Source organism: Mesorhizobium sp. BR1-1-6 (assembly GCF_020165355.1).
Lineage (GTDB): Bacteria > Pseudomonadota > Alphaproteobacteria > Rhizobiales > Rhizobiaceae > Mesorhizobium.
Genome location: NZ_JAIUHZ010000010.1, coordinates 1 through 194008, shown reverse-complemented (window position 1 = coordinate 194008; position 194008 = coordinate 1). Strand labels below are relative to the sequence as shown.

The following is a 194008-nucleotide window of genomic DNA, read 5'->3' as shown; positions in this document are numbered from 1 at the left end:
CGCCCCCCACCCCGGCCGGAAGGCCTGCCGACCCTCCCCACAAGGGGGAGGGTGAAGGGCGCACCTTTGCTTCGCCGCTCGCGCGCCGTATTGCCAAAGAGGCGGGCGTCGATGTGTCTGCCGTGACCGGCACCGGCCCGCATGGCCGGGTGGTGAGGGCCGATGTCGATGCCGCCATAGCCGGCGGCGGCGCCAAGGCGGCACCCGCTGCCAAAGCTCCGGCTGGCGCGCCGGCCGCTGCTCCCGCGTCGGTAAAGGCGATGTCGGACGATCAGGTGCTGAAGCTGTTCGAGGAAGGCTCCTATGAACTCGTCCCGCATGACAATATGCGCAAGACCATCGCGCGCCGGCTGGTCGAGGCCAAGACCACCATCCCGCATTTCTACCTGACGCTCGACTGCGAGCTCGATGCGCTGCTTTCGCTGCGCACGCAGCTCAATGCGGCCGCACCGGTAAAGAAGACCGACAAGGGCGAGGCGCCCGCCTACAAGCTGTCGGTCAACGACATGGTGATCAAGGCGATGGCCATGGCCTTGAAGGCGGTGCCGGATGCCAATGCCTCGTGGACCGAAAGCGCCATGGTCAAGCACAGGCATGCCGATGTCGGCGTCGCCGTCTCGATCCCCGGCGGCCTGATCACGCCGATCATTCGGCATGCGGACGAAAAGACGCTGTCGGTGATCTCCAACGAGATGAAGGACCTGGCCAGCCGCGCGCGCAGTCGCAAGCTGAAGCCGGAAGAGTATCAAGGCGGCACCACGGCGGTGTCGAACCTTGGCATGTTCGGCATCAAGGATTTCGCCGCCGTCATCAACCCGCCGCATGCGACGATCCTGGCGGTGGGCGCCGGCGAGGAGCGGGCGGTGGCCAAGAACGGCGAGATCAGAATCGCCACCGTGATGTCGGTGACGCTGTCGACCGACCATCGCGCCGTGGACGGAGCACTCGGTGCCGAACTGCTGGTCGCCTTCAAGAAGCTGATCGAGAACCCGATGGGCATGCTGGTGTAGGAAGAACAAGGCGGTGCGGAAATTCTTCACCGGCCTCTTCGCCGGCGGCTTGGAGGCGCAGGAATTCGCCGTCGTCACCAACGCCGAGGAAGAATACTCCCTCGCAAGGGCGGGTTGAGCAAGATGAAGACGGTTCTTTGCTACGGCGACTCACTGACCTGGGGCTACAATGCCGAGGGTGGCCGTCATGCGCTCGAGGATCGCTGGCCAAGCGTGCTGCAGACCGGACTAGGTGACGGCGTGCATGTCATTGCCGAGGGGCTGAATGGCCGCACAACGGCGTTCGACGATCACCTGGCAGGCGCCGACCGCAATGGCGCAAGAACGCTGCCGACGGTGCTGACCACGCATGCGCCGATCGACGTCATCGTCATCATGCTCGGCGCCAACGACATGAAGCCCTGGATCCACGGCAATCCCGTTGCGGCCAAACAAGGCATCCAGCGCCTGATCGACATCGTGCGCGGCCACGACTATCCGTTCGACTGGCCGCCGCCGCAGATCCTCGTCGTCTCGCCGCCTCTCGTCAGTCGCACCGAAGATGCCGAGTTCAAGGCGATGTTTGCCGGCGGCGACGATGCGTCCAAAGAGCTTGCGCCGCAATATTCCGCGCTTGCCGATGAGGCTGGCTGCGGCTTCTTCGATGCCGGCACTGTGGCCAAGACCACGCCGCTCGACGGCGTCCATCTCGATGCCGAAAATACGCGAAACATCGGCGAGGCGTTGACGCCGCTCGTGCGCGTCATGCTGGAATTGTGATTGAAGGAGAAAACCGTGGCTGAGAACTACGACGTCATCATCATCGGCTCCGGTCCCGGCGGCTATGTCACGGCAGTGCGTTCCGCGCAGCTCGGTTTCAAGACGGCGATCGTCGAGCGCGAGCATCTCGGCGGCATTTGCCTGAACTGGGGCTGCATTCCGACCAAGGCGTTGCTGCGTTCGGCCGAGATCATGCATTATTCGGATCATCTGAAGGACTATGGACTGAAGCTCGACGGCAAGGTCGGCGTCGATACGTCGGCCGTCGTCGACCGCTCGCGCAAGGTTTCGCTGCGGCTCAATGGCGGCGTCGCCTTCCTGATGAAGAAGAACAAGGTCGACGTCATCTGGGGCGAGGCCAAGCTGACAAAACCGGGCGAGATCGTCGTCGCCAAGACGGCCAAGAAGCCGATGGAGCCACAGCCGCCTGTGCCGAAAGGCGTCAAGGGCGAGGGCACCTACACCGCCAAGCACATCATACTAGCGACCGGCGCCCGGCCGCGGGCGCTGCCGGGCATCGAGCCGGACGGCAAGCTGATCTGGACCTATTTCGAGGCCATGGTGCCCAAGGAAATGCCGAAGTCGCTGCTGGTGATGGGTTCGGGCGCCATCGGCATCGAATTCGCCTCGTTCTACCGCACCATGGGCGCCGACGTGACCGTCGTCGAGCTGCTGCCGGCCGTGATGCCGGTCGAGGACGCCGAGGTGTCGAAATTCGCCCAGAAGCAGTTCGAGAAGCAGGGCATGAAAATCATTCTCGAAGCCAAGGTAACCAAGGTCGGGAAAAGCGCCAATTCAATCACCGCGCATGTCGAGATGAAGGACGGCAAGGTGGAGAAGATCACGGCCGATCGCATGATCTCGGCCGTCGGCGTGCAAGGCAATATCGAGGGCCTCGGCCTGGAAACGCTTGGCGTGAAGACGGAGCGCGGCTGCGTGGTCGTCGACGGCTACGGTAAGACCAATGTGTCCGGCATCTACGCCATCGGCGATGTCGCCGGCCCGCCGATGCTCGCCCACAAGGCCGAGCATGAAGGCGTCGTCTGCGTCGAGAAGATCGCCAATTTCCCCGGCGTGCACGCCACCGACAAGCTGAAGATCCCTGGCTGCACCTATTGCAATCCGCAGGTCGCTTCGGTCGGCCTGACAGAAGCGAAAGCCAAGGCCGAGGGCAAGGATGTCAGGGTCGGCCGCTTCCAGTTCGCCGCCAATGGCAAGGCCATCGCGCTCGGCGAGGACCAGGGCTTCATCAAGACCATCTTCGACAAGAACACCGGCCAACTGCTTGGCGCCCACATGGTGGGCGCCGAAGTGACCGAACTGATCCAGGGTTTTGTCGTTGCGATGAACCTCGAGACGACCGAGGAAGAACTGATGCACACGATCTTCCCGCACCCGACGCTGTCGGAGATGATGAAGGAAAGCGTGCTCGACGCCTATGGCCGTGCGTTGAACGCATGATAGATTGGCCGCACGAGACTCAGACGCGAAAGCCGCAGGAGCTCGACGGCAAGTTAGTTCGTTTCCGGATGCGTTTTTTCTCAAGCAAGGAGAGGGCATATGGACGTGAATGGCGTGGGCTGGATCGCAGCCATCATCATCGGCGGCCTGGCGGGCTGGTTTGCCGAAATGGTCATGAAGAGCAATACCGGCGTCTTGATGAACATCATCTTAGGTATTGCCGGCGCAGTGGTGCTGAACGCGATCCTGCGAGCCTTGAACATCGGCGTATTTGGCGTCGGCTGGACCGCCTACCTGATCACCGGTTTCATCGGCGCCTGCCTGCTGATCTGGGCCGGGCGTCTGGTGCGCCGTTAGTCGGTATCGTTTCCGCCATGCGAAAACGGTTGTGGCGGCATGTACCGCCGCAGCCTTTTTCTTTGTGCTGAAAAGTCCTAGATGACGTGTAAGTGACGATCGCCGGCGGCGATCGCAAAGAAAACCAGGGTTCCGATGGTCACCGTCCTCGACACGATCGCCAATGCGCCGCGGCTGCGGCATCCGGAGAAGGCGCACAAGCCCGACCAGGACGTGCTGCGCAAGCCTGACTGGATCCGCGTCAAGGCGCCTGTGTCGAAAGGCTATGCCGAAACCCGCGAGATCGTGAAATCGCACAAGCTGGTGACGGTCTGCGAGGAGGCCGGCTGCCCGAACATCGGCGAGTGCTGGGACAAGAAGCACGCCACCTTCATGATCATGGGCGAGATCTGCACACGTGCCTGCGCCTTCTGCAACGTTGCCACCGGCATCCCGACCGCGCTCGACCCGGACGAGCCGGCACGGGTCGCCCACGCGGTCAAGCAGATGGGCCTCAGCCACGTCGTCATCACCTCTGTCGATCGCGACGATCTCGCCGATGGCGGCGCGCAGCATTTCGCCGAGGTCATCCGTGCGATCCGGGCGGCGACGCCTTCAACCACGATCGAGATCCTGACGCCCGACTTCCTGCGCAAGGACGGCGCACTGGAGGTCGTGGTTGCGGCAAAGCCCGATGTCTTCAACCACAATCTCGAAACGGTGCCGTCGAACTACCTGACGGTCCGGCCAGGCGCCCGCTATTTCCATTCGATCAGGCTTTTGCAGCGGGTCAAGGAGCTCGACCCTTCGATCTTTACCAAGTCCGGCATCATGGTTGGACTGGGCGAGGAGCGGAACGAAATCCTGCAGCTTATGGACGATCTGCGTTCGGCCAATGTCGACTTCATGACCATAGGCCAGTATCTGCAGCCATCGAAAAAGCACCACCCGGTGATCCGCTTCGTCACCCCGGAGGAGTTCAAGTCCTTCGAGACGATCGGCCGGACCAAGGGCTTCCTGCTGGTGGCGTCGAGCCCGCTGACCCGCTCCTCGCACCACGCCGGCGACGATTTCGCCAAGCTGCGCGCCGCGCGCCAAGCGCAGCTCGAGAAATCGCTCTGATGCATGTCGCCCAAAGTGACTTCGGGTTTGGGGAGAACGGCATGCACGAAAACAAAGACTCTAAGGTGCGTCGCATGAGTCTGTGTCGACGCGACGCGCTTTAGAGCCGGGTTCATGCCGAAATTCGAAGCCACCCGCCGCGTTTCCCACACGCCGGAACAGATGTTCGCCCTGGTCGCCGACATCGAAGCTTATCCGCAATTCCTGCCGCTTTGCGAGGCACTGACGGTGCGCTCGCGCAAGGAGCGTGACGGGCGCACGATCCTCGTCGCCGATATGAGCATCGGCTACAAGGCGATCCGCGAGACCTTCACGACGCAGGTGCTGCTGAAGCCCGACGAGCGTGCGATCGACGTCAAATACATCGACGGTCCGTTCAAATATCTGACCAATGTCTGGCGATTCGACCCTGCCGACGGCGGCTGCGCGGTCTGCTTCTTCATCGACTACGAGTTCAAGAGCCGCATTCTGGGCGCCCTGATGGGCACGATGTTCGACCGTGCCTTCCGTATGTTTTCCGAGGCCTTCGAGAAGCGTGCTGATGTCATCTACGGTGCAAAACCGGCGTGAGCATGCCCAAGCGCGTGCAATCCCAGCTTGACTGCATGGCTGACGGTCTCCTGGCGAATGAAATCACGGCCTTCATCGGCGAACAGCACGCGCTCGGCCGTCACCGGCCGGCCGCTTAGGCCAATCCCGAACCAGACCAGGCCGACTGGCTTTTCCGGCGAGCCACCGCCCGGTCCGGCAACGCCGGTAACGGCGAGGCTGAGCCCGGCACGGGAGCGCGCCAGCGCGCCGGTTGCCATTTCGATCGCTGTCTCGCGTGAAACCGCGCCATGAGCCTCCAGCGTGGCGGCGGAAACCCCGAGCATGTCCATCTTGGCTTCATTGGAATAGGTGATGAAGCCGCGATCGACCACGGCGGAAGAGCCGGCGATATCGGTCAGCGCGGCGATGATCATGCCGCCGGTGCAGCTTTCCGCCGTCGCAAGCATGATGCCGCGCTTCTGGCAGGCTTGCAGCAATGCATTTGCCAGTTCGCTGTTGCTCATTCCGGCACCTCGCCGGGAAACACCACGCTCGCCGTGGCGATCGCCGCAATGCCTTCCTCGCGGCCGACGAAACCGAGCTTCTCGTTGGTTGTCGCCTTGATGGAGATGCGGTCGGCAGAGATGGCCAGCATCTGCGACAGGGCAGCCGTCATCGCCTCGCGATGTGGGCCGACGCGTGGTGCCTCGCAGATCAGCGTGATGTCGGCATTGGCGATGCGGCCGCCGCGCGCGCGCACCAGCTTTGCCGCATGTTCTACGAATATCCGGGAGGCAGTACCCTTCCACTGCGGGTCGGAGGGTGGGAAATGCGTGCCGATGTCGCCGGCGCCGCAGGTCGCCAGCAGCGCATCGGTAAGGGCATGGAGCCCGACATCGGCATCGGAATGGCCGGACAGTTTCTTGTCATGCGGAATGGCGATGCCGCATAGCGTGACGTGGTCGCCGGGCTCGAACGCGTGGACGTCGTAGCCATTGCCGGTTCTAATATCGGGAAAGCGCATGCGCTCGCTGGAAAGTCGTTGGTCCGCCATGGCGATGTCCCGTGCCCAGGTGAGTTTGACGTTGTCCGGTGAGCCGGGAACGAGTTTGACCGGCATCTGCATCCACTCGGCGATCGCGGCGTCGTCGGTAAAGTCGGTTTTGCCGCTGCTATAGGCTTCCTCATGCATGGCCATAATCGCCAGGAATGGGAAACCCTGCGGCGTTTGCGCCGCGTGAAGCCCGCTCCGGGAAACCGTTTCGGCGACCATCCCGGCGGCGGATTCGCGTTTCAGCGTATCGGCGACGGGCAGCGCCGGGAGCGCGCCCTCGCGCTCGCCGATGGCTGCGATCGTGCGGTCGATCAGGTCCGCGTCGACGAAGGGGCGCGCCGCGTCGTGGATGAGAACCTTGTCCGGTGCGTGGCTTCTCAACGCCTGCAGTCCGAGTCGAACCGAGTCTTGCCTGGTGGGGCCACCCGCAATTGCCGTGACGCGATTGGAGTGTGCGCCGACGGCATGTCGAAAAAGTTCGTGATCCTCGGCGTGTATTGCCACGACGAGCGGGCCGATACGCGGATGCGCCAGGAAAATATCGATGACGTGGGCGATGACGGCGCGACCGCCGATCTGCTGATATTGCTTCGGGCCATCGGCCTGTCCGGCACGCGCGCCGCGGCCGGCCGCAACAATAACCACCGCGACCTTGCCGTTCGCCTCCAAAGCCCGGTTTTCGTTTCCGTCAGTCATGCCGATTGGCTTAGCGCACGATCCCCAAAAGTGTAATCGGTTTCGGAGAGATTGTAGGCCGAACAGGAAGCCCTAAAACGTCCATTGCGTGTTCGTGCAAGGCGCGGCGCTTTGCTCGGGACTGCAGCCGAGCTCGGCATTTCCCAATTGCGCCGTAATGTGGCGTCATTCCGCGTTGCACATTGCGGCCGATATGGCTAGAGAATGTGCAGCAAATGAACATGCTTGGTTTTTGTGCATGCTTGACCTGACCAAATTGGCCGCACCTCTCGATGTCGGCGGCGTGAGTATCCGCAATCGCGTGTTCCTCGCGCCGATGTCGGGAATTACCGACGAGCCGTTCCGGCGACGCGCCCATGCGCACGGCGCCGGCATGGTCGTGTCCGAAATGGTGGCAAGCGGCGAGCTCGCCAAAGGCAGGGCCGGCTGCGACCTGCGCATACGTCATTCGGGCCTGCCCGTCCATATGGTGCAGCTTGCCGGCCGCGAGGCGGCACATATGGCCGAAGGCGCGCGCATCGCCGCCGGCGAGGGCGCCGACATCATCGACATCAATATGGGTTGCCCCGCCAAGAAGGTGACCGGCGGCTATGCCGGTTCGGCACTGATGCAGGACCTCGATCATGCACTGTCGCTGGTACACGCCGTGGTCGGCGCGGTCGGTGTGCCGGTGACGCTGAAGATGCGGCTCGGCTGGGACGAAACGGCGCTCAACGCGCCGGACCTGGCGCGCCGTGCCGAGCAGGCGGGCGTCAAGATGGTGACGGTGCACGGCCGCACGCGCTGCCAGTTCTATCAGGGCAATGCTGATTGGCGCGCAATAGCCCGCGTCAAGGCTGCCGTGTCGATCCCGGTTGTCGCCAATGGCGATGTGTCTTCGCCTGCGCAAGCAGCCGCTGTTCTGGAGCAATCCGGCGCCGATGCCGTGATGGTGGGCCGCGCCCACTACGGCGCGCCCTGGGTCGCCGGAACCATCGCGGCCGCGGCGGCAGGCGAGCTTGCCCGGCTACCGGAAAGCGCTGCGGAACTGACCGACTACATCATTGCCCATTACGAGGACATGCTTGCGCTCTACGGCGTCGAGAGCGGCCTGCGCCAGGCGCGCAAGCACCTCGGCTGGTATCTGGACCGCCATGCCGGCGCCGTTGCCGGCGAAAGGCGCAAGGCCATTCTCACGTCTTTCGATCCCGCGCGGACGATTACCTTGCTTCGCGAGGTGTTTTCGGCCGCCGAGCAAGCACCCTTGCGGAGCGCCGCATGAACGCCTCCGTCAGCCAGGGCCCGGAAATGGCGGATGCTGCCCAGATCGTGCTCAACACCATCCGCCGTCCGGTCATTATGATCAGTTCGGAGGGGTTCATCACCTTCGCCAACGCCGATGCGGAGGACTTCTTCCGCTCGAGCGCGACGATGCTCGCCCGCAACACGCTGTCAAAGCTCATTCCCTTCGGCAGCCCGTTGCTGACACTGGTCGACCAGGTGCGCGAGCGCCGGGCCCCCGTCAACGAGTACCGGGTCGACGTGTCGTCTCCGCGTCTCGGCATCGAGAAGGTGGTCGATCTCTATGTCGCCCCGGTGCCGGAGTTTCCAGGCTCCGTCGTGGTGATGTTCCAGGAACGGTCGATGGCCGACAAGATCGACCGGCAGATGACGCACCGCGGCGCGGCGCGCTCGGTGACCGGTCTGGCGGCGATGCTGGCTCACGAGATCAAGAACCCGCTCTCCGGCATCAGGGGCGCTGCCCAGCTGCTTGAACTGTCCGCTTCCGACGAGGATCGCGCGCTGACGCGGCTGATAACCGACGAGACCGATCGCATCGTGTCGCTGGTCGATCGCATGGAGGTGTTTTCCGACGAGCGGCCGATTGACCGCTACCCCGTTAACATCCATGTCGTACTCGACCATGTGAAGGCGATCGCGAAGAACGGTTTTGCTAGGAAAATCAAGATATTGGAGGATTATGATCCTTCATTGCCTCCGGTTTTCGCCAACCGCGACCAGCTCATCCAGGTGTTCCTCAACCTGGTCAAGAACGCCGCCGAGGCGATCGGCGGCGATCCCCAAGGTGAAATCGTCCTGTCGACGGCCTTCCGGCCGGGCATTCGCGTTTCGGTTCCAGGCACTCAGGATCGCGTGTCGCTGCCGCTCGAGTTCTGCGTGCGCGACAACGGTTCCGGTGTTTCGGAGGACATCCTGCCGATCCTGTTCGATCCCTTCATCACCACCAAGCCGAACGGCTCGGGACTGGGCCTCGCGCTGGTGGCCAAGATCGTCGGTGAGCATGGCGGCATCATCGAATGCGAATCGACGCCGCGCGCGACAATGTTCCGCATCCTGATGCCGGCCTGGAAGGAAACGGCGCTCGGTGCCGATGAAGACGCTGAAGGAGACCGCAAATGACCGTTCGCGGCAATATTCTCGTCGCCGACGACGATGCGGCGATCCGTACGGTCCTCAACCAGGCCCTTTCGCGTGTTGGCCATGAGGTGCGCGTGACCTCCAATGCCTCGACGCTGTGGCGCTGGGTGGCGGCGGGCGAGGGAGATCTCGTCATCACCGACGTGGTGATGCCGGACGAGAACGCATTCGACATGCTGCCGCGCATCAAGAAAGCACGGCCGGAGCTGCCCGTCATCGTCATGAGCGCCCAGAATACGTTCATGACGGCGATCCGTGCCTCCGAGACCGGCGCCTACGAATATCTGCCGAAGCCGTTCGACCTCACCGAGCTCCTCAACATCGTCAACCGGGCGCTGTCGGAGCCTCGGCGCCCCAAGATCGACGCGCGGCCGGAAGAGCAGCCCGAGACCATGCCGCTGGTCGGCCGCTCGGCCGCCATGCAGGACATCTATCGCATGCTGGCGCGCATGATGCAGACCGACCTGACGGTGATGATTTCGGGCGAATCGGGCACCGGCAAGGAGCTGGTGGCGCGTGCGCTGCACGAATATGGACGCCGCCGTGGCGGCCCTTTCGTTGCCATCAACATGGCGGCTATCCCGCGCGACCTGATCGAATCGGAACTGTTCGGCCATGAGAAGGGCGCCTTCACCGGTGCGCAGAACCGCTCAACCGGCCGCTTCGAACAGGCCGAAGGTGGTACGCTGTTCCTTGACGAGATCGGCGACATGCCGATGGAAGCGCAGACGCGCCTGCTGCGCGTCCTCCAGCAAGGCGAATACACGACGGTCGGCGGCCGCACGCCGATCAAGACCGACGTGCGCATCGTCGCCGCCACCAACAAGGATTTGCGCACGCTGATCAACCAGGGGCTCTTCCGCGAGGATCTTTTCTATCGCCTCAATGTCGTGCCCCTCAGGCTGCCGGCACTGCGCGAGCGCTCCGAGGACGTGCCGGACCTCGTCCGGCACTTCTTCAAGCTCGGCGAGATGGAGGGTCTCCAGACCAAGCGTATCTCGTCGGGCGGCATCGAATTGATGAAGCGCTATCCCTGGCCGGGCAATGTGCGCGAACTGGAAAACCTGGTCCGCAGGCTCGCCGCGCTCTATTCACAGGACGAGATTTCCGCCGAGATCATCGAGGCGGAACTCAAGACCGGCGAGCGTCCCGTGGTGCCGGGCGGCGGCAACCTCATTCCCGACGACCTGTCCATCGGCCAGGCGGTCGAGCATTTCCTGCAGCGCTATTTCACCTCGTTTGCCGGCGAATTGCCGCCTGCCGGGCTGTACCAGCGCATTCTCTCGGAGGTCGAATATCCGCTGGTGCTGGCCTCGATGACCGCGACGCGCGGCAACCAGATCAAAGCCGCGGAACTGCTGGGGCTCAACCGCAACACGCTGCGCAAGAAGATTCGCGAACTCGGCGTCAACGTCTACAAATCGTCGCGCCAAGCCTGAGCCGGGATAGAGCCGAAGCGCTTTTCCGGGGGACTGTCCGCGAAAGATTTCCGTCCAGGCCACACTTGTTGCATAATCGCCACAATGCGTTGCATAGATCCGACGCAATCACTGGCTCTAGACGGCGACATGGCTTCGCAGGCTCCGACACCGAACGAACCGCTTTTCAACGACCCCGGCACGCGTGACGGGCGCCGGCTGCTGGCGCTGCCCGGCGTGGTGGCGGTCGTCGGTGCGCTGGTCATGGCGGCCATTTCGTTCGCGATCCTGGTCGGCGCGACGCCGATTGCGCCCGATGCCAGGACAACCTGGGCGCTGATCGCGCTCAACGCCATCTTCGTCCTGTTGCTGATCGCACTGATCGGCCGGGAGGTGCATCGCATCGTCATGGCGCGCCGGCATGGCAAGGCAGCCTCGCGGCTGCATGTGCGCATCGTGGCTATGTTCGCGCTCGTCGCCGCCATCCCCGCCATCATGGTGGCCATCATTGCGTCGATCACGCTCGATATCGGCCTCGACCGCTGGTTCGAGATTCGCACCAAGACGATCGTCAATTCGTCGCTGTCCATCGCCGATGCCTATGTGCAGGAAAACGCGCGTAACCTTCAGGGCACGACGCTGTCGATGGCCTATGACCTCGACGCGTCGCGCACGCTTTACGGCCTCGACCGGACTGGCTTCCTCGATCTGATGAGCAAGGAAGCGGTGGGCCGCTCGCTGGCGCATGCCGCGCTGATCAAGCCCGACGGCTCCTTCGTGATGAGCGCCAAGACCGATGCCGACTTCGCCATGCCGGAACCGCCCGAGGGAGCGGTCGCCAGCGCCACCGACGGCAAGCCGGTTCTGATCGAGCCGCGCACGCGCAACATCATGGGCGCCATCGTCAAGCTGCGTGAGATCGAGGGGCTCTACCTCTACACGATCCGGCTGGTCGATCCCGAGGTGATAAAGGCGCGCCAGATCGTCAGATCGAATACCGACGAATATCGCAACCTCGAAGACAACAGGCGCACTTCGCAGGTGGCGTTCGCGTTGCCTTATTTGTCGTTGACTTTGATTATCATCCTGTCGGCAATCTGGACCGGCATTGCCGTGGCCGACCGGCTGGTGCGGCCGATTCGTCAGCTCATCGGCGCTGCCGACGAGGTCGCGACCGGCAATCTCGACGTCGCCGTGCCGGTGCGCCCGTCCGACGGCGACGTTGCCTCGCTCGGCAACACTTTCAACAAGATGCTGCAGGAATTGAAATCGCAGCGCAACGAGATCCTGTCCGCCAAGGATCTGATTGACGAGCGACGGCGCTTTTCGGAAGCGGTGCTGGCCGGTGTCACCGCCGGCGTCATCGGCGTCGATCCCTATGGCATCGTCACCATCGTGAACCGCTCGGCCGAGTCCATGCTGGCCATTTCGGCCAGTGCGGCACTCGGGCAGAACCTTTCCGCCATTCTGCCGCATGTCGGCCGCGTGTTCGAGATCGGCCGCCAGTCGGGCAAGCCCGTCTATCGCGAGCAGGTGACGTTTTTCCGCGCCGGCACGGAGCGGACTTTCAACGTGCAGATCACCATCGAGGCCGGCGATAACGGCACTGAGGAGAAATCCTACGTCGTGACGGTCGACGACATCACCGATCTGGTCCAGGCGCAGCGCTCCTCTGCCTGGGCCGACGTGGCGCGCCGCATCGCCCATGAGATCAAGAACCCGCTGACGCCGATCCAGCTTTCAGCCGAGCGCATCAAGCGCCGCTACGGCAAGGTCATCACCGAGGACCGCGAGGTGTTCGACCAGTGCACCGACACGATCATCCGGCAGGTCGAGGATATCGGTCGCATGGTCGACGAATTCTCCGCTTTCGCGCGCATGCCGAAGCCCGAGATGAAGTCCATAGACCTGCGTGAATCCCTGCGCGAAGCCTCGTTCCTGGTCGAGGTGAGCCGTTCCGACATCACGTTCGAGCGCATATTCGGCAACGAACCGCTCAAGGGTACTTTCGACAGCCGCCTGTTGGCGCAGGCTTTCGGCAACGTGATCAAGAACGCCGCCGAAGCGATCGACGGGCTGGAACAGAAGGACGGTTCGCACGGCATAATCCGGATTCAAGCCGGACGTCAGAATGGCGCGATTCGCATCGACGTCATCGACAATGGCAAAGGCCTGCCGCGGGAGAATCGCCAACGGCTGCTGGAGCCCTACATGACCACGCGTGAGAAGGGCACGGGCCTTGGCCTCGCCATCGTCAAGAAGATCGTGGAGGACCATGGCGGCAGGCTGGAGCTCCACGATGCGCCTGCGGATTTCCACGGCGGGCGCGGCGCGATGATCAGCATCATCCTGCCACCTGCGGCCGTGGCGCCAGCGCGCGGCGAAAGCAGGACGGAACACGAAAGAGAAACTGAAAAGGTCGGTAATGGCGTCTGATATTCTGATCGTCGATGACGAGGAAGACATCCGTGAGCTCGTCGCAGGCATACTGAGCGACGAAGGTCACGAAACCCGCACGGCATCCGATGCCGACACCGCGCTGGCGGCCGTCGCTGACCGAGCCCCGCGGCTGATTTTCCTCGACATCTGGCTGCAGGGTTCGCGCCTGGACGGCCTGGCTTTGCTGGACGAGATCAAGACCATGCACCCCAACCTGCCGGTGGTAATGATTTCGGGCCACGGCAACATCGAGACCGCGGTCTCCGCCATCAGACGCGGCGCCTATGACTTCATCGAGAAGCCCTTCAAGGCGGACAGGCTGATTCTGATTGCCGAGCGTGCGCTGGAAACCTCCAAGCTGAGGCGCGAGGTTTCCGATCTCAAGCTGCGCAGCGGCGAGACCTTCGACCTGATCGGCATGTCGTCGGCGATGAGCCAGTTGCGCCAGACCATCGAGCGCGTCGCGCCGACCAACAGCCGCGTCATGATCATTGGGCCCTCCGGATCTGGCAAGGAGCTGGCCGCGCGCGCCATCCACACGCTGTCGGCACGCAAGAGCGCGCCTTTCGTGACGCTGAGCGCCGCCAACATCACGCCCGAACGCATGGAGATCGAACTGTTCGGCACCGAATCGAACGGTGTCGAGCGCAAGGTCGGCGCCCTCGAGGAAGCCCATCGCGGCATCCTCTACATCGATGAGGTGGCCGACATGCCGCGCGAGACGCAGAACAAGATCCTGCGTGTGCTGGTCGAACAGCAGTTCGAACGCGTCGGCGGCACCAAACGGGTCAAGGTCGATGTCCGCATCATCTCCTCGACGTCCCAGAACCTGGAGGCGATGATCGCCGATGGCCGTTTCCGCGAGGATCTTTACCATCGCCTTGCGGTGGTACCGGTGACGGTGCCGGGACTTGCCGAGCGGCGCGAGGACATTCCTTATCTCGTTGACAATTTCATGAAGCAGATCGCCCGTCAGGCCGGAATCAAGCCGCGCCGCATCGGCGATGACGCCATGGCGGTGCTGCAGGCGCACAATTGGCCAGGCAATGTTCGCCAATTGCGCAACAATGTCGAACGGCTGATGATTCTGGCGCGCGGCGACAATGTCGATGCGCCGATCACCGCCGACCTGTTGCCATCCGAAATCGGCGATGTCATGCCCCGCACGCCGAACCAGTCGGACCAGCACATCATGGCGCTGCCGCTGCGCGAGGCGCGCGAACAATTCGAGAAGGACTATCTGATCGCCCAGATCAACCGGTTCGGCGGCAACATCTCGAAAACGGCCGAGTTCATCGGCATGGAGCGTTCCGCGCTGCACCGCAAGCTGAAGTCGCTCGGCGTCTGACTGATATCTTGAGCGGTTCGGCGTTTGATGCATTGCCGGCCCGGTTCGATACCTTGCTCAAGCAGTTCCGGCCGGAAAACCGTTACACGCTTTCTGGAGTTGCTTCAGTGGCCCACGCGATTATCCATCACTGTTGAGGCGGAATCGCTTAAACAAGCCGAAGCAGATCCCCCGAGGTGACAAATGCCGCGTATTGCCTATGTGAACGGGCGCTACACCGCTCATGCTGATGCCGCTGTGCATATCGAAGACCGTGGCTACCAGTTCGCCGACGGCGTTTACGAGGTCTGCGAAGTGGCGCGCGGCTTCATCGTGGACATGCCGCGTCACCTCGCCCGGCTGAACCGTTCGCTGAGCGAGCTGTCGATCGGCTGGCCGGTCACCCCAGGCGTCCTGCCGCTCATCATGCGCGAAGTGGTCAATCGCAACCATGTCGTCAACGGCCTGGTTTACGTTCAGGTCACACGCGGCGTCGCCAGCCGAGACTTCGCCTTCCCCTCGGCTGATACCAGGCCGTCGCTGGTGATCACCGCCAGGAAGCTGGATCCCGCTGCTGGAGCCAAGCGGGCCGAGACCGGTATCGCCGTCATCACCGTGCCTGAGAATCGCTGGGATCGCGTCGACATCAAGAGCACCGGCCTGCTGCCCAATGTGTTGGCCAAGCAGAAGGCCAAGGAAGCTGGCGCGCAGGAAGCCTGGTTCGTGGATACGGACGGCAACGTCAAGGAAGGCGGGTCGTCGAATGCCTGGATCGTCACCAGGGACGGCGTTCTGGTCACCAGGCCGGCTGAGCACGGCATTCTTCGCGGCATAACCCGCACCACCATGTTTGAGGTGGCGGCCAAGCTCGGACTCAAGATCGAGGAACGCGGCTTTTCCGTCGCCGAGGCCAAGGCGGCGAGGGAGGCTTTCATCAGTTCCGCGACCACGATTGCCATGCCGGTCGTGGCCATAGACGGCGATCCGATCGCCAACGGCCACCCCGGCTCGATAACACTTTCGTTGCGGCAAGCCTTTTTTGACATTGCGGAAAAAAGTCCAGCCTGATAACCGCACAGGTGGAATGAACATCAATATATCTCGTTCTGCTTGTCGTTACTGACGACAAGACGGTGTTTGTGCGCTTGACATGTGCTGGTTAATTTGGCGCATTGGCCTGCAAACCGAAGGGGATCGGCGAAAGACAAGAACAATGGCGGAACGATCGCAAAACCTTCAGGACCTGTTCCTGAACTCTGTTCGCAAGAGCAAGAACCCGCTCACCATCTTTCTCATCAACGGCGTGAAGCTGACCGGCGTCGTCACTTCATTCGACAATTTCTGCGTCCTGCTGCGCCGCGACGGCCACTCCCAGCTCGTCTACAAGCACGCCATTTCCACGATCATGCCGAGCCAGCCGGTTCAGATGTTCGATGGCGAGGAAAGCCAGGGCGCCTGATTGGCACGTGAGAAGGACCCGGACCGCAGCGTTCGCGGAAAATCAGCACATCAGCCGGGGACGGAGGCCGAGGGTCCGACCCGGGCAGTTGTCATCGTGCCGGTGCTTACCCGCCAGCCGCGCGGCGAGGACGACACCAACCGTCCGCGGCTGACGCGCTCAGCCGAGGCCCGTCACGACGAGGCGGTCGGTCTTGCCCGCGCCATCGATCTCGATCTGATCCACACGGCCGTGGTTACCGTCAACGATCCACGTCCGGCGACCTTGCTCGGCAGCGGCAAGGTCGAGGAGTTGGCGGAGATCGTCAAGGAAGGGCATGCGGAGGTGGTCATCGTCGATCATCCGCTGACGCCGGTGCAGCAGCGCAACCTCGAGAAGGAATTCAACGCCAAGGTGCTGGACCGCACCGGGCTGATCCTCGAGATCTTCGGCGAGCGCGCCCGCACCAAGGAAGGCACGCTGCAGGTCGAGCTTGCCCATCTCAACTACCAGAAGGGCCGGCTGGTGCGCAGCTGGACCCACCTCGAGCGCCAGCGCGGCGGCGCCGGCTTCCTCGGCGGCCCCGGCGAAACCCAGATCGAATCGGACCGGCGCGTCCTGCAGGACAAGATCGTCAAGCTGAAGCACGAGTTGGAGACGGTGCGCCGCACCCGCGACCTGCATCGTGCCAAGCGCAAGAAGGTGCCGTTTCCGGTGGTGGCCATCGTCGGCTACACCAATGCCGGAAAATCGACGCTATTCAACAAGCTGACCGGGGCAGGGGTGCTGGCGCAGGACATGCTGTTCGCCACGCTCGATCCGACGCTGCGCCGCGTGCGGCTGCCGCACGGCACGCCGATCATCCTCTCGGACACGGTCGGCTTCATCTCGGACCTGCCGACGCATCTCATCGCGGCTTTCCGCGCCACGCTTGAAGAGGTGGTCGAGGCGGATCTCATCATCCATTTGCGCGACATCTCCGATCCTGACACATCCGCCCAGGCCGAGGACGTCGAGCGCATCCTGGCCGATCTCGGCGTCGACGCCGGCGATACCAAGCGGGTCATCGAGGTCTGGAACAAGGTCGACCTGCTCGATGAAGGCAATCGCGCACGGCTGCTTGCCGAGAGTACGGATGCCAAGGCGCCTCCCGTCGCCATATCGGCTGTCACGGGCGAAGGCATCGACGCGCTGAACGCGATCATCGAGACACGCATGTCCGGCGAGCTTGAAGATCTGACGGTGACGATCGGGCCGGCGCAGTTCGGCCTTGTCGACTGGCTTTACCGCAATGGCGATGTCGTTTCGCGAACCGACAATGACGACGGCAGCGCCACCATCTCCCTCAAGGCCACGCAAAGTGCCCGCGAAGAGATCGAAAGCAGATTGCGTCGCAAGAATAACGGCTAACGCCAGTTATTTCGCGCTCTTCGCTTCCTGCCAGAGCGCTTCCATTTCGTCCAGATCAGCCTTTTCCAGCGAGCTGCCGGAATTCTCCAGGGCCTGCTCGACATAGTGGAAGCGCGAACGGAATTTCTCGTTGGTGCCGCTTAGCGCTGCTTCCGAATCGAGCTTCAGGTGACGGCCGAGATTCACGACGGCAAACAGCATATCGCCGAATTCATCCTTGATCTCCGCGGTTTGGCCTTTGGCCAGCGCCTCGCGCAATTCGCGGATCTCTTCCTCGATCTTGTCGAGGATGGGGGCTGCCTCGCTCCAGTCGAAACCGACGCGGGCGGCCTTCTCCTGAAGCTTCAATGCCCGCGTCAGTGCGGGCAGGGCGACCGGCACGCTGTCCAGAAACCCCTTGCCGTTGTCTTCCGGGTCGAGTCCGCGCGCGAGACGGGCGCTACGCTTCTCGGCCTTCTCTTGTGCCTTGATCTTCTCCCACATGCCCTTGGCCATGCCGGCACTGCGGGCCTGTTCGTCGCCGAAGACGTGTGGATGGCGGCGGATCATCTTCGTGGTGATGGCCTGGACCACGTCGCCGAAAGCGAACTCGCCGGCTTCCTCAGCCATCCGCGCGTGGTACACGACCTGCAAAAGGAGATCGCCGAGTTCCTCGCGCAGATCGTCGAGATCGCCGCGCGCGATGGCGTCGGCCACCTCATAGGCCTCCTCGATCGTGTAAGGCGCGATGGTCGAGAAATCCTGTTCGATATCCCAGGGACAGCCGGTCTTTGGCGCACGCAGCGCCGCCATGATTTCGATCAGGCGCGAAATGTCTTTCGATGGCTTCATGCGGCGGATGCTATCGCGCGGTCCGCCGCGCGGCCAATGCTGTCGGCGAGCGAAGCGGGCTTGTCCACAGTTGCGCCGAACAAGTCCGGTCAGTCGAGCACGGAAACGATCGCCTTGGCGAGCTTGTCCATGCCGTCTTCCGGCAGGCCGGCGACATTGATGCGGCTGTCGCCGACCATGTAGACGCCATATTCCGCGCGCAGCCGTTCGACCTGCGCTTCCGTGAGCCCAAGCCGGGAAAACATGCCGCGATGGCTGGCGACGAAATCGAAGCGGTCGGAATTGGACTGCCGGCGCAGCGCCTCGGCGAATTGCACCCGAAGCCTGAGCATGCGCAGGCGCATCTCCTCGAGCTCGGCTTCCCAGTCCGCGCGCAAGACCGCGTCCTCGAGCACGATGCGCACTGCCGCCGCGCCGTGGTCCGGCGGCATCGAATACATGGCACGAGCCGCCGACAGCATCTGGCCCAGCGCCACGTCGGCCTGCGCGCTGTCCCTGGCCAGGATCATCGCCGCGCCGACACGGTCGCGGTAGACGGCGAAGTTCTTCGAGCAGCTGGACGCGACGACCATTTCCGGAACTTTTTCGGCCAGCAGCCGCAGTCCGCCGGCATCGGCCTCGAGGCCATCGCCAAAGCCCTGATAGGCAATGTCGACAAACGGCAGCAGGCCGCGCTCGACGACGAGATCGGTGACAGCGGCCCACTGCGCGATGTCCAGATTGGCGCCGGTCGGGTTGTGGCAGCAGCCATGCAGCAGCACCACGTCGCCGCCCTTCGCCGTGCGCAGTGCTGCCAGCATGTCGTCGAAGCGAACGGCGCCCGATGTCGCGTCGAAATAGGGATATTCACGGATTTGCAGCCCGGCGGCGCGCATCACTGGCATGTGGTTCGGCCAGGTGGGATCGGACAACCAGACCGTCGCATCGGCGCGGGTTCGCTTCAAAAGCTCGGCCACCAGCCGCAACGCGCCGGAGCCGCCCGGCGCCTGCGCGGCACGGATCCGCGTCATGTCTGCGTCCGCACCGAAGGCGAGCCTGGCCATCACGGTATTGAACCCGGTGTCGCCGGCGAGGCCGAGATAAGTCTTGGTGTCCTGACCCTGCAGCAGCCGCTTCTCCGCCTCGCGCACGGCCCGCATGACCGGCGTCTTGCCGTCGCGATCCTTGTAGACGCCGACACCGAGGTCGACCTTGTCGGGTCGAGGATCGGCACGATAGAGGCCGATCAGGGCAAGGATCTTGTCGGCGGCAGCCGGCTGAAGGTTTTCAAACATCTGCATGGTTCCGTTGGCGCGGCGGAGTGATACGCAAATCGAACCCCTTGCACCAGCGGTTTTAACTTGCGCCAGCCTGAATCGCATGGCCTGGCATCGCTGCGAGCTACCTCCGCGGCTGCATATCTGCGGCGTTTCGCGAAAAAATCTGCAGGGCCGGGATTAAAACCCCCACATGTTCCGTAAACAGGGCATGAAACGCTCGATGCCACGCTTCGATATCGTCGGACAACTCGGTTCGCTCAGGCGTTACGCGCGCTCGCTGACGCGCGACGGTGCCGATGCCGAGGATCTCGTGCATGACGCTCTTGTGCGCGCCTATGAGCGGCGCGGCACCTTCCGCTCGGGCGGAAATTTGCGCGCCTGGCTGCTGTCCATCGTCCACAACACGTTCGTCGACCGCATGCGCTCGCGACGCTCTGAAGCAGCGCGCATCGAACAGGCTGGATACCTTGCGGATGGCAGCGCGCCGGCGCCGCAGGAGCATTCGGTGCGCCTGGGCCAGGTGCGCGATGCTTTTTTCAGCCTGCCCGAAGAACAGCGCTCGGCCCTGCATCTCGTCGCCATTGAGGGCCTTTCCTACAGCCAGGCGGCCGATGCCAGCGGCGTGCCACTCGGAACACTGATGTCGCGCATCGGTAGGGCGCGCGCCGCGCTTCGGAAGATGGAGGAGGGGGCTCCGACGAAGGCGAAAAATCACCTCAGGATTGTTGGAGGCCCGTCATGACAGGAACTATCGACCCCGTGACGGACGCTGATCTCGACGCCTATGTCGACGATCAGCTCGACGTCTCGCGCCGTATCGAAGTCGAGGCCTTCCTCTCCGCCCGGCCGGAAGAGGCCGCGCGTGTGATGTCGGATCTCAGGATGCGGGACGAACTGCGCGTGGCGCTGGCCGGATCAGGCATGGCGAGGCCGGTGACGACCGATGCCGCGCGGCGCCTGGAGAGGGGACTTGCCCGGGGCCGCATCTTCGGCGTCTTGCAACGTGCCGCGGCGGTGGCCGCTTTCGTCGCTGCCGGCTGGCTGGCTAACGGCATCGTCGGGCCGATGTCTGTGACCAGGGTCGTCGCCTCGCCGCAGCCGCCCGCCTATGTCGACGAGGCGGTGCGCGCGCACAGGACGACCCTTGTGCGCGAAAGCATGTCTTCGCAGGCCGAGGCGCCAAACTACAATGCCGGCGAAATCCGCGCGGCGACGGCCATCGTCATGCCGTCCTTGCCCAAGGACTGGAAGGTCCGCGACGTGCAGGTCTATCCATCGCGCTTCGGCCCCAGCGTCGAGATGGCGGTCGAGACCAAGGAGATGGGCCTGGTGTCGCTGTTCGCGATACGGCCGGGAACCTTCGACGTGATCAAGCCGACCGTCGCGCCCTCGGGCGACATTTCCTCGGCCTATTTCCAGATCGGCGAGGTCGCTTATGCGGTGGTCGCGCAAAGCCAGGTCCGCGACCTCGACCGCGCCGCCGAGACCCTTGCGAGAACGCTTTACTGATCCGTTCACAAAGGAGAATGCAAATGAACACGCCCAACCTGGGATACCGCGTCGGCACCGGCGCCCAAAGCGGCGCCCTCTACGACGAGGGCCTGCGCCAGCACATGCTGCGCGTCTACAACTATATGGGCCTCGGCCTCGTGGTCACCGGCCTCATCGCGTTCATGGTGTCGTCGACGCCCGCGCTCTACGTGCCAATCTTTTCCAGCCCGCTGAAATGGGTGGTGATGCTGGCGCCGCTCGCCTTCGTCCTGCTGTTCTCGTTCAAGATGCAGACGATGTCGGCGGCAAGCGCGCAGGCGATGTTCTGGGCCTTCTGTGCGGTCATGGGTCTGTCGCTGGCCTCGGTCTTCCTGGTTTTCACCGGAACCAGCATCGCACGCACCTTCTTCATCGCCGCCACCATGTTCGGCGCCACCAGCCTCTACGGCTACACGACCCGGCGTGACCTGACCCAGTTCTCGTCCTTTCTGATCATGGGCCTGATCGGCGTGGTGATTGCCAGCATCGTCAACATCTTTCTCGGCTCGACCGCTTTGCAGTTCGCCATCTCGGTGATCGGCATCGCCGTGTTCATCGGCCTGACTGCCTGGGACACGCAGTCGATCAAGGAACAGTATGCGGAGAACTTCGACGCGGAGTCGCGGCAGAAGCTGGCCGTTTTCGGCGCCTTCTCGCTCTACCTCAACTTCGTCAACATCTTCCAGCTGTTGCTGAACTTCACCGGCGAGCGGGAATAGTCCGAACTGTAGCAGGCAACACCCTGCATCTTGCCGTGGCCGGAGGGAAATCTCCGGCCACTCTTCATTTGAGACGGCGCCTTGCCCGCTTGTGCCATCGCACGTTCATCGTGACTGTGTGAAACGCAATGCAAACCGCCGCCTTGAGTTCACGCCTGGCCATTTGCTAGCCTGCCGGCCAAGCAAAGACAAACCGCGAGAACATATGGCACAGGACAGCCAGACACTTCATGGCGACGACATCTCGGCCGTTATAGTCGGGCAGGGGGCCGAACTGGTCTCGCTGCGGGATGCGGATGGGCTGGAGCTTGTGTGGCAGGCCGGACCGGCCTGGCGCCGTCATTCCCCGGTGTTGTTTCCGATCGTCGGCCGGCTGAAGGGCGACCAACTGCGCCATCGCGGCCAGACCTATCCGATGACGCAGCACGGCTTCGCCCGCGATAAGTCGTTTGCCTGGGCGGAGAGGGGTTCTCGGTCCTGCATGCTGGTGCTCACCGACGACGCGGAGACCCGAACGCACTACCCCTTCGCCTTCCGTCTGGCGGTAACCTACACTCTCGACGGCCGGCAGCTTGGCGTCACGTTCGAGATCACCAACACCGGCGACGAGCCGCTACCGGCGTCGATCGGGGCGCACCCGGCATTCAACTGGCCGCTGCTGCCGGACCTGCCCAAGGAGGCCTACCGCCTGACCTTTGCAAAGCCCGAGCATGCGCCGATCCGCCGTCTCAAGGACGGGTTACTGCTGGCGGCAAGGCAGCCGACGCCCATCGAGGGCAACATTCTCGCTTTGTCGGATCGGCTGTTTGACGAGGATGCCTTGATCCTGGACCAGCCTTCCAGCACCGCTGTGCGTTACGGTGCCGATCGTGGTCCGGCGATCGAGATGCATTGGAACGGATTCCGGGAATTGGGCGTCTGGTCAAAGCCGGGCGGCGCGCCATTCCTCTGCATCGAACCCTGGCACGGCCTCGCCAGCCCGGTGGATTTCGATGGCGAATTCGCCGACAAGCCAGCAGTGATGCTGATCGAGCCGGCCGGAAGGCGCGTGCTCGGCTATCGGATCGAACTTCAACCGCAGACGCATTAGCTGAAAGGCTGGCGTCGCGTTCATGGATGGTGGAGTTGTTCGTAAACATCCAGCTCGCTTGATTTGGAGGAATGCAGCATGGACCGATTCACCGGCGGTTGCCTGTGCGGCAACGTCCGAATTGTGGCGACTGGACGCCCATACCGGGTGGGCCTTTGTCACTGTCTCGACTGCCGCAAGCATCACGGGGCGCTTTTTCATGCTTCCGCGATTTTCCCTCAGGATGCGGTGACGATCGATGGCGAAACCCGTGACTACGCCGGGCGGTTCTTCTGTCCCCGTTGCGGCTCGACCATTTTTGGTCGCACCGCCGACGAAATCGAAGTGAACCTGGGATCCCTGGATGCCCCGGACCAACTGACGCCAACGTACGAAAGCTGGATCGTCCGTCGCGAAACCTGGTTGCCGCCGTTTCCGCTCACGAGACGATATGAGCGCGATCGTGACGCCACGGGTCGGTTCGAAGAGTAGGCGGCACGAACGGCGGGAAGGCGCCATGACCAAGGGACCGGCGGCGCTTCAATCCGGAAGGCCGGCCTTGCGGAAGCCATCGACGAAATGGTCGAGCATCGCCGGATCGCGGAAGGGCTCCGTCCAGACCCAATGGCTGGTGGTGAAATGCGGATTGCCGACGAGGAACAGTTCGACTTCCGCGCGCGCCTCGTCGAGCCGGCCGAGCTGCGCGAGGCTGGCCGCCAGGAAGCGGCGTGAGCTGGTGCGGTAAGTCTCGTCCCGGCGCAGTGTCTTGACGGCGGCTTTGTAGTCGCGCGCCGCATATTGCGCCGCGCCGAGCGTCAGATAGTACCAGCTTGCCGGAAACGGGTTGAGCCGGAACGCCTTGCGGATCTGTTCGAGTCCTTCCTCGACCCGCCCGGCCAGCACGGAGATGTCAGACAGTGTCGCCCAGGCATCGGCCTCGTTGGGGTCGAGCTCGAACGCCCTGGCGAACTCGGCATCCGCTTCGGCGAAGTCGCGCTCATAGGCAAGCAGGTTGCCGAGCACCCAGCGGCAGCCGGCGTCGTTGGGATCGATTGCCACCGCCTTGCGCGCCAGCTCCAGGGCAATACGGCGGTTCGGTTCCACCGGTTCGCCCCAATGCACCCATCCCATCCAGTGGTTCATGGCAAGCCAGCGATAGGCCTCGGCATAGTCCGGATCGAGCGCGACCGCGCGCGTCAGCATCAGATGCGCCTCCCGCGCGGTCTGCGGCGAATCGTCGATCAGCTTGCGCGCCCGCACGCACAGATCGTAGGCCTCGAGAGTCTTGGGCCGATTGCGCGGCGGCGGCGCGCGCAGCCGGCCAAGCAGCGCCTCCACGATCTTGGCCGTCACCTCGTCCTGAACGGCAAAGATATCGTCCAGGCCGCGATCGAAGCGTTCCGCCCACAGGTGATCGCCGCTCGCCGCGTCGACCAGCTGGGCGTTGATGCGCACGCGCCCCGCGGCGCGTCTTGCGCTGCCCTCCAGGAGGTAGCGCACGCCAAGCTCCCGGGCGATCTCGCGCACGTCCGCCGCCTTTCCCTTGTAGGCGAAGGTCGAATTGCGCGCGATGACGAACAGACCCGAGGCCCTGGACAGGTCGGTGATCAGGTCTTCGGTCAATCCGTCGGCGAAGGGCTCCTGTTCGGGGTCGTTGCTGAGATTGACGAAGGGGAGCACGGCTATCGACGGTTTGTCGGGCAGCGGCAAAGCTTTTCGGTTCGCGCCATCGAGGGGTTCGACGATCCCCGTGAAGCGGTAGCCGACGCGCGGAACAGTGGTGATCCATTCACCGCCGTCGGCGGACGGACCAAGCAGCTTGCGCAGCTGCGCGATCTGGACGGTGAGATTGCCTTCCTCGACGGCCGTACCCGGCCACGCCGCATCCATCAGCTTGGCCTTGTCGAGGATTTCGCCAGGCCGCCCGACGAGCGCCGCCAACAGCTTCAGCCCGCGGTAGCCGACGGCAACAGGATCATCGTTCCGAAGCAGCGTTCCCGCATCCGGATCAAGCACGAACGGACCGAAGGCAAAGCGCGATCCCTGCATAAGGCGCATCTATAGCCCGTTTGGAAATTTTGAGAACTATTTGGGAGAGCTTAATTACGGCACTGTTCGCATCCGGCACAATTCAACCTCTTTCAGGTCGAGGTCCCAAGTCGAGGACCCACCCTCAAACCATAGGAGGTTGCCATGAACGATACTCTTGCATGGACGCGGTGTCCGACCGTGCGGCCGAGAATGCCTGTAGTGCTGGCGGAAGCGTCGCGTCGGTACTTGGCGACCCTGCGAAGCATTGTCGCGGCCTGGCACGATCGGACCTGGCGCGAGCGGATACGCTTTCGCTGGGAGCTTGAGCGAATGTCGAAGGACAATCCCCATCTGATCGACGACATCGGATTGACGAGACGACAGGTCGAGGCAGAGCTGGCAAAGCCCTTCTGGCAACGGTAGGCCGAATGCTGCAACCAGAGCGAGCGGAGCTCATTGAAAGTTCTGGGGTAGGGAGGTTGCCTCGAGAAGCCGGGGGCAAACCAGCAGCGCGTCGCCAGATCCAAAGCACGAACTCGCCGAGGTCATCGACCAGGTGGATCCTTACGGCTGCATCATGGCCGGCGAAATGATCTGGTTGAGCGCAAGGACAGGAGTTCCAGACCGCGGCCTCGGCCCAGCTGGCGCCCCTCGTCAACAAAATGGTTGTGGCCCAATGTTTTCTGCGCCGCTACCGATGACTTTATCGCATTGCGAGGCTATTCGGACTTATTGCTATATGCTTGGCGTCTAAATATTCATATCCTAATAAGGCTTCGCGTTGCTCACCCACATTCTTGATTTGTTCCGGGCCACCAAACACAGGCACCGGGAAATGCTCGCTCCCTTCCCGATAAACCCACAGCCGTCCGGCAACCCGGACAAGGCCGGTGAAATCGTGGCGTTCTTTACGATCAACTCCTTCTATGAGACAGAAGCCGCTCGCATGACCGCGTCAGCGTGGCGTCTTGGCCTTTCTGTCCAAGCCCGGCCATTCGCCGACGCTGGATCCTGGGTGCGCAACGCGAGCCTGAAGCCGACATTCCTTGTCAATATGCGTAGGAGGCTTCAGGGACCGCTGCTGTATGTGGACGTCGACACGGTCTTCCATCATGATCCCTGGCCGGAGCTCGCCGGTTTTGATTGCGACATCGCGGTCTATCGCGAAAGTGGCCGGCTGATGGCTGGAACCATCCTCATCAACGATACGCCGGCTGCTCGCGAGATCCTCGCCTTGTGGAAGAAGCGCAGCGATGAAAACCCGGAAGTCTGGGATCAGGTCGTGCTGCAGGAAATCCTCGACGAAGATCAGGCCTCGGCAAGCCCGCGCTATCGCGAAGGCCAGCTCCCGGCGCCGTTCTGCTGGGTGTTCGACCGCCTTGAGAATGGGAAGCCCGATAAGGTCTATATCGAGCAGCTCCAGGCGAGCCGGGAAATCTATGAGCGGCACGCTCGCGGCAAAGCACGCAGAGGTCTCAACCGTCGGCAGGACCGAGTCCGGACCATTGAGCGCATTCTTGACGAACACAGAGAGCGGCTACGCAGGTAGCCGACGACAGCCATTGCTGCAGCTTCGACGCCCTCGCGGGCGGTGACGAAGCGGCTGCCATGTGGCCCGTGATCTGCAAAGCGTTCATTCCAATTCACCAGTTTAGCAGAACGGGCACCAAAAACCGTGTCAGGAGAGTTGAGGTGGGGAGATTGGCTGCGCACAAGCAGGAGCGACATTCCTACCTTGCCGAAAGTTGCATAAGATAGATTATGGAACTAAGCTTCCAGATCCGGTCTCAGAATCGGCCGTCGGTTGCCGGCGAATGCGATCTTGCACGTCGGCCGGTTCGGGTGTGGAGACAGGTTCACTGAACCCCGTTCAACGGAGCAGCCCGCCTTTGGCGGGCTGCGTTGGCACATCCTAGGCAAGTTTACTCGGCGGCGCCGATCGCCTTGAGCCCGGCGGCGGCGCATTTGGCGTCGATATCGCCCGAAGGAGCACCGCCGACGCCAATGCCGGCCACCAGGGCATCGCCGAACTTGACCGGCAAGCCGCCAGCCTGGATCACCATGCGAGGATCCATGTCACGCATGCCGTCATTTGCCGGCTTGGAGGCTATGAATTCGGCGAGCCCCGCAGTGTCGCGACCCAAGGCTGCCGCGGTGAAGGCCTTGCCTTCGGCGCTGGATGCGGTGTGTGCGCCGGAATTATCGGCCTTGAGCAGCACTTGCGTCGCGCCGCTCCGCGCCACGATGGCGACGCTGACATTGCTGCCTTCGGCAGCGCAGGCCTCCAGCGCGGCTTGTGCTGCCTTGGTTGCCCGCTCAAGCGGCAAGTAAGGGACGGTTGGCAATTCCTGCGCTGTGGCAGCGATAGGAGTAAGAAGCGTCACTGTAAGTACGAGTTCGCGAATCATCGGGCCTCTCCTTTCCAACTAACGGGCAAAGGTTAGCGCCTCTTGCTCTCAATGTATATTTTAGGAAGCCATCACATAGACTGCCTGTCAGGCCTGCAATGCAGATCGACGAGCATCCACCGGCCTGACAATGCAATCCTCTTTTGGCATTTTGCAATCTTGAAGCGACAGCGAACTGGCGACGGCCGTGTGGCGATCCCAGGTGCAAGATCTCGACATCGGACCTGTATCGGCGGCTCGCTGCCAGGCGATCAGTGCCATCAGCTATGAAGAGAATATTCTATCCGTCTGATCTATAAGGAATTTCAAGCGCCATGCCATCAAATGCCGGCTCGACATTTGCCGGAGTCTCAGCCATCACGGTAGCGTAGTCCAGCGGCCCATGCATATGGGTCAGCACAGCCTGTTTCGGGGCCAGCCGCTCGATCCACTCAAGCGCCTCGCCAAGCGACAGATGGCTCGGGTGCGTCCTGTACTGCAGCGCGTCGATGATCAGGACATCGAGATTACGCAGCCGTTCGGCAGTGGCAGCCGGAAAATCGCTGATGTCGGGGCAATAGGCTAGTCCGCCGATACGGAAGCCGAGCGATATGATGTCGCCATGGACCTGCGGCAGCGGCTCGAGGGTGAGGGCACCGCCCTCGCCTTCGATCACGACGGGCTTTGCGTGATCGATGATATGGGCGTCGACGATCGGCGGATAGGAACTGCCTGGCGGCGTCTCGAAACAGTAGCCGAAGGCCTGGCGCAGCCGCAGCATCGTTGGCTGATCGGCATGGATATCGATCCGCTGCCGCTGGTCGAGCACGAAGCCGCGCAGGTCGTCGATGCCGTGGATGTGGTCGGCATGTGGATGGGTGTAGATGATGGCGTCGATGCGCTTGACCGAGGCCATCAGCATCTGCTGGCGGAAATCCGGTCCTGTGTCGATGACGACGGTGGTGCGGGCGCCGCTCTCGGCAATCCGCTCCACAAGGGCTGCCGTGCGCATGCGCCGATTTTTCGGATTTTGCGGATCGCAATTGCCCCAGTCGCCGGTGATGCGCGGCGTGCCCGGTGACGAGCCGCAGCCGAGAATGGTGAGGCGCAGCCGGTCTGTCATCGTTCAGGCGCTTTGCTCGGCGGGGCGCGGCATCTTGCCGAACAGCCGGAAGAAATTATCGGTCGTCAAAGCTGCGAGTTCACCTTCGCTGACGCCGATCGTCTCGGCCAGAACCCTGGCCGTGTGCGCGACATAGGCGGGTTCATTACGCTTGCCGCGAAATGGGATCGGCGCGAGATATGGCGCATCGGTCTCCACCAGCAGCCGGTCGTGCGGCAGGTCGGCGGCTATGGCGCGTATTTCGGGCGAATTCTTGAAGGTCAGGATGCCGGAAAACGAAACATAGCCGCCCAGCGAGACGCCAACCTCGGCCAGCCTGCGTCCCGACGAAAAACAGTGCAGGATAAACGGGAAGGCGCCCTTCCCCGTTTCCTCCTCCAGAATATGAGCCATGTCGTCGTCGGCATCGCGCGAATGGATGACCAGCGGCAGGCGCGTCTCGCGGGCGGCGGCGATGTGGTTGCGCAAACCCTGCGCCTGCGCATCGCGGGGCGCTTTGTCATAGAAATAGTCGAGCCCGGCTTCGCCGATCGCCACCACCTTGGGATGGGCGGACAGGCGCACGAGATCCGCCGTCGTCACGTCAAGCTCTTCGGCCGCATTGTGCGGATGGGTTCCGACGGAGCAGTACACTTCGTCGAAAGCATCTGCGATTTCAAGTATTTGCTGAAATCGCTTCACGCGCGTCGAAATGGTTACCATGCGGCCGATCCCGGCGGCCAGGGCACGGGCGACGACGGCCGCCCGTTCCTCGGCGAAGTCCGGAAAATCCAGATGGCAGTGGCTGTCGACGAGCATCAGCCGTTCGCTTCCGGCTGATCGACATAACGCGGAAACACGCCTTCTGGCACAGGCAACGCTCTGCCCGGCATAAGCGCATGGTCGGCGTGGAGATGCACGAAATTGCGCTCGTCTGCCGGCACCGCCAGCAGGTCAAGCAGCTTCGCGGCCGATCCTGGAATAAAGGGTTGGCACAGAATCGCCACGCGCCGGACCACCTCGGCCGTTGTCCACAGCACCGTTTGCATGCGCTCGGGGTTGGTCTTCTTCAGTGCCCAGGGTTCCTGTCCGGCGAAATACCGGTCGGCTTCGGCCACCACGCCGAAGATCGACGCCAGCGCCAGATGGATGCCCTGCTCGGCCATTGCCTTGCGCGCGGCGGCAAGAGCGGCCGCCGCCTGATCGAGGATTGCCTTGTCGGCATCCGTCAGCTCGCCGCGCGTCGGCACCACGCCGCCGCAGTTCTTGGCGATCATCGACAGCGAGCGCTGCGCCAGATTGCCGACGCCGTTGGCAAGGTCGGCATTGGTGCGGTTGACGATCGCTTCGTGGCTGTAGCTGCCGTCCTGGCCGAACGGCACCTCGCGCAGGAAGAAATAGCGCACCTGGTCGAGCCCGTAATGCTCTATCATGGTGAAGGGGTCGATGACGTTGCCGACCGATTTCGACATCTTCTCGCCGCGGTTGAACAGGAAGCCGTGGCCAAAGACGCGCTTCGGCAGCGGAATGCCTGCCGACATCAGGAAGGCCGGCCAGTAGACGGCGTGGAAACGCACGATGTCCTTGCCGATGATGTGCGCATCGGCCGGCCAGAATTTCCAATTATCTGCGTTTTCATCGGGATAGCCGACGCCGGTAATGTAGTTTGTCAGCGCGTCGACCCAGACATACATCACGTGCTTTTCGTCGCCGGGCACCGGCACGCCCCAGTCGAACGTCGTGCGCGAGATCGACAGGTCTTTCAGTCCCGATCTGACGAAGCTCATCACTTCGTTGCGCCGCTCGGCCGGGCCGATGAAATCCGGCTGGCCCTCGTAGAGCGCCAGCAGTTTGTCCTGATAGGCCGAAAGCCGGAAGAAATAGCTTTCCTCCTCGACCCATTCGACCGGCGTTCCTTGCGGGCCATAGCGGATATTGTCGGGACAAACCTCGGTTTCCTCCTCGCCGTAATAAGCTTCGTCACGCACCGAGTACCAGCCGGCATAGCCGCCCTTGTAGATGTCTCCATTGGCGGCCATCGCCTTCCAGATCGCCTGAGAGGCCGCGTAGTGCCGCTCTTCGGTGGTGCGGATGAAATCGTCGTTGGAGGCGTTGAGCACGGTCGCCATGCGCTTGAACTCAGCCGAATTGCGGTCGGCCAGTTCGCGCGCAGAAATGTCTTCCTTCTTCGCCGTCTGCAGCATCTTGATGCCGTGTTCGTCGGTGCCGGTGAGAAAGAAGACCTGCTTGCCGTCGAGCCGCTGAAAGCGGGCCAGCGCATCGGTGGCGATCAATTCGTAGGCATGGCCGATATGCGGCTTGCCATTGGGGTAAGAGATCGCGGTCGTGATGTAGAATGTATCGCGTGACATGAATGAACCGTCATGAATGTCTGAATGGAAGGCGTGGCGGTGGATATCGCATCGGGGTGGCGATTGCCATCCCGAGGGAACCATCACATTCGCATTGCAGACTTCAGGCGGTCGATCATGGTCAAGGCGTGCTGCTTCTTGTCGAGATTGTAGGTGTCAGTCTCAGATATAGCGTCCAGCGCCTCATGCCAAGTGTCCGAAAGCGTTTTGGCTCGTGCGAGATCGCCGGCCAGCGCCGCCCGGCTCGCCGCATCGGACAACAGGTCGAGCGCGCGGCGGTTGAAGATATCGAACTGGATCGCCTGGTCGCGCCCGGCCACCACTTCGGCAAGGCGATAGGCGCCGGCGATGTCGCTCTTGCCGGCGCTCACCAGGGCGTCCAGCGTTTCGGCGATCTCCAACCCGCCATACTGCGTCAGGAGGATCGCATTGCGGGCGCTGCCCCCTGCCCGCGCGGCAAGGGCTGTCCGCGCGGCCGGATCGTCCGGCGGAGGCGGCTCGGCAGTTTCCAGCACCGCCATCAGCTCGTCGGCATCGAGCGGCGACAGCCGAACCAATTGGCAGCGCGAGCGGATCGTCGGCAACAGGCTGCCCGCTGCATGGACGATGAGGATGAACAGCGTTCGCGCCGGCGGCTCCTCGAGATTCTTCAGCAAGGCATTGGCTGCATTGGTGTTCATGTCATCGGCCGGATCGACGATCACCACCCGGTAGCTGCCGTCATGCGAAGTCAGCGACAGAAAGCGATTGACCTTGCGGATCTCGTCGACGGTGACGACCGTCTTGAAGTTCTTGGTCTTGTCGTTCAGCGGACGGGTCAGATGCAGCACGCCGGGATGCGCGCCGGTGGCGATCTGGCGAAACAGCGAGGACGCCGGATCGGGAACGGCGAGCGTCTCCGGCGCCTGCTCGAAGGCCGGATGCTTCAGGAGGTGATGCGCCAGATGGAAGGCGAGCGTCGCCTTGCCGATGCCGAGCGGTCCGGCGAAGATCAGCGCGTGCGGCAGCTTTCCAGCGCGATAGGCGGCGGCGAGCATGGCGGCGGCCTGCCCGTGCCCGACCAGGCGTGGCGTTTCGGACGGTTCGGGGACGCCGTCCAGCGTGTCATGCTGTTCCGGCGCGATGCGTTCGAAGATCATGCGGGTGCGGTCTGTCTGTTGCGCATGGGCGCCCTCGCCTCCAGTGCCGCGAACACCGTGGCGGTGACGACATTTTCTACCGCATCGGGAGCGGCGGATGCGTCGATCACGACGCAGCGCTCCGGCTCGGCCGCGGCGATCGCCAGGAATGCCTCGCGGCGCGCCTGGTGGATGGCAAGCGTTTCCTTTTCGAAGCGGTCGGGGCCGGCGCCGGCGCCGCGACGCACTGTTGCGCGTCTCAGGCCTTCCGTGGGATCGATGTCGAAGATCAGCGTCATGTCGGGCATCATGCCGTTGATGGCGACCTGCTCCAGCGTCTCCATGAACACCGGGTCGAGGCCGCCGGTGACGCCCTGGTAGACGCGCGAGGAATCCAGGAAGCGGTCGCATAGGACAATGGAGCCGCGCTCGACCGCCGGGCGGATGACCTGCTCGACATGGTCGGAGCGCGCCGCCGCGAAAAGCAGCGCTTCCATCTTCGGCCCGAACGGCTCGGCGGCGCCCGAAAGCAGCACATGCCGGACCGCTTCCGCGCCCGGCGAGCCGCCGGGCTCGCGGGTGACGAGGACGTCGTATTTCTTGGCGCGCATCTTTCCCGCCAGCCGCTCGATCTGCGTCGACTTGCCTGCTCCTTCGCCGCCTTCGAAGGTGATGAAAAATCCGCGTGCCAATCGAAAGGCCTTTATCCCTTATTTGAATGGATTCTAGCGCTCTAGATAGTCCGCGTTCGGGGAAACGTCCATGCCGCCGGAGTTATCGCAGTCGCTCAAAAGTGAGCTCGGCTTTGAGAGAACGACATGCATAAACAAAGACGCTAAAGCGCATCGCGTGAATCCGGTTCAGCGCGACGCGCTTTAGCGGAGCCAGCCGACGGCCAGTTCCTTGACGGCGTCGAGGGCGCGTTGCGGCAGCGTGCCGATGCCGATCGATTCGGCGGCGAACAGCGGCGTCTCCTGGCTCAGCGTATCGCCGATCCAGACCCGCAGCACGCCTACCGGCTGCCCCTCCTCCACAGGTGCGGCAACCGGTCCGTCATAGACGATGCTCGCCGTCAGTTTGTCGCGGTTGGCTACCGGCAGGAAGATGGCGATCGGCCCTTTCGCCTTCAGCGTCACGCCGGCTTTAATGCCGCCGAAAACCTGAGCTTGGCCCACCACCTCGTCCTTGGCGAAGATTTGCGTCTTCTCGAAGGAACGGGCACCCCATTCGAGCAGCTTGCGCGCCTCCTCGGCGCGTTCCTTGTCGCTGGCGAGCCCGCTCATCGCCGCGATCACCCGCGCGCCATTGTGGCCGACCGAGCCGACTATGCCGAAACCGGACACCTCACTGCTGCCGACCGCCAGGCCGTCGGCGCCGATGTCCATCGCCAGCAGCGGGTTGCGATTCCTCTGTGAAATCTTGTTCCAGGTAAAGTCCTTCAGGCCGTAGTAGCGATAAAGATCCGGATAGTCGCGCCACAGATGCAAAGCCAGCATTGCCAGTTCGCGCACGCTCGTCTGCTGGCCCTCCGCCGGCAGCCCGGTCGAATTGACGAAAGTCGATTTGGCCAGGCCGATCTGGCGGGCGCGTTCGGTCATCTGCGCGGCAAAATTGTCCTCGGACCCGGCCAAGCCTTCGGCCAGCACGATACAGCCGTCATTGGCCGCCTGCACCGTCACGCCCTGGATCAGGTCCTCGACCCGGACCGCCGATTTGAGCTTGGCAAACATCGTCGACGTTCCCGAAGGGGCGCCGCCCTTGCGCCAGGCGTTTTCACTCACCACGAACGTGTCGTCGAGGGTCAGGCGTCCAGACTTGACGGCGTTGAACACCACTTCCATCGTCATCAGCTTGGCCATCGAGGCCGGCTGTATCGGCTTGTCGGCGTCCTTGGAAAACAACACCGTTCCAGTCTCGGCGTCGATCATGAAGGCCTGGGCTGCCTTGGTCTCGAAAAGCTGCGCGCTGGCGGGTGCGATACAAAACAGCAGCAGGGCCAATCCCAGAAATCCGGCCAAAGGCGGAAAGACGCGCAACTGCATGAAATCTCGACCCGTTTGCCGGTTCTGGCGCGGCTAGGCTATCAGGGTTTTTTCCGCAGGATCAACCGTGCCGGAAAAATAGATCAGTTGCGCACGGCCAGAGCGTCCGGCGCACCGTGCGACCAGGCCGCCTGCAGCAGATCGTCGACGCCGCCATGGCCGTCCGGATAGAGGTTCACCGCATACCAGTCCTTGCCGTCGAATTCGGACCGCTGGATCTCGATCCTGCCGAAGGGCTCGAGCGCCGCGGCCACGCGTTTTGCCTCGGTGGCGTCATCAAAGGTGCCGGCCGCCACATAGGCCGGCGACGGCGCCTGGGGATTGGCGCTCTTCCATGAGCGCAGGATGTCGGCGGGCGACATGCCGTCGTCGTCAAGTGCGGCAAAGACATCGGCGCTCCGCACGCGCTCGTCGGCATAGGAGAGCGAGGCCACCGAAAACGGCGATTGCGGCGGCAGGCCGATATCCGGACGCTCTGGCACGATCGGACCGAAGTCGGGCAGCGCCAGGTCACCCAAGGCCGGCGATTGTGCCGGCACCTGCCCTTGCGGAATCATATCGGAATTCGTCAGCTGACCCGGAAACGGCACGGCGGCAGCACCCACCGGCAGGCTGGGCGACGGTCCGTTCATGGCCACCATGACGCCGGTCGGCAGGCCGTCCGACGGATCCGGTATCCTGTTGCCTGGATGGTAGGAGGCCATCAGATACTGGTCGTCATTGCCGTCGAGCGGCGCGCGGCCAACATATTCCACCTTCACCTCGGCCGTGCCGACATTGGCATAGTCGAGCATCTGGGCGGCGCGTTCCGAGACATCGATGATGCGGCCCTGGTGGTAGGGACCGCGATCATTGACGCGCACGATGACCGAACTGCCGGTCTTGAGATTGGTGACGCGGGCGTAGCTCGGCAGAGGCATGGTCGGGTGCGCCGCCGTCAGATGGCTCATGTCGTAGACTTCGCCGTTGGCGGTCAGCCGTCCATGAAAGGCATCGCCGTACCACGACGCCAGGCCGACCTTGGCATAGTGCTTGTCTTCCTTCGGATAGTACCACTTGCCGCGAACCTGGTAGGGTTTTCCGAGCTGGTCGCGGCCGCCGCCACGCCGCATGAAGGCGACGCGAGGGCTGGCCTTCACGCCATATTCGGTTTCGGCGAAATATTCCTTGGAACGGGTCCTCTTGTGGACCATCCCTTTTGGTTCAGGCTGCGACGCGCAGGCGGCAAGCAAGGCTGCCGACATGGTGAATAGCGCGAAAGCGCAAGCACGGCGTAGACGCGGGCGCGCCGTAGTTTGCATTTCCTGATGTCCCCTACAGTCTCGACCAAAAACGCCGCGGCTTGAACGTCGCAGGAGCCAAAGCTTACCTGACTAAGACCAACGACGCCTCGAACCCCTGTCCTTTGTGCGCAGGAATTGTTTATCACGCTATTAATCGATTGTGGCCGGAACCGGGCAAGATTGTGACGCCACCCTGCCCGGCGTCGGCTGCCGGGAAACGTGCGGTCCGCGCATGCCGGTTGACATGTCTTTGCCGGGCACACTAGAGCATCAGCGAGATGGCTCTCTTCATTCGCCGCCAGGCTCGAATATCTGATCGAGTGACGCTGGGCGAAGAGATGTCGCTGGAGGGATGGCCGAGCGGTTTAAGGCACCGGTCTTGAAAACCGGCGTGGGCGCAAGTTCACCGTGGGTTCGAATCCCACTCCCTCCGCCATTTTTTGCTATCGAATCGAAATAGCGTCGTTTTTGTTTTCCTCTTGGCGCCTAACTCCTGCGAATAATGAGGCGGCTACCACCGAAAATACCCAACTTGTTAGCATTGCTTCGGATGGTTGATGTGAACAGCGAAACGGATGGAAGGCAACCCAAGGCTGCACGGCCGGCGCTCATCAGGTACCCGCCCCAACCCGCCTCCTGTTTGGCGCCGGTCATTAAATGTGAGGCCGTGTGCCGCTCGTCATAATGCCCCTGCAATGGATGCCGAGCCGCGACGCACTTGACCGGAGTAATCGCACTTGCAAGGGGATCTCCGGACCCGTTACGAAGCGTTGTTCAGGGTGATGCCAATCGTGGTGAATTCGGCATTAATCGCGTCGCCTAATGAGCCCGCGTGCAATTAGGAATCAACTGCCCGCAATATCCTTCAGATTCTTCGGAAGTGAGACTAAGAATGAAATTCTACGGACAATTCGAGGTTCCTGTCGATCGTTTCATTTTCGAGCGCTATTTCCCCGACCCCGACATTAAGGGCGTATTTATTGAATGCGGGGCTTTTGACGGGCAGACCGAATGTTCCTGTCGTTTCTTTGAAGAAACGATGGGATGGCAGGGATACAACCTTGAACCGGTTCCGTGGATATACGATAAATTGGTCGTTAATCGTCCCAACAGTAAAAACATCAACGTCGGCATGTCCGACAAGACAGGCGTGTTGAATTTCCAAAGCGTCATTCATCCAGTCTACGGGCGAGATACAACGATTGGATCCGTCGATCATGACCCGGTCTTCAAGGAAGCGCTGATAGCCGGCGGTTGTACGTTTGAGGAGATCAAGATCAGAGCCATAAGCTGGCAGGAACTTATTTCGACCCAAAAAATTACGGACGTCGACCTGATGGTTCTCGACGTCGAGGGTCATGAATTATCAGTGTTGTCCGGAATGAGAAATAGCCCTGTGTTGCCCCACGTCATGTGCATCGAGTTTGGTCACGTGGGGTTTGATCAGCTTCGAATAGTCATGGGCGAACTCGGTTACCAATATGACATTCACTCTTTTGCTAACGCATATTTCGTGCGAACGGACATGATACCGCTCATGGCGTTTCGTCGATTGGCGGGAAATAGCGGAACTCAACATCAGGTCGAACAGCTAAGTGCTGAAATCGCCGACAAACAGATCGAGATTGATCGACTCAACAATGAAGCGAAGTGGCTTAAGGAGCGCGAGAAAGAACTCGTAGAACTTGTAGAGACGATGACGAATTCCAGGGGCTGGAGGGCCTTGGAGGTGTTGCGAAACCTTCGGCATCTAAAGCGAACCAACCGCAAACCAGATGTGATTGGGACGTCTTTGCACGCAACCAATGACAGCTCCTCGGAACGAGTCCGGACAGATCCGGCAACTCCAAGCCACGGAATTAACACCGCGCCCGAATCGGTGGCCAAAGGTTTGCAGGAAAGAGTTCGGAAGCTTGAGGAACAGGTAGAACTTGTCGAAACTCATCATATACGTGGATTCTGGCACACGCTCGACAAGATTGACGACCTGGCACTACCGTCGCGCCAGTTAAAGTGTTTAGTCTGCGACCATGACGACTTTAGAGACGGCTTCGAGATTCTCAGATCAGAATGCATTTTCAACGGGGGGCGGCTTGAGCGATACCGCTGCCCAAACTGCGATTGTGTCTTTGGCGGTCAAAAGTTTCTCGATCTCGACGAGGCCATGACCGATCTCGACTATCGATTGCTCTATTCTCGTTATCGTGAAGGGAACACTGGAGAAAACGAAAAGAGAACTTTCCAGTCGCTTCGACCCGTCCGGGGAGCTACCTACGTAAATTGGGGTGCAGGAGTCTGGAACGACACAACTCAAGTATTGCGTGCCGACGGGTATGACGTTTGGAGTTTTGAACCCAACGCGCCATCTGAAGCGCCTTTTGTGAAAATTGATCGATCAGATTTAGGGAGCGATCTTGCAGGTATTTTTTCTAATAACGTGATTGAACATTTTAAGGAGCCAATCGTTCAGTTCCGCGAGTTTCAGCGCGTACTCGCACCAGGCGGCAAAATGGCACACTCGTCTCCCTGCTACGAATATCTTTATCCCATAACACGTTTTCATACGATATTTCTCCTCGGCCGATCACCAGACATATTAGCTGAGAGAACAGGTTTTCGCATCACAGACAGAGTCAAGGATGGTGAGTACAACAATGTTGTATTCGAAAAGATTTGAAATGAACGGGACAGGACAAGGACAGGTCCGCTATGTTCCCAAAGCGAGGCACCTCGGCATCCTGGCAAGAACCCCCTTTATCTATCTGGCACTGATGTCGCCATCGAACGTGGACAGGGTAGTTCCAGGGCCAGCGGCCGTGCGATTTCTCGCGGGCACCTGTCGCCGGGTCAGAAGGTCGCGATCGGCTGGCGTGGTCATTGATGATCATGGTCGCTTCTCTCGTTTATGGCCGGGCCCGGGGCTGCTCTAGGCTGTAGCGCAGCGCTCGCCGTCCAAGCATCAGGAAGAGATCTGGCCTTGCGGAGCGGATTGTACGGCGGGATCGGTTGTTATGCTGCCGGTACTGCTGCGGGCGCCACTGACGCGCGCGATGCGGTCAGCAACCGCCCCAGCTTGATGCCGCCCTGTTCGAACCATGTTTCCGAAAAGCTTGCGAGCGGCAGCGTGAGCAAGGTTGTTGCAAGACCAAGAATGATTCCCATCTCCAGGGGATGGGTTTCACTGAGACCAATGTCCTTGATGAGCGCGCCAACAACCCACATCACCGGGACATTCAGGAGATAAAGGCTGAAGCTTACGCGACCAAGGAACCGCGAGGTTCGGGTGTTGAGGACGTCGTAAAACAGCCCGGCTTTCGCATGGTAGGCCGAATAAACCAAGCAGCAGGCTAGCATCACTTGGCTTATGGTGGCCGTTGTCGAATGCAGGGGAACGACCAACCGGGCGAGCAGAAAGAAGGCCACAGCGATCCAGATTGCTTGCTCGTTGAGCGCCGACGCCTTGGTGTCGGCCAACAGCACACCCGCCATGAACGCGAACAGCACCGCCGACATATTGGGTAGGCTCAGCGTTAAAAATGGAGCTTCGATCGCTGTGATCGAAATAGCCAAACAAACGGCTGTACCTATAATGCCCCACCTTGCGCCAATAAAGAACGCCAGCAACACAAAAGGAATTGCCAGCACTTCCGCCTGCAAGGTCCATGTGGCTCCCCGTACCGTGATACGTCCCAAGGTGGCGTTGACCAACACGGAACTGAGGTCTGCCGCCGCTGCCAAGTGAGGACTGCCCGCAAACCACGGAACATTGGTCAGCGACACCCCCAATACAAAGCAAAACGCCATGCAGAAGATCACCGCGGGATACAGGCGGCACAGCCGTCGAACGATGAACTTGCAGCAGATCGACCACGCCGGCCCGGCCGTCCGGGCAAGTGAGAGCTTGAGGACAAAGCCGCTCAGCACGAAGAACAGGAGCACGGCGCTTTGCCCGTTTGAGACGGTGAGCGCGACCTTGGTTGCTATGTCTCTGAAAGAGCCCAGACTTTGAGCGGGAGGGTCAAGGACGGCAATCGTCGAGGCGCTTTGATCGAGAATGGCGTGGTAGAAAACCACAGCAACCGCAGCCACGCCACGAAGGCCATCCAGCGCGGAACTGCGCTCGCTCATGAAAATCATGCCCCCGGGAAAACTGGAATACTTTTACATTTGCTACTATTGATGTCAACTTACTAATTTAGCGCAGCTGACGTCCTATTTCGACGGCACGTATACAAGGATAAGGCGATGGAAACTTAACTGAAAGCCTGGAGCGGTCGGCTCTGAAAACATGACAGGAGTAGGCACCATCCATGTGTACCGTCGCCGCAATCTTGGTCTGCTTGGTCTGGACGGTTTTACCTACCGATCGTCGAGCTGCGCCACCTGATAGGGTACTGAGGCGCTGGAGCTTGAATGCCTTCCGCAGCCGAGCTAAGCAGCGGCGGGGAGAGAGTTGGCGGGAACCGGCTCGATGTCTGGCAACCGGGAAACGATCGGCAGGCGCAAACGGGCCGCCAGGCGCTTGCCGAGATTATGGCCGGGCGTCTCAACGACTACATGGAGCACCCACGCCAGTCCGGTTGCGCCGGCTGTGATGATGATCAGGCTCAGCCACGCCTTTACGCCAAGATCGATCAAGACGCGCAGGCCGGCATAACCGGCGACGCCATGAATCACATAGAGCGGATAGCTGATGTCGGCGAAGAAGTCGCCGACACGGGTCCGTTGGAAAAGTTGCGAGAAGCTGGCGGCAAAGGCGAAAACCAGCACAGCGAAACCATAGGTCCACGCCATCGAAGCAAGGCCGGGCATCGCCTGTCCGAGCAGAATCGAAAACCCGAAAAACAAGCTTGCACTGAGAAACAATGACCGTTCGGCGGTGAGCGCGCCAACGTGCAGATAGTGAAAAACAACTCCGATGAACATGAAGATCAGGAATGGAATCGGCAGGACCGCGATCTGGCCGTAACCGTTCCTGATCATGTAAAACTCACCCAAGGCTAGCGCCGCGGGGATCGCGAAAACCCAGATCGAGCCGCGCCGAAACAGCGCAATGCCAAGAGCACAGACCAGATAGAACTTAATCTCGATCTCTAGCGTCCAGACGACCCCGTCGATGCTCGGCATCCCGAAGAACTCACGAAGCCCCGGCAGATAAAGAATGGAGACTTCGCTGATGCTGAACGGCCATTGAACACCGAAATATCGCCCGACCAGCCAGATCGACAGAATGGTGATCGAAAACCCGGTCATGTACAGCGGGATGATTCGAAAAAGGCGCCCGACGAGAAATCCCTGCCAGGTCATATTGCGAAGCGAAAAAGGGATGACGAAGCCACTCACCAGAAAGAAGAGCGCGACGCCGAACGCACCCCAATTGAACTGAGGCACTGTCGTATGAAGCCAGCGCAGGTACGTCGGAAATGCAAAGTGCTCCGGCAGCACGGGCGCGTGGGCCAGGCTTGCGACAGCATCGCGCAACGTCCAGAAATTGTAGGTATAATGCGCGATCAGGACACAGAGGGCCGCAATGCCTCGCAACGTGTTTGCGAAGTCGACCCGCGATGTGCTCCTGTCCATAATAGCCTCGTTGCCCCCGACATTGCTTCCACATGCCAAACGGGACCGAATGCAAAGTTGCGACCGCATCCTGTCAAAATGTTCACAGGCCATGGGAAAAGGACGTTTTTTGTGAAATCACAGAGAATGGCCTAAGCTTGGAACATCTTTCGCCAGTGATCCAGCATCTTTAAAGCAAGTACATTTTTGGGTGACGGGTTTTTGGGGCAACGGCGACATCGGCGGCAAAGTTGAATGCAGCGGAAAGTGCCTGTTTCCCATCTTCTCCCGTTTTCAGCTTCCTCAACTGGCCGGCCATTACCAGCTGAATAGCCATTAATTCCGCTTGCATACTGACCATCTGCTCATGGTACGCGTTGAGCGCAGCCCCGACCTTGTCGCTTTCGGACCCTTGCCGTCGCTCTTCATTTTGCCTCGACAGACCGCATCAGGTCCAAATACTCGTCGGCCACCTTCGACCAGGTTCGGGCTGACAGGACTTCAAATAACGGGCGCTGCGCCTGGAAAAGCGTTTCCCTGTTGTCTAGACCCCAAAGGACTTTGCGCAGCATGTCCTCCCGGTCCTGCGGGTCGAAAGTCATGATATCGAGCAGCTTCCGGTCCTTCAAAAGCTCCGTCACAACTGGGATACGGCTCATCACGGATGGTGTTCCCACCGAATAAGCCTCGGAGAAAGTAAACGGAAAGCCACCCTCGAATTGGGTTGGTGTTACGGAAAGGGCCGACAATCTGTACAGCGCGGCCAGCACATGGTTGGGGACGGCGGGCAAGGAAATGACATCCCGTTGCAAGCCGCGATTATCGATCATGTCGCGGATCCTCTGGACCTGGCCAACTCTGCCCGTGAGCACGAGCTTCACCGGCCTATAGTGCTCCCGGAGAACCCTTTCAAAGACTGAGATCAAGCCTTCAATGTTCTTGTGCGGCCGGACTTGAGACGAATAGAAAAGAAATTTCACATCATCGAATTTGAAGCCATTCAAATAGCTGGGTAGGCTGTCTTCTTTCTTCTTCATATATTGGTGCAGGATGTCCAAGGCGCCTCGCCTTGTTTTGTCTCCGCGCTCGATCGAAGCCATATCTACGAAACCGTGGCGAATGACCGATACATGATCGGGATCAACACCATGCCGATTGACGATATGAGTCGCCTTTACGTGATCGCTATAGGTGATAAGGCGATCCGCGCCAGCGATACTCTGCGAGATTCGATGGTGCGCTCTCAGATCGGAGGGGCTGATGAACTGTGCCGGGTGCTCATAGAAAACGATGTCCGGTGCGGCCATGACGACCTTGCCCTGAAGCTTTGACGTCTCCGGCCAGAACATCGAAGGCACATACCAGACGTCGATGTCGCGGCGGCGGTTGAGCAGCCTGACCAGCCTGTTTAGTTCCGCTGCCCGAACGGTGTCGAGCGGGCCGACAGCATTGAGCAGGTAACCCCACCTGATCAGCAACCAGTTCTTGGCCCTGTAAAACCGACCGCTCCTCACCCTCCGCAGCAATCGTTTTGCCGCGTAGAGGCCAGCCACGATGACTGCGGAAAGCAGCACTGGCAACGCCATGATCACAATGAGAAAAGCCAGCAAAACGACGCCGAGCAGAAATACGAATATGGAAGAATTCGAGAGCCAGCGCACAACGAGGCTGACCCCATCAACCAAAAGATTGAACACCCGCTTTCGTTTTAATTTGGCCGGCCGCTTGATCGCCCCTGGGGAAAACCAGGTTTTGATCCTCCACAATTTTATCAGATACGGCTCGCCTTTTGTCGTGACTATATCGACAGACCCGGGCGGCACTCCTGCGTCATCGAGAAGGTTGATGATGTCTGTCTTCAGCCATCCCGGCCCCGCAACGGTGACTGCTATTTCCCCTGAATTCACAGCGCCCCGGATGATGAACCCGAGCAGCCTGGTAATGCCCTCATGCGGCACGAGTTGCCTCGGTGTGTATCCGAGAAAGATCCCCATTTTCTTCATGCCGAGATCCCCTTGAGCATACGCCAATAGTCCGACGCGTAGTGCTGCCAGGTGTGCTTCGACAGCGCCTCTCGACTGGGTAGCTTGGCACGCAGAGGCCCGGCCGCGCGTTCCATCGCCTTTAGAGACGCGGCCATTTTCGGCGCTGAGCGGGCATTGAAAAACTCTATCGGAATTGCGAACCGCTCACCGATGTATCGCATTTGTGGATAGCCGCTTGAGAGAGAGGGTGTCCCCAGCCATGCGGCTTCTGCGACTGCGAAAGTCCCGTTGTCGTATATGGTCGGATGCCAAAGAAACGCCGCGCCGGTCACAGTCGCGGCGTATGCGGCGTCGGAAAGCTCCCCAACGAATTCGACATTCCGTCTGATCGATGAAGACGAGCGGATCTTTTTCTGAATTTCCTGAATATAGGGGATATTCCGGAACCAGTCCGGAGCGTCCTCATTGTCCGGGTTCATATAATCGGAGAATGGCCCCATGACCTTCAAGCGCAGTTTGCCCCCAAGCAGGTCGTAATATTCCATGAGCGCATCGAACGCCCGTAAATGATTCTTGTGCTTGGTAGTGTTGGTGGGCCACACGAAGTAGCCCTCTCCCTTTTTCTTTGATGGAGCTTTTCCGGAAAGGGGCGTGGGATCGAAATCCATCGGCGCGAGATGGACCCTGGTCCGCGGAACCCCGACATAAGAAATCACATCTTCAGCTGTTTGCGGCGTCGTTGTAATTACCGCGCTTGCCTGCCTAACTGTCTGCAAGAACGGTAGGTCGTAGCTTCCGCTCGCATTGCCTTCGAAAATCTCAGGCACATAGCGCTGGATGTAGTCCGTGGCAAAGACGACATAGGGACGAATCGGGGCAAGTGGTTTATTGGTGCGATCAGAAACAACGAGCCAAAGATCGGAATCCGCGAAGTTCTTAATGCCGTCGATGGGCATCTGGTAGATATCAAACGGCAAATCCACCGTTCGGCCCTGGTTAGCATTAGCGATGTGGATTGCCTCTGGTGAGACATCGGACCACTCGAACTCCACAATATCGACGCCGTCCTCTAGGGCATCGGTGAAATTGGCCGCCAGGTCGTACACCCCGGCGAGAACACCAATCCTCACTTTGCACGGCTCACCGGCACGCTGGCTGCCCGCTCGGATCATACGCGCTATGGTTTTGGTGACCCGTAGCGAGCCCCCCCGATACGGGAAAGGTAAGATGATGGTGATGTGCTTGAGCAATGTCTGCCGTCTCGCCCCTGAAAAGATGTGGCTCTATAGCGCGGGGAAGATTGCACAGACAACCTGTATTGCTGTTTGCAATGACGCAACGCGCCACATGACGGCAATCGCTCTTACGGATTTGTATAGGCAGTGTTGCTTCTCAGCCGGCTGACACGTTTATCAGTCCGGCTGATGGCGTGCCACCAGTAGGCGCACCGACAGCCACGCCGCCCGGTACCTGTGTGGGAGCTTGCCGTATCCGATGTGCCAGGTTCAAAAGCAGGCGGCTCTGCCGGCGTCTCAAAGATGAAAGCCATCCGCCGTCAGGAAGCCCTTAGGGTTGTGCCACGGGAATGGTGCCCGGAATGCCATTCCATTCAAGCCGACCGACGGCGAAATTGCCATGAGACGAGCGAATCGGACAACATCGGGCGTTTCATCGGATCTAGCCTGAGCGGCCATGATTCCGTTCGGCGTCGGCCGCAACCCCGTCTGTTGCGGATAGCTCACCGCAACGCTATAGAGCCGCTGTCGGAAAAGGCAGACTTGGTTTGGTAAGCCCAAGTCCTTTCGGTAACGAAAGCTCTGGTCTTTGGCCTCCTGCAGGAGATCCCCACGACGAACATCGGACGCTTCTCTCGCGTCCAATCGTTCGTCCGTGTGGTTCTCAAATCCGAGGAACGCTCCGGTCGAACATCGACAAAGGAGCAGTTCATGCACAACCGCCATCTCGATTCCCATGATGTAGTAATCGCTGGTGCAGGCCCTGTCGGTCTGTTCCTCGCCTGTGAGTTGCGCCTCGCCGGCCTCTCGGTGCTGGTGCTGGAGCAAGCCGAAGACCCGCACTCCCCGTTGAAGCAGCTTCCGTTCGGGCTGCGCGGCCTCTCGGTGCCCACCATCGAAGCCCTCTACCGTCGCGGTCTGCGGGACGACATCGTCGCTCCACAAAGTGCGAGGGATGGGACGGGCAACGGTGGCGCTGCGACTGGCGCGCACTGGCTGAATCAACCGCGCCGTCCGGGCGGCCATTTCGCAGGTATCCAGTTCTTCCACGATGCCATCGACGCCGCGAAATGGCCCTACCGCCTGCCAGGTTCGGCCACCGCCGCAATCGCGGTCGAAATGGCGCATCTCGAATCAGTCTTGGCCGCGCGCGCAATCGCAATGGGAGTCGAGATCAGGCGCGGCTTCGGTGTCGAGGATTTCGATCAGACGCATCAAGGCGTGACCGTTCGCGCCGGCGGTGAGATTTTTCGGGGATTTTGGCTCGTCGGCTGTGACGGCGGGCGCAGCACGGTGCGCAAGGCCGGCGACTTCGCGTTCGTCGGTACCGATCCGGAATTCACAGGCTATTCCGTTCAGATCGAAATGGCCGACCCGGACAGGCTCACGCCCGGCCGCCACTACACGCCGACCGGCATGTACACTTATCAAAGACCCGGTACTGTCGCGATGGTCGAGTTCGATGGTGGGGCTTTCCACCGAACCCAGCCAATCACCTGCGACCACGTGCAGGCGGTTTTGCGCCGAGTATCCGGCGCGGACCTCACGCTGACGGCCCTCAAACTCGCCGCCACCTGGACGGATCGCGCCCACCAGGCAACGACCTACCGCAAGGGACGAGTGCTGCTTGCCGGCGACGCCGCGCATATCCATTCTCCCTTGGGCGGCCAGGGTCTCAACCTCGGGCTCGGCGACGCGATGAACCTTGGCTGGAAGCTGGCCGCCACCATCCGCGGCGACGCGCCGGACGGTCTGCTCGACAGCTATGTCAGCGAACGCCATCCGGTCGGGGCGCAAATCCTCGACTGGTCGCGCGCCCAGGTCGCGCTCATGCGGCCAAGCCCGGCAACGCGCGCGCTCGAAACCATCATCCGTGACCTGATCGACACGCGCGACGGCGCGACATACTTCGCCGAACGGGTATGGGGTATTTCTCTTCGCTACGATCCTGGCAGCGGCCACCGGCTGGTCGGGCGCAGTGTTCCCGATTTCGAGCTGATCCAAGGAAGAAAAATCGGCGGGCTCCTCAGCCCGGGCAAGGGCCTGTTCCTTGACTTTGACGCTCGCCCATCGCTTGAAGCGCTTGCAGGCCGCTGGGGCGACCGGATCACCTACGTCGCCGGTAAGGCCAAGGATCAACTGGGCCTGAGCGCCGTGCTCGTGCGCCCCGATGGCTTCGTGGCCTGGGCCGCTGGGGATGACCCCAACCCGGAGGAAGCCGCTCAAGCCGCATCACGATGGTTCGGCGGACCCCGGAAAGGCATGTAGGCCTGCTCCCGAGGCTTTTCGTGCCGAATCGGCTAAGCCTTGGGGCCTATGAACGAAACCTCACTCTACGCGCCGGTGAAGCGGTTTCTCGAAAGCCTGGATTTTGCCGTGAAGGGCGAGATCGGCGGCTGCGACATTGTCGCGCTGCGTGAGGGGGAGCCGCCCGTCGTCGTCATTTGCGAGTTGAAGCTGGCGTTCAATCTCGAACTGGTGCTGCAAGGCGTCGACCGCGCGACCGCCTGCGACGAGGTGTGGCTGGCCGCGCGCATGTCGGCCAGGGGCAAGGGACGCGAGAGCGACGCCCGGTTCCGCAATCTTTGCCGCCGGCTTGGCTTCGGCCTGCTCGGCGTAACGGCGAGCGACCGGGTCGAGGTGCTTCTGAGCCCGGTCACCGTCACGCCGCGCAAGAACCCACGGCGCCGCTCGCGGCTGGTCGACGAACATCGCCGGCGCCGCGGCGATCCGGTCGCGGGCGGGGGATCGCGCAATCCCATCATGACAGCATACCGCCAAAGCGCCCTCGCCTGCGCCGCGGCATTGGCCGACGGGCCCAAGCGCCCGCGCGATCTCAAGGCGCTGACGCCGCTTGCGCCGAAAATCCTGCTGCACAATGTCTATGGCTGGTTCGCGCGCGTCGACCGCGGCGTCTACGATCTGACCGACGCCGGCCGTGCCTCGCTGATGCGTTGGCCGCACCCGTCGCACGATGAATCCCGACACGGGATTTTGAACGCGCCGAGTGGCTGAGCGCGGGACAACGCCGGGCCCTTTGGTTGATTTTTCAGACAAAATATGCTGCTTGTCCCGCCCATGAAGACACTCTGCACGACGGTCATGGCGTTCTTGACCCTGGCTTTTCCGGCCAACGCCATGGACAGCGCCTTGCGCGCAGGCCTCCTGAAACTCGACCCGCAAACCCGCCTCGAACAGCGCTGCGACGCTGAAGTTCTCGACCGGATCACCCATGACGACCGCAAGTACAAGGCGGATCGGGTGGTCGCTTACGCCTTTGCCACGCCGGTCATGAGCGACGACGCCATCAAGAGCCCGGGAGCCGCCTTCCGCAGCAAGGGGCAATGGTACCGGCTGAAATTCAAGTGCGAGACGGCGCCGGACCATATGGAGGTCTTACAGCTCCGCTACCGCATCGGCGACGAAATTCCGGAGACCGACTGGGCAAAATACAATCTCTACGATTAGGTTTTTCATTGCCGTTTCGACTCGCTTGCCGTGATTGTCGAATCCCCTCAATGGCGCCGCTGCAACGAAAGCGGTTTTGCGGCGTTGCCCGAAGCGATGTCTTGACGGCAAGGAACCATGCCTTTAGGGCGGGCTGGGCGATCGACAACGAACACTCGGCGAACAGGCAAGGGCTTCCAGGTCGATGGAAATATTTACTGCCGCAGGCTTATCGGCCCTTTTTCAGGTAATCGCGATCGATCTTGCGCTGGCTGGGGACAACGCCATCGTCATCGGCCTTGCGGCGGCCGGCTTGCCGGCCAGTCAGCGCAAACGGGCCATTCTGGTCGGCATCATCGCGGCCACCGTCCTTCGCATTTTCTTCGCCCTGATCACGCAATGGCTGCTGACAATTGGCCCCATGCTCCTCATCGCCGGCGGCCTGCTGCTGCTTTGGGTATGCTGGAAGATGTGGCGGGAGCTGGGTGTCAGCCACGAGCAGGAGCGCGACGCGACCGAAGCGCTGTCGAATGGCGATTTCGACAAGGATGGGACCATCGCCGGCAAGTCGCCGCGCAAGACCTTCTCGCAGGCCGCGTGGCAGATCGTCATTGCCGACGTCTCGATGTCGCTCGACAATGTCCTGGCCGTCGCGGGTGCGGCCATGAACCATCCGACGGTGCTGATCATCGGCCTCGCTCTGTCGATTGCGCTGATGGGCTTCGCCGCGTCCTTCGTCGCGCGCCTGCTGCACAAATACCGCTGGATCGCCTATATCGGCCTGCTGATCATCCTTTACGTCGCCGTGAAGATGCTTCTCGACGGCGCCGTGCAGCAGTTTCCCGACCAATTCGCTTTCCTGGCGCCGTGGTTCGGGTCGAGCGGCCACTGAGCTGGAGCCCTTGCGCCCGCCGATGTTGGTCAGTTTGAAATTGCAGCATAGTGGTTCATTCTAATTGGAATTGAACCGGTGCCCATCGGCGCGAAGAAGCACGTCCACCTATATCGCTGGTAAGGATCAAACTTCATATGGGGAATGATCGTTCGATAAAACGTCATTAGACGCTCGCAGATGTGGTATCGATCATCGGGCGCAGCCTGGACACGTTCTCTCGGGATAAACCACTCTGCTTCTTGTGGCTCATTCAAGTAGGTAGGGTGCAGCCTGACAAAATAGCCGTCTTTGGTCATCCTGACATCGTTGGAATCGATGGGGCGGCAATCCTTGTTTCCGCAGCAGTCATAGTGAAGAACGGGATCGGTCTTGCCCGTATACCAACCGTGTGCGTCCGCATCGCCGGGCAGCACAAGCCACGCCAATGCAATATGTCCTAGCAACTGTTTCATGGGACTAGCCCCTCACCATTCTGCCTATAGCATATTAGTGAGTCCTAATCATAGCGCTGAAAGTCGCGTTGACTGGCTGCCATTACCCGGCAATTCGCTTTAAGAGCCGCGAACCAACGGCTTTCGGCTTCTTCGCTTCGATCTGCACAACGAGATCGCCGATGTCGCAGAGCTTGCCTGTTTGCCTGTTCGGGCGAGCCGTGCTATTGCGCCGCCCGAATTGAGCTCCCGCCAGAGCCGTGCAAACCGTTATATGTCGAGACTTCGAGCCGGATCAGCGTTTCCGGTTCATGTCCATTGGAACCTTGCCCATGTCCGCCCCGCGCGTCAGCTTCGTCAGTCTCGGATGCCCCAAAGCCCTGGTGGATTCCGAACGCATCATCACGCGCCTGCGCGCCGAGGGCTATGAGATCGCGCGCAAGCATGACGGTGCCGATCTCGTCGTGGTCAACACCTGCGGCTTCCTCGATTCCGCCCGTGATGAATCGCTCAACGCCATTGGTTCGGCGCTTTCGGAGAACGGCAGGGTCATCGTCACCGGCTGCCTGGGCGCCGAGCCCGATGTCATTCGCGAGAAGCATCCCAACGTTCTCGCCATCACCGGTCCGCAGGCCTATGAGAGCGTCATGGCGGCCGTGCACGAGGCTGCGCCGCCGAGCCATGATCCCTATATCGATCTGCTGCCGCCTCAAGGCGTCAAGCTCACGCCGCGCCACTATGCCTATCTCAAGATTTCGGAAGGCTGCAACAATCGCTGCACCTTCTGCATCATCCCGGCGCTGCGCGGCGACCTTGTCTCGCGGCCGGCGGCCGATGTGCTGCGTGAAGCCGAGAAACTGGCCAAGGCCGGCGTCAAGGAACTCCTCGTCATCTCGCAGGACACCAGCGCCTACGGCATCGACATCAAATACCAGGCCAGCATGTTCGGTGATCGTGAAGTGCGGGCGAAATTCCTCGATCTATCCGAGGAACTGGGCAAGCTCGGCATCTGGGTGCGCATGCACTATGTCTACCCCTACCCGCACGTGGCCGACGTCATCCCGCTGATGGCCGAGGGAAAAATCCTTCCCTACCTCGACATCCCCTTCCAGCATGCGTCGCCGCAGGTGTTGAAGAACATGCGCCGACCGGCACATGGCGAAAAGACGCTCGAGCGCATTCGCGGCTGGCGCGATGTGTGTCCCGACCTCGCCATCCGCTCGACCTTCATCGTCGGCTTTCCCGGCGAGACCGACGAGGATTTCGAGATGCTGCTCGACTGGCTGGACGAAGCGAAGATCGATCGCGCCGGCTGCTTCAAATATGAACCTGTACGGGGCGCGCGCTCCAACGAACTCGGCCTTGAGCAGGTGCCGCAGGAAATCAAGGAGGCGCGCTGGCACCGCTTCATGCAGCGCCAGCAGAAGATCTCGGCGACGCAATTGGCCAAGAAGGTCGGCAAGCGCCTGCCGGTGCTGATCGACGAAGCGCATGGCACATCGGCCAAGGGCCGCACCAAATACGATGCGCCTGAGATCGATGGCTCCGTCCATATCCAGTCGCGCCGCCCGCTGCGCGCCGGCGACATTATCACCGTCAAGGTCGATCGCGCCGACGCCTATGATCTCTACGGTTCGGCCGTCTGAGGACCACGATTTACCACATTTCGCGATAGTTCCGGCCATTTACCCTGTTTGGCCGCCGCCTGCCTTATGGTTTCCGGACCGTAAACGCAGGAACTCAGGATGGACCCCAGACCTGTCCGCCAGGATTATATCGCGACGCTGGACCTGTTGAGGCTGGCGGCGGCGCTGGCCGTTGTGCTGTTTCACTATTTCTTCCGCGGCGCGGCTGCCGACGGCTTTCTCACGACGGGCTATCCTCATGCCGCTCCACTCGCTCTGTACGGCTATCTCGGCGTCAATCTTTTCTTTCTGATCAGCGGTTTCGTCATCGCATGGTCGGCGGAAGGCGGCGGCTGGGAAGAATTCGCCGTCGCGCGTTTCGCGCGTCTATATCCGGGCTTTCTGCTCTGCATGACGATAAGCTTCGCGGTTATCGCCTTTTCCGGCACGCCGCTGCTCCCAGCCTCCTTCAGCCAGTATCTCGCCAATCTCACAATGTTCGCGCCGGCCGTCGGCCAACCTTTCATGGACGGCGTCTACTGGTCGGTCGTGCTTGAAGTGGTTTTCTACGGCTGGGTGACGCTGGCCCTGATTGCCGGCGTTTTCCAGCGATGGAAATTGGGGCTGATCCTCGGCTGGCTGGCGATCTCGGCGGTCAATGAACTCTTGCTCGGCAGCGGCGCGGCGCGGCTTCTGTTTCTCACCGAGTTCGGGCCGTTCTTCGCCGCCGGCATGCTGGTCCATCATCTCCACGCGCATGGTCGCTCAGTGCCGGCCTTGCTGTTGCTGGCGGCGGCCTTCGTGCTCTCCAGCTATACGCTATCGGTGACGCAACAGTGGATGATCGGGCATTATGGCATTGCGGTCTCGTCCGCCCATCTCGTGGCCGCCAACCTAGCGATGCACGCGGCGCTGATCGGCGCTGTCCTGCTGCGCGACCGGATCAGACCGTCGCCGCTCACGCTGGCTCTCGGCGGGCTGACTTACCCGCTTTACCTTCTTCACCAGAATGCCGGCTATCTCTTCATCAACGCCTTGACGCCGCTGGCCGGCAAATGGGTTGCAGCGTGGACCTGCGTGGCGCTCATGGTTTTGGTGTCGTGGGCGATCTGGCGCTATTTCGAGCGGCCGGTGCAGCGTTGGCTCAGGATCCGGCTCAGTCTCGTGGTGGACGCCGGCCTGGTGCGGTTTCGCCATGTCTCGGTGGCCGCGCAAGCCGCCGAATGAGAAAGGGCGCCGCGCGGCGCCCTTCCCTGACGAACGTACGTAGAGCTTATTGCGGCAGCTTGTCGTCGACGCCCTTGACGTAGAAATTCATGCCGAGCAGCGTGCCGTCATCGGCGACCTCGCCGTCCTTCAGCCATGGCGAGCCGTCCTGCTTGGCGATCGGTCCGGTGAAGGGATTCCAGCCGCCGGCAATTTTCTTTTCGGTCGCCTCGGCCATTGCCTTCACGTCGTCGGGCATATTGGTGTAAGGCGCGAGCTTCACCGCGCCGTCCTTGATGCCGAGCCAGACATTGTCGGGCTTCCAGGTGCCGTCGATCGCTGCCTGAACCCGGCTGGTGTAATAAGGTCCCCATTCGTCGGTCAGCGAGGTCAACTGCGCGTTCGGCGCGAACTTGATCATGTCGGAGGACTGGCCGAAGCCGTGCAGCTTGCGCTCCTCGGCCACCTGCAGGGCCGCGGTCGAATCCGTGTGCTGGACGATGATATCGGCTCCCTGGTCGAACAGGGCCTTGGCCGCGTCGGCTTCCTTGCCCGGATCGAACCAGGAATTCACCCAGACGATCTTGGCCTTGAAATTCGGATTGATCGACTGCGCGCCGAGCATGAAGGAGTTGATGCCCATCACCACTTCCGGGATCGGGAAGGAGACGATGTAGCCGGCGACGCCGGACTTCGATTCCTTGGCCGCGATCTGACCGAGCACATAGCGGCCTTCATAGAAGCGCGCATTGTAGATGCCGAGATTGTCCGCCGTCTTGTAGCCGGTGGCGTGCTCGAACATCACCTTGGGGAACTTCTTGGCGACCTTCACTTCGGCGTCCATGAAGCCGAAGGACGTGCCGAAGATGATCTTGCAGCCTTCGCGCGCCAGCCGCTCGAAAGCACGGTCGGCATCGGGGCCTTCGGAGACGTTTTCAAGATAGGCGGTCTCGACCTTGTCGCCGAGCGCCTTTTCGACTTCGAGGCGGCCCTGGTCGTGCTGGTAGGAATAGCCGAAGTCGCCGATAGGGCCGGTATAGACCCAGCATGCCTTCAGCTTGTCGGCGGCCTCCGCGGACGCGACCAGCGAAAATGCCGCTGTCGTCGTCATCAGGGCAATAAGCAGTTTTTTCATCGTGTTACCTCTCTGAGTTAAGCCTTGGAGCTTCCCGTCTTGTTATTGTTGTCAACGATCCGGAACGAATGGCTGCCCCAAGGAAGCCGGTGTGTTCATCATCGTCAGACGCTTGTTGCGCGAGATTAGAACGAGAACCACGACCGTCGCCAGATAGGGCAACGAAGAAAGCAGTTGCGAAGGCACCGGAATGCCAAAAGCCTGTGCATGAAGCTGGCCGATCCACACCGCGCCGAAGATATAGGCGCCCGCCAGCACCCGCCACGGCCGCCAGGACGCGAACACCACCAACGCAAGCGCGATCCAGCCGCGGCCCGCGCTCATGTTCTCGACCCACTGCGGCGTGTAGACCAGCGACAGATGGCCGCCGGCAAGACCGGCGCAGGCGCCGCCGAAGATTACCGAGAGATAACGGTAGCGGATGACCTTGATGCCGAGCGCATGCGCCGAGGCGTGGCTGTCGCCGATCGAGCGCAGCGTCAGCCCGGTGCGCGTCCTGAACAGGAACCACATCACCGCCGCCGTCAGCGCGATCGAGATGTAGAACAACGGATCCTGGCCGAACAGCAGTCTGCCCACCACCGGGATGGAGCTGAGCCCGGGAATATCGAGATTGGGCAACCTGACGCCGGGCTGGCCGACGAAACTGGTTCCCATCATGCCGGAGAGGCCGAGGCCGAGCAGTGTCAGCGACAGGCCGGTCGCCACCTGGTTGGTGGCCAGCGACAGCGTCATGACGGCAAACAGCAGCGAGAACAGCGCGCCCATGGCGATGGCCGCCAAGAGCCCGATCCAGGGCGAGCCGGTCAGATAGCCTGCGCCGAAACCGCCGACGGCGCCCATGATCATCATGCCTTCGACGCCAAGGTTGAGCACGCCGGAGCGTTCGACCACCAGTTCCCCGATCGCCGCAATGAGCAGCGGCGTCGCCGCCGTGGCGATGGTCAGGAGGATGTTGACGGTGATGTCCATCAGCGGGCTTCCTTCAACTTTGGCGCGGCCTCGAGCTTCGCGGCACTCTCCGATTTGGTCAGCGCCAGACCGATCAACCGGATGCGGTAATGGATGAGCGTGTCGCAGCCGAGCACGAAGAACAGCAGCATGCCCTGGAACACGCGCGCCACCTTGTCGGAGATGCCGAGCGCGCTTTGCACCGCCTCGCCGCCGAGATAGGTCAGGGCCAGCACCAGGCCCGCCGCGACGATGCCGAGCGGATTGAGCCGGCCAAGGAACGCCACGATGATGGCGGTGAAGCCGTAGCCGGGCGAAATGACGGGCTGAAGTTGCCCGATGGCGCCGGAAACTTCCGATATCCCGGCAAGCCCGGCCAGGGCGCCCGACAACAGGAAGGCGAAGAAGACCATGCGGTTGAGGCCGAAGCCGGCGAAGCGCCCCGCCCTCGGGCTGGAGCCGAGCACGCGAACCTCGAAACCCTTGAGCATGCGGCTCATCATCAGCCACACCAGCACCGCCGCGACCAGCGCGAACACGAAGCCCCAATTGGCGCGGCCGGCATCCGGCATCAGTTCCGGCAGGATGGCGGAATTGCCGAATTGGATGGTCTGCGGGAAGCCATGGCCCTGCGGGTCGCGCCAGGGTCCGCGCACCAGCCAGTCGAGGAAGAGCTGTGCGACGTAAACCAGCATCAGGCTGGTCAGGATCTCGTTGGTGCTGAAGCGGGTTTTCAGAAATGCGGGGATAGCCGCGTAGGCGGCACCGCCGACCATGCCCAGCAGAAGCATCAGCGGCAGCACCAATGGGCCCTCGAACCCAGGAAACAGCACCGGAACGGCCGAGCCGAAGATGGCGCCGAAGATGAACTGGCCTTCGGCGCCGATGTTCCAGATGTTGGCCTTGTAGCAGACCGACAGGCCGACCGCGATCAGGATCAGCGGCGCCGCCTTGATCGCCAGCTCGTGCAACTGCCAGACCTGGCTGACCGGCTCGATGAAATAGATGTTGAACGCGCTGAACGGGTTGACCCCGAGCAGCGCGAACATGATGCCGCCCGCGATGATCGTCAGCGCGAAGGCGATGAATGGCGACAGCATGGAAAACAGCGCCGAGCGCTGCGGCCGTTTGACGAGTTCGAGGCGCATCATGCCGTCTCCAGCGTGTGTTCGGCGTGGCCTGGTTCGGCACCGCCCATCAGCAGGCCGATTTTTTCGAAGGTCGCCTCGGCGATCGCCAGCGGCCTGGACAGTTCGCCATTGTGCATCACCGCGATCGCATCCGATATCTCGAACAGCTCGTCGAGATCCTGGCTGATGACCAGCACCGCCGATCCGCTACGGGACAGTTCGATGAGTGCCTGGCGGATATGGGCGGCGGCGCCTGCATCGACACCCCATGTCGGCTGGTTGACCACCATGACGTCAGGCCTGCGGTCGAGTTCGCGGCCGACGATGAATTTCTGGAGATTGCCGCCGGACAGGGCTGCCGCCTCCGGATCGGGCGCGCTCTTGCGCACGTCCATCGCCTCGATGATGCGCTGGGCCGCGGCGTAGACGGTGCCGCTCTTGACCATTCCGCCCGTGCCCACAAAGGTCTTGTCATCGGTGGCATGGCGCGACAACAGCAGGTTTTCCGAGAGTTTCATGCGCGGCGCGGCGCCATGGCCGAGGCGCTCCTCCGGCACGAAGGCTGCACCCAGCAGCCGGCGCCCGGTGATGCTGAGGCTGCCCGCATCCTTGCCGCGAATGCGCACCGAGGCGGCATCCGGCTGCAGGACTTCACCGGAAACGGATTCGAAGAACTCGCCCTGGCCGTTGCCCGCGACACCGGCGATGCCGATCACCTCGCCGGCGCGGACGGTGAGATTGATATTCTTGAGCGGGATCGAAAACGGCGTCGCCGGCTTGCGGCTGAGGCCGCGGATTTCGAGCAGGGACTGTGCCGTTTCGATGCCCGCGACCGGCGCGCGCACCACGGCCTGCACTTCGTTGCCGACCATCATGCGGGCCAGCGACGAGGCTGTTTCCTCGCGCGGATTGCAGTGGCCGACCACCTTGCCGTGCCGCAGCACGGTGGCGCGGTCGCAGATGCGTTTGACCTCCTCCAGCCGGTGCGAGATGTACAGGATCGATTTGCCTTCCGAGCGCAGACGTTCGAGCGTCTCGAACAGCTTGTCGGCCTCCTGCGGCGTCAGCACCGAAGTCGGCTCGTCGAGGATGATGAGCTGCGGCGTCTGCAGCAGGCAGCGGATGATCTCGATGCGCTGGCGCTCGCCCACCGACAGGTCGCCGACCAGCGATTCCGGATCGAGCGGCAGGCCATAGCTGTAGGAAAGCGCCCTCGCCTTGGCCGCGATGCTGCTGATCGGCGAACCGTCATCCAGGGAAAGCGCGATGTTCTCGGCCGCCGTCAGTGCCTCGAACAGCGAGAAGTGCTGGAATACCATGCCGATGCCGAGCTTTTTCGCGACGCCCGGGCTGGTAATTCGGACGGCCTGGCCATTCCAGAAGATCTCGCCGGAATTGGGTTCCAGCGAGCCGAACAGCATCTTGACCAGCGTCGACTTGCCGGCGCCGTTCTCGCCGAGCAGCGCGTGGATCTCACCCTTGGCGATGTCGAGGTCGACATGATCGCACGCCGTCAGCGTGCCGAAAATCTTGGTAAGGCCGCGAACCTCAAGCAGATTCGCTCCGTTATGATTTGCACTCACAGTGCCTCCCATCCGGGTTCCCGGATATGTTCTGTGTTCCCGCAAGCATCGTATGCGCGGCCAGCTCCCATGCGAAAGCAGCACTCGACTTGAAAGAGCTTCAAGAATTTCAGCGGAAACTCAAGGGCAAAGATCAGTCTTCTTCGCGCAACCACGCGGCGGGCCGGCTTTTCGTGCAAACCTTGCCCAGACCTGCGGCAGAGAGCTGAAAACCAGGGCAGTTCCCGTCAGGGAACCAGTATGGTCGTGCCCGTGGTGCGGCGGCCTTCGAGATCCGCGTGCGCCTTGCCCGCGTCCTTCAGCGCATAACGCTGGTTGATCTTGATCTCGACGGCGCCGCTGAGCACGACCTCGAACAAAGCCGCCGCCGAGGCGTCCAGATCCTCACGTTTTGCATTGTAGACGAACAACGTCGGTCTTGTGGCGAACAAGGAGCCTTTCTGCGCCAGCAGCGACATCGAGAATGGCGGGATCGGTCCCGACGATTGGCCGAAGCTGACGAACATGCCGAGCGGCTTCAGGCAGTCGAGCGAGGCCGGGAATGTGTCGTTGCCGACGGAGTCGTAGACGACGTCGCATTTTTTGCCGTCGGTTATGGCCGCGACGCCGGCGACGAAATCCTGCTCCTTGTAGTTGATGACATGGTCGAAGCCGTGTGCCTTGGCGAGTTCGATCTTGTCGTTCGAACTTGCCGTGCCGATAACGGTCGCGCCCAGATGCTTCGCCCATTGGCCGAGAATGAGCCCCACGCCGCCGGCTGCCGCATGGAACAGGATGGTGTCGCCTGCCTTGACCTTGAAGGTCCGGCGCAAGAGATATTCGGCGGTCATGCCTTTCAGCATCATTGCTGCCGCCTGCTCGTCGCTGATGCCGTCCGGCACCTTGACGACCTTGCTGGCATCGATGACGCGCTCCTGCGCATAGGCGCCTGTGGTGACGGCATAGGCGATCCGGTCGCCGGGCTTCAGCCAGTCAACGCCCTCGCCCACAGTCAGGACCAAACCGGCGGCCTCGCTGCCGGGAATAAGCGGAAACCCGCCGGGCGGCGGATAGAGACCGGAGCGATGATAGACGTCGATGAAATTGAGCCCGATTGCCGTGTGCCTGACCAGGATCTGCCCTGATCCCGGTTGGCCGGGATCGGTGTCCTCATAGGTCAGGACTTCCGGACCGCCATGGGCGTGGATGCGGACTGCTTTGGGCATGGTGGGTTTCCTTGAGAAATGGGCCGATCAGGCTTTTTTGGCACCGAGATTTGGAAAGAACTGCATGATGCCGCCGATACAGGCGAGATAGAGCCCGGTAACGGTAATGCCAATCTTTATGAAGGTGCTGACCTGCGCACCCAGCACGCCGATCTGGTCATAGAAGGCGGCGAGTGCCGCTTGCGCAAGCGCAAGCGCGCCGAAAGCGCACCACAAAAGAGTCATTGCGAGATTGATGCGCCGCAGCCGCACCACCCTAACCGGATGGATGAAGTTGATCGGAACGAATGTCAGGATGCCCGCCACCACGACCACCGCGAACGAGACCCATTGTCCCGGCTCGATGACGAAGAGCGTGAACACCACCATGTTCCAGACAACGGGGAATCCCTTGAAGAAATTCTCCTTCGTCTTCATGCCGGTGTCTGCATAGTAGATCGCGCTGGACACCACGATGATGGCCGCCGACAGGAACGACAGGCCCTCGCCCATGAAGCCGCGCTGATAGAGCGCGAAGGCCGGGATCAGAACATAGGTGACATAGTCGATGATGTTGTCGAGGAGCTCGCCCGACCATGTTGGCAGGATTTCCTTGACCTCGAGCTTGCGCGCGATCGGCCCGTCTATGCCGTCGACGAACAGCGCCAGCCCCAGCCACCAGAACATGGCCGTCCAGCGCTCCTCGCTCGCCGCCACCAGCGACAGGAAGGCCAGGAACGAACCCGAGGCGGTCAGGAGATGCACCGAAAAAGCGCGCGCCTGCGGCCAGGTGACTTTCTTCTTCGGCCGCGGAATCCGGTCGGCGATTTTCTTGGCGGCTTTCCTGGCCGTTGTGTTCTTGCTCACGGGCCCTGCCAGTCCAGCTTGCAGATTTCGGCTGAACGGCCGCCGAAATTCCAGTTGCGACCAAAGGCTCGCATCTTGCTCTTGTCGGACTTGGCCACGATGATCTCCGGCGCGATCCAATATTCCGAATTGCTGATCACCGTGTCCTTGTCGCGGTCCTTGCCGACAATTGGCGTGACCGCCCCATCGATGATCTTCGGTATCTGGAAGATACGCGTCTTGTCGCGTGTCTCATAGGTAATCGGCACTTGTTCGACACCGAGGAATTTGCCGACGAGGATCGAAAGCAGCGACGTCGTCCCGCCCGCCTTGCCGGTGAAAATCTTCGTCAACGCCTTGACTGCATAGATCGAGGCTCTGACGTCGATGAACAGGCCGGCGGTCCAGTTGCCGCGGCTCATATAGCCGGGAATTTCCATGATCAGCCCGAGATTAAGGCCTGACAGGTCGACCTCTCCGAAATGACCGGCATCGATACGGAAACCCGCCCAGGTCTGGCAATAGCCTTCGGTCGGAGGATGGCTGCCCAGCGACAGCACGCAAGGGCAAAAAACCGTGCAATTGCAGGAGAGTACGAGCTCCCCCTTCATTGCCCAGCTCGGATCCGTCATCGAGTTTCCCCCACTCATAGCGAGACTACTAGCAGCGCGGCTGCCCAGACAAGCAGTATCGCACCGGCCAGCCGGGTTGGAAGCCTGCTCGCGGCTTGTTTTTCGATCAGGGTGAACAGGCCGATCAGCGCCATCCAGAAGACGTTCATCACGCCCACGGCGAACATCACCAGCATCAGTGCCCAGCAACAGCCAAGGCACCAGATGCCTTGCGCGACGCCGAGCCGGAAAATGGCTGCAGGCCGCGCGCTCCAGTTGGAAAACAGAATCGCGAAGGGGTTCCTGCATTTCTTCAGGCAGGCCTCCTTCAGGCCACTGAACTGGTAGAGGCCGGCGACCAGCAAGGCGACAGCGCCGGCAATGCCCAGAACCGGATCGAACATCTGGCCTGACGAGGCGAACGCATCGATGGCGAGCGTCAGCGCCGCAAACCCAGCCGACGCGGCCAGCCATGTCGAGAGATAGCCGGCGACCAGCACCAGCGGATGGACGACCGGCTCATGCCTGATCCGGGCCGTATCGGCGATCTCGCAATAGGTTCGGATCATCGGTGCCGCCGAGGGCAGCATCGTCGCGGTCGCCATCAGGAACCACATTGCCGTCAGCGCACCGGCGCGCGGGCCGATATCTCCGTCCAGGGGCGCGGCCGAGAGGCAGAGGGCGAAGAACCGGGCCAGCGAATCGGGCAACGGCAGCTGCGGCAGGGTTTTCAACAAGGCGTCGCCGGGAGCGCCGATACCCGCGGCGCGTCCCTCCGCGGCGCGGACCGCCATTGCGGCCAGGGACAGCCAGGCAAGCAGGATGCCGGCGCCGACAACGAGGTTCACCGTCAAACGCGGGTTGCGTGCGATATCGGCCGTCGCACGGCCTGCGCTGTCGAGATGGCTGAAGTCGTCCTGGCGGCCGGTCATGACCTTCGAATGGGCCGAATCGCCCCGTTGATCAAGCCATATGACCTGACCTATATGCTCATCGAGTGGCGGGGCGCGTGCGCTGCCCCGCATCGCAAGCCGGAAGTCGATCTTGGAGCATCAGAAAACAGCACGGATACTCATCGCCGGCACGGGGCCGGCAGGGCTGATCGCCGCGCTCGGTTTCGCCGATGCCGGCTTTCCGGTGACGCTCGTCGGGCCGGAGGCATCCGCTCCCGATGGCCGCACGACGGCACTGATGAACCCTGCCTTGAAGGTGCTTGAGCGGCTGGGCGTCCTCGCCGACATCAAGCCGCAGGCCGCGCCCCTCAAGGTGATGCGCATCGTCGACGCGACCAACCGGTTGATCCGCAGTCCGGTCGTCACCTTCCGCGCCAGCGAGATCGACGAGGATCAGTTCGGGCTCAACCTGCCCAATAGCGTCCTCATTCCCGCGCTCGCCGGCAGGGTTGCCGCGCATTCCGGGATCGCGTGGCTGACATCCATGGTCGATGCCTGGCATCTCGGCGCCGATAAGGCTCGCGCGGCCCTTGCCGACGGCAGCGTGATCGAAGCATCCTTGGCTGTTGCCGCCGACGGACGCCTGTCGCCGGCGCGCCAGGCGGCGGGCATCTCGACCGCCGCGCGGACTTATCCCCAGGCAGCGCTGGTGCTCAACTTCTCCCACAGCCGCGATCATGCCTTCACCTCGACCGAGTTCCATACCGAAACCGGTCCGTTCACGCAGGTTCCGCTGCCCGGCAACCGCTCGAGCCTGGTCTGGGTGGTCAAGCCGGAAACCGCCACGGAACTCGCCGCGCTGGATGATGCGACGTTGTCGCTGCGGGTCGAGCAGCGGATGCAGTCCATGCTGGGCCGGGTGATGGTCGAGCCAGGCCGGCAGGTCTACCCACTCGCAACGGCGACGCCGCTGCGTTTTGCGCGCGACCGGGTGGCGCTTGTCGGCGAAGCCGCCCACGTATTTCCGCCGATCGGCGCGCAAGGGCTCAATCTTGGCATTAGGGATATCGATGATCTTATTGGAATCGCGAATGAAAATTATGAAGACCCAGGGGCCGCGAAAGCGCTCGCCATCTATGACTTCAAGCGCCGGCCCGATATTCTGGCGCGCAGCAGCGCGGTCAATCTACTGAACATGTCGCTGCTTTCCGACCTGCTGCCGGCGCAGATGGCGCGCGGTGCCGGGCTCGGCGTGCTTGGTGGTTTTGCACCGCTTCGCGCTTTCTTCATGCGCGAAGGGCTCCGTCCCGGCAGCGGGTTTGCGGCGCTTGGCGGTGGCTTGGGAAAGCAAGCGCGCCAGCAGTGAGCTTGCGAACACATTTGCTGCCGGCAGGCATCGATGGCCGGCAACTCGCCCACAATCTTTGCTCCGTATCACACGCAGCTTGAGGACGCTCAAAGCTTCGGGATTGAATTGATTCGGAGTCTGCGCCAAATAAAGCTAAGGAATTCAGTGGTGAGTACGATGAGAACAGCCAAATTCGCGATCGGACAGGTGGTTCGCCATCGGCTGTTTCCGTTCCGGGGCATCATTTTCGATGTCGATCCGCAATTCGCCAATACGGAGGAATGGTACGAGGCGATCCCCGTCGACGTGCGCCCGCGCAAGGACCAGCCGTTCTACCATCTGCTCGCCGAGAATTCGGAAACCGAGTACATCGCCTATGTGTCCGAGCAGAATCTGCTCGAGGACCAATCGGGAGAACCGGTCCGCCACCCGCAGATCAAGGAAATGTTCGACAAAAAGCCGGACGGACGCTACGAACCGAAACGGCAGTCCAGGCATTGATCACCTCAGGCACTGATCAGTGAGTCAGGTGCAGAAGCAAAAAAGCGGGGCATGACCCCGCTTTTTTGTGGCTTTGAGAATGCCCGAACCGATCAGTTCGCGGTCTTCGCCTTGTCCTGCTCTTCCTTGAGCTTCTTGGCGAAGTCCTGGTTGTTCTTGGCGACGAAATCCTGGAGCTTCTTCTGCCGGTCCTCGATGTCCGACTGCTGCAGCGGCGGGCCGTCATAGGCGCCGCTGAAGCCCTGCAGCGCGACCTTGATCGGATTGGGCTGGTTCTGGAAATTGATCGAGGTCAAGGTGAGCGCCTGGCCCTTCTTGAAGGAGGCGACGAGCTGGTCGGTCAGCGGCACTTCCGCCACGCAGCGGTCGGGGAAGCAGACCACATATTCAAGCTTCTGCGTTTTGCCGGTATCGATCTGGAGGCCAATGCCGGCACCAACCAGACGACCGGTCGGAACCGTCACCTGGAAGACCTTGCGGTTCACCTTGCCTTTCAGCTCGATCAGGCTCACACCGGTGACCAACTGGCCGTTGCCGGCGGTGGTGATGTTCTGCACGTTGCAGATGTCGACGTCTTCCTGCTTTGTGCAAGCCTTGAACCAGCCCTGCGGGATCTGTTGTTGCTGCTGTGCGGAAGCAACGGGAATTGCCGCGCCCAGAAAGCCGATCACGCCAGCGGCCATGACCGACAGGCGGTACGCATTGCTGTTCAGGCTCGTCATGTCGTGCACTTCCTCTCAAATGATCCCGGGGACCCGCTTCTTCGCGCCGTGTGGTCCAGCTACCTGTTGCCGAAATGAGGCAACAGAATGACTTCGGACGGCGTGTTACACTGCAAGCGGTGCGGAATCCAGCCCGCAATCTGCGATTCTTGGCAACGAACATTGGCGGTGCCCCATGCTAGTGTGCGCACCGAATCATCAAGCCGACCCGGTAAGGAGACGGTCATGGGCCGCGTTCTCGTTTGGCTGATCACCGCGACATCATTTTTCGCCCTTTCGCCCCTGCCGGCGGCGTCGGAACCCAGATATTCAATTGCCATGCAGGGTGAGCCGGCCCTGCCGCCCGACTATGCGCATTTCGACTACGTCAATCCCGACGCGCCGAAGGGCGGCAGCATTACCTATTGCGTCGTCGGCAGTTTCGACAATCTCAACCCCTTCATCCTGAAGAGCCTGCGCACCACGGCGCGCGGCATGATGGACACGATCTTCGGCAATCTGGTCTTCGAGCCGCTGATGCAGCGCAATGCCGACGAGGCCTTCACGCTCTATGGCTTGCTTGCCGAGTCGGCCGACATGGATTCCGAGCGCAAGAGCATCGAATTCCATCTCAACCCGAATGCCAAATGGTCGGACGGCCAGCCGGTGACGCCGGAGGACGTGCTGTTCACCTACGATGCCTATACGCAGAAAGGCCGTCCGCCCTACAGCGACCGCATGGCCAGGATTGCCAAGCTTGAGAAGACCGGCGACCACAGCGTGCGGTTCACCTTCAACGACAAGGCCGATCGCGAATTTCCGCTGATCATCGCGCTGACGCCGATCATCCCCAAGCACGCCTTCGACATCGAGACTTTCGACAGGACGACGCTGAAGCCGTTGATCGGCAGCGGCCCCTACAGGATCGCACAGGTGACGCCCGGCCAGCGCATCGTTTTCAAGCGCAACCCGGACTATTGGGGCAAGGATATTCCGGCCAAGCGCGGCTTCGACAATTACGACCAGATCACCATCGAATATTTCCTCAACGCCAATGCCAAGCTCGAGGCGTTCAAGAAAGGCCTTTGCGCCATCGACGACGACAGCGATCCGGTGAAGCGCGAACGCGATCTGGATTTTCCGGCTTTCCATAGGGGAGAGGTGGTTGCCGAAACTTTCGACACCGGTATTCCACCCGTCGTGACCGGTTTCCTGTTCAACACGAGGCTGCCGAAATTCTCGAACCCCGTGGTGCGTCGGGCGCTCGGCATGCTCTACGACTTCGAATGGGCCAACAAGAACCTGTTTGGCGGCAAATACGCGCGAACGATGAGCTACTGGCAGAATTCCGAGCTTTCCGCGCTCGGCCATCCGGCCGACGACAGGGAAAAGGCGTTGCTGGCGCCCTACCCCGGCCGCGTGCCGGCCGACGTCATGGACGGAACCTGGCGGCCGCCGGTGACGGATGGCTCGGGCCAGGACCGCAAGGTGCTGAAGGCGGCTTTCGATCTCCTGAAAAGCATCGGCTACCACCTGCAGGGCGGCACGATGCTCGACCCCGAGGGCAAGCCCTTCGGCTTCGAGATCCTGACCGCCTCGCAGGACGAGGAGCGTCTCGCCGGCATCTACCAGCGCACGCTGGAAAAGATCGGCATCGATGTCTCCATCCGCAGCCTCGACGGCGACCAGATCCAGTCGCGCAAGCAGCGTTTCGATTTCGAGGTGCTGATCGGCTCGAGCGGCTTCAACAATTCGCTCTCGCCCGGCATCGAGCAGATCGGGCGTTGGTCATCCTCCGCCGCCAAGGCTGAAGGTTCGTTCAACCTCGCCGGCGTCGCCGATCCCGCGGTGGACGCTGCGATCGAGGCCATGTTGCGCGCCCGCACCAAGGAGGATTACGTCGCCGCCGTGCGCGTTCTCGACCGGTTGCTGATCTCCGGCAACTACATGGTGCCGATGCAGCACAACACGCAGCAATGGATCGCTTACTGGAATTATCTGGACCATCCGCAAAAGACGCCCATATTCGGTTACCAGTTGCCGACCTGGTGGCGAAAGCCGAACTGAGCATAGGCCCAGGAGTGGAAGCCCGGTAAGTGCACGGCGCCCGAACGTTCAGGAGATCGAGATGAGCCAAGCGAATACGATCACCATAGACGTGGTGTCCGACGTCGTGTGCCCATGGTGCTTCATCGGCCAGAAGCGGCTGGATAAGGCGGTCGCCGCCGCCGGCGAGGTGGATGTGCATATACGCTGGCGGCCGTTCCAGCTCGATCCGACCATTCCGCCGGAAGGCAAGGATCGCCGCGAGTATATGCTGGCCAAGTTCGGCAGCGACGAACACATTCGCCAGATCCACGCCCGTATCGAGCCGCTCGGTGAAGCCGAAGGCATTTCCTTCGCTTTCGGCGCCATCAAGGTCGCGCCCAACACGCTTGATGCCCATCGCGTCATTCGCTGGGCCGGTGCGGCCGGCGAAGACGTGCAGAACCGGCTGGTGCGCCGCCTGTTCCAGCTGAACTTCGAAGAAGGCGCCAACATCGGCGATCACGCCGTGCTGGTCGAGGCGGCGCGCGAGACCGGAATGGACGCATCCGTTGTCGAGACGCTCTTGCCGACCGATGCCGATGTCGAGGCGGTTCGCACCGAGATCGCCACCGCGTCGCGCATGGGCATATCAGGCGTGCCATGCTTCCTGCTGGAGGGCAAATATGCGGTGATGGGCGCGCAGGACGTCGACACGCTCGCCGACGCCATCCGCCAGGTAGCCGCCGCCAAGGCGCGTGGCGAACTGGAAAAAGTCGACTGAACCCGATCTTCAACGCAGGATTTTCAAGCAGCCCTCCCCGGGCGTGAGGCAACGCCTGGCCCCGGTGGGTTCCGCGATCATTGGCTTTGCCGGCGTCGCGGCCTGCCTTGATGCCGCCGGTCCGGTCGATCGCTGGCTTGCCCAGCGTCTCAGGTCATTTCCGGACTTCCGGCGGGGACATGCCGGCGAGGAATCAGGCGTCCAGGGCGACGTGTTTTCCGGAATTTTGATTAGCCTGCAATGAAAAGCCGGCTTGCCGGGCAGCCCAAGCGGGTCACAAATTCGTGCGAACGCCTTCCCTAGGGGAAGGTAGAAACGTCGCGCTCTGATGCCGCGTAATTACCTGACATCACTAGCTTAAACCGGCTTTTCGTCGGCTTTGGCGCGACGCTCGGGAAGCCCAACCTGTTGCCCTGCAGCCACGGCATCCACCTCAATGCCGCTGCCCCCCTATAAAAATTAATGGAAAATGATCAATTGGTGTTACCATCCGTAACAATACAAAAAAGGTTTGGGCGGGATTGTGATTCGGGTCGACAGACCACCGCAACTGTCAGGAACAGATGGACTACACAGCGATGCCGCAAGGCGGTCGCTTCTGACCCCGGTTTCCTCGATGCGCAGCTTCTGGGGCCTGATGCGGGCCTACTGGGTCTCGGACCGGTGGAAGGAGGCCTGGACGCTGACGCTGGTGATCGCGCTGCTCACCGCTCTGTCCAGCAAGGCCGGCGTCTGGTTCGCAGAAGCATCCGGAGAACTGGTCAACTCGATCGCCTTCTTCCACGACGCCGCCAACACCACCCCTCTCCAGACGCTTTTGGCCAATGCCGCTATTTTGGTGCTGCTGGTCGTGCTCAAGGACGCCGGCTTCACGGGCATCCGCAATCTTGTCTCGGCAACCTTGCACCGCAAATGGCGCGGTTGGCTCGACAGCCGTTTCAACGAGGCGCTGCTGGACGGCAACCACACCCATTTCCACGCCCAGCATGCCTCGACCGGCAATGGCGCGCCGGCCCCCGACAACATCGATCAGCGCGTCCAGGAATCGATCAAGGACATGACCGGCGGCGCCATCGGCCTAGCCATGGGCGTGCTGGGTGTCGCCACCTCGCTCTATTTCGTCGGCCAGAAGCTGCTCGAGACCTCCGTCGAGGTAAAGGGGCTCGAATTCCTCGGCAGCTATGGCAGCGCCATCCTCGCCCTCCTTGCCGTCGCCATCTATGTGCCGCTCAACACTTGGATCGCGGTAAAGCTCGGTGGCATGCTCGAGCGTCTCAATGTCAGGATGCAGCAGGCCGAAGGCAGTTACCGTGGCGAGCTGACGACATTCCTGCGCCGCAGCTTCCATGTCGCGGCCTCGCGGGGCGAAAGCGTTCAGAGGACCATGCATGGCCGCCTCTATGGCGATATTGACGGCACATGGACGCGGCTCAACATCGTCAACACCGTCTACATGTCGTTCGAGCTGATCTACAATTTCATCGGCGCCCGCATTGTCGCCTATGGACCGGGCCTTGTGCCGTTCATCCACAACGGCTTCGACCTGAAGGGCTACATAACCGGCTCCGAACTGGTCAATTCGCTGATCGGCCAATGTTCGTGGTTCATCCATGTCATGCCCGCCATCGCCACCCTGCGCGCCAACAGCCAGCGTGTCACCGAGTTGGCCAATGCGATCGAGAACGTTCAGCATCCCCAGGAATTCTACAGCCAGAGCGGCCGTTCCGACTTCCGCTACGCCAGCCAGAACCCGGTTTTTGGCTTGACCATCCAGAAGCTTGAACTGGCGCATCAGGGTGAGGACGCAACGCCTTTCCTCGTTGCGGCGAACCTGCGCTTCCGGCGCGGCGAATGGACCTTCCTGAAAGGCGAATCTGGCTGCGGCAAGACCTCGCTGATCAAGGCCATCAACGGCCTGTGGCCCTACGGCCGCGGCACCATCGTCTTCCCCGAAGGGGTAAAGAGTTTCTATGCAGCCCAGGAGGTCAAGCTGCAGCAGGTGACCCTGAAGCAGCTGGTCTGCCTGCCGGGCTCCGAGCACGACCATGGCGACGCGCAGGTCGCGTCCGCGCTGCACAAGGCGGGTCTGGGCGACTTCATCGAGAATATGGGCGACGAAAGCCGCGAAGGCAAAAGCTGGGATCAGGTCCTGTCCGGCGGTCAGAAACAGAAGCTGGTGGTGGCCCGCATCGTGCTCCATCAACCCGGGCTACTATTCCTGGACGAGGCGACCGGCGCACTCGATCCGGAGGGCAAGGTTGCCTTCCACCAGGCGATCAAGGACAACTGCCCGGATGTAACGGTGATCAGCGTCATGCATGAAGCGGTGGCGCCGCGATCGGTCACCGGCGCCGAGTTCTACCACTCGATCGTCGCGATCGCGGACGGCGTCGCCACCAAGAAGCCGCTGGTGCCGAGCCTGCCTCCCGAGCTCACCACCATTCTCGCACAGCCAGGGCCGGTGCCAAGGCCGGTCGACGACAAATGGCTGCGTTTTCCGCGCCGGCTGAAGCAGAAGTAGCCGGACTCGCCGCGGCATAGGCCGTCCAGCCATTTTACCGTTTCGGCGCGATACGCTTCAGCGATCACAGTCTTGCGACTGGGGCATGTTGCCCGCATCTTCCTCGATCACTTCGATTGACAGGGCAAGGCGAGCTCCTATGTTGCGCCCGCTCGCAGACATCAAACTCGAACCCGCGAGCGGAAAGGTCACCGCGCCATGCCTGGCGACAGTCACAGTCGAACGCAACCGCCGTCCGCCCTGACGTGACCTCGACGGTTCACGTCTTGCCGGACGGCAAGGAGTGAACCATGAACGATTTTTCCCCCGTAGCGGACGACGAGGCCGTCGCCATCGCCCGCATCCTTGCAAACGACCATGTCGCAGACGTGGTCGAAGCGCTCAACCGCGAGTCGCGCGAAACGGCGACCGAGCTGCTTTGCGAAGTGCCGTTCGAACGGCTGGTCGATATCTTCGACCAGCCGGAGCTCGAGGGCGCGCCAGAGCTGGCGGAGGCCTTGCCTCGCGCCAAGGCGGGCAAGCTGCTTACCGCCATGTCGGTCGATCGCGCTGCCGACATCCTGCGCGATCTTGACGAACCCGCCCGTTCCGAGCTGCTCGGCGTGCTGGCGCCGCCGCTGCGCGCAACCCTGCTCTCGATTCTCGGTTACCCCGAAGGCAGTGCCGCTTCGATCATGACGACGGAGTTCGTCAGCGTGCCCTCGGACTGGACCGTCGGCCGCACGCTCGACTACATCCGCAAGGTCGAGCGGACGCGCGAAACCGTCTACGCCATCTACATCGTCGATCCCGAGACGCATCTGCTCATGCGCTCGACCGGCCTGCGCCGGCTCATCACCGGCGAGCCTGGCGATTCGATCCTGTCGGTGGCGCCGGACCGCGTGCCGGTGACCGTCACGCCTTTGACCGATCGCGAAACCCTGGCGCAGACGATCTCCAAATACGATTTGCTCGCCGTTCCCGTCGTCGATCACGGCAAGATCCTCGGCATCGTCACCATCGACGACATCATCGACACGATGATCGAGGAGACGACGGAGGACGTGCATCGCTTCGGCGGCATGGAGGCTCTGGACGAGCCCTACATGAAGATGAGCTTCCTCGCCATGATCCAGAAGCGTGCCGGCTGGCTGTGCGCGCTGTTCATCAGCGAGATGCTGACGGCCAACGCGATGCAAAGCTACGAGAGCGAGCTGGAAAAAGCGATCGTGCTGACGCTCTTCATTCCGCTGATCATGAGTTCCGGCGGCAATTCCGGCTCGCAGGCGACCTCGCTGGTCATACGCGCGCTGGCGTTGCGCGAGATCGGCCTGCGCGACTGGTGGCGGGTGGCGTTGCGCGAATTGCCCACCGGCCTCCTGCTCGGGGCGATACTCGGCGTCGTCGGCATCTGCCGCATCGCGCTCTGGCAGTATTTCGACTTCTACGACTACGGCCCGCACTGGCCGTTGATCGCCGCGACGGTCGGAGCGGCATTGGTCGGCATCGTCACCTTCGGCTCGCTGTCGGGTTCGATGTTGCCGTTCGCCTTGAAACGCGTCGGCTTCGACCCGGCCAGCGCGTCGGCGCCGTTTGTCGCCACGCTGGTCGATGTCACCGGGCTTGTCATCTATTTCTCGGTGGCGCAGGTGATCCTGCGCGGCACGTTGCTGTAGCAGCTCTCCTAGCTGCGCCGCGGCAAGCACCTTGCCGCGGCGCGTTTGTCCGTCAGTCTACGCGCTCGCCATCCTTCACTCGGTAAGTCGGCTTGTACATGGTCACAAGCTCTTCCGCGGCCGTCGGATGCACGGCCATGGTGCGGTCGAAATCATCCTTGACCAGCCCGGCCTTCAGCGGAATGGCGAGAAGCTGCGCCATCTCGCCGGCATCCGGCCCCAATATGTGCGCGCCGAGTACCTTCTTAGACGCGCCATCGACCACCAGCTTCATCAGCATCTTTTCGTCGCGGCCGGACAAGGTGTGCCGCATCGGACGGAATGCCGCGCGATAGATCTCGATGTCGGGGAAGCGCTTGACCGCCTCGTCTTCCGACAGGCCGACCGTGCCGATCTCCGGCTGCGAGAACACGGCGGTGGCGATCGTGTCGTGGTCGGGCGCGGTCGGGTTGCCCTTGAAGGCGGTCTCGACGAAGCACATCGCCTCGTGGATCGCCACCGGCGTCAGTTGCACGCGATTGGTGACGTCGCCGATCGCCCAGATGTTTTCGACGTTGGTGCGGGAGTACGCGTCGACCTGGATCGCGCCGGTCGCGGTCATCTCGATGCCGATGCCTTCCAGTCCCATATTCTCGGTGTTGGGGATGCGGCCGATGGCGAGCATCACCTGGTCGACCGTCAGCGTCTGGCCGCCGGTGAGCAACGCGTCGAGCCGGCCGTCCGGCCGTTTGCGGATCCATTCCGAGACGGCATGGCAAAGGATCTTGATCCCCTTCTTCTCCATCGTTTCGTGCAGCATGCGCCGCAGGTCCATATCGAAGCGACTGAGGATCTCCTTGCCGCGATAGACCAGCGTGGTGTCGACGCCCAGGCCATGGAAGATGTTGGCGAATTCGACCGCGATATAGCCGCCGCCTTCGATCATGATCGACTTGGGCAACTGCTCGAGGTCGAAGGCCTCGTTGGAGAAGATGCAGTATTCGTGGCCGGGCAGTGCCGGGTGCGGCGCCGGACGGCCGCCGGTGGCGATCAGGATCTGGTCGGCGGTGACGGTACGATCCTCGTCCAGAAGATGCACCACATGCGGGTCGACGATCATGGCGCGCGTGTCAAAGGCCTCGCCGCCGGCGCCCTCGACGTTCCTCTTGTAGATCGCCTCCAGACGGCTGATCTCGCGGTCCTTGTTGGCGACCAGCGTGGGCCAGTCGAAACTGGCTTCCGGCACCGTCCAGCCATAGCCGGCGGCATCGGCGAAATGCTCGGGAAATTGCGAAGCATAGACATAGAGCTTCTTCGGTACGCAGCCTCTGATGACGCAGGTGCCGCCGAAGCGATATTCCTCGGCGATGCCGACGCGCTTGCCGAGCGCTGCGGCGACGCGCGCCGCCCTCACCCCGCCCGAACCGCCGCCGATAACGAAAAGATCGTAGTCGTAACCGGCCATTGCGCGGCTCCTTGAGCTTCGGAAAATGTGAGTGACAGGTAGGCCGCAAACCATCAAAAGAAAAGCCCGGACAAGCCGGGCTTCACAGATGGCCGCAGGGCCGTTTGGAATGGCAGGATCAGTTCTGCGTGTCGTCGGCAGGGGCCGATCCATCGGCGGGCGCGGCGCCATCGGCGGGCGCGGCCGCACTAGCAGGCGCTGCCGGCGCTTTCGCCTTGGCCGCCGCGGCCAGCGTTTCACCGACCTGCTGGGCGAGGTCACGAGCAAGCCCGTTCTGCCAGATATCGGCGGCCTTCACCAGGTCGCGCGTCACGGCCGGGCCGCTCTCGAGGAGCTTCTTGCCGGAGTCCGAATTGTAGAAGGTCGCGATGTCGTTGAGTTCCTGTTCGGAAAACACCTTCGCATAGGCAAGGGCCGCTTCCTTCTCCAGGTCGGCCCGGCGCGAGGCCAGCGCCAGCGCCTTCTCGCTGATCGTCTTGGCGATCAGCTCCTGCATGTCGGGGTTCTTCTGGATGAGCTGCGATTCGAGGGCGGCGGCGGCCTGCGGCAGGATGTTGTCGAACGGGTCGGTCGCATGGATCGCGGTGACCGCGGCGCGCGCCGCCTTCAGGTGCGCTTCCGTGACGTCCTGCGAGAACGCCGGCGAAGAGAAGGCGAAGACGGCCGATGCCGCCAGAAGGACGGACAAGCGGCGAACCCGGTTATGCAACATCATGGTCGATAGAACTCCCTGTTTTTCAGGCGGCATGGACGGTTTGGATGCCATCGCCCCCGGCGATGATGGCCGCTGACGCCAGCCCGATGAAAAGACCGTGCTCGACCACGCCGGGAATGGCGTGGAGAGCATTCGATAGCGCTCTTGTATCCGGAATGCGGCCAAAAGATGCATCGAGGATAAAGTGGCCGCCGTCTGTAACAAAAGCCTGGCCGCCCGTCATCCTCAATGTAACCGGACCGGAAAGGCCGAGCCTTGCAGCCGCCTTCCCGATCGCGATTTCGGTTGCGCGCAGGCCGAACGGGTTGACCTCGATGGGCAACGGAAAACGGCCGAGCGTCTCGACCATCTTGGAGCGATCGGCAATGACGATCATGCGAGCGGACGCCGCCGCGACGATCTTCTCGCGCAGCAATGCGCCGCCGCCGCCCTTGATGAGCGTTAGTGCGGGGTTGACTTCGTCGGCGCCGTCCACGGTGAGATCGAGTTCCGGCGTCTCCTCCAGTGTCGACAGCGGCACCCCAAGCTCGCGGCACAGCGAGGCGGTGCGCTCGGACGTCGGCACGCCGATGATGGTCAGGCCCGTGGCCACCTTGTCGGCAAGCAGCCGCACGAACTCGTCGGCGGTGGTGCCGGTGCCGATGCCGAGCCGCATGCCGTCGGTGACATGGGCAAGGGCCGCCCGCGCGGCTTCGACCTTCAACTGTCTTGCATCCATGCCGCTTTTACCGCCCCGGAACCTGGTGTTTGCGGCTCCTACCATTTTTGCCGGTCCGGTCAAAGCCCTTGCAGCGGTGTAGGTTGATGACGTTCGGCCTCCCGTCAATGGTGTGCCCGCGCGGCCAGCCAGCGATGAGCGGGTAACGTTAATAGGAATTTTTTCTTATATGCCATTGACTGGGTGAAGGCAGTTATGCTACATATTTGCCTATGGTGCAGATTTGCGCCGGGACCCGCCGCACTGGCGGGTTTTTTCATGGCTGGCGGTTGGTCGCGAATGCCCGGTCCGGGGAGCTTGCTTGCCTGAACGAGCCTGCCCGGCGCTTGCCTTGACGCGCCGCAGCCTTTATCGCCTGCCCATTGCATAAACTGCCCAGGATGGATCATGACCCGCCCGATCATCGTGTTTGACCTCGACGGTACGCTGATCGACACAGCACCGGATTTGCTCGACAGCCTGAACCACAGCCTTGCCGCCAGCGCGCTCGCGGCCGTCGACGAAGCCGGCTTCAGGCGCTTCGTCGGCCATGGCGGCCGCGTGATGATCGAACGGGCGCACGCCGCGCAGCAACGGTCGCTCGATGTCGCCGAACACGACCGGCTGCTGAAACTGTTCCTCGACCACTACACCCTCAACATTCCCGGCAAGTCCCGCCCCTACCCCGGCGTCCTCGAGGCGATCGCCCGCTTCGAGAAGGCAGGCTATCTCCTGGCCGTCTGCACCAACAAATACGAGGCCAACTCGCTGGCGCTGATCGAGGCGCTCGGCCTGACCAAACACTTCGCGGCGATTGCCGGACAGGATACCTTCGCCTTCCGCAAACCCGATCCGCGCCACCTCACCGAAACCATCAAGCGCGCCGGCGGCGACCCGCACCGAGCTTTGATGGTCGGCGATTCGCAGACCGACATCGACACCGCGAAAGCCGCCGGCATCCCAGTGGTGGCCGTCGACTTCGGCTACACCGACCGCCACGTGCGCGAGTTCGAGCCCTCGGCGGTAATCTCGCATTTCGACGCGCTGACGCTGGACCTAGCTGAGCGGCTGATCGCCGCGGCGCAACATTGAACGGCCGCAAGGCGGGATAGAGGCGAAAGGGCAAAAACCGATCCTTCTGAGAACGTCGCAAGGCAATCGCCCGACGAAATGACGATTTCCGATTTGCGGCGGATGCCTCCAACATCGAAGATGGCGCCGGCGCTTGAAAGAGGGTGACGAAACCGGAAGCACCTGCCCTCTGTGAGAACGCCGGACACCGCCTTGACTTCCCGCACCGGCCTCCCTTATATCGCGGCTCGCTTGGCCTTCGGGCAACGAGCGGGCGATTAGCTCAGCGGGAGAGCACACCCTTCACACGGGTGGGGTCGCAGGTTCAATCCCTGCATCGCCCACCATCCCCGAGCCGGGATATTCCGCCCACATTACGCGAACGGCTTTGGACGACTTTCGACACGCCATGTGCTTTGATGCCTCCGCAATTGGCGCATCCTGGCCGGAAAGCTCCGATCGACCAATGGCTTCTGTTGGAACAAACGATCATCATCGGGAGTTTCCCTCCGTCGAAACTTTGAGGGAAAATCATGTCCAGACTTCTTCTGGCGACCAGCGTCGCCATTGTCCTCGGCGCTGGGCCGGCCTTCGCCGCGGACGACAAGCCTTTGCCGCCGCCCAATGCCAAGAAATTGTCCGACATCATCGCCAAGGTCGAGCAGCGCGACGGCTTCCGTTATGTCAAGGAGGTCGACTGGGACGACGGCGCCTATACCGTCACCTACTACACCGCCGACAAGGCGAAGGTCGAAATCACCTATGATCCGGTGACGGCCGAGCCCAGATAGCTTCGTCAGGAGAAACCTGCCAGGGGCGAACACCCGTTTGTGCGATCCCTCCCCGCGGTGATCACCGGTCCCCATCTGAAAATGCCGAGCCTGCGGCGTGAGATGCGCCCGCCCTTGCGCCAATGCACCTTTGATGGCTGATTACAGCGGAGCTTCACGGGGGGTATGCATGGCGACGGCCAGGCATGTGTTGAAACGTATCTTGATGGTGCTTGCCGGCTATCTCGTCGCCGTGCTGGTCGGCCTGATCGCCGTTGTCGCGATCTACGCCGTGTTGAGTTCCCTGCCCGATGCGCCCGGCTATTTCGACCTCATGGGCGTCTCGCCGATCGCGGCGCTGGTGGTGCCGCCGCTCGGCATGTTCATCTATTTCCTGACGATCGTGCTGACCGGGGTGCAGACATTGGTGTTCGCATTGATCGCCGAATGCTTCTCGTTGCGCGGCTTCTGGCTGCACATGCTCTTCGGCGGTGCGGCGGCGGTCGGCGGCTTTGCCCTGATCTGGCCGAGCGCGCTCGAGGACATGGCCTCGGAGCGCTGGGCCGATATAGGCATCATCGCCGCTGCCGGCCTGGTCGCCGGGCTTGTCTACTGGCTGATCGCAGGGCGCGACGCCGGTTTCCGGCGACCGCTCTCGGCCCGCTGAATTCTCAGCTCGACGGCGAGCGCGCCGCTTCGGTGGCGTCCAGGGCCTGCTTCAACCGCGTGTCCCGGTCGTAGACGTCGTTGAAGTATTCGACCTTGCCGGACATGTCGGGCCATGCGGTGAAATAGGCGACGTAGACCGGGATTGTGCGCGTCACGCTCTCGGTCGAATGGCCGTGCTTCAGCTTCTCGGCGATATCGTCGACCGAGGTGCCCAGCACCGCAGCCGCCATGCCCCGCGGATCCTGCAGCCGCACGCAACCATGGCTGAGCGCGCGCATATCGCGCTGGAAGAACGACTTCTGCGGTGTGTCATGCATGTAGATGGCGTGCTTGTTGGGGAACAGGATCTTCAATTCGCCCAGCGCATTTGCCTCGCTCGGCAGTTGGCGCACGCTGTAGGGGATGTTCGCGCCATAGCCGCCCCAGTTTACCGCCGAGGACGGAATGCGCTTGCCGCGCGAATCCGTCACCTCATACCCGGCCCGGTCGAGATAACCCGGATCGCTGCGCAATCTCGGCAGCATCTCGTTGACGATGATCGACTGCGGCACCCCCCAATAGGGATGGAAGTCGACCTGCTTGATCTGGTCGTAGAAGAAGGCGGTCTGGTTGGTGGTCCTGCCGATGACCGCACGGGTTTTCAGCTTTTCCTCGCCATTGTCGATGTAGCTCGCGGTGAAGGCCGGCTGGTTGATGAAGACACGCGGGCTGCCGAGGTCGGATGGCAGCCAGCGCAGTTCTTCCAGCGCCACCTGTACCTTGAGCAGCCGGTCGGCCTTGGACGTTCCGGCCAGCGACGCGACGGTGCGCGGTCCGATGACGCCGTCGCCCTTCATGCCTGCTTTTTGCTGCACCGCCTTGATGACCGGGACCAGCTCAGGGAGGTAGACGTCGCTGGTGGCGAGCCGCGACAGCACTTCGCCGTAGGCGCCGCCCATCTCGTCGTCGAGATCGCGCGCGATCAGGCTCAGCAGCTTGGGAAGCTCGGGACTGGTTTCGCCCGGCTTCAGCAACAGGTTGGGATCGACGACGATCTCGTTTTCGGCGCTCGCTTGCAGCGACTCCAGCTCGACGCGCAGCGCCTGGTACTCCGGGTTCTGCGGATGCCGCGATTCGAGATAGGTGCGCACTTCCTGGGTGTGCGCCAGCGTCTTCAAAACGCCTTCCATGTCGAGCGGCTTGGCGGGGAAATCATAGTAGCCGGTCATGCGGTTGGGTTCGACGCGGCCGCTTTGGGCATCATGGACATAGCGAAGCACGCGGGCCGACAGCGCCATTTCGAAGCGCACGAACTCCTTCAAACGTGCAGCGGCGTCACCAGTCGACGCAGCGGCGGTCGGCACGTCGACCGTGTAGTCGGACGGTGCCAGGCCGTAGCTCGCCGCCTCGCCAAGCACCCGCACCGCGTCCTGTGCGCGGCCGTTGGCGTTGGCTCCGGTCACCCAGATGAAATCCGGATTGGCCGAATAATAGGCGATCAGCGCCTTGGCGATATCCGGCTCCGCATAGAGCTCGTAGTCGCTCAGTCCGGCGATTGCCTCGCGAAAGGCGTTGCCGGTGGCTGAGGGCACGAAGGCGGCGTCCTGCGGCGTCGCCGGCTGCGGCGCTGCCGTAAGCGCCGAGAAGTCGACGCGCACGAGCTTGTCGGCTTTGTAGGTGTAGTAGGAAGGGCTGCTGATCTTCACGCTGCCGCCGCCACCACCGCCGGCGGATACGTTGGGGTTCGGCTTGCGCCTTGGTGGCGGAGGAGGAAACTCACCTCGCGGCTCGTGCCTTACGCCGCCGCCGAAAAGCATGTCGAAAAGCCCCTGCGCGCCTGCTTGCGGCGTTCCCAGGGCCAGCGTCGCCACGAGCGCTGCAAGCGGCAACGCGGTAGCTTTGTTTCCCGGCAATTTCATGGTCACCCGCTCCAGCCGCAACCGGCTCCGTTCCGCACGCTCGTGCGTCTTGCCCACCGCATGGCGGATGTAAGACGCGACTATACCGATTCATACCGATTTCGTTAAGCTTTCATAAATTTTGGGGCGGCTGTGGCAGAACGGTTTCACAACATCGTGACGGCCGGAGCGGACACAATCCGCTCCGGCCGTCGAAGCCCAGGGGCGTCGTCAGACCTCGGCGCATGGCCGTGGGCGAATTGCCGAGGAGTTTCGACTGCGAAGCCGCTGCGACCTTTTTCGCGACGGCTCAACACGGCATGTCGATCCAGGCGCGCGACGGTGCTTCGCATGCGGCCCTGCTGGCGACCGCGGAGGGGGCATTGGCCGCCTGGAAGACGATGGCCGGTCCCGACGCGGGATGACAAACGCCGGGCGTTGTGCTCGAAATCCGAACGGACGGAGCGCCAGTCTAAACGGGCCGGGAGGATCGAACGGTGAAAAAGGGTTATCGCGAACTGCTGGACGAGGCGAATGCCGAGATCGAAGTGCTTTCGCCCGAGGAAGCGGCAGCCCTGATCGAGGACGAAGGCACCATCTTTGTTGACCTGCGAGATCCTCGCGAGATTGAACGCGACGGCAGGATTCCCGGCGCCAAACATGTCACCCGTGGCATGCTGGAATTCTGGATCGATCCCGAGAGCCCTTATCACAAGCCGTTCTTCGCTTCGGGAAAGAGCTTCGTGTTCTTCTGCGCCGGCGGCTGGCGTTCGGCGCTCGCCACCAAGACCGCGCAGGACATGGGGCTGTCGCGGGTCAAGCATATCCTTGGCGGCTACACCGCCTGGAAGGCGGCCGGACTGCCGGTGGAACCCGGCGAGAAGAAGAAACAGCCCTGATTGCGGTTCAATGGAGCAGCGACGGCTCCCGTTGCGCGGCCACGAAGCTGACGGCGCGTTCCACCACGCCCTTGTCCGCCAGGATGCGGCGATGGCCGAGCCCTTCGGCCCAGTGGAGCAACACATGGTCACCGGCGCCGGCATAACGCCAGGCATGATCGGCCGAGACTTCGCGATCGTCGGGTGCGTGGATGACCAGCGTCGGCACCGGCGCCTGGGCAAGCTGGCGATCGCCGGTGAATTCGTGCAGCGGCCGGCCGGAAAGATGTTCGACACGGTCCGCCATGGCGGCCTGCGAGCGCGGACCGACATTGAGCATGCGACTGAAGTCGGCGAAGATGGCCGGCAATGAACTGGGCGCGGCGATCAGCACCAGGCGCCCGGCCGCCAGCGGCGCAATGTTCCTGATCGATCCGGCGATTGCATTGGCGGCGACGGCGCCGCCGAAGGAATGACCGACCACCGCCGCGAACGGGCCGAACCATTCGCCCGCGATTCGCACCGCATCCACGGCATTGACCATGTTCAATCGCCGGCCATGCGATTGGCCGTGGCCGGGAAGGTCGAGCGAGACGACCCTGTAGCCGGCGGCGCGGTAGCCCTCGATCAGCATGCGCATATATTCGGTGCGCGAGCGCCAGCCATGGACGACGAGAACCGTTCCGGCGGACGCCCTGCCCGGCTCCGGACGGAATTCATGCGCCATGATGCAGCCGGATCCGGCCTTCAGCCGGTGATGCCGCGCTTCGGCCATGAAATCGGCCGCGCGGTCGACGGCGCGACGTTCGCCCTCGCTCAGCACCCTGGCGTTCGGCGTACGGCAGAACAGCTCGAATGCGGCGCGCCCCGTAAGGCGCGGGGCGACGTGTTCGGCGGCCCCGAATACACCCCGGATGACCTTCAGTCCGAATGATGCCATAGTGGGACTCCATCCATACGTTCAAGCATGAACATAATAGTTCAAAGATGAACAATAAACAAGAGCTGCCCTGGGACAACCCGCGGTTTCGCAACTGGGTCGCGGTTGCGCGCGCCTGCCATGTGCTGGAGCGCACGCTTGCCGTGAAGCTCGCGCCGCTCGATCTGAAGCCCGCGCAGCTCGATGTTTTGATGAATCTCTATCGCCATCCCGGCATGTCGCAGCACGATCTCGCCCGCAAGCTGCTCGTCGGCCGCTCCAACATCACCATGCTGTTGCCGCAGCTCGAGGCACGCGGCCTGCTGCGCCGCGAAGGCGACGAGAAGGACAAGCGCATCCTGCGGCTGGCCCTCACCGAAGCTGGCGAGGCGCTGCTGATGCAGGCGCTGAAGGTGCACATGGCGCTGATCGAGAAAGCGATGAGCCAGTCGACGCCGGAGCAGTGCGACATGATCGGCGAGCAGATGCGCAAGATCTACGAGGTGTTGAAGGACGCCTGACCGCCATTGCGGTCCAGCGGATCACCACATCGTCTTTTTTGCCCGCTCCGGCCATTCCTTGTCATAGGTTTCGCCGTCGATGTTCCTGCGGCTGGTGATCTCCAGGATCTTTCCTGGCGTCGGCAGGGACTTCGGATCGACATGCCTTTCCGGGTTCCACAGTTCCGACCGCACGATGGCGCGGGCGCATTGGAAATAGACCGTATCGACATCGATGACGCTCACCGAGCGTGCCGGCCTGCTGTCGACCGTGAACGACGCGCAAAGCGCGGCATCCGTGGTGATGCGCGCGCGGCCGTTGATGCGCAGCGTCGTTCCGGAGCCCGGCACCAGGAACAGCAGCCCGACGCGGGGATCGCGAATGATGTTTTTCAGCGAATCGGCGCGGTTGTTGCCGCGCCGGTCCGGCATCATCAGGGTTTTCGGATCGACGATGCGCACGAAGCCGGCGAGATCGCCGCGCGGCGAGCAATCCAGCCCTTCCGGCCCGCTGGTCGCCAGCGCGACGAAGGGCGAGGCCTCGATGAAGGCGGCGTATTCGGGAATGACGTGGTCGAGTTCCTTGACCACCGAGGCTTCGCCGGGCAGGCCATAGAACGCTTCAAGCTGTTCGACGGTGGTTATGATGGACATTGTCTTGTCTCCCGATCCGCCGCCCCTACTCCCGCTCCATGACATCTTGACGACGCCCGCCGGCTAACGGTCGCGGCTGAGACCCTTTTGTGCCAGCTCGGCAAGATAGGCATTCCAGCGCGCATCCTTCTCGTGGCCCAGCGTGTGCAGGTAATTCCAGGTGAAGATACCGGTGTTATGGAAATCATCGAAGGTGATGCGCACCGCGTAGTTGCCGACCGGTTCAATTTTGAGGATGGCGACATCGCGCTTGCCCGGAACGGTCACCCGCTGGTCCGGCGAATGGCCCTGCACCTCGGCCGACGGCGAGGCGACGCGCAGCAGCTCGGCCGGCAGCTCGAATGGCTGGTGGCCGGGAAAGGCCACGGAGAGCAGTTTGCGGTCTTTGGAGACCCGCAGTTCCTTCGGCGCCGTCATGGTGTTTTTCCGTTTCGAACCGCCCTTCCCTACGCCGCTTCGCCGGATTGGAAAAGCCCGTACCAGGCAGCCGACATCCGGTGTCGGTCGGGGAATGTTACCAAAGATCGAGAGCGGCTATCTTGAACGACAGGCCGGATCGTATCACATAGCGATATATAACGCCGTCGTTCACAGCCACGGGAAACGCTTCACGCATGGACATGATCGATCCTTTCGGCCGCACGATCAGCTACCTGCGCGTGTCGGTCACCGACCGCTGCGATTTCCGCTGCACCTATTGCATGGCCGAGGACATGGCTTTCCTGCCCAAGAAGGACCTGCTGTCGCTCGAGGAACTCGACCGGCTGTGCAGCGTCTTCATCGCAAAGGGCGTGCGCAAATTGCGTCTCACCGGCGGCGAGCCGCTGGTGCGCAAGAACATCATGCACCTGGTCCGTCAGCTGTCGCGTCATCTCGAAAGCGGCGCGCTGGAAGAACTGACGCTGACCACCAACGGCTCGCAGCTTTCGCGTTTTGCTGCCGAGCTCGCCGATTGCGGCGTCAAGCGCATCAATGTTTCGCTCGACACGCTTGATGCCGACAAGTTCCACGCAATCACCCGCTGGGGCCATCTCGGCAAGGTCATGGCCGGCATCGATGCGGCGCAGGCGGCGGGGCTGAAGCTAAAGCTCAACGCCGTGGCGCTGAAGGATTTCAACGACGCCGAATTGCCTGAGATGATGCGCTGGGCGCATGGCCGCGGCATGGACCTGACCGTCATCGAAACCATGCCGATGGGCGAGATCGACGCCGACCGCACCGACCAGTACCTGCCGCTGTCGCTGCTGCGCGCCTCGCTGGAGCGCCAGTTCACGCTGACAGACGTCCCGTTCAAGACCGGCGGTCCGGCCCGCTATGTCCATGTCGCGGAAACCGGTGGCCGGCTCGGCTTCATCACGCCGATGACCCATAATTTTTGCGAGAGCTGCAACCGCGTCCGGCTGACCTGCACCGGCACGCTCTATATGTGCCTGGGCCAGGAGGATGCCGCCGATCTCAGGGAGCCGTTGCGTGCGTCCGAAGGCAACGATCTGGTCGGCGCGGCGATCGACGAGGCGATCGGGCGCAAGCCGAAAGGGCATGATTTCATCATCGACCGCCGCACCAGCCGCCCCTCCGTGTCGCGGCATATGAGCGTCACCGGCGGCTGATTTTCCCACGGATCTGGTGCAGGATCGCTTCCGGCTGACTGCTGGAGGAATGGAATGAAGTGCGCGCGCTCGGTATTGGCATTCGTTGCGGCGATCGCGGCAATCCCCTCGGCCGCCGCTCCTTTCACCTACACCAACGAGCGATTCGGCACGGTCTGCACCTTTCCCGATGATGTTTTCACCGACCGCCAGCCCGAACCGGACAACGGTGACGGCCAGCAATGGCTCGCGCCCGACGGCGCCAGCCTGATCTGTTCCGGCATCCTGAATATCGACAACGACACGCCGAGACACTTCGTCGCGACCGAGAAAGCCAGCACGGAGGCGGGTTACAAGGTCACCTACAGCAGGACGGGAAAGAACTGGGCCGTGCTTTCGGGGCTGAAGGCCGGGAACATCTTTTATGAGCGCCGCCTGTTCGGCAAGGACGGCGTCATCCGCACCGTCTGGATCGAATATCCGCCGGCCGTGAAGTCGAAATACGACCCGCTGGTCAGCGCCATCGCCGCCAGCCTCGAGGGACCGTGACTATTGCGGCCATGCCGCAATAAATCTCCGCCGGCGGATGCCCGCCTGATTTACCCCAGCCGTTTTCGCGCCTAGCCTTCCATCCGGTAGCGGCTTTCGCTCCGTGGGGAAAACATTATGCGCAAATTCATCTTTTCTGTTGCCTTGCTCGGCCTCGCCGCCATGCCGGCGGCGGCGCAATCCATCGGCGGCACTTACGATGTCGCCGGCACCAATTTCGATGGTTCGGCCTATGGCGGCGAAGCAACCATCACGCTGACAAGCGGCACGACCTGCACGATCCATTGGGAAACCGGCGGCTCGTCCTCGGACGGCATCTGCATGCGCAACGACAACGCCTTCTCGGCCGGCTATGTCCTGGGCAAGGAGATCGGCCTTGTCGTCTACAAGATGGATGACGACGGCTCGCTGCACGGCCTGTGGACGATCGCCGGCAAAGACGGCAGCGGCACCGAGGTGCTAACGCCGAAGAAGTAAGGCCGGTCATCCGCGGTTGAAATTCTGGGCCGCGATCAAGGCCGTGGCCCAGCCCTTTGTCGTTGCTGTTTCGGTCCCGGCTGCTACAGGCTTTTTTCAAAGCAGAACCGGTAGAGATCTTGCCCCTTTCTCCCAATCTTCGCGGTGCGTTGTTCATGGTGGTGGCGATGGCCGGCTTCACCCTCAATGACGCGATCACCAAATATTCGTCGCAGTCGATGAACATGGCGCAGGTCATGCTGATCAGAGGCGCATTTGCCTCGCTCTTCGTCGGCCTGCTTGCCTGGCAGCGCGGCGCGCTGGTCCGGCCGCGCTCGATGCTGCAGCCACTGGTGGCGCTGCGCGTCCTTGCCGAGGCCGGCGCGACGGTGACCTTCCTGGTCGCGCTTGCCCATTTGCCGATCGCCAGCGTCTCGGCCGTCCTGCAGGCACTGCCGCTGGCCGTGACAATGGGCGCGGCCCTTGTCTTCGGCGAGGCGGTCGGCTGGCGCCGCTGGCTGGCGATCGCCGTTGGATTTGCCGGCGTGCTGGTCGTGGTGCGCCCGGGCTTCGAGGGGTTCAGCATGTTTTCGCTCGTGGCGCTGGCCAGCGTCGCCTGCTGCGCAGTGCGCGACCTCGCCACCAAGCGGATTCCGCAGGCTATCCCCACGCTGCTGGTCTCCACCGCAACGGCATTGGCCATGACGGTGGTCGGCGCGCTGCTGCTGTCGCCGATGGGCGGCTGGACACCGATGACGGGAAAAGCCACTGCGCTGCTGGCGCTCGCAGCAGTGCTGGTGCTCATCGGCTACCAATTCATCATCATGGCGATGCGCTCGGGCGAGATTTCCTTCATAGCACCGTTCCGCTATACGGCGCTGCTCTGGTCCATTGTGCTCGGCCTGCTGGTCTTCGGCGATGTCCCCGACATGACAATGATCATCGGCGCCAGCACAATCGTCGGCTCCGGCCTTTACGCGCTTTATCGTGAGCGCGTCGTCGGCCGGCGCAGGATCGTCGCGGAAAGCACTGGTCCTGCCATGGCCCCGGACGGCATATAAGAGGCTCGCGGGGAATTTTCGCGAAGGCGCACGGGCTCGATGATGGTGAGAGATATTGCGGGATTGATGCTGGCCGGCGTTCAATCCAGATGCAGGGGCGGCGGCGACAAGACCTTGCTGCGGCTCGAAAGCGGCTGGCCACGGCGGCCGATCAACATCAACATGCCCGACGATCTTGCCAAGGCGGCGCGGTTGCTGCAGAGCATCTGAGATGAACAAGCGCCTCTTCGGCATCACCGGCTGGAAGAACTCCGGCAAGACGACCCTGACTGAGAAACTGGTCGCGGAACTCGTTGGGCGCGGCTGGAGGGTTTCGACCGTAAAGCACGCCCATCATGATTTCGACATCGACAAGCCGGGCGCGGACAGCTTTCGCCACCGGCAGGCAGGAGCCATGGAAGTCGCCATCGTCTCCGCCAATCGCTGGGCGCTGATGCACGAATTGCGCGGCGAGGATGAGCCGGCGCTGGAAGCCATCCTGTCGCGGCTTGCGCCGTCCGACATCGTGCTGGTCGAAGGCTACAAGCGCGAAGCCCACCGCAAGATCGAAACCCGGCGCCTGGAGGCGAAGGACCGGACGCCGCTTTCGGCGGGTGACCCCGGGATCGTTGCCATTGCGGCCGACTTCGTCATCGAGGACAAAAGCCTGCCGGTGTTCGATCTCGACGACGTGAAATCGATAGCCGACTTCGTCGAGCGCGCGACCGGCCTCGTTGCTTGAGAAGTAACGTAACGGCAGAAGGACATTGCCGATTTTCGTGGTTTTGCAGTTGCTTTTTTCTTGGAAAGAGTGGGAGTATCGGGCCAGCGGGCGGTCAAAAGCACCGCCCCCACAGAGCCGTTTCGGAACGACGGCCGGGACCATAAAGAGAGGATCATTATGCGTATTGCACTGCGTATCGCGCTCGCCGCTTCGGCCGCGCTGCTGACGCTCGGCGTAGCCCAGGCCCAGGAAAAGACCCTGAGGATCGGCACCGAGGGCGCCTACCCGCCCTTCAACAACCTGACTTCCGATGGCAAGCTCGTCGGTTTCGACATCGACATCGCCCAGGCGCTCTGCGACGAGATGAAGGTCAAATGCACCTTTGTCGCCCAGGATTGGGACGGCATCATCCCGGCGCTGCAGGCGGGCAAGTTCGACGCCATCGTGGCCTCGATGTCGATCACACCGGAGCGTGCCGAGAAGGTCGACTTCACTCACAAATACTACAACACGCCCTCGGCGCTCGCCGTCCCGAAGGATTCGACGCTGAAGGGCGTGACCAAGGAGGACCTCGCCGGCAAGAGTATCGGCGTGGCCACCACGACGACGCATTTCAACTATGCCTCGAAGACCTACACCGACAGCACGATCAAGGGTTATCCGAGCAGCCCCGAGGAACAGGCGGATCTGGCCAACGGCCGCCTCGACGCCATCGAGGATGATATCGTGGTGCTGCAGCAGTGGCTGGATTCGCCTGACGGTGCCTGCTGCAAGATCCTCGGCCAGCCCTCGCCGCAGCCGGTCGAGATTTTCGGACCTGGCGCCGGCATTGCCGTGCGCAAGGGCGAGACCGATCTGGTCAACAAGCTGAATTCCGCCATCGACGCCATCAGGGCCAACGGAAAATACAAGGAAATCAACGACAAGTACTTCAAGTTCGACGTCTACGGCGCCGAGTCCTGATAATCACCTCCAAGGGCGGCAGGGTCTCCCTGCCGCCTTACCCGATCTGGGAGCTCTGGAGATAACACCACTCGATGCCAGCCCAAAGCATATGGACACTTCTCAGTTGGGGACCCAATGGCTGGCTTGACGATATCGCCTATGGCGCGGTGGTCACCATCGCGCTGGCGCTCGCCACGCTTCCGATCGGCCTGACGATCGGCTTTTTCATTGCCTGGGCAAAGCAATCCGAAGAGCCTTCGCTGCGGCTGGCCGCGAACATTTACACCACCATGTTTCGGGGCCTTCCGGAGCTGGTGACGCTCTTCCTGTTCTTCTTCGGCATGCCCATCCTGCTGCAATACATCATCCGCTTCTTCAGGCCCGAGGCGACGATCGATGTCGACAGCTTCATCGCCGGCATGATCGTGCTCTCGCTGATCTTCTCTTCCTATGCCAGCGAGGTATTCCTTTCGGCCTTTCGCGCCATTCCGAAGGGCCAGTATGAGGGCGGCTATGCGATCGGTCTGTCGAAGTGGCTGACCATGCGCAAGGTGATCCTGCCTCAATTGCTGCGCATCGCCTTCCCCGGTCTCGAGAATTGCTGGCTCAGCCTGCTCAAGGACACAGCCCTGGTCTCGGTCGTCAACCTCGCCGAGACCTTGCGCAATGCGGGCGTCGCGGCGCGCGTCACCAAACATTCGTTCCTGTTCTACAGCGTCGCGGCGCTGGTCTTTCTCATCCTGGCAATCCTGTCTTCGATCGCCACCGGCTTCATCTTGCGGTCGCTCGGGCAGAAGGAAGCGCGATGAGCGTCACCGACACCATTGCCGTCGATCGGCCGCCGCCGCCGGCGCGCGGCTGGCCGCGTGCCCGTATCGTGGGATACGCACTCGTCGGCCTCTGGATCCTCTTCGGCTTCGGCATACTGGCCTATCTGGTCTCCGCGTGGAACGGCGAGTTCTTCGCACGATATGCGCCGGCCTATCTGCAGGGACTTGGAACCACCCTGTCGCTGGTGGCTGTGTCGATGGTGGCCGGCGCCATCCTGTCGCTGCCCGTCACCTATGGCCGCATGTCGAACAACCGGTTGCTGTCGTGGCCCGCCTATTGCTACGTCTATTTCTTCCGCGGCACGCCGCTGCTGGTCCAGGTCTATCTGGTCTATTACGGGGTCGGTTCTTTCCGCGTGCAGCTCGAATCGGTTGGGCTATGGTGGTTCTTCCGCGACGCCTTCAACTGCGGCGTGTTCGCCTTTGCGCTCAACACGGCCGCCTATCAGGCCGAAATCTTGCGCGGCGCCATAGAGAGCGTTCCAAGGGGCCAGTGGGAAGGCGCCGCTTCGCTCGGCCTGCACAAGTTGCAGACGCTGCGCAAGGTCATACTGCCCCAGGCGATCATCGTGGCCTTGCGACCCTACGGCAATGAACTCGTTCTGATGATCAAGGCCTCCGCGATCGTCGCCATCATCACCGTCTACGACCTGATGGGCAATGCGAAACTCGCCTACGCCAAGTCCTTCGACTTCCAGGCCTATGTCTGGGTGGCAATCGTCTATCTGGTGATGGTCGAGATCCTGCGCCACGGGGTCGAATGGATCGAGCGCCGGATTACCATTCACCTGAAACGGTAAGCCTACCTGATCTGTGCCAGTCGATGGCGCGGCGCGCGCCTTGACGAATCCGCCGCATGGCCTAGACCTTCCGCAACTGCAATCTTTGCTCCCGTCGGAAGGAACAAGCCATGGCATCGGTGGCATTTCTCGGTCTTGGCGTCATGGGCTACCCCATGGCCGCGCATCTGAAGAACAAGGGCGGCCATGACGTCACCGTCTACAACCGCACCGGGGCAAAGGCGGAGCAATGGGTCGCCCAGCACGGCGGCGCTCTCGCCCTGACGCCGGCGCAGGCTGCCGAAGGCAAGGACTTTGTTTTCTCGTGCGTGGGCAATGACGACGATCTGCGTTCGGTGACGACGGCAAAGGACGGTGCCTTTCAGGCCATGAAAAAGGGCGCCGTCTACATCGACAACACCACGGCATCGGCCGAGGTCGCGCGCGAATTGGCCGAGACCGCACAGGAGCGCGGCTTCTCGTTCCTCGACGCGCCGGTCTCCGGCGGCCAGGCCGGCGCCGAAAACGGCATTCTGACCGTCATGGTCGGCGGCGATCAGGCAGCCTTCGACAAAGCCAGGCCCGTCATCGACGCCTATGCCCGGATGGTAGGGCTTATGGGACCGGCAGGCGCCGGCCAGCTCACCAAGATGATCAACCAAATCTGCATCGCCGGGCTGGTGCAGGGACTGTCCGAAGGCATCCATTTCGGCAGGAAAGCCGGGCTCGACATCGAGAAGGTCATCGATGTGATCTCCAAGGGCGCAGCGGGCTCGTGGCAGATGGAGAACCGGCACAAGACGATGAATGCAGGCAAATACGACTTCGGCTTCGCGGTCGACTGGATGCGCAAGGATCTCGGCATCTGCCTTGATGAAGCCGACCGCAACGGGGCCAGACTGCCCGTGACGGCGCTCGTCGACCAGTTCTATAAGGACGTCCAGGCGATGGGCGGCAGGCGCTGGGACACATCCTCACTGCTGGCGAGGCTGGAAAAGTAGAACGCAGATGTCCCTGCCCTGCCCGAGCTGGAGCGCGGACGACGTCGTCGCTCACCTGCGCTCGATCGGCACGCAGGAAAACCGCGCCGGCATGGCCCGGTTCGGCATCAACACCGCGACGGCGCTTGGTGTAGGCAATTCGGATTTGCGGCCGCTGGCGCGCAAGCTGAAGCGCAATCACGAGCGGGCGCTTGCCCTGTGGGACAGCGGTGTTCGCGAGGCGCGGCTGGTGGCGGCGTTCACCGGGGAGCAGAAAAGGATCACGGCCGAGCAGTGCCGCCGCTGGGCCGGCGATTTCGATTCATGGGAGATCGTAGACAGCGTTTCGGATCTCTTTGCTGAAACGCCGTTCCGGCGTGAGTTGATCGAGGAGTTTGCTGCCGACGAACGCGAGTTCGTGCGCCGCGCCGGCTTTGCCATGGTGGCGTGGAGCGCAGTGCATCTGAAGCAGGAGCCGGACGCGACGTTTCTCGCCTATCTGCCGTTGATCGAGGCGCATGCCGGCGATCCGCGCAATTTCGTCAGGAAGGCGGTCAGCTGGGCGCTGCGGCAGATCGGCAAACGCTCGGCGGCGCTGCATGCCCCTGCCCTTGCGCTCGCGCAAAAGTTGGCCGGATCATCCGACAAGACGGCGCGCTGGATCGGCCGGGACGCCGTGAAGGAGTTAACGGATGCCAAAAGGCTGGAACGGCTCACCTCCAGAAAAAGCTGATCTTGCCGATATCCGGTTCACGGAGGTGACGCCGGCAACACGCGGCGACTTCGAGATATTGTTCGAGCAGCCGGGTGCGCCAAGATATTGCTGGTGCATGGCGTGGCGGCAGTCCGTCCGCGAGCACATCCCGAATGATGAGAAAAAGCGCCAGATGATGGCACTTATCGATGCCGGCAGGCCGGTCGGCATCCTCGCCCAGATCGACGGCAAGACCGTTGCCTGGTGTTCGGTCGCGCCGCGCGAAACCTACCGAAGGCTTTCAAAGCAGCAGGACGACAGCGAGACGGGGGTATGGTCAATCGTCTGCTTTTATGTGCCAAGGGCTTTGCGCGGCCGCGGTTTTGCTTCCGCATTGCTCGATGCGGCCATTGACCACGCGTTCGCCAAGGGGGCGCATATCATTGAGGCCTATCCGGTGGGCGAGGCATCGCCGAGCTACCGTTTCATGGGGTTTCGCGACATGTTTGCGGCGCGCGGCTTTCACGACGCCGGCATGACCGGTTCTCGCCGGCATGTAATGCGGCTCGAGCGTTGACGTCGCCGGTGGCGGTGTCTTTACTCGAACGCAAAGGAAAACGTCCGATGACCAAACGTCTGATAGCCATGGCAGCGTTCGCGGGCGCGATGTCGGCTTTTACAGCCGCCCTCGCTTCGGCCGAGACCACACACATATTCTGGAAGGATTTGCGCCCGGCGACCCAGGCGGTTGCCGAAGAAGCTGGCCTGCCGATGATCGCGGCAAAATTGCCCGATCGCGGCGAGACGTTATCCCTCGGCCTGCAGGACAAGACCATACAAATAGCCGGCTATGCGTTGCCGGTCGATCGCGAAGGCGATCTTGTCTATCAATTCCTACTGGTGCCGTGGACCGGCGCCTGCAGCCACATGCCGACACCACCACCCAACCAGATCGTCCTGGTCACCCCGGCTCAGCCCTACAAAATATCGCGGGCCTACCAGCCGGTTTCCGTAACCGGCGCGCTGAAACCAGGCATGGAGAAGAGCCAGCTTTTCATCCTGGACGGCGTCTCGGTCATCCAGTCGGGCTATACCGTGCGCAAGGCAGACGTGACCGGCGTCGACACCGTGCCGGACACAATAACCCTACCGGTCAACTCGCCTTGGACTTTCCTCAACAAAAAGAAGAACTAAGCAAGGCGAGCTTGCGTGACCTTGCATGCACCAAGGCCACGCGCGCTCAGGCCGCGTTCGCGCCCGATTCCTTGTCCAGCACCATGTAATCGAGCGGGATTTCGGTCGTGTACTTGATCTGCTCCATGGCGAAGGAGGACGAGACGTCGCGAATCTCGATCTTGGCGATCAGCCGCTTATAGAAGGCATCATAGGCTGCAATGTCGGGCACCACGACACGCAGGAGGTAGTCGACATCGCCGCTCATGCGGTAGAACTCGACCACCTCGGGGAATTCCTGGATGACTTCGGAAAAACGCCGCAGCCATTCATGGCTGTGCGAATTGGTGCGGATCGAGACGAAGACGGTGACCCGCACATTGACCTTTTCATGATCGAGAATGGCGACACGCCGCTTGATGACGCCCTCTTCCTCGAGCTTCTGGATGCGCCGCCAGCAAGGGGTCGTCGACAGTCCCACTTTCTTGGCGACATCTGCGACCGCGAGCGTCGCGTCCTCCTGCAGGAGGCGGAGAATTTTTCGGTCAAGGCGGTCCATTGAAAGCTCCTGAGGAATGGATTGGCCATAATCGGCGTTATTATAGGCTTCCACAAGAAAAAAATTCTGCTGATTGGCGGAAAAGCCGGTGGTTTCTTGCTGAATGTCTAACCGAGGCGATAGCGGATTTCCGACCTGAGGAAAGGCAGCAAATCCATTTCAAACCAGGGATTCCGCTTCAGCCAGCCGGTGTTGCGCCAGGACGGATGCGGCAGCGGCAGCACCTTCTGGCCAGCGGATTTCTCCCAGATGGAGCGCCAGTCCCTCACCGTTTCCGTCAGGGACGGGCGCCGCGCGGCACCCATGTGCCAGGACTGCGCGTAGATGCCGATCGTCAGCACCAAGTCGATCTGCGGCATGAGCCCCATCAACGGCGCGCGCCAGGCCGGCGCGCATTCACGCCTTGGCGGCAAGTCGCTGCCCTTGGCGTCCTGGCCGGGGAAACAGAAGCCCATCGGCACGATAGCGAACTTCTCGGTGTCGTAGAACTCCTCGCTGGTGACGCCGAGCCAGTCTCGCAGCCGGTCGCCCGAAGCATCGGTGAACGGCATGCCCGACAGATGCACCTTGGTTCCCGGCGCCTGGCTGGCAATCAGGATGCGGGCATTCGACGAGGGTCGCAGCACCGGGCGCGGTTCGTGCGGCAGTGGCCGGCCGATCGGATTGTCGACGCAGATGCGGCAGGCGCGAACCGTCGCGGCGAAGCTTTCGAGTTCCGCAGTCATCCTCAGGCCGCGGCACTCGGCCGGCTCGAAACCATCCGATACCAGCGCAACACATTGCTGCACTCGTCCGGCACCTTGATGCGCGCCGGTTTCATAAAATCGATGGCGATCATCCCGGTGATATCGGCGATCGAATAGGCGTCGCCGGCGGCGAATTCGCGGGTTCCCAGCTCGCCGTCGAGAAGTCGCAGGAATTCGATTGCCTTCGGCTTGTTGGCCTCGCCCCACTCGGGAATCTGCGGGATCTCCCATTCCTTCATGGCCGGATGGGTGTGGCGGAAAGCTTGCGCGACGCAGGTCAGCAGGTTGAATTCCATCCGCCTTTGCCACATCTCGACCTGCGCCTTGCCGAGCGCCCCGCGACCGAACAGTGCGGGCTCGGGATTGAGTTCCTCGAAATAGCGGCAGATGGCGACGGACTCGGTGATGACGGTGCCGTCGTCAAGCTCCAGCACCGGCAGTCGCCGCAGTGGATTGCGCGAGCTGACCGCCTGTTGCCTGTGTTCCAGCGCGCCCATGTCGACGGACACCAGCGGAACCGCGATTCCCTTCTCGGCCAGAAAAACGCGAACCCGCCTTGGGTTGGGCGCCCGGCCGCCGTCGAAGAGCTTCATTCGATCCTCCAGTTCTTGCCGGTGACGGCAGGGTTCAGCTTCCGCCGGCTTACCAGAAGCGGAAAATCTCTCGCACGGCATCGGCGATGGAGGCGAGCGTGCCATGTTTTCTCTCGACGGACTCGCCATGGTGGCTGTCGCGCCAATCTTGCGGCTGGTCGAATGTACCTGCCCAGATGCCGGCCCTTGCCGCGCGCGCGATCGCTTCCTCGCTCTCGTAATCGCCGAAAGCGACCGCCCAGCCTGCCTCGACCTGTGCGCGGTTGAGATCGGTATCGCCCGCCTTGCAATCGCCGAGCAGCCGGCCGTAACGATCGCGCTGCCAGCCGCTGCAGATGACGGGCCTGCCGGCGATCAGGCGCACCAGAGATTGGCGCGCAAGCGTGCCACAGGAATAATCGGCGCCGTTCTTGCGGCAGGTCTGGGTGTATTCCGGCGCGTCGATGCCGCGCATGCGGATGCGTTCGGCCCCGAGCGTGATCGAGTCGCCATCATTGATGATGGCGACGCCCTGTGTCTTTCGCGTCTCCACGCGATCGAGGCGCGCCGCAAGCACGATCAGCAGCCCCAGAACGATGACCGTCAGCCCATAGTCCAGCAATTTGCGCCATGGGGTTCGCGGGCGCGGCGCAGCGTACCGCCGGCGCGGTCCTTGCGACCAGGAACGGCTCATATGGCAAACGGTTGGTTAATCATTCGAACGTAGCTTAACACCTTGAAATGCCGCCCGCATAATTGAAGTCTTCATGCCTTTGCAACGCTCGAACACAGCGGACAAATTCATTGTGGACCGCAGGAAACGCCATCGCAACAGCGATGTCGCGCGCGCGGTGCGCAAGACGCGCGACCGTCTTTCGCAACAGGCCGGCAATCCGGATTTCGATCGCGAACTGCTGAGACTCCATGCGCGCGCGATGACCAGCGGGGCCATTGCCATTCCGCTGCTCGTCCTGGCGATCGCCGCGCTTGGCCGGCTGGCCGGCATCGGCAATGAGATCATTCTCTGGGCGCTGTTCACCCTGACCTGCTACACGATGTTGGCTTTCATGGCGCGCCGCGTCGAACGCGTGGAAGCGTCCGATCTTAACCCGTTGCAAACCCAGAGAGAATTCCTGTTCGCACATTTCCTGTGCGGCCTCGGCTGGGGCTGGTTCGTCTGGCTCGGCTGCGGTGCCTGCGCGGTCGACCAGTTTCAGGTGGTCAAGGCCGTGGTGCTGCTGCTTGCCATGGCCGGAACCGCTATCATGGCCTCATCCCTGCGCGGGGCGTTGCTGGCGACTTTCGCTGTTCCGGTGACGCTTTACGCCTACGCCGAAATAAGGCTGTGGATGCCGGTCGGGGCGATCATGGCCGTACTGCTCGTTCTTTCGCTGCCTTTCTTTGCCTATATCGCGCGGAACCTCAACCGCTCCTCCCTGATGCTTTTGTCGTTCCGCTCCGAAAAGGACGCACTGATCGCCGAAGTCGAGACCGCGAAATCGATGTCGGACGAGGCGCGGCGGCGCGCGGAAGATGCCAATCTGGCCAAATCGCGCTTTCTTGCCTCGATGAGCCATGAATTGCGCACGCCGCTCAACGCAATTCTCGGTTTTTCCGAAGTGATGTCGAACGAAGTGCTGGGGCCGATGAGCAATCCCACTTATCGCGACTATGCCCATGACGTGCACGAATCCGGCCAGCATCTTCTCGACCTCATCAACGAGATCCTCGACCTGTCGCGCATCGAGGCCGGCCGGTACCAGCTCAATGAAGAGCCGGTGATGCTGCTCGGCATTGTCGAGGATTGCTGCCACATGATGGAGTTGAAGGCGCGCAACAAGGATATCCGCGTCATTCAGGATTTCGAACATGCCTTGCCGCGCCTGTTCGCCGACGAGCGCGCGGTGCGCCAGATCACCCTCAACCTCTTGTCCAACGCGATCAAGTTCACCGCCACCGGCGGCGAAATCCGCGTGCGCGTCGGCTGGACGGCCGGCGGCGGACAATACATCTCGGTCAGGGACAACGGCCCCGGCATACCGGAAGACGAGATCCCGGTAGTGCTTTCGGCCTTCGGCCAGGGTTCGATCGCCATCAAGAGCGCCGAACAGGGCACCGGACTTGGTCTGCCGATCGTGCAGGGCCTGCTCGCCATGCATGGCGGCGAATTCCAACTTCATTCCAAGCTGCGCGAAGGCACAGAGGCGATTGCCATCTTCCCGCTGAGCCGGGTGATGGAGGAACTGCCGGCCCTGCCGACCGCGGCGGTCGCGGCGCGTCGGCGTTGACGCGCCTCATGCGTGGAATGAGCGACGAATGCTCGGCCTAGCCGCGAACGGCCGCGGCCATGCCCGAACTGGTCAGTGCCGCTGCCTTGATTAGGCCGGCGGCAAGTGCCGCGCCTACTCCCTCGCCGTGGCCGACGCCGAGGTCAAGCAAGGGGCGAAGGCCAAGGCGCTCGGCGGCCTGCGCATGCGCGGGCTCCGGCGACAGGCCGGCGAGAAGGCAATGATCCAGCGCGGCAGGATTGGCGGCATGCAGGACCGCTGCGGCTGCCGTTGCCGCAACTCCGTCGAGCAGCACGGGGATTCTCTGCATCCGTGCCGCAAGGATGGCGCCGGCTATCGCCGCGAACTCGCGGCCGCCGAGCCGGCGCAGCACCTCCAACGGCTCATCGAGATGGCCGGCGTGGAAAGCCAGCGCCGCATCGACCACCTCCGCCTTGCGCGCCTGCATCGCCGCATCGGCGCCAGAACCCGGGCCGACCCAATCGGCGCCCTTGCCGCCCAACACGGCCGCGAACAGGGCCGCGGCGACGGTGGAATTGCCGACGCCCAGATCGCCGAGGCAAAGCAGGTCGGCGCCGCCGGCGATCGCCTCCATGCCGAAGGCCATGGTCGCGGCGCAACCCCGCTCGTCGAGTGCGGCATCCTGCGTGATGTCGGCTGTCGGAATATGCAAGGCGAGATCGAAAACCTTCAGCCCGAGGTCGTTGGCGACGCAGACCTGGTTGATCGCTGCACCGCCGGCCGCACACAGTTCGACGGCGTTGGCGGTCGCCGCCACGACTCTCGGCGAGACGCCGTGCCTGACAACACCATGGTTGCCGGCAAAGACCGCGACCAGAGGCCGCGTCACTGCCGGCGGCGCACGGCCGCTCCATGCTGCCAGCCAGGCAGCGATATCCTCGATGCGACCAAGCGAGTTCCTTGGCTTGTCCGCCTTGGCGAACAGCGTTCGCACACGGGCCTCGGCTGTCGTGTCGGCCGCCGGCAGGTTGGCCAGCAGGTTACGGAAATCGTCGAAGGGCTGTGCTCTGGTCATGTCGTGGAAATCGTCCTTGCAGATGGCAGCGGCATAGCCGCCCTCGTGCGCCGGCACAACCTCCCGCGCCTGATGTAAAAGCGGCCGCGAGCGACGCATTCCCGAGGGCTTGCAAAGGCCATGCCGTTGCACCATGTGGAAGTCAGCCAAGGAAACATTCATGACGGCCATCGAATCCCCATGCATTCTGGTCTGTTCGATCGATATGAAGACCGGTTTCTGTTTCGGGTGCGGCCGCACCCGGGACGAGATCGGCGCCTGGATCGACATGACGGCGCAGGCGCGCCGTAACGTCATGGCCCAACTGCCTGCAAGGCTGGAGACGGTCGAGCGCCGGCCGCGCCGCGAAACCCGCCGCACCCGTATGGCACGGGAACGCGACGCGCTCTCGTGAACGGATTGCCGACATGAACCGCCTGTTCTGGATCCTGATGCTCGTCATCGGCGTCGGCGCGGTGCTGCTGATGTTCAACGATTCCGCCGGCAATACGCTCGGCGTCGAGAACGATGATTTCGGCCGGTTGATCTGGCTGGGCGCCTTCGGCGCGCTCATCGGCGCCGGCCTTCTAAGGTCGGGCCGCCCGCTCAGCGCCATGGCGCGCAATCTCGGCGCGTGGGCGGCGATCGCGCTCGCGCTGATCGCCGGCTATCAATATCGCTACGAATTGCAGGATTTCGCCAACCGGGTAACCGCTGGCCTTGTTCCCGGCAGCCCGCTGGCGCTGGGCATCGAGGACGGCCATGCCACCGTGACGCTCGACAAGGCCGACAATGGCCATTTCGAGGCGCGCATCCTGATCAACGGCGCGCCAGTGCGCACGGTGGTCGACACAGGAGCGACCAGCACCGTGTTGACGTCGCAGGACGCCCAGGCAGCCGGGATCAATCCCGCCGCTCTCGATTTCACCATACCGGTCTCGACCGCCAACGGCACGGCGCGCGCCGCGGCTGTGAAAACCAACGAACTGGCCATCGGCGGCATCGTGCGAAAGAATATGCCGGTGATGGTCGCGGCACCCGGTATGCTTGGCCAGAGCCTGCTCGGCATGAACTTCATCAGTTCGCTGTCCGGCTTCGACGTGCGCGGCGACCGGATGACCCTCCGGGATTGACGTTCGGCGAAAGCGGTTCAGGCGGCCTTGTCGACCGCCCCGCTGAGGTCGACCGCAGCGAACGCCGTCTTCAGCACCTGCGGCCCAGCGCCGGGGCGCGTTGCATCCGTGGAGAGGATCTGGCGGTAGCGGCGCGCACCGGGCAATCCATGGAATAGCCCGACCATGTGGCGGGTGACATGACCGAGCCGCCCGCCCTGTTCGACATGGCGTGCGGCGTAGCCGGCCATGACGTCGATCAGCGCGGCGAAATCGAAGGGAACGGTCCGCTCTCCATAAAACATGGAATCGACGCCGGTCAGAATGCCTGGAGTATGGTAGGCGGCGCGGCCGAGCATGGCGCCGTCGAGGTGCTGGAGATGCGTCTGCGCCTCTTCAAGCGATTGAATACCGCCATTGATGCCGATGAATTCGCTCGTTTTTCTCGTCTTCAGCCGATAGACGCGACCGTAGTCGAGCGGCGGGATGTCGCGGTTTTCCTTGGGGCTCAGCCCCTCCAGCCATGCCTTGCGCGCATGCACCCAAAGGGCGTCGGCGCCGGCCGCGAAAACGCCGTCTGCAAGCGCATCCAGCGCCGGCTCGGGATCCTGCTCGTCGACGCCGATGCGGCATTTGACGGTTACGGGAATGGTCACGGCCGCCTTCATCGCCGCGACACAGTCGGCGACGAGGTCAGGCACCTTCATCAGGCAGGCGCCGAACGTACCGGACTGGACGCGGTCCGACGGGCAGCCGACATTGAGGTTGATTTCCTCATAGCCGAAAGCCTGGCCGATGCGCGCCGCCTCGGCCAGCTTCCCCGGATCGGAGCCGCCGAGCTGCAGCGCGACCGGATGTTCCGCCTCATCAAAACCAAGCAGGCGCTCGCGCGCGCCCTGGATGACCGCGTCCGCCACCACCATCTCGGTGTAGAGCAACGCACGGCGAGTCAGCTGGCGATGGAAGAACCGGCAATGGCGGTCCGTCCAATCCATCATCGGGGCGATTGCCACCTTATGCTCTTGGTATCTCGACATTTTTTGCGTCAATTGGTTGGTTGATGCGGGCGGTATGGCCACCAATCCTCATATCGGCGACATATGCGAAGTAGGCAAGCCCCTCGCTCGAGCAGTAAGTCTGAAGGCGGTCCTTCTGCGCCTGCCAAATCCTATGGCCTGAAGTGCTGTCTTCTCGTTTTTTTCGAGTGCTGGGCGAAATCGCTCCAAGAAATCGGAAGCTTGCACCCCCTTGCTACACCGCAGGAGAGCGGCACGCCGTTTTGCGACCTGGTCGATAGTCTTTCAACTGCGGCGAACAAGACGGGGGACCGCCTTTCCAGGATTGGCTGCTTTCCGAAGTTGCCGACCACAAGCAGATGGTGGCCATCCTGGGCCGCGCCGCATTAGGCGTTCGCCGACGCCATGGCAAACGGACAAACAGTCGATCGGCGCCGGGGGTCGGCGCCGATTTTCGACTACAGCCGGTTCAGAACGTTACCGCCGCAGCGCGTACACGCGCCCAGCTGGCTCGCTGCCCACCGACAAGGCCATGTCGTCATCCAGAAGCCGCGTGATCCGGGCGAAGCCGGTGAACGCCTTCCTGGCTTCTTCAGCCGACATCTGCCCCGACAGGGCGGCCGCGCAGCAGTTCAGCGCGCATTGATAGACAGGGCCACGTCGCCCGGTCGGCCATTTACGCAAAAACATCATGGCCTCGGCAACACTGTCGATTTCCTCGATAGGGTGTCCCTGCCCGCGTGAAATCCGCACGGGCGAAAAAAAATGCAAATAGTCCATCATATCCTCCCGCTCGGTCGCGACGTGTTCGACCGAACCCCATCAAACGCGCCATCATCCACTTGGTTCCATAAAAAACGTACGCTTGGCAAAAAAAGGGCAGGTTTGCCCGCCGCGGCTCCGATGTCGTCGCGCCGGCGCTTGAAAGCGCCACGAACCCGACTCGCCGATCAGAGGGCAAGCATCATGCCGCGCGACAATGGCGATCCCCATTGAATATCTTTAAGGCCAAAGCCGGCAAATCAGCCGATTGCCCCTTCCCTCGCGTCAGGCGTAACCTTGACGGTCAACGCGTGAGGGCGCGTGCTGCAAGAAGGGGACAATTGCAATGACGATACAAGGCGCATCGCCGGATCTATATAACGAAGATCTCGCACCGGCCAAGATACGAAACTGGGGACCATTCTCGATCTTCAACGTCTGGACGTCGGACGTGCACAGCCTCTGGGGTTACTATCTCGCCGCCAGCCTTTTCCTGTTCTGCGGCGGTTTCGTCAACTTCATCATCGCCATCGGCATCGGCTCGCTCGTCATCTACGCGCTGATGAACATGGTCGGCTATGCCGGCGTGAAGACCGGCGTGCCTTACCCAGTGCTCGCCCGCGCCTCGTTCGGCATATGGGGCGCCAACATACCGGCGCTGGTGCGCGCCATCGTCGCCTGCTTCTGGTACGGCGCACAGACGGCGGCCGCTTCCGGCGCCATTGTCGCGCTGCTGATCCGCTCGCAATGGTTCGCCGATTTCAACGCCAACACCCATTTCCTCGGCCACTCCGGGCTGGAAGTGATCTGCTTCGTGGTCATCTGGGCGCTGCAGCTGCTGATTATCCAGAACGGCATGGAGACGGTGCGCCGCTTCCAGGATTGGGCCGGGCCAGCCGTGTGGGTGATGATGCTGATCCTGGCCGTCTATCTCTGTGTCAAAGCCGGGACCTTCGCCTTCACCAGTGACATTCCGATGGAGGTGCTGCTCGAAAAGACCAAGGATGCGGGCGTGCCAGGTACGCCGGGATCGTGGACGTCGCTGTTCGCCGTCGCCGCGATCTGGGTGACCTATTTTTCGGCCCTCTATCTCAACTTCTGCGATTTCGCCCGCTATGCACCGGACAAGGCATCGCTGCGCAAGGGCAATATCTGGGGCCTGCCGATCAATCTCATCCTGTTCTCGCTGGTCGCTGGCGTCACCACCATTGCCGCTTACGACGTCTATCACGAGGTGCTGCTGCACCCCGACCAGATATCGGCGAAATTCGGCAGCTGGTTCCTGGCCGCGCTCGCCGCCTTGACCTTCGCGGTGGCGACGCTCGGCATCAATGTCGTGGCCAACTTCGTCTCGCCGGCCTTCGACTTCTCTAACGTCTTCCCGCGCCAGATCGACTTCAAGAAGGGCGGCTACATCGCGGCACTGATCGCGCTCGTGCTCTATCCCTTCGCGCCTTGGGAAGGCAGCGCTGCGTCCTTCGTCAACATCATCGGCGCGACGATGGGGCCGATCTTCGGCGTCATGATGGTCGACTACTACCTGATCCGGAAGGGCGAGGTCGACGTCGAAGCGCTTTATCGCGAGGACGGCGAGTTCCGCTTCCAGGGCGGCTGGCATGTCAATGCCTTCATCGCTGCCGGCATTGGCGCCGTCTTCTCCTCGATCCTGCCGAACTTCACCAACTGGCTGCCATCCTGGTGGGGCGTCTATGGCTGGTTCTTCGGCGTCGGGATTGCCGGCATCATCTACTACGTGCTGCGCACCGCCGCCGTGGGTGCCGGCGCCAAGACGGCGAAGGCCTGAAATGGGGCAGTAGGCAGGAAAGGTAGGGAAAGCAGACGGCTTCCCCCTACTGCCTACTGCCTGCTCCTACCATCTCGGCCAACCGGCGCACCGTGTTCCAGTTGCGCGACGTACCGACGCCCAGGCGTTTGTGATTGGCGGCCGCGAGCAGCCGTGAACTCGGTCGTTCCCGCGAAAAGACGACCCAGATGTCGCCGCCGCGTGACATCACCTTCTCATCGGCGGCGGCATAGGTCTCGAGCGCCGCCGCCGCATCATCGGGCACGGGCTTGCGCATTATCCGGACCGCCACCTGGTCACCGGTCTCGGCGGATTCAGCCGGAAACGGATTGCCGGCCGCGAGCCTCAGCCAATCTTCGGCAGCGCGCACGATGATATCGACATGTCGGCCGAAAGCTTTTTTGAAGGCGGCCTCCAGACGCTGCTCGAGACCGGCGACGTCCGTCGCCGGCGCCTCGAAGACAAGATTGCCCGTCGCCACGAGCGTACGGACATTCTTCAGCCCGAGGCCTTCCGCCATCGCCCTCAGGTCGGACATCACGACCCGGCGCCCTTCTCCCAGGACGATGCTGTAGAGAAGGGCGACATAGGTCTGCATCGGTTGCCGAACCCCGCCTGGCGCGCCTATACCAGGCGCGATTGTTCGACCGCCGCCTCGATGAAGCTGGCGAACAGCGGATGCGGGTCGAGCGGCCGGCTCTTCAGCTCGGGGTGGTATTGCACGCCGATGAACCAGGGATGGTCGGGGTATTCGACCGTTTCGGGCAGCACGCCGTCGGGCGACATGCCGGCAAACACCAGGCCGCAATCCTCCAGCCGCTGCTTATAGTCGATATTGACCTCGTAGCGGTGGCGGTGACGCTCGGAAATCTGAGTGTCGCCATAGATGTCGGCGATCTTGGAACCCTTGGTGAGCTCGGCCTGATAGGCGCCGAGCCGCATCGTGCCGCCGAGATCGCCGGTTGCCCGGCGCTTCTCCAGCATGTTGCCCTTCAGCCACTCCGTCATCAGGCCGACGACCGGCTCCTGGGTCGGGCCGAACTCGGTCGAGGAGGCCTCATCGACTCCGGCCAGGGACCGCGCCGCCTCGATACAGGCCATCTGCATGCCGAAGCAGATGCCGAAATACGGCACCTTGCGCTCACGCGCGAACTTCGCCGCCAGGATCTTGCCTTCCGAGCCGCGCTCGCCGAAACCGCCGGGCACAAGGATGCCATGCACCTTTTCCAGCCAGGGCGTCGGATCCTCCTTCTCGAAGATTTCCGATTCGATCCAGTCGAGCTTGACCTTGACGTGGTTGGCCAGACCGCCATGCGACAGCGCCTCGATCAGCGATTTGTAGGCGTCCTTGAGGCCGGTATATTTGCCGACGATGGCGATGGTCACCTCGCCTTCCGGATTGTGGATGCGGTTGGACACGGCCTGCCACGGCTCCATGCGCGGCTTCGGCGCAGGGTCGATGCCGAACGCGGCCAGCACTTCCGAATCGAGCCCTTCCTTGTGGTAAGCCATCGGCACGTCGTAGATGTGCGGCACGTCGAGCGCCTGGATGACCGCGCTCTCCCTGACATTGCAGAACAGCGACAGTTTTCTACGCTCTTCCTTGGGAATGGCCCGGTCGGCGCGGACGAGCAGGATGTCGGGCGCGATGCCGATGCCGCGCAGCTCCTTGACCGAATGCTGGGTCGGCTTGGTCTTCAATTCGCCCGCGGTCGGGATATAGGGCATCAGCGTCAGATGCACATAGACGGCGTTGTTGCGCGGCAGGTCGTTGCCGAGCTGGCGGATCGCCTCCAGGAAAGGCATCGCCTCGATGTCGCCCACGGTGCCGCCGATTTCGCACAGCACGAAATCATAGTCGTCATTGCCGTCGAGGACGAAATTCTTGATCTCGTCGGTGACGTGCGGGATGACCTGCACGGTGGCGCCGAGGTAGTCGCCGCGCCGCTCGCGCTCGATGATGTTCTTGTAGATGCGGCCGGTGGTGATGTTGTCCTGCTGGTTGGCGGAACGGCCAGTGAACCGCTCGTAATGGCCAAGATCGAGATCGGTCTCGGCGCCGTCATCGGTGACGAACACCTCGCCATGCTGATACGGCGACATCGTGCCCGGATCGACATTGAGGTAGGGATCGAGTTTTTTGATGCGTGCGCGATAGCCCCGCGCCTGCAAGAGAGCCCCTAGGGCCGCTGCGGCAATGCCTTTTCCAAGTGAGGAAACCACGCCGCCTGTGATGAATACATATCGCGCCATGGGAGTCATCGCTTAACGCGGCCGGATTGATTCCGCCAGAGAAAAAACCGCCGCTAAGGCTTTTTCCCAACAAGGCGCTCGAACCGTGATCCGAAAATGGGATCCGGTTTTCGGATAGGCCCATGTCGAACGGGCTGGCCCGTTCCACTGGAACGCGACCGAGAGCGAGGCAAAACAAAAGGGCCGGCTGAACCGGCCCTTTTGGCAAGCTGCTGCAAACGTCAGATGATGACGACCTTGGTGCCGACCTTGACGCGGCTGTAGAGGTCCATGACGTGCTCGTTCATCATGCGGAAACAGCCATTGGAAGCGCTGGTTCCGATCGACTGCGGCGCGATGGTGCCGTGGATGCGCAAATGCGTGTCCTTCTTGCCGTCATAGAGGTAGATGGCGCGGGCGCCGAGCGGATTCTGGCCGCCGCCGGGCATGCCGTCCTTGTACTGGGCATAATGCTTGGGCTCGCGCTTCTGCATGTCCAGCGTCGGGATCCAGCGTGGCCACTCCTGCTTGTCGCCGACCGCCACGGTGCCCTTGAACTGCAATCCTTCGCGGCCGACCGCGATGGCGTAGCGGCGGGCGGTGGACGATGATTCCACCAGATAGAGCCGGCGGGCACTGGTATCGATGACGATCGTGCCGGCCTCGTAACCGGTGAATTCCACGTCCTGTGGCACGAACTCCGGCTTCACCTTGAACGGCTTCTTGGCGTTTTTCCTGGCGAGCGCCGAATCCAGCGCACGGGTCTCAGGCAGATAGTTGATCGAGGACGATGCCATCTGGCCGCCAAACAGTCCGGCGAACAGGCCGCCGCCGGTGCGCTGCTTCTGGCCAGGCAGCTCGCTGCGCAATTCGCCATTATTGCCGGTCAGCGCAACGTTCATCACCTCGGCCGATTCCGGTTCGGCCGAAGGAATCGGCTCGATCGGCGTCAACGGCTCGATGATCTTCGTGACATTCTTGGCCGGCTTGGCCGCGGCCACTTCGGTCGCCGGGGCAGTCTTGCCTCTCTTGGCCAGGAACGCCTGCCGTTCCGCCTCGGCCTTCGCTTTCGCCGCTTCGCGCATCGCCATCTTCCTGGCTTCCAGCGCCTTGGCCTTGGCGGCTTCCTTGTCGGCAACGATCTTGGCCTCGATCTTTTTGATCTGGGCGAGATCGTCCGGTGTCGGATTTTTCTTTTTCTTGAGAAGCCTCAACTGCGCCCCATCGCTCTTGGCTGCGACGTTGATGGCGTCGGTCTTGCCGACCGACTGATTGGCGGCCAAATTGGCTGGCACGCCGGCGAAAGCCGGGGAGCTCATGCCGAGTGCGGCGCAAAGTCCCAGGAAGATGAAGCTGCGAAGCTGCATGGCGAAGATCCGATCGTTCAATATTTGTTGCCCACGGCGTCGCCCGGCGTCCCCCAAGGACACCGAAAATGCCGCGCGCAATCTATAGTCGAATAAGCGCGGGCGCCTCAAGCGCGAGGCCGCTGCACTTCCCGTCGAATCTTCGTGATGCCGCCGCATTTGCCGCGACTGTGGTCAAACGACAACAGATCGGCTGAGTGTAAGAGATCAGAGCGGGCCGAGGGCCCGGCAGCGAGAGCCGGAACCGAGCGCAGTTCGGTTGTAACGACGCAGAATGCCGGCGTTCGCACGCCGGCGCTCCCTGTCAGATAGCCCTTGAACGAACCCGGATTACTGGTTCGGCACCTGCGGGGCCGCGGGCGCGGTGCTGGCGCCGTTGGTCGCCGGCGACGTCGAGCCGGCGGCGGGCGGCGCGGCCGGAGCGTTGGCCGGGGGCGTTGTCGCGGCTCCGTTGCCGGAAGGCGGCGTCGGCGCCGCGTTGCCTGAAGGCGGCGTCGGGGTGGTCGTGCCAGGCAATTGGTTGAGTACGCCCTTGCCGGCGCCGTCCGATGTTGCGGGAACGCGGTCGAGAATGTCGATCGGCTTCTCGCCGTAGCGGGCAATGATCGACAAGGTCAGCGACGTCACGAAGAAAGCGGCCGCCAGAATCGCCGTCGCCCGGGTCAGCGCATTGGCGGCGCCGCGCGCCGTCATGAAGCCGGATCCGCCACCAATGCCAAGGCCGCCGCCTTCGGAGCGCTGCAGCAGCACAACGCCGACAAGGGCCAGAACGACCATGAGATGGATGACGATCAGTACGGTTTGCATAGTTTATCCTGGCAATGCCCTGCCCGGCCGCGGACACGACCGGGGAATTGGAGGCGGCTCAATACAATGCTTTCACGGCATTTCCAAGCCCGTGGCCGGAATATGGGAAGCAAGGCGTCCTTTACAACGATTTCCCGTGCGCCGCGCCCGCTTCGGCGCCGCGCGAAGTCATCAGGAGATGCTGCGATAGGCTTCCGCGATGCCCAGGAAGTCGGCCGCTTTCAGGCTGGCCCCGCCAACCAGCGCGCCGTCGACATTCCTGACCCCAAGCAGTTCCACTGCATTGGACGGCTTGACCGAACCGCCATAGAGAATGCGCATCTTGCCCGCGGCGGCGCCGAGCTTCTCCGACAATTTTTCGCGAATATGCGCATGCGCTTCGGCTACATCGGCGACGGTCGGGGTCAGGCCGGTGCCGATCGCCCACACCGGCTCATAGGCAATGATCGTGTTGGACGCGGTAGCGCTTGCCGGCACCGAACCGGCAACTTGGCGTGACAGCACGTCCAGCGTCGCGCCCGCTTCGCGCTCCTGCCGCGTCTCGCCGATGCAGACAATGGCTACAAGCCCGGCGCGCCAGGCTGCGGAGGCCTTTGCCTGAACTGTGGCATCATCCTCGCCGCGCTGTTCGCGGCATTCGGAATGGCCGACGATGACGTGGGTCGCGCCCGCATCCTTCAGCATCTCCGCGGAGATGCACCCGGTGTAGGCGCCGCTCTCCTTGGCGTGGCAATCCTCACCGCCGGCATGAACCGGCGTACGCGACAGAATCTCGGCGGCATGGGCGAGCAAGGTCGCGGGAACGCAGACCAGCGCCTCGGTGTCTGCGTCGAGCCCGCTCATGAAACCGTTGCCGATCATCCTGAGTTCGTTGAGCGAGGCGCTGGTACCGTTCATTTTCCAGTTGCCTGCGACGAGCGGGCGAATTCCTGGCGTCATCGTTTGCTTCTCCGGGTGACATTCGGCTGGCGTTCTCACTACCAAAATCAAGCCACAAAGCAATCGACAGTGGACCGGAAGGGCGCTATTGCGCTTGTTTCAGACTCGGCGCATCCGAAAATGCGCATAAATCGGAAGTAACGATGCTTGGTATATTGAGAAGCGCGGCGGGCACCTGGGTCGCGAAGTTACTGCTTTCGCTGCTGGTGGTCAGTTTTGCGGTCTGGGGCGTATCGGGACGGCTGATGGGTGGCCTTGCCGGCCACGACTCCGTCATCACGGCCGGCGGCACCAAGGTGTCGATCAACGAATACCGCCTCGCCTATGACCGCCAGCTCGCCGTCATGTCGCAGCAGTTCGGTCAGCGCCTCACCCACGAACAGGCAAAGGCGCTCGGCGTCGACAACCAGGTGTTGGCGCAGCTTGTTTCGGGCGCGGTCCTCGACGAACAGGCTCGCAAGCTCGGCCTTGGCCTGTCCAAGGACCGGCTGGCGGAACTCACACGCGAGGATCCGGCGTTCAAGGGCCCCGGCGGACAGTTCGACCGGAGAGCCTTCGAATACAGGCTGCGTGAGGTCGGCATGCGCCCGGAGGATTATTTGAAGAATCGTGCCCAGGTCGCGGTGCGCCAGCAGATCGTCGAGGCGGTTTCGGACGGCCTCAAGGCGCCTGACACCTTCTTCAAGGCGGTGGCCCTGTACCGTGGCGAGGATCGTACGGTCGACTATCTGACCTTGCCGAAGGCGCTGGTCGAACCCATCGAGGCGCCGAGCGACAGCGCGCTGCAGGCCTATTTCGAGGCCAACAAGAAGACCTATGCCGCGCCCGAATACCGCAAGTTTTCCTATGTCAGGCTCGAGCCGCAGGACATCATGGACACGAGCTCGGTGACCGACGCCCAGGTCAGCGACGACTACAACAAGAACAAGGCGCGCTACACCACTCCCGAGATGCGCACCATAGAGCAGCTTGTGTTCAAGACGCCGGACGAGGCCAAGGCCGCGCTCGATTCGTTGAAGTCCGGCGCAACCTTCGACAAGCTCGTCACTGCGGAAGGCAAGACCCCGGCCGACACGCTGCTCGGAACGCTCGCCAAGGACAAGATCGCCGACAAGGCGGTCGCCGACGCTGCTTTTGCGCTCAACGTCAATGAGGTCAGCCCTGTCGTGCAGGGTGCCTTTGGTCCCGTGCTGCTGCGCGTCACCGAGATCAAGCCCGAAGTCGTGAAGCCGCTGGCCGAAGTGTCGGACCAGATCCGCAAGGACCTGGCGCTGGGCGAGGCAAACCGCATCCTTCTGGACGTGCATGATAATTACGAGGACAGTCGCGCCGCCGGCAGTTCGCTGGCCGACGCCGCCGCCAAGCTGAAGCTGAAGGTCGTCACTGTCGACGCGATCGATCGCAGTGGCCTGCGGCCCGATGGCTCCATCGTCAAGGATCTGCCGGAATCGCCGGCCCTGATCAAGGCTGCCTTCGATGCCGAACCGAATACTGAAAACGAGGCGCTGACCACGGCCGATAACGGCTTCATTTTCTATGAAGTGGCTTCGATCACGCCGGCCCGCGACCGCACGCTGGACGAAGTTCGCCAGAAGGTCGTTGCCGACTGGACCGCGGCCGAGACGGCCAAGCGGCTGACCGCCAAGGCGCAGGAGCTGGAAAAGCGGCTCAAGGCCGGCGCAACGCTCGACGTCATTGCCGGCGAGCTCAAGCTGGAAAAGCAGACCAAGCGTGGCCTGAAGCGCGAAGCCGACGACGCCGATTTCGGCAAGGAAGGTGCAGCGGTGATGTTCGGCGTCGGCGAAGGCGGCACCGGCTTGATCCCCTCTCCCACCAGCGACGCGCAAATCCTGTTCAAGGTCGCCGAGGTGTTCGAACCCGCCGGGGCCGATGCCAGTTCGGTGCCCGAGGACGCGCGCAAGTCCTTCACCTCCGGCATGTCGGACGATCTGCTCGACCAGTTGGTGGCGCAGTTGCAGACGCAGTACGGCGTCCGCGTCGACCAGGCTGCCGTTGCCCAAGCCTCGACAAGATGAGCGCGCTGAAAACCCATATCGCCAAGGTCGCGACCGGCACCGCCCTGTCCTTCGACGAGGCGCGCGAGGCCTTCGACATCATCATGTCGGGCGATGCTACGCCCGGCCAGATCGGCGGCTTTCTGATGGCGTTGCGTGTGCGCGGCGAGACGGTGGACGAGATTTCGGGCGCCGTCGCCACCATGCGCGCCAAGATGCTTCGCGTCGACGCACCTGTCGGCGCCATCGACATCGTTGGCACCGGCGGCGACAATTCGCACTCCGTCAACATCTCGACGGCATCCGCTTTCGTCATCGCCGCCAGCGGGGTTCCGGTCGCCAAGCATGGCAATCGCGGGTTGTCTTCGCTGACCGGTGCGGCCGACGTCCTGACCGCGCTCGGCGTCAAGATCGACCTCACGCCGCAGGCCATCGGCCGCTGCATCCACGAGGCTGGTGTCGGCTTCATGTTCGCGCCGGCACATCACCCGGCGATGAAGCATGTCGGCCCGACCCGCGTGGAGCTCGGCACCAGGACCATCTTCAACTTGCTCGGTCCGCTATCCAACCCGGCCGACGTGCGCCGGCAGATGGTCGGCGTATTCATGCCGGAATGGATCATACCGGTGGCCCAGACGCTGAAGGCGCTGGGCACCGAGCATGCCTGGGTCGTTCATGGTGACGGCTACGACGAGATCACCACCACGGGTGAAACGCATGTCGCCGAACTGATCGGCGGCGAGATCCGCACCTTCACCTTGACGCCCGAAGCGGTTGGCCTGACCCGTCACACCAAGGAAGAACTGCGCGGCGGCGACGCTGCCTACAACGCCGAGGCGTTGCGCGCTATGCTGGGTGGCGCCGTGGGCGCTTTTCGCGACACCGTGCTGATGAACGCCGGCGGCGGCTTGGTGGTGGCGGGCAAGGCGACGACGCTCGCCGACGGCATGGCGACGGCAGTGCAAGCCATCGACAGCGGCCGGGCGCTGCAGGTGCTCGACCGGCTGGTCGAGATTTCGAACGGTTAGACAGATGTCGGACATCCTGCGCAAGATCGAGGCCTACAAGCGCGACGAGATCGCGACGGCCAAGGCGCGCGTGCCGCTGGCCGAGATCAAGGCGCGGGCGAAAGACACTGACGCGCCGCGCGGCTTTCTCACGGCGCTTGAGGCGAAGCGCAGATCCGGCGGCTTCGCTCTGATTGCCGAGATCAAGAAGGCAAGCCCGTCCAAGGGCTTGATCCGCGCCGACTTCGATCCGCCAGCGCTCGCGCGGGCCTATGCAAAGGGCGGCGCCGCCTGTCTTTCGGTGCTGACCGACGCACCGTCTTTCCAGGGCGCGCCGGAATTTCTCACCAAGGCAAGAGCCGCCGTCACCCTGCCCGCGCTGCGCAAGGATTTTCTGTTCGATCCTTATCAGGTCCATGAAGCTCGCGCCTGGGGGGCGGACGCCATCCTGATCATCATGGCCAGCGTAGATGATGATTTGGCGAGCGAGCTTGAAGCGACGGCATTCGAACTCGGCATGGATGCGCTGATCGAGGTCCACGACGAGGCCGAGACGGAGCGCGCACTGAAGCTGTCGTCGCAATTAATCGGCATCAACAACCGTAATCTGCGGACATTCGAGACCCGTCTCGAAACCTCGGAACGACTGCGGGCGATGATTCCGGGCGGTTACTTGCTGGTCAGCGAAAGCGGCATCTTCTCTCATGACGACTGCCTCAGATTGCAGAAGAGCGACATCGGCACCTTCCTGGTCGGCGAAAGTTTGATGCGCCAGCAGGATGTGACCGCGGCAACGCGCGTGCTGCTCACCGGCAAGGCAGCGGCCGAGGCCGTCTGACGATGACGGCCGCCCTCACCCATCTCGGCCCGCAGGGCCAGGCCAACATGGTCGATGTTGGCGGCAAGGACGAAACGACGCGCACCGCTGTCGCCGAGGGTTTCGTCTCGATGCGGCCCGAGACGCTGAAGATGATCCTGGCCGGCAATGCCAAGAAAGGCGATGTGCTGGGCACCGCGCGCATAGCCGGCATCATGGCAGCGAAGAAGACGCATGAGTTGATCCCGCTCTGCCATCCGCTGCTCTTGACCAAGGTCTCCGTCGACATTGAGCCCGATCCTGCCCTGCCCGGACTGAAGATCATTGCGCTGGCGCGCGTCACCGGCAAGACCGGCGTCGAGATGGAAGCGCTCACCGCGGCTTCGGTTGCCTGCCTGACCATTTACGACATGGCCAAGGCGGTCGACCGTGCCATGATCATCACCGGCATCCGGTTGGTCGAAAAGACCGGCGGCAAGTCGGGCGACTACAAAGCCGCTGGCGAAGATGGGGCGGTCGCCTGATGGCGCTGCTTCCGGTCGCAGCAGCGCTCGAACGCCTGCTGGAGGGTGCTGCGCCGCTTGCGAGCGAAAGCGTTTCGCTCCTCGAGGCCGTGGATCGCGTTCTCGCGGAACCGGTGGTGGCGTTGCGCACCCAACCGCCCTTCAACGCCTCTGCCATGGACGGATACGCGGTCCGCGCTGTCGATGTCGCGTCCGTGCCGTCCCGGCTTTCGGTGATGGGCGTGGCGGCGGCCGGGCGCGGCTTTGACGGCGCCGTCGGCAAGGCGCAGGCCGTGCGCATCTTCACCGGTGCTCCGCTGCCGCAAGGCGCAGACACCATCGTCATCCAGGAAAACGTTCGTGACCTCGGCGGCGGCAGCATCGAGGTGGTCGAACCGACGGCCGAGGGGCGCAACATCCGCCGCTTCGGGCTCGATTTCTCCGAGGGCGACATCCTGCTGGAAAAAGGCCGCGTGCTCGATCCGGCAGCACTGTCGCTTGTCGCCTCGGCCAACCATCCCCGGGTGGGCGTCGTAAAGCGGCCGCTGGTTGCCATCATCGCCACCGGCGACGAGCTGCTGCCGCCCGGCAGCGAACTCGGCCCCGACCAGATCATTTCGTCAAACGCCTATGGCGTCGCCGCCGCCGCGCAATCGGTCGGCGCGCATGCGCTTGATCTCGGCATTGCCGCTGATCGCGAGGAAGCCATCGCGGCGCTGGTCAGGAAAGCGGTCGCGGCCGGCGCTGATGTCATCGTCACGCTTGGCGGCGCCTCGGTCGGCGACCACGATCTGATCCATGACGTGCTGACCGGCGAAGGCATGACGCTCGGTTTCTGGAAGATCGCCATGCGTCCCGGCAAGCCGCTGATGTTCGGCCGCCTCGGCGACATCAGGTGCATCGGCCTGCCCGGCAATCCGGTGGCGAGCCTCGTCTGCTCGCAACTGTTCCTGAAACCGCTCCTGGCACGCCTCGGCGGCCGCGATTTCCGGCAAGATATTCGTCAGGCAAGGCTGGGCGCCGCCATGCAGGCCAATGATCTGCGCCAGGACTATGTGCGGGCGGTGGTCAGGCAAGAGGCCGGCATGCTGGTGGCAACCCCTTTCAGCATCCAGGATTCCTCGATGCTGAGGATACTGGCCGACGCCAACGGACTGATCGTGCGCGAACCGTCTGCGTCCGCCGCGGCTGTAGGAAATGCCTGCAGCGTTATAATGCTGAGGTGAAGTTTCGCCGTTTTTCTACTCCGCAAGCAAAGTTCGTGTCAGCGGATGGACCGGATCAGCCAGGCCTTCGACAATGTCGTAATGATGTCGGTCCGGCTCGACCACCGCGCTCGTGACGGCACCAAGCCCTGTCCAGATATTGGCCAGCAAGGCGTTCTGGCGCAAGAACTCGGACCGCTCGCCGCCTCCGGCCCAGCACGTGACGCGAGCGCCATCCATGGGCCGCAGCAGCGCCGGGCTTTCCGTCAGCGCCTCGGCTTCATCGATTTTCAGCGCCGCGTTCATGCCGGTGCGCATAAGCGGACGGAGGTCATGCAGGCCCGAAATCGAAACGACGTGGCGTACGCGCCTTGCCACGCCGGCCGCCAGGGGCGTTGATGTCGTCGCCATGCGGCTGGCGAGATGGCCGCCGGCCGAATGCCCGGTCAGCATAAGCGGTCCCCCGACCATCGCCGCCGCCTTGCCGATCGCCGCGCCGATCTCGTGGGAGATGCCGGCGATGCGTATGGCGGGGCAGAGCGTATAGGACGGCATCGCCACGGCAAAGCCGCTGTCAACCGAGCCCTTGGCGAGATGCGACCAGCTATCCTTGTCGGACTCCAGCCAGTAGCCGCCATGGATGAACACGACGAGCCCCTTGGGTGCCCCGGCGGGAAGGAAGAGATCGAGCCGGTTGCGCGGCCTGTCGCCATAGGCGATGTCGAGCTGAGCCCTGCCCTTTGCCGCAAGCGCATCGCGAAATGCCTGCGCCGGTTCGACCCATGCGGCCGGCCAGCGATCGCTGCCGGCGATGTTGGCGCCGTTGGCGTAGGCATTGTCCCAATCGGCAATGCGATGTTCGAGCATCGGCACCCTCCCCCGGACGGCATCGTTTCAGCCGCTAGCAATGGCCATCGACAGCGGCAACGTCAATGCTCCAAGGCAAAACATTTTAGGCTTGAAACAAATTTCGACTGGTGCGATCCTGTGCTTTGTTCAGCGATGGGCGTGAGGCAGACAGGGGCAGCCGAAAATGATTGGGCCATCAGCGCATATCGACACGTTCACGCGCGATAACCTGCCGCCGCCGGATCAATGGCCGGACTTCCTGCTCGACGGCTTCGACTATCCCGAACGGCTCAATGCCGGCGTCGAACTGACCGACAGGCTGGTCGAGAAAGGGTTGGGCGACCACACCGCGCTGATCGGCAACGGCCGCCGCCGCACCTACAAGGAATTATCCGACTGGACGAACAGGCTGGCGCATGCGCTGGTCGAGAATTACGGCGTCAAGCCAGGCAACCGGGTGCTGATCCGCTCGGCCAACAACCCCGCAATGGTGGCCTGCTGGCTGGCCGCCACCAAGGTCGGCGCCGTCGTGGTCAACACGATGCCGATGCTGCGCGCCGGCGAACTCGCCAAGATCGTCGACAAGGCCGAAATCACCACAGCGCTGTGCGACACCAGGCTGATGGACGAGATGACCGCCTGCGCCAAGGACAGCGCGTTCCTCAAGCAGGTCATCGGCTTCGACGGCACCGCCAACCACGACGCCGAACTCGATCGCGCCGCCCTCGACAAGCCCGTCACGTTTACCGCGGTGCAGACCGGGCGTGACGACGTCGCCCTGCTCGGCTTCACCTCAGGCACGACAGGCGTGCCGAAGGCGACGATGCATTTTCACCGCGACCTCCTGATCATCGCCGACGCCTACGCCCGCGAGATCCTGCAGGTGACGCCTGACGACATCTTCGTCGGCTCGCCGCCCCTGGCCTTCACCTTTGGCCTTGGCGGGCTCGCCATCTTCCCGCTGCGTTTCGGCGCCGCGGCGACGCTGCTGGAACAGGCAACGCCGCCCAACATGGTCCACATCATCGAAACCTACAAAGCGACGATCTCCTTCACCGCGCCCACCGCCTATCGCGCAATGCTCAAGGCCATGGACGAAGGGGCCGATTTATCGTCGCTGCGCGTCGCCGTTTCGGCCGGCGAGACCTTGCCCGCGCCGGTCTTCGAGGAATGGACTGAGAAAACCGGAAAGCCGATCCTTGACGGCATCGGCGCCACGGAAATGCTGCATATTTTCATCTCCAACCGCTTCGATGACATGAAGCCTGCCTCCACCGGCAAGGCCGTTGGCGGCTATCAGGCGCGCGTCGTCGACGACGAAATGCGCGAAGTGCCGCGCGGCACCGCGGGCAGGCTCGCGGTGCGGGGACCGACCGGCTGCCGCTACATGGCCGATGCCAGGCAGAGCGACTATGTCCGCGACGGGTGGAACCTCACCGGCGACACGTTCTGGCAGGACGAGGACGGTTTTTTCCACTTCGCAGCGCGCTCCGACGACATGATCGTCAGTGCCGGCTACAACATCGCCGGCCCAGAGGTCGAAGCGGCGCTGCTGGCGCATGCCGATGTCGCCGAATGCGCGGTGGTCGGCGCCGAGGATGCCGAGCGCGGCCAGATCGTCGAGGCTCATGTGGTGCTCGTGAAAGGCGTGGCGCCAGACGCAATGACCGTCAAGCGTCTGCAGGATCACGTCAAGGCCACGATCGCGCCCTACAAATATCCGCGCTCGGTAAAATTCATCGCCGCTTTGCCCAAGACGCAGACCGGCAAGATCCAGCGCTTCCGGCTGCGCGCGGAGAAGATCAATTGAGCAAGCCCTACGACCCGTCCGCCGAGGGCGCGGAAATGTCGTTCAAGGAGCGCATGTCCTACAGCGACTATCTGCATCTGGAAAAGGTGCTCGAGGCGCAGGAGCCGCTTTCGTCAGCCCATGACGAGATGCTGTTCATCATCCAGCACCAGACATCGGAACTCTGGATGAAGCTCGCGCTGCACGAAATCGGCGCCGCAATCCGCTCCATCCGCGCCGACCGTCTCGAACCGAGCTTCAAGATGCTTTCGCGCGTCGCCCGCATCTTCGAGCAGCTCAACAATGCCTGGGACGTGCTGCGCACGATGACGCCCAGCGAATACACCGAGTTCCGCGACGCGCTTGGCCAGTCCTCGGGCTTCCAGTCGTGGCAGTACCGTGCCATCGAGTTCATGGCCGGCAACCGCAATCTCGCAATGCTCGGACCGCACAAGCACCGGCCGGACCTCAGCGAGAAACTGGAGGCGATCCTGGCGCAACCGTCGCTCTACGACGAGGCGCTGCTGCTGCTCGCCCGTAACGGCTTCGACATCGGTGCCGACGCAAGGCGTACGGACTGGCGCGAAACGCGGACCGAGAACGAAGAGGTCCTTGTCGCCTGGCAGATCATCTACCGCGACCCGCAGCGCTACTGGATGTTCTACGAACTCGCCGAGAAGCTGGTCGATTTCGAGGATTATTTCCGCCGTTGGCGCTTCAACCACGTCACCACGGTCGAGCGCATCATCGGTATGAAGCGCGGCACCGGCGGCACATCGGGCGCGTCCTACCTGAAGAAGATGCTGGAGGTGGAGTTGTTCCCGGAGCTGTGGAAGGTCCGCACCCGGCTCTGACGTAGCTTTGCCGACTGCATATCGTTATCCCGAACCCACTGCGCTTTTCTGAGCGACAGGCTCTTAAGTCACCGCCGCCTTGACGGCGAAACGCGCCTCCTGCCACGCGTCCGTGCGCAAAATGTCTTCCAGCACCTCGACAGCCTGCCAGACATCGACATAGCCGACATAAAGCGGCGTAAAGCCGAAGCGAATCGTGGATGGCGCGCGGAAATCGCCGATCACGCCGCGCTCGATCAAGGCCCGCATCACCTGATAGCCATGCGGGTGGAGGAACGAAACCTGGCTGCCGCGCTCATTGCCATCGCGCGGGCTTTCGAGTTCGAGGCCGTAGGCGCCGCATTTTGCCTCGACCAGTTGGATGAACAGATCGGTCAACGCCATGCTCTTCCTGCGCACCTCTGCCATGTCGACGTCGTTCCAGACATCGAGCGCCCCTTTGAGCGCGCGCATCGACAGCACAGGCTGCGTGCCGCAGAGAAACCGGCGGATGCCTGTGCCGGCAGCAAAACCCTGTTCGAAGGCGAATGGCCGCGCATGGCCCCACCAGCCGCTGAGCGGCTGGCGGACATCGCCATGGTGGCGCTCGGCCGCGTAGATGAAGGCCGGGGCACCCGGGCCGCCATTGAGATATTTGTAGGTGCAGCCAACGGCGAAATCGGCATTCGAACGGTCGAGCTCGACGGGCAAGGCGCCGGCGGTATGGCAGAGATCCCAGACGATCAGCGCGCCGGCATCATGTGCCGTCCGCGTCAGCGCGGCCATGTCGCGCAACTGCCCGGATTTGTAGTTGACGTGGTTGACCAGGATGACCGCGACCCGCTCGTCGATCAGTTCTTCTATGGTCGGCGCATCGACACCCTCGAGCCGCAGCACCGTGCCCGGCCGCGTCGAGGCAACGCCTTCGGCCATATAGAGATCGGTCGGAAAGCTGTCCCCCTCGGCGACGATGACTGACCTGTCCGGCCGCATCCCGAGTGCCGCATGCAGCACCTTGTAGATGTTGATCGAGGTGGTATCGCAGACCACCGTCTGGCCGGCGGCGGCCCCGATCAGGCGCCCGAGTTGGTCGCCGAGTTCGACCGGCATGTCGAACCAGCCGGCGGTGTTCCAGGCGCGGATGAGATCCTGCGCCCACTCCTGCGTGGCGGCCTTCTGCAGCTCGCCGAACACGGCGGGCGAAGCGGCGCCCAGCGAATTGCCGTCTAGATAGATCACCCCCTGGGGCAAGGTGAAGCGGTCACGCATGGCACGCAGCGGATCCGCGGTGTCCATTGCCTTGATCGCTGCGAGATCGGGAATTTTGCTCATGGTCGCGATGTTCCTCGGTGAGAAGAGCGCCCTGGAAACGGGCCGGCTGTTTTGCCGCCCGGGCAAGGGCTGGCCGCATAGAGGCTCAAGAACAGGGTGAACGCCCGGTTCGATCTTTGCTCGATTTCCGCCCGAGGCAGTTCCTCGAGCACCCCAACGATCCGGCGAACCTGGAGATCGCCGATCAAAAGACTGATGTAGATGTCGGCGGCTTCGGCAGGATCGTCACAGGCGATCAGGCCGGCCCGACTTGCGGTTCGAAGCAGGTCGCCAACAAGCGGCATTATGGTATTGCGGCCGAATTGCGCGATCGATTGGCCAAGCGTGCCTGTATCGTTGACGTCGCCGGCCGCGGCGCGATTGAGCGCCACCGCCTTGTCGCCCGTCACGAGGGTCAGCAGGACTGGCCCGAGCAAGTTCAGGGTTTCGAGCGGATCGCGCGCCCGGTGAAGGGCGTCCTCCAGCAGCTTCCTTGCCTCTCCCGCATTGGCTTCGATCAAGGATCGAAACAGGGTCTGCTTGTTGCCGTACCAGTTGTAGAGGGTTTCGTTCGAGGCCGATGCCCGCTTGGCGATAGCAAGCAGGGAGGCGCTCTTGTAGCCGGTTTCCCGGAGCACCGCATAGGCGGCCTCCTCTATCCGTTCGCGTCGCGCGGCCTGCTTCGGCGTGGTCATTGGTGTTCCTCTTCGAAAACCGTACATTATTATACGGTTTCGTCAAGCGAACGAACGAACGCAGCCCGTCGCGACCAGTGGTGGTGTCTGGCCGTTTTCCGGCGGAAGTTGGCATTTTGGTTTCGTTTCGTTCACGAGCCGCAGGGGTTTCTAATCCGCCCAAACGCACCCCGCACCTGCCGGTCACCCAGCTTGCAGGCTTGTGCCAAGAGTGGAGACCGGTCGGGCCACAGGCCATTAACCAAAATAGTTTCAAAGGGCCCGGGAGCGCATTGACGACGGACCGCGCTGGCAGGATGCTGGCTGCGGGAGGGCATTTCGTTTCCGTCGCCTTAACAAATTCATTAAACTTTAAATGGTTGCGGAACACAACTGGAACAGATAGGGTTTGTTCTGGGTTTGTTTTCTGATTCTGGTTCCAGACCCTTCGTGCAATGCCTTTGGGGGCCGCCATGCTCACGCGCAAGCAACATGAACTCTTGATGTTCATCCATGAACGGCTGAAGGAAAGCGGCATTCCGCCGTCCTTCGACGAGATGAAGGAAGCGCTGGACCTCGCCTCCAAGTCGGGAATTCATCGGCTGATCACGGCGTTGGAGGAGCGCGGCTTCATTCGCCGCCTGCCCAACCGGGCGCGCGCGCTGGAGGTGCTGCGCCTGCCGGACTCGATCGCGCCGGGTCTTAACGCGGCAAAGAAGTTCTCCCCGAGCGTCATCCAGGGCAGCCTCGGACAGGGCAGCAGCCCTAGCCGGCAGATCAAGCCGGCGACGTCTTCGCGTCTGCCCGCTGTCGGCAATGACGACGACGCTGTTTCAGCGGTGTCGATCCCGGTCATGGGTCGCATCGCAGCGGGTGTGCCGATCGATGCCATCCAGCATCAGACGCATTCCATTTCAGTGCCGCCTGACATGATCATGGGCGGCGAACACTATGCGCTGGAGGTCAAGGGCGATTCGATGATCGAGGCCGGCATTTTCGACGGCGACACGGTCATCATCCGCAATGCCGACACCGCAAGTCCTGGCGAGATCATCGTGGCCCTGGTGGACGAGGAGGAAGCAACGCTGAAGCGCTTCCGCCGAAAGGGTGCTTCGATTGCGCTCGAGGCTGCCAATCCGGCCTATGAAACACGTATTTTCGGACCGGACAGGGTCAAGGTGCAAGGCAAGCTGGTCGGGCTGATCAGGCGCTACTGAGCGGGCTCGGCGGTGGGCTTTTCGGGTTTGCGGTAAGGCGGCAATCCCCTTGCTTCGCGTGAGAATTTTCGCTGTTCATGCCAGGGCCGATATGGCCGGTCGACGGCAAAGCTGACCAGCGCCGGTGCCGTCGCCGATTGCCGGTCGAAGAAGACGGCGGCGCTTCCCTTGCGAGCGAGCTGCCGCTTGGTGATGACGAGAACCAGCGGATTGTGGCAGGGATCGTAGCCCGCGGGGTCGTTGATGACGATCAGATCCGCATAGGAGCAGGCCCTCCAGGCGTCCTTGCGATCCTCCACCTGCGCGATGATCGCCCCCGAGGTATGCCGGGCCATGCACAGGCCCGTGAAGCAATAGAAAGGCGCTCCCGCCGGAAGTTGCGCGGGATCGAAGATGTCGAACTGTCGGTCTCCGCTGTCGAACAGTTCCGGCGCAACGATGGTTTCGGACTTCAGCGCGCGTTTCCAATTATCGACGGTGAATTCGTTCGGGCGCGCCCGGTTGATCGCGAGCTCGCCGCCGCCGATCGGCAACGCCACCAGGCGGGCATCCTCCGAAATCAGCACGTCCGGCGTGCGCGTGTCCGAGACGGTCAACAGGCCGGCGAGCGCGAAGGGAAGTGCCGTCAGCCGCAGCCATGTCGTGGCCATCGTCGCGATGACCAGGGCGATCGCCACCAGAAGGACGGATTGCTGCGAAATCAACCCGACCGCGTCGACCGGCGAGCGTTGCGAGATCCATCCTGATATGGCGATCATCGCGGTCAGTCCCTTGCCCATCAGATAAAGGGATGGTCCATCGAACCCGAACGGCATCAGCAGCGCGCTGGCAACCGCAAGGAACATCACGACAGAAACGATCGGCATGACGGCAAGATTGGCGAACAGGCTGAGCGGCGACACGCGCTGGAAATGCCAGATGGCGAAAAGCGCCGTGGCGCTTCCCGCGATAATCGAGGTCATCGCCAGCCCACCTGTCGCCAGCAGCAATTTTCGCGTCAGCAGGCCAGGCAAGGTCCGTTGCGGCGGCGGGGTCCGCGCTTTGTCGGCTTTGCGATCCGACCAGCCGGCATAGGCGCCGACCAGGGCCGCGGTGGCGGCGAACGACATCTGGAAGCTCGGCCCTACCACCTCGTGCGGCGACACCACGATGACGGCGATCGCCGAAATAGCCAGATTGCGCATGGTGAGTGCCGCCCGATCGAACAGAACGGCGATCAGCATCACCGCCAGCATGATGAAGCTGCGTTCGGCGGCGACAACGACGCCCGAAATGACGAGGTAGGCGGCGATCGAGAAAAGTGCCGCCGCGGCCGCGTATTTCTTGACCGGCCGACGGGAGGAAAAGTTCGGAAACAGCGCGAAGCCGCCACGCAGCAGACCCATGACGGTGCCGGCGACCAGCGCCATGTGCAGCCCGGAAATTGAGATGATGTGGTAGATGCCGGTGCGTCGCATCGCTTCATTGATCTCGTCGGGAATCCCGGCGCGAACACCCACGATCAGCGCCGCGGCGATCTCGCCCTCGGCGCCGCCGATGCTGCCCCTGATATGGTCGGCAATGCTTTCGCGAGCACTCTCGATGGCGGCTGAGAGGGCGGCCCACAACGGCCTGTCATCGGCTGAGACGATTTTGGGGTTGCCGAGAAAGAAGCCGCTGGCGCCTATGCCGGCGAAGTAGCTGTCGAAGGAAAAGTCGTAGCTGTCCGGCCGCACCGGCCCGGTCGGCGGCAACAGCCTGGCATAGCCGGTCACGAGGGAGCCGGCCGTCACTTCAGCCGGCACCTTGCGCGCCGAAAGGCGAACGCGCTCGGGCGCGTAGCGTAGTTTCGGCCGCGCGGTCGATGTCACATCGATGGTCAGCCGGATGCGCCCGGTCTCCATCTGGTCGACCGAAACGACGCGGCCGGTGATTTGCGTGGAGATTTCCGAGCCCAGCATCCGCGTTCCCGCTCGCCACGTCTCGACTTTGCCGGCGAGCATGCCGAGCGCGCACAACAGCGCCGCCATGAAGCACAGATGCGTTTTCGGCCATGAGCGTGAAACGAGCGCGCACAGCGACATCAGGATCGCGACCGCGACAGGCTTGGCAAAGCCCGGCTCCGCCGCCAACGAAAAATACGCAATCGATCCGCACGCCAGGAACACCGGGACGAGCAGGAAGCCTATGCCCCGATCGAGTTCGAGCTCGGACGCTCTGGCCACGCCGTTGCGCAGACGAGGCCACGAGGCACGGCCGAACTCACGGCGCAGGCGCTCGGCCGCGCCGGCTGCGGGAATGCCGGGCGGCGTGGAAACATCCGCCGGCGGCGACTTGCCCGGCTGCTGTAGGGGCGGCAACGCCAGCGGCAATGAGGCGGGCGCGGGCATGGCAAAAAGAGAGCGTTCGCTGACGCCGGCAACGACGTCCTCGCCTTCCTCCGCGCCCCGGCCCGCTCCAGCCATCGGGTCTGCCCCTTGCGCCCTCGACACCCTATGCTACATGAACGCGCGACGCGCGAAAGTGCGTGTGATCCGCACCCCGCTCCAGACGTTTCCCGAGAGTTGTATGTCCGACAAGGTTGTCACCCGTTTTGCCCCCTCGCCCACCGGCTACCTGCACATCGGCGGCGCGCGTACGGCGCTCTTCAACTGGCTCTACGCCAAGCACACCGGCGGTACGATGCTGCTGCGCATCGAGGACACCGACCGCGAGCGCTCCACCGATGCGGCGACAGCAGCCATTCTCGAAGGACTGACTTGGCTCGGCCTCACCTGGGACGGCGACGCCGTCTCGCAGTTCGAGCGCGCGCCGCGCCATCGCGAGGTGGCCGAGGAGCTGGTGCGCATGGGCAAGGCTTACTACAGCTACGAGACCCCTGCCGAGCTTGAGGCAATGCGCGACGCGGCGCGGGCCAAGGGCCTGCCGCCGCGCTATGACGGAAGCTGGCGTGACCGCGACCCTTCGCAGGCGCCTCCTGGCGTCAAGGGCGCGATCCGCATCAAGGCGCCGACCAAAGGCGAGACGGTGGTGCATGACCGTGTCCAGGGCGACGTGCGCTTTCCCAACAAGGATCTGGACGACTTCATCATCCTGCGCTCGGACGGCAATCCGACCTACATGCATGCCGTCGTCGTTGACGATCACGACATGGGCGTCACCCACATCATCCGTGGCGACGACCACCTGACCAATGCCGCCCGCCAGACCGTGATCTACAACGCCATGGGCTGGGATGTGCCTTCAATGTCGCACATACCGCTGATCCACGGCGCCGACGGCGCCAAGCTGTCGAAGCGGCACGGCGCGCTGGGCGTGGAGGCCTACCGCGCCATGGGCTACCTGCCCGAAGCGCTGCTCAACTACCTGGCTCGGCTCGGCTGGAGCCACGGCGACGACGAGATCATGTCGATCCAGGACATGATCGCATGGTTCGACATCGGCGATGTGAACAAGGGCGCCGCCCGCTTCGATTTCGCCAAGCTGGAGGCGCTGAACGGCGTCCATATGCGCCGCATGGGCGATGCCGAGCTGTTCGATATCTTCATTGCCACCTTGCCCTATCTCGAGGGCGGCCCGGCGATGGCCGCACGCCTCGACGACAAGAACAGGGCGCAGTTGCTGGCAGCGCTGCCGGGCCTGAAGGAGCGCGCCAAGACGCTGGTCGAACTCGTCGATGGCGCTGCCTTCCTGTTTGCCGCGCGGCCGTTGCCGATCGATGAGAAGGCAGCCCTGCTGCTCAATGACGATGCGCGCAAGGTCCTGCGTGGCGCTCACGACGCGCTCGAGGCGGTTTCAGGCGACTGGACGGCGGCCTCGGCTGAAGCCGCGATCCGCGACTATGCGACGGCCGGCGGCTACAAGCTCGGCGCCGTCGCCCAGCCCTTGCGCGCCGCCTTGACAGGCAAGAGCACCTCGCCCGGCGTGTTCGACGTTCTCGCCGTGCTTGGTCGCGAGGAGAGCCTGGCGCGCATCGCCGATCAAATCGATTAGGAGCAATCTGGCCCAAGAAGATTGGCATTGAAAGGCGCGTTTCGCAGTGCAACATTGAGCCTTGGCCCAATCTGGCACGCACTTCCTAAAATGCGGTCGCGAATACGCGCATTCGGTGACTTCGACGTGTCGCTTTGCAGAATTTGCCTTTGCCGGCATGAGGAAACAAGAAGGAGTTTGCAATGACCGAAGCTGCGACAAGACGGGAACTGGGCGGCAAGACCCAGGAAGCCACGGCAAAGCTGGAATTCGCCGGCAAGACGCACGAATTCAAGGTGCGAAGTGGTTCAGTCGGGCCTGACGTCATCGACATCGCCACGCTGTACAGCACCACCGGCGCCTTCACCTACGATCCCGGCTTCACCTCGACGGCAAGCTGCGAGTCCGAGATCACGTTCATCGATGGCGACGCCGGCATTCTCCTGCATCGCGGCTATCCGATCGACCAGTTGGCCGAACATGGCGACTTCCTGGAAGTCTGCTATCTCCTGCTCTACGGCGAACTGCCGACCAAGGCGCAGAAGGACGATTTCGATTACCGCGTGACGCGCCACACCATGGTGCATGAGCAGATGTCGCGCTTCTTCACCGGCTTCCGCCGCGACGCGCATCCGATGGCGGTGATGTGCGGCGTGGTCGGCGCGCTGTCGGCCTTCTATCACGACTCCACCGACATCTCGGATCCTTACCAGCGCATGGTGGCGTCGATGCGGTTGATCGCCAAGATGCCGACGATCGCGGCCATGGCCTACAAATACCATATCGGCCAGCCCTTCATTTACCCGAAGAACGAACTGAATTTCGCCGCCAACTTCCTGCACATGTGCTTTGCCGTGCCATGCGAGGAATACAAGATCAACCCGGTCCTGGCGCGCGCCATGGAGCGCATCTTCATCCTGCACGCCGATCATGAGCAGAACGCCTCGACCTCTACCGTGCGGCTCGCCGGCTCGTCTGGCGCCAATCCGTTCGCCTGCATCGCCGCCGGCATCGCCTGCCTGTGGGGCCCGGCGCATGGCGGCGCCAACGAAGCGGCGCTGAACATGCTCGGCGAGATCGGCCATGTCGATCATATTCCGGAATTCATCGCCCGCGCCAAGGACAAGGACGATCCGTTCCGGCTGATGGGCTTTGGCCACCGCGTCTACAAGAACTACGATCCGCGCGCCAAGATCATGCAAAAGACCGCGCATGAGGTGCTGGGCGAACTCGGCATCAAGGACGATCCGCTGCTCGACATCGCCATGGAACTGGAGAAGATCGCACTCACCGATCCCTATTTCATCGAGAAGAAGCTCTACCCCAATGTCGACTTCTACTCCGGCATCACGCTGAAGGCGCTGGGCTTCCCCACCACCATGTTCACCGTGCTGTTCGCCGTCGCCCGCACCGTCGGCTGGATCGCGCAGTGGAAGGAGATGATCGAGGATCCGCGCCAGAAGATCGGCCGCCCCCGCCAGCTCTACACCGGCGCGCCGGAGCGAGACTATGTGCCGATCGCGAAGCGGTAAAAAGGAAGAAGTGAATAAGTGAGTAGTCAGTAGTCAGTAGGGAAAGAGCGGTAATCCTACTCACTACTCACTACTCACTCTCTTGATATACCCCATCACCACTTGCGCGGCGATGTCGCCTGACGGCTTGGCGGTTGTCATGCGCCGCGCGATCTCGGCGAACCCGTCCTTCTGCCATCTGCGCATGCCTGTGTCGGCGAACAGCGCTTCGAGTTGGCGGGCCAGATTGTTCGGCTTGACATACTCGTTGTAGAATTCCGGGATCAGCGCCCGATCCGATATCAGATTGGGTAGCAGCGCCGACCAGACCGAAACGAGATATGGCGCCACGATGCGCGCAACAGGGTCAAGCCGGTAGCAGGAGATCATCGGCACATCGGACAGCGCCAGTTCAAGCGAAACCGTGCCGGACGCGATCAGCGCCGCGTCAGCCTTGCCGAAGGCCTGCCACTTTCGCTCAGGGTCGAGGATGATCTCGGGCTTCTCGTCCCAGCGAGCGACCGCCGAGCGCACGACATCGGCGACATGCGGCACGGTCGGCAACATCAGCCGCAGGCGATGCCCGCGTGCCCGCAGCATCGACACGGTCTCCCCAAACGGCTCGAGCAGCCGCCGCACTTCGCTGCGTCGCGAGCCGGGCAGGACGAGCAGCGTCTTCAGGCGATCCGGCGAAAGATCCCGCGGTTGGGCCTGCGTCCTGGCTGCCGAGAGCACGCCCGCGTCATGGGTGAGGCGATGTCCGACATAGGTCCCTGGCGGTCCGCCGAGCCTGCCTAGCTCCTTCACCTCGAACGGCAGGATGCAGAGGATGTGGTCGACATAGGGCTTCATCGCCACCGCCCTGCCCGGCCGCCATGCCCAGACGCTGGGACAGACATAGTGGATAATCGGGATGGACGGGTTGGCCGCGCGCACTTTCCTGGCCACGCGCAGCGAAAAGTCGGGGCTGTCGATGGTGATGAGGCAGTCGGGCTTCGCATCCGCGACCGTGCTGGCCAGCTGGCCGATCCGCCGCATCAGCCGCGGCAGGTCACGCAAGATGGCGCTGAAGCCCATGAGGGCGATCTCTCCGGCGTCGAACGGCGAAACCAGCCCGAGCGCCTGCAGATGGCGGCCGCCGAGACCGACGATCTGCACCTCGCGCCCCGTCGACTGCTTGATCGAGCGCACGATGTCGGCGCCAAGCAGGTCGCCGGATTCCTCGCCGGCCACGATTGCGATCTTCAGCGCCTTGTCAGCCATGCGCCGGCTCCGCCGCTGGCAGGCCGACGATGAACAGACCGAGCGCGTTCGCCCGCGACAGCGTTGCCGGCCCTTCCAGGATCAGCGAGCGCCCCGCTTCGACGGCAATGCCGGCAAGCCCCGCCGCATACGCTGCTTCCACCGTTTGCGGCCCTATCGACGGCAGGTCGGCCCGCAGCTCCTGGCCGGGTTTGGCGCATTTGACCAGCACTCCGCGGGTCTTTCCGGCAAGCCTGCCATGGCCGCGCAGCGCGCGCGCTCTTTCGAGCAGGCCGCTCGTGCCTTCGATGCCTTCCAGCGCGATGGCCCGGCCTCCGATCGCAATCGCCGCCTGCCCGATATCAAGCGCGCCGATGGCCTTGGCGGCCAGCCTGGCCGCCTCGATGTCGCGCCAGTCCGATTGCTTTGGTTTCGCAGCGGTCAGCGTGCCTTCGCCGGCGGCCAGTTCGGGAACGACTTCATGCGCGCCGACCACTTTGATGCCCCGCTTCTCCAGGCCGCGTGTCACCACCTTCAAAAGTCCGTCATCGCCGCGCGCCAGCGCCATGATCACCGACGGCACGATCGCCAGCAAGCCGAGGCTAGGACGGATGTCGGTCAGCCGGGGCCTGCGTCTGATTTCGCCGGCAAGGACCACATGAGTGATGCCGTGGCGCTTCAGCGTCGCCACCAGTGAACCGATCTGCTCAAGGGCGAGGCTGTCGTGTTCGTATCGGAGCAACTCCTGCCGGCGGTCGGCCTCACCTTCCATCAAGAGGATGAAGGGCGGGTAGCCATGCGCGGCCAGGCCTTGAGCGACTTCCACCGGCAGGCTGCCGCCACCGGCGATGATGCCGACCCTGGCCCCCGGCGAGAGAACGAAATCCGCTGCCGCCGCCTCAGTCTTCGTCATCGCCGTCATCGCCATCGCTCCCCTTGAGCGATGGCACAGCATAGTGCCGCTTGCCGCGACTGGAGATGAAATCGATGATCTTCATGGCGGTCGGTGACGTGGCGAATTCCGCCTTGGCGAATTCGATGTTCTCGCCAACGGTGCGCGAGCGGTCGAATATTGTCTTATAGACCCTGCGCAGCAGATAGATCTCGGATCTTGGCAGACCGGAGCGCTTGAGCCCGATGATGTTGAGGCCGCGCAGGCTGGCCCGATTTCCCGCCGCCATGGCATAGGGAATGACATCACCCACAAAAGCCGAGCACCCGCCAAGAAAAGCGTTGTCGCCTACCCGCACGAATTGATGAACGGCGCTGAGACCGCCGATATAGACGTTGTCGCCGATTTCGCAGTGTCCGCCCAGCGTCGCGCCGTTGGCGAAGGTGGCGTTCTTGCCGACGACGCAGTCATGGGCGATGTGGGCGTAGGCGAGAAAATTCCCATTGTCGCCGACCGTCGTTTCGCCGCGGCTGGTATCGGTGCCGACATGCATGGTGACGCCTTCGCGGATCGTGCAGTTCTCGCCGATGACGAGCGTGGTGCGGCCGCCCTTGTGCTTGGTGTTCTGCGGCGGCCCGCCCAGTATCGCCATCGGATAGACCTTGGTCGACGCGCCGATCGTCGTCGCGCCTATCACCGAGACATGGCTGACCAGTTCAACGCCGTCGCCAATCACGGCATCTGCGCCGACATAACAGAGCGGTCCTATGCGGACGCCTTGGCCGATTTGAGCGCCTTCCTCCACGACGGAGGAAGGATGGATGGATGTCTTGATTTTCATAAGCATTCGATTGTCAGTCGCCGGTGACCATCATGGCTGAGATCTCAGCCTCGGCGGCCTTGTTGCCGTCGACCAGGGCTTCACAGGCGAATTTGAGCAGGTTGCCGCGTTTCTTGATTTTCTTGACATGGATCTTCAACTGATCGCCGGGAACGACCGGTTTGCGGAACTTGGCGTTGTCGATGGTCAGGAAATAGACCAGCGACGGCTTTTCAGTGCGAAGACTGCGGATGCAGATGGCCCCGGCAGTCTGTGCCATCGCCTCGACGATGAGCACGCCCGGCATGACCGGCTGCTCGGGGAAGTGACCCTGAAAATGCGGCTCGTTTATGGTCACGTTCTTGATGCCGGTGGCGGATTCGTCGCCATCAATGTCGACGATGCGGTCGATCATCAGGAACGGATAGCGATGCGGCAGGAGCTTCATCAGCCCCAATATGTCGACTGCTTCCAGCGTCGTCCCGGTGATGTCAGCCATTGCTCCCCTCGCCCTGTTTGCGGGTCCTGGCGAGCTTGCGCAGCATGGCTATCTCGCGCATGGCTTCCGCCATCGGCTGTGCCGGATAGCCGCCCCAGATCTCGCCCGCGGGCACATTGCTCATGAATCCGCTTCTCGCGGCAAGCTTCGCGCCCGACCCTATGGTCAGGTGATCCGCAAGCCCGACGCCGCCGCCCATGGTGACATTGTCGCCCACGACGACGGAACCGGAGATACCCGAAAGTCCGGCCACGATGCAGTTGCGGCCGATGCGGACGTTATGCGCGATCTGCACGAGATTGTCGATCTTGGTGCCCTGGCCGATGATCGTATCGGACATGGCGCCGCGGTCGACCGTGGAATTGGAACCGATCTCGACGTCGTCCTGGATGATGACGCGGCCGATCTGCGGAACACGTTCCGGCCCCTTGGCGCCGGCAACGAAGCCAAAGCCGTCCTGGCCGATCCGGGCGCCGCCATGGATGATGACGCGGTTGCCGATCAAGGCATATTGGACGCTGGCGCCCGGGCCGATATAGCCGTCACGCCCGATCTGGCAGGAACGGCCGACGACGGCGTGAGGCGCGATGACGGTGCCGGCGCCTATGGACACCGCAGGACCGATCACCGCGCCGGCTTCGACGACGGCACCTTCCTCGACATGTGCGCTCGGATCGATATGGGCATGCGGCGAGATACCGGTTTCACCGGTCATTGGCCCCGGGGTCGCCGCCGTCGGAAACAGCAGTCGTCCGACCAGCGCGAATGCCTGTTGCGGACGGGGATGCACAAGGACGGCGATGGCGGCAGGCGCCTTGCCGGCGAACTCCGCAGGACACAGCACCGCAGCCGCCCGCAGCGACGGCATCAGCGAGGAATTGCGTTTGCCATCGACGAAAACGAGTGCATTCTCGCCGCCTTCGTTGGCCGGCGCCAGCGCGTCGATGAAAACGCCGGACTGGCCGGAATCGACAAGCACCGAGCCGGTCAGATTCGCGACTTCGCCCGCCGTATACCGGCGTGATGGCGCGAAGAACACCGGATCGGTCATTCCAGAAGCTATATCCAGCTAGATCGGAACATTTTCTCCCGGACCTCAACGATCCGGGAGCATCGTCATCCGCCGGTCAGAAGCGGGTCGATATGCCGAAGTTGAATTCCTGCACGTCGTCCCTTGCTTCTTTCTTGACCGGGATCGCATAGTCGATACGGATCGGGCCGAACGGCGAAGCCCACATCAGGCCGACACCGACCGAGGCGCGCCATTTCATGCCCACGGATGATTGGTCAACCAAATCATTGGCAACCTTGCTGCCATAGAGTGTTGCTGCGTCCGCAAAGACCGCGCCGCGCAGGCCGAAGCTTTCTGGAACAACCGGAAGCGGGAATTGAGCCTCTGCCGACGCGTTGAAATAAGTGGTGCCGCCAAGGTGGTCACCCGCACCGTCGCTGTCGACTGGACCGATGCCGCCATAAGCGAAACCGCGGATCATGCGATCGGTGCTCTGGAAGTGATCGAAGATGCGCAGATCGCCGTCGCCGCCGTAGCCTTCGACATGGCCGGCGCCGCCCGAAAGAAGGCCAACCAGGTCGAGCTGCTCGGACAGCGTCTGATAGACGCTGCCGCGTCCCGTCACCTTGACGAACTTTGCATCGCCACCGAGGCCGGCCACTTCCACGGTGGAGGTGGCATAGATACCCTCATGCGGGTTCTTCATGTCGTCGATGGTGTTGTAGACCAGTCCCAGACTGACTGACGACTTGATCCAAGGGCTTTGCTCGATGCCATCCAACACCGCCCGGGAAATATCGCAGGTGCCGCTGGGATCTACATCGGTGGCATCGCAACCGTCGTCTACCTCATACTTCTCCCGGGAGATATTGTAGGCCAGCTGGGTCGAGATGCTGTCGGTGATCGGCAGGCCGAAGCGCACCGTCGCGCCCACAGTATCGCTGTCGTAGTCGTCGTATTCCCTGGTCCGCTTGTAGATATCGAAGCCGGCGGCGATACGGCGCCCGAGGAAATAGGGCTCGGTGAACGAAAGGCTGTAATCGCGCGAGTTCTTGCCGCCACCCGCCGACACCTTGATGAACTGGCCGCGGCCGAGGAAGTTGCGCTCGGTGATCGATCCTTCGACGGACGGACCGGCGGTATCGCCACCGGTCGAATAGCCGGCGCCGACCGAGAACTCACCGGTCGACTTTTCGACCACGTCGACCACCAGCACGACCTGGTCCGGCGCCGACCCGGGGACCGTCGAAACCTCGACTTTGTCAAAGTAATTGAGATCTTCCAGCCGCTTCTTCGCGCGCTGGATCAGCACCTGGTTGAACGCGTCGCCTTCGCTGACGTCGAACTCGCGGCGGATGACATAGTCGCGCGTGCGGTCATTGCCGCGGATCTCGATGCGCTCGACATAGGCCTTGGTGCCCTGGTCGATGGTGTAGACCACCGAAATCGTATGATTCTCGAAATTGCGGTCGCCACGCGGCGTGACCTGCGCGAAGGCGTAGCCGGAGCCGGCCACCTTCTCAGTCAGGGCAATGATGGTGTCCTCGACGTTCTTGGCGTTGTAGACGTCGCCCTTGTGGGTCTCGACCACCGATTCCAGCGCCTTCGAGTCGACTTCCGGAATCGTGCTTTCGACGCTGATGTCGCCGAACGTATAACGCTCGCCTTCCTGGACGGTTATGGTGACCGTGTACTTGTTGGTCGCGTTGTCGAGTTCGCCGACAGCGGACACGACCTGGAAGTCGGCATAGCCGTGATTGTAGTAGAAGCGCCGCAGCAGCTCCTGGTCGGCGCGCAGCTTGTCGTCGTCATAGACGTCGTCGCGCAGGATGAACGAAACCCAGGACGAGCGCTTGGTCGTGATCACATCTGACAGGCGGCGGCTCGAATAAGCGCTGTTGCCGACGAAATTGATCGCCGCGATCTGCGTGCGATCACCTTCATTGACATGGAAGACCACGTTCACGCGGTTGTCGCCGAGCTGCATGACCTCGGTGGTCACGGCGGCATCGTCACGGCCGATACGCCTGTAGGCGGCCTTGACCGACTCTACATCGGCGTCGAGCGCCGCCTGCGAGAACGTGCCGCGCGGCTTCAACTGCACGGCAGCCGCAAGCGCGTTGTCCTTGAGCTTCTTGTTGCCCTGGAACAGCACCTGGTTGACGACCTGGTACTCGGAAACCTTGACCACCAACGTCGAACCGACCTGATTGATCTGCACATCCGAGAACAACCCGGTTCCGAAGAGCGCCTTGACCGCGCTGTCGATGTCGGAGCTGGAGAAGGATTTGCCCGGCTTGATGGTGATGTAATTGCGGATGGTATCGGCGTCGACACGTTGGTTGCCGCTCACCTCCACCCTGCTGACGACAGCGGCTTCGGCCGCCGATGTGGCAACGAACTGCACTGCGAGCGCACCTGGCACGACCAAAGCCGCGGACAGGGCTGCCGCGGAAGCGGCGCTCAAAAACTTGGATGCTGCCTTCATCGGGCTTAATAACCTTTTCTCGTAGTCCCCACGGCGAGAAAACCGGACGTGCGGTAATTTCTCGTACCGTATTAACCGGATTTTCCCTACACGCAAGGCTTCTGGTTAATTTGTATTTACTTAACCCTGGTGCGTGGCTTTCGCGTCACTCATATCCCCGTGCATGGTAAACGGCGTCTCAACATCGACCATCCCGAAGCCAAATTTCTTCATGATTTCAGCATCCAAACAGATCGTTCCAGAATACGAAACCCATGAAGCCCAAAACCAGAAGCAGACCGGCCCGATAGGCCATTTCCATCATCCGTTCCGACACCGGCCGGCGGATGACGGCCTCCACGCCGTAGAACAGGAGATGGCCGCCGTCGAGGGGGGGAATCGGCAAAAGATTGAGGATGCCGATGCCCACGGACAGCAGCGCAACGAGCTGCACGAGCCATTCGAAGCCGAGCTTCGCCGCCTTGCCGGCCATGTCCGCGATCTTCACCGGGCCGCCGAGCTGGCACTTGTCCTCGCGCCCGACGACGAAACGCTGCAGGAACTGGCCGGTGCGCTGGATGACGTGCCCGGTTTCCTCCACCGCCGCGGCCAACGCGCCGGCGGGGCTGTAGGTGATCAGCCTGGGCTGGCCGAGTTCCTGGTTGTTGACGACGCCGATCACGGCCACCTTGACCTTGTTGCCGAGCGCGTCCTGCTGCTCCATCAGCTGCGGCGTGGCGGTCACGGTCACTTCCTTGCCGTCGCGCAGCATGACGAAGGTGATGCTGTCGCCGGCCCGGCCCGAAACCAGGCGTTGGACGTCACCGAAGGTTTCGATCTTGCTGCCGTCGACGCTGACGAATCGGTCGCCGGGCAGGATGCCGGCTTTCGCCGCCGGGCTGCCGGCGGTCACCTCGGCCACCATGGGTTCCGCGACATAGCGGCCATAGGCTGAAAACAGCACCGAAAAGACGACGATCGTCAGCAGGAAATTGAACAGCGGCCCGGCCACCACCGTCGCCGCCCGCTTCCAGATCGGCTGGGTGTGAAAGGCGACCTTGCGTTCCTCGTCGGTCAGCGTTTCGATCTCTTCCGTCGACGGCTGGCTGGAGGTGGCGTTCATGTCGCCGACGAATTTGACATAGCCGCCAAGCGGTATGGCGCAGAGCTTCCAGCGCGTGCCGTGCCTGTCGTTGAAGCCGAAGAGTTCCGGGCCGAAACCGATCGAAAAGGCCCTGACGCCGATGCCGCACCAGCGGCCAACGAGATAGTGGCCCATCTCGTGGACGAACACGACCACGGTCAGCACGAACAGGAAGGGCACGAGCGTGCCGAGAAGGAAGCCTTCCATGCCGAAGATCGCGTGAAGAATCTCGTTCAACTCAAATCCTCAGTTCTTCCGCGACACCGTTGCGCCGCGACTGTGACATCAATCCAGGCGAATCCAAGGCGCGCCCGCATCGATCGTGGAACGATGCCGTTCAAATGGGAAACAGCCCCTGTGCCGGCTGATCGGCGCCCGCCGAAATCCAGCCGATGACGTATAGGGCGAAAGCCGCCGCGACAAGCCCGTCGACACGGTCCATGACGCCGCCATGGCCCGGAATGAGCGCGCCCGAATCCTTGCGGCCGTGGCGGCGCTTGACCCAGGATTCCAGGAGGTCGCCAGCCTGGGAGACGATTGAAAGCGCGAGCGCGACGAGACCGAGCATTGGCAGGTTGCCCGCACCGGCGGCGACGGCCAGGATGAGCCCCGCAACGACCCCGCCCACGGCGCCGCCGAGCGCGCCACTTCGCGTCTTGCCGGGAGAGATGGACGGCGCCAGCCTCGGGCCACCGACGGCCCGGCCGACGAAATAGGCAAAGATGTCGGTCGCCCAGACCACCGCGAACAGGAACAGGATGGCGACGAGGCCGGAATGGTCGCCGTCACGCAGAAGCGCAAGGGAAAGACCCGAGACGGCTGCATAGGCAAGGCCGGAGGCATCCCACTGCCCGGCCCCGCGCAGTTGGGCGGCGATGGCCGTGACGGCGACCAGTGCAGCCACTAGAAGCAGCAGCCACAAGGCAGGCAGGCCGGTGATCAGGGCGCCGAGAAACACCAGCAGCAGCGCTTCCGGCAAAAAACCGAGCCCGGTCGTCCCGGAAGGGCGAGACATGCGCGTCCATTCGTAGAAGATCACCGCCGAAATCGCGGCTGAAAGCAGCCGGAACGGCAGGCCGCCGAACCAGGTCAGGCCAAGCGTCGCGATGGCAAGCACGACCGCCGAAAGAACGCGAAGCTGGAGATTGCTCATCCCGCGGCCGGCCGCGAAGCGACATCTTGCGGATCCAGCCCGCCAAAACGGCGTTCGCGCCCGGCGAACTCGCGCAAGGCCTCGGCTAGATGCTCTCGGCTGAAATCGGGCCAATAGCAGGGCAGGAACACAAGCTCGCTATAGGCAGCCTGCCACAGAAGAAAATTGGAAAGGCGAAGCTCACCGCTGGTGCGTATGACCAGTTCGGGATCGGGAACGCCTTGCGTGTCGAGGCAGCCGGCAAAGGATTCGGCGGTGATCGCCTCGCTGTCGAGCTCGCCGCGCGCGACGGCCGAGGCAAGCTTGCGCGCCGTGCGCACGATCTCGTCGCGTCCGCCGTAGTTGAAGGCGATGATCAGCGTCAGCGCCTCGTTGGCCGACGTCAGCGCTTCGGCTTCTTCGAGCAGGAGCCTGATATCGGGCTGCAGCCCTGCCCTGTCGCCGATGATCCTGACGCGCACGCCGCTGCGGTGCAGTTCGGCGAGATCGCGGCGAATGAACAGCTTCAACAGGCCCATCAGGTCGCTGACTTCGGATTTCGGCCGCGACCAGTTTTCCGAAGAGAAGGCATAGACAGTCAGGTAGGAAATGCCGAGATCGGGCGCGGCGCGCACCGTCTTGCGCAGTGCTTCTACGCCCGCGCGATGGCCGGCGAGCCGCGGCATGCCGCGCGCCTTGGCCCAGCGTCCGTTTCCATCCATGATGATCGCGACATGCGCGGGCGTTGCCATGATCTCGCTTTCGGGCCAGCCGCCGGCCAGACCCTAAACCTGCATGATTTCAGCTTCCTTGTCGGAAAGCAGGTGGTCGATGGTGCTGATCGTTTCGTCGGTAAGCTTCTGGACCTGGTCGGAGCGCTTGCGCTGATCGTCCTCGCTGATGACGCCGTCCTTCTCCGCCTTCTTCAGGAAGTCCATGCCGTCGCGGCGCACATGGCGCGCTGCGACACGGGCGTTCTCGGCGTAGCCATGCGAGATCTTGACGAGTTCCTTACGGCGCTGCTCGTTGAGTTCCGGAAGCGGAATCCTGAGATTGGTGCCGTCCACGATAGGGTTGAAGCCCAGATTGGATTCGCGGATGGCGCGATCGACCGCGCCCACCATCGACTTGTCCCAGACCGACACCGAAATCATGCGCGGCTCAGGCACCGTGACATTGGCCACCTGGTTGATCGGCATGCTGGTGCCATAGGCCTGCACCTGGATAGCGTCGAGCAGGTTGCTGGAAGCGCGACCGGTCCGCAGCGAAGCCAGGTCATGCTTGAACGCGGCGATTGCCCCATCCATGCGCCGCTTGAGATCGTCGTACTCACCACTCATCTTAGTCTCCTCGACCCGTCTGACGCGGGTTCACTGCTTTCGGGGCAAGGCCCCGTGTTCGAGCCTGATTTCGAAACCGGTTTTCGCCTTTTCCGCGATCAGGCCCCGGATCAATCGTCCGCGACGACCGTGCAGCGGCCGCCGCCCCTTAGAATATCGCCGAAACCACCTTTTTCGTGGATCGAATAGACGATTATCGGAATGTTGTTTTCGCGCGCAAGTGCAATCGCTGCCGTATCCATGATGGAAAGGCCGCGATTTATCACTTCGGCATGGCTGATGCGCTCGAAACGCGTCGCGTTCGGGTCCTTCTTCGGGTCGGCAGAATAGACGCCGTCGACCTGTGTGCCCTTGAACAGCGCGTCGGCGCCGATTTCAGCGGCGCGAAGTGCTGCGGCCGAATCAGTGGTGAAGAACGGATTGCCGGTGCCGCCGGCAAAGATCACCACCTTGCCCTGGTTCATGTAGGCGGTTGCCTGGCGCTGCGAAAAGCTCTCGCAAAGCTCAGGCATGGCGATCGCGGAAAGAACCACCGCATCGACGCCGATCTTGTTCAGCGAGGTGCGCAGCGCCAGCGAATTGATGACGGTGGCGAGCATACCCATATGGTCGCCGGTGACGCGGTCGCCACCCTTGGAGGCAACCGCCACACCGCGAAAGATATTGCCGCCGCCGATGACGACGCCAACCTCGATGCCGAGCGCGCGGGCTTCGGCGATGTCGCCGGCGATGCGGTCGACGACCGAGACGTCGATGCCGAAATGCTGTTCGCCCATCAACGCTTCACCAGACGCTTTCAGCAAGACACGTCGGTAGAGGGGCTTCACCGTCATCTGGTCCTCGAAAATCTCGGCGCGGCAAATCAGGAGGCGAAACTGCCCCGCTTCGCCTGGCGGCGCTGGCATGATGGTTCGACCCGATACACGAAGGGCGCGGCGATGTCACGCCGCGCCCTTGCGCAAAATCCCAGGCTTTTTCGATCAGTTGCTGCTGATGCTGACCGCCTCGCCTTCCACCAGAACCTGCGGCGAATAGCCGGAGGGCTTGTCGCCGGTCACGACACCGCCGGCCACCCTGACCTGGATCTCGGGCCCGAAATAGGAATGCGGGAACGGCGCCGGCATGCTGCTCACCGAATCCAGCCGCTTGCGGAGTTCGGGGGCAATCGAAAAATCCAGCGCCGCGAGGTTGTCCTGCAGTTGCGCGAGCTTGGTCGCGCCCAGGATGACGGTTGCGACGCCGGGCTGCGTCGCCACCCAGTTGAGCGCCACCTGGGCCATGCTGCGGCCGAGTTCGGCGGCCACCTTTTCGAGCTCGGCCACGATCGCCCAATTGCGGTCGCTGAATTTCCGGAAGCTCGGATGCGTGGTGTTGCGGAAACCGTCGAGCCGGCCGGCATTGCCGGCTTGCGTCGGGCGATATTTGCCGCTGAGCAAGCCGCTGGCCAGCGGGCTCCAAACCATGACGCCGGCGCCATGATGCGTGGCGAAAGGCACGAACTCATGCTCGATCGAGCGTTCGGCCAGCGAATATTCGAGCTGCAGGGCCGAGATCGGCTCATAGCCGCGCAATTCTGCGATCGCCTGCGCCCGCCCCGCATACCAGGCCGGCACATCGGAAAGGCCGACGTGGCGTACCTTGCCCGCGCGCACCAGGTCGTCCAGCGTGCGCAGCACCTCCTCGGCCGGCGTCAGCCTGTCCCACACATGCATGAGATAGAGGTCGATATAGTCGGTTCCGAGCCGCTTCAGAGAGGCGTCCACGGCGCGCATGATGTTCTTGCGGCCATTGCCGCCGGCGTTCGGATTGCCGGGTTCTGAATTGAAGGTGAATTTAGTGGCGATCACCGCCTTGTCGCGCAATCCGCGCTCGGCGACGAATTCGCCGAGCCAGGTCTCGGCGGTGCCGCCGGTATAGAGATCGGCCGTGTCGAAGAAATTGCCGCCCGCCTCGACATATTCGTCGAAGATTGCGCGGGCTGTATCCCTATCAGTGCCCCAGCCTAATTCGGTGCCGAAGGTCATGGTGCCAAGCGCCAACCGGCTGACGCGCAAGCCGCTGTTGCCAAGCGTGTAGTAGTTCATGGTCATGATATTCTCCGATCGAGTTTGATGTTGGGTTATTGGCCGGGTGTCGTCTTGACCCAGGGATTGCCGCGCTCATGGGTCACGCGGAAGGTGAAGCCGTCGACCTTCCAACCCGCGCCGGAGCGGGTCAGGTGGTGCTCATATGTGCCCCAGACTTCCCAAAGCGGGTCGCCATTGCCTTCCATCCGGTTCCAGGCATAGCCGTTCGACAGGACGGTCGCCGTGTCCGCTTCGAGAACGACCTGGTGATTGGTGCGCAGATGCAGGCTGGTCTTGCTGCCCTTGAGGTTGCCGGCCCAGGCGCCGATCAGGTCGTCGGAGGCAATGTTGGCCGCCGGCTGTCCGGACAGGCTGCTGAAATCTGCGGTAACCCGATCCGCGAAATAGCTGCGGGCAAGTTTCCAGTCCTGTGCATCGACGGCGCGGTCGATGGCATCGGCGATGCGGATGACCGCGCGCTCGTCGGCAAGCACCTGCCATCTGGCCGGTTCGGCGCCACCGGCATCGATCGGCGCCAGCGCCAATCCTGCGGCGAAGGTCACGTGTTTCAAAGCGTTCATGTCTCGTCTCCAGGAAATCAGCCCGCCCGCTGTGTCGAGGACAATGTGGGTCAACGGGCCGCCATCGATAAGATTGCATTGTTCGCAAAGACTATGCGATATCATTCATGAATGGACCGGGACCTGCTTACCCACCTGCCCGTCATCGTTGCCGTGGCGCGACGCGGCGGCTTCGCGCTTGCCGCGGCCGAGCTCGGCATGAGCCCGTCGGCGGTCAGCCATGCTGTGCGGCTGGTGGAAGAGCGCATCGGCCAGCCGCTGTTTGCGCGCACGACACGTAGCGTCTCGCTGACCGAAGCCGGCAAGGCACTGGTGGAGACAACGGGCCCTGCCCTCCAGGACATCGCGGAGCGGATGGACCGCATCCGCGGCGTCAAGGGGCGGCCCTCTGGCCTGCTCAGGATCAATGCCTCCAACATCGCGATCCCTTTGGCGGTGACGCCTGTGATCGCAGCCATGGCCGATCGCTATCCGGATGTGACGGTCGAGGTTTTCGCCGATCAAGCCCTGGTCGATATTGTCGGGGAAGGTTTTGACGCCGGCATTAGGCTGGGCGAGATGATCGCGCAGGACATGACCGCCATACGGCTGACGCAGCCCTTCAAGGCCGTGCTCGTCGCCTCGCCGGACTATATCGGAAGGCACGGCCGTCCCTGCGACGTGGCCGACCTCGCGAACCATAATTGCATAGGCTACAGGCTTCTCCGCTCCGGCGCGTTCTATCGCTGGGATCTGAACGACAATGGCAAGGAGGTCGTCGTCGAGACGCGTGGCACGGCCGTCGTGACCGATTCGCTGGCGGCGATCGATCTTGCGCTTGCAGGGGTCGGGCTCGCCTATGTGTTCGAGCCGCTTGTACGCGCCGATCTTGCCGCAGGACGCCTCGTCCAGGTCCTGCCAAAGACGGCAATCGAGGAGCCCGGCCTTTTCCTTTACTTTCCGCGCCGGGCTTCGATGGCGCCGAAGCTGAGGGCCTTCATCGACGCCGCACAAGAAATCGGCCGGGCATCCATGCGGACACCCGGCCGAGTTGCCTGAGCCGTTTAGCCTTACTTGTTCTTCGGGCTATTTCTTGACCGCCGCCGCGACTTCCGCCGCGAAATCGGTCGCTTCCTTCTCGATGCCTTCGCCGAGCGCGAAACGCAGATAGGCCGAGATCTTGGCCGGAGCGCCGATCTCCTTCTCGGCATCCTTCAGCGCCTTCTCGACGGTGATGTCGGGATTGAGCACGAAGGCCTGCTTCAGAAGCACGACTTCCTCGTAGAACTTGCGCAGGCGGCCCTCGACCATCTTCTCGATGATCGCCTCCGGCTTGCCGGACTGGCGTGCCTGGTCGGCGAAGATCGCCTTCTCGCGCTCGACTGCCGCGGGATCGAGTTCCTCGGTGGTCAGTGCCATCGGGTTGGTGGCGGCGACATGCATGGCGACCTGGCGGGCGAATGCATTGGTCGCGTGCTCGTTGCCCGTGGTCTCGATAGCGACCAGGACGCCCAGCTTGCCAAGGCCGTCGGCAACCGCGTTGTGAACATAGGTCGCGACGGCGCCGTGCGGAACGGTGAGCTTGGCCGAACGGCGGAAGCCCATGTTCTCGCCGATGGTACCGACGGCGTCCTTGATGGTGTCGGTGACCGACTTGTCCGAACCCGGGTACTTCGCGGCAGCCACGGCCTCGCTCGTGCCATAGGCCAGTGCCACCTTGGCGACGTTGGCGACGATCTCCTGGAAGGCGGCGTTGCGGGCGACGAAGTCGGTCTCGGAATTGACCTCGACGACCGCGGCCTCGCGCACGCCGGAATCGACGCCGATCAGGCCCTCGGCCGCGGTGCGGCCTGCCTTCTTGTCGGCCTTGGAGATACCCTTCTTGCGCAGCCAGTCCACGGCTTCTTCCATGTTGCCGTTGGTCTCGTTCAACGCCGCCTTGCAGTCCATCATGCCCGCGCCGGTCAAGTCGCGGAGTTCTTTGACCTGTGCAGCCGAAATGCTCATTGTCGCCTCTTTGTTCAAATGCGCCGACGCACCATCGAATCTCGACGGTGCGTCCGTTTAACGCGTCAAAATATTAGAAAGATGAAGGCCGTGACCGGCCTTCGCTATCACGCTTCCGGAGTTTCCGCCGCCGGAGTTTCGCCGAGCACCGGTTCGACCGGAGCTTCCACCGAAGCGCCGATGTCGACACCCAGCGCGCCCTGCTGGCGAGCGATGCCGTCGATGGCAGCCTTCGCGATGAGGTCGCAATAGAGCTGGATGGCGCGCGCGGCGTCGTCATTGCCGGGGATCGGGAAGTCGATCTTGTCCGGATCGCAGTTCGAATCGATGATGGCGACGACCGGAATGCCAAGGCGCTTGGCCTCGAGGATGGCGATCGCTTCCTTGTTGGTGTCGATCACGAACATCAGGTCGGGCGTCGAGCCCATGTCCTTGATGCCGCCGAGAGCCTTGTCGAGCTTCTCGCGCTCGCGGTCGAGGTTGAGACGCTCCTTCTTGGTCAACCCTTGCGCCTCGCCGGCCAGCATCTCGTCGAGCTTGCGCAGGCGCTGGATCGAGTTCGAGATCGTCTTCCAGTTGGTCAGCATGCCGCCCAGCCAACGCGAATTGACATAGTATTGGGCCGAACGCTGCGCGGCATCGGCGACGATGTCGGACGCCTGGCGCTTGGTGCCGACGAACAACACGCGGCCGCCCTTGGCGACGGTGTCGGAAACCTGCTTCAGCGCCTGGTGCAGCAACGGCACCGTTTGGCTGAGGTCGATGATGTGGATGTTGTTGCGGGCGCCGTAGATGTAGGGCGCCATCTTCGGGTTCCAGCGGTGGGTCTGGTGGCCGAAGTGAATGCCAGCTTCCAAAAGCTGGCGCATGCTGAAATCAGGCAGAGCCATTCTCATTTTCCTTTCCGGTTAGCCTCCACGGACACAGGCATTTTCGGACGAAGTCCTCGATGCCACCGGAGGTTTCAGCCGGATTTCTCCCGGGCAGACACCAAAGTCCGTGTGTGGAATGAGCGCGCATATAGAGGGGAAGTGCTCCAAACGCAAGCGCAACGACGCATTGTGTCGTAAGCACATGAGTTGTCCGGATTAGGTAGCACGTGAGTTGTCCGGTTTTATCGCCAGCGGATGGAGGCTGGGGATGAAGCGGACGGCATGGCTACAGGACCGGAGAATGCAAAAGTTTCGGGACGTATTGAGCCGCTGGAATGGTGGCGATCTTTCGATGATGGAGGCAGGGGAGTTGCTTGGCATGTCGGAGCGGCAATTCCGACGCTACCGCGACCGGTACGAAGAGGCTGGGGAAGCAGGGTTGCTGGATCGGCGCTTGGGCAAGCTTTCGACGCGTCGGGTGCCGGCGGAAGCGATTGAGGAGATGCTGGAGCTTACCGTCATCGCTACCTCGGCTGGAATGTGAAGCATTTCCACGAGCACCTGCTGCGCGATCACCATTTCAGCTGGGGCTACACCTTCATCAAGACGCAGCTCCACGCGGCGGGCCTTGTGGAACGGGCCAAGCGGCGCGGTGCTCACCGGCGCAAGCGGGAGAGGAAGCCTTGCGAGGGGATGATGCTGCATCAGGATGGCAGCCGTCATCGATGGCTGGCGGGTGAGCCGATGCTGGACCTGATCGTGACGATGGACGATGCGACGAGCACGATCTATTCGGCCTTCCTGATCGAGGAGGAAGGCACGGCGTCGAGCTTTCAGGGCCTTCTGGAGACATTCGTCGCCAAGGGATTGCCATCGAGCCTCTACAGCGATCGCGGCAGCCACTATTTCGTGACGCTGAAGGCCGGCGAGGCGGTCGACAAAAGCCGGCTGACCCAGGTCGGCCGGGCGCTCGAGCGGCTGGGTATCGAACATATTCCAGCCTATTCCCCTGAAGCGCGAGGCCGCTCGGAGCGGATGTTCTCCACCTTGCAGGATCGGCTGCCGAGGGAGCTGGCGCTGGCCGGAATTGCCGACATCGAGGCCGCCAACCGGTTCATCGCACAGACCTACCTACCAGCTCACAATGCCCGCTTCGCCAGGCCGGCCGCGGTCGAGGACAGCGCCTTTGTCGCCGCAGACCCGCAACAACTGGCCCAGATCCTGTGCATCGAGGAGGAGCGCGTCGTTGCCCGCGACAACACGGTCGCCTTCGCGCGGCTGCGATTGCAGCTGCCACAGAGCCCGATCCGGCATCACTTCGTCAAAGCCACCGTCAAGGTCAGGCACTACCCGGATGGAACCCTCGCGATCTTTCACGGGCCGCGCCGCATCGCTCGCTACAGCTCTGACGGCGCCGCAATCGAAGACACTTGCCCCATCAGGCAAGCCGCGTGAACCGCTTCGACGCCAAAACAGAAGCGGACAGATCATGTGCTACCAAACCGGACAACTTGATTAGCTACCGACAGCCCGACGCGCCTTGCGGCGCGCCTGCGGCGATCCGCGCGTGCCCTCAACGCTTTATCTTACCCTTTGGCACCCTCACCCGCCGGAAGATCGCGACGATCTCTTCACGATTGCACTCGATGGCACCGAGCCGCACCGCGCGGTCGCGCTCGAAACCGGTTATGTCATAATGCGGCGCCGATGTCTTCGGCGGCCCCTGGTAGGATGAGCGCTTGATGCCGAGTTGCGCGGCGAAACGATGCAGTTCATCGGTGTCGTCGGCCATCAGATGGCACCAGCGATGGCCAACCCATTTCCAGATCGCCGCGTCGACATAGACCGCCATGAGGCTCGCCGCATTCCTTCTTCCGCCGACCGGTACCGGCGACGAGCGATGATAGAAGGGATTCGCACAGAAGATGAAGCGGCCGGCGGCCTCGAGAAGATGAGAAGCCGCCGCGACGCTTTCAAGCCGTGGACCGCGACGGCGCTGCGTCGACGCAAATCGAAGTTTATTTCGTCGGGCAGGCCTTCGTCTGGTCGAAAAGCGACAGATTGACCAGCTTGCCGGTCATGGAGAAATCGCCATAGTCCATGGTTAGATCGCGGGTGATGCCGTTCTCGTGCAGCTTGAAGCTGATCCGGTATTCCGGCGTCTCTTCTCCGTTCTTGGCACTGTCGTCGAAATAGGCGATGTCGACCGGCCAGTATTTGTCGGTGGCAAGCTTGGCCAGCGCCGGCGCTTCCGGATCGGCCTTGTCGGCATCGGTCCTCTTGCCGACGACGACGGTGGTGGACATCACCTTGTTGGCATCCTCGGAACCGTCGAACAGATTGGTTTGATAGAAGTTTTCACCCTTCTCGGCCTTGTCGATCAATTCGACCAGGTGCTGGGTCGGAAACTGGGTGGCGGCAAGTTCCAGGCTGTTCTTCTCGGGCTTGTCGATATCGACCTTCAGCCCTTTCGTTTCCTTCGTGGCGACGCCCTTGACCTCCTTGTCGAGGTTCTGATCGACGAAGGATTTGGTCACGAACGAGAAGGTCTTGCCTTCGGCATCCTCGAACGTCGTCGTTTGCTGGTCGGTCAGCTTGGTATTGTCGCTGGTGGCGATCTGGGTGACGAAGCGAAATTTCACCGTATACCCCTCGCAGGCCGAGCCGTTGAATTCGTAGACCATGCGACCGGTAATGCCGGTGATCCCGGAGCGGTCGTCCGCCTTCTTGAGGGTAAGGTCGTAGACGGCGCGATGCGCCTGCAGCGCCGGCACGGCGAAAGCGGGACCTATCGAAAAGACCACCGGCAACAGGACGGCATGGAATGCAAGGCGCGTTGCGCGCATGAGAGGCTCCGATCGTCGCGGCTGATGGCAGGCCGCAGGGAAAGATGGTCCAGCTTAAAAAAAGTCGTGGCGGAAGCGAGGCAAAAATAGCAATTTCGGCCCGGCTGACGCGGCGCCTTCCAGCAATAGGGAAAAGCAATGAGTGAAACAATCGAAAAGCGGCTAAACGACCTCGGGGTCACCATTCCCGCGGCCGCGGCGCCTGCCGCCAACTACGTGCCGCATTGCAGGACCGGAAACCTGCTTTTCACCGCCGGACAATTGCCGCTCAAGGACGGTAAGCTGCAGGCGAGCGGACTGCTTGGCCGCGACGTCGACACAGCAACCGGCAAGGAAGCGGCAAAATACTGCGCGATCAACATCCTGGCGCAAGCCAAGGCGGCACTTGGCGATCTCGAGAAGATACGCCGGCTCGTCAAAATCACCGTCTTCGTCGCCTCGGCGCCGGATTTCGTCGAGCAGCATCTGGTCGCCAACGGCGCCTCCGATTTCCTGGTGGCGGCGCTCGGCGACCGCGGCAAGCACGCCCGTTCCGCTGTCGGCACGGCTTCGCTGCCGCTTAATGCCGCGGTGGAAATCGAAGCGATCTTCGAAGTCGAATGAGCGAGCCTGACATGACCGACCTTTCCTGGCTGATTGCCCGGCCTGTCGCCCATCGCGGCTTTCACGACATGAACAAGACGCGCTGGGAAAACACCCTCTCCGCCTTTGCCGCCGCGGCCGAACGCGGCTATGCCATCGAATGCGACGTGCACCTGTCGTCGGACGGAGTTCCCGTCATTATCCATGATGGCGACTTGCAGCGGCTGACTGGGCACGACGGTTTCGTCTGGCAGCGCACGGCGGCCGAACTGGCAGCGCTCAAGGTCGGCGGCACGTCTGATCATGTGCCGACGCTGCGCGAGGCGCTCGATCTGATCGACGGGCGGGTGCCGCTGGTGGTCGAACTAAAAGGCGTGGCTGGATACGACAATGGCCTTGTGGCGAGCGTCGGTAGGCTGCTCAAGCGCTACAAGGGCAAGGTGGCGATCATGTCGTTCGACCACTGGCTGATCCGCGATTTCGCCAGGGATGCGCCGGGCATCCCGGCTGGATTGACCGCCTATGGCAAGGACGACAGGCTGATCGAAGCGCATTTCGCCATGCTGGCGCATCAGATCGCCTTCACCTCCTACGCAGCGGGCGACCTGCCGAATCCATTCGTCAGCTTTGTCCGTGAACGGCTCAAAATGCCGGTCATCACCTGGACGGTGCATGACCAGCCGGCGGTCGATCTTACATTCAAATATGCGGACCAGATGACGTTCGAAGGGTTCGAGCCCGATCTGGTCAAGGTCGCTTGATATGGGTGCCTAGAACGTGACTTGTAGCGGTCCGGATGGAGCTTAAATAAGCCTCATGGATCAGGGCGACGACGGCGACGGGCAAACGGTTGATGCGGAGTATGCGATCCGCATTGCGGCGGGCATCGGCGCCTTCACCTGCGAAGAGTGGGACGGTTTCGCCGGGACCACGCGCAGTGATGCCGAAAACGGTTATAACCCCCTCGTTTCATATGCTTTCCTGAGCGCACTCGAGGATTCCGGCTGCGCCGTGCGGCGCACTGGCTGGCAAGGTCATCATCTCAGGCTGGAGAATGGTCAAGGCACGCTGCTCGGCGCGGTCCCTTGCTATCTCAAGTCACACAGCCAGGGCGAATATGTGTTCGATCACGGCTGGTCGGATGCCTTCGAGCGCGCCGGCGGCCGTTATTATCCCAAGCTGCAATGCTCGGTACCGTTCACGCCGGTCACCGGCCCTCGCCTGCTGGTGAGCAGGGGCCAGCATTCCGGCACCGTCAAGGCCGGGCTCGCCGCGGGATTGAAGGCAGTGGCGGAAAAGCTCGGCGTCTCTTCCGCGCATGTCACCTTCGCGCAGGAGAGCGACGTGGACGTGCTGGAGGCGGCGGGCTTCCTGCATCGCACCGACCAGCAGTTCCACTTCGTCAACGAGGGCTTCTCGACCTATGACGATTTCCTCGCCACGCTGGCCTCCCGCAAGCGCAAGGCCATGAAGAAGGAGCGCCGCGAGGCGCTTGCCGACGGCATCTCCATCGACTGGCTTACCGGCAAGGACCTTACAGAACGGGCCTGGGACGATTTCTTCGCCTTCTACATGGACACCGGCAGCCGCAAATGGGGCCGGCCCTATCTGAACCGGGAATTCTTCTCGCTGATCGGCGAGCGCATGGCCGAGGACATCCTGCTGGTGATGGCCAGGCGCAACGGCCGCTACATTGCCGGCGCTATCAACTTCATCGGCTCCGATGCGCTCTACGGCCGCAACTGGGGCTGCATCGAGGATCATCCGTTCCTGCATTTCGAGGTCTGCTATCACCAGGCCATCGACTTCGCCATCGAACGCAAGCTGAAGGTGGTCGAGGCGGGCGCACAGGGCGAACACAAGCTGGCGCGAGGCTACCGGCCGGTGATCATGCATTCCGCGCATTACATCGCCCATCCCGGCCTGCGCAACGCCGTCGCCGATTATCTCAGGCGCGAACGGCGCGAGGTTGAACGCATGGGCGAATACCTGGAAGAGCACACACCGTTCCGCAAAGATCTCGAGGAGTAGGCCCATCCTGCAGGGCAGGAGCATATGTCAGGTTCGGCATCCCTGGGTTGGCAGTGCACGCCTGTCGAGATCGGCTTCATCGATCTCGCCCGATCGTCTTGCCGCTCACGAGAGGCTTCGCTACACCAATTAGCGAGGCACAATCCGGAGCGTTCGCCATGGCCGAAACCGCCTATGACACCGACAACATCTTTGCCAAGATCCTGCGCGGTGAAATTCCCTCGCACCGCGTCTACGAGGACGAAGCGGTCGTTGCCTTCATGGATGTGATGCCACAGGGGCCAGGCCATACGCTGGTGGTGCCGAAGACGCCTTCGCGCAATCTGCTCGACGCCGATCCGGCAACGTTCGGCCCGCTTTTCACAGTCGTGCAGAAGGTGGCGCTCGCCGTCCGCGAGGCATTCAAGGCCGATGGCGTCACCGTGATGCAGTTCAACGAGCCGGCTTCCGGGCAGACCGTCTATCACCTTCACGTCCACGTCATTCCGCGCTTCGAAGGCATCGCGCTGAAGCCGCATACGGGCCAGATGGAGAAACCCGAGGTGCTGGCCGAGAATGCCGGCCGGATAAAGGCGGCCATGCCGCTACCCTGACGCCTGGCTTTCAGCTGCCCCCATTGCGGCCGTCTGGGGAAGTTGCGCATCGAAAACGATGAACCCGAGCCGCCAGCATATCAGCGTGATCGCCATTCCGCTGAACATCTACCAAATTGTGCCCGCCGTAGATGAGGAGCGGGCCGCGCGGCTGAGATTCATTCTCATCGCCGCTGAGCGCGCGATCAGGACAGCTTGTTTGCGGAGAACGCCAAAAGCCTCTCAAACGCCGTCGGAGGCTCTACATTTTGCCTGAGCCGCCCGCGGATCGCATCCGCACATTGTGCCGGCGTCAGAAGCGATGTGTCCACTTCCAGATCATACACGCCAGGCCGGTGTACCTCCTCCTGCCACAGACGCACCGCCAACGGTACAGGGTCGTCAGGCGATCCCGTCACATATCCCCTCCCCGCCGGACTGTCGGCGCGCCTCTGCATGATGATTTCGATCGGGCAGCGGACACCGACAAACAGAACCGGCAGGCCTGCGAGGCGCCGGGCGCAATCGACAAGGCAATCAAGGGGTCGCGAATAGCTGTCGTGATGACCGAGATCGGCCACGACATTCAACCCCACTCGGCAGTGGGCGGCGATCGATTCGTAGAGCGCGGCGTAGAACCTCGGCACGAGACCCTCGATATCCGGGCGCTCGCCGCCGGGCCGCAAACCTATCCCCGGGCGACAGCGCAGCGGCGTGACCTGCTCATAGGTGTCGACCCCCAGGTTCATCCATGGGCCCTCGAAGCTCTCCTGAACTGCCTGGACGATGCTCGATTTCCCCGATCGCGGTGCGCCGTTGAGGATGATGATCTGGCCTGGTCCGGACATAAAATTCCCCATCCCATGGAAATGAACGCACGCAGCCATCTGGCGAACGGCTGTTGTTCGCAATGCTGCTGTAATCCTGACGGATGACAAGGCACCGGCGAGACGTGGACGTGCAATGCGGGTTCTGTTGATCGAGGACGAAAGAGTAATGGCTGACGCGCTCACCAGGGCGCTTGGCAAACAAGGCGTCGTCGTCGATCACACCATGCTGCTTGGCGATGCTATCGAACTGTCGTGCCAGCACGTCTATGAGGGCAATCCTGCTCGACCGAACATTGCCGGATGGAGAGGGACTGAGCTTCATTCCCAGGCTGCGGGCGGCAGGTGTCGATGCGCCGGTGATCGTCCTGACGGCCCGCAACGAGCCGAAAGAGCGCATTGAGGGGCTCGATGCCGGCGCCGACGACTATCTGGGCAAACCCTTCCTGATCGATGAACTGATGGCGCGGCTGCGGGCGGTGTTGCGCAGGAGCCGCGGATTACCGTTGGCATGGTCACCATCGACCCGCTGAATTTCAGCGTGACGGTCGGGTCCAGCCCCGTCGATACCGAGACGCGAACTGTCCGTCCTGCCCGCCCTGGCAAAGCGGCGCGGAAAGACTGTCATCCGAGATCGGCGATGCGTACAGTCTGGGCGCTACTTTCGGAAACGACTTTTCGCGCATGCTCGTCACCGGCAAGGCGCCGTCGGGATTGCATATCTCGATACCGTCAGGCCAACGCATAAAATCGTTCCTCGGCGGCAAGCCGAAATACGCGGCCTGCGAGGTCTTTGGCGGCGCGCCCGGCCTGTTCGGCATGGTCGGCGCCAACGTGGGAGCACCACCGTCCTGGACGGACAAATCAGCCAAAACCCGCCCAACGCCGCTTGCTGTCCAGGGGCCGACAGCAGCGCTTCAGTGATCGTCGCTTTGTGCCAATGAAAAAGCCCCGTCTCCGGGGCTTTTTCGAGGGAGTGACTATCAGCTCTTGCGCGGCAGTTGCGGCACCAGGCTGCGCTTGCCGCCGTCCTTGCCCTTGGGCTCGGGCTTCTGCGCGACGGCCTTCTTGGCCGCCGGCTTCTTGGCCACTGCCTTGCGCGGCTTGGGGGCGTCTTCCGGTTCTTCCTTCTTGGGCTTCACCGGTGCCTCGTCGGCGAGCGATTCGAGCTTCAGGCCGGTCTCGCCGGTTTCCTTCTTCTCGACGCTGACGCGCACCGTGCCGCCCTTCTTGAGCTTGCCGAACAGCACTTCGTCTGCCAGCGGCTTCTTGATGTGCTCCTGGATGACGCGGCCGAGCGGACGCGCACCCATGCGCTCGTCATAGCCCTTGTCGGCGAGCCAGGCGATCGCATCCGGCGACAGGTCGAAGGTGACGCCACGCTCGGAGAGCTGGGCCTCCAGCTGCATGACGAACTTCTGCACCACCTGATGGATAACCGGCACCGGCAGCGAGCCGAACGGGATGATCGCATCGAGACGGTTGCGGAACTCCGGCGTGAACAGCCTGTTGATCGCCTCGACATCGTCGCCTTCGCGCTTGGTCGACCCGAAACCGATCGCCGCGCGCTGCGCATCCGACGCGCCCGCATTGGTGGTCATGATCAGGATGACATTGCGGAAGTCGATCTGCTTGCCGTTGTGGTCGGTCAGCTTGCCATGGTCCATCACCTGCAACAGGATGTTGAACAGGTCCGGATGCGCCTTCTCGACCTCGTCCAGCAGCAGCACGCAATGCGGATGCTGGTCGACGCCGTCGGTCAAAAGGCCGCCCTGATCGAAACCGACATAGCCGGGAGGCGCACCGATCAACCGAGAGACCGTGTGGCGTTCCATGTATTCCGACATGTCGAAACGGATCAGCTCGACGCCGAGCGACGCAGCCAATTGCTTGGCGACTTCGGTCTTGCCGACGCCGGTCGGACCCGAGAACAGATAGGAGCCGATCGGCTTCTCCGGTTCGCGCAGGCCGGCACGGGCCAGCTTGATCGCCGAGGTCAGCGCGGTGATCGCGGTGTCCTGGCCGTAGACGACTCGCTTCAGCTCGATGTCGAGACCCTGCAGCACCTTCTCGTCATCGGCCGAAACAGTCTTCGGCGGGATGCGCGCCATGGTGGCGATCGTCGCTTCGATCTCCTTGATGCCGATGGTCTTCTTGCGCTTGGCCTCCGGCACCAGCATCTGCGAGGCGCCGGTCTCGTCGATCACGTCGATCGCCTTGTCCGGCAGCTTGCGGTCGTTGATGTAGCGCGCCGACAGCTCAACCGAAGCCTTGATGGCTTCCGTCGTGTAGCGGACCTTGTGGAACTCCTCGAAATAGGGCTTCAGGCCCTTCATGATCTCGATGGCGTCCTCGATGGTCGGCTCGTTGACGTCGATCTTCTGGAAGCGACGTACGAGCGCGCGGTCCTTCTCAAAGAACTGGCGGAACTCCTTGTAGGTTGTCGAACCGATGCAGCGGATCGCACCCGAAGACAGTGCCGGCTTCAACAGGTTCGACGCATCCATGGCGCCGCCCGACGTCGCGCCGGCGCCAATGACGGTGTGGATCTCGTCGATGAACAGCACAGCGCCCGGATAATCCTCGAGCTCCTTGACGACCTGCTTCAGCCGCTCCTCGAAATCGCCGCGATAGCGCGTGCCGGCCAAAAGCGTGCCCATGTCGAGCGCGAAGATGGTGGCGTTGTGCAAGACTTCCGGAACATCACCCTCGACGATGCGCTTGGCGAGGCCCTCGGCGATCGCCGTCTTGCCGACGCCGGGATCGCCGACATAAAGCGGATTGTTCTTGGAACGGCGGCACAGCACCTGGATGGTGCGGTTGATCTCGGACTCGCGCCCGATCAGCGGATCGATCTTGCCGGCCTTGGCCTTGTTGTTGAGATTGACGCAATAAGCGGTCAGCGCGTCCTGCTGCTGCTTCTTCTTGCCGCCTTCCTCTTGCGGCTCGGCGCCGTTCGCGCCGCCCTGCTCGTCATCGGCCCCGCGCGGCGAACGCGTCTCCGACGCGCCCGGACGCTTGGCGATGCCGTGCGAGATGTAGTTGACCGCGTCGTAACGGGTCATCTGCTGTTCCTGCAGGAAATAGGCGGCATGGCTCTCGCGCTCGGCGAAGATGGCGACGAGCACGTTGGCGCCGGAGACCTCTTCGCGGCCGGACGACTGCACATGGATCACCGCACGCTGAATGACGCGCTGGAAGCCGGCGGTCGGCTTGGAATCCTCGTCATAGCCGGTAACCAGATTGTCGAGCTCGGTGTCGATATAGGTGAGAACAGTGTGCTTCAACTCGTCGAGATCGACATTGCAGGCACGCATGACGGCGGCCGCCTCGGTGTCGTCGATCAGGGCGAGCAGCAGATGTTCAAGGGTTGCGTATTCATGGTGCCGCTCGTTGGCGAGCGTCAGCGCTTGGTGAAGCGCCTTTTCCAGGCCTTGGGAGAAAGCCGGCATGTTACCTCACTTCTTCTCCATCACGCATTGCAGCGGATGCTGATTTTGTCGGGCGAAATCCATGACCTGGGACACTTTGGTCTCGGCCACCTCGAATGTATAGACCCCGCACTCGCCCACTCCATGATTGTGAACATGAAGCATGATGCGTGTGGCGGCTTCGCGGTCCTTCTGGAAAAAACGTTCCAGCACGTGAACCACGAACTCCATCGGTGTGTAGTCGTCGTTCAGGATGAGGACCCGATAGAGGCTGGGTTTCTTGGTCTTGGTCTTTGTGCGCGTGATGACCGCCGTGCCGCGGCCGGCCTCATTGCCGTCGCCGCTGCCGTTCTGCATCCGTGCCTTGGTGGCAGTCAAACCGATCGTCACGTAATCCTGCCTCTTTCGAATCCTCATGCGAGTTCGACATGTAGGTGTTCGATGGACGATTTTAAGCCCTTCTGGTTAGCTGACAATATGGCTAGGTGCCCAACTTGGCCGATTTTCGCAATCGTGAAGGGGTGCCAGGCCCCTGAACGGAAATTGACATGAAAAAACCCGGCCACGCTGGCGCGGCCGGGCTCTGTCTTGGCCCAATGGGCCCAGATCTCGTACTGCCGAACGAAATTACTTCGCCTTGGCAACGATCGATTCGAACGGCTTGTAGGCTTCCTTGGCGAGTTCGGCATAGAGGTCGCCGATCTTGGTGGCCTCGGCGACGAACGCCTCATAGGACTGCTTGGCATAGTCGGACTGGACCTCGATCGCCTTGTCGAGCGACTTGGCCGAAACAATCTTCTCGAAAGCGGCGCTGCCGGCCTCGAAGCTCTTCTTGGTGTATTCGCCGGCCTCGGCCGCAATTGCCTGCGCGCCCTTGGACAAAGAGGCGAAGCTCTTCAAGCCGGTGTCGGCGAACTCTTTGCCGTATTTGCTGAAGTCCTCATAGGTCTGCGTCATTTCAATTCTCCCTGGACGGTTGATGCGCCCTGCCCCGAGCGCCTTGTGCAATGCACCCGAATATATTGTGCGGCGCACAAAAGTCAAGAAATCGCCAGCTTCCGTGCTGGCCCGTGTGGGCAATGGCTAAAATTCGAATAAACAGAGGCTCAAACCACCAGAAAATGGTGAACGCGGCGGTTACCATAAACGGATTGGTAACGCTGCCCGGATAGCTTGCCCGGAAGTGAGGCAGGATCCCTTTGCCGCCTCCAGCGCAACAAGAAATTCAAAGGAACTATCAGTGCGTCAGGCGTTGTCGGGCATCGTTTCCAAATCCGCGTCCCCTTTCAAAACGGTCATGATCATGGCCGTGGCGATGACCATCGTCGTTGCAAGTGCGGCCTCGTCGCTCGCCGCGAAGTCCGCGGCCATCGTGGTCGACGCCAAGACCGGCAAGGTGCTCTACTCCTCGGATGCCAACGCCCGGCGTTATCCCGCCTCGCTCACCAAGATGATGACGCTTTATTTGACTTTCGAGGCTCTGGCCAAGGGCAAGATCAGCCGGAACTCGCCGGTCGTCTTCTCGGCTCATGCCGCGGCAGAGCCGCCGACGAAGCTCGGCGTGAAGCCGGGCGGATCGGTGGCGGTCGAGACCGCCATCCTGTCGATGGTGACCAAATCGGCCAATGATTCGGCCACCGCGCTCGGCGAAATGCTCGGCGGCAACGAGACCAACTTCGCCCGCATGATGACTGCCAAGGCGCGGCAGCTCGGTATGAACGGCACCGTCTTCCGCAACGCCAACGGCCTGCCCGATCCCGGCCAGTTCACCACTGCGCGCGACATGGCAACGCTCGGCATCGCGCTGCGCGAACATTTCCCGCAATATTACGGCTATTTCTCGCAGCGCTCCTTCCTCTATGGCCGCCAGCGCATCAACGGCCACAACCGCCTGCTTGGACGCATCAAGGGCGTCGACGGCATCAAGACCGGCTACACCCGCGCTTCGGGCTTCAACCTGGTTTCGTCGGTTTCCGACGGCAACCGTCGCATTGTCGGCGTGGTCATGGGCGGCACCTCGGGCAGCAGCCGCGACAATCAGATGGCGGCCCTGATCAACACCTATCTGCCGCGGGCATCGACCCGGGGCGGCGGCGATCTGGTCGCAAAGGCCGATAGCGGCAACCCGGTGACGGCATTGGCCAGAGTGCTGTTGCCCAAGCACGACGCACCGACTCCGGATGAGAAGCCGATGGCGGTGGCCAGCGCCGATGACGCGGACGAGGCCGTTGCCGACGACGCGACGGTAGCCCAGGGCGACAGCGAGGACGCCGACGATAACGCAGCCGAAGAAACCAAAGTGGTTGTTCCGGCAAAGAAGGTGAAGACGGTTATCGTCTCCGCCCCCAAGGTCGCCACGGCACAGGTGGTGTCCGCTTATGCCGAGCCCGCGCCGGCCGTCGACCCGGTCAATACCGCGTCGGTGCCGTCGGGTTGGGCCATTCAGGTCGCCTCGTCGCCGAAACAGTCCGAAGCCCAGGCCTTCCTCGACAAGACCACCAAGCAGGCGCCCAAGGTGCTGGCAGATGCCTCCGGCTTCACCGTCGCCTTCGACAAGGACGGCGTCACGTACTACCGCGCCCGCTTCGGCGGCTTCGGTTCCAAGACCGCGGCCTGGAAGGCCTGCACCGCCCTCAAGAAGAAGAAAATCGAGTGCTACGCCGTCCAGCAGTAGGGACGGCGTAGAAGATATCTCCCGGAAAATTTCTGCGTCGAAGGAGACTAGTTGTGATTGGAGAGCAAGACGTCCTTGGCTTCGTTGATCCGCGCCGCCAGGAAAGACGTGCCGCCGATATCGGGGTGCAGGCGTTGCATCAGGCGGCGGTGCGCCTTGCGGACATCCGCCGCGGCGGCCCCCGCTTCAAGACCAAGGACCTTGTAGGCCTCCTCCTTAGTCATGGCGCCCGGACCTGGCGCAATACCCAGCCCTTCGCCACTGTGCGCCTCAGCGTTTTTGCGCCAGACGGGAAATCTGCCGTCAAGATACGTCTCTAGCAGTTGCCGGCTCTCCGGGTCACCGGAGAGTTCGCGAAACAGCTGCAGCAATTCGGCTTTGCCCATCGCACCAAGCATCTTGCCTTCATGGCGGCCTGCCAGGACAAGGCCTTCAAGGCCTCCTGTATCGTGATCGAGGTCCATTTCCAGCGCCGCCGTGCGTACGGTCGAGCGTCTCCGCGCCGGCATCACGGCTCGCCGGTTCAGCCGCATCGAGCCGTACCAGGCGATCGCTGCGAGCAGGATGATGCCGCCGAGACCTCCGCGCCCGACCAGCAGCACGGCGCCGCCGACCAATGCCAGCAAAACCGGCCCAACCTTCCTCATGTCGCCTGCCAGCCTGCTCGGGTCGGCCCGCACGAAAGCCGTTGCCAAGCCCATCAGCACCAGCAGCAATGCGACGACAGCGATGATCGCGCCTATCATATTCCACTGCCCCGTGAGTGCCCGGCGATCGGCCGGTTTTCCAGACTATTCCTGAACACGAGCATGCCGCCACCGGGTGTTATTTCTGCGCCGCAATCATGACCTTGCGCGACACATGGTCCGCATCCCACCACGCCGCGGCGCGATGTGGTCGGTGCGAGTGCGTCAGATATCGAAACCGGATGGTTCCTATCGCTCATGATTTTCAAGATGTGGCGTTGTCGCGACGCTTGCAAGTCCAACGGACAGCAACATTGAGGGCCAGCAACCGCAGTCCGCCTATACGGGCCGACCATGCCGCCAGATTGCCCCGGAGCAAGCCAACTGGCTGCTCGGAGCAAGCCAATGGGCTGCTCGGAACAAGCCGATAGTGATTTAGAGCAGGCCGAGATCGGCGAGCTCGCGCCGGAGTTTCGGCGGCATTTCGACCTGCCCCGGCTTGCCCTTGCCGAGATCGGCGGGTGCATCCGATGGCTTTAGATAGCGCCAGCCCTGAAAGGCGCGGCGCGGCTGCCAGTCGGTGCGCACCACTTGCGGATCCAGCATCAGATGGCAGCGGCCGATGCCCTCGTCATCGGTGAATGGCCGGATCTCGGTGATCAACTGCCGGCATTGCACACTTCCCTTGATCACCCAGTAGAGCGAGCCACCGTCGGTAACCTCATCGGCGCGCGTCGGCACCATGCGGGTGGTGTGCCAATGCTCGGCCGGTTCGCCGGCACGGCGCCGCTCGTCGAGGCGGAACGCGATCCATTCTTCGAGATCCTCGACGCTGTCGCAGCCGACGCAGAGCTTTAGGAGGTTGAGAGCCATCGCCCAAGATTTAATCCGTCGCACGGATGCGTCAACGGCCTGAGCAAGTTCTCCACAGTGCCAGCGGGCTCAACACTCCACCACATTGACCGCCAGCCCGCCGAGGCTGGTCTCCTTGTACTTCTCGTTCATGTCGAGGCCGGTCTGGCGCATCGTCTCGATCGCGGCGTCCAGCGGCACGAAATGGGTGCCGTCGCCCTTGATGGCAAGCGAGGCGGCCGTCACCGCCTTGACCGCGCCCAGCGCATTGCGCTCGATGCAGGGCACCTGCACCAGCCCGCCGACCGGATCGCAGGTCATGCCCAGATGGTGCTCCAGCGCGATCTCGGCGGCGTTCTCGACCTGTTCGGGCGTGCCGCCCATGACGGCGCACAGGCCGGCCGCCGCCATGGCCGAAGCCGAGCCGACTTCGCCCTGGCAGCCGACCTCGGCGCCGGAGATGGACGCATTGGACTTGATGATGCCGCCGACGGCGGCTGCCGTGAGCAGGAAATCGCGAATGCTGGGCTGGTCGGCCTCGGGATGGAAATGCAGCCAGTAGCGCAGTACTGCCGGCAGCGTGCCGGCCGCGCCGTTGGTCGGCGCGGTGACGACGCGCCCGCCGGCCGCATTCTCCTCGTTGACGGCCATGGCATAGATCGACAGCCAGTCATTGGCGAGCAGCGGATTGGGCCGGTTCTGCTGCCACTGCTCCTGCAGCTTGTCGTGCAATTGCCTGGCCCGGCGGCGCACCTTCAGCCCGCCCGGCATGATGCCGTCCTGCGACAGGCCGCGCTCGATGCAACTCTTCATGGCACCCCAGATGGCGTCGAGGCCGTCGTCGAGCTCATCGCGCGACATTTGTGTTTCCTCGTTGACCCGCTTCATCTCGGCAATGGAAAGGCCGCTCTTGCCAGCCATCTTCAGCATCTCGAGGGCGTTCTTGAAGGGATAAGGGACTTTTTTGCCTTCGGTCGTCACCGAACCCTTGGCTTTCATGCGCTGCAGCTCTTCTTCCGAAACCACGAAGCCGCCGCCGATCGAATAATAGATCCGCTTGAGCAGCAGGCGGTCGCCAGCGTCATAGGCATAAAACGCCATGCCGTTGGCGTGGCCGGGGAGCGGCGTCTTGCGATCGAGCACCAGATCGCTGGCCGGATCGAAACGGTAGGAAGGATGACCGCGCGGTGAAACCAGCTTGTCGGCGGTGATGCGAGCGACAATGCCGTCCGCCTGGTCAGGGTCGACCGTCTGCGGCGTCTGGCCGGCAAGGCCGAGAATGACGGCACGGTCGCTGCCATGGCCGATGCCCGTATAGGCGAGCGAGCCGTGCAGGCTGGCGCCGATGCGAGCGACCTTGGCGCCGACCGGACGCGGCCAGTCGTCTCCGGCGATCTCGTCGAGGAAACGGCGGGCGGCCGTCATCGGTCCCATCGTGTGCGAACTCGATGGTCCGATGCCGATCTTGAACAGGTCGAAAACCGAAAGGAACACGCGCCACAATCTCCCGAAGCCGCTCTGGGACTACATATAGGAACTCCCGCGATGTTTCCGCTGTTTTGAACGGCGCGGCGCAGCGCCCGCCGACCTTGTTTGCTCCGGCAGCGACATGGCCGTCGCTGCCGGCGGACGATCGAAGCAATCGCACTGGATGTGATAGGGTTCCGCCAATGGGCGATTCCCTCGATCTTTCGACAGCCGATCTCGCGGCGTTGGCGTTCTTCCTCATTGCGTGGGTTCTGCATACGCTCGCCTCGGACGGCGTGCTGGTCAGCCGCATGTCGCTGACAACGGCGATGAATGCGCAGCGTCAGGCCTGGATGCACCGGATGGCCGAGCGTGAGATCCGCATCGTCGACACAGCCATCATGGGTGGCCTGCAGCAAGGCACCGCCTTCTTCGCCTCCAGTTCCCTGATCGCGCTTGGCGGCTGCTTTGCCTTGCTCGGTGCCTCCGACCGCGTCCTCGAGGTGTTGAGCACCCTGCCTCTGGGCGGCGCCTCGTCGCGCCCGGCTTTTCAGATCAAGGTGCTGGGACTGGTGCTGATCCTGGCGTTTTCGTTCTTCAAGTTCGGCTGGGCCTACCGTCTGTTCAACTATTGCTCGATCCTGATCGGTGCTGTGCCGATCCCGCATGGCGAAGCCTCGCGCAACCCGGTCACCGAAACGGCGGTGTGGAGGGCGGCGCAGATGAACATGCTGGCAGGCAAGCATTTTAATTCCGGCCTGCGCGGCGTGTTCTTTTCGATCGGCTATCTCGGCTGGTTCGTCGATCCGGTGGTGTTCGTGCTGTCGACGCTTCTGCTCCTGGCCGTTCTGGTGCGGCGCCAGTTCTTCTCGGCGGCGCGCCGCGCCGTGATCGGTCAGCCGCCAGGTGCGGGAAAAGGCCGATCGATGCGGCCGGACAGCCAATAGGCGAACAGCCCTATCCATTCGCGGATCGCCATTGTGGCCGCCTGCAGCGCATCGGCCGGATTGTCGCGGAACAGGCCGATGCCTTCGCGTCCCGACGTTCGATAGTCGACCGGCCACGGGACGGTCGCGAAGCCGGCCTTGTCGAACAGCGCCTTGGCGCGCGGCATATGGTAGGCCGAGGTGACCAGCAGCCAGGTTTCGCCCGGCTTCGGCGCTATCAAGGCGTTCGTGAAGACGGCATTCTCATAGGTGTTGCGAGATTTGCCCTCGAGGATCAGGCGCTCCGGCGCCACGCCGAGCGCGCCAAGCAGGCGCGGCGCGGTGGCGGCATCGCCCTCGCCTTCGAGGAACAATTCGCCATTGCCGCCAGAGACGACCACCTTGGCATCGGGAAAGCGCCGCGCCAGCACGGCCGTCTCGACCATCCGGTCGCCGCCGCTGTTCAGCTCATAACCGCCGCGCACCAGATTGATGCCGCCCTCGAAGCCGCCGCCGAGCACTACGATGCCATCGACTTTTTGCGGCAGCGGCGGGCGCGGAAAGCGTTCCTCAAGCGGGTTGAGCAGTAATGCGCCGAGCGAGGTCCAGGCCGAAAGCGCCAGAACCAAAAACGCCAGCACGCCGCCGATGGCTGCCAGCCGCCGGCGGCCGAAAAATGCCGCGACCAGCCCCGCCAGCAGCAGGAAGATCGTCAGGTTAAGCGGCTGGATAAAGAACCAGAAGATTTTCGAAAGATAGAAGAACATCCCTCACCCCTTAGATGAGAAACGATCCTACCACCACTTCTCCGGCTGGAACGTTCCGGCCGCCTGCTCGATGACGGCAGCGGTCTGGAACAGCGTCTCTTCCTCGAACGGCCTGCCGATCAGTTGCAGGCCAAGCGGCAAGCCCTTGGGGTCTAGGCCGGCGGGCACCGCAATGCCCGGCAGGCCCGCCATGTTCACGGTGACGGTGAAGATGTCGTTCAGGTACATCTTCACCGGATCGGAAGCCATGTCCTCGTCTGCAATGCCGAAGGCGGCAGATGGCGTCGCCGGCGTCAGGATGACATCAACGCCGGCGGCAAAGACGTTCTCGAAGTCCCGCTTGATCAGATTGCGCACCTTCTGCGCCTGCAGATAGTAGGCGTCGTAATAGCCCGCCGACAGCACATAGGTGCCGATCATGATCCGGCGCTTGACCTCGCGGCCAAAGCCGGCGGCGCGGGTCTTCTCATACATCTCGACGATGTCCTTGCCCGGCACGCGAAGGCCGTAGCGGACGCCGTCATAGCGCGCAAGGTTGGACGAGGCTTCGGCGGGCGCCACGATGTAATAGGCCGGTAGCGCGTATTTGGTGTGCGGCAAGGAGATGTCGACGATCTCGGCGCCGGCATCCCTGAGCCAGGCAATGCCCTTCTGCCAAAGGGCCTCGATCTCCTCCGGCATGCCGTCGACGCGGTATTCCCGGGGAATCCCAACCTTCATGCCCTTGATCGGCTTGCCGATCGCCGCCTCGTAGTCCGGAACCGGCCGGTCCACCGAGGTCGTATCCTTCGGATCGACGGAGGCCATCGATCTGAGCAGGATCGCGGCATCGCGCACGTCGCGCGCGATCGGCCCGGCCTGGTCGAGCGACGAGGCGAAGGCGACGATACCCCAGCGCGAGCAGCGGCCATAGGTCGGCTTGATGCCGACCGTGCCGGTGAACGCGGCCGGCTGGCGGATCGAGCCGCCAGTGTCGGTGGCCGTGGCGCCCGCGCACAGGAAGGCCGAGACGGCGGAGGCCGAGCCGCCCGACGAGCCACCCGGCACCAGCTGCGCATTGTCCAGGGTGCGCGCGGTCCTGGTGCCGCCGGCCGAAACGAAGCCGCCATCGCCCTGATGCGTGGTTGGCATCACCATCGTATCGACGCGCGAACGCCGCCACGGGTTGACCACCGGCCCGTAATAGGACGTCTCGTTGGACGAGCCCATGGCGAACTCGTCCATGTTGAGCTTGCCCAGCATGACCGCCCCGTCGGCCCACAGATTGGAGGTGACGGTCGATTCGTAATGCGGCTTGAAACCGTCGAGCACATGGCTGCAGGCCTGGGTGTGCACGCCCTCGGTGCCGAACAGGTCCTTAATGCCGAGCGGAATGCCTTCCAGCGCACCGCCCTCGCCTTTGACCAGCCTGGCGTCGGAGGCCTTGGCCATGTCGCGCGCCTTGTCCCCGGTTACCACGACATAGGCGTTGAGCGCCGGATTGGCGCGGTCAATCGCAGCGAGATAGGCGTCGGCAATCTCGGTCGCGGTGATTTCCTTGGCGCGCAGCTTGGCGCGGGCCTGCGAAATCGTCAGTCGGGTCAGGTCGCTCATCAGGCAAGGCTCTTTTCGTAAAATACCGACCACTCGGAATCGGGATAATCCAGCACCGGACCGCAACGCGAGAAGCCGGAACGTTCATAGACAGCCCAGGCGGCAGGATGGCGATCGCCCGTCTCCAGCACCAGACGCTTCAATCCTTCCTCGCGCGCCAGCGCTTCGACACGCTCCACGATCCTGGCGCCGATTTTCTGGCCGCGATGAGTGGGCCGCGTGTACATGCGCTTGACCTCGCCTATGGCACCGTCATGGCGCTTCAGCGCCCCGCAACCGATTGCAAGACCGTCGTCGCGGGCGACGAAGACCGTGGTGTCCCGGCCGGCCATCTGCTCGACGGTCAGATGATAGCAGTGTTCCGGCGGCGTCAGTTCGAGCAGCGTCTCGTTGAGCTCCGCGACCAAGCCGCGCACATCGTCCTGCAGCGGCGTCTCGATGGCGATTTCGATGGCCATCGGCCTGTTACTCCACGACCTTCGGCACGAGGAAGAAGTTCTCTTCCGTGGCAGGCGCGTTGGCGACGATGTCGGCAGCCTTGTTGCTGTCGGTGACGACGTCCTGGCGCTTCTTCATCCCCATAGGAGTTACCGAAGTCATCGGCTCGACCCCGGAAACATCGACCTCGTTCAGCTGTTCGACGAAGCCCAGTATGGCATTCAGCTCGCCGGTCATGCGTTCGGCATCTTCCTCGCTCACCGCAATGCGGGCGAGACGCGCGACGCGCTTCACTGTCTTGACGTCAACGGACATGTTTGTGCCTCGGGAAAACCAGCCCCGGCCTATAGCGGCGCCGCGCGCGGCGCGCAACATGTGCATGCCCACAATCGGGCAAATGGCCTCACGGCGGGGCCATGCCCTCGCACAGATAGTAGCTGCTGCTGTTGCCGCTCGCCTCGCTCTCATCTTCGATGGGCCGGACGGAGACGAGATCGATCTGAGTCGGGCTCATCTGCGTCACCGAGAGCACGTCGGGAAAAACGTAGCCCGGCTCCTGGCAAATGGCCGTCACCGCCCAGCTCGGCGAGCGTGTCGCCTTGCTGATCTGCAAGAACTCGCAATTGTATTCGACCCCTTGCAGGCCATGGGCCGACAGCACGATGTTGCCGGCATCGATCAGCGTCTGCAGGGTGTCTTTCCTGGCCTGTGCGCAGAGCTCCTCGGACTTGAGGTATACCCCTTCAATGAAATCGTCCGCGGCAAGCGCCGGCGACGCCGCAAACAGCATCGAAACGCAAAGAGAGTTCCTCAAGCCCATGGTTTAATTCGTTTTCAATTTATAGTGTGACCGCCTCGCCGATCCCAGGCACGACGACATTCACGCCCGAACTCTCCATTCCGGCGACGAATTTGTCGGGCGTCTGGTCGAGCAGGCCGAAAGTCGCATAGTGGCATGGCACGGCGACATCGAACTTGAAATAGCGGCGGCAGGCGAGAGCCGCGACAGCACCTCCCATGGTAAAGCGGTCGCCGACCGGCACCAGGCCGATCTTCGGCTCATGCAGCTCGTTGACCAGCGCCATGTCCGAGAAGATGTCGGTATCGCCCATGTGATAGAGCGTCTTGTCGTCCTGGAAATGCAGGACCAGCCCGCAGGGATTACCCATATAGATGCCGTCCCCATAGGACGAGGAATGCAATGCCTGGACAAAAGTCGTCGTGAACGGGCCGCAGTCCACCGTGCCACCGGTGTTGCCCTGGTTGATATTGTTCTGGTCGACGCCCTGGCCGCCGAGATAGCCGCAGACCTCGGGATTGGCGACCAGCATCGCTCCGGTCTTCTTGAGGATCTCCAGCGCATCGCCGACATGGTCTCCGTGACCATGCGTCAAAAGCACGTGGGTGACACCTTCGGCTGGGCCTTCCCAACTTTTCTTCCAAAGCGGATTGCCGCTCAGGAACGGGTCCATCAGGATGCTTGCGCCCGCCACCTCGATCTTGAAGGCGGATTGTCCGTACCAAGTGAGTTTCATCAGCGAGTTCCTCGATTTTTGTTCCGTCGGAGGATAGAACGGCGTCAGCTCAAGAGCAAAGTGTTACGGCCTCGCGTGTTCAAAACGCCGCGACGGCGCTGTCGGGTCAAAGGAAAACCGTTGGCTATCATTACCATCGAGGAATTGCCGGCACGGCTGGCTGGCGGCAGGACGCTTGCCGGGCTCGATCTCGGCGACAAGACCATCGGCGTCGCCGTTTCGGACCGTGGCTTTTCCTTCGCGCATCCGCGCCCGGTCATCATCCGACGGAAATTCTCGCTCGACGCGGCCGTGCTGCTGGATCTGCTGCAAAAGGAGAATGCCGGCGCGGTGGTGATTGGACTGCCGGTCAACATGGACGGCTCGGAAGGTCCGCGCGCGCAGAAATCGCGCGCCTTCGTACGCAACATGGCCGCCTTGAGCGACCTTCCCTTCCTGCCATGGGACGAGAGGCTGTCGACGGTAGCCGCCGAACGGACGCTGATCGAGATGGATTTTTCGCGCGCCAAGCGCGCCGGCAAGATCGATTCGGCCGCAGCCGCCTTTATTCTGCAGGGAGTTTTGGACCGGCTTCGCTCGCTCGGTGCAGCCGCTCGAACTGCACCGGAACCGCCGCCCGCCCCCTGATCCAGCCGATGATTTCACGACGGCGGCGAAACGCCCAGATCGCCAGCAGCAGCAGGCCGTCGAATATGCAGGCTCTTCCCACCATGCCGGGAATGATTGTCGGGTCGATGCCGAGCATCTGGCCGTAGAGTTGGAAGACGAAATCATGCAACTGCCGGCTCAGCATGACGTAGCCGAAATTCATGTCGTTGAGCGACAGGTAGAACCAGCCCCAGAAAAGCGCCATCGGAGCCGCCCACAATGCGAAGATGTAACGCATCAGCGGCCTCCCTTCCGGGTCGGCTGGGGTCGGCCCGATATCAGCGAAAGCAGCGAATTGTGGGCTGCGGCCCTGGCCATGCTGTGCGCCGTGGCGTGGATTTCAACCTCATCCGATGTGGCCAGGGTGCGGCGCTCGGCAAGCATGGCGACATAGGAGGCCAGAAGTGCGGCCAATTGCACGGCGACGACCAGGAACAGCCCGTTGATGCCTTGCGCCGCGCCACCGACCAGGATGAGCGAAAGCACGCCGGAAGCGCTGATGAAGGCGATGCGGGCAACGCTGTCGGCGCCCTGATTGCTGGCATTGTTGATCAGCGCCTCGACAAAGGCCCAGAAGAACAGCACCGCCACGATAAGCAGCGCCGTGGCCAGTGGCGCGACCACCACGATATTTTCGAGGTCGACGAAGCGGGCGCTCTCGATTGTCACGCCCAGCACGCCAAGCGCCCCGGCCACGCCGCGGTTTCCGTCGATGCAGATGATCGCCAGCAGGGCGAAAACGATCGTCCAGTGCAAGGCGAGAAAAGAGGTCAATACCTGTCGCATCGTGATTCCTGCTTCGACAGGAATGACAGTGGGCTTTGCCGCCAGCCCTCGCAACGGAAACCATTTGTTAAGGTTAACGGCGCGGGGGAATGACCAAGGCGTGGTCCATGGCTGCTGCTCAGGTGGTTGGCGGATAGAGCGTGTCGATGATCATGCGCGCATCATGGCGCGAATCGAGCATGCCGTAGGTGTTGCGCCACTGGCCCGCCAGCCGCGTCTCGACGAAGGCATCGGCGATCCGCCCTGCCCCCAACCGGCGCAATTCCGCCGCCGCCGCCGACAGCGCCAGTTGCTCCGTCAGCAGGCGGGCCGAGCCTTCGTCGGTCGCGGCGACTTGCATCGCCGCCTTCAGCACACCGATGGTGCCGCGTCCGCCCGCGCCCAGGTCGCGATCGATGCCGGCAAGCACCTCCTCGAATAGGCCCGGCGCGCGGCCAAGCACGCGCAGCACATCCAGCGCCATGACATTGCCCGATCCTTCCCAGATAGCGTTGACCGGAGCTTCGCGATAGTAGCGGGCGAGCGGCGCCTCCTCGACATAGCCGTTGCCGCCGAGGCATTCCATCGCCTCGTAGAGCAGCGGCGGCGCGATTTTGCAGACCCAATATTTGACGACCGGCGTCATGGCACGGGCAAAGGCCGCCTCGCCGCGATCGCTCGCCGCCTCGTCGAAGGAACGCGCCAGACGGAACGACAGCGCCGTGGCAGCGGCGACGTCGAGCGCCATGTCGGCCAGCACGCGCTGCATCAGCGGCTGCTCGATCAGGTTGGTGCCGAACACCTGGCGATGGCGGGCGTGATGAACGGCTTCGGCCAGACCCGCCCGCATGATCGCCGAAGACGCCACGGCGCAGTCGAGCCGGGTCAAGGTCACCATGTCCATGATCGTCTTCACGCCGGCGCCCGGCTCACCGACCATCTCGCCGATCGCGCTGACGAACTCCACCTCGGAAGACGCATTCGACCGGTTGCCGAGCTTGTCCTTCAGGCGCTGGAAACGGAAGCCGTTGCCCGAGCCGTCGCCAAGGACGCGCGGCACGAGGAAGCACGACAATCCCTCCGGCGCCTGCGCCAGCACCAGGAATGCATCCGACATCGGCGCCGACATGAACCATTTATGGCCGGTCAGGCGATAGAAGCCGCTGCCGACGCGCTCGGCCTTCGTCACATTGGCGCGCACATCCGTGCCGCCCTGTTTCTCGGTCATGCCCATGCCAAGCGTAAGCCCGGTCTTCTCGACCGGCGGCTTTTGGCTCTGATCGTATTTGCGCGTCGTCACGCGCGGCGCCCACTCGCGGAACAGTTTCGGGCTCGCCATCAGCGCTGCCAGCGAAGCGCTGGTCATGGTGATGGGACACAGATGTCCGGTCTCGAGTTCGGCCGTCAGGTAGAACCGGGCCGCGCGCACCTGATGGCGGCGGCCGATCTCGGCATCGCCATTCTCCCAGACCGAGGAGTGCAGCCCGTTGGCTACGGAACGGCGCATCAAGGCGTGATAGGCGGGGTGAAACTCGACCAGATCGATGCGCCGGCCCTGGCGATCATGCGTCCTGAGCCTCGGCGTTTCGACATTGGCGAGGCGGGCCAGTTCCTGAGCCTCCTGCGTCAGCACGAAGCGGCCGAGCCCGTCGAGATCCTTGCGCACCGGATCGGAAAAGCGCTCGGCAAGCTGGATCAGCAACGGATCGCCCCGCCAGGCGTTGCCGCCTGTCAGCGGCGGCGGCTGGTTCGTCACGTCGTCGGTCACGCTTCATCCTTACTGCCAGGCGGCTACGAATCCGGAGCCATGGGCTAGATATAGCCCAAGGCGCGCGACGAAAATACCGGGGAGAACAGCCGCAATCCAAAGCTGGCGCTTGCAGCCATGGAACGTCCACCCTATAGCAGCCCCTTGAGATGACCGACGCTTCGTCCCTGCCACTCTATCCCCACCGCCATCTTCTGGGCATCCGCGATCTTTCCCCCGCCGACATCGAGCTTCTGCTCGACAGGGCGGACCGGGCTGTCGCGATCTCGCGACAATCCGAGAAGAAAACCTCGACACTGCGCGGCCGCACCCAGATCAACCTTTTCTACGAAGCCTCGACGCGGACGCAGTCGTCGTTCGAACTGGCCGGAAAGCGTCTCGGCGCCGACGTCATGAACATGTCGGTGGCGAGTTCCTCGGTGAAGAAGGGCGAGACGCTCATCGACACGGCCATGACGCTGAACGCCATGCGGCCCGACATATTGATCATCCGCCACCAGTCGGCCGGTGCGGCCGCCCTCCTGGCGCAGAAGGTCGGCTGCTCCGTGGTCAATGCGGGGGACGGCGCGCACGAGCACCCCACACAGGCGCTGCTTGACGCGCTGACCATCCGTCGCGCCAAGGGTCCGCTGTCGAAACTGATCGTGGCGATCTGCGGCGACATCCTGCATTCGCGCGTCGCCCGCTCCAACATCATGCTGCTCAATGCGCTCGGCGCGCAGGTGCGCGTCGTCGCACCCTCGACGCTGCTGCCTGCGGGCATCGACAGGATGGGTGTGATCGTCACCGGCTCAATGGCCGAGGGCCTGAAAGATGCCGACGTGGTGATGATGCTGCGCCTGCAGCGCGAGCGAATGGAAGGCGCCTTCGTGCCTTCGGTGCGCGAATATTTCCGCTATTTCGGCCTCGACGCCGAGAAGCTGAAGGCCGCGAAAGACGATGCGCTGGTGATGCATCCGGGCCCGATGAACCGTGGCGTCGAGATCGCTTCGGAAATCGCCGACGGCCCGCAGAGCGTCATCCAGGAACAGGTCGAGATGGGCGTCGCCGTGCGCATGGCGGTGATGGAAGCGCTGCTCGACCCGCGCCGCAACCACGAGGGCCGCGGCGCATGACCATCACGGTGTTCGAGCGCGCCCGCATCATCGACCCCTCGCGCGGCGTAGACGAGACCGGGACGGTCATCGTCGAGGGGAAGAAGATAGCCGCCGCCGGCAAGGCTGCGCTGAACCAGGGGGCGCCCGAGGGCGCCACCATCATCGACTGCGCCGGCAAGGCGGTCATTCCAGGCCTGATCGACGGCCGCGTCTTCATCGGCGAACCGGGCGGAGAACATCGCGAAACGATCGCGTCGGCAAGTGTCGCCGCGGCTGCCGGCGGCGTCACCTCGATCGTCATGATGCCCGATACCGATCCGGTCATCGACAATGTGGCCCTGGTCGAATTCGTGCTGCGCACCGCCAAGGACACGGCAATCGTGAATATTTTCCCGGCCGCAGCCATCACCAAGGGCCTCGACGGCCGCGAGATGACCGAATTCGGGCTGCTGCGCGAGGCCGGCGCCGCCGCCTTCACCGACGGCCGCCACACCATATCAAGCGCGCTGGTGATGCGCCGGGCGCTGACTTATGCCCGCGATTTCGGCACAACCATCGTGCACGAAACCCAGGATGCCGACCTCGCGTCGTCGGGCGTGATGAACGAGGGACTCTACGCCAGCTGGCTGGGGCTTTCCGGCATTCCGCGTGAAGCCGAAACCATCCCGCTGGAGCGCGACCTTGCCCTGGCGCGCCTGACGCGCGGCTCCTACCACGCGGCAAAGATATCGACGGCGATGGCGGCGGCATCGGTGGCGCGCGCGAAGACCGACGGCGCGACCGTCACATCGGGCGTGTCGATCCACAATCTGTCACTCAACGAAAACGATGTCGGCGAATATCGCACCTTCTTCCGGTTGACCCCGCCGCTGCGCGCCGAGGAAGACCGCCTGGCGATGATCGAAGCGATCAGGGACGGCACGGTCGACATCATCGTCTCCTCGCACGATCCGCAGGACGTCGACACCAAGCGCCTGCCCTTCGCCGACGCCGCAGCCGGCGCCATTGGGCTCGAAACGTTGCTGGGCGCCGCCTTGCGGCTCTACCACAATGGCGACGTGCCGCTGCCGCGGCTGATCGAGACCTTGTCCACGGCGCCGGCAAGGCTGTTCGGCCTGCCTGGCGGCACGCTCAAGCCCGGCGCTGTCGCGGACCTTGCGCTTGTCGATCTGGATGAACCCTGGATCGTCAGCGAAAGCGGCATTCGCTCGCGCTCGAAGAACACCTGTTTCGAAGGCGCGCGCCTGCAGGGCAAGGTCTTGCAAACGCTGGTGGCGGGCCGCACAGTGTTCTCGGTCTGAGCTGGCGGCGGCGCATCGCGCCGAATTCAGCCCGTCAGGGGGAAATGCGGGGGGAACAATGACTTACAACCTGATCCCGGCGCTGGTGCTCGGCTATTTCTTGGGCTCGATTCCGTTCGGGCTTCTGCTGACCCGTGCGGCAGGGCTTGGCGACGTGCGCCAGATCGGCTCCGGCAACATCGGCGCGACAAATGTGCTACGCACCGGCAACAAGGGCCTTGCCGCGGCCACGCTGCTGCTCGACGCGCTGAAGGGCACGGCCGCGGTGCTGATCGCGGGCCATTTCGCGCCCGAACTCGGCGCTTGGGCCGGCCTTGGCGCCTTCCTCGGCCATCTCTTCCCGATCTGGCTCGGATTCAAGGGAGGCAAGGGCGTCGCCACCTATCTCGGCGTGCTGATCGGCCTTGCCTGGCAGGTGGCGCTGATCTTCGCCATCGTCTGGCTGGCCATGGCATTCCTGTTCCGCTACTCCTCGCTTGCAGCGCTGACGGCCGCGGTCGCCGTGCCGATCGCCCTCTATTTCCTGAGCACACCGCAGATTGCCGCATTGTTCGTCGTGATGAGCCTGATCGTCTTCATCAAGCACCGGGCCAACATTTCACGCCTGCTTGCCGGCACCGAGGGCAAAATCGGGGCGAAGGAGTGAGCAAGCCGCTCGCCGGACCGCGCCTCAGCGACCGGCAGCGGTTGAGCTGGCTGCGGCTGATCCGCACCCAGAATGTAGGTCCTGCCTCCTTTCGCGACCTGATCAACCGCTTCGGTTCGGCCGAAGTCGCGCTGGAAATGCTGCCGGAACTGATGATTTCGGGCGGCGCCAGCAGGATCGCCCGCATTCCCTCGATCGCCGAGGCCGAAGCGGAACTGGAGGCCGCAAGGCTGGCAGGCGCCCGCTTTGTCGGTATCGGCGAGCCGGACTATCCCGCCCTGTTGAAAAACATGGACCATCCGCCGCCGCTGCTGGCGGTGAAAGGCGAAGGCGCGGTGTTTCGGCTGCCCGCGGTGGCTATCGTCGGCGCCCGCAACGCCTCGCTCGCCGGCATCAAGATGGCGCGCATGCTGGCGACCGACCTTGGCCGCGACGGTTACGCCATCATCTCCGGCCTCGCGCGCGGCATCGACACTTCAGCACATCAGGGCAGCCTCTCGACCGGCACGATCGGCGTGCTGGCCGGAGGCCTCGATCTGCCCTACCCGCCTGAGAATGCCGGCCTGTGCGACGAGATCGTCGAGCGCGGCGGCGCCATCATTTCGGAGATGCCGTTCGGCTGGCAGCCGCGTGCCCAGGATTTTCCGCGCCGCAACCGCCTCGTCGCGGGCGCGGCAGTCGGTCTGGTGGTGGTCGAGGCGGCGCAGCGTTCCGGGTCCCTGATCAGCGCCAGGCTCGCAGGCGAAATGGGCCGGCTGGTCTTCGCCGTACCCGGCTCGCCGCTTGATCCACGCGCCGCCGGCACCAATGGCCTGCTCAAGGACGGTGCCACCTTGGTCACCGAAGCCGCCGACATTCACAGGGCAATCGCGCCGCTGACCGGTTTGCGGGCCCCCGAACTGCCGCCCTTTGAAGATCCCCCCGATTTCTCGGCCACGCCGCCACCCGGCGAAAACGACCGCGCCAGGGTGACCGAAGCGCTCGGCCCGACGCCGGTGGCGATCGACGAGATCATCCGCCACACCGGCCTGCATCCGGCACAGGTGTTCATGGTGCTCCTGGAGCTCGACCTCGCCGGCCGGCTCGAACGGCATGCCGGCGGCAACGTCTCGCTGGTCTTCGCGGAAGGCTGACAGCCTCCGTCAGTGGTGATCGCGTTTCTTCTGTTCGGTCTCGGTATAGTCGGGCGTGTTTGCGCCGAACAGGTCCCTCTCGACAGCCTTTCGCCAGACGGCATCGGCGTCTTCAGGACGCGAGGGATCGAAAGTTGTCTCGGTGTCCTGCATGCGCCGGCGCGAACGCCGCCGGAGCCACGCAGGCATGATCTCGTGGATGAGGCTGGTGAATTGGATCATTGATCAACTCCTGAAACCCGTTCTTCAAAGGCGCAAAATGCGTTTTGCGGCCTCAACTCTGCCGGACAGTGGGCTGGACCGCCTCCTCAAACCGGCCAGTGCCCGATTGGTCGTGACATAGGGATTCAAGCCAGGCCAGGGTCTCGCCGACATCGGCCAGCGCGTGGCGCGCCACGGTTTTCCCTTGCGGTTTGATGCGGACCGAAATGCCATCCATTTCATTGACGGCTTCGAAGCCGTTCTCATCCGACGTGTCGTCTCCGAGGAATACGGGAATCCGCCCCCGGAAAGCCGGCAACTCGCAGAAACGCCTGATTGCCGCTCCCTTGGCCGCCTCGAGCGGCATCAGTTCCACCCCGGCATTGCCGGCAAGAACCCGATATCCTCGCGGAAGCCGCTCCAGGGCCTGTTCGACCAGTTGCGTCGCCCGTTGCAGCAACTGCGGCGCCGCACGCGTATGAATGGCCAGGATCGGGCCCTTGCGCTCGATATAGACGTCCACATTGTCCAGTTCCGCCTCGATTTCCTCGGCAAGCGCGGCAATGTCGGCGGGCTCGTCGGCCGCCTCGACAGGCCCGTCACGGACAAGCCGGTGCTCCAGGCCGTATAGACCCGCAGCCGGTAGGCGCAGCGGCTGGAAGAGCCGGTCGACGGCGGAAACGGATCTTCCTGTAATGAAAGCCAGAGCGCCAGCCAGACGCCCGTCCAGCCTTGTTAGCATGCCTCGCAACGCATCGCCGACGACCACCGCGTCGGGATGGGCGGCATGTTCCAGAAGCGTACCGTCAATGTCCAGGAAGAGTGCCCATCGGCCTTGCGGGACGGTCGGCACGGACAGATTTGCCGATCCCGACATCACAGCGCCGCGACCCGTTTGCGATCAAGCAGCGATATCACATTGGCCGCGGCAACAGAGCCCGGCCCGGCGGGGTCGATCGCGATTCGCTTGCGCAAGCGGGCGGCGTCGAGAAGCATGCTGCCCGCCCAGCGATAGACATTGTTGTCGCGGACGATCTCGCGCATGCGCTGCATGCGCTGGCGCTGCTCGGCGGGCACCATGGTCAATGCCTGCAGCAACGCCTCGGCCATCATCGTCGCGTCGTAAGGATTGACGATCAGCGCCTCGAGAAGCTCCTTGGAAGCGCCGGCAAACATGCTGAGCATCAGCACGCCCTGCTCGTCGTCGCGTGCGGCGACAAATTCCTTGGCGACCAGGTTCATTCCGTCGTGCAGGCTGGTCACCATGCAGACATCGGCGGCTCGGTAGATTTCGTAGACCTGCTCCTGGGAATGGTGTTCAGCCACCATCAAGACAGGCGTGTAGCCGTCCCGGCCATAACGCTCGTTGAGCTCCGCCGCGCAACGCAGGCATTCCTCGTGCAGTTGCTGGTAGGCCGGCAAGGTTCCACGGCTTGGCGCCGCGATCTGCAGGAAGGCCACCTGGCCGATCCACTCCGGGTGTTGCTTGAACAGTTCGTCCAACGCATGAAACCGGTCGAGAATGCCTTTCGTATAATCGAGGCGCTCGACGCCGACACAGAGGCTGACATTGTCCGCCAGCCCGAATTTTTCGCGAATTCGCGCGCGGCACTGCGCGATGGCGGGCAATTTCCCGAGTTGAGCCGGCGGCCACTCTATCGAGATCGGATAGGCGTGGACCAGGCTGGTCTGGCCGCCATAGGAGATCGCCGAATCCTCGCGCTCGATCCTGCTTTCCAGGAAGCGGTCGACGCTCTCGATGAAGTTGTTGCAGTGGAACTGCGTATGAAAGCCGATGATAGAGCTCCCCAGCAGGCCGTCCAGGATCTTCTCCCGCCAGGGGCAGATGCTGAAGACTTCCGAATTTGGCCACGGAATGTGCCAGAAGGTGATGATGATCGCATCGGGCAGGCGTTCCCGGATCATTCGCGGCAGCAGCGCGAAATGATAGTCCTGGACGAGGACGATCGGGCGTTCGTTCCGCGCTTCGGCAACGACGGTATCGGCGAATTTGCGATTGACGGCTTCGTACGTTTCCCAGTCGGACGTGCGGAAGACGGGCCGCGTAAAGGCTATGTGGCACAGGGGCCAGAGACCCTCATTGGCAAAGCCCAGGTAATAGCCTTGCTGTTCCTCGTCGGTCAGCCAGACACGGCGCAACGTGTAGGACGGGTTCTCAGGTGGGACCTCGATGCGGTCGTTCTGGTCGACGACTAGATGATCCGCCGAACCGCCGCCATAGGCTATCCAGGTCCCCGCGCAGGCACGGGTGATCGGCTCCAGCGCCGAGACAAGTCCACTGGCCGGCACAACCAGGTCGACATTGTCGTCCCTGAGATTGTGAATGTAGGGCTCGCGGTTGGAGACGACGATCACTTGCGCGTCCGGCAGTTCCTTTGCCAGTATTTCGCGCAGTGTCGAGGGTGACCAGTTGACGAGCGCCGCGTCGGCGGAATGGCCATTCTTTTCGAACTCCCGCAATACGACGCGAGCCGGTGGAGGCTCGACATTCGCCGGCTCCGACGGGGTCCGGCGGGATCGCAGCGCGGAAATCACCAAGGCAACAAGGGAAACGCAGAGGCTGGCAAGAATGACGAACCATAGAGCGGAGGCAGAGTGGAGGAAGTCAAAATTGTTGTCTGGCATCGATGTGAATTGCTCCGGCCTAGGTCGCGCCTCTCCGCGGGGGAGATGGTGCAACGCACGTCGCCGGTGATGGTTCCGGTTTTTAGCTGCGCACGATCAAAGGCGCCAACCCTTCATGGCGGTCGGCCAGGAACGCGCCCACACGATCTCCTACACGCTGGAACGTCAGGTCGACTGCCGTGCCCGCCACCGCGAGATGGCGGATGACCAGGCTGTCGATGCCGATTGGCAGGCGCGGCCTTGTGACATGGATTTCGCCGGCCCAGCCGTCGATATGGAGGCCCAGACAGGCCTGCATCAGCATGAAGGCGGAACCTGCCGACCAGGCCTGCGGCAGGCAAGCGACCGGATACGCGATCGGCGCCTCGCCCGGTGCGCGGGTGAAGCCGCAGAAAAGTTCGGGCAGGCGCATGTTGAAATGGACGGCGGATTCGAACGTCCCGCTCATCAGCCGCACCACATTGTCGCGAATGCCGTACCGCGCAAGGCCTGCCGCGCATATCGCCGTGTCGTGCGGCCAGATGGAGCCATTGTGATACGACATGGGATTGAAGAATATTGCGTCGTCGGCGAGCGTCCTCAATCCCCAGCCGGAGTGAAAAGAAGCCGACAGCAACTGATCGGCGACGATCCGCGCCCGATCCGGATCCGGAAGCCCCACATAGAGCAGATGTCCAGCATTGGACGTGCGCACCTCGCATGGTCGGCCGTCGCCATCGAGCGCCAGCGCGTAGTAACCCAGCTCTTCGATCCAGAAATGACTTTCAACCCGCCGGCGGATCTCTTCGGCCCGCCTTTCCCAGCCTTCCGCCTTTTCTGTCTCGCCTCGCCGGCGAGCCAGTCTCGCCAGCCCCTGGAACGCCGCGAAGACGTAGCCCTGCACCTCGACCAGCGCGATCGGCCCCTTCGGGATACGACCGTCTGCATGAAAGACCGAATCGAAGCTGTCCTTCCATCCCTGGTTGGCGAGGCCTGACTCCGCCGCACGCCGGTAGGTGACGAATCCGGTCGAAGCGCTTGCCGCCTCGATCCATTCGGCGGCTGCACATAGCGACTGCCACAGGCCGTCGATAAAGACCATGTCGCCGGTGCGGTCCGCGTAAGCGCAGGCGAGATGAACGTAGAGCGGGGTGGTGTCGACGCCGCCATAGTAGCGGCCGAACGGCAACTCGCTCAGCGTCGTCATTTCACCTTTGCGCGTTTCATGCATGATCTTGCCGGGCTGAGAGTCGCTGAAGGGCGAGGTTTCGGTCGCCTGATGTTGAGCGAGAAAGGCAAGCACGCCGCGCGCCAGGCCGGGATTGAGCCAGAGCATCTGCAACGCCGAGATCACGCCGTCTCTGCCGAAGGCCGTCGAGAACCACGGAATGCCGGCATAGGGATAAGGGCCGGTCGCAAGTTCGGTGGTGAGCAGCGCCACATCGGCACGGGCGCGCTCCATCCAGTCGTTGAACACCCTGCCCGAACTGTGCAGCGTTGCGCCATGGCGGCGCTTGGCGCGCATGCCGAAACGCGCGCGCGCCGCTGCGGCGCGAAACCGGTCGCGGTCGGGCACATCGGCCATCTCGCTGCCGACCTCGACATACAGTGTCTTGCGGCTGCGTTTGGTGACTGCAATGAAGAAATCCGCCCGGTCGGAGGTCAATTCGTCGGGTTTCTGCGAAAACGATATCGTCGACGTACGCACCACCTTGTCCAGGCCTTCATAGCGAAGCAGAACCGAGTTCTGGTCCATCTCGGCGGTATGGGCGGTGCCTCGTTTGGCGCGTGTCGAGCCACGAACTTCGAACATGTCGCGGAAATCGGCGGCGAAGCGCAGCGAAAGCAGGACGGTCGAATGTTCCTGGCTGTAGTTGGAAAGGGTCAGGCGCTCATACAGCCGGTCCTCCCACAGCAGCCTGACACGCTCGATGTGGATCGCTCCTTGCGGGATGGGACGGCCGCCGGCACTCTCTATAGGCAGATTGGTCAGGTTGGAGGTGAACAGGACATTGTCCTGGCTCAGCGATGCGCCCAGCAACGACGTCGAACGACCGCCCACCGCGAGGCGGAATTCGGAAAGCACGCGCGTGTCGTCGCGGAAGAAGCCGTCGCCCACACCGCGTATGTCGCCATAGGAATCGGCGACGGCGAAGCAGTCGCCATGCTTGAGTGCGAAGAGCCGGTGCGGTTCCCTCGGCGCGGTTTCGTCCAGGGAGGCCAGGGCTATTGCGGGATCAAGCTTGCGCTCGTCAAGTTGGGTGATGGTCAAGAAGACTGTCCCGTGCTTGTTTCTGAACGGGGCACTGTACTAGGAAGCCCTGATTTGTTGAGTGTCGATCGCCTGTGAATAGGTGGCGACATAGTCGCGCGCCATGCGGTCGGCCGAGAACCGTCCTTCGAAAACGGCCCTTATCCGGCGCCTGTCGAGCTGAAGCAGGGCCGGCATGGTGGCGACGGCATCCTCGAGGGTTTCGACGACGAAGCCGGTCACACCGTGATCGATGATCTCGGGCATGGCGCCGCAGCTCCAAGCCATGACAGGGGTTCCGCAGGCCATCGCCTCGATTACCGCCAGACCAAAAGGCTCGGGCCAGTCGATGGGGAACAGCAAGGCAGCGGCATTGCCGAGAAACCTGCTCTTCTGGTCCTCGCTGATCTCGCCGACATATTCGACCCGATCGCCATCGATCAGCGGCTGGACGACCTCCTCGAAATAGGCCCGGTCGCCGTCGCCCACCTTGGCCGCGAGCTTGAGCCTCAGGCCCGTGCGCCTGGCAATCTCGATCGCCCGGTCCGGCCGCTTGTCGCGCGACATCCTGCCGAGGAACGCCAGATATGTGCCGTCGGAGCCGGCTTCAAAATCCGGCCTATAGAGATCGAGCGGCAGCCCATGATGGATGGTCGCCAACCAGTTGGCGGACGCGAGCCTCGTCCTCTGGCTGCGTGAAATGGAAATCATCGGAAAACGCGGGAACCGCTCATAGGCCTGTGCCAGATCCACATAGTCCAGCCTGCCATGCGGCGTCGTCACCGTGCGCTCCGGCATATGGCGGAAAAACGGGAAATGCAGGAAGTGGCTGAGATGGAAGTGAAGAATGTCGAAATCGTCGGCCTGTCTCCTGACTTCCTCGAGCATCGAAAGATGCGCCGCGATCTCCGACTTCAACGGCCGGGGATCGAGGCGCAGCGCCCGTTCCCGGCACGCGACCAGCCGGGCGGAGGTCCTGGTATCGCCGCTGGCAAACAACGTTACATCGTGGCCGAGCCCGACCAGAGCTTCGGTGAGATAGGAGATGATGCGTTCGGTGCCTCCATAGAGCCTTGGCGGCACGGATTCATACAGCGGCGCGATATGGGCGATCTTCATTGGCCTGCGTTCCCTCAATAAGCTGGTCAAAGGCAAAAATGCATCAGCGGCGCGATCGTTCCTCCGCCATCGGCAGATGCGTCATTTCTCATGTTTGATGTTCTTCCGGGCGGCCCTATCTCTTTAGGTGCTGCTCCTGCGCGCCATGACGACCCGAGGAGGTTCCGATGCAGCAATCAAAGGACATTGCAGCCCGCCGGCTTGACATGATCATCGAACAATATGTCGAAGCTAGAAAACAGCGCTTCGGCTATGTTTCGACGGACCAGGCCGCCAGGGTGATTCACAGAATCCTGAAACCCACGCCTTCCGACCGCAGCTTTTCGGACCACGAACTCGACGACATGGTCGCGGCCCTCGCCGTCAAGAACGGGTTGGCCGTCGTCTTTGACCGCGGCATCAGAGGATCGGTCGGCGGCACCGAGGCGGAGCTGGACAGAAAGGATCCGACCATGAGAGCACCAGCGGAAGGCCCCGACGTTGCCGGCGCGGTGGACGCGATCCTGATTCAGCAAAAAACCGCCCCGCTTTCGATGAGCGCGATGATCTCCCTGCTGCGCCAACGCACCGGCACCACCCGATCGGACGCGGATCTGGAAGGACTGATCGCCAAAAAAGCCGCTGTCCTGAACGTGCATTTGTCACGGGACTGAGTGGTGAGCGCGTCGGGGTTCGAACCCGAGACCTACTGATTAAAAGTCAGTTGCTCTACCGGCTGAGCTACGCGCTCCCGTGGGCTGGAAACGGCGCCCTCGAAATTGCGCGGAACATAGGGAGAGTGCCTCGACCGGTCAACCGGAAAAAACGGGGCCACCAAGCCATGCGTTCCCGCCGTGCCGGCTCTCCCGGCCGACCGTTTCGGCAAGGACATGCCGAACCTTTGCCAGCCAGGCGAAGACCCTGTGGCCTCCATCGATCCCAAACCGGAGAAACATTACAAATCAGCAACTTGCCTTTTTTTCCAGGAACAATTCGCGAGCGTGTCCGTTTCCTCCGCCACAAGGGACGTCAACCTCTCAAGGAGAAGATCATGAACAAAGTCCTGTTGGGTTTGCTGGCGACCACACTGTCAGCTTCGTTCGCAGTGGCGGCGGCCATGCCGGTCGAAGCCGCACCGGCCTATGTGCCGCAGCCTGCATCGGTCTCGTCCGATGTCCAGACCGTGCAGTACAGGCCCTGGGAGCGGCGCCGTAACTTCCGCGGCGAGTTTCGCGGCAACCGCAACTTCTACCGCGACAACCGCGGAGCCTACTGGAACGGCCATCGCGGCTACCGTGAATATCGCCCGGGCTATCGCCGTCACGGCGATTTCTGGTTCCCGCTGGCTGCTTTCGCCACTGGCGCGCTGATAACCGGCGCGATCGCCAACAACCGGAACCGCGTCTATGAAGGCAATTCGCATGTGCAGTGGTGCTATGACCGTTACCGTTCCTACCGCGCATCCGACAACACGTTCCAGCCGTATAACGGCCCGCGCCAGCAGTGCATTTCACCCTACTGATGGGCGACAGTGTTCGTCAGAGGGATAGAAAGTCAAAGCCCGTGCCGGAAATGGCGCGGGCTTTCTGTCGTGCGAGGACGGCCCCCGGGCAGGCTGTGATCAGCTGGCCCAACTAATGGTCTTGAAGATATAATAAAGTGCGCCACCTTCACCACGGGGTGATCGGTACGCTCCGACGGCATCGCAAATTCGAACCGTGACGGCCGCCAATTCCCAACCCAGCACTTCCAGCTGATCCCCATCTATCACGTAGCCTGAGCCAGTTCGTCAATGCCGTTCTTCTCGCCGAAGAACCGAACCAGCTTTGCATCTCTAAGAAGACTATCGGGCAGATTTGAATTTGCCCACGCCCAGAGCCAGTTCTGTGCCTTGACATTCGTGGAACCGGCGATCTGGATTTCGGTGATCACCTTGATCGCTCCGTCCTTGGAGAACAAGAGCTTTCCGTTGCTCAAGTCATAGCGCGACCAGTGGCCGATGCGGAGTTCTTCCTCCAAGCGCTTATTCTTGGCCTCAAGTTGTTTGATAGCCTCGGCGCGCCAAGCAGAGTACCAGTTTGGCTTCATTTCCCCCTCGCCCGATCTGACTGTTGGTTATGGCACGCTCAGCGTCCTGCGAACAGCATCGCGCCACCCCGCCAGCTTGGCCGAGCGTACCGCTGGTTCCATATCCGGTCTGAAGCGCCGGTCGAGCGCCCATGTCTTGGCGAATTCCCGCGCCTTCGGCCACACGCCCGCCTTCGAGCCGGCGAGCCAGGCGGCACCGAGCGCGGTTGTCTCCAGAATGGTCGGACGGTCGACCGGAGCGTCGAGAATGTCGGCCAGTCGTTGCATGGTCCAGTCGGATGCCACCATGCCACCATCGACCCGAAGCACCGTCTTGGCCGCCGTACCCTTCCAATCCTTGCGCATGGCATCGAGCAGGTCGCGCGTCTGGTAGGCCACGGATTCGAGCGCGGCGCGGGCAAACTCCGGCGGCCCCGAATTGCGGGTCAGGCCGAAGATCGCGCCCCGCGCCTCGGCATCCCAGTGGGGCGCGCCGAGCCCGACAAAGGCCGGCACCAGATACACGTCCTGGGTCGGATCGGCCTCGGCCGCCAGCTTGCCGCTCTGTTCGGCCTTGCCGATCACCTTGATGCCGTCGCGCAACCACTGCACGGCGGCGCCGGCGATGAAGATCGATCCTTCCAGCGCATAGGTGGTCTTGCCGTTCAGCCGATAGGCAATCGTGGTCAACAGCCGGTTCTTCGAGCGCACCAGGTCGGTGCCGGTGTTGAGCAGCGCGAAACAGCCGGTGCCGTAGGTCGATTTCATCATGCCGGGCTCGAAACAGGCCTGGCCGATGGTCGCGGCATGCTGGTCGCCGGCAACGCCGAGGATCCTTATCTCGGCGCCAAAGAGATTTTTCTGCGTGATCCCAAAATCATCGGCGCAGTCCTTCACCTCGGGGAGCATCCTTGCCGGAATGTTCAGGATGGCCAGCAGCTCGTCGTCCCAGGCATTCTTCTCGATGTTGTAGACTAGCGTGCGGGAGGCGTTTGTGGCGTCGGTGGCATGCACCCTGCCGCCGGTCAGGCGCCAGATCAGGAAACTGTCGATGGTGCCGGCCAGCAATTCGCCTTTCTCGGCGCGTCTCCTGGCGCCTTTCACCTTGTCCAGCATCCAGGCTATCTTCGTGCCGGAGAAATACGGATCGAGCAGCAGGCCGGTCTTCCTGGTGAAGGTCTTTTCCAATCCCTGCTTCTTCAGCTTCCGGCACAGCGGCGCGGTGCGCCGGTCTTGCCAGACGATCGCGTTGTGGATCGGCTTGCCGGTCGCCCTGTCCCAGATGACGACCGTCTCGCGCTGGTTGGTGATGCCGAGCGCGGCGACGTCCGATGCCTCCCGCCCGGCATTCTTCAATGCGCCCTTCACGGTCGCCACGACGCTGGCCCAGATATCTTCCGGATCATGCTCGACCCAGCCGGAAGCAGGATAGTGCTGGGTGAATTCTTGCTGGCTGCTGCCGACGACCTTCATGTCGCCGTCGAACAGAATCGACCGGCTCGACGTCGTGCCTTGGTCGATTGCCAGGACAAAGCCATTCATTCGCACTTCCTCCGTCACGACACAAAGAAGGGAGACGGCAACGTGCCGCCTCCCTGAATTTCACACGGGCGCGAACGCCCGCATAGGTCAGTCCTACTTCTGCCAGCTCTTGACCAGTTCGTCATAGTTGATGGTCTGGGGCTTCTCCTTCTCGTTCTCGATCTTGAGCTGGGGAGCGAGATTGCCGGCCTTGACCGCGTCGGCATTCCAGTAGGCGAGATCATGTTCCTCGGCGAGCTTCGGCCCGATATCGCCCTGGACGCCGGACCTCTCGATGCGGCCCATGACCTTCTCCTGCTCGGCGCAAAGCGAATCCATCGCTTCCTGCGCACTCTTTGCGCCCGACGAGGCATCGCCGATCGCCTGCCACCACAGCTGTGCCAGCTTCGGATAGTCCGGCACGTTGGTGCCGGTCGGCGACCATTGCACGCGGGCCGGCGAGCGATAGAACTCGATCAGGCCGCCGAGCTTCGGCGCGCGCTCCGTGAAGCTCTTGTCGTGAATGGTGGAGTCGCGGATGAAGGTGAGGCCGACATGGCTCTTCTTCACGTCCACCGTCTTCGAGGTGACGAACTGGGCGTAGAGCCAGGCGGCCTTGGCACGGTCGGTCGGGGTCGACTTCATCAGCGTCCACGAACCGACATCCTGGTAGCCGAGCTTCATGCCGTCCTTCCAGTAGACACCGTGCGGCGACGGAGCCATGCGCCATTTCGGCGTGCCGTCGTCGTTCATGACGGGCAGGCCGGGCTTGACCATGTCGGCGGTGAAGGCCGTGTACCAGAAGATCTGCTGGGCAACATTGCCCTGCGCGGGAACCGGACCAGATTCCGAGAAGGTCATGCCCTGCGCTTCCTGTGGTGCGTAGGCCTTCAGCCAATCGAGATATTTCTGGATCGAGTAGACGGCGGCCGGGCCGTTGGTGTCGCCGCCCCGCGCCGTGCAGGAGCCGACCGGCTGCGATTTCTCGTTGACCTTGATGCCCCATTCGTCGACCGGCAGGCCGTTCGGGATACCCTTGTCGCCATTGCCGGCCATCGATAGCCAGGCATCGGTAAAGCGCCAGCCGAGCGACGGGTCCTTCTTGCCATAGTCCATATGGCCGTAGACCTTCTTGCCGTCGACGTCGCGGCCGGTGAAGAACTCGGCAATGTCCTCATAGGCCGACCAATTGACGGGAACGCCGAGATCGTAGCCGTACTTGGCCTTGAAGTCGGCCTTGTTCTTCTCGTCGTTGAACCAGTCGTAGCGGAACCAGTAGAGGTTGGCGAACTGCTGGTCGGGAAGCTGATAGAGCTTCTTGTCCGGAGCGGTGGTGAAGGAGGTGCCGATGAAATCCTTCACGTCGAGGTTCGGATTGGTGACATCCTTGCCTTCGCCCGCCATCCAGTCGGTCAGGTTGCGCACCTGCTGGTAACGCCAGTGGGTGCCGATCAGGTCGGAATCGTTGACCCAGCCGTCATAGAGGTTCTGGCCAGTCTGCATCTGGGTCTGGATCTTTTCAACGACGTCGCCTTCCTGGATGACGTCGTGCGTGACCTTGATGCCGGTGATGGCGGTGAAGGCCGGAGCCAGAACCTGCGACTCGTATTGATGCGTCGTCAGCGTTTCCGACACGACCTTGATATCCATGCCGGCGAACGGCTTGGCGGCGTCGACGAACCACTGCATTTCCTTTTCCTGATCGGCGCGCGAAAGCGTCGACAGATCGCCTATCTCCTTGTCAAGAAAGGCTTTTGCCTCGTCCATGCCGGCATAGGCGTTGCCCACGCCGAGCAAGAGGACAAGGGCGGTCGTAGATGTCAATAATTGCCGTCGCATTGTGTTTCCTCCACGTTTGAAAAGACTTCAAGTGCGATCTGGAGAGGCCGCCAACAAGCGGCCGCTCCAACAGTTTCCCCCTCTATACGTAGCGGAAGACGCCGATGGCGTAGACCACGGAGAGAGCGAGAGCCCACCACAGGCTGGGTCCGACAAGACCCAGCCAAGCGAGATGGATGAAGGCGCTGCCAAGCAGCGAAACGAAGAGACGATCGCCGCGCGTCGTCTTGAAACGCAGCACGCCGATGCGCGGATCGCCGCCGGGCGAGGCATATTCCCAGACACCCATGCCGACCAGCAGCAGCGCTATGACGGCGAAGAAGGCGGCCGTCGGCCAGGTCCACGCCATCCAGGAGAAGTCGAGGTTCATGGTCACACCCTCCCCAGGGCGAAGCCCTTGGCGATGTAGTTGCGAACGAACCAGATGACGAGCGCCCCGGGGATCAGCGTCAGCACCCCGGCGGCTGCCAGCAGCCCCCAGTCCATTCCCGACGCCGACACGGTGCGGGTCATGGTAGCGGCGATCGGCTTGGCATCGGTGGTGGTCAGCGTGCGGGCGATGAGCAGTTCCACCCATGAGAACATGAAGCAGAAGAAGCAGGCGACGCCGATGCCGCTGGCGATCAGCGGCATGAATATCTTCACGAAGAAACGCGGAAACGAATAGCCGTCTATGTAGGCCGTTTCGTCGATCTCCTTCGGCACTCCGGACATGAAGCCCTCAAGGATCCACACCGCCAGCGGCACGTTGAACAGGCAGTGCGCCAGCGCCACCGCGATATGCGTATCGATGAGGCCGAATGCCGAATAAAGCTGGAAGAACGGCAGCGCGAACACCGCCGGCGGTGCCATGCGGTTGGTCAAAAGCCAGAAGAACAGATGCTTGTCGCCGAGGAACCGGTAGCGCGAAAAGGCGTAAGCCGCCGGAAGCGCCACGGCGACCGAGATCACCATGTTCATCACCACATAGGTGATCGAATTGATGTAGCCCGAATACCAGGACGCATCGGTGAAGATGATGGTGTAGTTGCGCAGCGTCGGCGCATGCGGATAGAGCGTCAGCGAATTGACGATCTCCGCATTGGTCTTGAAGCTCATATTGATGAGCCAGTAGATCGGCAGCAGCAGGACGATGATGTAGAGCGTCGGCACGATCCACCACCAGCGCGATTCCTCGCCACGGCGGCGCATGCGCCTGTCCAGCTCGCTCTGCGACAGCGAACTGGCGAGTCTTTCCGAAGCGGCGGTCCCGTTCACCAGGTTGCGCTCGGTACGTTCGTTGGCGCCGGCCATATCAGCGTTCCGCGTCGTAGTTGGTCATCACGGTGTAGAACACCCACGACAACAACAGGATGATCAGGAAGTAGACCAGCGACATCGCCGCCGCCGGACCGAGGTCGAACTGTCCGAGCGCGGTCTTGACGAGGTCGATCGACAGGAAGGTCGTCGAATTGCCCGGACCGCCGCCGGTGACGACGAAGGGCTCGGTGTAGATCATGAAACTGTCCATGAAACGCAGCAGCACCGCGATCAGAAGCACGCGCTTCATCTTCGGCAACTGGATGTAGCGGAACACCGCCCAGCGCGAGGCGCCATCGATCTTGGCCGCCTGGTAGAAGGCGTCGGGGATCGAGACCAGGCCGGCATAGCAGAGCAGCACGACGAGGCTGGTCCAGTGCCAGACGTCCATGATGATGACGGTGACCCAGGCGTCGAACGGATCCTGCACGTAATTGTAGTCGATGCCGAGCGCGTTGACGTAGTAGCCGAGCAGGCCGATATCGTTGCGGCCGAACACCTGCCAGATCGTGCCGACGACATTCCACGGGATCAAGAGCGGCAGCGCCATCAGCACCAGGCAGACCGGCACGCCCCAGCCCTTTTTGGGCATGTTGAGGGCAATGAAGATGCCGAGCGGCACTTCGATCGCCAGGATGATGAAGGAGAAGATCAGGTTGCGCACCATGGCTTCCCAGAAGCGATCGGAATGCAGCAACTCTTCGAACCATTCGGTCCCCGCCCAGAAGAAGACGTTATTGCCGAACGTGTCCTGTACCGAGTAGTTGACGACGGTCATCAGCGGGATAACGGCCGAGAACGCCACCAGCACGAGCATCGGCAGCACGAGGAACCAGGCCTTGTTGTTCCAGGGCTTTTCCATTTACGCCCCCATCTCGACACGCCAGGAATCGGCATAGATGTTGATGCCGGCTGGGTCGAACCGCACTTTTGGATCGGCGGGAACGGTTTCGTCCTCGCCGATGACGGCCGCGATCTCGCGGCCTTCCAGACTGGCGCGCACGACCTTGTGGCGGCCCACATCCTCGACCTTGCTGACGTGGACGGCCATGCCATCGCGGCCGAGCCTGACATATTCAGGACGGATGCCGAGTTCGACGACGCCGCTTCCGGCCTTCGGCGCGCCTGGCAATTGGATGCGCTGGGAACCAAGCGTCGCTGTCTTGCCATCGATCGCTACTGGCATGACGTTCATGCCGGGCGAGCCGATGAAGTAGCCGACGAAGGTGTGGCGCGGCCGCTCGAACAGCTCGGCCGGCGTGCCGATCTGCACGATGCCGCCATCATACATGACCACCACCTGGTCGGCGAAGGTCAGCGCCTCTGTCTGGTCATGCGTAACATAGACCATGGTGTAGCCGAAGCGGCGGTGAAGCTGCTTCAACTGCGAGCGCAGCACCCACTTCATGTGCGGGTCGATGACGGTCAGCGGCTCGTCGAACAGGATCGCATTGACATCCGAGCGCACCAGTCCGCGGCCGAGCGAGATCTTCTGCTTCTGGTCGGCGGTCAGGCCCCTCGCCTTCTTCCTGGCCCAGTCTGCCAGGTCGATCATGTCGAGCGTCTCGCGCACCTTGCGGTCGACGTCGGCCTCCGGAACGCCGCGGTTGCGCAGCGGGAAAGCCAGGTTGTCGTAGACGGTCATCGTGTCGTAGATGACAGGGAACTGGAACACCTGCGCGATGTTGCGCTCCTGCGTCGACAGTCTCGTGACATCCCTGCCGTTGAACAGCAATTGGCCGTGCGAGGGGTGGAGCAGGCCGGAAATGATGTTGAGCAGCGTGGTCTTGCCGCAGCCGGATGGGCCTAGCAGCGCATAGGCGCCACCGTCCTCGAAAGTGTGGTGCACCTCCCGCAGTGCGAAATCCGAATCGGTACGCGGGTTCGGCAGATATGAGTGCCTGACATGGTTGACGTCGATGCGCGCCATCGTTTTCTCCTCAGGCCGCCAGCTTTGCCGCGGCCACGGCGACGCCGTGTTGGTCGAAAACCATGATGTGACGCGGGTCGATGAACACTTCGACCACTTCGTCGGTCTCGAAATCGCGGATGCCATGGGTCAGCATCACCCAGCGCGCGTCGGCGAAATCAAGATGGATGAAACTTTCCGAGCCGGTGATCTCGGTGATGGTGACCTTTGCCCGCACCGGCACGGCACTCGCATCCGGCCGCTCGAGCGACAGATGGTGCGGCTGGAAGCCGATCGTGTAATTGCCGTCGGCGATGCCGACAAGTTCAGGCGGCACCGGCAGCTTGACGCCGCCCTCCAGGAGGAAATCGGGCCCGTTCTTGGCCAGCACGATCGTGTTGAGCGGCGGATCGGCGAAGGTCCTGGCCGTCACCAGGTCGACCGGTTTGCGGAACACCTCGATGGTCGGGCCGAACTGGGTGATGCGGCCTTGCGACAGCGTCGCCGTATTGCCACCGAGCAGCAGCGCCTCGTGCGGTTCGGTCGTGGCATAGACGAAGATGGTGCCGGCGGCGGCGAAAATCCTCGGCAGTTCGGCGCGCAGTTCCTCGCGCAGCTTGTAGTCGAGATTGGCGAGCGGCTCGTCGAGCAGCACCAGGCTTGCGTTCTTGACGATGGCGCGCGCCAGTGCGGTGCGCTGTTGCTGGCCACCGGACAGGCTGAGCGGCGTGCGGTCGAGATAGGGCGTCAGCTTGAGCAGGGCAGCGGCTTCACGTACCTGGCTGTCGATCTTGGCCTTCTCGACTCCCGCCACCCGCAGTGGCGAAGCGATGTTTTCGTAGACGCTCATCGCGGGGTAGTTGATGAACTGCTGGTAGACCATGGCGATCTTGCGCTTTTGAACAGGCTGGCCGGTGACGTCCTTGCCGTCGAACCAGACCGAGCCGGAAGTCGGCGCGTCGAGGCCCGCCATCAGCCGCATCAGGCTGGTCTTGCCGGACAGCGTCGGCCCGAGCAGCACGTTCAGCGAGCCATGCTGGAGCGTCAGCGACACGTCGCGGATATGCTCCACCGCGCCGACCGTCTTGGTGACGTTCCTCAGTTCCAGCATGATGCCTCCTCCCAGGCCGTGTGCATCAGCAGCCCTTCATTCCGCGGCCGCGACGTGGCGGCGGCTTATGCCGCGCATGAATTCATCCAACGCCGCCGTCTGCTCGCGGCTGAAATGCAGGCCGCGCTTGGTCCGGCGCCACAGCACATCTTGCGATGTGACGGCCCATTCGTTCTCGACGAGGTAGCGCACCTCGGCCTCGTAAAGGTCGGCGCCGAAATTGCGGCCGAGATCGGCATTTGATTTGGCAAGGCCAAGCAACATCTGCGCGCGCGTGCCGTAGAGCCGCGTGAGCCGACGTGCCAAACGCTGGTCGAGAAAGGGATAGGCGCTCTTCAGCCTCGCCACTTGCGCATCAAAACCGGTCGCCGCGAAATCGCCGCCCGGCAGCGGCGCATTTGCCGTCCACGGCTTGCCGCGCCTGCCGAGAAAGCCTTCGATCTTCTCCAGCATAGATTCCGACAGCCGGCGATAAGTGGTGATCTTGCCGCCGAACGTGTTGACGATCGGGGCTGTGCCCTCGCCGCCATCGGCCTTCAGCACATAGTCGCGTGTCGCCTCCTGCGCCTTGGAAGCGCCATCGTCATAGAGCGGACGCACGGCCGAATAGGTCCAGACGATATCCGAGCGCTTGACGGGTTGGGCGAAATACTCGCTTGCCGCCGCGCAGAGATAGTCGATCTCGGTGTCGCTGATCTTCACGTCGTGCGGATCGCCGGGGTAGTCCTGGTCGGTGGTGCCGATCAGCGTGAACTCGTCCTCGTAAGGAATGGCGAAGATGATGCGGCCATCCTTGTTCTGGAAGAAATAGGCGCGTGGATCGTCGAATTTCTTCGCGATGACGATGTGACTGCCCTGCACGAGACGGACATTGTGCACATCGTTGAGGCCGACGACGCCGGAAAGCACATGATCGACCCAGGGGCCGGCGGCATTGACCAGCAGCCGCGCCTTGACCTCTTCGGTCTCGCCGGTCCGCAGATTTTCGATCCTGATCGTCCACAGCCCGCCTTCGCGGCGCGCCCCGACCACCTTGGTGCGGGTGCGGATGGTCGCGCCCCGGTCGGCGGCGTCACGCGCGTTCAGCGTCACCAGCCGCGCATCGTTGACCCAGCCGTCGGAATATTCGAAGGCCTTCTTGAACAATGGTTTCAATGGCTTGCCGGCAGGGTCGGTGGCCATGTCCAGGGTCCTGGTCGCCGGCAGCAATTTGCGCCCGCCAATATGATCGTAAAGGAAAAGGCCGAGCCTGATCAGCCAGGCCGGACGCAGGCCCTTGGCATAGGGCAGCACGAAGCGCATCGGCCAGATGATGTGCGGCGCGTTCTTCCACAGTACCTCCCGTTCCATCAGCGCTTCGCGCACCAGGCGGAATTCGTAGAATTCGAGATAACGCAGGCCACCATGGATCAGCTTGGTCGAGCCTGAGGAGGTTCCGCTGGCGAGATCGTCCATCTCGGCCAGAAATACCGAAAACCCGCGGCCGGCGGCATCACGGGCAATGCCGCAGCCATTGATGCCACCGCCTATGACGAAAATGTCACGGATCGAAGATGCGTCCACCAATTCCTCCAGCGATTTCGCATTGCACCATTTGGCTCTTTTGCGAAACCGTGGCGGAATTATTTCGAACTCATAACGAATGTCAAACGAAATATCACAAGCTCGTGAAAGCGCTGCAACGTCCTCAATCGAGCGAGGTTTCGATCAGTTGAACCTCGGCCTCCTGGCAGATCTTGCGCACCGAGGGGATATCGCAGCGGTCGGTGATGAAGGTGTTGACCTGCGACAGATGGCCGATGCGAACCGGTGCCGTGCGCTCGAATTTGGTCCGGTCGGACACCAGGATGACGTGCCTGGCATTGGCGATAATGGCTTGCGCGACCTTGACCTCGCGGAAATCGAAATCGAGCAAGGCGCCGTCATGGTCGATCGCCGAGGCGCCGATGACGGCGTAGTCGACTTTGAACTGCCTGATGAAATCCACCGCCGCCTCGCCGACGACGCCGCCATCCGAGCCGCGAACCACCCCGCCCGCGATCACCACCTCGATCGAAGGATAGATGCGCATCCTGTTGGCAACATTGATGTTATTGGTGATGACCATGAGGCCGCTGTGATCCAGCAGCGCCTTGCTGACCGACTCCGTCGTGGTGCCGATATTGATGAACAACGAGGCGTTGTCCGGAATCAGCCTGGCGGCCGCGCTGCCGATCGCCTCCTTCTCCTCGGCGGCGATCTTGCGCCTGGCTTCGTACTCCATGTTCTCGATGCCGGAAGGAAACAAGGCGCCGCCATGGATGCGCGACAGCAACCGCTGGTCGCAAAGATCGTTGAGGTCCTTGCGGATGGTCTGCGGCGTGACGTTGAAGTGGGTGGCCAGATCGTCGACCAGAACGCGGCCATGATCCTTGGCCATTTGGACGATTTCGGCATGGCGCGGCGACAGATACATCTGAAAACCTTCTGCTTTCGTTTTTCTTGACCATAGACGAAAACGAAAGCAATGAAAAGGCGTAAGCCGGCTAATGGAAACTACATGATAGCAAAGGCAAACTTCGTCGCAGTCCCGACTCAGCAGCCTCAGCTTAATCCGCGCGCGATTTCGGTGATGGCGGCAAAAGCCGAATCGACATCCGCCGCGGTCGCCTCGAACTGGCCGACCTGGAAGCGGATGGCGACGCGCCCGTTCACCCTGGTCTGTGTCAGGTAGATGCGTCCGTCATCATTGATCGCATTGACCAGCCGGAGATTGTGCTCGTCGGCATCGGCTCCCTCCGCCTTGTGCCGGAACGAAAACAGCGACAGCATCGGCTCGGTGACGATCTCGAAGTCCGGCTCGTCGGCCAGGCGCGCTGCCAGGCCTTCGCTCCAGGCGACGTGGTTGCGGATCATCGTGCGCAGGCCTTCCAGCCCGTGCGCGCGCAGCAGGAACCACAGTTTCAGCGCGCGGAAGCGGCGGCCGAGCGGCACCGACCATTCGGAATAGTTGACGATGCCGTCATGACCGTGCGTCTTCAGATAATCCGGCTTGATGGCGAGCGTTCTGACATGGCTTTCGGGGTCGCGCAGGAACTGGATCGAGCAGTCGAACTGCGCGCCCAGCCATTTGTGCGGGTTGAAGACGATAGAATCCGCCTGCTCCACACCGGCCCAGAAATGCCGGTATTCCGGGCAGATCATCGCCGATCCCGCCCAGGCGGCATCCACGTGAAGATAGACCCCGTGGCGTTTGGCGATCGCGGCGACGCTGGCGATATCGTCAGTGCCACCGGTGCTGGTGCCGCCGACGCAGGCGATGATACCCGCGGGCAGCAGGCCTGCCTTCTTGTCGGCGACGATCGCCGCCTCGAGGGCCGCTATGTCCATGGCGCGAAAGCGACCGGCGACTGGAATGCGCACGAGATTGTCCTCGCCGATGCCGGCCACCCAGATCGCCCGGTCGATCGAGGTATGCACCTGATCCGACGAATAGATGCGCAACCGCGCCTGCCCCGCCAGGCCCTTTTTGTTGCCTTGCCAGTCGAGCGCGCGTTCGCGCATCGTCAGCACCGCCCCCAGCGTCGCCGAGGAGGCAGAATCCTGGATGACGCCGGAAAAACCTTCCGGCAGGCCGAGCGCCTGGCGCATCCAATCGACAGTCCGAGTTTCGAGTTCTGTCGCCGCCGGCGAGGTCTGCCACAGCATGCACTGCGCGGCCATTGCCGAGACCAGATACTCAGCCACCACAGAAACTGGTGCCGCGTTGGCCGGAAAATAGGCGAAGAAGCGAGGATGCTGCCAATGCGTCATGCCCGGCACGATCTTCTCCTCGAAGTCGGCGAAGATCCTGTCCATCGGCTCCGCGTCTTCGGGCGGCGACGCTTCTATGCTCCTGAATATGTCGCCGGACTCGATCCGCGGCCGCACCGGGCGCTGGCGCAGCGTTTCACGGTAGTCGGCGCCCCAGTCGGCGGCCCGCCGCGACCATTGCCGGAAATCGTCACTGTTCATCCTGTCCTCCCGACATGATCGCTTCACCGGCGCCCTTCGCCCCGGTTGTCAAAAACCACTGTTAAACATTTGCAACCACCGGAGAAATCCGGCGCGTCCTTATCCCGGAAAATCCGGCAGACTGGCAAACGCCGTCTTCAAGGCGCTCGACCATCCCTCGGAGATCGTGCGGTAGTACGGGTCGTCATGACCGATCCGTTTCTTCAACCCGACCTGGAAGGCATCCTTTTCCAGGAAAAGCAGATCCAGCGGCAGCCCGACCGACAGGTTCGACTTCAGCGTGGAATCGAACGATACCAGAAGCAGCTTCACGGTCTCCGCGAGACTCATCGACCGGTCATAAGCGCGAATGATGATCGGCTTGCCGTATTTGGTCTCGCCGATCTGGAAAAAGGGCGTGTCATCGGTCGATTCGATGAAATTGCCCTCGGGATAGATCATGAACAGGCGCGGTGCGCTGCCCTTTATCTGGCCGCCCAGGATGAAGGAGGCGTTGAAGTAGGAATCGGCCTTGTCGCCGGCGGGCGAGGAATGGGCGATGACGTCCTTGACGGTTTCGCCGACCAGCCGCACCGTCTGGTACATGGACGGCGTTTCGAGCACTGCCGCGTGCCGGTCGCCAACCGCCTTGGTGCGCTCGTCGAGCACGCTGATCACGGCTTGCGTCGTCGCCAGATTGCCGGCCGACATCAGCACGATGACGCGCTCACCGGGATCTTCCCAGACATGCATCTTCTTGAAGGTGGAGATCGAGTCCATGCCGGCATTGGTGCGCGTGTCCGACATGAACACGAGCCCGCGATCGATCTTGAGGCCGACGCAATAGGTCATGGTTTACTCTTCCGGCAGCGAACCGTAAAAACCGCGTCGCGTCGGAACGGATCCATGCGGCGCGCTCAGGTCCTTGTTTTCATGCATGTCGTCACCCAAACCAAGGTGGCGTTGGACGACCTGCATCGGGTGACTACTGCTCCACCGTGACGGTGACGGCAAGCCGCTCTTGCGCCTCTCCCAGCAGAATCCCCGAAACCGGCGACGCATCGCGATAGTCGCGCCCCGTCGCCACTCTCACATAGCGCTCATCAGGAGAGATACCGTTGGAGGGGTCGAAGGCAACCCAGCCGAGGCCCTGAACATGCGCTTCGGCCCAGGCATGGCTTGCCGCCTGCTCGATGGCCGCGTCCATCATCAGATAGCCGCTGACATAGCGTGCCGGGAAACCCATGGCGCGGGCGGTGGCGGCAAAGATATGGCTATGATCCTGGCAGACCCCGGTTTTCAGCGCGAGAGCCTCTTCAGCCGGGGTCGTCGCATTGGTGGTGCCCGGCGCATAGGCGACCCGCTCGGAGATGATAGCCATCAGACGGTGCAGTCTTTCGATATCGGTGCCCTTGCCGGCTGCCTCGGCGAGTGCGCGAATGCCATCGCCGATCATGGTCAAAGGCGTCTCCTGTGCGAACAGCCAGAGCGGCGCGAATCCCTGATGCGGCCCACAAACCCCCGATGTATCGCGCGTCACCACCTCGCCTGACGCCTCGACCGTAATGAAATCATGGTCACCCTCGACGCTCAACAATCGGGTGTCATTGCCGTAGTGGTCGGCAAATCGCACTTCCTCGCGCGCGCCTTCTACCTTCAGGGCCCAGGACAGCACGGTCTGCGTGCGCCCGCTCACCGGAAGCAGCCGCAGCCGCTGCAGCAGGTACTGCACCGGTGCGTCGTAACGGTATTCTGTCCGATGGGTGATCTTGAGCCGCATGGCCTCCTCAATAGAACCTGTAATCCTGCGCGATCTCGTCGCCGAGCCTGGTGTTGTCGCGAATGAAGCCGGCAAGGAATTCATGCAGGCCGGCGTCGAAAATATCCTTGATCGAGCCTGCCTGCAGCATGGCCTGGGTCTTTTCCGCCGTCGCATGGCAGGGATGGCGCCCGCCATAGTCGTCGCCGAGGAACTTCAGGTGCTCGGCCAGGAAGCGATAGCAGAAGGTCAGCGATCGCGGCATGCGCACATTGAGGATCAGATAGTCGGCGATGTTGGTCGGCTTGTAGTCGGCGTCGTAGACCCAGCGGTAGGAGCGGTGCGCCGATACCGAGCGCAGGATCGATTCCCACTGGTAATTGTCGAGCGTCGAGCCGACCCAGGAGATCGACGGCAAGAGCACGTAGTACTTCACGTCGAGGATGCGCGCCGTATTGTCGGCGCGCTCGACATAGGTGCCGAGCTGCGAGAAATCGAAGATCTCATTGCGCAGCATGGTGCCGTAGAACGAGCCGCGGATCAGCGCCGTTTCGCGCTTAATCGCATCGAGCACGTTTGGCAGGTCACGCTCGTCGATCGGCCTTGCCAGCATGCGCTTCAGCGCCATCCAGGCCTCGTTAATGCTTTCCCAGGTCTCCCGCGTCAGCGCGGTGCGCACCATGCGGGCATTGTGGCGTGCCGTCTCGATCGACGACATCGTGCTCGACGGGTTCGACGTGTCGCGCAACAGGAAGTCGGCTACATCGGCCGCCGTATAGTCCTGATACTTCTGCGTGTAGGCGACGTCGGAGCCGGCGCTGAGCAGCACCGAATTCCACTCTTCCGACGCGCTCTGCGTGCGCGTCAGCGCCATGCGCAGGCCCGCATCGACCAGGCGCGCCATGTTTTCCGCACGCTCGATATAGCGGTTCATCCAGTAGAGCCCGTTGGCGGTACGGCCGAGAAGCATGGAGTGGCCCTTCGGGCTAGTGAGTAGGGAATAGTGAGTAGCGAGTAGGGAATGTTCGAGTTTCGATTGGATACGGCATTGTTCTGTCCCCTCTGATACCAACTACTGCCTACTGCCTACTGACTACTCATCTCAATCATCCAGCACCCAGGTATCCTTCGTGCCGCCGCCTTGCGAGGAATTGACCACCAGAGAGCCCTCCTTGAGCGCGACGCGCGTGAGCCCGCCCGGCACGATCTGGATGCGGTCGGAGACCAGCACATAGGGTCTCAGATCGACATGGCGCGGCGACAGGCCCTTTTCGGTCAGGATCGGACAGGTCGAGAGCGCCAACGTCGGCTGGGCGATGTAATTGGACGGCTTGGCCTGCAGCTTCTTGGCGAAATCCTGGCATTCGTTCTTGGTCGCCGCCGGTCCGACCAGCATGCCATAGCCGCCTGAACCGTGCACTTCCTTGATCACCAGCTCATCGATGTGTTCGAGTACATATTTCAGGCTGTCCGGCTCCGAACAGCGCCAGGTCGGAATATTGCCGAGGATCGCCTTGCGGCCGGTGTAGAATTCGACGATCTCGGGCATGTAGGAATAGATCGCCTTGTCGTCGGCGATACCGGTTCCCGGCGCATTGGCGATCGTAATGTTGCCGGCCCGGTAGACATCCATGATGCCAGGCACGCCGAGCGCGGAGTCCGGCCGGAAAGTCAGCGGATCGAGGAAGGCATCGTCCACCCGGCGATAGAGCACGTCGATCTGCTTGTAGCCTTCGGTCGTGCGCATCGCGACATGACCGTCCACCACGCGCAAATCCTGCCCCTCGACCAGTTGCACCCCCATCTGATCGGCCAGGAAGGCATGTTCGAAATAGGCGGAGTTGTAGCTGCCGGGCGTCAGCACGGCGATGGTCGGCGTGCCCTTGGCGTTCTGCGGCCGCACCGCCGCCAGCGACTGGCGCAAAAGCTGCGGATAGTTCTCCACCGGCCGCACCTTGATTTGTTGGAACAACTCGGGGAAGAGCTGCATCATCGTCTCGCGGTTTTCCAGCATGTAGGAAACGCCCGATGGGGTGCGCGCATTGTCCTCCAGCACGTAGAACTCGTTTTCGCTGATGCGCACGATGTCGACGCCGATGATGTGGGTGTAGACGCCGGCTGGTGGCCTGACCCCGATCATCTCGGGCAGGAAGGCTTCGTTCCTGGCGATCAGGTCGCGGGGAACGCGTCCGGCCCGCAGGATTTCCTGGCGGTGATAGATGTCGTCGAGAAAGGCGTTCAGTGCCTGCACGCGCTGCTCGATGCCTTGCGTGAGGCGGCGCCACTCATTGCCAGAAATGATGCGCGGAACGATGTCGAAGGGGATAAGCCGCTCGGAGGCTTCCTGCTCGCCATAGACGGCGAAGGTGATGCCGGTTTTGCGGAAGACGCGTTCGGCGTCCTGCATTTTCTCGGTAAGCCTGGCCGGGTCCTGCTCTTTCAGCCAGCGATCGTAAGCCGAATACGGTCTTCTAAGTCCGGAGACCTCCGGAAGCATTTCATCGAACGCTGCCAATCGCATACTCCCCTGTGACGCCATTTCACTGGCGCCGCTGGAGAAAATCAAGCGCAATCGGTGATTTGAGGGATGCGGACGATCAGTATGTCGCCCCTGCCTAAAATTGAGGCAGCTGAAATATGAGCTTGGTCAGGCTTTGCCTCATGCCCGGGCAATGGGTTCCGACGCTAGAAGGCGCGAAAAGTGACGACGGTGAACGTGTCCTTGATGCCGGGAAGAATCTGCACCTTCTCGTTGACGAAGTGGCCGACATCCTCCTCGTCGTCGACATAGAACTTGGCGAGCAGATCGTAATTGCCGGCAGTGGAGTAGATTTCCGAGGCGATCTCGGCGTCGGCGAGCGCGCTGGCAACCTCATACGACTTGCCCAGTTCGCATTTGATCTGCACGAAAAACGCCTTCATGGCTCCGCCCTGCTAAACGTCCAATCCAAGCGGCCCTTCTGGCAGACTGGAGGCGGGCTTTCAAGCGCTGGAACGGTACTTAGCCGGTTCGAGCGTTGGCCACGCCTCCCGCAATTCCGCCAAGGCTGCCTGGACTTCGTCGCGCGACAACACTGAATATTCGCCGCCGGTGAAACCCTGAAGCGCCACCAAACGTATGTTAGGATGCCTGCACGGGCAGGATTTTTCGAAAGGCAAGTTCTCGAAAGACAAGGGAAACAGGCTATGCGCCGCACGCTTTTCGCATTCGCATTCCTTCCTCTCCTCCTGCCCTTGTCGGCGTTTGCCGGCGAGGCCGAGATCAAGGCGGCGCAAGCGGCCATTGACGGCCAGCTGAGAGCGTTCCTGGCCGATGACGGCGTCACGGCCTACAGCTTCGCCGCACCGAACGTGAAGCGGATCTTCCCGACCGTCGACACCTTCATGAACATGGTGACCAACGGCTACGCGCCGGTGCGCAACCCACGGAGCTACTCGTTCGGCAAGGTCGAGGAGACGGGTCCGACCTCGATCATCCAGCAGGTGCTGATCGTCGGCCCTGACGGCAAGGACTATGAAGCTGTCTACACGTTGGAGCGACAGCCCGACGGCACGTTCCAAATCACCGGCTGCAGCCTGCGCGCGTCGAATTCGCTGAGCACCTGAACCGTCACAGCGCCGGGATATCGCCCCTCGCCCAGCCCTCGGTAATTTCGGCAGCGCGTGCCTCGAAAGTGCCGGTCTCTATCGCGGCGCGTATGTCCTGCATCAGCTTCTGATAATAGGACAGATTGTTCCAGGTCAGAAGCATCGCACCGAGTGCCTCTTGCGAGCGCACGAGATGGTGCAGATAGGCGCGGGAATAATCGCGTGCCGCCGGGCAGTCGCTTTCCTCATCGAGGGGGCGCGGATCGTCGGCATGGCGGGCGTTGCGCAGATTGACCTTGCCGCGCCTTGTATAGGCAAGCCCATGCCGGCCGGCCCGCGTCGGCATCACGCAGTCGAACATGTCGATGCCGCGCGCCACCGATTTCAAGATGTCGTCCGGCGTTCCGACGCCCATGAGATAGCGTGGTTTGTCATCGGGCAGTTCCGGGCAGGTGATGTCGAGCATGTCGAGCATGACCGCCTGCGGTTCACCGACGGCAAGGCCGCCAACCGCATAGCCTTTCAGATCCATCGCGCTCAGCGCTTGCGCAGAACGCACGCGCAAATCCGCATTGTCGCCGCCTTGCACGATGCCGAACATCGCCTTCCCGGGCTGGTCGCCGAACGCCGTCTTGCAGCGCTCGGCCCAGCGCAGCGACAATTCCATGGCGCGCTCGATTTCCTTGAGCGCGGCCGGCAGCGCCGTGCATTCGTCGAGTTGCATCTGGATGTCTGAATCGAGCAGGCCCTGGATCTCGATCGAACGCTCCGGCGACATTTCATAGGATGCGCCATCGATATGGGAGCGGAAGGTGACGCCCTTCTCGGTCAATTTCCGAAGCTTTGACAGCGACATGACCTGGAAGCCACCGCTGTCGGTCAGGATCGGATGCGGCCAGCGGGCGAATTCGTGCAGGCCGCCAAGCTTCGCCACGCGTTCGGCGCCGGGCCGCAGCATCAGATGGTAGGTATTGCCCAGGATGATATCGGCGCCGACGCCGCGCACCTGATCCATGTACATCGTCTTGACCGTGCCGCCGGTGCCGACCGGCATGAAGGCAGGCGTGCGGATTTCGCCGCGCGGCATGCTGATCAAGCCGCGCCGCGCCCTGCCTTCGGTCGCCAGCACCTTGAAGGTGAACGTCTCAGCCATTGAATTCCTTGTCGTGTGCCGGTGCGCCCGGAGCCTGTTCGTCCAGCGACTGGCGATAGTGGATGCAGCCGCGCATGAATTTTGGCCAGGGCGGCACGGCGATTGCCGGATCGATCTTCTCGGGCAGCAGGTCCCACAAATCGGGATGATGCCAGCAAAGATCGTGCCCCGATGCATCGCGATGCTGGCGAATGCCGGCGCGCAATTTTTTGACTTCGGCGATCAAACTGTCGCGGTCCAGCCTGTCGAGGTCATCGTCCATCGCTCATCTCCGCTCGATACAGCAGGCTTGCATCTCCGTAGGAGTAGAATCTGTAATCGTGCTCAATGGCATGCGCATAGGCGGCGCGCATCGTATCGAGGCCGCTGAAAGCCGAAACCAGCATGAACAGCGTCGAACGCGGCAGATGGAAATTGGTCGTCAGCATGTCGGCGGTGCGAAAACGATAGCCGGGCGTGATAAAGATGTCGGTCGGGCCGGACCATGCAGCCAGCACGCCATCCTCTCGCGCGGCGCTTTCCAGCAGGCGCAGCGAGGTCGTACCGACGGCAATGACGCGCCCGCCCCTCGCCTTTGCCGCATTCAATGCGTCGGCAGTTGCCTCGCTGACCGAGCCGATCTCCGCATGCATCTTGTGGTCGGCGGTGTCGTCCGCCTTCACCGGCAGGAACGTGCCGGCGCCGACATGCAAGGTGACGAAGCGGCGCTC

At 62.6% G+C, this 194008-nt stretch carries 192 protein-coding genes, 3 tRNA genes and 3 pseudogenes; 89 read left to right on the top strand and 109 right to left on the bottom strand.

Annotation, left to right across the window (positions count from 1 at the left end):
• The 6 genes from LB545_RS20260 to LB545_RS20235 form a co-directional block, all read left to right on the top strand.
• The coding region (locus LB545_RS20260; protein WP_224705721.1) for a 2-oxo acid dehydrogenase subunit E2 at nucleotides 1–1010 on the top strand (1010 nt) is incomplete at its 5' end.
• A 123-nt stretch (nucleotides 1011–1133) separates the two neighbouring features.
• On the top strand, nucleotides 1134–1769 hold the full coding sequence (locus tag LB545_RS20255) for an SGNH/GDSL hydrolase family protein (protein WP_224705719.1): 636 nt from the start codon (nucleotides 1134–1136) through the stop codon (nucleotides 1767–1769).
• A gap of 15 nt (nucleotides 1770–1784) precedes the next feature.
• Complete coding sequence (gene lpdA, locus LB545_RS20250) at nucleotides 1785–3230, top strand: dihydrolipoyl dehydrogenase (RefSeq protein ID WP_224705717.1); 1446 nt, start codon at nucleotides 1785–1787, stop codon at nucleotides 3228–3230.
• Between the two features lie 99 nt (nucleotides 3231–3329).
• Nucleotides 3330–3587, top strand: a complete 258-nt coding sequence (locus LB545_RS20245; RefSeq protein WP_140498561.1) for a GlsB/YeaQ/YmgE family stress response membrane protein — start codon at nucleotides 3330–3332, stop codon at nucleotides 3585–3587.
• A gap of 135 nt (nucleotides 3588–3722) precedes the next feature.
• Nucleotides 3723–4688, top strand: a complete 966-nt coding sequence (lipA, locus tag LB545_RS20240) for a lipoyl synthase (RefSeq protein WP_140515424.1) — start codon at nucleotides 3723–3725, stop codon at nucleotides 4686–4688.
• A 114-nt stretch (nucleotides 4689–4802) separates the two neighbouring features.
• Nucleotides 4803–5258, top strand: a complete 456-nt coding sequence (locus LB545_RS20235) for a type II toxin-antitoxin system RatA family toxin (RefSeq protein WP_140498563.1) — start codon at nucleotides 4803–4805, stop codon at nucleotides 5256–5258.
• Here LB545_RS20235 and LB545_RS20230 read toward each other — a convergent pair.
• Nucleotides 5237–5743, bottom strand: a complete 507-nt coding sequence (locus LB545_RS20230) for a CinA family protein (RefSeq protein ID WP_224705715.1) — start codon at nucleotides 5741–5743, stop codon at nucleotides 5237–5239. The two genes, LB545_RS20235 and LB545_RS20230, sit on opposite strands and share 22 nt — an antisense overlap.
• A complete protein-coding gene (locus LB545_RS20225) occupies nucleotides 5740–6969 on the bottom strand; it encodes a bifunctional 2-C-methyl-D-erythritol 4-phosphate cytidylyltransferase/2-C-methyl-D-erythritol 2,4-cyclodiphosphate synthase (protein ID WP_224705714.1) in 1230 nt (409 codons plus the stop codon). The genes LB545_RS20230 and LB545_RS20225 overlap by 4 nt, the downstream gene beginning before the upstream one ends.
• Before the next feature lie 238 nt (nucleotides 6970–7207).
• Here LB545_RS20225 and dusB point away from each other — a divergent pair, with 238 nt between their 5' ends.
• The 8 genes from dusB to hflX all read left to right on the top strand — a co-directional run bounded on the left by dusB (nucleotide 7208) and on the right by hflX (nucleotide 17419).
• Nucleotides 7208–8230, top strand: coding sequence for a tRNA dihydrouridine synthase DusB (gene dusB, locus LB545_RS20220; RefSeq protein ID WP_224705713.1), 1023 nt, complete (start codon nucleotides 7208–7210; stop codon nucleotides 8228–8230).
• Nucleotides 8227–9369 carry a two-component system sensor histidine kinase NtrB gene (locus LB545_RS20215; protein ID WP_140561172.1) on the top strand — a complete coding sequence of 381 codons (1143 nt, stop codon included), beginning with the start codon at nucleotides 8227–8229 and terminating at the stop codon, nucleotides 9367–9369. The genes dusB and LB545_RS20215 overlap by 4 nt, the downstream gene beginning before the upstream one ends.
• A complete protein-coding gene (ntrC, locus tag LB545_RS20210) occupies nucleotides 9366–10826 on the top strand; it encodes a nitrogen regulation protein NR(I) (protein ID WP_140515418.1) in 1461 nt (486 codons plus the stop codon). The genes LB545_RS20215 and ntrC overlap by 4 nt, the downstream gene beginning before the upstream one ends.
• Before the next feature lie 129 nt (nucleotides 10827–10955).
• The gene (locus tag LB545_RS20205) at nucleotides 10956–13241 is read left to right on the top strand and encodes a sensor histidine kinase NtrY-like (RefSeq protein WP_181169983.1); all 2286 of its coding nucleotides are present in this window, start codon (nucleotides 10956–10958) and stop codon (nucleotides 13239–13241) included.
• Nucleotides 13231–14592, top strand: a complete 1362-nt coding sequence (locus LB545_RS20200) for a sigma-54-dependent transcriptional regulator (protein WP_140515417.1) — start codon at nucleotides 13231–13233, stop codon at nucleotides 14590–14592. The genes LB545_RS20205 and LB545_RS20200 overlap by 11 nt, the downstream gene beginning before the upstream one ends.
• A gap of 183 nt (nucleotides 14593–14775) precedes the next feature.
• Nucleotides 14776–15639: a D-amino-acid transaminase gene (locus LB545_RS20195; protein WP_140557242.1), complete on the top strand. Its 864-nt coding sequence runs from the start codon at nucleotides 14776–14778 to the stop codon at nucleotides 15637–15639.
• Nucleotides 15640–15784: 145 nt separating this feature from the next.
• Nucleotides 15785–16030, top strand: coding sequence for an RNA chaperone Hfq (hfq, locus tag LB545_RS20190; RefSeq protein WP_006202172.1), 246 nt, complete (start codon nucleotides 15785–15787; stop codon nucleotides 16028–16030).
• Entirely contained in the window at nucleotides 16031–17419 is a 1389-nt protein-coding gene (hflX, locus tag LB545_RS20185; RefSeq protein WP_140498572.1) for a GTPase HflX, read from the top strand.
• Nucleotides 17420–17425: 6 nt separating this feature from the next.
• On the opposite strand, the gene mazG is transcribed toward hflX, so the two are convergent.
• Entirely contained in the window at nucleotides 17426–18250 is an 825-nt protein-coding gene (gene mazG / locus LB545_RS20180) for a nucleoside triphosphate pyrophosphohydrolase (protein WP_224705712.1), read from the bottom strand.
• An 89-nt stretch (nucleotides 18251–18339) separates the two neighbouring features.
• Complete coding sequence (locus tag LB545_RS20175) at nucleotides 18340–19524, bottom strand: aromatic amino acid transaminase (protein ID WP_140498574.1); 1185 nt, start codon at nucleotides 19522–19524, stop codon at nucleotides 18340–18342.
• A gap of 193 nt (nucleotides 19525–19717) precedes the next feature.
• Here LB545_RS20175 and LB545_RS20170 point away from each other — a divergent pair, with 193 nt between their 5' ends.
• The 5 genes from LB545_RS20170 to LB545_RS20150 all read left to right on the top strand — a co-directional run bounded on the left by LB545_RS20170 (nucleotide 19718) and on the right by LB545_RS20150 (nucleotide 23319).
• Nucleotides 19718–20251: a sigma-70 family RNA polymerase sigma factor gene (locus LB545_RS20170; RefSeq protein ID WP_411969497.1), complete on the top strand. Its 534-nt coding sequence runs from the start codon at nucleotides 19718–19720 to the stop codon at nucleotides 20249–20251.
• Nucleotides 20248–21018, top strand: coding sequence for an anti-sigma factor family protein (locus LB545_RS20165; protein ID WP_140525178.1), 771 nt, complete (start codon nucleotides 20248–20250; stop codon nucleotides 21016–21018). The genes LB545_RS20170 and LB545_RS20165 overlap by 4 nt, the downstream gene beginning before the upstream one ends.
• 23 nt (nucleotides 21019–21041) lie before the next feature.
• Nucleotides 21042–21758, top strand: coding sequence for a Bax inhibitor-1/YccA family protein (locus LB545_RS20160; RefSeq protein ID WP_140525179.1), 717 nt, complete (start codon nucleotides 21042–21044; stop codon nucleotides 21756–21758).
• A 205-nt stretch (nucleotides 21759–21963) separates the two neighbouring features.
• Complete coding sequence (locus LB545_RS20155; RefSeq protein WP_140525180.1) at nucleotides 21964–22848, top strand: aldose 1-epimerase family protein; 885 nt, start codon at nucleotides 21964–21966, stop codon at nucleotides 22846–22848.
• 78 nt (nucleotides 22849–22926) lie between these two features.
• Nucleotides 22927–23319 carry a GFA family protein gene (locus tag LB545_RS20150; protein ID WP_140498579.1) on the top strand — a complete coding sequence of 131 codons (393 nt, stop codon included), beginning with the start codon at nucleotides 22927–22929 and terminating at the stop codon, nucleotides 23317–23319.
• Between the two features lie 48 nt (nucleotides 23320–23367).
• Here LB545_RS20150 and LB545_RS20145 read toward each other — a convergent pair whose 3' ends face one another.
• On the bottom strand, nucleotides 23368–24885 hold the full coding sequence (locus LB545_RS20145; RefSeq protein WP_181168655.1) for a winged helix-turn-helix domain-containing tetratricopeptide repeat protein: 1518 nt from the start codon (nucleotides 24883–24885) through the stop codon (nucleotides 23368–23370).
• 135 nt (nucleotides 24886–25020) lie between these two features.
• Between LB545_RS20145 and LB545_RS20140 the strand changes: the two genes are divergently transcribed.
• Together LB545_RS20140 and LB545_RS20135 are read left to right on the top strand one after the other, a co-directional pair.
• Nucleotides 25021–25281 (top strand): DUF1127 domain-containing protein, encoded by a 261-nt coding sequence (locus tag LB545_RS20140; protein ID WP_181167320.1) that lies wholly within the window; start codon nucleotides 25021–25023, stop codon nucleotides 25279–25281.
• 358 nt (nucleotides 25282–25639) lie between these two features.
• The gene (locus LB545_RS20135; protein WP_210239466.1) at nucleotides 25640–26407 is read left to right on the top strand and encodes a putative nucleotide-diphospho-sugar transferase; all 768 of its coding nucleotides are present in this window, start codon (nucleotides 25640–25642) and stop codon (nucleotides 26405–26407) included.
• Nucleotides 26408–26780: 373 nt separating this feature from the next.
• Here the strand turns inward: LB545_RS20135 and LB545_RS20130 are convergent, their stop codons facing one another.
• The 8 genes from LB545_RS20130 to LB545_RS20095 all read right to left on the bottom strand — a co-directional run bounded on the left by LB545_RS20130 (nucleotide 26781) and on the right by LB545_RS20095 (nucleotide 35180).
• The gene (locus LB545_RS20130; protein ID WP_140584697.1) at nucleotides 26781–27266 is read right to left on the bottom strand and encodes a GlcG/HbpS family heme-binding protein; all 486 of its coding nucleotides are present in this window, start codon (nucleotides 27264–27266) and stop codon (nucleotides 26781–26783) included.
• A 280-nt stretch (nucleotides 27267–27546) separates the two neighbouring features.
• On the bottom strand, nucleotides 27547–28368 hold the full coding sequence (locus LB545_RS20125) for an MBL fold metallo-hydrolase (RefSeq protein WP_140584699.1): 822 nt from the start codon (nucleotides 28366–28368) through the stop codon (nucleotides 27547–27549).
• Nucleotides 28369–28371: 3 nt separating this feature from the next.
• Nucleotides 28372–29166 carry a TatD family hydrolase gene (locus LB545_RS20120; RefSeq protein ID WP_224705711.1) on the bottom strand — a complete coding sequence of 265 codons (795 nt, stop codon included), beginning with the start codon at nucleotides 29164–29166 and terminating at the stop codon, nucleotides 28372–28374.
• Nucleotides 29166–30719 (bottom strand): methionine--tRNA ligase, encoded by a 1554-nt coding sequence (metG, locus tag LB545_RS20115; protein ID WP_224705710.1) that lies wholly within the window; start codon nucleotides 30717–30719, stop codon nucleotides 29166–29168. The genes LB545_RS20120 and metG overlap by 1 nt, the downstream gene beginning before the upstream one ends.
• Before the next feature lie 83 nt (nucleotides 30720–30802).
• Nucleotides 30803–31858: a DNA polymerase III subunit delta' gene (locus tag LB545_RS20110; RefSeq protein ID WP_140632745.1), complete on the bottom strand. Its 1056-nt coding sequence runs from the start codon at nucleotides 31856–31858 to the stop codon at nucleotides 30803–30805.
• Nucleotides 31855–32529 (bottom strand): dTMP kinase, encoded by a 675-nt coding sequence (gene tmk / locus LB545_RS20105; RefSeq protein WP_140561191.1) that lies wholly within the window; start codon nucleotides 32527–32529, stop codon nucleotides 31855–31857. Before tmk ends, LB545_RS20110 begins: the two co-directional genes overlap by 4 nt.
• 183 nt (nucleotides 32530–32712) lie before the next feature.
• Nucleotides 32713–33879, bottom strand: coding sequence for a D-alanyl-D-alanine carboxypeptidase family protein (locus LB545_RS20100; protein WP_224705709.1), 1167 nt, complete (start codon nucleotides 33877–33879; stop codon nucleotides 32713–32715).
• A gap of 83 nt (nucleotides 33880–33962) precedes the next feature.
• The gene (locus LB545_RS20095) at nucleotides 33963–35180 is read right to left on the bottom strand and encodes a septal ring lytic transglycosylase RlpA family protein (protein ID WP_224705708.1); all 1218 of its coding nucleotides are present in this window, start codon (nucleotides 35178–35180) and stop codon (nucleotides 33963–33965) included.
• Between the two features lie 328 nt (nucleotides 35181–35508).
• Between LB545_RS20095 and LB545_RS20090 the strand changes: the two genes are divergently transcribed.
• Nucleotides 35509–35598, top strand: a tRNA-Ser gene (locus LB545_RS20090).
• 456 nt (nucleotides 35599–36054) lie between these two features.
• Entirely contained in the window at nucleotides 36055–37839 is a 1785-nt protein-coding gene (locus LB545_RS20085; protein WP_140557223.1) for an FkbM family methyltransferase, read from the top strand.
• Between the two features lie 332 nt (nucleotides 37840–38171).
• Here LB545_RS20085 and LB545_RS20080 read toward each other — a convergent pair whose 3' ends face one another.
• The 5 genes from LB545_RS20080 to LB545_RS20060 form a co-directional block, all read right to left on the bottom strand.
• Nucleotides 38172–39290: an acyltransferase family protein gene (locus tag LB545_RS20080; RefSeq protein ID WP_224705707.1), complete on the bottom strand. Its 1119-nt coding sequence runs from the start codon at nucleotides 39288–39290 to the stop codon at nucleotides 38172–38174.
• Between the two features lie 303 nt (nucleotides 39291–39593).
• Entirely contained in the window at nucleotides 39594–40742 is a 1149-nt protein-coding gene (locus tag LB545_RS20075; protein WP_140498590.1) for an acyltransferase family protein, read from the bottom strand.
• 169 nt (nucleotides 40743–40911) lie between these two features.
• Nucleotides 40912–41058, bottom strand: a complete 147-nt coding sequence (locus LB545_RS20070; RefSeq protein WP_181170927.1) for a hypothetical protein — start codon at nucleotides 41056–41058, stop codon at nucleotides 40912–40914.
• 88 nt (nucleotides 41059–41146) lie between these two features.
• Nucleotides 41147–42724 carry a glycosyltransferase gene (locus tag LB545_RS20065; protein WP_140498591.1) on the bottom strand — a complete coding sequence of 526 codons (1578 nt, stop codon included), beginning with the start codon at nucleotides 42722–42724 and terminating at the stop codon, nucleotides 41147–41149.
• A complete protein-coding gene (locus LB545_RS20060; protein WP_140498592.1) occupies nucleotides 42721–43956 on the bottom strand; it encodes a glycosyltransferase family 4 protein in 1236 nt (411 codons plus the stop codon). Before LB545_RS20060 ends, LB545_RS20065 begins: the two co-directional genes overlap by 4 nt.
• A gap of 696 nt (nucleotides 43957–44652) precedes the next feature.
• Here LB545_RS20060 and LB545_RS20055 point away from each other — a divergent pair.
• From LB545_RS20055 to LB545_RS20040, 4 genes are all read left to right on the top strand, one after another.
• The gene (locus tag LB545_RS20055) at nucleotides 44653–46209 is read left to right on the top strand and encodes an FAD-dependent monooxygenase (protein ID WP_224705705.1); all 1557 of its coding nucleotides are present in this window, start codon (nucleotides 44653–44655) and stop codon (nucleotides 46207–46209) included.
• A gap of 48 nt (nucleotides 46210–46257) precedes the next feature.
• Nucleotides 46258–46956 (top strand): DUF2161 domain-containing phosphodiesterase, encoded by a 699-nt coding sequence (locus LB545_RS20050; RefSeq protein WP_224705703.1) that lies wholly within the window; start codon nucleotides 46258–46260, stop codon nucleotides 46954–46956.
• A 45-nt stretch (nucleotides 46957–47001) separates the two neighbouring features.
• Nucleotides 47002–47409, top strand: coding sequence for a DUF930 domain-containing protein (locus LB545_RS20045; protein ID WP_140498595.1), 408 nt, complete (start codon nucleotides 47002–47004; stop codon nucleotides 47407–47409).
• Between the two features lie 184 nt (nucleotides 47410–47593).
• Nucleotides 47594–48280, top strand: a complete 687-nt coding sequence (locus LB545_RS20040) for a TerC family protein (protein ID WP_140498596.1) — start codon at nucleotides 47594–47596, stop codon at nucleotides 48278–48280.
• 29 nt (nucleotides 48281–48309) lie between these two features.
• Here LB545_RS20040 and LB545_RS20035 read toward each other — a convergent pair whose 3' ends face one another.
• Nucleotides 48310–48735 (bottom strand): hypothetical protein, encoded by a 426-nt coding sequence (locus tag LB545_RS20035; protein ID WP_140498597.1) that lies wholly within the window; start codon nucleotides 48733–48735, stop codon nucleotides 48310–48312.
• A 311-nt stretch (nucleotides 48736–49046) separates the two neighbouring features.
• Between LB545_RS20035 and rimO the strand changes: the two genes are divergently transcribed.
• Nucleotides 49047–50360 (top strand): 30S ribosomal protein S12 methylthiotransferase RimO, encoded by a 1314-nt coding sequence (rimO, locus tag LB545_RS20030; RefSeq protein ID WP_224705701.1) that lies wholly within the window; start codon nucleotides 49047–49049, stop codon nucleotides 50358–50360.
• 99 nt (nucleotides 50361–50459) lie between these two features.
• Nucleotides 50460–51566, top strand: a complete 1107-nt coding sequence (locus LB545_RS20025; RefSeq protein ID WP_140818720.1) for an acyltransferase family protein — start codon at nucleotides 50460–50462, stop codon at nucleotides 51564–51566.
• Between the two features lie 46 nt (nucleotides 51567–51612).
• Here LB545_RS20025 and LB545_RS20020 read toward each other — a convergent pair whose 3' ends face one another.
• From LB545_RS20020 to LB545_RS19985, 8 genes are all read right to left on the bottom strand, one after another.
• Nucleotides 51613–52680, bottom strand: a complete 1068-nt coding sequence (locus LB545_RS20020) for a BMP family ABC transporter substrate-binding protein (RefSeq protein WP_140686426.1) — start codon at nucleotides 52678–52680, stop codon at nucleotides 51613–51615.
• A gap of 51 nt (nucleotides 52681–52731) precedes the next feature.
• Nucleotides 52732–53652, bottom strand: coding sequence for an ABC transporter permease (locus tag LB545_RS20015; protein ID WP_140561203.1), 921 nt, complete (start codon nucleotides 53650–53652; stop codon nucleotides 52732–52734).
• Entirely contained in the window at nucleotides 53652–54782 is a 1131-nt protein-coding gene (locus tag LB545_RS20010) for an ABC transporter permease (protein WP_224705699.1), read from the bottom strand. Before LB545_RS20010 ends, LB545_RS20015 begins: the two co-directional genes overlap by 1 nt.
• Nucleotides 54779–56356, bottom strand: coding sequence for an ABC transporter ATP-binding protein (locus LB545_RS20005; protein ID WP_224705698.1), 1578 nt, complete (start codon nucleotides 56354–56356; stop codon nucleotides 54779–54781). Before LB545_RS20005 ends, LB545_RS20010 begins: the two co-directional genes overlap by 4 nt.
• A gap of 215 nt (nucleotides 56357–56571) precedes the next feature.
• Complete coding sequence (locus LB545_RS20000; RefSeq protein ID WP_224705697.1) at nucleotides 56572–57549, bottom strand: quinone oxidoreductase family protein; 978 nt, start codon at nucleotides 57547–57549, stop codon at nucleotides 56572–56574.
• A 27-nt stretch (nucleotides 57550–57576) separates the two neighbouring features.
• Nucleotides 57577–58395 carry a phosphatidylcholine synthase gene (pcsA, locus tag LB545_RS19995; protein WP_140498605.1) on the bottom strand — a complete coding sequence of 273 codons (819 nt, stop codon included), beginning with the start codon at nucleotides 58393–58395 and terminating at the stop codon, nucleotides 57577–57579.
• A complete protein-coding gene (locus LB545_RS19990) occupies nucleotides 58392–59006 on the bottom strand; it encodes a DUF1326 domain-containing protein (protein ID WP_140498606.1) in 615 nt (204 codons plus the stop codon). Before LB545_RS19990 ends, pcsA begins: the two co-directional genes overlap by 4 nt.
• A gap of 14 nt (nucleotides 59007–59020) precedes the next feature.
• A complete protein-coding gene (locus LB545_RS19985) occupies nucleotides 59021–59917 on the bottom strand; it encodes a DUF2182 domain-containing protein (protein WP_224705696.1) in 897 nt (298 codons plus the stop codon).
• 112 nt (nucleotides 59918–60029) lie between these two features.
• Here LB545_RS19985 and LB545_RS19980 point away from each other — a divergent pair, with 112 nt between their 5' ends.
• Nucleotides 60030–61244, top strand: coding sequence for a UbiH/UbiF family hydroxylase (locus LB545_RS19980; protein WP_224705695.1), 1215 nt, complete (start codon nucleotides 60030–60032; stop codon nucleotides 61242–61244).
• Nucleotides 61245–61403: 159 nt separating this feature from the next.
• The gene (gene hspQ / locus LB545_RS19975; protein WP_181165343.1) at nucleotides 61404–61727 is read left to right on the top strand and encodes a heat shock protein HspQ; all 324 of its coding nucleotides are present in this window, start codon (nucleotides 61404–61406) and stop codon (nucleotides 61725–61727) included.
• 92 nt (nucleotides 61728–61819) lie between these two features.
• On the opposite strand, the gene LB545_RS19970 is transcribed toward hspQ, so the two are convergent.
• Nucleotides 61820–62449 carry an invasion associated locus B family protein gene (locus tag LB545_RS19970; RefSeq protein WP_140498608.1) on the bottom strand — a complete coding sequence of 210 codons (630 nt, stop codon included), beginning with the start codon at nucleotides 62447–62449 and terminating at the stop codon, nucleotides 61820–61822.
• A gap of 225 nt (nucleotides 62450–62674) precedes the next feature.
• On the opposite strand from LB545_RS19970, the gene LB545_RS19965 reads away from it, so the two are divergent.
• From LB545_RS19965 to mgtE, 5 genes are all read left to right on the top strand, one after another.
• The gene (locus LB545_RS19965; RefSeq protein WP_224705694.1) at nucleotides 62675–64495 is read left to right on the top strand and encodes an extracellular solute-binding protein; all 1821 of its coding nucleotides are present in this window, start codon (nucleotides 62675–62677) and stop codon (nucleotides 64493–64495) included.
• Nucleotides 64496–64556: 61 nt separating this feature from the next.
• Nucleotides 64557–65237: a DsbA family oxidoreductase gene (locus LB545_RS19960; protein WP_140498610.1), complete on the top strand. Its 681-nt coding sequence runs from the start codon at nucleotides 64557–64559 to the stop codon at nucleotides 65235–65237.
• Nucleotides 65212–65481 carry a hypothetical protein gene (locus tag LB545_RS19955; RefSeq protein WP_140498611.1) on the top strand — a complete coding sequence of 90 codons (270 nt, stop codon included), beginning with the start codon at nucleotides 65212–65214 and terminating at the stop codon, nucleotides 65479–65481. The genes LB545_RS19960 and LB545_RS19955 overlap by 26 nt, the downstream gene beginning before the upstream one ends.
• 372 nt (nucleotides 65482–65853) lie before the next feature.
• Nucleotides 65854–67758, top strand: a complete 1905-nt coding sequence (locus tag LB545_RS19950; RefSeq protein WP_181170926.1) for an ABC transporter ATP-binding protein/permease — start codon at nucleotides 65854–65856, stop codon at nucleotides 67756–67758.
• A gap of 290 nt (nucleotides 67759–68048) precedes the next feature.
• Complete coding sequence (gene mgtE, locus LB545_RS19945) at nucleotides 68049–69413, top strand: magnesium transporter (RefSeq protein ID WP_140625138.1); 1365 nt, start codon at nucleotides 68049–68051, stop codon at nucleotides 69411–69413.
• Between the two features lie 52 nt (nucleotides 69414–69465).
• On the opposite strand, the gene gor is transcribed toward mgtE, so the two are convergent.
• The 3 genes from gor to rpiA all read right to left on the bottom strand — a co-directional run bounded on the left by gor (nucleotide 69466) and on the right by rpiA (nucleotide 72290).
• Nucleotides 69466–70857 (bottom strand): glutathione-disulfide reductase, encoded by a 1392-nt coding sequence (gene gor / locus LB545_RS19940; RefSeq protein ID WP_140625137.1) that lies wholly within the window; start codon nucleotides 70855–70857, stop codon nucleotides 69466–69468.
• A gap of 118 nt (nucleotides 70858–70975) precedes the next feature.
• Nucleotides 70976–71572: a DUF2059 domain-containing protein gene (locus tag LB545_RS19935; RefSeq protein ID WP_140625136.1), complete on the bottom strand. Its 597-nt coding sequence runs from the start codon at nucleotides 71570–71572 to the stop codon at nucleotides 70976–70978.
• Nucleotides 71573–71594: 22 nt separating this feature from the next.
• The gene (gene rpiA / locus LB545_RS19930; RefSeq protein ID WP_140625135.1) at nucleotides 71595–72290 is read right to left on the bottom strand and encodes a ribose-5-phosphate isomerase RpiA; all 696 of its coding nucleotides are present in this window, start codon (nucleotides 72288–72290) and stop codon (nucleotides 71595–71597) included.
• Between the two features lie 387 nt (nucleotides 72291–72677).
• On the opposite strand from rpiA, the gene LB545_RS19925 reads away from it, so the two are divergent.
• The 4 genes from LB545_RS19925 to LB545_RS19910 all read left to right on the top strand — a co-directional run bounded on the left by LB545_RS19925 (nucleotide 72678) and on the right by LB545_RS19910 (nucleotide 74777).
• The gene (locus LB545_RS19925) at nucleotides 72678–73361 is read left to right on the top strand and encodes a phosphoglycolate phosphatase (protein ID WP_140498617.1); all 684 of its coding nucleotides are present in this window, start codon (nucleotides 72678–72680) and stop codon (nucleotides 73359–73361) included.
• A gap of 251 nt (nucleotides 73362–73612) precedes the next feature.
• Nucleotides 73613–73687: transfer RNA gene (locus LB545_RS19920), tRNA-Val, on the top strand.
• Nucleotides 73688–73873: 186 nt separating this feature from the next.
• Nucleotides 73874–74131 (top strand): PepSY domain-containing protein, encoded by a 258-nt coding sequence (locus tag LB545_RS19915; protein ID WP_140669919.1) that lies wholly within the window; start codon nucleotides 73874–73876, stop codon nucleotides 74129–74131.
• Nucleotides 74132–74300: 169 nt separating this feature from the next.
• Nucleotides 74301–74777: a hypothetical protein gene (locus LB545_RS19910; RefSeq protein ID WP_224705693.1), complete on the top strand. Its 477-nt coding sequence runs from the start codon at nucleotides 74301–74303 to the stop codon at nucleotides 74775–74777.
• A gap of 4 nt (nucleotides 74778–74781) precedes the next feature.
• On the opposite strand, the gene LB545_RS19905 is transcribed toward LB545_RS19910, so the two are convergent.
• Entirely contained in the window at nucleotides 74782–76677 is a 1896-nt protein-coding gene (locus tag LB545_RS19905) for a murein L,D-transpeptidase (RefSeq protein ID WP_224705692.1), read from the bottom strand.
• A gap of 224 nt (nucleotides 76678–76901) precedes the next feature.
• On the opposite strand from LB545_RS19905, the pseudogene LB545_RS19900 reads away from it, so the two are divergent.
• Both LB545_RS19900 and LB545_RS19895 read left to right on the top strand, forming a co-directional pair.
• Nucleotides 76902–77081, top strand: a pseudogene (locus tag LB545_RS19900) (TetR/AcrR family transcriptional regulator); the annotation flags it as partial.
• Nucleotides 77082–77153: 72 nt separating this feature from the next.
• On the top strand, nucleotides 77154–77555 hold the full coding sequence (locus tag LB545_RS19895) for a rhodanese-like domain-containing protein (protein ID WP_140498621.1): 402 nt from the start codon (nucleotides 77154–77156) through the stop codon (nucleotides 77553–77555).
• Nucleotides 77556–77562: 7 nt separating this feature from the next.
• On the opposite strand, the gene LB545_RS19890 is transcribed toward LB545_RS19895, so the two are convergent.
• Nucleotides 77563–78474, bottom strand: coding sequence for an alpha/beta hydrolase (locus LB545_RS19890; protein WP_140557193.1), 912 nt, complete (start codon nucleotides 78472–78474; stop codon nucleotides 77563–77565).
• Between the two features lie 47 nt (nucleotides 78475–78521).
• On the opposite strand from LB545_RS19890, the gene LB545_RS19885 reads away from it, so the two are divergent.
• Nucleotides 78522–78974, top strand: a complete 453-nt coding sequence (locus LB545_RS19885; RefSeq protein ID WP_140548466.1) for a MarR family winged helix-turn-helix transcriptional regulator — start codon at nucleotides 78522–78524, stop codon at nucleotides 78972–78974.
• A 21-nt stretch (nucleotides 78975–78995) separates the two neighbouring features.
• On the opposite strand, the gene LB545_RS19880 is transcribed toward LB545_RS19885, so the two are convergent.
• The gene (locus LB545_RS19880; RefSeq protein WP_140498624.1) at nucleotides 78996–79607 is read right to left on the bottom strand and encodes a pyridoxamine 5'-phosphate oxidase family protein; all 612 of its coding nucleotides are present in this window, start codon (nucleotides 79605–79607) and stop codon (nucleotides 78996–78998) included.
• Nucleotides 79608–79670: 63 nt separating this feature from the next.
• Nucleotides 79671–80024, bottom strand: a complete 354-nt coding sequence (locus LB545_RS19875; protein WP_224705690.1) for a gamma-butyrobetaine hydroxylase-like domain-containing protein — start codon at nucleotides 80022–80024, stop codon at nucleotides 79671–79673.
• Nucleotides 80025–80221: 197 nt separating this feature from the next.
• On the opposite strand from LB545_RS19875, the gene moaA reads away from it, so the two are divergent.
• The 13 genes from moaA (at nucleotide 80222) to LB545_RS19810 (ending at nucleotide 89387) form a co-directional block, all read left to right on the top strand.
• A complete protein-coding gene (gene moaA / locus LB545_RS19870; protein WP_140557190.1) occupies nucleotides 80222–81217 on the top strand; it encodes a GTP 3',8-cyclase MoaA in 996 nt (331 codons plus the stop codon).
• 54 nt (nucleotides 81218–81271) lie between these two features.
• Entirely contained in the window at nucleotides 81272–81745 is a 474-nt protein-coding gene (locus LB545_RS19865; RefSeq protein ID WP_140557188.1) for a hypothetical protein, read from the top strand.
• Between the two features lie 117 nt (nucleotides 81746–81862).
• A complete protein-coding gene (locus LB545_RS19860) occupies nucleotides 81863–82222 on the top strand; it encodes a hypothetical protein (RefSeq protein ID WP_140498628.1) in 360 nt (119 codons plus the stop codon).
• Nucleotides 82223–82341: 119 nt separating this feature from the next.
• Entirely contained in the window at nucleotides 82342–83262 is a 921-nt protein-coding gene (locus LB545_RS19855) for a DMT family transporter (protein ID WP_140557186.1), read from the top strand.
• A 39-nt stretch (nucleotides 83263–83301) separates the two neighbouring features.
• A complete protein-coding gene (locus LB545_RS31210; protein WP_224705688.1) occupies nucleotides 83302–83472 on the top strand; it encodes a hypothetical protein in 171 nt (56 codons plus the stop codon).
• A 1-nt stretch (nucleotide 83473) separates the two neighbouring features.
• Complete coding sequence (gene mobB / locus LB545_RS19845) at nucleotides 83474–83983, top strand: molybdopterin-guanine dinucleotide biosynthesis protein B (protein ID WP_140557185.1); 510 nt, start codon at nucleotides 83474–83476, stop codon at nucleotides 83981–83983.
• Nucleotides 83984–84142: 159 nt separating this feature from the next.
• On the top strand, nucleotides 84143–84928 hold the full coding sequence (locus LB545_RS19840) for an ABC transporter substrate-binding protein (RefSeq protein ID WP_140498631.1): 786 nt from the start codon (nucleotides 84143–84145) through the stop codon (nucleotides 84926–84928).
• 74 nt (nucleotides 84929–85002) lie between these two features.
• Complete coding sequence (locus LB545_RS19835; RefSeq protein WP_140498632.1) at nucleotides 85003–85719, top strand: ABC transporter permease; 717 nt, start codon at nucleotides 85003–85005, stop codon at nucleotides 85717–85719.
• Nucleotides 85716–86540, top strand: coding sequence for an ABC transporter permease (locus tag LB545_RS19830; RefSeq protein ID WP_140498633.1), 825 nt, complete (start codon nucleotides 85716–85718; stop codon nucleotides 86538–86540). The genes LB545_RS19835 and LB545_RS19830 overlap by 4 nt, the downstream gene beginning before the upstream one ends.
• Before the next feature lie 110 nt (nucleotides 86541–86650).
• A complete protein-coding gene (locus LB545_RS19825) occupies nucleotides 86651–87520 on the top strand; it encodes an NAD(P)-dependent oxidoreductase (protein ID WP_140498634.1) in 870 nt (289 codons plus the stop codon).
• 7 nt (nucleotides 87521–87527) lie between these two features.
• Nucleotides 87528–88232 (top strand): DNA alkylation repair protein, encoded by a 705-nt coding sequence (locus LB545_RS19820; protein WP_224705686.1) that lies wholly within the window; start codon nucleotides 87528–87530, stop codon nucleotides 88230–88232.
• Nucleotides 88192–88770 carry a GNAT family N-acetyltransferase gene (locus LB545_RS19815; RefSeq protein ID WP_140498636.1) on the top strand — a complete coding sequence of 193 codons (579 nt, stop codon included), beginning with the start codon at nucleotides 88192–88194 and terminating at the stop codon, nucleotides 88768–88770. Before LB545_RS19820 ends, LB545_RS19815 begins: the two co-directional genes overlap by 41 nt.
• A 47-nt stretch (nucleotides 88771–88817) precedes the next feature.
• Nucleotides 88818–89387, top strand: coding sequence for a DUF3299 domain-containing protein (locus LB545_RS19810; RefSeq protein ID WP_140498637.1), 570 nt, complete (start codon nucleotides 88818–88820; stop codon nucleotides 89385–89387).
• Nucleotides 89388–89433: 46 nt separating this feature from the next.
• Here the strand turns inward: LB545_RS19810 and LB545_RS19805 are convergent, their stop codons facing one another.
• The 4 genes from LB545_RS19805 to LB545_RS19790 form a co-directional block, all read right to left on the bottom strand.
• On the bottom strand, nucleotides 89434–89925 hold the full coding sequence (locus LB545_RS19805; RefSeq protein WP_006205209.1) for an Lrp/AsnC family transcriptional regulator: 492 nt from the start codon (nucleotides 89923–89925) through the stop codon (nucleotides 89434–89436).
• A 107-nt stretch (nucleotides 89926–90032) separates the two neighbouring features.
• On the bottom strand, nucleotides 90033–90713 hold the full coding sequence (locus tag LB545_RS19800) for a uracil-DNA glycosylase family protein (RefSeq protein ID WP_140498638.1): 681 nt from the start codon (nucleotides 90711–90713) through the stop codon (nucleotides 90033–90035).
• Nucleotides 90653–91264, bottom strand: a complete 612-nt coding sequence (locus LB545_RS19795) for a glutathione S-transferase (protein ID WP_140498639.1) — start codon at nucleotides 91262–91264, stop codon at nucleotides 90653–90655. Before LB545_RS19795 ends, LB545_RS19800 begins: the two co-directional genes overlap by 61 nt.
• A 49-nt stretch (nucleotides 91265–91313) precedes the next feature.
• Nucleotides 91314–91937, bottom strand: a complete 624-nt coding sequence (locus LB545_RS19790; RefSeq protein ID WP_140498640.1) for a thermonuclease family protein — start codon at nucleotides 91935–91937, stop codon at nucleotides 91314–91316.
• Nucleotides 91938–92010: 73 nt separating this feature from the next.
• Between LB545_RS19790 and LB545_RS19785 the strand changes: the two genes are divergently transcribed.
• Complete coding sequence (locus LB545_RS19785; RefSeq protein ID WP_140498641.1) at nucleotides 92011–93531, top strand: sensor histidine kinase; 1521 nt, start codon at nucleotides 92011–92013, stop codon at nucleotides 93529–93531.
• A gap of 37 nt (nucleotides 93532–93568) precedes the next feature.
• Here the strand turns inward: LB545_RS19785 and LB545_RS19780 are convergent, their stop codons facing one another.
• Complete coding sequence (locus LB545_RS19780) at nucleotides 93569–94567, bottom strand: nicotinate-nucleotide--dimethylbenzimidazole phosphoribosyltransferase (RefSeq protein ID WP_224705725.1); 999 nt, start codon at nucleotides 94565–94567, stop codon at nucleotides 93569–93571.
• Nucleotides 94568–94727: 160 nt separating this feature from the next.
• On the opposite strand from LB545_RS19780, the gene LB545_RS19775 reads away from it, so the two are divergent.
• Nucleotides 94728–94961 carry a DUF1289 domain-containing protein gene (locus LB545_RS19775; protein WP_140498642.1) on the top strand — a complete coding sequence of 78 codons (234 nt, stop codon included), beginning with the start codon at nucleotides 94728–94730 and terminating at the stop codon, nucleotides 94959–94961.
• Between the two features lie 13 nt (nucleotides 94962–94974).
• Nucleotides 94975–95679, top strand: coding sequence for a TIGR02281 family clan AA aspartic protease (locus LB545_RS19770; protein ID WP_140498643.1), 705 nt, complete (start codon nucleotides 94975–94977; stop codon nucleotides 95677–95679).
• A 17-nt stretch (nucleotides 95680–95696) separates the two neighbouring features.
• Here LB545_RS19770 and dusA read toward each other — a convergent pair whose 3' ends face one another.
• Both dusA and LB545_RS19760 read right to left on the bottom strand, forming a co-directional pair.
• Complete coding sequence (gene dusA, locus LB545_RS19765; protein ID WP_140498644.1) at nucleotides 95697–96695, bottom strand: tRNA dihydrouridine(20/20a) synthase DusA; 999 nt, start codon at nucleotides 96693–96695, stop codon at nucleotides 95697–95699.
• Between the two features lie 456 nt (nucleotides 96696–97151).
• A complete protein-coding gene (locus tag LB545_RS19760; protein ID WP_140498645.1) occupies nucleotides 97152–97454 on the bottom strand; it encodes a DUF982 domain-containing protein in 303 nt (100 codons plus the stop codon).
• 328 nt (nucleotides 97455–97782) lie between these two features.
• Between LB545_RS19760 and LB545_RS19755 the strand changes: the two genes are divergently transcribed.
• The gene (locus tag LB545_RS19755; RefSeq protein ID WP_140498646.1) at nucleotides 97783–99240 is read left to right on the top strand and encodes an NCS1 family nucleobase:cation symporter-1; all 1458 of its coding nucleotides are present in this window, start codon (nucleotides 97783–97785) and stop codon (nucleotides 99238–99240) included.
• Between the two features lie 46 nt (nucleotides 99241–99286).
• Here LB545_RS19755 and LB545_RS19750 read toward each other — a convergent pair whose 3' ends face one another.
• The 5 genes from LB545_RS19750 to tpiA all read right to left on the bottom strand — a co-directional run bounded on the left by LB545_RS19750 (nucleotide 99287) and on the right by tpiA (nucleotide 104585).
• Nucleotides 99287–99838 (bottom strand): DUF1697 domain-containing protein, encoded by a 552-nt coding sequence (locus LB545_RS19750; protein ID WP_224705685.1) that lies wholly within the window; start codon nucleotides 99836–99838, stop codon nucleotides 99287–99289.
• A 26-nt stretch (nucleotides 99839–99864) separates the two neighbouring features.
• Entirely contained in the window at nucleotides 99865–101502 is a 1638-nt protein-coding gene (locus LB545_RS19745) for a CTP synthase (protein WP_318012551.1), read from the bottom strand.
• A gap of 212 nt (nucleotides 101503–101714) precedes the next feature.
• A complete protein-coding gene (locus tag LB545_RS19740) occupies nucleotides 101715–102839 on the bottom strand; it encodes a L,D-transpeptidase (RefSeq protein ID WP_140584435.1) in 1125 nt (374 codons plus the stop codon).
• A gap of 330 nt (nucleotides 102840–103169) precedes the next feature.
• Nucleotides 103170–103646: a preprotein translocase subunit SecG gene (gene secG / locus LB545_RS19735; RefSeq protein ID WP_140525224.1), complete on the bottom strand. Its 477-nt coding sequence runs from the start codon at nucleotides 103644–103646 to the stop codon at nucleotides 103170–103172.
• Nucleotides 103647–103817: 171 nt separating this feature from the next.
• Entirely contained in the window at nucleotides 103818–104585 is a 768-nt protein-coding gene (tpiA, locus tag LB545_RS19730) for a triose-phosphate isomerase (RefSeq protein WP_140515369.1), read from the bottom strand.
• Nucleotides 104586–104728: 143 nt separating this feature from the next.
• Here tpiA and LB545_RS19725 point away from each other — a divergent pair, with 143 nt between their 5' ends.
• Genes LB545_RS19725 through glp form a run of 5 tightly spaced genes read left to right on the top strand, consistent with a single transcriptional unit; the run spans nucleotide 104729 to nucleotide 110153 of the window.
• The gene (locus tag LB545_RS19725; protein ID WP_140498654.1) at nucleotides 104729–106621 is read left to right on the top strand and encodes a SurA N-terminal domain-containing protein; all 1893 of its coding nucleotides are present in this window, start codon (nucleotides 104729–104731) and stop codon (nucleotides 106619–106621) included.
• Entirely contained in the window at nucleotides 106618–107628 is a 1011-nt protein-coding gene (trpD, locus tag LB545_RS19720; RefSeq protein ID WP_140515367.1) for an anthranilate phosphoribosyltransferase, read from the top strand. The genes LB545_RS19725 and trpD overlap by 4 nt, the downstream gene beginning before the upstream one ends.
• Nucleotides 107629–107632: 4 nt before the next feature.
• Nucleotides 107633–108445, top strand: a complete 813-nt coding sequence (trpC, locus tag LB545_RS19715; protein WP_140664417.1) for an indole-3-glycerol phosphate synthase TrpC — start codon at nucleotides 107633–107635, stop codon at nucleotides 108443–108445.
• Between the two features lie 2 nt (nucleotides 108446–108447).
• Entirely contained in the window at nucleotides 108448–108948 is a 501-nt protein-coding gene (gene moaC / locus LB545_RS19710; protein ID WP_140525225.1) for a cyclic pyranopterin monophosphate synthase MoaC, read from the top strand.
• Nucleotides 108948–110153 carry a gephyrin-like molybdotransferase Glp gene (glp, locus tag LB545_RS19705; protein WP_140515365.1) on the top strand — a complete coding sequence of 402 codons (1206 nt, stop codon included), beginning with the start codon at nucleotides 108948–108950 and terminating at the stop codon, nucleotides 110151–110153. The genes moaC and glp overlap by 1 nt, the downstream gene beginning before the upstream one ends.
• Nucleotides 110154–110168: 15 nt before the next feature.
• On the opposite strand, the gene LB545_RS19700 is transcribed toward glp, so the two are convergent.
• Nucleotides 110169–110999, bottom strand: coding sequence for an alpha/beta hydrolase (locus LB545_RS19700; protein WP_140632812.1), 831 nt, complete (start codon nucleotides 110997–110999; stop codon nucleotides 110169–110171).
• Between the two features lie 166 nt (nucleotides 111000–111165).
• Between LB545_RS19700 and LB545_RS19695 the strand changes: the two genes are divergently transcribed.
• On the top strand, nucleotides 111166–112791 hold the full coding sequence (locus tag LB545_RS19695; protein WP_224705683.1) for an AMP-binding protein: 1626 nt from the start codon (nucleotides 111166–111168) through the stop codon (nucleotides 112789–112791).
• On the top strand, nucleotides 112788–113624 hold the full coding sequence (gene kynA, locus LB545_RS19690; RefSeq protein ID WP_140498668.1) for a tryptophan 2,3-dioxygenase: 837 nt from the start codon (nucleotides 112788–112790) through the stop codon (nucleotides 113622–113624). Before LB545_RS19695 ends, kynA begins: the two co-directional genes overlap by 4 nt.
• Before the next feature lie 63 nt (nucleotides 113625–113687).
• On the opposite strand, the gene kynU is transcribed toward kynA, so the two are convergent.
• Nucleotides 113688–114935, bottom strand: coding sequence for a kynureninase (gene kynU / locus LB545_RS19685; protein ID WP_140825196.1), 1248 nt, complete (start codon nucleotides 114933–114935; stop codon nucleotides 113688–113690).
• Complete coding sequence (locus LB545_RS19680; protein WP_224705682.1) at nucleotides 114932–115609, bottom strand: TetR/AcrR family transcriptional regulator; 678 nt, start codon at nucleotides 115607–115609, stop codon at nucleotides 114932–114934. Before LB545_RS19680 ends, kynU begins: the two co-directional genes overlap by 4 nt.
• Nucleotides 115610–116061: 452 nt before the next feature.
• Between LB545_RS19680 and lexA the strand changes: the two genes are divergently transcribed.
• Complete coding sequence (gene lexA, locus LB545_RS19675; RefSeq protein ID WP_140515360.1) at nucleotides 116062–116805, top strand: transcriptional repressor LexA; 744 nt, start codon at nucleotides 116062–116064, stop codon at nucleotides 116803–116805.
• Here lexA and LB545_RS19670 read toward each other — a convergent pair.
• Nucleotides 116799–119249, bottom strand: a complete 2451-nt coding sequence (locus LB545_RS19670) for a ComEC/Rec2 family competence protein (RefSeq protein WP_224705681.1) — start codon at nucleotides 119247–119249, stop codon at nucleotides 116799–116801. The genes lexA and LB545_RS19670 overlap by 7 nt on opposite strands.
• Before the next feature lie 103 nt (nucleotides 119250–119352).
• Between LB545_RS19670 and gltX the strand changes: the two genes are divergently transcribed.
• Together gltX and gltA are read left to right on the top strand one after the other, a co-directional pair.
• Nucleotides 119353–120777 (top strand): glutamate--tRNA ligase, encoded by a 1425-nt coding sequence (gene gltX, locus LB545_RS19665; RefSeq protein WP_140498676.1) that lies wholly within the window; start codon nucleotides 119353–119355, stop codon nucleotides 120775–120777.
• A 182-nt stretch (nucleotides 120778–120959) separates the two neighbouring features.
• The gene (gene gltA / locus LB545_RS19660) at nucleotides 120960–122288 is read left to right on the top strand and encodes a citrate synthase (RefSeq protein ID WP_140498678.1); all 1329 of its coding nucleotides are present in this window, start codon (nucleotides 120960–120962) and stop codon (nucleotides 122286–122288) included.
• Between the two features lie 63 nt (nucleotides 122289–122351).
• On the opposite strand, the gene lpxB is transcribed toward gltA, so the two are convergent.
• The 13 genes from lpxB to LB545_RS19595 form a co-directional block, all read right to left on the bottom strand.
• Complete coding sequence (gene lpxB, locus LB545_RS19655; RefSeq protein ID WP_140729160.1) at nucleotides 122352–123530, bottom strand: lipid-A-disaccharide synthase; 1179 nt, start codon at nucleotides 123528–123530, stop codon at nucleotides 122352–122354.
• A complete protein-coding gene (locus tag LB545_RS19650; RefSeq protein WP_411971087.1) occupies nucleotides 123523–124422 on the bottom strand; it encodes an LpxI family protein in 900 nt (299 codons plus the stop codon). The genes lpxB and LB545_RS19650 overlap by 8 nt, the downstream gene beginning before the upstream one ends.
• On the bottom strand, nucleotides 124409–125242 hold the full coding sequence (gene lpxA, locus LB545_RS19645) for an acyl-ACP--UDP-N-acetylglucosamine O-acyltransferase (RefSeq protein WP_140498684.1): 834 nt from the start codon (nucleotides 125240–125242) through the stop codon (nucleotides 124409–124411). Before lpxA ends, LB545_RS19650 begins: the two co-directional genes overlap by 14 nt.
• A 13-nt stretch (nucleotides 125243–125255) precedes the next feature.
• Nucleotides 125256–125720, bottom strand: a complete 465-nt coding sequence (gene fabZ / locus LB545_RS19640; RefSeq protein ID WP_140498686.1) for a 3-hydroxyacyl-ACP dehydratase FabZ — start codon at nucleotides 125718–125720, stop codon at nucleotides 125256–125258.
• Entirely contained in the window at nucleotides 125713–126771 is a 1059-nt protein-coding gene (lpxD, locus tag LB545_RS19635; protein WP_140525234.1) for a UDP-3-O-(3-hydroxymyristoyl)glucosamine N-acyltransferase, read from the bottom strand. Before lpxD ends, fabZ begins: the two co-directional genes overlap by 8 nt.
• A 76-nt stretch (nucleotides 126772–126847) precedes the next feature.
• Nucleotides 126848–129220 (bottom strand): outer membrane protein assembly factor BamA, encoded by a 2373-nt coding sequence (gene bamA, locus LB545_RS19630; protein ID WP_140898794.1) that lies wholly within the window; start codon nucleotides 129218–129220, stop codon nucleotides 126848–126850.
• Between the two features lie 217 nt (nucleotides 129221–129437).
• Nucleotides 129438–130580 carry an RIP metalloprotease RseP gene (gene rseP, locus LB545_RS19625; RefSeq protein ID WP_140498692.1) on the bottom strand — a complete coding sequence of 381 codons (1143 nt, stop codon included), beginning with the start codon at nucleotides 130578–130580 and terminating at the stop codon, nucleotides 129438–129440.
• Between the two features lie 100 nt (nucleotides 130581–130680).
• Entirely contained in the window at nucleotides 130681–131496 is an 816-nt protein-coding gene (locus LB545_RS19620; RefSeq protein ID WP_140498694.1) for a phosphatidate cytidylyltransferase, read from the bottom strand.
• Nucleotides 131493–132227, bottom strand: coding sequence for an isoprenyl transferase (locus LB545_RS19615; RefSeq protein WP_140498696.1), 735 nt, complete (start codon nucleotides 132225–132227; stop codon nucleotides 131493–131495). Before LB545_RS19615 ends, LB545_RS19620 begins: the two co-directional genes overlap by 4 nt.
• 33 nt (nucleotides 132228–132260) lie before the next feature.
• On the bottom strand, nucleotides 132261–132815 hold the full coding sequence (gene frr, locus LB545_RS19610; protein ID WP_140498698.1) for a ribosome recycling factor: 555 nt from the start codon (nucleotides 132813–132815) through the stop codon (nucleotides 132261–132263).
• Nucleotides 132816–132925: 110 nt separating this feature from the next.
• The gene (pyrH, locus tag LB545_RS19605) at nucleotides 132926–133648 is read right to left on the bottom strand and encodes a UMP kinase (protein ID WP_140498986.1); all 723 of its coding nucleotides are present in this window, start codon (nucleotides 133646–133648) and stop codon (nucleotides 132926–132928) included.
• A 147-nt stretch (nucleotides 133649–133795) separates the two neighbouring features.
• Nucleotides 133796–134905, bottom strand: a complete 1110-nt coding sequence (locus tag LB545_RS19600) for an aldo/keto reductase (RefSeq protein ID WP_140525238.1) — start codon at nucleotides 134903–134905, stop codon at nucleotides 133796–133798.
• A 29-nt stretch (nucleotides 134906–134934) separates the two neighbouring features.
• On the bottom strand, nucleotides 134935–135462 hold the full coding sequence (locus LB545_RS19595) for a nuclear transport factor 2 family protein (protein ID WP_140625109.1): 528 nt from the start codon (nucleotides 135460–135462) through the stop codon (nucleotides 134935–134937).
• Between the two features lie 111 nt (nucleotides 135463–135573).
• Between LB545_RS19595 and LB545_RS19590 the strand changes: the two genes are divergently transcribed.
• Nucleotides 135574–136500, top strand: coding sequence for a LysR family transcriptional regulator (locus LB545_RS19590; RefSeq protein ID WP_140498704.1), 927 nt, complete (start codon nucleotides 135574–135576; stop codon nucleotides 136498–136500).
• 27 nt (nucleotides 136501–136527) lie between these two features.
• On the opposite strand, the gene tsf is transcribed toward LB545_RS19590, so the two are convergent.
• Together tsf and rpsB are read right to left on the bottom strand one after the other, a co-directional pair.
• Entirely contained in the window at nucleotides 136528–137448 is a 921-nt protein-coding gene (gene tsf / locus LB545_RS19585) for a translation elongation factor Ts (protein WP_224705679.1), read from the bottom strand.
• 107 nt (nucleotides 137449–137555) lie between these two features.
• Nucleotides 137556–138338 carry a 30S ribosomal protein S2 gene (rpsB, locus tag LB545_RS19580; RefSeq protein WP_140498708.1) on the bottom strand — a complete coding sequence of 261 codons (783 nt, stop codon included), beginning with the start codon at nucleotides 138336–138338 and terminating at the stop codon, nucleotides 137556–137558.
• Between the two features lie 250 nt (nucleotides 138339–138588).
• On the opposite strand from rpsB, the gene LB545_RS19575 reads away from it, so the two are divergent.
• Together LB545_RS19575 and LB545_RS19570 are read left to right on the top strand one after the other, a co-directional pair.
• Nucleotides 138589–138864 (top strand): helix-turn-helix domain-containing protein, encoded by a 276-nt coding sequence (locus tag LB545_RS19575; RefSeq protein WP_224705678.1) that lies wholly within the window; start codon nucleotides 138589–138591, stop codon nucleotides 138862–138864.
• Nucleotides 138861–139775, top strand: a complete 915-nt coding sequence (locus LB545_RS19570) for an ISNCY family transposase (RefSeq protein ID WP_224705677.1) — start codon at nucleotides 138861–138863, stop codon at nucleotides 139773–139775. Before LB545_RS19575 ends, LB545_RS19570 begins: the two co-directional genes overlap by 4 nt.
• Before the next feature lie 118 nt (nucleotides 139776–139893).
• Here the strand turns inward: LB545_RS19570 and LB545_RS19565 are convergent, their stop codons facing one another.
• On the bottom strand, nucleotides 139894–140172 hold the full coding sequence (locus tag LB545_RS19565) for a DUF4031 domain-containing protein (protein ID WP_140557707.1): 279 nt from the start codon (nucleotides 140170–140172) through the stop codon (nucleotides 139894–139896).
• Between the two features lie 166 nt (nucleotides 140173–140338).
• Nucleotides 140339–141166 (bottom strand): cell envelope integrity EipB family protein, encoded by an 828-nt coding sequence (locus LB545_RS19560; protein ID WP_224705675.1) that lies wholly within the window; start codon nucleotides 141164–141166, stop codon nucleotides 140339–140341.
• 138 nt (nucleotides 141167–141304) lie between these two features.
• Here LB545_RS19560 and LB545_RS19555 point away from each other — a divergent pair, with 138 nt between their 5' ends.
• The 4 genes from LB545_RS19555 to LB545_RS19540 all read left to right on the top strand — a co-directional run bounded on the left by LB545_RS19555 (nucleotide 141305) and on the right by LB545_RS19540 (nucleotide 144372).
• Nucleotides 141305–141769 carry a RidA family protein gene (locus LB545_RS19555; RefSeq protein WP_140525243.1) on the top strand — a complete coding sequence of 155 codons (465 nt, stop codon included), beginning with the start codon at nucleotides 141305–141307 and terminating at the stop codon, nucleotides 141767–141769.
• A gap of 11 nt (nucleotides 141770–141780) precedes the next feature.
• Nucleotides 141781–142509, top strand: a complete 729-nt coding sequence (locus LB545_RS19550) for a glycerophosphodiester phosphodiesterase (protein WP_140515351.1) — start codon at nucleotides 141781–141783, stop codon at nucleotides 142507–142509.
• 55 nt (nucleotides 142510–142564) lie between these two features.
• Entirely contained in the window at nucleotides 142565–143779 is a 1215-nt protein-coding gene (locus LB545_RS19545; RefSeq protein WP_224705673.1) for a GNAT family N-acetyltransferase, read from the top strand.
• A gap of 158 nt (nucleotides 143780–143937) precedes the next feature.
• Complete coding sequence (locus LB545_RS19540; RefSeq protein ID WP_224705672.1) at nucleotides 143938–144372, top strand: HIT family protein; 435 nt, start codon at nucleotides 143938–143940, stop codon at nucleotides 144370–144372.
• A 185-nt stretch (nucleotides 144373–144557) separates the two neighbouring features.
• On the opposite strand, the gene LB545_RS19535 is transcribed toward LB545_RS19540, so the two are convergent.
• Nucleotides 144558–145199, bottom strand: coding sequence for a chloramphenicol phosphotransferase CPT family protein (locus LB545_RS19535; RefSeq protein ID WP_224705671.1), 642 nt, complete (start codon nucleotides 145197–145199; stop codon nucleotides 144558–144560).
• 115 nt (nucleotides 145200–145314) lie between these two features.
• Between LB545_RS19535 and LB545_RS19530 the strand changes: the two are divergent.
• Together LB545_RS19530 and LB545_RS19525 are read left to right on the top strand one after the other, a co-directional pair.
• Nucleotides 145315–145810, top strand: a pseudogene (locus LB545_RS19530) (response regulator transcription factor); the annotation flags it as partial.
• A pseudogene (locus LB545_RS19525) lies at nucleotides 145779–146102 on the top strand (hypothetical protein); the annotation flags it as partial. The pseudogenes LB545_RS19530 and LB545_RS19525, both read left to right, overlap by 32 nt.
• Nucleotides 146103–146161: 59 nt before the next feature.
• On the opposite strand, the gene clpA reads toward LB545_RS19525, so the two are convergent.
• From clpA to LB545_RS19510, 3 genes are all read right to left on the bottom strand, one after another.
• Nucleotides 146162–148630 (bottom strand): ATP-dependent Clp protease ATP-binding subunit ClpA, encoded by a 2469-nt coding sequence (gene clpA / locus LB545_RS19520; protein ID WP_140525247.1) that lies wholly within the window; start codon nucleotides 148628–148630, stop codon nucleotides 146162–146164.
• Between the two features lie 6 nt (nucleotides 148631–148636).
• On the bottom strand, nucleotides 148637–148966 hold the full coding sequence (gene clpS, locus LB545_RS19515) for an ATP-dependent Clp protease adapter ClpS (protein WP_027051901.1): 330 nt from the start codon (nucleotides 148964–148966) through the stop codon (nucleotides 148637–148639).
• A gap of 270 nt (nucleotides 148967–149236) precedes the next feature.
• The gene (locus tag LB545_RS19510; protein ID WP_140498728.1) at nucleotides 149237–149566 is read right to left on the bottom strand and encodes a phasin family protein; all 330 of its coding nucleotides are present in this window, start codon (nucleotides 149564–149566) and stop codon (nucleotides 149237–149239) included.
• 283 nt (nucleotides 149567–149849) lie between these two features.
• Here LB545_RS19510 and LB545_RS19505 point away from each other — a divergent pair, with 283 nt between their 5' ends.
• The gene (locus LB545_RS19505; protein WP_224705670.1) at nucleotides 149850–151283 is read left to right on the top strand and encodes a D-alanyl-D-alanine carboxypeptidase; all 1434 of its coding nucleotides are present in this window, start codon (nucleotides 149850–149852) and stop codon (nucleotides 151281–151283) included.
• A 47-nt stretch (nucleotides 151284–151330) separates the two neighbouring features.
• Here LB545_RS19505 and LB545_RS19500 read toward each other — a convergent pair whose 3' ends face one another.
• The 3 genes from LB545_RS19500 to LB545_RS19490 all read right to left on the bottom strand — a co-directional run bounded on the left by LB545_RS19500 (nucleotide 151331) and on the right by LB545_RS19490 (nucleotide 154315).
• Nucleotides 151331–152029 carry a DnaJ domain-containing protein gene (locus tag LB545_RS19500; protein ID WP_181168628.1) on the bottom strand — a complete coding sequence of 233 codons (699 nt, stop codon included), beginning with the start codon at nucleotides 152027–152029 and terminating at the stop codon, nucleotides 151331–151333.
• A 375-nt stretch (nucleotides 152030–152404) separates the two neighbouring features.
• Nucleotides 152405–152842, bottom strand: coding sequence for a DUF1489 family protein (locus LB545_RS19495; protein ID WP_140498734.1), 438 nt, complete (start codon nucleotides 152840–152842; stop codon nucleotides 152405–152407).
• Nucleotides 152843–152911: 69 nt separating this feature from the next.
• On the bottom strand, nucleotides 152912–154315 hold the full coding sequence (locus tag LB545_RS19490; protein WP_140729168.1) for an L-serine ammonia-lyase: 1404 nt from the start codon (nucleotides 154313–154315) through the stop codon (nucleotides 152912–152914).
• A gap of 176 nt (nucleotides 154316–154491) precedes the next feature.
• Between LB545_RS19490 and LB545_RS19485 the strand changes: the two genes are divergently transcribed.
• The gene (locus LB545_RS19485) at nucleotides 154492–155235 is read left to right on the top strand and encodes a DUF599 domain-containing protein (protein WP_140557715.1); all 744 of its coding nucleotides are present in this window, start codon (nucleotides 154492–154494) and stop codon (nucleotides 155233–155235) included.
• Here the strand turns inward: LB545_RS19485 and LB545_RS19480 are convergent.
• The 6 genes from LB545_RS19480 to LB545_RS19455 all read right to left on the bottom strand — a co-directional run bounded on the left by LB545_RS19480 (nucleotide 155184) and on the right by LB545_RS19455 (nucleotide 159547).
• Nucleotides 155184–155981 (bottom strand): YdcF family protein, encoded by a 798-nt coding sequence (locus LB545_RS19480; RefSeq protein ID WP_224705669.1) that lies wholly within the window; start codon nucleotides 155979–155981, stop codon nucleotides 155184–155186. The genes LB545_RS19485 and LB545_RS19480 overlap by 52 nt on opposite strands.
• 27 nt (nucleotides 155982–156008) lie before the next feature.
• Nucleotides 156009–157574, bottom strand: a complete 1566-nt coding sequence (locus LB545_RS19475; protein ID WP_140557719.1) for an amidase — start codon at nucleotides 157572–157574, stop codon at nucleotides 156009–156011.
• Entirely contained in the window at nucleotides 157574–158032 is a 459-nt protein-coding gene (locus LB545_RS19470; protein WP_140664370.1) for a GNAT family N-acetyltransferase, read from the bottom strand. Before LB545_RS19470 ends, LB545_RS19475 begins: the two co-directional genes overlap by 1 nt.
• Nucleotides 158033–158039: 7 nt before the next feature.
• Nucleotides 158040–158327 carry an Asp-tRNA(Asn)/Glu-tRNA(Gln) amidotransferase subunit GatC gene (gene gatC, locus LB545_RS19465; RefSeq protein ID WP_224705668.1) on the bottom strand — a complete coding sequence of 96 codons (288 nt, stop codon included), beginning with the start codon at nucleotides 158325–158327 and terminating at the stop codon, nucleotides 158040–158042.
• Between the two features lie 88 nt (nucleotides 158328–158415).
• Complete coding sequence (locus tag LB545_RS19460) at nucleotides 158416–158832, bottom strand: hypothetical protein (protein ID WP_140557722.1); 417 nt, start codon at nucleotides 158830–158832, stop codon at nucleotides 158416–158418.
• A gap of 19 nt (nucleotides 158833–158851) precedes the next feature.
• Entirely contained in the window at nucleotides 158852–159547 is a 696-nt protein-coding gene (locus LB545_RS19455) for a metal-dependent hydrolase (protein WP_140515338.1), read from the bottom strand.
• Between the two features lie 120 nt (nucleotides 159548–159667).
• On the opposite strand from LB545_RS19455, the gene ruvX reads away from it, so the two are divergent.
• Nucleotides 159668–160174 (top strand): Holliday junction resolvase RuvX, encoded by a 507-nt coding sequence (gene ruvX / locus LB545_RS19450; RefSeq protein ID WP_140560937.1) that lies wholly within the window; start codon nucleotides 159668–159670, stop codon nucleotides 160172–160174.
• On the opposite strand, the gene LB545_RS19445 is transcribed toward ruvX, so the two are convergent.
• The 3 genes from LB545_RS19445 to LB545_RS19435 all read right to left on the bottom strand — a co-directional run bounded on the left by LB545_RS19445 (nucleotide 160092) and on the right by LB545_RS19435 (nucleotide 162728).
• The gene (locus tag LB545_RS19445; RefSeq protein ID WP_140656324.1) at nucleotides 160092–160433 is read right to left on the bottom strand and encodes a DUF6105 family protein; all 342 of its coding nucleotides are present in this window, start codon (nucleotides 160431–160433) and stop codon (nucleotides 160092–160094) included. The genes ruvX and LB545_RS19445 overlap by 83 nt on opposite strands.
• A complete protein-coding gene (locus LB545_RS19440) occupies nucleotides 160433–160981 on the bottom strand; it encodes a hypothetical protein (protein WP_224705667.1) in 549 nt (182 codons plus the stop codon). The genes LB545_RS19445 and LB545_RS19440 overlap by 1 nt, the downstream gene beginning before the upstream one ends.
• Before the next feature lie 118 nt (nucleotides 160982–161099).
• Nucleotides 161100–162728, bottom strand: coding sequence for a DNA alkylation response protein (locus tag LB545_RS19435; RefSeq protein WP_224705666.1), 1629 nt, complete (start codon nucleotides 162726–162728; stop codon nucleotides 161100–161102).
• 149 nt (nucleotides 162729–162877) lie between these two features.
• Between LB545_RS19435 and LB545_RS19430 the strand changes: the two genes are divergently transcribed.
• The 4 genes from LB545_RS19430 to dprA are packed head-to-tail and all read left to right on the top strand — an operon-like array spanning nucleotide 162878 to nucleotide 166905.
• Entirely contained in the window at nucleotides 162878–163843 is a 966-nt protein-coding gene (locus LB545_RS19430) for an aspartate carbamoyltransferase catalytic subunit (protein WP_140525335.1), read from the top strand.
• On the top strand, nucleotides 163840–165126 hold the full coding sequence (locus LB545_RS19425; RefSeq protein WP_224705665.1) for a dihydroorotase: 1287 nt from the start codon (nucleotides 163840–163842) through the stop codon (nucleotides 165124–165126). The genes LB545_RS19430 and LB545_RS19425 overlap by 4 nt, the downstream gene beginning before the upstream one ends.
• Nucleotides 165127–165184: 58 nt before the next feature.
• On the top strand, nucleotides 165185–165772 hold the full coding sequence (plsY, locus tag LB545_RS19420; protein ID WP_140515331.1) for a glycerol-3-phosphate 1-O-acyltransferase PlsY: 588 nt from the start codon (nucleotides 165185–165187) through the stop codon (nucleotides 165770–165772).
• Nucleotides 165769–166905 carry a DNA-processing protein DprA gene (gene dprA, locus LB545_RS19415; protein ID WP_140525337.1) on the top strand — a complete coding sequence of 379 codons (1137 nt, stop codon included), beginning with the start codon at nucleotides 165769–165771 and terminating at the stop codon, nucleotides 166903–166905. Before plsY ends, dprA begins: the two co-directional genes overlap by 4 nt.
• Before the next feature lie 9 nt (nucleotides 166906–166914).
• On the opposite strand, the gene LB545_RS19410 is transcribed toward dprA, so the two are convergent.
• The 5 genes from LB545_RS19410 to LB545_RS19390 form a co-directional block, all read right to left on the bottom strand.
• Nucleotides 166915–167127 carry a hypothetical protein gene (locus LB545_RS19410; RefSeq protein WP_140498769.1) on the bottom strand — a complete coding sequence of 71 codons (213 nt, stop codon included), beginning with the start codon at nucleotides 167125–167127 and terminating at the stop codon, nucleotides 166915–166917.
• 52 nt (nucleotides 167128–167179) lie between these two features.
• On the bottom strand, nucleotides 167180–167983 hold the full coding sequence (otsB, locus tag LB545_RS19405) for a trehalose-phosphatase (RefSeq protein ID WP_224705663.1): 804 nt from the start codon (nucleotides 167981–167983) through the stop codon (nucleotides 167180–167182).
• Nucleotides 167983–169752, bottom strand: coding sequence for a trehalose-6-phosphate synthase (locus LB545_RS19400; RefSeq protein WP_224618617.1), 1770 nt, complete (start codon nucleotides 169750–169752; stop codon nucleotides 167983–167985). The genes otsB and LB545_RS19400 overlap by 1 nt, the downstream gene beginning before the upstream one ends.
• Nucleotides 169753–169834: 82 nt before the next feature.
• Entirely contained in the window at nucleotides 169835–171997 is a 2163-nt protein-coding gene (locus LB545_RS19395) for a glycogen debranching N-terminal domain-containing protein (RefSeq protein ID WP_224705723.1), read from the bottom strand.
• 45 nt (nucleotides 171998–172042) lie between these two features.
• Complete coding sequence (locus LB545_RS19390; protein WP_140564501.1) at nucleotides 172043–173101, bottom strand: glycosyltransferase family 4 protein; 1059 nt, start codon at nucleotides 173099–173101, stop codon at nucleotides 172043–172045.
• Nucleotides 173102–173268: 167 nt separating this feature from the next.
• Here LB545_RS19390 and LB545_RS19385 point away from each other — a divergent pair, with 167 nt between their 5' ends.
• Nucleotides 173269–173754: a hypothetical protein gene (locus LB545_RS19385; RefSeq protein WP_140525342.1), complete on the top strand. Its 486-nt coding sequence runs from the start codon at nucleotides 173269–173271 to the stop codon at nucleotides 173752–173754.
• A 1-nt stretch (nucleotide 173755) separates the two neighbouring features.
• On the opposite strand, the gene LB545_RS19380 is transcribed toward LB545_RS19385, so the two are convergent.
• A tRNA-Lys gene (locus LB545_RS19380) sits at nucleotides 173756–173831 on the bottom strand.
• Between the two features lie 300 nt (nucleotides 173832–174131).
• On the opposite strand from LB545_RS19380, the gene LB545_RS19375 reads away from it, so the two are divergent.
• Nucleotides 174132–174602, top strand: coding sequence for a BA14K family protein (locus tag LB545_RS19375; RefSeq protein ID WP_224705661.1), 471 nt, complete (start codon nucleotides 174132–174134; stop codon nucleotides 174600–174602).
• Nucleotides 174603–174847: 245 nt separating this feature from the next.
• Here LB545_RS19375 and LB545_RS19370 read toward each other — a convergent pair whose 3' ends face one another.
• The 16 genes from LB545_RS19370 to LB545_RS19295 form a co-directional block, all read right to left on the bottom strand.
• The gene (locus LB545_RS19370) at nucleotides 174848–175168 is read right to left on the bottom strand and encodes a DUF6882 domain-containing protein (RefSeq protein ID WP_224705659.1); all 321 of its coding nucleotides are present in this window, start codon (nucleotides 175166–175168) and stop codon (nucleotides 174848–174850) included.
• 27 nt (nucleotides 175169–175195) lie between these two features.
• Nucleotides 175196–176689 (bottom strand): glycerol kinase GlpK, encoded by a 1494-nt coding sequence (gene glpK / locus LB545_RS19365; protein ID WP_140560931.1) that lies wholly within the window; start codon nucleotides 176687–176689, stop codon nucleotides 175196–175198.
• A gap of 93 nt (nucleotides 176690–176782) precedes the next feature.
• Nucleotides 176783–178507, bottom strand: a complete 1725-nt coding sequence (locus tag LB545_RS19360; RefSeq protein ID WP_140498786.1) for an ABC transporter substrate-binding protein — start codon at nucleotides 178505–178507, stop codon at nucleotides 176783–176785.
• An 82-nt stretch (nucleotides 178508–178589) separates the two neighbouring features.
• Nucleotides 178590–178877, bottom strand: coding sequence for a DUF2160 domain-containing protein (locus tag LB545_RS19355; RefSeq protein ID WP_140498788.1), 288 nt, complete (start codon nucleotides 178875–178877; stop codon nucleotides 178590–178592).
• Between the two features lie 2 nt (nucleotides 178878–178879).
• The gene (locus LB545_RS19350) at nucleotides 178880–179800 is read right to left on the bottom strand and encodes a carbohydrate ABC transporter permease (RefSeq protein WP_140498790.1); all 921 of its coding nucleotides are present in this window, start codon (nucleotides 179798–179800) and stop codon (nucleotides 178880–178882) included.
• 1 nt (nucleotide 179801) lies between these two features.
• A complete protein-coding gene (locus LB545_RS19345) occupies nucleotides 179802–180668 on the bottom strand; it encodes a carbohydrate ABC transporter permease (protein ID WP_140498792.1) in 867 nt (288 codons plus the stop codon).
• Nucleotides 180669–181736: an ABC transporter ATP-binding protein gene (locus tag LB545_RS19340; RefSeq protein WP_224705657.1), complete on the bottom strand. Its 1068-nt coding sequence runs from the start codon at nucleotides 181734–181736 to the stop codon at nucleotides 180669–180671.
• Between the two features lie 10 nt (nucleotides 181737–181746).
• Nucleotides 181747–182826 carry an ABC transporter ATP-binding protein gene (locus LB545_RS19335; protein ID WP_140515321.1) on the bottom strand — a complete coding sequence of 360 codons (1080 nt, stop codon included), beginning with the start codon at nucleotides 182824–182826 and terminating at the stop codon, nucleotides 181747–181749.
• A 36-nt stretch (nucleotides 182827–182862) separates the two neighbouring features.
• Entirely contained in the window at nucleotides 182863–184389 is a 1527-nt protein-coding gene (glpD, locus tag LB545_RS19330) for a glycerol-3-phosphate dehydrogenase (RefSeq protein WP_140498798.1), read from the bottom strand.
• Between the two features lie 124 nt (nucleotides 184390–184513).
• Entirely contained in the window at nucleotides 184514–185281 is a 768-nt protein-coding gene (locus LB545_RS19325; RefSeq protein ID WP_140515319.1) for a DeoR/GlpR family DNA-binding transcription regulator, read from the bottom strand.
• A gap of 128 nt (nucleotides 185282–185409) precedes the next feature.
• Nucleotides 185410–186819 (bottom strand): pyridoxal phosphate-dependent decarboxylase family protein, encoded by a 1410-nt coding sequence (locus LB545_RS19320; protein WP_224705655.1) that lies wholly within the window; start codon nucleotides 186817–186819, stop codon nucleotides 185410–185412.
• Between the two features lie 99 nt (nucleotides 186820–186918).
• A complete protein-coding gene (locus LB545_RS19315; protein WP_140498804.1) occupies nucleotides 186919–187650 on the bottom strand; it encodes a peptidase in 732 nt (243 codons plus the stop codon).
• Between the two features lie 133 nt (nucleotides 187651–187783).
• The gene (locus LB545_RS19310) at nucleotides 187784–188578 is read right to left on the bottom strand and encodes a transglutaminase domain-containing protein (protein WP_140498806.1); all 795 of its coding nucleotides are present in this window, start codon (nucleotides 188576–188578) and stop codon (nucleotides 187784–187786) included.
• A 7-nt stretch (nucleotides 188579–188585) separates the two neighbouring features.
• Entirely contained in the window at nucleotides 188586–189527 is a 942-nt protein-coding gene (locus LB545_RS19305; protein ID WP_140525347.1) for an alpha-E domain-containing protein, read from the bottom strand.
• Between the two features lie 132 nt (nucleotides 189528–189659).
• Nucleotides 189660–191072, bottom strand: coding sequence for a circularly permuted type 2 ATP-grasp protein (locus LB545_RS19300; protein ID WP_181165357.1), 1413 nt, complete (start codon nucleotides 191070–191072; stop codon nucleotides 189660–189662).
• A gap of 170 nt (nucleotides 191073–191242) precedes the next feature.
• Entirely contained in the window at nucleotides 191243–191479 is a 237-nt protein-coding gene (locus LB545_RS19295) for an Lrp/AsnC family transcriptional regulator (RefSeq protein ID WP_010909609.1), read from the bottom strand.
• 264 nt (nucleotides 191480–191743) lie between these two features.
• On the opposite strand from LB545_RS19295, the gene LB545_RS19290 reads away from it, so the two are divergent.
• On the top strand, nucleotides 191744–192163 hold the full coding sequence (locus tag LB545_RS19290; protein ID WP_140498811.1) for a DUF4864 domain-containing protein: 420 nt from the start codon (nucleotides 191744–191746) through the stop codon (nucleotides 192161–192163).
• Nucleotides 192164–192167: 4 nt separating this feature from the next.
• Here LB545_RS19290 and tgt read toward each other — a convergent pair whose 3' ends face one another.
• From tgt to LB545_RS19275, 3 genes are all read right to left on the bottom strand, one after another.
• Complete coding sequence (gene tgt, locus LB545_RS19285; RefSeq protein WP_140525348.1) at nucleotides 192168–193298, bottom strand: tRNA guanosine(34) transglycosylase Tgt; 1131 nt, start codon at nucleotides 193296–193298, stop codon at nucleotides 192168–192170.
• A complete protein-coding gene (locus LB545_RS19280; RefSeq protein WP_140525349.1) occupies nucleotides 193291–193560 on the bottom strand; it encodes a hypothetical protein in 270 nt (89 codons plus the stop codon). The genes tgt and LB545_RS19280 overlap by 8 nt, the downstream gene beginning before the upstream one ends.
• Nucleotides 193550–194008: S-adenosylmethionine:tRNA ribosyltransferase-isomerase (locus LB545_RS19275; protein WP_224705653.1), on the bottom strand; the 459-nt coding region annotated here is incomplete at its 5' end. The genes LB545_RS19280 and LB545_RS19275, both read right to left, overlap by 11 nt.

Coding starts and splice junctions, on each gene's coding strand:
- moaC (WP_140525225.1), top strand. CDS start 108,448: ATGACGGCCGCCCTCACCCATCTCGGCCCGCAGGGCCAGGCCAACATG.
- LB545_RS19560 (WP_224705675.1), bottom strand. CDS start 141,166: ATGCGCGCAACGCGCCTTGCATTCCATGCCGTCCTGTTGCCGGTGGTC.
- LB545_RS19510 (WP_140498728.1), bottom strand. CDS start 149,566: ATGACGCAGACCTATGAGGACTTCAGCAAATACGGCAAAGAGTTCGCC.
- LB545_RS20110 (WP_140632745.1), bottom strand. CDS start 31,858: ATGATCTTCGAACGCATCGCGCCGGAACAGCATGACACGCTGGACGGC.
- LB545_RS19760 (WP_140498645.1), bottom strand. CDS start 97,454: ATGGACTATTTGCATTTTTTTTCGCCCGTGCGGATTTCACGCGGGCAG.
- ntrC (WP_140515418.1), top strand. CDS start 9,366: ATGACCGTTCGCGGCAATATTCTCGTCGCCGACGACGATGCGGCGATC.
- LB545_RS19725 (WP_140498654.1), top strand. CDS start 104,729: ATGCTTGGTATATTGAGAAGCGCGGCGGGCACCTGGGTCGCGAAGTTA.
- LB545_RS19550 (WP_140515351.1), top strand. CDS start 141,781: ATGACCGACCTTTCCTGGCTGATTGCCCGGCCTGTCGCCCATCGCGGC.
- LB545_RS19790 (WP_140498640.1), bottom strand. CDS start 91,937: ATGAGCCGTTCCTGGTCGCAAGGACCGCGCCGGCGGTACGCTGCGCCG.
- LB545_RS19875 (WP_224705690.1), bottom strand. CDS start 80,024: ATGACGGCGCCGAAGGAACTGCGGGTCTCCAAAGACCGCAAACTGCTC.
- LB545_RS20225 (WP_224705714.1), bottom strand. CDS start 6,969: ATGACTGACGGAAACGAAAACCGGGCTTTGGAGGCGAACGGCAAGGTC.
- LB545_RS20095 (WP_224705708.1), bottom strand. CDS start 35,180: ATGCAAACTACGGCGCGCCCGCGTCTACGCCGTGCTTGCGCTTTCGCG.
- LB545_RS20045 (WP_140498595.1), top strand. CDS start 47,002: ATGCTGCTTGTCCCGCCCATGAAGACACTCTGCACGACGGTCATGGCG.
- gor (WP_140625137.1), bottom strand. CDS start 70,857: ATGGCCGGTTACGACTACGATCTTTTCGTTATCGGCGGCGGTTCGGGC.
- dusB (WP_224705713.1), top strand. CDS start 7,208: ATGCTTGACCTGACCAAATTGGCCGCACCTCTCGATGTCGGCGGCGTG.
- LB545_RS20205 (WP_181169983.1), top strand. CDS start 10,956: ATGGCTTCGCAGGCTCCGACACCGAACGAACCGCTTTTCAACGACCCC.
- LB545_RS19410 (WP_140498769.1), bottom strand. CDS start 167,127: ATGATCCAATTCACCAGCCTCATCCACGAGATCATGCCTGCGTGGCTC.
- LB545_RS20155 (WP_140525180.1), top strand. CDS start 21,964: ATGGCACAGGACAGCCAGACACTTCATGGCGACGACATCTCGGCCGTT.
- LB545_RS20100 (WP_224705709.1), bottom strand. CDS start 33,879: ATGCAGTTGCGCGTCTTTCCGCCTTTGGCCGGATTTCTGGGATTGGCC.
- LB545_RS19905 (WP_224705692.1), bottom strand. CDS start 76,677: ATGAAATTGCCGGGAAACAAAGCTACCGCGTTGCCGCTTGCAGCGCTC.
- LB545_RS19615 (WP_140498696.1), bottom strand. CDS start 132,227: ATGGCAACGCCCGCGCATGTCGCGATCATCATGGATGGAAACGGACGC.
- LB545_RS20130 (WP_140584697.1), bottom strand. CDS start 27,266: ATGATTCGCGAACTCGTACTTACAGTGACGCTTCTTACTCCTATCGCT.
- LB545_RS20055 (WP_224705705.1), top strand. CDS start 44,653: ATGCACAACCGCCATCTCGATTCCCATGATGTAGTAATCGCTGGTGCA.
- LB545_RS19475 (WP_140557719.1), bottom strand. CDS start 157,574: ATGAGCGACCTGACCCGACTGACGATTTCGCAGGCCCGCGCCAAGCTG.
- LB545_RS19360 (WP_140498786.1), bottom strand. CDS start 178,507: ATGCGACGGCAATTATTGACATCTACGACCGCCCTTGTCCTCTTGCTC.
- LB545_RS20075 (WP_140498590.1), bottom strand. CDS start 40,742: ATGGACAGGAGCACATCGCGGGTCGACTTCGCAAACACGTTGCGAGGC.
- LB545_RS19695 (WP_224705683.1), top strand. CDS start 111,166: ATGATTGGGCCATCAGCGCATATCGACACGTTCACGCGCGATAACCTG.
- tsf (WP_224705679.1), bottom strand. CDS start 137,448: ATGAGCATTTCGGCTGCACAGGTCAAAGAACTCCGCGACTTGACCGGC.
- LB545_RS19700 (WP_140632812.1), bottom strand. CDS start 110,999: ATGCTCGAACATCGCATTGCCGATTGGGACAATGCCTACGCCAACGGC.
- LB545_RS19795 (WP_140498639.1), bottom strand. CDS start 91,264: ATGAAGCTCTTCGACGGCGGCCGGGCGCCCAACCCAAGGCGGGTTCGC.
- clpA (WP_140525247.1), bottom strand. CDS start 148,630: ATGCCGGCTTTCTCCCAAGGCCTGGAAAAGGCGCTTCACCAAGCGCTG.
- glpK (WP_140560931.1), bottom strand. CDS start 176,689: ATGAATGGCTTTGTCCTGGCAATCGACCAAGGCACGACGTCGAGCCGG.
- rimO (WP_224705701.1), top strand. CDS start 49,047: ATGTCCGCCCCGCGCGTCAGCTTCGTCAGTCTCGGATGCCCCAAAGCC.
- LB545_RS19540 (WP_224705672.1), top strand. CDS start 143,938: ATGGCCGAAACCGCCTATGACACCGACAACATCTTTGCCAAGATCCTG.
- LB545_RS19755 (WP_140498646.1), top strand. CDS start 97,783: ATGACGATACAAGGCGCATCGCCGGATCTATATAACGAAGATCTCGCA.
- trpC (WP_140664417.1), top strand. CDS start 107,633: ATGTCGGACATCCTGCGCAAGATCGAGGCCTACAAGCGCGACGAGATC.
- LB545_RS19340 (WP_224705657.1), bottom strand. CDS start 181,736: ATGGCGCGCATCGACGTCAACCATGTCAGGCACTCATATCTGCCGAAC.
- LB545_RS19680 (WP_224705682.1), bottom strand. CDS start 115,609: ATGACCACGCCGAAGCAGGCCGCGCGACGCGAACGGATAGAGGAGGCC.
- LB545_RS19865 (WP_140557188.1), top strand. CDS start 81,272: ATGAAGTGCGCGCGCTCGGTATTGGCATTCGTTGCGGCGATCGCGGCA.
- LB545_RS20195 (WP_140557242.1), top strand. CDS start 14,776: ATGCCGCGTATTGCCTATGTGAACGGGCGCTACACCGCTCATGCTGAT.
- rpiA (WP_140625135.1), bottom strand. CDS start 72,290: ATGGATGCAAGACAGTTGAAGGTCGAAGCCGCGCGGGCGGCCCTTGCC.
- LB545_RS19280 (WP_140525349.1), bottom strand. CDS start 193,560: ATGGACGATGACCTCGACAGGCTGGACCGCGACAGTTTGATCGCCGAA.
- LB545_RS19935 (WP_140625136.1), bottom strand. CDS start 71,572: ATGATGTTGCATAACCGGGTTCGCCGCTTGTCCGTCCTTCTGGCGGCA.
- LB545_RS19430 (WP_140525335.1), top strand. CDS start 162,878: ATGACCGACGCTTCGTCCCTGCCACTCTATCCCCACCGCCATCTTCTG.
- LB545_RS20255 (WP_224705719.1), top strand. CDS start 1,134: ATGAAGACGGTTCTTTGCTACGGCGACTCACTGACCTGGGGCTACAAT.
- dusA (WP_140498644.1), bottom strand. CDS start 96,695: ATGTCGAGATACCAAGAGCATAAGGTGGCAATCGCCCCGATGATGGAT.
- pyrH (WP_140498986.1), bottom strand. CDS start 133,648: ATGACGGTGAAGCCCCTCTACCGACGTGTCTTGCTGAAAGCGTCTGGT.
- LB545_RS19620 (WP_140498694.1), bottom strand. CDS start 131,496: ATGAGCAATCTCCAGCTTCGCGTTCTTTCGGCGGTCGTGCTTGCCATC.
- LB545_RS19925 (WP_140498617.1), top strand. CDS start 72,678: ATGACCCGCCCGATCATCGTGTTTGACCTCGACGGTACGCTGATCGAC.
- frr (WP_140498698.1), bottom strand. CDS start 132,815: ATGAGTGGTGAGTACGACGATCTCAAGCGGCGCATGGATGGGGCAATC.
- LB545_RS19440 (WP_224705667.1), bottom strand. CDS start 160,981: ATGCGACAGGTATTGACCTCTTTTCTCGCCTTGCACTGGACGATCGTT.
- LB545_RS19455 (WP_140515338.1), bottom strand. CDS start 159,547: ATGAAACTCACTTGGTACGGACAATCCGCCTTCAAGATCGAGGTGGCG.
- glp (WP_140515365.1), top strand. CDS start 108,948: ATGGCGCTGCTTCCGGTCGCAGCAGCGCTCGAACGCCTGCTGGAGGGT.
- LB545_RS19390 (WP_140564501.1), bottom strand. CDS start 173,101: ATGAAGATCGCCCATATCGCGCCGCTGTATGAATCCGTGCCGCCAAGG.
- mgtE (WP_140625138.1), top strand. CDS start 68,049: ATGAACGATTTTTCCCCCGTAGCGGACGACGAGGCCGTCGCCATCGCC.
- LB545_RS20065 (WP_140498591.1), bottom strand. CDS start 42,724: ATGAAGAAAATGGGGATCTTTCTCGGATACACACCGAGGCAACTCGTG.
- LB545_RS20020 (WP_140686426.1), bottom strand. CDS start 52,680: ATGAAAAAACTGCTTATTGCCCTGATGACGACGACAGCGGCATTTTCG.
- LB545_RS20080 (WP_224705707.1), bottom strand. CDS start 39,290: ATGAGCGAGCGCAGTTCCGCGCTGGATGGCCTTCGTGGCGTGGCTGCG.
- LB545_RS20165 (WP_140525178.1), top strand. CDS start 20,248: ATGACAGGAACTATCGACCCCGTGACGGACGCTGATCTCGACGCCTAT.
- LB545_RS19355 (WP_140498788.1), bottom strand. CDS start 178,877: ATGAACCTCGACTTCTCCTGGATGGCGTGGACCTGGCCGACGGCCGCC.
- LB545_RS19775 (WP_140498642.1), top strand. CDS start 94,728: ATGACGGCCATCGAATCCCCATGCATTCTGGTCTGTTCGATCGATATG.
- LB545_RS19325 (WP_140515319.1), bottom strand. CDS start 185,281: ATGTATCTGTCGCCGCGCCATGCCGAAATCGTCCAAATGGCCAAGGAT.
- LB545_RS20120 (WP_224705711.1), bottom strand. CDS start 29,166: ATGCTCGTCGACAGCCACTGCCATCTGGATTTTCCGGACTTCGCCGAG.
- LB545_RS20150 (WP_140498579.1), top strand. CDS start 22,927: ATGGACCGATTCACCGGCGGTTGCCTGTGCGGCAACGTCCGAATTGTG.
- LB545_RS19860 (WP_140498628.1), top strand. CDS start 81,863: ATGCGCAAATTCATCTTTTCTGTTGCCTTGCTCGGCCTCGCCGCCATG.
- LB545_RS20175 (WP_140498574.1), bottom strand. CDS start 19,524: ATGTTTGAAAACCTTCAGCCGGCTGCCGCCGACAAGATCCTTGCCCTG.
- LB545_RS19960 (WP_140498610.1), top strand. CDS start 64,557: ATGAGCCAAGCGAATACGATCACCATAGACGTGGTGTCCGACGTCGTG.
- lpxB (WP_140729160.1), bottom strand. CDS start 123,530: ATGGCTGACAAGGCGCTGAAGATCGCAATCGTGGCCGGCGAGGAATCC.
- LB545_RS19745 (WP_318012551.1), bottom strand. CDS start 101,502: ATGACTCCCATGGCGCGATATGTATTCATCACAGGCGGCGTGGTTTCC.
- LB545_RS19820 (WP_224705686.1), top strand. CDS start 87,528: ATGTCCCTGCCCTGCCCGAGCTGGAGCGCGGACGACGTCGTCGCTCAC.
- LB545_RS19425 (WP_224705665.1), top strand. CDS start 163,840: ATGACCATCACGGTGTTCGAGCGCGCCCGCATCATCGACCCCTCGCGC.
- LB545_RS19650 (WP_411971087.1), bottom strand. CDS start 124,422: ATGACGAAGACTGAGGCGGCGGCAGCGGATTTCGTTCTCTCGCCGGGG.
- LB545_RS19575 (WP_224705678.1), top strand. CDS start 138,589: ATGAAGCGGACGGCATGGCTACAGGACCGGAGAATGCAAAAGTTTCGG.
- lpxA (WP_140498684.1), bottom strand. CDS start 125,242: ATGAAAATCAAGACATCCATCCATCCTTCCTCCGTCGTGGAGGAAGGC.
- LB545_RS19740 (WP_140584435.1), bottom strand. CDS start 102,839: ATGCAGCTTCGCAGCTTCATCTTCCTGGGACTTTGCGCCGCACTCGGC.
- LB545_RS20125 (WP_140584699.1), bottom strand. CDS start 28,368: ATGACAGACCGGCTGCGCCTCACCATTCTCGGCTGCGGCTCGTCACCG.
- LB545_RS19320 (WP_224705655.1), bottom strand. CDS start 186,819: ATGAACAGTGACGATTTCCGGCAATGGTCGCGGCGGGCCGCCGACTGG.
- LB545_RS20050 (WP_224705703.1), top strand. CDS start 46,258: ATGAACGAAACCTCACTCTACGCGCCGGTGAAGCGGTTTCTCGAAAGC.
- LB545_RS20035 (WP_140498597.1), bottom strand. CDS start 48,735: ATGAAACAGTTGCTAGGACATATTGCATTGGCGTGGCTTGTGCTGCCC.
- LB545_RS19495 (WP_140498734.1), bottom strand. CDS start 152,842: ATGGCTCTCAACCTCCTAAAGCTCTGCGTCGGCTGCGACAGCGTCGAG.
- LB545_RS20000 (WP_224705697.1), bottom strand. CDS start 57,549: ATGCCCAAAGCAGTCCGCATCCACGCCCATGGCGGTCCGGAAGTCCTG.
- LB545_RS19400 (WP_224618617.1), bottom strand. CDS start 169,752: ATGCCAGACAACAATTTTGACTTCCTCCACTCTGCCTCCGCTCTATGG.
- hspQ (WP_181165343.1), top strand. CDS start 61,404: ATGAGAACAGCCAAATTCGCGATCGGACAGGTGGTTCGCCATCGGCTG.
- LB545_RS19885 (WP_140548466.1), top strand. CDS start 78,522: ATGAACAATAAACAAGAGCTGCCCTGGGACAACCCGCGGTTTCGCAAC.
- LB545_RS19350 (WP_140498790.1), bottom strand. CDS start 179,800: ATGGCCGGCGCCAACGAACGTACCGAGCGCAACCTGGTGAACGGGACC.
- gltA (WP_140498678.1), top strand. CDS start 120,960: ATGACCGAAGCTGCGACAAGACGGGAACTGGGCGGCAAGACCCAGGAA.
- LB545_RS19985 (WP_224705696.1), bottom strand. CDS start 59,917: ATGACCGGCCGCCAGGACGACTTCAGCCATCTCGACAGCGCAGGCCGT.
- LB545_RS19310 (WP_140498806.1), bottom strand. CDS start 188,578: ATGCGGCTCAAGATCACCCATCGGACAGAATACCGTTACGACGCACCG.
- gatC (WP_224705668.1), bottom strand. CDS start 158,327: ATGTCCGTTGACGTCAAGACAGTGAAGCGCGTCGCGCGTCTCGCCCGC.
- LB545_RS20070 (WP_181170927.1), bottom strand. CDS start 41,058: ATGGCTATTCAGCTGGTAATGGCCGGCCAGTTGAGGAAGCTGAAAACG.
- LB545_RS19830 (WP_140498633.1), top strand. CDS start 85,716: ATGAGCGTCACCGACACCATTGCCGTCGATCGGCCGCCGCCGCCGGCG.
- LB545_RS20005 (WP_224705698.1), bottom strand. CDS start 56,356: ATGGGAGGCACTGTGAGTGCAAATCATAACGGAGCGAATCTGCTTGAG.
- LB545_RS19840 (WP_140498631.1), top strand. CDS start 84,143: ATGCGTATTGCACTGCGTATCGCGCTCGCCGCTTCGGCCGCGCTGCTG.
- LB545_RS19595 (WP_140625109.1), bottom strand. CDS start 135,462: ATGAACGCTTTGAAACACGTGACCTTCGCCGCAGGATTGGCGCTGGCG.
- LB545_RS19375 (WP_224705661.1), top strand. CDS start 174,132: ATGAACAAAGTCCTGTTGGGTTTGCTGGCGACCACACTGTCAGCTTCG.
- LB545_RS20160 (WP_140525179.1), top strand. CDS start 21,042: ATGAACACGCCCAACCTGGGATACCGCGTCGGCACCGGCGCCCAAAGC.
- LB545_RS20015 (WP_140561203.1), bottom strand. CDS start 53,652: ATGGACATCACCGTCAACATCCTCCTGACCATCGCCACGGCGGCGACG.
- LB545_RS19810 (WP_140498637.1), top strand. CDS start 88,818: ATGACCAAACGTCTGATAGCCATGGCAGCGTTCGCGGGCGCGATGTCG.
- LB545_RS19445 (WP_140656324.1), bottom strand. CDS start 160,433: ATGCGTTACATCTTCGCATTGTGGGCGGCTCCGATGGCGCTTTTCTGG.
- LB545_RS19370 (WP_224705659.1), bottom strand. CDS start 175,168: ATGAAGCCAAACTGGTACTCTGCTTGGCGCGCCGAGGCTATCAAACAA.
- LB545_RS19335 (WP_140515321.1), bottom strand. CDS start 182,826: ATGCTGGAACTGAGGAACGTCACCAAGACGGTCGGCGCGGTGGAGCAT.
- moaA (WP_140557190.1), top strand. CDS start 80,222: ATGGACATGATCGATCCTTTCGGCCGCACGATCAGCTACCTGCGCGTG.
- metG (WP_224705710.1), bottom strand. CDS start 30,719: ATGTCACGCGATACATTCTACATCACGACCGCGATCTCTTACCCCAAT.
- LB545_RS19305 (WP_140525347.1), bottom strand. CDS start 189,527: ATGCTTCTCGGCCGTACCGCCAACGGGCTCTACTGGATGAACCGCTAT.
- LB545_RS20025 (WP_140818720.1), top strand. CDS start 50,460: ATGGACCCCAGACCTGTCCGCCAGGATTATATCGCGACGCTGGACCTG.
- tpiA (WP_140515369.1), bottom strand. CDS start 104,585: ATGACGCCAGGAATTCGCCCGCTCGTCGCAGGCAACTGGAAAATGAAC.
- LB545_RS19295 (WP_010909609.1), bottom strand. CDS start 191,479: ATGAAGGCGTTTTTCGTGCAGATCAAATGCGAACTGGGCAAGTCGTAT.
- mazG (WP_224705712.1), bottom strand. CDS start 18,250: ATGAAGCCATCGAAAGACATTTCGCGCCTGATCGAAATCATGGCGGCG.
- LB545_RS19535 (WP_224705671.1), bottom strand. CDS start 145,199: ATGTCCGGACCAGGCCAGATCATCATCCTCAACGGCGCACCGCGATCG.
- LB545_RS19670 (WP_224705681.1), bottom strand. CDS start 119,249: ATGGCTGGAGCGGGCCGGGGCGCGGAGGAAGGCGAGGACGTCGTTGCC.
- LB545_RS19825 (WP_140498634.1), top strand. CDS start 86,651: ATGGCATCGGTGGCATTTCTCGGTCTTGGCGTCATGGGCTACCCCATG.
- LB545_RS19815 (WP_140498636.1), top strand. CDS start 88,192: ATGCCAAAAGGCTGGAACGGCTCACCTCCAGAAAAAGCTGATCTTGCC.
- LB545_RS19545 (WP_224705673.1), top strand. CDS start 142,565: ATGGATCAGGGCGACGACGGCGACGGGCAAACGGTTGATGCGGAGTAT.
- LB545_RS20230 (WP_224705715.1), bottom strand. CDS start 5,743: ATGAGCAACAGCGAACTGGCAAATGCATTGCTGCAAGCCTGCCAGAAG.
- LB545_RS19785 (WP_140498641.1), top strand. CDS start 92,011: ATGCCTTTGCAACGCTCGAACACAGCGGACAAATTCATTGTGGACCGC.
- LB545_RS19950 (WP_181170926.1), top strand. CDS start 65,854: ATGCGCAGCTTCTGGGGCCTGATGCGGGCCTACTGGGTCTCGGACCGG.
- LB545_RS19970 (WP_140498608.1), bottom strand. CDS start 62,449: ATGACGAGCCTGAACAGCAATGCGTACCGCCTGTCGGTCATGGCCGCT.
- LB545_RS19990 (WP_140498606.1), bottom strand. CDS start 59,006: ATGACGGATCCGAGCTGGGCAATGAAGGGGGAGCTCGTACTCTCCTGC.
- secG (WP_140525224.1), bottom strand. CDS start 103,646: ATGCAAACCGTACTGATCGTCATCCATCTCATGGTCGTTCTGGCCCTT.
- LB545_RS19890 (WP_140557193.1), bottom strand. CDS start 78,474: ATGGCATCATTCGGACTGAAGGTCATCCGGGGTGTATTCGGGGCCGCC.
- LB545_RS19770 (WP_140498643.1), top strand. CDS start 94,975: ATGAACCGCCTGTTCTGGATCCTGATGCTCGTCATCGGCGTCGGCGCG.
- LB545_RS19590 (WP_140498704.1), top strand. CDS start 135,574: ATGGACCGGGACCTGCTTACCCACCTGCCCGTCATCGTTGCCGTGGCG.
- LB545_RS19385 (WP_140525342.1), top strand. CDS start 173,269: ATGCAGCAATCAAAGGACATTGCAGCCCGCCGGCTTGACATGATCATC.
- LB545_RS19485 (WP_140557715.1), top strand. CDS start 154,492: ATGGGCGATTCCCTCGATCTTTCGACAGCCGATCTCGCGGCGTTGGCG.
- LB545_RS20235 (WP_140498563.1), top strand. CDS start 4,803: ATGCCGAAATTCGAAGCCACCCGCCGCGTTTCCCACACGCCGGAACAG.
- LB545_RS19965 (WP_224705694.1), top strand. CDS start 62,675: ATGGGCCGCGTTCTCGTTTGGCTGATCACCGCGACATCATTTTTCGCC.
- LB545_RS20010 (WP_224705699.1), bottom strand. CDS start 54,782: ATGATGCGCCTCGAACTCGTCAAACGGCCGCAGCGCTCGGCGCTGTTT.
- mobB (WP_140557185.1), top strand. CDS start 83,474: ATGAACAAGCGCCTCTTCGGCATCACCGGCTGGAAGAACTCCGGCAAG.
- LB545_RS19315 (WP_140498804.1), bottom strand. CDS start 187,650: ATGACCTATTGCGTCGGCCTCAAGATCGATCGCGGGCTCGTGTTCATG.
- LB545_RS19480 (WP_224705669.1), bottom strand. CDS start 155,981: ATGTTCTTCTATCTTTCGAAAATCTTCTGGTTCTTTATCCAGCCGCTT.
- LB545_RS19835 (WP_140498632.1), top strand. CDS start 85,003: ATGCCAGCCCAAAGCATATGGACACTTCTCAGTTGGGGACCCAATGGC.
- LB545_RS19805 (WP_006205209.1), bottom strand. CDS start 89,925: ATGGACCGCCTTGACCGAAAAATTCTCCGCCTCCTGCAGGAGGACGCG.
- lpxD (WP_140525234.1), bottom strand. CDS start 126,771: ATGACCGATCCGGTGTTCTTCGCGCCATCACGCCGGTATACGGCGGGC.
- LB545_RS20245 (WP_140498561.1), top strand. CDS start 3,330: ATGGACGTGAATGGCGTGGGCTGGATCGCAGCCATCATCATCGGCGGC.
- kynU (WP_140825196.1), bottom strand. CDS start 114,935: ATGAGCAAAATTCCCGATCTCGCAGCGATCAAGGCAATGGACACCGCG.
- LB545_RS19555 (WP_140525243.1), top strand. CDS start 141,305: ATGAGTGAAACAATCGAAAAGCGGCTAAACGACCTCGGGGTCACCATT.
- tgt (WP_140525348.1), bottom strand. CDS start 193,298: ATGGCTGAGACGTTCACCTTCAAGGTGCTGGCGACCGAAGGCAGGGCG.
- trpD (WP_140515367.1), top strand. CDS start 106,618: ATGAGCGCGCTGAAAACCCATATCGCCAAGGTCGCGACCGGCACCGCC.
- LB545_RS20140 (WP_181167320.1), top strand. CDS start 25,021: ATGAACGATACTCTTGCATGGACGCGGTGTCCGACCGTGCGGCCGAGA.
- otsB (WP_224705663.1), bottom strand. CDS start 167,983: ATGTCGGGATCGGCAAATCTGTCCGTGCCGACCGTCCCGCAAGGCCGA.
- LB545_RS20215 (WP_140561172.1), top strand. CDS start 8,227: ATGAACGCCTCCGTCAGCCAGGGCCCGGAAATGGCGGATGCTGCCCAG.
- LB545_RS19470 (WP_140664370.1), bottom strand. CDS start 158,032: ATGGCCATCGAAATCGCCATCGAGACGCCGCTGCAGGACGATGTGCGC.
- LB545_RS20170 (WP_411969497.1), top strand. CDS start 19,718: ATGAAACGCTCGATGCCACGCTTCGATATCGTCGGACAACTCGGTTCG.
- LB545_RS19600 (WP_140525238.1), bottom strand. CDS start 134,905: ATGACCATGAACTACTACACGCTTGGCAACAGCGGCTTGCGCGTCAGC.
- LB545_RS19915 (WP_140669919.1), top strand. CDS start 73,874: ATGTCCAGACTTCTTCTGGCGACCAGCGTCGCCATTGTCCTCGGCGCT.
- LB545_RS19880 (WP_140498624.1), bottom strand. CDS start 79,607: ATGTCCATCATAACCACCGTCGAACAGCTTGAAGCGTTCTATGGCCTG.
- lexA (WP_140515360.1), top strand. CDS start 116,062: ATGCTCACGCGCAAGCAACATGAACTCTTGATGTTCATCCATGAACGG.
- LB545_RS20145 (WP_181168655.1), bottom strand. CDS start 24,885: ATGCGCCTTATGCAGGGATCGCGCTTTGCCTTCGGTCCGTTCGTGCTT.
- LB545_RS20040 (WP_140498596.1), top strand. CDS start 47,594: ATGGAAATATTTACTGCCGCAGGCTTATCGGCCCTTTTTCAGGTAATC.
- gltX (WP_140498676.1), top strand. CDS start 119,353: ATGTCCGACAAGGTTGTCACCCGTTTTGCCCCCTCGCCCACCGGCTAC.
- hfq (WP_006202172.1), top strand. CDS start 15,785: ATGGCGGAACGATCGCAAAACCTTCAGGACCTGTTCCTGAACTCTGTT.
- LB545_RS19345 (WP_140498792.1), bottom strand. CDS start 180,668: ATGGAAAAGCCCTGGAACAACAAGGCCTGGTTCCTCGTGCTGCCGATG.
- LB545_RS31210 (WP_224705688.1), top strand. CDS start 83,302: ATGATGGTGAGAGATATTGCGGGATTGATGCTGGCCGGCGTTCAATCC.
- plsY (WP_140515331.1), top strand. CDS start 165,185: ATGACTTACAACCTGATCCCGGCGCTGGTGCTCGGCTATTTCTTGGGC.
- LB545_RS20200 (WP_140515417.1), top strand. CDS start 13,231: ATGGCGTCTGATATTCTGATCGTCGATGACGAGGAAGACATCCGTGAG.
- rpsB (WP_140498708.1), bottom strand. CDS start 138,338: ATGGCTCTGCCTGATTTCAGCATGCGCCAGCTTTTGGAAGCTGGCATT.
- LB545_RS19290 (WP_140498811.1), top strand. CDS start 191,744: ATGCGCCGCACGCTTTTCGCATTCGCATTCCTTCCTCTCCTCCTGCCC.
- LB545_RS19750 (WP_224705685.1), bottom strand. CDS start 99,838: ATGCAGACCTATGTCGCCCTTCTCTACAGCATCGTCCTGGGAGAAGGG.
- LB545_RS19565 (WP_140557707.1), bottom strand. CDS start 140,172: ATGGCGGTCTATGTCGACGCGGCGATCTGGAAATGGGTTGGCCATCGC.
- fabZ (WP_140498686.1), bottom strand. CDS start 125,720: ATGGCTGACATCACCGGGACGACGCTGGAAGCAGTCGACATATTGGGG.
- LB545_RS20085 (WP_140557223.1), top strand. CDS start 36,055: ATGAAATTCTACGGACAATTCGAGGTTCCTGTCGATCGTTTCATTTTC.
- clpS (WP_027051901.1), bottom strand. CDS start 148,966: ATGCAGAACGGCAGCGGCGACGGCAATGAGGCCGGCCGCGGCACGGCG.
- LB545_RS19780 (WP_224705725.1), bottom strand. CDS start 94,567: ATGACCAGAGCACAGCCCTTCGACGATTTCCGTAACCTGCTGGCCAAC.
- bamA (WP_140898794.1), bottom strand. CDS start 129,220: ATGAAGGCAGCATCCAAGTTTTTGAGCGCCGCTTCCGCGGCAGCCCTG.
- LB545_RS19500 (WP_181168628.1), bottom strand. CDS start 152,029: ATGATAGGCGCGATCATCGCTGTCGTCGCATTGCTGCTGGTGCTGATG.
- LB545_RS19910 (WP_224705693.1), top strand. CDS start 74,301: ATGGCGACGGCCAGGCATGTGTTGAAACGTATCTTGATGGTGCTTGCC.
- LB545_RS19460 (WP_140557722.1), bottom strand. CDS start 158,832: ATGGGCTTGAGGAACTCTCTTTGCGTTTCGATGCTGTTTGCGGCGTCG.
- lipA (WP_140515424.1), top strand. CDS start 3,723: ATGGTCACCGTCCTCGACACGATCGCCAATGCGCCGCGGCTGCGGCAT.